Origin of the sequence: Paenibacillus nasutitermitis, from assembly GCF_014641075.1 — a bacterium.
Lineage (GTDB): Bacteria > Bacillota > Bacilli > Paenibacillales > Paenibacillaceae > Paenibacillus_Z > Paenibacillus_Z nasutitermitis.
This window is the reverse complement of sequence record NZ_BMHP01000008.1, coordinates 1-195,490: the sequence shown is the minus strand read 5'-3', so window position 1 is coordinate 195,490 and position 195,490 is coordinate 1. Positions and strand designations below refer to the sequence as shown.

180 protein-coding genes, 2 tRNA genes, 1 rRNA gene, 1 other RNA gene, 5 pseudogenes, 1 riboswitch and 1 other annotated feature are annotated in these 195,490 nt (G+C 50.3%); of the genes and pseudogenes, 124 read left to right on the top strand and 65 right to left on the bottom strand.

Annotated features, from left to right (window positions below; all coding sequences use genetic code 11):
* Positions 1–169: 169 nt before the first annotated feature.
* The 11 genes from IEY46_RS31855 to IEY46_RS31805 all read left to right on the top strand — a co-directional run bounded on the left by IEY46_RS31855 (position 170) and on the right by IEY46_RS31805 (position 10,215).
* On the top strand, positions 170–1,429 hold the full coding sequence (locus IEY46_RS31855; RefSeq protein ID WP_229750680.1) for a putative glycoside hydrolase: 1,260 nt from the start codon (positions 170–172) through the stop codon (positions 1,427–1,429).
* Positions 1,430–1,719: 290 nt separating this feature from the next.
* The gene (guaB, locus tag IEY46_RS31850) at positions 1,720–3,177 is read left to right on the top strand and encodes an IMP dehydrogenase (protein WP_188999106.1); all 1,458 of its coding nucleotides are present in this window, start codon (positions 1,720–1,722) and stop codon (positions 3,175–3,177) included.
* Positions 3,178–3,454: 277 nt separating this feature from the next.
* Positions 3,455–4,681, top strand: coding sequence for a D-alanyl-D-alanine carboxypeptidase family protein (locus tag IEY46_RS31845; RefSeq protein ID WP_188999150.1), 1,227 nt, complete (start codon positions 3,455–3,457; stop codon positions 4,679–4,681).
* 130 nt (positions 4,682–4,811) lie between these two features.
* Positions 4,812–5,693 carry a pyridoxal 5'-phosphate synthase lyase subunit PdxS gene (pdxS, locus tag IEY46_RS31840; RefSeq protein WP_188999103.1) on the top strand — a complete coding sequence of 294 codons (882 nt, stop codon included), beginning with the start codon at positions 4,812–4,814 and terminating at the stop codon, positions 5,691–5,693.
* Between the two features lie 31 nt (positions 5,694–5,724).
* On the top strand, positions 5,725–6,309 hold the full coding sequence (pdxT, locus tag IEY46_RS31835; RefSeq protein WP_188999102.1) for a pyridoxal 5'-phosphate synthase glutaminase subunit PdxT: 585 nt from the start codon (positions 5,725–5,727) through the stop codon (positions 6,307–6,309).
* A 178-nt stretch (positions 6,310–6,487) separates the two neighbouring features.
* Positions 6,488–7,771 (top strand): serine--tRNA ligase, encoded by a 1,284-nt coding sequence (gene serS / locus IEY46_RS31830; protein ID WP_188999098.1) that lies wholly within the window; start codon positions 6,488–6,490, stop codon positions 7,769–7,771.
* Between the two features lie 171 nt (positions 7,772–7,942).
* Positions 7,943–8,031 (top strand) — tRNA-Ser (locus tag IEY46_RS31825).
* A 123-nt stretch (positions 8,032–8,154) separates the two neighbouring features.
* The gene (locus IEY46_RS31820; RefSeq protein ID WP_188999095.1) at positions 8,155–8,502 is read left to right on the top strand and encodes a hypothetical protein; all 348 of its coding nucleotides are present in this window, start codon (positions 8,155–8,157) and stop codon (positions 8,500–8,502) included.
* Positions 8,503–8,531: 29 nt separating this feature from the next.
* Positions 8,532–8,708 carry a hypothetical protein gene (locus IEY46_RS31815; protein ID WP_188999092.1) on the top strand — a complete coding sequence of 59 codons (177 nt, stop codon included), beginning with the start codon at positions 8,532–8,534 and terminating at the stop codon, positions 8,706–8,708.
* Positions 8,709–8,738: 30 nt separating this feature from the next.
* On the top strand, positions 8,739–8,885 hold the full coding sequence (locus IEY46_RS31810) for a small acid-soluble spore protein P (RefSeq protein WP_188999089.1): 147 nt from the start codon (positions 8,739–8,741) through the stop codon (positions 8,883–8,885).
* A 163-nt stretch (positions 8,886–9,048) separates the two neighbouring features.
* Entirely contained in the window at positions 9,049–10,215 is a 1,167-nt protein-coding gene (locus IEY46_RS31805; RefSeq protein ID WP_188999086.1) for a DUF6612 family protein, read from the top strand.
* A gap of 114 nt (positions 10,216–10,329) precedes the next feature.
* Here IEY46_RS31805 and IEY46_RS31800 read toward each other — a convergent pair whose 3' ends face one another.
* Positions 10,330–11,163, bottom strand: coding sequence for a helix-turn-helix transcriptional regulator (locus IEY46_RS31800; protein ID WP_188999084.1), 834 nt, complete (start codon positions 11,161–11,163; stop codon positions 10,330–10,332).
* Positions 11,164–11,260: 97 nt separating this feature from the next.
* Positions 11,261–11,337, bottom strand: a tRNA-Arg gene (locus tag IEY46_RS31795).
* Between the two features lie 330 nt (positions 11,338–11,667).
* Here IEY46_RS31795 and IEY46_RS31790 point away from each other — a divergent pair.
* Complete coding sequence (locus tag IEY46_RS31790; RefSeq protein ID WP_188999082.1) at positions 11,668–11,841, top strand: aspartyl-phosphate phosphatase Spo0E family protein; 174 nt, start codon at positions 11,668–11,670, stop codon at positions 11,839–11,841.
* Positions 11,842–11,879: 38 nt separating this feature from the next.
* Here IEY46_RS31790 and tadA read toward each other — a convergent pair whose 3' ends face one another.
* Complete coding sequence (tadA, locus tag IEY46_RS31785; RefSeq protein ID WP_188999079.1) at positions 11,880–12,356, bottom strand: tRNA adenosine(34) deaminase TadA; 477 nt, start codon at positions 12,354–12,356, stop codon at positions 11,880–11,882.
* Between the two features lie 315 nt (positions 12,357–12,671).
* Between tadA and IEY46_RS31780 the strand changes: the two genes are divergently transcribed.
* From IEY46_RS31780 to IEY46_RS31735, 10 genes are all read left to right on the top strand, one after another.
* On the top strand, positions 12,672–14,951 hold the full coding sequence (locus IEY46_RS31780; RefSeq protein ID WP_229750678.1) for an ATP-binding protein: 2,280 nt from the start codon (positions 12,672–12,674) through the stop codon (positions 14,949–14,951).
* Between the two features lie 176 nt (positions 14,952–15,127).
* On the top strand, positions 15,128–15,835 hold the full coding sequence (locus tag IEY46_RS31775; RefSeq protein WP_188999076.1) for a PIG-L deacetylase family protein: 708 nt from the start codon (positions 15,128–15,130) through the stop codon (positions 15,833–15,835).
* 29 nt (positions 15,836–15,864) lie between these two features.
* Positions 15,865–18,504, top strand: a complete 2,640-nt coding sequence (locus IEY46_RS31770) for a glucosidase family protein (protein WP_188999074.1) — start codon at positions 15,865–15,867, stop codon at positions 18,502–18,504.
* 336 nt (positions 18,505–18,840) lie between these two features.
* Positions 18,841–20,652: a sensor histidine kinase gene (locus IEY46_RS31765; protein ID WP_229750677.1), complete on the top strand. Its 1,812-nt coding sequence runs from the start codon at positions 18,841–18,843 to the stop codon at positions 20,650–20,652.
* Positions 20,633–22,210, top strand: a complete 1,578-nt coding sequence (locus tag IEY46_RS31760) for a helix-turn-helix domain-containing protein (RefSeq protein ID WP_188999068.1) — start codon at positions 20,633–20,635, stop codon at positions 22,208–22,210. Before IEY46_RS31765 ends, IEY46_RS31760 begins: the two co-directional genes overlap by 20 nt.
* Positions 22,211–22,440: 230 nt before the next feature.
* Entirely contained in the window at positions 22,441–23,775 is a 1,335-nt protein-coding gene (locus IEY46_RS31755; protein WP_188999065.1) for an ABC transporter substrate-binding protein, read from the top strand.
* A 29-nt stretch (positions 23,776–23,804) separates the two neighbouring features.
* The gene (locus tag IEY46_RS31750; RefSeq protein WP_188999063.1) at positions 23,805–24,959 is read left to right on the top strand and encodes a Gfo/Idh/MocA family protein; all 1,155 of its coding nucleotides are present in this window, start codon (positions 23,805–23,807) and stop codon (positions 24,957–24,959) included.
* A 77-nt stretch (positions 24,960–25,036) separates the two neighbouring features.
* Positions 25,037–25,903 carry a carbohydrate ABC transporter permease gene (locus IEY46_RS31745; protein ID WP_188999061.1) on the top strand — a complete coding sequence of 289 codons (867 nt, stop codon included), beginning with the start codon at positions 25,037–25,039 and terminating at the stop codon, positions 25,901–25,903.
* Positions 25,904–25,914: 11 nt separating this feature from the next.
* Positions 25,915–26,748: a carbohydrate ABC transporter permease gene (locus IEY46_RS31740; RefSeq protein ID WP_188999059.1), complete on the top strand. Its 834-nt coding sequence runs from the start codon at positions 25,915–25,917 to the stop codon at positions 26,746–26,748.
* A gap of 107 nt (positions 26,749–26,855) precedes the next feature.
* A complete protein-coding gene (locus tag IEY46_RS31735; RefSeq protein WP_188999056.1) occupies positions 26,856–28,112 on the top strand; it encodes a sensor histidine kinase in 1,257 nt (418 codons plus the stop codon).
* A 17-nt stretch (positions 28,113–28,129) separates the two neighbouring features.
* Here IEY46_RS31735 and IEY46_RS31730 read toward each other — a convergent pair whose 3' ends face one another.
* Positions 28,130–28,885 carry a response regulator transcription factor gene (locus tag IEY46_RS31730; protein ID WP_229750676.1) on the bottom strand — a complete coding sequence of 252 codons (756 nt, stop codon included), beginning with the start codon at positions 28,883–28,885 and terminating at the stop codon, positions 28,130–28,132.
* A 243-nt stretch (positions 28,886–29,128) separates the two neighbouring features.
* Between IEY46_RS31730 and IEY46_RS31725 the strand changes: the two genes are divergently transcribed.
* The 4 genes from IEY46_RS31725 (at position 29,129) to IEY46_RS31710 (ending at position 33,620) form a co-directional block, all read left to right on the top strand.
* Positions 29,129–30,124, top strand: a complete 996-nt coding sequence (locus IEY46_RS31725) for an aldose epimerase family protein (RefSeq protein ID WP_188999052.1) — start codon at positions 29,129–29,131, stop codon at positions 30,122–30,124.
* Between the two features lie 134 nt (positions 30,125–30,258).
* Entirely contained in the window at positions 30,259–31,626 is a 1,368-nt protein-coding gene (locus IEY46_RS31720) for an ABC transporter substrate-binding protein (RefSeq protein WP_188999049.1), read from the top strand.
* A 279-nt stretch (positions 31,627–31,905) separates the two neighbouring features.
* The gene (locus IEY46_RS31715) at positions 31,906–32,817 is read left to right on the top strand and encodes a carbohydrate ABC transporter permease (RefSeq protein WP_188999047.1); all 912 of its coding nucleotides are present in this window, start codon (positions 31,906–31,908) and stop codon (positions 32,815–32,817) included.
* Complete coding sequence (locus IEY46_RS31710; protein WP_188999044.1) at positions 32,814–33,620, top strand: carbohydrate ABC transporter permease; 807 nt, start codon at positions 32,814–32,816, stop codon at positions 33,618–33,620. The genes IEY46_RS31715 and IEY46_RS31710 overlap by 4 nt, the downstream gene beginning before the upstream one ends.
* A gap of 173 nt (positions 33,621–33,793) precedes the next feature.
* On the opposite strand, the gene lspA is transcribed toward IEY46_RS31710, so the two are convergent.
* Positions 33,794–34,258, bottom strand: a complete 465-nt coding sequence (gene lspA, locus IEY46_RS31705; protein ID WP_188999042.1) for a signal peptidase II — start codon at positions 34,256–34,258, stop codon at positions 33,794–33,796.
* A 199-nt stretch (positions 34,259–34,457) separates the two neighbouring features.
* Between lspA and IEY46_RS36625 the strand changes: the two are divergent.
* Both IEY46_RS36625 and IEY46_RS31700 read left to right on the top strand, forming a co-directional pair.
* Positions 34,458–34,694 (top strand): annotated as a pseudogene (locus IEY46_RS36625) (VOC family protein); the annotation flags it as partial.
* A 156-nt stretch (positions 34,695–34,850) separates the two neighbouring features.
* The gene (locus IEY46_RS31700) at positions 34,851–35,549 is read left to right on the top strand and encodes a pseudouridine synthase (RefSeq protein ID WP_188999039.1); all 699 of its coding nucleotides are present in this window, start codon (positions 34,851–34,853) and stop codon (positions 35,547–35,549) included.
* Between the two features lie 121 nt (positions 35,550–35,670).
* On the opposite strand, the gene motB is transcribed toward IEY46_RS31700, so the two are convergent.
* Both motB and motA read right to left on the bottom strand, forming a co-directional pair.
* Positions 35,671–36,483, bottom strand: coding sequence for a flagellar motor protein MotB (motB, locus tag IEY46_RS31695; protein ID WP_188999037.1), 813 nt, complete (start codon positions 36,481–36,483; stop codon positions 35,671–35,673).
* Entirely contained in the window at positions 36,467–37,267 is an 801-nt protein-coding gene (gene motA / locus IEY46_RS31690; protein ID WP_188999034.1) for a flagellar motor stator protein MotA, read from the bottom strand. The genes motB and motA overlap by 17 nt, the downstream gene beginning before the upstream one ends.
* Positions 37,268–37,538: 271 nt before the next feature.
* Here motA and IEY46_RS31685 point away from each other — a divergent pair, with 271 nt between their 5' ends.
* From IEY46_RS31685 to IEY46_RS31675, 3 genes are all read left to right on the top strand, one after another.
* The gene (locus IEY46_RS31685) at positions 37,539–37,832 is read left to right on the top strand and encodes a hypothetical protein (RefSeq protein WP_188999033.1); all 294 of its coding nucleotides are present in this window, start codon (positions 37,539–37,541) and stop codon (positions 37,830–37,832) included.
* A 23-nt stretch (positions 37,833–37,855) separates the two neighbouring features.
* A complete protein-coding gene (locus IEY46_RS31680) occupies positions 37,856–38,164 on the top strand; it encodes a 4a-hydroxytetrahydrobiopterin dehydratase (RefSeq protein WP_188999030.1) in 309 nt (102 codons plus the stop codon).
* Between the two features lie 156 nt (positions 38,165–38,320).
* Positions 38,321–39,565, top strand: coding sequence for an EAL domain-containing protein (locus IEY46_RS31675; RefSeq protein WP_188999027.1), 1,245 nt, complete (start codon positions 38,321–38,323; stop codon positions 39,563–39,565).
* Between the two features lie 95 nt (positions 39,566–39,660).
* Here the strand turns inward: IEY46_RS31675 and IEY46_RS31670 are convergent, their stop codons facing one another.
* Positions 39,661–39,864 carry a DUF378 domain-containing protein gene (locus IEY46_RS31670; protein ID WP_188999025.1) on the bottom strand — a complete coding sequence of 68 codons (204 nt, stop codon included), beginning with the start codon at positions 39,862–39,864 and terminating at the stop codon, positions 39,661–39,663.
* Between the two features lie 134 nt (positions 39,865–39,998).
* Positions 39,999–40,514, bottom strand: coding sequence for a GNAT family N-acetyltransferase (locus IEY46_RS31665; protein WP_188999022.1), 516 nt, complete (start codon positions 40,512–40,514; stop codon positions 39,999–40,001).
* 139 nt (positions 40,515–40,653) lie between these two features.
* Between IEY46_RS31665 and IEY46_RS31660 the strand changes: the two genes are divergently transcribed.
* A complete protein-coding gene (locus IEY46_RS31660) occupies positions 40,654–41,085 on the top strand; it encodes a universal stress protein (protein ID WP_188999019.1) in 432 nt (143 codons plus the stop codon).
* A gap of 79 nt (positions 41,086–41,164) precedes the next feature.
* On the opposite strand, the gene hflC is transcribed toward IEY46_RS31660, so the two are convergent.
* Positions 41,165–42,031: a protease modulator HflC gene (hflC, locus tag IEY46_RS31655; protein WP_188999017.1), complete on the bottom strand. Its 867-nt coding sequence runs from the start codon at positions 42,029–42,031 to the stop codon at positions 41,165–41,167.
* A complete protein-coding gene (hflK, locus tag IEY46_RS31650; RefSeq protein WP_229750675.1) occupies positions 42,028–43,029 on the bottom strand; it encodes an FtsH protease activity modulator HflK in 1,002 nt (333 codons plus the stop codon). Before hflK ends, hflC begins: the two co-directional genes overlap by 4 nt.
* Before the next feature lie 221 nt (positions 43,030–43,250).
* Between hflK and IEY46_RS31645 the strand changes: the two genes are divergently transcribed.
* Both IEY46_RS31645 and IEY46_RS31640 read left to right on the top strand, forming a co-directional pair.
* Positions 43,251–44,465: an MFS transporter gene (locus tag IEY46_RS31645; protein ID WP_188999014.1), complete on the top strand. Its 1,215-nt coding sequence runs from the start codon at positions 43,251–43,253 to the stop codon at positions 44,463–44,465.
* Between the two features lie 13 nt (positions 44,466–44,478).
* Entirely contained in the window at positions 44,479–45,318 is an 840-nt protein-coding gene (locus tag IEY46_RS31640) for a sulfurtransferase (RefSeq protein ID WP_188999012.1), read from the top strand.
* A gap of 195 nt (positions 45,319–45,513) precedes the next feature.
* Here IEY46_RS31640 and IEY46_RS31635 read toward each other — a convergent pair whose 3' ends face one another.
* Positions 45,514–46,152: an NADPH-dependent F420 reductase gene (locus IEY46_RS31635; protein ID WP_188999009.1), complete on the bottom strand. Its 639-nt coding sequence runs from the start codon at positions 46,150–46,152 to the stop codon at positions 45,514–45,516.
* Between the two features lie 120 nt (positions 46,153–46,272).
* Here IEY46_RS31635 and IEY46_RS31630 point away from each other — a divergent pair, with 120 nt between their 5' ends.
* A complete protein-coding gene (locus tag IEY46_RS31630) occupies positions 46,273–46,614 on the top strand; it encodes a winged helix-turn-helix transcriptional regulator (protein ID WP_188999007.1) in 342 nt (113 codons plus the stop codon).
* A 1,206-nt stretch (positions 46,615–47,820) separates the two neighbouring features.
* On the opposite strand, the gene IEY46_RS31625 is transcribed toward IEY46_RS31630, so the two are convergent.
* Positions 47,821–48,177: a hypothetical protein gene (locus IEY46_RS31625; RefSeq protein ID WP_229750674.1), complete on the bottom strand. Its 357-nt coding sequence runs from the start codon at positions 48,175–48,177 to the stop codon at positions 47,821–47,823.
* 204 nt (positions 48,178–48,381) lie between these two features.
* Here IEY46_RS31625 and IEY46_RS31620 point away from each other — a divergent pair, with 204 nt between their 5' ends.
* The 11 genes from IEY46_RS31620 to IEY46_RS31570 all read left to right on the top strand — a co-directional run bounded on the left by IEY46_RS31620 (position 48,382) and on the right by IEY46_RS31570 (position 58,956).
* The gene (locus tag IEY46_RS31620) at positions 48,382–48,834 is read left to right on the top strand and encodes a helix-turn-helix domain-containing protein (RefSeq protein WP_188999001.1); all 453 of its coding nucleotides are present in this window, start codon (positions 48,382–48,384) and stop codon (positions 48,832–48,834) included.
* 158 nt (positions 48,835–48,992) lie between these two features.
* The gene (locus IEY46_RS31615; RefSeq protein ID WP_188998998.1) at positions 48,993–50,438 is read left to right on the top strand and encodes a hypothetical protein; all 1,446 of its coding nucleotides are present in this window, start codon (positions 48,993–48,995) and stop codon (positions 50,436–50,438) included.
* Positions 50,439–50,566: 128 nt separating this feature from the next.
* On the top strand, positions 50,567–51,136 hold the full coding sequence (locus tag IEY46_RS31610; protein WP_188998996.1) for an aminoglycoside adenylyltransferase domain-containing protein: 570 nt from the start codon (positions 50,567–50,569) through the stop codon (positions 51,134–51,136).
* Positions 51,137–51,498: 362 nt separating this feature from the next.
* Positions 51,499–53,100 (top strand): GMC family oxidoreductase, encoded by a 1,602-nt coding sequence (locus IEY46_RS31605; RefSeq protein ID WP_188998992.1) that lies wholly within the window; start codon positions 51,499–51,501, stop codon positions 53,098–53,100.
* A 157-nt stretch (positions 53,101–53,257) separates the two neighbouring features.
* Entirely contained in the window at positions 53,258–53,677 is a 420-nt protein-coding gene (locus IEY46_RS31600; RefSeq protein WP_188998990.1) for a DUF1259 domain-containing protein, read from the top strand.
* A gap of 52 nt (positions 53,678–53,729) precedes the next feature.
* A complete protein-coding gene (locus IEY46_RS31595; RefSeq protein WP_188998986.1) occupies positions 53,730–54,152 on the top strand; it encodes a DUF1259 domain-containing protein in 423 nt (140 codons plus the stop codon).
* A gap of 282 nt (positions 54,153–54,434) precedes the next feature.
* The gene (locus tag IEY46_RS31590) at positions 54,435–54,971 is read left to right on the top strand and encodes a P-loop nucleotide/nucleoside kinase family protein (RefSeq protein ID WP_308422868.1); all 537 of its coding nucleotides are present in this window, start codon (positions 54,435–54,437) and stop codon (positions 54,969–54,971) included.
* Positions 54,972–55,469: 498 nt separating this feature from the next.
* Complete coding sequence (locus tag IEY46_RS31585) at positions 55,470–56,081, top strand: TetR/AcrR family transcriptional regulator (protein WP_188998983.1); 612 nt, start codon at positions 55,470–55,472, stop codon at positions 56,079–56,081.
* Between the two features lie 7 nt (positions 56,082–56,088).
* On the top strand, positions 56,089–56,682 hold the full coding sequence (locus IEY46_RS31580) for a GNAT family N-acetyltransferase (RefSeq protein ID WP_188998980.1): 594 nt from the start codon (positions 56,089–56,091) through the stop codon (positions 56,680–56,682).
* A 485-nt stretch (positions 56,683–57,167) separates the two neighbouring features.
* Complete coding sequence (locus IEY46_RS31575) at positions 57,168–58,148, top strand: sigma-70 family RNA polymerase sigma factor (protein ID WP_188998977.1); 981 nt, start codon at positions 57,168–57,170, stop codon at positions 58,146–58,148.
* Positions 58,149–58,401: 253 nt separating this feature from the next.
* Positions 58,402–58,956 carry a GNAT family N-acetyltransferase gene (locus IEY46_RS31570; protein WP_188998973.1) on the top strand — a complete coding sequence of 185 codons (555 nt, stop codon included), beginning with the start codon at positions 58,402–58,404 and terminating at the stop codon, positions 58,954–58,956.
* Positions 58,957–59,221: 265 nt separating this feature from the next.
* On the opposite strand, the gene IEY46_RS31565 is transcribed toward IEY46_RS31570, so the two are convergent.
* The gene (locus IEY46_RS31565) at positions 59,222–59,932 is read right to left on the bottom strand and encodes a DUF8817 family protein (RefSeq protein WP_188998970.1); all 711 of its coding nucleotides are present in this window, start codon (positions 59,930–59,932) and stop codon (positions 59,222–59,224) included.
* Positions 59,933–60,096: 164 nt separating this feature from the next.
* Between IEY46_RS31565 and IEY46_RS31560 the strand changes: the two genes are divergently transcribed.
* The 4 genes from IEY46_RS31560 to IEY46_RS31545 all read left to right on the top strand — a co-directional run bounded on the left by IEY46_RS31560 (position 60,097) and on the right by IEY46_RS31545 (position 62,964).
* Complete coding sequence (locus IEY46_RS31560; protein ID WP_188998967.1) at positions 60,097–60,810, top strand: MerR family transcriptional regulator; 714 nt, start codon at positions 60,097–60,099, stop codon at positions 60,808–60,810.
* A gap of 76 nt (positions 60,811–60,886) precedes the next feature.
* Positions 60,887–61,756, top strand: a complete 870-nt coding sequence (locus IEY46_RS31555) for a phosphotransferase family protein (protein ID WP_188998964.1) — start codon at positions 60,887–60,889, stop codon at positions 61,754–61,756.
* Between the two features lie 18 nt (positions 61,757–61,774).
* Complete coding sequence (locus tag IEY46_RS31550) at positions 61,775–62,362, top strand: VOC family protein (protein WP_188998961.1); 588 nt, start codon at positions 61,775–61,777, stop codon at positions 62,360–62,362.
* 122 nt (positions 62,363–62,484) lie between these two features.
* Positions 62,485–62,964, top strand: coding sequence for an SRPBCC family protein (locus tag IEY46_RS31545; RefSeq protein WP_188998958.1), 480 nt, complete (start codon positions 62,485–62,487; stop codon positions 62,962–62,964).
* Between the two features lie 32 nt (positions 62,965–62,996).
* Here the strand turns inward: IEY46_RS31545 and IEY46_RS31540 are convergent, their stop codons facing one another.
* Positions 62,997–63,383, bottom strand: a complete 387-nt coding sequence (locus IEY46_RS31540) for a hypothetical protein (protein WP_188998955.1) — start codon at positions 63,381–63,383, stop codon at positions 62,997–62,999.
* A 612-nt stretch (positions 63,384–63,995) separates the two neighbouring features.
* Between IEY46_RS31540 and IEY46_RS31535 the strand changes: the two genes are divergently transcribed.
* Positions 63,996–65,969, top strand: coding sequence for an AraC family transcriptional regulator (locus tag IEY46_RS31535; RefSeq protein WP_188998952.1), 1,974 nt, complete (start codon positions 63,996–63,998; stop codon positions 65,967–65,969).
* Positions 65,970–66,081: 112 nt separating this feature from the next.
* On the opposite strand, the pseudogene IEY46_RS31530 reads toward IEY46_RS31535, so the two are convergent.
* Positions 66,082–66,279: pseudogene (locus IEY46_RS31530) on the bottom strand (SDR family oxidoreductase); the annotation flags it as partial.
* Between the two features lie 334 nt (positions 66,280–66,613).
* Between IEY46_RS31530 and IEY46_RS31525 the strand changes: the two are divergent.
* Positions 66,614–67,138 carry a GrpB family protein gene (locus IEY46_RS31525; RefSeq protein WP_188998949.1) on the top strand — a complete coding sequence of 175 codons (525 nt, stop codon included), beginning with the start codon at positions 66,614–66,616 and terminating at the stop codon, positions 67,136–67,138.
* 167 nt (positions 67,139–67,305) lie between these two features.
* Here the strand turns inward: IEY46_RS31525 and IEY46_RS31520 are convergent, their stop codons facing one another.
* Positions 67,306–67,677, bottom strand: a complete 372-nt coding sequence (locus tag IEY46_RS31520) for a winged helix-turn-helix transcriptional regulator (protein ID WP_188998946.1) — start codon at positions 67,675–67,677, stop codon at positions 67,306–67,308.
* 146 nt (positions 67,678–67,823) lie between these two features.
* Here IEY46_RS31520 and IEY46_RS31515 point away from each other — a divergent pair, with 146 nt between their 5' ends.
* Together IEY46_RS31515 and IEY46_RS31510 are read left to right on the top strand one after the other, a co-directional pair.
* Positions 67,824–68,543, top strand: coding sequence for an NAD(P)-dependent oxidoreductase (locus tag IEY46_RS31515; protein ID WP_188998943.1), 720 nt, complete (start codon positions 67,824–67,826; stop codon positions 68,541–68,543).
* Between the two features lie 26 nt (positions 68,544–68,569).
* Positions 68,570–69,016 carry a DUF2269 family protein gene (locus IEY46_RS31510; protein ID WP_188998940.1) on the top strand — a complete coding sequence of 149 codons (447 nt, stop codon included), beginning with the start codon at positions 68,570–68,572 and terminating at the stop codon, positions 69,014–69,016.
* Positions 69,017–69,146: 130 nt separating this feature from the next.
* On the opposite strand, the gene IEY46_RS31505 is transcribed toward IEY46_RS31510, so the two are convergent.
* The 4 genes and pseudogenes from IEY46_RS31505 to IEY46_RS37160 all read right to left on the bottom strand — a co-directional run.
* Positions 69,147–70,556, bottom strand: a complete 1,410-nt coding sequence (locus IEY46_RS31505; RefSeq protein WP_188998937.1) for a sensor histidine kinase — start codon at positions 70,554–70,556, stop codon at positions 69,147–69,149.
* Positions 70,553–70,906 carry a winged helix-turn-helix domain-containing protein gene (locus tag IEY46_RS37170; RefSeq protein WP_373288933.1) on the bottom strand — a complete coding sequence of 118 codons (354 nt, stop codon included), beginning with the start codon at positions 70,904–70,906 and terminating at the stop codon, positions 70,553–70,555. Before IEY46_RS37170 ends, IEY46_RS31505 begins: the two co-directional genes overlap by 4 nt.
* Positions 70,879–70,984: pseudogene (locus IEY46_RS37165) on the bottom strand (DNA-binding response regulator); the annotation flags it as partial. The pseudogene IEY46_RS37165 and the gene IEY46_RS37170, both read right to left, overlap by 28 nt.
* Positions 70,964–71,188: pseudogene (locus tag IEY46_RS37160) on the bottom strand (response regulator); the annotation flags it as partial. The pseudogenes IEY46_RS37160 and IEY46_RS37165, both read right to left, overlap by 21 nt.
* Before the next feature lie 242 nt (positions 71,189–71,430).
* On the opposite strand from IEY46_RS37160, the gene IEY46_RS31495 reads away from it, so the two are divergent.
* Positions 71,431–72,816: an S-layer homology domain-containing protein gene (locus IEY46_RS31495; RefSeq protein WP_188998930.1), complete on the top strand. Its 1,386-nt coding sequence runs from the start codon at positions 71,431–71,433 to the stop codon at positions 72,814–72,816.
* A 181-nt stretch (positions 72,817–72,997) separates the two neighbouring features.
* On the opposite strand, the gene IEY46_RS31490 is transcribed toward IEY46_RS31495, so the two are convergent.
* Both IEY46_RS31490 and IEY46_RS31485 read right to left on the bottom strand, forming a co-directional pair.
* Positions 72,998–73,573, bottom strand: a complete 576-nt coding sequence (locus tag IEY46_RS31490; RefSeq protein WP_188998927.1) for a dihydrofolate reductase family protein — start codon at positions 73,571–73,573, stop codon at positions 72,998–73,000.
* A gap of 96 nt (positions 73,574–73,669) precedes the next feature.
* On the bottom strand, positions 73,670–74,506 hold the full coding sequence (locus tag IEY46_RS31485) for a helix-turn-helix domain-containing protein (protein WP_188998923.1): 837 nt from the start codon (positions 74,504–74,506) through the stop codon (positions 73,670–73,672).
* Between the two features lie 116 nt (positions 74,507–74,622).
* Here IEY46_RS31485 and IEY46_RS31480 point away from each other — a divergent pair, with 116 nt between their 5' ends.
* Both IEY46_RS31480 and IEY46_RS31475 read left to right on the top strand, forming a co-directional pair.
* A complete protein-coding gene (locus tag IEY46_RS31480; RefSeq protein WP_188998921.1) occupies positions 74,623–75,429 on the top strand; it encodes a MerR family transcriptional regulator in 807 nt (268 codons plus the stop codon).
* Positions 75,426–75,695 carry a 2TM domain-containing protein gene (locus tag IEY46_RS31475; RefSeq protein WP_188998918.1) on the top strand — a complete coding sequence of 90 codons (270 nt, stop codon included), beginning with the start codon at positions 75,426–75,428 and terminating at the stop codon, positions 75,693–75,695. The genes IEY46_RS31480 and IEY46_RS31475 overlap by 4 nt, the downstream gene beginning before the upstream one ends.
* Before the next feature lie 559 nt (positions 75,696–76,254).
* On the opposite strand, the gene IEY46_RS31460 is transcribed toward IEY46_RS31475, so the two are convergent.
* Together IEY46_RS31460 and IEY46_RS31455 are read right to left on the bottom strand one after the other, a co-directional pair.
* The gene (locus IEY46_RS31460; RefSeq protein WP_188998913.1) at positions 76,255–76,659 is read right to left on the bottom strand and encodes an ester cyclase; all 405 of its coding nucleotides are present in this window, start codon (positions 76,657–76,659) and stop codon (positions 76,255–76,257) included.
* A 142-nt stretch (positions 76,660–76,801) separates the two neighbouring features.
* On the bottom strand, positions 76,802–77,302 hold the full coding sequence (locus tag IEY46_RS31455) for a MarR family winged helix-turn-helix transcriptional regulator (protein WP_188998910.1): 501 nt from the start codon (positions 77,300–77,302) through the stop codon (positions 76,802–76,804).
* Positions 77,303–77,365: 63 nt separating this feature from the next.
* Here IEY46_RS31455 and IEY46_RS31450 point away from each other — a divergent pair, with 63 nt between their 5' ends.
* From IEY46_RS31450 to IEY46_RS31415, 8 genes are all read left to right on the top strand, one after another.
* Entirely contained in the window at positions 77,366–78,307 is a 942-nt protein-coding gene (locus IEY46_RS31450; protein WP_188998908.1) for an alpha/beta fold hydrolase, read from the top strand.
* Between the two features lie 189 nt (positions 78,308–78,496).
* Positions 78,497–78,931 carry a YciI family protein gene (locus IEY46_RS31445; protein WP_188998905.1) on the top strand — a complete coding sequence of 145 codons (435 nt, stop codon included), beginning with the start codon at positions 78,497–78,499 and terminating at the stop codon, positions 78,929–78,931.
* Between the two features lie 156 nt (positions 78,932–79,087).
* Positions 79,088–79,486 (top strand): VOC family protein, encoded by a 399-nt coding sequence (locus tag IEY46_RS31440; protein WP_188998903.1) that lies wholly within the window; start codon positions 79,088–79,090, stop codon positions 79,484–79,486.
* A gap of 224 nt (positions 79,487–79,710) precedes the next feature.
* The gene (locus tag IEY46_RS31435) at positions 79,711–80,160 is read left to right on the top strand and encodes a YdeI/OmpD-associated family protein (RefSeq protein WP_188998900.1); all 450 of its coding nucleotides are present in this window, start codon (positions 79,711–79,713) and stop codon (positions 80,158–80,160) included.
* 96 nt (positions 80,161–80,256) lie between these two features.
* Positions 80,257–80,652, top strand: coding sequence for a VOC family protein (locus tag IEY46_RS31430; protein WP_188998897.1), 396 nt, complete (start codon positions 80,257–80,259; stop codon positions 80,650–80,652).
* 284 nt (positions 80,653–80,936) lie between these two features.
* Entirely contained in the window at positions 80,937–81,485 is a 549-nt protein-coding gene (locus tag IEY46_RS31425) for a DinB family protein (RefSeq protein ID WP_188998894.1), read from the top strand.
* A 263-nt stretch (positions 81,486–81,748) separates the two neighbouring features.
* On the top strand, positions 81,749–82,027 hold the full coding sequence (locus IEY46_RS31420) for a VOC family protein (RefSeq protein WP_188998891.1): 279 nt from the start codon (positions 81,749–81,751) through the stop codon (positions 82,025–82,027).
* Between the two features lie 354 nt (positions 82,028–82,381).
* On the top strand, positions 82,382–83,449 hold the full coding sequence (locus tag IEY46_RS31415) for an LLM class flavin-dependent oxidoreductase (RefSeq protein ID WP_188998889.1): 1,068 nt from the start codon (positions 82,382–82,384) through the stop codon (positions 83,447–83,449).
* Positions 83,450–83,613: 164 nt separating this feature from the next.
* Here IEY46_RS31415 and IEY46_RS31410 read toward each other — a convergent pair whose 3' ends face one another.
* From IEY46_RS31410 to IEY46_RS31400, 3 genes are all read right to left on the bottom strand, one after another.
* Positions 83,614–85,029: an MFS transporter gene (locus tag IEY46_RS31410; protein ID WP_188998886.1), complete on the bottom strand. Its 1,416-nt coding sequence runs from the start codon at positions 85,027–85,029 to the stop codon at positions 83,614–83,616.
* A gap of 222 nt (positions 85,030–85,251) precedes the next feature.
* Positions 85,252–86,463 carry a stalk domain-containing protein gene (locus tag IEY46_RS31405; RefSeq protein WP_188998883.1) on the bottom strand — a complete coding sequence of 404 codons (1,212 nt, stop codon included), beginning with the start codon at positions 86,461–86,463 and terminating at the stop codon, positions 85,252–85,254.
* A gap of 255 nt (positions 86,464–86,718) precedes the next feature.
* Positions 86,719–87,846, bottom strand: a complete 1,128-nt coding sequence (locus tag IEY46_RS31400) for a LysM peptidoglycan-binding domain-containing protein (protein ID WP_188998880.1) — start codon at positions 87,844–87,846, stop codon at positions 86,719–86,721.
* A 413-nt stretch (positions 87,847–88,259) separates the two neighbouring features.
* Between IEY46_RS31400 and yqeK the strand changes: the two genes are divergently transcribed.
* The 7 genes from yqeK to IEY46_RS31365 all read left to right on the top strand — a co-directional run bounded on the left by yqeK (position 88,260) and on the right by IEY46_RS31365 (position 94,008).
* Complete coding sequence (gene yqeK / locus IEY46_RS31395; RefSeq protein WP_188998877.1) at positions 88,260–88,892, top strand: bis(5'-nucleosyl)-tetraphosphatase (symmetrical) YqeK; 633 nt, start codon at positions 88,260–88,262, stop codon at positions 88,890–88,892.
* Between the two features lie 30 nt (positions 88,893–88,922).
* Positions 88,923–89,435 carry a MepB family protein gene (locus tag IEY46_RS31390; protein ID WP_188998874.1) on the top strand — a complete coding sequence of 171 codons (513 nt, stop codon included), beginning with the start codon at positions 88,923–88,925 and terminating at the stop codon, positions 89,433–89,435.
* 165 nt (positions 89,436–89,600) lie between these two features.
* The gene (locus tag IEY46_RS31385; protein WP_229750673.1) at positions 89,601–91,124 is read left to right on the top strand and encodes a DHA2 family efflux MFS transporter permease subunit; all 1,524 of its coding nucleotides are present in this window, start codon (positions 89,601–89,603) and stop codon (positions 91,122–91,124) included.
* Positions 91,125–91,129: 5 nt separating this feature from the next.
* On the top strand, positions 91,130–91,729 hold the full coding sequence (locus tag IEY46_RS31380; protein ID WP_188998872.1) for an acyl-CoA-like ligand-binding transcription factor: 600 nt from the start codon (positions 91,130–91,132) through the stop codon (positions 91,727–91,729).
* Positions 91,730–91,938: 209 nt separating this feature from the next.
* Positions 91,939–92,367, top strand: coding sequence for a DUF6157 family protein (locus IEY46_RS31375; RefSeq protein WP_188998869.1), 429 nt, complete (start codon positions 91,939–91,941; stop codon positions 92,365–92,367).
* Between the two features lie 23 nt (positions 92,368–92,390).
* Entirely contained in the window at positions 92,391–92,696 is a 306-nt protein-coding gene (locus tag IEY46_RS31370; protein ID WP_188998866.1) for a hypothetical protein, read from the top strand.
* Between the two features lie 286 nt (positions 92,697–92,982).
* Positions 92,983–94,008, top strand: coding sequence for an ABC transporter substrate-binding protein (locus IEY46_RS31365; protein WP_188998863.1), 1,026 nt, complete (start codon positions 92,983–92,985; stop codon positions 94,006–94,008).
* 48 nt (positions 94,009–94,056) lie between these two features.
* Here IEY46_RS31365 and IEY46_RS31360 read toward each other — a convergent pair whose 3' ends face one another.
* Positions 94,057–94,818, bottom strand: coding sequence for an exodeoxyribonuclease III (locus tag IEY46_RS31360; protein WP_188998860.1), 762 nt, complete (start codon positions 94,816–94,818; stop codon positions 94,057–94,059).
* A 176-nt stretch (positions 94,819–94,994) separates the two neighbouring features.
* Between IEY46_RS31360 and IEY46_RS31355 the strand changes: the two genes are divergently transcribed.
* Together IEY46_RS31355 and IEY46_RS31350 are read left to right on the top strand one after the other, a co-directional pair.
* Positions 94,995–95,447: a MarR family winged helix-turn-helix transcriptional regulator gene (locus tag IEY46_RS31355; protein ID WP_188998858.1), complete on the top strand. Its 453-nt coding sequence runs from the start codon at positions 94,995–94,997 to the stop codon at positions 95,445–95,447.
* Between the two features lie 76 nt (positions 95,448–95,523).
* Positions 95,524–96,348: an NAD(P)H-binding protein gene (locus IEY46_RS31350; RefSeq protein ID WP_188998855.1), complete on the top strand. Its 825-nt coding sequence runs from the start codon at positions 95,524–95,526 to the stop codon at positions 96,346–96,348.
* A 36-nt stretch (positions 96,349–96,384) separates the two neighbouring features.
* Here the strand turns inward: IEY46_RS31350 and IEY46_RS31345 are convergent, their stop codons facing one another.
* The 3 genes from IEY46_RS31345 to IEY46_RS31335 all read right to left on the bottom strand — a co-directional run bounded on the left by IEY46_RS31345 (position 96,385) and on the right by IEY46_RS31335 (position 98,736).
* On the bottom strand, positions 96,385–97,236 hold the full coding sequence (locus IEY46_RS31345; RefSeq protein WP_188998852.1) for a lipoyl protein ligase domain-containing protein: 852 nt from the start codon (positions 97,234–97,236) through the stop codon (positions 96,385–96,387).
* A gap of 180 nt (positions 97,237–97,416) precedes the next feature.
* Entirely contained in the window at positions 97,417–98,097 is a 681-nt protein-coding gene (locus IEY46_RS31340; protein WP_188998850.1) for a Rossmann-fold NAD(P)-binding domain-containing protein, read from the bottom strand.
* Between the two features lie 33 nt (positions 98,098–98,130).
* Positions 98,131–98,736, bottom strand: a complete 606-nt coding sequence (locus IEY46_RS31335) for a TetR/AcrR family transcriptional regulator (RefSeq protein ID WP_188998847.1) — start codon at positions 98,734–98,736, stop codon at positions 98,131–98,133.
* An 82-nt stretch (positions 98,737–98,818) separates the two neighbouring features.
* On the opposite strand from IEY46_RS31335, the gene IEY46_RS31330 reads away from it, so the two are divergent.
* Positions 98,819–99,361, top strand: coding sequence for a hypothetical protein (locus IEY46_RS31330; RefSeq protein ID WP_188998845.1), 543 nt, complete (start codon positions 98,819–98,821; stop codon positions 99,359–99,361).
* A gap of 139 nt (positions 99,362–99,500) precedes the next feature.
* Here the strand turns inward: IEY46_RS31330 and IEY46_RS31325 are convergent, their stop codons facing one another.
* The 3 genes from IEY46_RS31325 to IEY46_RS31315 form a co-directional block, all read right to left on the bottom strand.
* Entirely contained in the window at positions 99,501–99,914 is a 414-nt protein-coding gene (locus IEY46_RS31325; RefSeq protein ID WP_188998842.1) for a hypothetical protein, read from the bottom strand.
* Between the two features lie 295 nt (positions 99,915–100,209).
* Positions 100,210–101,505 carry a helix-turn-helix domain-containing protein gene (locus IEY46_RS31320; RefSeq protein WP_188998839.1) on the bottom strand — a complete coding sequence of 432 codons (1,296 nt, stop codon included), beginning with the start codon at positions 101,503–101,505 and terminating at the stop codon, positions 100,210–100,212.
* A gap of 150 nt (positions 101,506–101,655) precedes the next feature.
* Positions 101,656–102,006 carry a PadR family transcriptional regulator gene (locus IEY46_RS31315; RefSeq protein ID WP_188998836.1) on the bottom strand — a complete coding sequence of 117 codons (351 nt, stop codon included), beginning with the start codon at positions 102,004–102,006 and terminating at the stop codon, positions 101,656–101,658.
* Between the two features lie 204 nt (positions 102,007–102,210).
* Between IEY46_RS31315 and IEY46_RS31310 the strand changes: the two genes are divergently transcribed.
* From IEY46_RS31310 to IEY46_RS31275, 8 genes are all read left to right on the top strand, one after another.
* Positions 102,211–103,011: an AraC family transcriptional regulator gene (locus IEY46_RS31310; protein WP_188998833.1), complete on the top strand. Its 801-nt coding sequence runs from the start codon at positions 102,211–102,213 to the stop codon at positions 103,009–103,011.
* 24 nt (positions 103,012–103,035) lie between these two features.
* Positions 103,036–103,716, top strand: a complete 681-nt coding sequence (locus tag IEY46_RS31305) for a phytanoyl-CoA dioxygenase family protein (RefSeq protein WP_188998831.1) — start codon at positions 103,036–103,038, stop codon at positions 103,714–103,716.
* 233 nt (positions 103,717–103,949) lie between these two features.
* Complete coding sequence (locus IEY46_RS31300) at positions 103,950–104,900, top strand: ABC transporter permease (protein ID WP_229750672.1); 951 nt, start codon at positions 103,950–103,952, stop codon at positions 104,898–104,900.
* Positions 104,901–104,927: 27 nt separating this feature from the next.
* Positions 104,928–105,815 carry a carbohydrate ABC transporter permease gene (locus IEY46_RS31295; RefSeq protein ID WP_188998828.1) on the top strand — a complete coding sequence of 296 codons (888 nt, stop codon included), beginning with the start codon at positions 104,928–104,930 and terminating at the stop codon, positions 105,813–105,815.
* 54 nt (positions 105,816–105,869) lie between these two features.
* Positions 105,870–107,519, top strand: coding sequence for an extracellular solute-binding protein (locus tag IEY46_RS31290; protein WP_229750671.1), 1,650 nt, complete (start codon positions 105,870–105,872; stop codon positions 107,517–107,519).
* A gap of 68 nt (positions 107,520–107,587) precedes the next feature.
* The gene (locus IEY46_RS31285; RefSeq protein WP_188998823.1) at positions 107,588–109,414 is read left to right on the top strand and encodes a sensor histidine kinase; all 1,827 of its coding nucleotides are present in this window, start codon (positions 107,588–107,590) and stop codon (positions 109,412–109,414) included.
* Entirely contained in the window at positions 109,389–111,017 is a 1,629-nt protein-coding gene (locus IEY46_RS31280) for a response regulator transcription factor (RefSeq protein WP_188998821.1), read from the top strand. Before IEY46_RS31285 ends, IEY46_RS31280 begins: the two co-directional genes overlap by 26 nt.
* Entirely contained in the window at positions 111,014–112,924 is a 1,911-nt protein-coding gene (locus IEY46_RS31275; RefSeq protein ID WP_188998819.1) for a beta-N-acetylhexosaminidase, read from the top strand. The genes IEY46_RS31280 and IEY46_RS31275 overlap by 4 nt, the downstream gene beginning before the upstream one ends.
* 141 nt (positions 112,925–113,065) lie before the next feature.
* Here IEY46_RS31275 and IEY46_RS31265 read toward each other — a convergent pair whose 3' ends face one another.
* The 7 genes from IEY46_RS31265 to IEY46_RS31235 all read right to left on the bottom strand — a co-directional run bounded on the left by IEY46_RS31265 (position 113,066) and on the right by IEY46_RS31235 (position 120,694).
* Positions 113,066–114,244, bottom strand: a complete 1,179-nt coding sequence (locus IEY46_RS31265) for a winged helix DNA-binding domain-containing protein (protein WP_188998813.1) — start codon at positions 114,242–114,244, stop codon at positions 113,066–113,068.
* 106 nt (positions 114,245–114,350) lie between these two features.
* Entirely contained in the window at positions 114,351–115,727 is a 1,377-nt protein-coding gene (gdhA, locus tag IEY46_RS31260) for an NADP-specific glutamate dehydrogenase (protein WP_229750670.1), read from the bottom strand.
* 215 nt (positions 115,728–115,942) lie between these two features.
* Complete coding sequence (locus tag IEY46_RS31255) at positions 115,943–116,929, bottom strand: diaminopimelate dehydrogenase (RefSeq protein WP_188999133.1); 987 nt, start codon at positions 116,927–116,929, stop codon at positions 115,943–115,945.
* Between the two features lie 816 nt (positions 116,930–117,745).
* Positions 117,746–118,594 (bottom strand): hypothetical protein, encoded by an 849-nt coding sequence (locus IEY46_RS31250; protein WP_188998809.1) that lies wholly within the window; start codon positions 118,592–118,594, stop codon positions 117,746–117,748.
* Complete coding sequence (locus IEY46_RS31245) at positions 118,578–119,408, bottom strand: hypothetical protein (protein WP_188998807.1); 831 nt, start codon at positions 119,406–119,408, stop codon at positions 118,578–118,580. The genes IEY46_RS31250 and IEY46_RS31245 overlap by 17 nt, the downstream gene beginning before the upstream one ends.
* A gap of 15 nt (positions 119,409–119,423) precedes the next feature.
* Positions 119,424–119,792, bottom strand: a complete 369-nt coding sequence (locus IEY46_RS31240; RefSeq protein ID WP_188998804.1) for a helix-turn-helix domain-containing protein — start codon at positions 119,790–119,792, stop codon at positions 119,424–119,426.
* 488 nt (positions 119,793–120,280) lie between these two features.
* Positions 120,281–120,694: a VOC family protein gene (locus tag IEY46_RS31235; RefSeq protein WP_188998801.1), complete on the bottom strand. Its 414-nt coding sequence runs from the start codon at positions 120,692–120,694 to the stop codon at positions 120,281–120,283.
* A 206-nt stretch (positions 120,695–120,900) separates the two neighbouring features.
* Between IEY46_RS31235 and IEY46_RS31230 the strand changes: the two genes are divergently transcribed.
* On the top strand, positions 120,901–122,121 hold the full coding sequence (locus tag IEY46_RS31230) for a multidrug effflux MFS transporter (protein WP_188998798.1): 1,221 nt from the start codon (positions 120,901–120,903) through the stop codon (positions 122,119–122,121).
* Between the two features lie 222 nt (positions 122,122–122,343).
* On the opposite strand, the gene IEY46_RS31225 is transcribed toward IEY46_RS31230, so the two are convergent.
* The 9 genes from IEY46_RS31225 to IEY46_RS31185 form a co-directional block, all read right to left on the bottom strand.
* Complete coding sequence (locus IEY46_RS31225; protein ID WP_188998795.1) at positions 122,344–123,183, bottom strand: phosphoenolpyruvate hydrolase family protein; 840 nt, start codon at positions 123,181–123,183, stop codon at positions 122,344–122,346.
* A gap of 3 nt (positions 123,184–123,186) precedes the next feature.
* The gene (locus IEY46_RS31220; protein WP_188999130.1) at positions 123,187–124,410 is read right to left on the bottom strand and encodes a Tm-1-like ATP-binding domain-containing protein; all 1,224 of its coding nucleotides are present in this window, start codon (positions 124,408–124,410) and stop codon (positions 123,187–123,189) included.
* Positions 124,411–124,451: 41 nt separating this feature from the next.
* On the bottom strand, positions 124,452–125,309 hold the full coding sequence (locus IEY46_RS31215; RefSeq protein WP_229750669.1) for a carbohydrate ABC transporter permease: 858 nt from the start codon (positions 125,307–125,309) through the stop codon (positions 124,452–124,454).
* Entirely contained in the window at positions 125,309–126,211 is a 903-nt protein-coding gene (locus IEY46_RS31210) for a carbohydrate ABC transporter permease (RefSeq protein ID WP_188998790.1), read from the bottom strand. Before IEY46_RS31210 ends, IEY46_RS31215 begins: the two co-directional genes overlap by 1 nt.
* Positions 126,212–126,322: 111 nt before the next feature.
* A complete protein-coding gene (locus IEY46_RS31205) occupies positions 126,323–127,747 on the bottom strand; it encodes an ABC transporter substrate-binding protein (protein WP_229750668.1) in 1,425 nt (474 codons plus the stop codon).
* A 24-nt stretch (positions 127,748–127,771) separates the two neighbouring features.
* The gene (locus IEY46_RS31200; RefSeq protein WP_188998788.1) at positions 127,772–128,788 is read right to left on the bottom strand and encodes a Gfo/Idh/MocA family protein; all 1,017 of its coding nucleotides are present in this window, start codon (positions 128,786–128,788) and stop codon (positions 127,772–127,774) included.
* Between the two features lie 34 nt (positions 128,789–128,822).
* Positions 128,823–129,149: a cupin domain-containing protein gene (locus IEY46_RS31195; protein WP_188998786.1), complete on the bottom strand. Its 327-nt coding sequence runs from the start codon at positions 129,147–129,149 to the stop codon at positions 128,823–128,825.
* A 174-nt stretch (positions 129,150–129,323) separates the two neighbouring features.
* A complete protein-coding gene (locus tag IEY46_RS31190) occupies positions 129,324–131,120 on the bottom strand; it encodes a cache domain-containing sensor histidine kinase (RefSeq protein ID WP_188998782.1) in 1,797 nt (598 codons plus the stop codon).
* Positions 131,113–132,729, bottom strand: a complete 1,617-nt coding sequence (locus IEY46_RS31185; RefSeq protein ID WP_188998779.1) for a response regulator — start codon at positions 132,727–132,729, stop codon at positions 131,113–131,115. The genes IEY46_RS31190 and IEY46_RS31185 overlap by 8 nt, the downstream gene beginning before the upstream one ends.
* A gap of 252 nt (positions 132,730–132,981) precedes the next feature.
* On the opposite strand from IEY46_RS31185, the gene IEY46_RS31180 reads away from it, so the two are divergent.
* Positions 132,982–133,284, top strand: a complete 303-nt coding sequence (locus IEY46_RS31180; protein ID WP_188998776.1) for a Dabb family protein — start codon at positions 132,982–132,984, stop codon at positions 133,282–133,284.
* Positions 133,285–133,632: 348 nt separating this feature from the next.
* On the opposite strand, the gene IEY46_RS31175 is transcribed toward IEY46_RS31180, so the two are convergent.
* The 4 genes from IEY46_RS31175 to IEY46_RS31160 form a co-directional block, all read right to left on the bottom strand.
* Positions 133,633–133,785: a hypothetical protein gene (locus tag IEY46_RS31175; RefSeq protein WP_188998773.1), complete on the bottom strand. Its 153-nt coding sequence runs from the start codon at positions 133,783–133,785 to the stop codon at positions 133,633–133,635.
* 70 nt (positions 133,786–133,855) lie between these two features.
* Positions 133,856–138,451 (bottom strand): DEAD/DEAH box helicase, encoded by a 4,596-nt coding sequence (locus IEY46_RS31170; RefSeq protein WP_188998770.1) that lies wholly within the window; start codon positions 138,449–138,451, stop codon positions 133,856–133,858.
* 173 nt (positions 138,452–138,624) lie between these two features.
* Entirely contained in the window at positions 138,625–139,371 is a 747-nt protein-coding gene (locus tag IEY46_RS31165; RefSeq protein WP_188998767.1) for a class I SAM-dependent methyltransferase, read from the bottom strand.
* 269 nt (positions 139,372–139,640) lie between these two features.
* Positions 139,641–140,483 (bottom strand): helix-turn-helix domain-containing protein, encoded by an 843-nt coding sequence (locus IEY46_RS31160; protein ID WP_188998764.1) that lies wholly within the window; start codon positions 140,481–140,483, stop codon positions 139,641–139,643.
* A 259-nt stretch (positions 140,484–140,742) separates the two neighbouring features.
* On the opposite strand from IEY46_RS31160, the gene IEY46_RS31155 reads away from it, so the two are divergent.
* The 7 genes from IEY46_RS31155 to IEY46_RS31125 all read left to right on the top strand — a co-directional run bounded on the left by IEY46_RS31155 (position 140,743) and on the right by IEY46_RS31125 (position 147,942).
* A complete protein-coding gene (locus IEY46_RS31155) occupies positions 140,743–142,143 on the top strand; it encodes an ABC transporter substrate-binding protein (RefSeq protein WP_188998760.1) in 1,401 nt (466 codons plus the stop codon).
* A gap of 85 nt (positions 142,144–142,228) precedes the next feature.
* On the top strand, positions 142,229–143,131 hold the full coding sequence (locus IEY46_RS31150; RefSeq protein WP_229750667.1) for a carbohydrate ABC transporter permease: 903 nt from the start codon (positions 142,229–142,231) through the stop codon (positions 143,129–143,131).
* A gap of 14 nt (positions 143,132–143,145) precedes the next feature.
* Complete coding sequence (locus tag IEY46_RS31145) at positions 143,146–144,000, top strand: carbohydrate ABC transporter permease (protein WP_188998757.1); 855 nt, start codon at positions 143,146–143,148, stop codon at positions 143,998–144,000.
* A gap of 46 nt (positions 144,001–144,046) precedes the next feature.
* Positions 144,047–144,844, top strand: a complete 798-nt coding sequence (locus IEY46_RS31140; protein ID WP_188998754.1) for a histidinol-phosphatase — start codon at positions 144,047–144,049, stop codon at positions 144,842–144,844.
* A 53-nt stretch (positions 144,845–144,897) separates the two neighbouring features.
* A complete protein-coding gene (locus IEY46_RS31135; RefSeq protein WP_188998751.1) occupies positions 144,898–145,596 on the top strand; it encodes an MgtC/SapB family protein in 699 nt (232 codons plus the stop codon).
* A 58-nt stretch (positions 145,597–145,654) separates the two neighbouring features.
* Complete coding sequence (locus IEY46_RS31130) at positions 145,655–146,632, top strand: N-acetylglucosamine kinase (protein WP_188998748.1); 978 nt, start codon at positions 145,655–145,657, stop codon at positions 146,630–146,632.
* Positions 146,629–147,942: a 6-phospho-beta-glucosidase gene (locus IEY46_RS31125; RefSeq protein WP_188998746.1), complete on the top strand. Its 1,314-nt coding sequence runs from the start codon at positions 146,629–146,631 to the stop codon at positions 147,940–147,942. Before IEY46_RS31130 ends, IEY46_RS31125 begins: the two co-directional genes overlap by 4 nt.
* A 101-nt stretch (positions 147,943–148,043) precedes the next feature.
* On the opposite strand, the gene IEY46_RS31120 is transcribed toward IEY46_RS31125, so the two are convergent.
* From IEY46_RS31120 to IEY46_RS31100, 5 genes are all read right to left on the bottom strand, one after another.
* On the bottom strand, positions 148,044–149,435 hold the full coding sequence (locus IEY46_RS31120; protein ID WP_188998744.1) for a cryptochrome/photolyase family protein: 1,392 nt from the start codon (positions 149,433–149,435) through the stop codon (positions 148,044–148,046).
* Positions 149,436–149,551: 116 nt separating this feature from the next.
* Positions 149,552–150,049 carry a C40 family peptidase gene (locus IEY46_RS31115; RefSeq protein ID WP_229750666.1) on the bottom strand — a complete coding sequence of 166 codons (498 nt, stop codon included), beginning with the start codon at positions 150,047–150,049 and terminating at the stop codon, positions 149,552–149,554.
* Positions 150,050–150,053: 4 nt separating this feature from the next.
* Positions 150,054–150,207: riboswitch (cyclic di-AMP (ydaO/yuaA leader) on the bottom strand.
* A gap of 409 nt (positions 150,208–150,616) precedes the next feature.
* On the bottom strand, positions 150,617–150,799 hold the full coding sequence (locus IEY46_RS31110; protein WP_188998741.1) for a CsbD family protein: 183 nt from the start codon (positions 150,797–150,799) through the stop codon (positions 150,617–150,619).
* Positions 150,800–150,973: 174 nt separating this feature from the next.
* The gene (locus tag IEY46_RS31105; protein ID WP_188998739.1) at positions 150,974–151,789 is read right to left on the bottom strand and encodes a hypothetical protein; all 816 of its coding nucleotides are present in this window, start codon (positions 151,787–151,789) and stop codon (positions 150,974–150,976) included.
* A gap of 67 nt (positions 151,790–151,856) precedes the next feature.
* On the bottom strand, positions 151,857–153,860 hold the full coding sequence (locus tag IEY46_RS31100) for a M1 family metallopeptidase (RefSeq protein WP_188998737.1): 2,004 nt from the start codon (positions 153,858–153,860) through the stop codon (positions 151,857–151,859).
* Positions 153,861–154,068: 208 nt separating this feature from the next.
* Between IEY46_RS31100 and IEY46_RS31095 the strand changes: the two genes are divergently transcribed.
* From IEY46_RS31095 to IEY46_RS31060, 8 genes and pseudogenes are all read left to right on the top strand, one after another.
* Entirely contained in the window at positions 154,069–154,614 is a 546-nt protein-coding gene (locus IEY46_RS31095) for a YwhD family protein (protein ID WP_188998735.1), read from the top strand.
* A 341-nt stretch (positions 154,615–154,955) separates the two neighbouring features.
* Complete coding sequence (locus IEY46_RS31090) at positions 154,956–157,676, top strand: S-layer homology domain-containing protein (protein WP_188998733.1); 2,721 nt, start codon at positions 154,956–154,958, stop codon at positions 157,674–157,676.
* A gap of 179 nt (positions 157,677–157,855) precedes the next feature.
* A pseudogene (locus tag IEY46_RS31085) lies at positions 157,856–158,353 on the top strand (general stress protein); the annotation flags it as partial.
* A 348-nt stretch (positions 158,354–158,701) separates the two neighbouring features.
* Complete coding sequence (locus tag IEY46_RS31080) at positions 158,702–159,733, top strand: LacI family DNA-binding transcriptional regulator (RefSeq protein ID WP_188998729.1); 1,032 nt, start codon at positions 158,702–158,704, stop codon at positions 159,731–159,733.
* A 443-nt stretch (positions 159,734–160,176) separates the two neighbouring features.
* Positions 160,177–161,631: an extracellular solute-binding protein gene (locus IEY46_RS31075; protein ID WP_188998727.1), complete on the top strand. Its 1,455-nt coding sequence runs from the start codon at positions 160,177–160,179 to the stop codon at positions 161,629–161,631.
* A gap of 46 nt (positions 161,632–161,677) precedes the next feature.
* Positions 161,678–162,553 (top strand): ABC transporter permease subunit, encoded by an 876-nt coding sequence (locus tag IEY46_RS31070; protein ID WP_188998725.1) that lies wholly within the window; start codon positions 161,678–161,680, stop codon positions 162,551–162,553.
* A 3-nt stretch (positions 162,554–162,556) separates the two neighbouring features.
* Positions 162,557–163,429, top strand: a complete 873-nt coding sequence (locus IEY46_RS31065; RefSeq protein WP_188998722.1) for a carbohydrate ABC transporter permease — start codon at positions 162,557–162,559, stop codon at positions 163,427–163,429.
* A gap of 15 nt (positions 163,430–163,444) precedes the next feature.
* Complete coding sequence (locus IEY46_RS31060; RefSeq protein WP_188998719.1) at positions 163,445–164,758, top strand: CehA/McbA family metallohydrolase; 1,314 nt, start codon at positions 163,445–163,447, stop codon at positions 164,756–164,758.
* A 104-nt stretch (positions 164,759–164,862) separates the two neighbouring features.
* On the opposite strand, the gene IEY46_RS31055 is transcribed toward IEY46_RS31060, so the two are convergent.
* A complete protein-coding gene (locus tag IEY46_RS31055; protein WP_188998716.1) occupies positions 164,863–166,959 on the bottom strand; it encodes a transglycosylase domain-containing protein in 2,097 nt (698 codons plus the stop codon).
* A gap of 258 nt (positions 166,960–167,217) precedes the next feature.
* Between IEY46_RS31055 and speE the strand changes: the two genes are divergently transcribed.
* The 4 genes from speE to IEY46_RS31035 all read left to right on the top strand — a co-directional run bounded on the left by speE (position 167,218) and on the right by IEY46_RS31035 (position 170,036).
* Positions 167,218–168,045: a polyamine aminopropyltransferase gene (speE, locus tag IEY46_RS31050; protein WP_188998713.1), complete on the top strand. Its 828-nt coding sequence runs from the start codon at positions 167,218–167,220 to the stop codon at positions 168,043–168,045.
* Between the two features lie 21 nt (positions 168,046–168,066).
* On the top strand, positions 168,067–168,936 hold the full coding sequence (speB, locus tag IEY46_RS31045) for an agmatinase (RefSeq protein ID WP_188998710.1): 870 nt from the start codon (positions 168,067–168,069) through the stop codon (positions 168,934–168,936).
* Between the two features lie 95 nt (positions 168,937–169,031).
* Entirely contained in the window at positions 169,032–169,544 is a 513-nt protein-coding gene (locus IEY46_RS31040; RefSeq protein WP_188998707.1) for a DNA-deoxyinosine glycosylase, read from the top strand.
* 246 nt (positions 169,545–169,790) lie between these two features.
* Complete coding sequence (locus IEY46_RS31035) at positions 169,791–170,036, top strand: DUF7667 family protein (protein WP_188999118.1); 246 nt, start codon at positions 169,791–169,793, stop codon at positions 170,034–170,036.
* A gap of 93 nt (positions 170,037–170,129) precedes the next feature.
* Here IEY46_RS31035 and IEY46_RS31030 read toward each other — a convergent pair whose 3' ends face one another.
* The 3 genes from IEY46_RS31030 to IEY46_RS31020 all read right to left on the bottom strand — a co-directional run bounded on the left by IEY46_RS31030 (position 170,130) and on the right by IEY46_RS31020 (position 173,423).
* Positions 170,130–171,317, bottom strand: a complete 1,188-nt coding sequence (locus tag IEY46_RS31030; RefSeq protein ID WP_188998704.1) for an N-acetylglucosamine-6-phosphate deacetylase — start codon at positions 171,315–171,317, stop codon at positions 170,130–170,132.
* A gap of 1 nt (position 171,318) precedes the next feature.
* Positions 171,319–172,098: a glucosamine-6-phosphate deaminase gene (locus IEY46_RS31025; protein ID WP_188998701.1), complete on the bottom strand. Its 780-nt coding sequence runs from the start codon at positions 172,096–172,098 to the stop codon at positions 171,319–171,321.
* Positions 172,099–172,280: 182 nt separating this feature from the next.
* Positions 172,281–173,423, bottom strand: a complete 1,143-nt coding sequence (locus IEY46_RS31020) for an ROK family protein (protein ID WP_188998698.1) — start codon at positions 173,421–173,423, stop codon at positions 172,281–172,283.
* A gap of 190 nt (positions 173,424–173,613) precedes the next feature.
* Positions 173,614–173,886, top strand: a binding site (T-box leader).
* A gap of 136 nt (positions 173,887–174,022) precedes the next feature.
* Between IEY46_RS31020 and argS (IEY46_RS31015) the strand changes: the two genes are divergently transcribed.
* The 3 genes from argS (IEY46_RS31015) to argS (IEY46_RS31005) all read left to right on the top strand — a co-directional run bounded on the left by argS (IEY46_RS31015) (position 174,023) and on the right by argS (IEY46_RS31005) (position 178,042).
* Positions 174,023–175,738 (top strand): arginine--tRNA ligase, encoded by a 1,716-nt coding sequence (argS, locus tag IEY46_RS31015; protein ID WP_188999115.1) that lies wholly within the window; start codon positions 174,023–174,025, stop codon positions 175,736–175,738.
* Positions 175,739–175,820: 82 nt separating this feature from the next.
* Positions 175,821–176,309 (top strand): YwiB family protein, encoded by a 489-nt coding sequence (locus IEY46_RS31010; protein WP_188998696.1) that lies wholly within the window; start codon positions 175,821–175,823, stop codon positions 176,307–176,309.
* Between the two features lie 53 nt (positions 176,310–176,362).
* Positions 176,363–178,042 (top strand): arginine--tRNA ligase, encoded by a 1,680-nt coding sequence (gene argS / locus IEY46_RS31005; RefSeq protein WP_188998693.1) that lies wholly within the window; start codon positions 176,363–176,365, stop codon positions 178,040–178,042.
* A gap of 42 nt (positions 178,043–178,084) precedes the next feature.
* Here argS (IEY46_RS31005) and IEY46_RS31000 read toward each other — a convergent pair whose 3' ends face one another.
* Positions 178,085–179,218, bottom strand: coding sequence for a S8 family peptidase (locus IEY46_RS31000; RefSeq protein ID WP_229750665.1), 1,134 nt, complete (start codon positions 179,216–179,218; stop codon positions 178,085–178,087).
* Positions 179,219–179,563: 345 nt separating this feature from the next.
* On the opposite strand from IEY46_RS31000, the gene rpoE reads away from it, so the two are divergent.
* The 17 genes from rpoE to IEY46_RS30915 all read left to right on the top strand — a co-directional run.
* A complete protein-coding gene (gene rpoE, locus IEY46_RS30995) occupies positions 179,564–180,133 on the top strand; it encodes a DNA-directed RNA polymerase subunit delta (RefSeq protein WP_188998690.1) in 570 nt (189 codons plus the stop codon).
* A 329-nt stretch (positions 180,134–180,462) separates the two neighbouring features.
* Complete coding sequence (pyrG, locus tag IEY46_RS30990) at positions 180,463–182,067, top strand: CTP synthase (protein WP_188998687.1); 1,605 nt, start codon at positions 180,463–180,465, stop codon at positions 182,065–182,067.
* 136 nt (positions 182,068–182,203) lie between these two features.
* Positions 182,204–182,602 (top strand): response regulator, encoded by a 399-nt coding sequence (locus IEY46_RS30985; protein ID WP_188998684.1) that lies wholly within the window; start codon positions 182,204–182,206, stop codon positions 182,600–182,602.
* Positions 182,603–183,209: 607 nt separating this feature from the next.
* A complete protein-coding gene (gene fba, locus IEY46_RS30980) occupies positions 183,210–184,064 on the top strand; it encodes a class II fructose-1,6-bisphosphate aldolase (protein ID WP_188999110.1) in 855 nt (284 codons plus the stop codon).
* A 166-nt stretch (positions 184,065–184,230) separates the two neighbouring features.
* A complete protein-coding gene (gene murA / locus IEY46_RS30975; protein ID WP_188998681.1) occupies positions 184,231–185,490 on the top strand; it encodes a UDP-N-acetylglucosamine 1-carboxyvinyltransferase in 1,260 nt (419 codons plus the stop codon).
* Positions 185,491–185,602: 112 nt separating this feature from the next.
* On the top strand, positions 185,603–186,964 hold the full coding sequence (rho, locus tag IEY46_RS30970) for a transcription termination factor Rho (protein ID WP_188998678.1): 1,362 nt from the start codon (positions 185,603–185,605) through the stop codon (positions 186,962–186,964).
* Between the two features lie 18 nt (positions 186,965–186,982).
* Positions 186,983–188,233 (top strand): radical SAM family protein, encoded by a 1,251-nt coding sequence (locus tag IEY46_RS30965; RefSeq protein WP_188998675.1) that lies wholly within the window; start codon positions 186,983–186,985, stop codon positions 188,231–188,233.
* Positions 188,234–188,359: 126 nt separating this feature from the next.
* Positions 188,360–188,557, top strand: coding sequence for a 50S ribosomal protein L31 (gene rpmE, locus IEY46_RS30960; protein WP_188998672.1), 198 nt, complete (start codon positions 188,360–188,362; stop codon positions 188,555–188,557).
* An 82-nt stretch (positions 188,558–188,639) separates the two neighbouring features.
* On the top strand, positions 188,640–189,041 hold the full coding sequence (locus IEY46_RS30955; protein ID WP_188998670.1) for a hypothetical protein: 402 nt from the start codon (positions 188,640–188,642) through the stop codon (positions 189,039–189,041).
* A gap of 78 nt (positions 189,042–189,119) precedes the next feature.
* An RNA gene (gene ffs / locus IEY46_RS30950) (signal recognition particle sRNA large type) lies at positions 189,120–189,384 on the top strand.
* A 153-nt stretch (positions 189,385–189,537) separates the two neighbouring features.
* The gene (locus IEY46_RS30945) at positions 189,538–190,992 is read left to right on the top strand and encodes an ATP-binding protein (protein ID WP_188998668.1); all 1,455 of its coding nucleotides are present in this window, start codon (positions 189,538–189,540) and stop codon (positions 190,990–190,992) included.
* A 188-nt stretch (positions 190,993–191,180) separates the two neighbouring features.
* The gene (dnaX, locus tag IEY46_RS30940) at positions 191,181–193,001 is read left to right on the top strand and encodes a DNA polymerase III subunit gamma/tau (RefSeq protein ID WP_188998665.1); all 1,821 of its coding nucleotides are present in this window, start codon (positions 191,181–191,183) and stop codon (positions 192,999–193,001) included.
* 118 nt (positions 193,002–193,119) lie between these two features.
* Positions 193,120–193,431: a YbaB/EbfC family nucleoid-associated protein gene (locus IEY46_RS30935; RefSeq protein WP_188998662.1), complete on the top strand. Its 312-nt coding sequence runs from the start codon at positions 193,120–193,122 to the stop codon at positions 193,429–193,431.
* A gap of 150 nt (positions 193,432–193,581) precedes the next feature.
* Positions 193,582–194,181 (top strand): recombination mediator RecR, encoded by a 600-nt coding sequence (gene recR / locus IEY46_RS30930; protein WP_188998659.1) that lies wholly within the window; start codon positions 193,582–193,584, stop codon positions 194,179–194,181.
* 304 nt (positions 194,182–194,485) lie between these two features.
* On the top strand, positions 194,486–194,788 hold the full coding sequence (locus IEY46_RS30925) for a DUF2508 family protein (protein ID WP_188998655.1): 303 nt from the start codon (positions 194,486–194,488) through the stop codon (positions 194,786–194,788).
* Complete coding sequence (locus IEY46_RS30920; protein ID WP_188998653.1) at positions 194,761–195,024, top strand: pro-sigmaK processing inhibitor BofA family protein; 264 nt, start codon at positions 194,761–194,763, stop codon at positions 195,022–195,024. Before IEY46_RS30925 ends, IEY46_RS30920 begins: the two co-directional genes overlap by 28 nt.
* Before the next feature lie 309 nt (positions 195,025–195,333).
* A 16S ribosomal RNA gene (locus tag IEY46_RS30915) occupies positions 195,334–195,490 on the top strand; the annotation flags it as partial.

The window sequence follows — 195,490 nt, the reverse complement described above, 5'->3', positions numbered from 1 at the left end:
GAGTAGGACGTTGCCAAGCACGAGAAGCCGACCGCAGTTTGCGGTCGGTTTTTTGTTGTTGTCCAATAATCGCCATTTCTGGTCAGAACTCCTTTACAACGGAATGGAACGGAATGCTCATACTAACCTTACGAGCAATCATTCAGGACAATGGAGGTGTAACGGCAACATGACAATCAGACGCCATCACAACCTCGCATGGATAATTATGTTTGTACTTGTGTGCGGAACTACCGGATGCACCGCCGATAATCTCCGTAAAGGAGGTTCAGCCCCTCAGCAATCCAAAAATTCTCTTGTGCAGCCAGTTGAAGCGCCGCCCAGCCGGTCTTTATCCCTAAAGGCCCAGCCCTCTCAGCAAAAGAAGTCGCTTGTTTATCCAACCTCCGCTCATTACGATGCCGAACATATGGATACAAAAGTTTCACGGGACCCCGTTAGAGGCATCTACATATCCGGATGGGTGGCTGGCAGCCAAAAACCGATGGACCGGCTCATTCAATTGATCGACAGAACCGACCTCAATGCGGTTGTAATAGATGTCAAAAACGACTATGGGGAAATGACGTATACGTCCAATGTGCCCGAAGTGCGCAATATGGGGGCCAACGCCCGGCCGGCGATTCGTGATGTGCGGGAATTGATCGCTCGGCTCCATTCCCGAAATATTTATTGTATTGGCCGGATTGTTACGTTTAAGGATCCTCTTTATATACGAAAGAAACCGGAAATGGCTTTGCAAAAGAAAAGCGGAGGCATATGGCAGGACCAACAGGATAAAGCATGGGTCGATCCCTTCCAGACTGCGCCGCATTCGTATAACATTGCGATAGCGGAAGAAGCGGCACGGCTTGGTTTTGACGAAATCCAGTTTGATTATGTCCGTTTTCCGGATAATGGACCCAAGGTGGACAAGGAAGTCCGGTATGCCAATCGGAACGGTCAAAGCAAAGCCGAAGCTATTCAATACTTTCTGCAGCAGGCCGGCGATCGTATTCACGGGGCAGGAGCAATTCTCTCGGCGGATGTGTTCGGACTTGTCACTTCCTCGGAGGACGATATGGGTATCGGTCAGATATGGCCATCGATTGCAAGCGTTGTGGATGTGATTTCACCGATGACCTACCCGTCCCATTATTCTCAGGGCATGTACGGCGTGAGCAAGCCCGATCTGCAGCCCTATGCGATTATCCATAAAGCGATGAAAGATGCCCGGCTTCGAAACGATTCCTTATCCGCTGACCCTTTCAAGAAAGCTGCCCGGATTCGCCCTTGGCTGCAGGGTTTTACGGCCACCTGGGTAAAGCCGCATCAGCATTATGGGGCAGATCAAATCCTCACGCAAATTAAAGCCGCAAAGGACCAGGGTGTAAAAGAATTCCTGCTTTGGAGTCCGACTTGTAAATATGATTATCGTTCGTCAAATTGACAATATTGGGCGGTTCGCGAATCCTTGACAGCCCCCAACCCCTCTGCTAATATTGCAATAATATAAGTGAGTGGAATCAAATTTACAACAAAAAAAACCGATGTTGGAATATAAGAAAGGTTTGAATAACTTCTTACTTTATTTATATTTTTTGAGGGGAAGGAACTCGTATTACCGTGGAATCGGCTTGGAAGCGAGCGCGAGATAATTATTATCTCCGTAGCAGTCTTCATGCCATGCGGCGGACGTTTCTTCCCTTTTTCGGAAACCATTTGAGGAGGAACGTACCAGTGTGGGAAAATAAATTCGCCAAAGAGGGATTGACCTTTGATGACGTTCTGCTCGTACCGCGTAAATCGGAAATATTACCGCGGGAGGTTGACGTTTCTGTTCATCTAAGCGCAAATGTAAAGCTGAATATCCCCCTGATCAGTGCAGGCATGGATACAGTGACGGAATCGGCTCTTGCGATTGCCATGGCGCGTGAGGGCGGCATCGGGATCATTCATAAGAATATGTCCATTCAGCAGCAGGCTGAAGAGGTGGATAGGGTGAAACGCTCGGAGAGCGGCGTCATTACGAATCCGTTCTCGTTAACACCGGATCACCATGTATACGACGCCGAAGAATTGATGGGCAAATACCGTATATCCGGAGTTCCGATTGTCGATCAGAACCAGAAGCTGGTGGGGATTTTGACGAATCGTGATTTGCGTTTTGTCCACGATTATTCGATGAAGGTCAGCGAAGTGATGACTCATGAGCAGCTTGTGACCGCCCCTGTAGGCACTACGCTGCAGCAGGCAGAGGGGTTGCTGCAGAAACATAAGATCGAGAAGCTTCCGCTGGTGGACGAGACGAACACGCTGAAGGGTCTTATTACAATCAAAGATATTGAGAAAGCCATTCAATTTCCTCACGCTGCAAAGGATACCCAGGGAAGGCTGCTATGCGGCGCAGCGGTCGGGATTGCCAAAGATACGCTGGAGCGAGCAGATGCCCTTGTACAGACTGGAGTAGATGTATTGGTTGTGGATACGGCGCATGGCCATCAGATCAATGTGCTGGATATGGTGCGGAAGATTCGCCAGAAATATGCGGACCTGGTTATCGTAGCCGGAAATGTAGCAACGGGCGAAGGTACGCGCGATCTGATAGAAGCAGGTGCATCGGTTGTTAAAGTCGGTATGGGACCAGGATCTATTTGTACCACCCGGATCATCGCCGGTATCGGCGTTCCGCAGATTACGGCTATTTATGATTGTGCCAGCGTGGCTCGTGAGTATAATGTGCCGGTTATTGCAGATGGAGGGATTAAATATTCGGGGGATGTGACCAAAGCGATTGCCTCTGGCGCCAGCGCCATTATGATTGGCAGTCTGTTTGCCGGAACGGAAGAAAGCCCGGGCGAATCGGAAATTTACCAGGGACGCCGTTTCAAAGTCTACCGCGGCATGGGTTCGCTTGGAGCCATGAAAGAAGGAAGCAAAGACCGGTACTTCCAGGAGAATGAGAATAAACTCGTTCCGGAAGGGATCGAAGGCCGCGTCGCTTATAAAGGGCCGCTTGCCGATACCGTGCATCAGTTGATTGGCGGACTGCGTTCAGGCATGGGTTATTGTGGAACCAAAAATATTGAAGAGCTCAAGCATGACACCCAATTTGTCCGGATCACCAACGCGGGTCTGCGTGAAAGCCATCCGCATGATGTTCAAATAACCAAAGAAGCGCCAAATTATTCGCTATAAACCAAACATGAGAGTTATTTAATCTATAGGCAACATTCGCTTATTGTAACCTGCTATAGGAATCAGCTAGAATTCTAGATAGAAGGTTCGTGCCAAGGCAGGGAAATGGTGTGGAATCACCCATTTCCCTGCCTCTCTTTTTTCATGTACTCTTCGTGTGGTACAATAATCGATAGACAATCTACTGGAAGAGGGAGAGAAGACGTTGGAACCGAATAAAAGACCGGTACGTCTCGTATCGGCGATCTCCGCATTATTGGTCGGTTTGCTTTTTACTATGTTCATAGGTTCGGCATCAGCTTCCGCCGCCCCTGCAAAAAACAGTTATTCACCGAATTCGCTTGGACTTGAGGTTCAATCAGCCATCCTGATTGACGCGGATACCGGTCAGGTGCTTTATCAGGTGAAACAGGATGACGTTCGTCCCCCTGCAAGTATGACAAAAATGATGACGGAATATATCGTGCTGGAAGAAATCAAGGAAAAACGGCTTAAATGGGAAGATATCGTAACGGTCACAAAAGAAGCGGCCTCTACACCTGCGGATGGATCGCAAATTTATTTGGCCGAAGGCGACAAGCATACTGTAAAAGAGTTGTACATAGCGATGGCTGTCGGTTCCGCCAATGATGCGACCGTAGCGTTGGCGAATCATATCGGTGGCGGCACCGAACAAGGCTTCGTTCAAAAGATGAACGAGACGGCGAAAAAGCTTGGACTGAATACCGCCCATTTCACCTCGGCGACGGGACTTCTAGACACGACGGTGATTTCGGCAGCGGAGCTTGCCAAATTTGCAAGAATTTTGCTGCAGCAGCATCCTGAATTTCTGGAATATTCCAAGCTCCAATCCTATAAATTTCGGGAACGCGACAAGAATGCCATGGTTAATTGGAATTGGATGCTGGGAAGCAACAAGAATGTAACGAGCTTCAAGAAATTTGCCTATGAGGGCCTGGACGGGATGAAGACAGGTTATATCGGGGCAGCCGGCTACTGCTTCACAGGCACGGCCAAGCGTGGCGACATGCGGCTGATTTCCGTTGTCATGGGTGCTGGCTCCAAGGAATCCCGTTTTTATGAAACGGCGAAGCTGCTTGACTACGGCTTCAACAATTTTGAGAAGAAAACCGTTGTTGCTCCCAAATCGGTGGTAAAAGACGCAGAAACGGTCAAAATAAAGAAGGGTGTTTCCAAGTCGGTGCCTGTTGTAACGGCGAACGACATGACCTTCCTGGTCAAGAAAGGTGTCGAGCCGCAAATTTCCGAGCCAAAAGTGACCCTGCTGGAAGAAGATAAACTGGTCGCTCCCATCAAACAGGGGCAAGTGGTCGGCTCGGCGACTTATTCCTACAAGGATGCCGATACTGGCGAAACCATCGAGAAGAAGGTTGACCTGATCGCTTCCGAGGAAGTGGAGAAAGGCAGCTGGTGGCGCCTGATGTTCCGGGCTATCGGGAGCTTCTTTGTCGGATTGTTTAAAGGTATCGTGGATTTGTTCTAATGACTTGCAATGCCAAGTATTTTACTGTACTTAATGGTTGTCCATTCGGGACGGATCATGTAAAATAAATGGTTAGAGCTAACTCGGATATTGAACCAAAAAGTAGATCATTTTAGGAGGATATTGGATCATGGAAACAGGTACATCACGTGTAAAAAGAGGTATGGCCGAAATGCAAAAAGGCGGCGTCATTATGGACGTTATGAGCGCCGAGCAAGCTAAAATAGCAGAGGCTGCAGGCGCTACCGCCGTTATGGCGCTGGAGCGGGTTCCTTCCGATATTCGCGCTGCAGGCGGAGTTGCCCGTATGGCCGACCCGACCATTCTCGAAGAGGTTATGAAGGTCGTATCGATCCCGGTTATGGCTAAGGCCCGTATCGGACATTATGTAGAAGCAAGAGTACTTGAAGCACTCGGAGCGGATTACATCGATGAGAGCGAAGTGCTCACTCCCGCTGACGAAGTATTCCATATCGACAAGCGCGAGTTTACGGTTCCTTTCGTCAATGGAGCCAAGGACCTGGGCGAAGCGCTGCGACGCATTCAGGAAGGTGCGGCAATGATGCGTACCAAAGGCGAGCCGGGAACGGGCAATATCGTTGAGGCTGTCCGTCATATGCGTATTATTACCGGCCAAATCCGCAAAGTGCAAAACCTGGCAAAAGACGAGCTGTATGCGGAAGCAAAGGTTCTGGGCGTACCGTATGAACTGCTGCTTCAGGTTCATGAGAGCGGCAAGCTCCCGGTCGTTAACTTTGCGGCAGGCGGCATTGCGACACCATCCGATGCGGCTCTTATGATGCATCTGGGCGCAGATGGCGTATTCGTGGGTTCGGGTATTTTCAAATCCGACAATCCGGAGAAGTTTGCACGCGCGATTGTGGAAGCAACAACCCATTACACCGACTACAAGCTGATCGCGGAAGTATCCAAGAACCTGGGTGCTCCAATGAAAGGCATTGAAATTTCCAAGCTGGAACCGGCACAAAGAATGCAAGATCGCGGTTTGTAAACGTAGCTGGCAAAGAAAGAAGGCATACGAAATGAAGATTGGCGTATTGGCGCTGCAGGGCGCCGTTGCCGAGCATATGCGGAGTATTCAGGCAGCCGGCGGAGAGCCTGTTGCGATCAAGCAGCCTGAGCAGCTCAATGAGCTGGGTGGGCTGATTATCCCGGGCGGGGAAAGCACGACGATTGGCAAACTGATGCGCAAATACGGCTTCATGGATGCCATTCGCAGCTTCTCTGAAGCCGGCAAGCCGATATTTGGCACCTGTGCGGGTCTTATTGTGCTGGCAGACCGGATTGAAGGGCAGGAAGATGCCCATTTGCAGCTGATGGATATGACTGTCGCCCGCAATGCCTTCGGGCGTCAGCGGGAGAGCTTTGAGACGGATCTGGATGTCATCGGCATCGATGAACCCATCAGAGCGGTCTTTATCCGCGCTCCACTGATCAAGGGAGTGGGTAGAGGCGTTGAAGTGCTCTCTACGTATCATGACGAGATTGTGACGGCCAGACAGGGCCATCTGCTCGTTTCCTCCTACCATCCGGAGCTGACGGATGACTATCGGCTGCATGCCTATTTCCTGGGCATGGTGAAGGAAGCGGCTCAGCCAGCGCGTTAGAAAAAGAAGAGACTGCGGATTCGCAGTCTTTTTGTTAACATATAAGAACGTATAAGTTTTCACCTATAGCAGGCTTATATTTCTATGGGAAGAAACTTGGCTAAGCCAAGGAAGGACGGCGTTAGCCGTTTCTTCTTGATCGATAGCGATTGCATAATCAGAGAGGGGTTACCTTTTCGTGTTGGATGTTAAATTACTTAGAAATGATTTCAATAAAGTTGAGTTGGCCCTGAAAAATCGCGGCAAATCCGCAGAGCTCATCAGCGAATTTCCCGTATTGGATACCAAATGGCGGGATCTGCTGCAGGAAAGCGAACAGCTGAAAAGCCGCCGGAACACGGTTTCTCAGGAAGTGGCCAAGCTGAAGAAAAGCGGTGGCGACGCGGAAAGCCTTATTGTAGAAATGCGTGAGGTCGGGGACCGTATCAAGGCGCTCGATGAAGAGGTTCGCACCGTAGAAGCGGAGATTGCCGAATTGATGCTGGCTATTCCCAATATTCCTCATGAGAGTGTGCCTGTAGGGGCTTCGGAAACGGATAATGTGGAGATACGCCGGGTGGGCGAGGTAACGGAGCTTGGGTTTGAGCCGAAAGCGCATTGGGAGCTTGCTCAGGATCTGGGCATTCTCGACTTCGAGGCTGCCGGGAAAGTCACGGGCTCGAGGTTCGTGTTCTACCGTGGATTAGGGGCGCGTCTGGAGCGCGCGCTGATCAACTTCATGATGGATTTGCACAGCGATAAGCATGGCTATGAGGAGCTGCTGCCGCCTTATATCGTGAACCGGGATAGCCTGGTGGGAACGGGCCAGCTGCCGAAATTTGAGGAAGATTTGTTCAAGCTTGCGGGAACGGAATATTATCTGATTCCGACGGCGGAAGTGCCGGTCACCAATATTCATCGGGACGAGATTTTGTCCGCAGAGGATTTGCCCAAGAATTTTGTCGCCTATAGCGCTTGCTTCCGTTCGGAAGCCGGAGCTGCCGGACGAGATACAAGAGGGCTTATCCGCCAGCATCAGTTTAATAAAGTGGAACTGGTGAAGCTGTGCAAGCCTGAGGATTCGCACACAGAGCTCGAGTCGCTCACGCTGAACGCGGAGACCGTGCTGCAGCTGTTGGCATTGCCTTACCGGGTTCTGACGCTTTGTACGGGCGATATGGGCTTCTCGTCAGCCAAGACCTACGACATTGAAGTGTGGCTGCCAAGCGGCGGCACCTACCGTGAAATTTCCTCTTGTTCCAATTTTGAGGATTTCCAGGCGCGCAGAGCCAACATCCGGTTCCGGCGGGACTCCAAAAGCAAACCGGAGTTTGTGCACACCCTTAATGGCTCCGGGCTCGCGATCGGTCGGACGGTTGCGGCAATTCTTGAGAATTATCAGCAGGCTGACGGCTCGATTATTGTTCCTCAGGTTTTGCGTCCGTATATGGGCGGATTAGAGGTAATTGATTCCCGTTCTTGATTTTATTCAAACAAAAGCAAGTATAGGTGTTCACCCTTTATTTTTATGAGGAGGCTGCGCCATCAGAGGATGGCGACAGCCGTTTCATTTTGCACAGGCAAAAGTTGCAGTTGCTTATTTAATTTGGCCTGTGGTACAATATATCTTGTGACCTTGAGTCATGCATTAGCTGGAGAGGTACCGAAGCGGTCATAACGGGGCGGTCTTGAAAACCGTTAGGGCGCAAGTCCACGTGGGTTCGAATCCCACCCTCTCCGCCAACTTACAAAATATTCAGCACGTAGGCATTCATGCTTACGTGCTTTTTTATGTTTTTTCACGAAACAAGGACCGGATAAAAACAGCTCCATCTCGGCATATTATCCGCATGGAGGTGGTAAGGGATGAGTAAACAAGATAAGCTTCATATCGATCAGCAGCAGCTGGCAGATGCTTGGCAGCACACGCTGCCGGAATATGTAAATGAAGCGGACCGCGTCTCTGTCTTGAAGGATGAAGCGGATTCGCGGGGCCTGCGTATAACGTTGGAGTCGGCCGGCCACCAGATGTACAGCTTTGACTTTAAAGCTACTTACGTGGATAGCCGTGAAATTCAGGTTACACTGGTTGATGTGGAGAAGGACGGACGCTCGGTTGATGAGAGGACGGACACGATCCAGGAGCTTGTGCAGGACTACACCCGTCATATTCATGAATGTGCCCAAGCGCTGCATGTTTTGACGAATGCCTAAACCAATCCAATTAAAGGCAGGTTAGATGAATGACCAGGAATAAAGGTAAAGCCGATAAAAACCTGAGTAATGTTGTCGAGGCGCTGGATATTCATCCCGTTAACAGCCATCATGCCCAGCAGCTTCAACAGGACAAAAACGACCGCCGTCACCAGGATGCGTTGAATCATGACGAACCGACCGACTTGAGGCATCCGAGGAGTTAAAGAATCTAAATAAAAGAGGAGGAATAAGCGATGAGTAAACCAGACAGCATCCCGGTTCCCAACCCTTATAACCATCAGGAGCAGCCTAAATCTAACCATGCTCAGCCAGAGCCTTTATCGGGTTCGAAAAAGGTGAAGCAGCGCAATCATAGCCGCCATAATAACGCCGAAGGCTAACAAAGTTAAAGATTTGGTAAAAGTTGCTTACTACCCCCTTTTTCCGGTTAAATATCCGGGAAACGGGGGTATTTTGCATGGATATATCTTACAAAAGACTTTCGCGATAGGCAATTTTGGGTTAGAATGAGAGTTGCTTTTAAAAACTGGAGGGGAAGAACGAATGAAGAGTATTAAAGCTGGACTTATTTTATTATTAGCCGTCATGATGGTTGTCGTGGCAGGCTGCAGCAAAGCAAAACCGCCTAAAGAGGCTGTTACGTCCGCGCTGACCAAAATGCAGGAAGCAAAAACGATGACCTTTAAGGGGTCCTTTGGTGTTGATAATGTTACGCTGCCGGATAGTGCGCTTAGCGACAGCTCAAGTGCCGCCATGGCATCGGGAGTTGTTAGTTTCCTTCAAGGTGCAAAGATTAATATGAACGGTGTAATCCAAACAGATCCTCAGCATGCTGAGTTCACAATGGATATGGCACTGGGCAGCGAGGATATGAAATTTAATCTGAAAGTGCCTATTATCATAACGCAAGATAAAGTATGGGTAAGAGTACCGACGATTCCGGGCTTTCCCATTCCCGAAACGATCGCCGGGAAGTTTGTCGAAATCGACGTGAAGAAGCTGGCTGAAGAACAGGGCGGAGCTACGATGCCGGATGCGGCTTCCCTGCAAAAATTGAGCCAGGATATCATGAAGACAACCTTGGACAATTTCGACGAAAAAACGTATTTCAGCGAGCCTAAGGCTGAAGAAGTGAAATGGGTGCCGGAAGATTATAAAGGCGACCATTTTGTCCGTTTCGCGATTAACCCGCAAAATTTCGAGGCTGCTATTACGACTGTGATGGAAAAAGTCGCTCCGCAAATCATCGATCTTATTCTTAATAATGAAGAGTATATGAAGACCCTTCAGGTAAGCAAAGAAGACTTGGAAGAAGCCAAGAAAGAAGTGGCTGGCACAGAAGAAGGTGAAGTCAAGGATGCAATCGCTGAAATTAAAAAATCGCTTAAAGTCAATGAGTTCTCGTTGACCAGCGGTATTGAGAAGGATTACCTGACTTACCAGGATATGACGATGAATATGGACTTTACCGAAGGTTCAGACACGGTGAAGCTTGCCGCTCATATGGTGATGACATACGCGGATATTAATAAGGATGTTAAATTCGAGTATGGTATTCCGGAAGGCGCTATCCCTGTAGAAGAAATCGGGAATATGATGGGTGCCGGCAGTATGGACGGTCTGGACGGTCTGGATGGTCTGGACGGTCTGGATGGTTCAGACGATTTCTCCGACTTGGACGATATGTCTGATACAGAAGAAGGTATGTAATTTCATTTCAAGTATCTGATTTAAAGGTTCAAAACTAAAAAAATGCGCTCTTCCAGGGTTTGACCTGAAAGAGCGCATTTTTTGCATATGGATAACAAAAGACCGAAGTCGGCTTTATTTTCTGCTGATCTGGCGATAGCCGGAAGGGGTGAAACCGCTATGCTCCTTGAACAGACGGGAGAAATAGAATAAGGTCATGCCTACACGATCCGCTATTTCGGAAACAGGCAGGTCAGTCGTGGATAGCCACTGCTTCGCTTTGTCCACCCGCATGACATTGAGATATTGAATGGGGGAGCGGCCGGTGAATTGTTTAAACACCTGGATAAAATAATTCGGATGGTAATGCACCAGTTTGGCCAGTTCATCAATCGTCAGCTGCTCTTCAAACCGCTGCTCCATGTAAGTAATGGCGGTGTGGATTTTATCAACCACTGCTGAGCTGCGATTGATTTTGACTTCCCCGATTTGTTCGATGAAACAAGCCATAATCTCCATAATAAGCGCGTTGACGCGAAAGCCTGCCGCAATCGTATCTCGCTTCATGTATTGCTTCAAGGAACGGAAGAGGAATAGCCAATGCTGCCAATGATCTTCATCTTCGATGGTAAGGACATAAGGCGTTTCCATAATATCGAACAATCTCAAATCGCCAAGCGTGGCCGTGAAATGGCACCAATACTTGCGGAACGTATTATCGCTGATGGTGGAATAGCCCTGGCGCACGCCGGCGGGCATCAGTACAATCTGTCTCGGGATAGGGTAGAAGACTTTATCCTCAATGCGTATCGAACCTTCACCCTCTTCAATTAGATAGAAACGGTTAAAAGTCGGCACCACACTGGATTCCTGCCAAGAACGAGATACCTTCGTATAGTCGGCAATCCCCACCTGGAAGCGGGCGGAGGCCATCAGTTCTTCCCACAAACGGTTGTTGTCTTCCGTCATAAAGATGCATGCTCCCTCTTTGGGATATTGGCTATCAAAAAATAATTGCCCTGCTTCGACCGTGAGATCGAGGCAAGGCAAGGAGTGTCAAAGAAAATGGCGCGCCCGATACGATTCGAACGTACGACCTGCAGTTTAGGAAACTGTCGCTCTATCCTGCTGAGCTACGGGCGCGCGGCAACAATTATAATATCACGTTTGCTTAAGAACGTGCAAGCCTGTGCACAAGAAGTGCGAAAAAGGAATCTGCCGATGGCTGCAAACAGGACTAAATACCTGTTAGGAAAAAGAAACCAGAAAAACCTCGAATATCCGCTAATTAGGCCAGAAACCAAGGGATATCCTCACGAATAAGGAAAATAATTGTAGAATAATGTCGAAATAAAACTCGGAAAAACGGAGAACTATCGACAAGTTTTTACAAAATCCTGTAAAAGATAAGAGTATAATTAAATTGTTACTGAATGTAACCCAAGAGGTGATAGGAGCGATTCGCAAGTAGTTATGAACGACAAAAAACAGCTGCTCGATGAATTGTGCATTCTTCGCATCAAACTTCAGGAAGCTGCGGAGACACGCGGAAGTTTAACGGACCCCGAGGTGCTTGCGATCAGCGAAGCAGCCGACCAGCTTATTGTAAGCCTGCAAAATATCCAAAAAAGAGAGCTGAATCGATAAGAGCATCCCTATCCTTACAGTCCGCCATTGATAAATCTTTACAGCCGCCCTCTTAATCGGCGAAAAAATTGCGTCAGCAACGCGGCGCATTCTTCCTGAAGCAAGCCGCTGACGAGCTCGGTTTCATGATTAAACCGCGGATCCTGCAGCAGATTCATCAGGGTGCCGGCACAGCCGGCCTTCGGGTCTGCCGTGCCGTAGACGACCTTCTTGATGCGGCTTTGGACCAGCGCCCCAGCACACATCGGACAAGGCTCCAGCGTGACATAAAGGGAGCAATCCAACAGCCTCCAGGCGCCAAGTGCATGGCTGGCTTCACGGATGGCAATAATCTCGGCATGGGCGGTTGGGTCCATGGAGGTTTCGCGTAAATTATGCCCTTTTCCTACAATTTCGTTACCTCGCACGATTACCGCTCCGATGGGGACCTCTCCAAGCCGTTCTGCTTTCAAAGCTTCTTCAATCGCAGCATTCATCCATTGTCGATCCTTGTCTTGAAAATAAGTATTGTTCATTACCGTTCTGCTTCCTCCTGAATTCAGATAATTCTGTTGCGGATGACCGGGCTTACCATTTAATTCTACGATTGTGCCGCGAACAAATATTCGTTGTTAACAGCGTGTGGACAACTCTGTGCATAACTAATGCATTATACACAGAGTTGTCCACAAATTGTGGATTTCTTTGTGAATTTGGGGATAGAATTGTGGGTAATTATAAAAATAAGCGCAATTCGCTCTGCAATCATGGCGACGATTACTTTCATTTTATGACAAATATGTTATGATCCAATTAGATGTCCACAAGCTCGCCAAAGGGTGTGTCGTTAGTTGTCGGTAAAAACGAAGCTATCGTTCATGATGTCGTTTATTGTATTTATACTTTTGCTTGTTAATGTAATTTTGAACGAATATTATACCCGGGTCAACCTGAGGGCCGAGACTCAATTCAATATGACTTACATCAGTGAAATGATTGCTTCCTCCATGGCCCAACATATCAGAGAATATGAGCTGCTGCAAACGGTTTTTGATGAAAAGTTGAAGGTGGCTTCGGCAGAAGCCGCCATGCTGCTGGGGAAAGATGTGAATGCTGTTACGGGCACACAGCTGGAACAGTTATCTGATCGGCTTGGGTTAACGCATCTTTCGGTTATTATACCGAGCGATGGAGAATATAGGATCCGGAGTTCGTCAGATCCGAAGCTGGGCGGACTCACCATAAAAAGCCTGGGAAAGCCGAATCAAGTTCCGCAAGAAGGACTATCCGACCTGAAAAAAAGCAATGATTTCTGGACAAGCGCAATTGAATTTAACACGTCCGACACTACACCCGGCGACTCTGGCAAGTGGGGCTTCTATCAGATGGAGGACCGCGGTTATATCCTTGTCAGCTTTATTCAAAACAACCAGCCCCGGGGCTTAGGGGAAATCAACCTCGTCTCTGACTTATCACAAAGTATGACCAATAAACTGACGGTGCTGGAGGTCAGCGGCTTCAATCCAGTCTTGTTCGGCAAGGGGCCTGTCGGCGAAATACCGAAAATGATTAGCGTCCCGGAAATGATGCAGCATCCTGTATCCTTCGGAAGCTACGAGTATCAGGAAATAAAGATGGACGAAAAAAACATCCTGGCGGCATCGCAGGGCGACAATGTTTTTCGATATACGAAAATCAAAGGGCAAGATGTCATTAAAAGCTTCGTCCAGGTAACATCCCCCGTCCCTTATGTGATTGGCCTGGTTCTCGATGCCAAGCCGATTAACCGGCAAATCGATGAACAGCGCAATAATCAGCTTTTTATTTCCGCTATTTTACTTATCATCGTCGTATTCTGCAGTTATTGGTTGTCCGATTTCCTGATTCGCCCCATCCGTTCGATATTATGGAAGATCAACGAAGTCTCCTTTGGGCGGTTTGATAATTCAATCGAAGTTAAGCGCAAGGATGAAATTGGGCAGCTTGCCAAGCGTGTCAATGCCATGTCCAAGAATCTGGGCATCTATATGACCAAGCTCAAGATGGCATTCGAAGAGAACCGCTCCATGAAGGAATATCTGGAATCCTTTATCAATCATACGACCGATGCCATTCATGTCGTTGATTTGAAGGGCCGTGTAACCCAGGTCAACCGGGCTTTCGAGGAGCTGCTGGGCTACTCGGCGGATGATGCGGTCGGGAATATCCTGCCCCTGGTTCCGGAGCATCTGCATGCGGAGGAGCTGCACACGATGGAGGGGCTCAAGTCAGGCAAGCATTTGACGGCAAGAGAGACGGTTCGGATTACCAAAGAAGGGGAATGGATCTCCGTCAGTGTAACGTCTTCGCCGATCAGGGACAAGAATGGCGCGATTCACGCCATTGCCAGCATCACCCGGGATATGACGAGCCGAAATAAAATGGAGGAACTGCTGCGCCGGTCAGAGAAACTGACAACGGTCGGGCAGCTGGCCGCTGGGGTCGCTCATGAAATCCGCAATCCGCTGACTACGCTGCGTGGTTTTCTGCAGCTCCAGTTGGAGACAAACAAGCTGAATACCAAGCATGTCGACATTATGCTTTCCGAGCTGGACAGAATTAATTTAATTGTAGGGGAATTTCTCATTCTTGCGAAGCCTCAGGCGACCCGTTTTGAGGAGAAGGATGTCCGTTTTATTCTAGGTGATGTCATCTCCCTGCTGGACAGCCAGGCGCATCTGTGCGACATTGAATTTCTTACTCACTTTAATATCGAAACCGGCCTGATTTCCTGCGAGGAAAATCAACTCAAGCAGGTCTTTATCAATCTGCTTAAAAATGCGATAGAAGCGATGCCGGAAGGTGGGCAAATTCAGATCAGTTTGGACTATAAAGGAAGCGGGGAAGTATCCATCTCGATTGTTGATCAAGGAATCGGGATTCCGGAAGACATGATTTCAAAGCTTGGCGATCCTTTTTTTACTGGCAAGGATAGTGGGACAGGGCTCGGCATTATGGTCAGTCAGCGTATTATTCAGAGTCATCAAGGGACGATGGAAATCAGGAGCAAAGTGAATGTGGGAACGAGTGTGACGATTACACTGCCATTATTGCAGGGGAGATCCGATCCTCCGCCGCGTCCTCTGCGATAGAACCCTGGGACCCGGGCGCCAGGAGGTTTAACCGCCGTTCAATCACCATCCAATGGGGAGGGCTTGATTGGCGGTTTTTTTTGTTTCAGATTGACATGAAATTCGTTCTGATTATCGGATGTCAGGCTGGAAGGAGGTTGATATAATCAAGCCAAACCTAGAAAGGCGGTCATATTGTGAGAGTGTTAGCCTGTTGTGCGCACCCTGATGATGCTGAAATATTGGTAGGAGGAACGCTTGCCAAATACAGCAAGAGGGGGGACGAAGTATTCATCGCCATTACGACTAACGGGGAGGTTGGACATCCTACGTGGCCGAAGGAAGAAGTGGCCAGAGTACGACAAGAAGAAGCCGAGAAGGCCGCTGCCCGGCTGGGGGCCCAATTGTTCTGGCTGGGATTTCGGGACGAATTCCTGTTTGACAATGAAGAAACGAGACTGGCGCTTATCAATGTGATCCGCAAGTGCCGGCCGGATGTGATTCTGACGCATTGGCCGGGCGATCTGTATAATCCGGATCATACGGTTACGGGCCAAATGGCGAACGATGTGGCCATTATGACGACGGTCCCGAATATCGTTACGGAGGCGCCTCCCTGCGAGAAAATACCGGTTGTTTATTTTATGGATAGTCTTGCAGGCGTTGGATTCGTGCCTGATGAATATGTGGATATCAGCGACTCGCTGGATATGAAAATGCAAGCGCTTCATGAGCACCACAGCCAGGTAAACGACTGGCTATCGGATCAATACGGCGGATCGATCATGGAAATGGTAGAAGTAAGCGCCAAGTACCGGGGATTTCAATGCGGGGTCCGTTATGCGGAAGGATTCATCCGGGCCAAAGCCTGGCCGCGCGGGGTAGCGGGTACCCTGCTGCCATAAACGCATCCGAAGAAGGGAGTATTCTAAAGATGATGATGACGAAACTTGCGGTCGAGTGGAAAAATAAGGGTATTCAAGGCCGAGTCGATGTATCAGGCGGAACGATCAACAGCTTGCAGCCGGCCAACGGTGCGGAAGGAGGGACAGCGTCGATTGACGGCGTATTCAACTTATCGGCTTCCAGCAGGCTGCTGTTGACCGTGGAGAGCGATGGGGATGGGCAGAGCGCGCCGGCTATCGTCATGCTCGATACCGAGGCCAACCCGTTTAGCTTTTTCCTGCGGGATGTGAACAAGCAGTACCCCATCTATATCCCTGCCTACGAAGCGATTGTAACGACGGCTGATGACAGCAGGACGTATGGGGAAATCGAGCAATCCATCCGTGAATCCGGGCTGCTCAGCAATTTGCAGCAGATCGAGAGCGAGGCGGAGGAAGGGTATGAGGACGCTGCCCGTCATACACGCGATAATCCCGGACAAACGTGGCTGGGTTTATCACGCGATATGCGTATTTTCGGTGTCGGATTTCGCGGCATTGGCGGCGAAGAACGGCTGTGGGATTGGGTTCAGCCGCGGTTTCACGGGATGGAAACGACTCTCCCCGAGAATGATGATCAGCCGGTTCGTTACCGTTACTTATTAGGACGTGGAATCGGCTGTGTAGACGATATCAAGCGGAGACTTGAGGAAGGTATCCTCCCGATTCTGCATACGACCATAACTGACGATGACATTCTGTATCAAGGAACCTCATTCGTTTCTTATGAGCATTCGAAGCTGAGCCGCCAGTCGCTGCGGGGGACACATTATCTGGTTGCAGACGGTTATGGCCATGGTCATATGCTGACGCCGGAGCAGGAGGAGCAGCGGACAGGCTTGCTGCCGGAAGAGCTGGAGCAGGCGGAAGAGACGGTTCTGTATTTCCGCTGCGAAGCGACAAATACAGCAAAAGTACCGCGGTATGCGTGGTTTAAGAACGTCGTACCAAATGCTTATGTGATGAACAATACAACCAACTATTCGTTCGATGGCCAGGAAGGATTCGTCAGCTTCTCGGAGGACCGTGTATGCACGGTTTCCAAGTTGAATGGCAAGCCGCTTGCCCAAGAGGAAACGGCGATCTTGATTAAACCGGGAGAATCCGCGGTCTTCGAATTCTATTTGCCTCACCGGCCGATCTCAAGGGAACGCGCCAAGCGGTTGATTAGCCAGAGCTTCGGGGAGCGTCTGCAGGAATGCCGCGATTTCTGGCACGAGAAGCTGTCGCGCGCTACGCAGATCCGCTTGCCTGAACCGCGGGTGGAGGAAATGATGAAGGCGGGACTGCTCCACCTGGAGCTGGTAGCTTACGGCCTGGAGCAGGAGGGGACGATCGTTCCGACCATCGGCGTCTATACGGCAATCGGCTCGGAGAGCTCGCCGATCGTGCAATTTATGGATTCCATGGGCCAGGCTGAGACCGCCAAACGATCGTTGATGTTTTTTCTGGATAAGCAGCATGAGGATGGTTTTATTCAGAATTTCGGCGGTTACATGCTGGAAACAGGAGCTGCTCTATGGAGCATTGGGGAGCACTACCGCTACACGCGGGACGAACAGTGGATTGCCGAAATCAAGCCAAAGCTGCTGAAGGCCTACACGTATATTGTCGCATGGCGGGAACGCAATCTTAAAGAAGAGCTCCGCGGCAAAGGATACGGCATGCTGGAAGGGAAAACAGCCGATCCGGAGGATCCGTTCCATTCGTTTATGCTCAACGGCTATGCGTATATCGGCTTAAGCCGCCTTGCCGAATTGCTGGAGGCAACGGACCCGCAGGCATCCGCTTCGATCCGCGAGACCGCGGAGGCCTTGAAGCTGGATATCCGGACCCAGTTCCTTTCCTCTATCGCCCGTTCGCCGGTAGTCCCTCTGGGAGATGGCAGTTGGGTGCCGACCGCCCCTCCGTGGGTTGAGCATCGCGGCCCTCTGTCCCTGTATGCCGAAAGCGCCAGATGGCTGACGCACGGTTCTTTCGTAGCGCGCGATTCGCTGCTTGGCCCGCTTTATCTGGCACTGCAAGAAGTCATTCAGCCCGGAGACCGGGAAACGGGCTTCCTGTTGAATTTTCACAATGAACTGATGTGTACGCGAAACGTAGCGTTCAGTCAGCCTTACTACAGCATTCATCCCTGGGTGCACCTGAAGCGCGGCGAAGTAAAGCCGTTTCTTAAAGCCTATTACAATGGCTTCAGCGGATTGGCGGACCGGGAAACGCATTCGTTCTGGGAACATTTCTTCCAGGCGAGCCCTCATAAGACGCATGAGGAAGGCTGGTTTCTTATGCAAACCCGCTGGATGCTCTATATGGAGGAAGGCATCTTATTGAAGCTTCTGCCGGGAATTCCGCGCAAGTGGCTGGAGCACGGAAAGGTAATCGAGCTTTCCAATGCGGCTTCCTATTTCGGACCGATTTCCTTGCGTGTGGAATCCAGACTGGAGCAAGGAGAAATCGTCGCGACAGTTGGTACCGATTCCGACCGCAGGCCGGCTTCCGTAACGGTGCGGCTGCCGCATCCGAAGGGCAGAATCCCCGTTAACGTATCGGGCGGCATCTACGCGCCGCAGGAGGAAACTGTCCGGATCGATAACTTCACCGGCTCCGCACAAATTCGCTTGCAATTTTAACTGCGGTTCCGATTTGGCTTGCAGCTCATATGGCCTCCCATGGCCTCCCTTGCAGCGAGAGGCGAAACTTCTCCCGGCTCTCGTGCAGGGGACTGCACGGATAATAGCACTCAATAAAACAGCGGTAGTCCCGGAATTTATATTCCCGTCCGGGGCTGCCGCTGTTTCTTTTTTATTTGAGCCATGGATTGGCAAAGAGGAGGAGAGGGGCCAAAGCGCGAATCAATCAGGATACAAATGACGAAACGATATCTGCTCGGGCAACCCGGGCCGGACAAAAATATTACATTCGGGGTTTGGGTAGTGAAGTGTTTCCAGGCACAGGAGGGATTGGGATTGAACACGAGACTGAAGTTCCGTTGGAGACTGCTAACGATTATTATTGTATCTTTATTGGTCCTGGTGCCGCTTCTATTCCAAGGATATTTGGTCGGGCAGCAATCCTCGAAAAAAATCCAGGAGCTTTATGGAAATTCCATTACCAAAAATATGGATTCGTTAGCGATAAATATCGAATTCTATCTCAATTACATGAAAGACTTCAGCCGCGCATTGTCCACGGACAGAAATGTGGTGGATGCACTTCTGCTGGAAGAGAGCCAAAAGAAAGAAGCCTCCATAAGAGAAGAGCTGCTCGTCTCTGCCACCTTCTACAACGTAAGGATACCTCTCTATATTCAAATTATTACGCCTGAGAAGAAAGTATACAGCGATATTAAAATGAACAGCTTTGAGGCCGATCAATTGCTGGGCGTTATTCAATCCGCGGAGTGGTATAACGATTACGTTCCTTATAATCCGAATGCACTTTATATTCATGTAGGAACCGATTTTCACGAACAACTTAAAGTTAGAAATGCGATTTATGTAAGCAAGAATATTATTTACAACAATCAATATTTGGGCATGTTGGTTGTTCAGATGAATCTGTCACCGATTCAGCGATTAATGCATCAGGCGCAAATCCAGCCTTCCACGACTGTTTTTTTAAGCGGGAAACAAGGAAATGTTCTGATTGAGAACGAGGGCAATGAGCGGGATTTATCAGGCTTATCCACTTTGATCGATCAGGACAAGAAAACGAAGGATTCGAGCAGTGGCACTTTACAGCTGAAGTATGAGGCTGTTGAGTATGTTGGTTCCTATCGGGAAATTTCCGGCTTGCCCTGGTATATGGTGGCAGTTACGCCAAACGATAATCTGACGAGTGAAAGCAAGGGAGTTTGGGCCTATGCTTTTATCATGATGGGGATATCCGTCGTGATTTTGTCATTGGTGCTGTTCATTATTACAAAAAAAGTGACGATTCCGATTTTGAATTTAACAAAACTGGCCCGAAACATTCATGTGCAGCATATGCCCAAACGATATTATTATAAAGGCATTGAAGAAATCGAGATCCTCTCCTCAGGTATGAATCAAATGTTGGATCGAATTGAAGGTCAGATCGAACAAATTCGTAAGGATGAGCGAAAAAAAAGAGAGCTGGAGCTTATCCTGCTGCAATCGCAAATCAAACCCCATTTTCTTCATAATGCTTTAAATTCGATTAGATGGATGGCGGAGATCAAAGGAGAAAAGGCGATTGCCCGCGCGCTCATTTCTTTGGCGAGCATGCAGCACTATATACTCGATAAATCCAATACAGTATGGAGTGCAATTAACGAAGAGATCGATTATATCCGCAGCTATCTGGCTTTTCAGGAGATTCGTCTTGGGAGAAAAATTGAGTGCCGTTATGAGATTGACGAAGCGGCAAGCAAATCCAGAATTCCGAAGCTTTCCTTGCAACCGATCGTAGAGAATGCCGTATTGCATGGGTTTGAAAGGCTGGAAGGAAGAGAGCCCGCATTAATGATTCGAGTTTTTCAACAAAACGGGATCGTTGTTATTCATATCGAAGACAATGGAGTAGGCATGGATAAGGAAATCGTAGCGACTATACTGACCGATAATAAAAAAAGCAGTCTTTCATCCTCCTCATCGGGCATTGGTATTCGAAATGTTAATAAGAGACTGCAATTGGAATACGGCGTTCGCTACGGAGTCCGCATAGAAAGCAAGCCCGATCAGGGGACGGTTGTCGAAATACAGATTGTAAATAATTCGTTAGCAGAGGGTGACGACAATGAAAGTTATGATCGTTGAAGACGATATGCTCGTTCGCCTTGGGGTAAAGTCGATGATCCCATGGACGGAATTAGGCTTGGAGATTGTAGGTGAAGCAAGAGATGGCATCGAGGCGCTGGATATATTTGCGAAACAGCTTCCTGACATCGCTTTAGTGGATATCGGGCTGCCGAAGCTGAGCGGTCTTGCGTTTATTGAGCAGGCTAAGGGAATTTATCCGGAATGTGAATATATCATTTTGACGTGCAACCAGGACTTTGATATGGTGCGGCAATCTCTGCGGCTTGAAGTCCGCGATTTTATTCTTAAATCTACAATGGAAATTGAAACTTTAAGGCAGGTTATCGAAAATGTGGTCGGCCTGATGAACAAAAAAAGAGAGAAACAAAGCAACGACCAGCATAAGCTTGGCGCTCAATCGTTCAAAACCCTCCAGAAAAAGGAGTTTATGAGAGAGTGGCTCAACGGCAACTATGTTCAATCGGACGTGATCGCAAAAAAAGCGGCGGAGAACGGTTTAGATGTGCAGGGAGCCGAATTGCAAGCCTGGGTGATCCAACTGGATACTCCCTATCGAAAAGGGCAGAAGCTTCTTCCCCATGATTTGGACAAGCTCGGGTACGCCATTGAGAATATCGCACGAGAACTATATAGGGAAAGCCTGGTTGGCGTAGTGGAGGATGTAAGAATAAGGAGATGGTATATCCTTGTCGACCAAGCCACTAATCATACAGATCCGAATGCATTAGTGAGAGCAGTGGATCACTATCTGGATTATCAGATTTCAATGGGCTGCAGTCGGACATTCACTGATTTATCCTGTTGGCCCCGGAGTGAAGCAGAAGCTTCAAGCTGCCTGGAGCTGAAATACTATAAACCAAACCAAAGTGTTTTTGAATATGAAGCGGATTCGCAGCCGGCATGGTGCACAACTATTCCGACGAGTATCGTTGGGATTGAAAAGGAAATTCATCAGTGGCTATCCTTGTTTCAATTTGAAAAAGCGGCGCAATCGTTGAGGATGCTTGAACAAGAGCTCGGCACGCCGCCTTATGTGCTGCCAGGGACAGTGAAAAATCTGATCATCGATATTTTAAATAAGCTGTCCGATGTATGCGGAAACAGGGAGAGCACCCATCGAAAGCCGGATATGGCCACAGCGAACGAAGTGCTGGAGCCTGTTTATTTCCAGGATAGTCTTAAAGGTATCGACGACGAGATCCAGATGCTGCTTGCCCAGTTTGGTGAGAATCGATTGAAAGCAGAAAAAAGAATGATCATCGAAGCCGTCGAGTCCTACATTCACGAAACCCCGCATCTCGAAATGAATCTGAATGAAATCGCTGAAAATTTGAAGGTAAGCGCCGCTTATTTAAGTCGGACTTTTAAAGAAGAGACGGGGAACAACTTTACAGAGTTTGTGCTGGATATTAAGGTGAAAAAAGCAGTAAATATGATGGAGAACGGCATGGGAGTAACAGAGACTGCCGAGAGGCTGGGTTATTTGAATGTGAGTTCTTTTACAAGGATGTTCAAAAAAAGAGTCGGTGTAGCACCTTCTCAATTCGTCAAATAAATTCGGATAAGTGATCGTTAAAAAAGATAAGTCCCCCATGACGGGGCTGCAAAAAATGATAAATCATTCCGCTGTTGCTGTCATGTTCATCAAGACGGCAGGGGCATTATAATGAATCCAGTCAGCTGAACGAAGTCTGGCGGAAAGCGGGCAGCTGCGGATGAAACGGGGCAGAAACAATTGTCAGAATTATCAGTTTTTTAAGAAGGAAAAACAAGGGGGATTAACAGATGAGGTTGAAAAAATGGGTGATCACTGCGCTTACGCTGCTTCTCTTGGTGTCTGCGGCAGCTTGCTCACAAAATGAAGAGAATGCATCTTCCGCAGATACGGCAAATGAAAAGAAATTGAATCTCGTATTTTGGAATTCATCCTTCCCGACTGTCGATGAGAATGATAAAAGCAAAAGGAAGGAAGACTTTTATATTTTCCAGGCTATCAAAAGGTTTGAAGCTGCTCATCCGGGAATCACGATCGAATTGCAAGATGTGCCTGGCGGGGACAACTTGTTTACGAAATTTCAAACGGCGAGTATAGCCAAGAATGGTCCGGATGTAACGGATATTTGGTCTGGAAGCTATCTGATGAGATTCAAAGCGTTTTTAGAGCCGATGAACGATTATTTTACAGAGGAAGAAAAATCCCGGATTGTTGGCTGGGAGGCGGTTACGGAAGGCTTTAAAGAGCAGGGGACGATCTACGGTGTTCCATCGGCGACGGGCGGTACGACGGTATTGTACTATAACAAAAGTATTTTCGCTAAAGCCGGTGTAGATCCGGAGGCGAATAACCCGAAAAACTTCGCCCAATTTGTGTCGATGCTGGAAACGGTGAAAGAAAAGACGGGTATTACGCCACTTGGACTAAATATGGCGGACAATTTCTGGTTCATCCCCTCCTATTGGATTGCGCAAACGATCACGCCAGCAGGTATTCAGGATTTAATTGACGGCAAGATGAACTTCGCAGATCCTGCTTTGGTCAAGATTATAGAAGGCTGGAATGAGCTGTATGCCAAGAACTTAACGATGTCCGATCAGTCTGGGCAGAACGTTCAACAGTTTTACAAAGGACAAGTCGCGATGGTGCCAGGCGGGAACTGGGATATTCCGAACGCTCGTAAAATTCTTAAAGATGATCTTGGCATGATCAAAGTTCCTGATTTCAGCGAGGATGTCAAGGTTCATAATGGCGGAGTCGGCGGAGCAGGGGCAGCCTATATCGTTCCGAACTATTCGAATCACAAGCAGGAGGCTATCGATTTCGTTAAATTCCTCAACAGCAAGGAAGAGCAGGAGAACAGATTCAAAGCTGGGGAAACCTCCTTAACAATTGTGAAAGATGTGGACATTACACAGTATACGGATGAACCGTTAATCCTGCAGATGCAGCAATGGTCGAATGAACCGACAACGATGTTTTGGCCAGATAATATATATCCGCCGGAGCTGGGCAGTGAGATGAATACGCTGCAAACCCTTGTATTTGCCGGGAAAATGTCTGCTGCTGAATATATGGAAAGATTGGATGCAAAACGTGATGATCTGCTTAAAGAACAGCAGTGATAATCGGCTCTAAGAAAGGATGTCAAACGATGCTGAAGCTAGGAGTAATCGGGTATGGTGCCCGGGTCGGCGGAGTTATTGAGGGGAATTTGCTGGGACAGTGTCAAATTGCTGCAATAACGGATCTCAATGAACAACGGGTGAAAAACCGATTAAAGGAAAAAGGGGTAGACACCGATTCCATACGCTTTTTCACGGATGCAGAAGATATGTTTAATCATTGCGAATTAGACGGCATTCTCATCGGCACGCGATGCTCCACCCATGCGGAGCTGGCCGCAAAGGTGATTCGCCGGGGCATTCCACTGTTTTTGGAAAAACCGGTGGCCATTTCACTGGAAGATTTGCAAATGCTGCGGGATGTTCTGCTTGAGCATCCCCTCATGGCGGGGAAAGTCGTTGTCTCTTTCCCTCTTCGGTTGACCACGATTATTAGGAAAATCAAAGAAATTGTCGACTCCGGCAGGATCGGAACTGTAGAGCATGTCGAAGCGACGACCGCCGTTCCTTATGGTTCGATCTACTATCATAACTGGTACCGGGACGAATCAGAAACGCATGGCTTATTTCTGCAGAAGGCGACACATGATTTTGATTATATCAGCTATATTTTGGGCCAGAACCCGGTAATGATCAGTGCAATGAAATCCAAAAGGGTATTTACAGGTGATAAACCTGCAGGACTTGAGTGCAGTGTATGTGATGAAAGCCATACATGTCTGGAAAGTCCTCAAAACTTAGCGAAGGCCGGCGAGCAGTCCTATGGCAGCTATTGCTCCTTTGCTGTAGATACCGGTAATGAAGATTCAGGAAGCGCATTGATTGAGTATGAGAGCGGCATGCATGTTTCTTACACCCAGGTCTTCTACGCAAGAAAGAAAGCAGCCAAGCGTGGAGCACGGTTTTACGGCTATAAAGGGACCATCGAGTTTTTGTTCGATACCGGAGAGATCAAAGTATATCTGCATCATTCATCAACGGTAGAGACCTATCAATTCGGCACTGAAAACGATCATTTCGGCGGAGATGCTGCTTTGGCGGAAAATTTCATCGCAGTAATGACAGGAACGAAGCTATCAGAAGTCACATTGAACAGCGGTATTATGAGTGCGTTGATCTGTCTGAAAGCGAATGAATCAGCAGCAACAAAGACGTTCCAGGCGATAAACTGGCCTGATTTTTGAAGAAAAGTAATCTAATGAAGAAGGCCTCCTACTCTGTAAGGTATGGAGGCCTTTGAAAAGGAATGTGGGAAACCTAGATGGACCAAAAACGTGACAATGTAACCGGGCTTCTGTCGGTTGCTCCAGCATTTTTAATGCTGGCTGTTTTTCTCGGCTATCCGATTATTCGCACCTTTTATCAGAGCTTTACGATTTGGGATGGATTAAATAGCGAGTTTATTGGCTGGGATAATTACATTTCCATTTTCAGTAATGGAGATTTGCTCCTATTATTAAGAAATAACGTTCTCTTTCTATTATCTGTTCCTGTTATTCTTTTGATTACCCTGGTGGTAACGATCCTGCTGTTCGAGCAGGTACCCGGCTGGAGGCTCTTTCGCTCCCTTTACTATTTACCATCCGTACTCTCCGCTGTGGTCATCGGCTTCCTGGCCAAATCGATGTTTTCGACGCATGGGCTTGTGAATACAACCTTGCAAAAATTAGGGCTTGGGAACTTGGTCATAGACTGGTTCAACTATGTTCCGACTGCTTTTTTAATCATTATTCTTTGTTTTTATTTGCAGACGCTTGGTCAGGGAGTCCTCATCTTTTTATCGGGGATGTCTGTTATTTCCCAGGAGGTTTTTGAAGCTGGAAAAATCGATGGAGCAAACTGGTTTCAACGCCTTTACCATTTTGTTATTCCGGCACTGATCCCGACTATATTCTATTTTACGATTACGAATATGATCTATGTATTTATCGGGCTTTTCGGATTAGTGTACTCGATTACCGGCGGGGGGCCAGGTTACGAAACAACCCCGATCGATTATATGATTTATTTGAAAGCGTTCCAAAGCGGTAAGATGGGCTATGCATCCGCGCTCTCGGTTGTCTTGTTTATAATCGTTTTCATAATGGCTTGGGTACAGCTGAAAATCCAAGATCGAATACATGATTAGGAGGTAACGGCTTGAAAACCACCATATATGAGAAAATGATCCGCTTTTGTATATTTATCGTTCTGTTGCTTATCGCTCTTGTAGTCGTCTATCCACTGTTCTACATGTTCACCAGCAGTATAAAAACGTCATTGGAATTTTCACAAAATCCGCTGGCCTTGCCCGAAACGTTATATCTGGACAATTTCAAGGCGCTCTACTTCCGATTTTCGCTTGTTAAGCTATTCAGCAATACGCTGATTGCAGTTGGTGGTGCGCTTATTCTATCATTTGCTCTTTCCGTTCCGGCTTCATTCGCCTTTGCCAAAATCCGTTTCAAATATAGAAGCACCCTCTATATGGCCATGATTGCGACGATGACCATTCCGGGAATTACGTTCATCATTCCAAATTATTTGCTGATGTCGAAACTGGGCTTAATTGACAATTTCCTTTCGGTTATCATCATTTGGGGTGTAGGTTCCGTTGCGAATAACGTGTTTTTGTTAACCTCTTTGATGAGAGGGCTCCCCAATGAAGTGCTTGAAGCGGTCAAAATGGATGGAGGGAGCTACCTCCAGGTGATGACCAAAATTGTTGTGCCGCTGAGCATTCCGGGGTTGATGACGGTGTCCATATTTAATACGACGGGCTGGTGGAATGACTTGTTAACACCGCTTGTCTATTTGCAATCCGATCAGATGAAAACAATGACAGTCGCAGTTGCAACGATATTAAGAACGTACAGCTCCGATTATCCCTTGTTGCTTGCAGGCTTGTTTATGACCTCGGTGCCGCCCATCGTAATCTATATTATTCTGCAAGGATACATCCGCAAAGGACTCGTAATCGGTGCAGTTAAATAATCCATTCCGGCTCCCAGCCGCAAAGATTGATTTTCCTTGTTTACTATGTGAGGCCTTCGGGTTATTATAGTGTCCATAAGGCGAGCAATGGCGGATCGGGGCGATAAATGGTGGAGGAAGAGCTGCTAAGAGAAATGCTGGATGAGATGCTCTCGAAGAAAAGATCGGTCGAGCAGAACCAGAATGAATTGATCGATATGGATCTTTACATTAGGCTGCAGGAAACCTTCATGGCCGCGACCGGACTAAATGCGAATGTCGTGAATTCGATGGGCATCTCCATGACCCCGGAACCCCAGGAGAGATCCCCCAGGTTCTGCCAGCTTGTGCATTCCGTACCGGTCGGCAAAGAACGCTGTATCCAATGTGATCTGATGGTGACCAATGCGGCGATCTCGATGGAGAAGGCGGTCATACGCCGCTGTCATGCCGGCCTGTACGATTGTGCGGTGCCGATTCAATTCAACCAGCAAGGCATCGGATCTTTCATTACCGGCCAGGTATTGCTCGAAGCTCCAACGGATGAAATGGTGGAGGACATATTGCACAGGGTGGCTGACCTTCAGCTTGACCGTGAGGAATTGCGGCAGGCCATCCATGAAATCCCGCAAATCTCCAAGGAGCGGCTCTTTGCGAATACTGATTTTATTACAATTCTGGTCGATTATATCATTAAAAATTTGAAGGAAAATGAATTCAAACGGCAGGAGGCGGAGCTGCGTTATCTGCTCAGCGAGGCGGAGATGAAAGCCGTCCAATCCAAGCTGCACCCGCATCTGCTGTTTAACGTACTCAATCTGATCTCGGGCCAGGCCCTTCTTGAGAACGCTTCCAGGACGCATTCCATAGTAGCCCAATTGTCCAAGATGCTGCGTTATATGTTAAAGTCCTACCGCCCGCTTATTACGGTAGGCGAGGAATTGGAGTATCTGGACCCTTATATCAAGCTGCAATGCCTCCGGTTCGAGGACCGGCTTTCGTACAGCGTCCATTATGAAGATCCTTCGCTGCAGCAGTATAGAATCCCCAGTCTGACCATTCAGATTCTGATTGAGAATGCGATCAAGCATGGAATTGAGCCAAAGGAAGGTCCATGCTTTATCCGTACCCATATCTATAGTGAAGCGGATCGTCTGGTTATTGAAGTTCGCGACAATGGTGTAGGCTTAACGGGAGAACGCGTCAAAAAAATCATCCCCTCTGGCGAAGGGATGGAAGAGCAGTTCTCTGGAATTATGATGATTCGCAAGCGCTTGGAATATTATTACCGCGACAACTTTGCCTTTGATATCCAGTCAACGGAAGGCGAAGGAACGCTCGTCAAGATATCCTGTCCCAAAATAACCGAGAACCCCCGCAAGTAGGCTGCTGGTTCTGCTTTCTAATCTGTTGTTCCCGTCTTTTGGGCGTGGTTGTACTGATATTGCAGAGGGGACATGCCCTGTATCCGCCTGAAAATCTGTCCGAAATAGCTGGGATCGGCATAACCGATCATTTCAGAAACCTGGGAGATGGATAAGTCCGGGTTTTTGAGCAGCTCCAGCGCCCGTTCGATTCTCACCTGCTGTAAATAATTCATGATGGTCATATCATAGGCTTCTTTAAAGGTGCGGCTGAGATACTGCTGGCTGGCATTGAGACGGGACTCGATATACTGCAGCGTAACCGGCTGGGTATAGTGCTCATGAATGAACCCGACAATTTCTTCAGCCAGCCTCATCCGTTTGGGGCTGATTTTTGTTGTGTCCTGAACCGGCGCGGCAAATTTTTGCTTGATGCATTCTTTGATGATTTTAATGATTTCCTCCGGCTCGATCGGCTTGAGCAGGAAATAGTTAACGTGGATATCTATCGCCCGTTTGGCATAATTGAATTCATCGTAGGCTGTAATGATCGAGATGATCGTGTCGGGGTGCTTCTCGCGAATAATACAGGAAGCATCCAGGCCATTGACGCCAGGCATGCTGATGTCCATGAAGATCAGATCCGGGTAATGCAGCTCGGCCAGTTGAATAATCTCATTGCCGGATTTGGCCATGTCGAGTACAACCGCAGGCAGCTTGCTGTCTGTAATAATTTTCTGGATGACTCTGCGCTCAATGGATTCGTCATCGGCGATAAGCACGCGTAGCAGCATCGGTCGGTTCATCCTAACTGTATAGAAGTTATCCTATCCGCCCCCATTATACCATTTGCGCGGCCGAATGTTTTCTCCATAATTCTTAATATCTGAAACAAATGGATCTGGCCAAAGCGTGTTCTTCCGGATGTTTCGGGTTTTCGTGAAAGTGGTTTCTTTTCTCCGATTTAGCGTCTGATGTTCCCGTGTATAATGAGATGACCGTCCTGGAAACCTTATTTGACCAAAGGAGCTAGATGCATGAGCATAGCCGTTATTCGAGACAAGATCTGCAGCGGAAATAGAACGATTATACTGGAGAACGAACGGCTGAGCGTAATTATCATACCGGAGCTTGGGGGTAAAATATGGCAAATTACCTATAAACCGAAAAATAAGCCGTTATTGTGGAACAATCCGGAGCTTCGGCCCGGTAAGGTCGCATTCGGTGAACAATTCGAGGAGGTATTCTTCGGCGGCTGGGACGAGTTGTTCCCAAACGATATGGCCGAAGTGTTGAATGGCAAAGCGCAGCCCGACCATGGCGAAGTCTGGTCGCTGCCTTGGGCTTTTCGCGTGGATGACTCTTCGGCCGAGATTACCGTTCATATGTGGGTAACGGCTCCTATCAGCAATTGCAAAGTAGAGAAGTGGGTTACATTGAAGTCTGGAGCAAGCAAACTGGGTCTGCGCTATAAAATAACGAATTTAAGCGACACGGACCAGCCATTCTTATTCAAGCTGCATCCCGCTCTGATGACCGACGAGCATTGCCGGGTGGATCACGGGGCAAGAACAATGGTTATGGAGAATCTGGGCCAGCTGCGGGGCGGTATTCGCAGTGGTCCGTACGAATGGCCGTATCTCCCTGCCGATAACGGACAGACCCAGGATATGCGCCTGTGCTTGCCGCCAAGCACGAAGGTCAAGGAGATCCAATATTCGAAGGAGATGGATGCCGGCTGGTGCTCGGTCACCAATACCAGGGACGGCGTAGGCTTCGGGCTTGCGTTCGATCCGGCTTTCTTCAAAACCTTATGGGTGTTCACAAGCTGCGGGGGATGGGGAGAGCAGCAGCAGATGGTTATCCTGGAGCCGTGCACTGGCTATCCCATGAGCGTGAACTCGGGGATCGAGCGGGGCACACATCAGCTGCTAAAGGCCGGTCAATCTATGGAGACTGGGCTTGTCGCTGTTGTCTATGAGGGCTTGGGATCCGTCGGTGCTATCGATTCCAACGGCAATGTGTATGAATAACGGATACCGGCAGGAAAGCGTCTCTTTTTTTCAGATATTCAGGAAAGCGGTTTCTTTACTCGGATCACATCAAAAAAAGCTGGTGTTATAATGAAGCCAGTCATTCACCATTCATTGTAAAGGGGACAATAACCATGGGACAAAGAAGGGTCGTAAGTACCGTCACGGTTATGATTATCATGATTGTCTTGATCTTGTCAGCCTGCTCCAATGCCAAGACCAACAACACAAACAATGAACCCGGTCAGCAGAACACCAAGAGTGAGGATAATAAAGCAGCCGAGGGCAACAAGGCAACAAACGAGGGACCGAAGGATTCGGGCAAACCGACGACGATTCGGTTCACAACCTGGTACGGAGCCGGGGATATCGAGATTTGGAAAGAAGTGATCAAGCGGTTCGAGGCGGATAATCCGTTAATCAAGGTTCAATTCGAACCGCTGGACTTCGCCGCCTATTGGCAGAAAATACCGACTCAGCTGGCAGGGAATGCATCACCTGATGTCATCGGCATGCATGTCGGTATCGTTTATTCCTACGTTCAGAAGAATCAGCTGGAACCGCTGGACGCTTACTTAAGCTCAAGTGAACACCAAGCCGACGAGCTTCCGGACGCACTGGTTGCCGAAGGCCAATGGCCGAAGGACAATCCACAGCAGTTTGCGCTGCCATGGCATTTTACCGGCGGAACGCTTTATATCAACAAAACCGCCTTTGAAGAAGCCGGCGTTCCTTATCCGGAGAATGGCTGGACGATCGAAGAGTTTGTTGCTGCCGCCAAAAAACTGACAACTGACAAGCGCTTTGGCTTCCAGGTGCCGGGCTTTACAATGAATGCGGGCTTGCTGGCTGCTTTCGGCGGAGTGCCTACGACAGAGGACAGACTGCACAGCAACTACAATTCGCCTGAGATGCTGGCTTACAAGACATGGCTGCACGATCTGATCTACAAGGAGAAGGTGTCTCCGAATCCTAAAGATCTGGATGCATCGGTCGATCCGTTCGTTGCGGGCAAAGTGGCCATGACCGTCGGAGGCGCATGGAATTTCCCGGTATACCGGAAAATCAAGGATTTCGATTGGGATGTAGCCCCGATGCCGACCAAGGATGGCGTATCTAAAACATATGCCGGACCCGATCTGCTTAGCATTCCGAAGGACAGCAAAAACAAAGAAGCGGCATGGAAATTCATGCAGTTTGCCATATTCGACCCCAAGTCTCAGGAGCTGCTGCGGCAAACCGGACTTCCGATGCTGAAGAAGGATCTGGAAGATGAGAGTGTCGTGAACGAGATTGCCTCGCAGAAGCCGGAGCATTTCAAAGTGTTTCTGGATGGCGCCATTAATAATGGAACGGGATACGCTTTCACCCCCAAGTTCTTTGAAACGGCCGGATTTGAATCGGATGCCGATGTGAAAATTCTTCAGAAAGAGAATGTCGATATTCAGAAAGTGCTCGATGAGCTGCATGATAAAGTCAATAAAGAGCTGGAAAAGAAATAATGACGCAGGGGATAGTGATTTATTGCTGTCCCCTTAGCTTACGCATACGAAGTGCGTTTTCTTTGAAAGCGCTTAGCATACGCATACGAAGCCGCGCTTTCTTCGAAAACGCAGCGTGTGCATACGAAGTTGCGTTTTCTTCGAAAACACAGCGTATGCTTACGAAGTGCGTTTTCTTCGAAAACACAGCGTATGCTTACGAAGCCGCGTTTTCTTCGAAAACGCAGCGTATGCTTACGAAGCCGCGTTTTCTTCGAAAACGCTTAGGAGGTTTGCGACGTGGCAAGAAACCAAGGGGGAGCGGCAGCTCCGGCAGTACGCATCGGAAGAAACTGGATGAGTAAAGATTATGTATGGGCGTTCCTGTTATTAATCCCTTTATTGGTCGGAATCGGCCTTATTTATTTTTCCTCCATCTTCGGTTTGATCGTCAGCTTCACGAACTGGGATATCGTTCAAAAAGCGGAATGGGTCGGTCTGCAGAATTATCGGGATCTCGCGGCCGATGAGAAGGTATGGAAATCGCTGTCGAATACATTGCTTTTTATTGTCTATTCCGTCCCTGCGAAGATCATATTGGGTCTGGCTCTTGCGATGCTGCTCAATCTGAAGCTGAAAGGCGTAAATTTCTTTAAATTGCTCTACTTCTTTCCTACCGCCTGCTCGATTATCGCGGTCGCGCTTGTATGGGGTTATTTATATGACTCCAACGGGTTGTTGAATAATTTCTTGAATGACCTGGGTCTGTCGAAGGTTTACTGGCTGGATGAATTCCATGCCATGGGGTCCATAGCGATCATGAGCATCTGGGGCGGTGTAGGGTATAATGCGCTGCTCTTCCTGGCAGGGCTGCAAAATATCCCGATTGAATATTACGAAGCGGGGCGGGTGGATGGAGCGACGAGGTTCCAGCAGTTCCGGATGATTACCATTCCTCTGCTTACCCCCACCATGTTCTTCGTCATCGTCACGCTGATGATCGGATCGTTCCAGATGTTCGGGGAAGTGTATATCATTCACGGACCACTCGATTCGACCTTGACGATCGTTCCTTATATTTTCAGCGAGGCCTTTCAAGGTTTCCGGATGGGCTATGCATCAGCTTTGTCTTATCTGCTGATTCTTATTATCCTTCTGATTACGCTGGTGCAATTAAAGCTGCAGAAGAAGTGGGTGAACTACGATCTATGAAAAAAACCGTCCCTTATCTGCTTCTATATGGACTCGGCATCGTGGTTCTGTTTCCATTCACCTGGCTGCTGCTGTCTTCCTTCAAGGACAGTGTTGAAGTCATGTCCGGCAATCACCTGATTCCGAAGCATTGGACTTTCGAGAATTATAAGAAAATCATGACGGAAATTCCGATGCTAAGTTTCTTCAGGAACAGTATGTTCGTGACGATACTGGCGACCGTTGGCGGACTGCTGGCCAGCGCCATGTCCGCATTTGTGTTCGCCAAGCTTGTTTTTCGGGGAAAAAATACACTGTTCGCGATGGTGCTGGTTGTGATGATGATCCCCGGCGTCATTACGCTCATTCCACTATTCATTATTATGAAATCGGCCGGTTTGATCGACAGTTTATGGGCGCTCATTCTTCCGCAATGGACCGGGACGGCATTCGGCGTCTTCTTTCTTCGCCAGCACATGATGTCGATCCCGCATGATCTCTATGAATCGGCCAAGCTGGAAGGCTGTAATCCGCTGCGAATATTCGTTTCGATCTATTTGCCTTTGATCAAGCCCGCTCTGGCAACGCTGGCGGTACTGAATTTTATCGGCAACTGGAACGACCTGCTGGGTCCGCTCATTTACCTGAATTCCCCTTCCAAAATGACGGTAACGGTTGGGATCTCCTACTTCAGAGGCCAATATGTAACGGATTACCCGGTTGTGCTCGCCGGCGTTTTCCTCAGTCTGATTCCTACCGCGATCGTGTTTCTGTTCGCCCAGAAGCATTTGACGAGAGGGATGCTCATCAGTGGAATGAAATAACCCGCCAATACGCTGCTGCTGCATAAGAGGACCGTACTTAGATGGCTGTTTGCTCGGCCTGGCGAGGCAAGTGGAAGCGAAGGGCTGTCCCTGGAGGGGCGGCCCTCGCTTTTGTTTAAAGTAGAAGTTTTTCGCCCATACGTTGCTGTATGCTGAAGGAAAACCCTATTGCATTAGTATCTGACGGAGCATCGTCTACAAACCCAGCTTTTCAAAGATTGAACCACATAACCACCCACTAAAAGGGTGACTCCAATCCCAATCGCATAATCCGCCATATTAAGCACACCATTACCGGAACGCGAGACCACGAAATCCGTAACCTGCCCAAATAACAAACGATCAATCCCATTTCCGGCAGCACCCCCTACTAAGAAGGCGCAGCTAATCTCGCCCAGCGTATTTAGCCCTTCTTTTCTACGATAGTAGATCACACCCGCCACGAATAGGACAGCCACGATTCCAAAAAATCGCGCATAGCCTTGAAACAAGCCGCCAGCCATCCCGCTGTTCTCAATATGCGTCAACTGTATTCCCCACAGGGAATAATCTTCATCGATCGCCAAATGAATGCGGACTATCATTTTAGATACTTGATCGACCAGGATAACTATAATGGCAGTCATATAAAAAAGCATTCGCCGCTCACCCCTCCTCATTCATATAGGTTTTCTCTTCAACAAGAAGCCACCTTTTTATTTAATAGGTATCTATTGATTATAATCGATGTGGAGAAAATTATAAATTGAATGCAGTCGATGGGGGTTATATGAGGAATCCTTCTATATCGAAGGACAATCTGCTTATGTCTGGGAGGTTTGAAATGAGGTCAAACGAATCGTCGCCAATATAAATACGAAGGATATCACGGCAGCTAAAAGCTTTTACCAGGATGTGCTTGGCCTTGATTTAATGATGGATCATGGTTGGATTAGAACGTATGGTTTAAACGAGGAGATGAGCATTCAAATTAGTTTCGCCTCACAAGGTGGCTCAGAAACGCCTACGCCTGATCTATCGATTGAAGTCGATGCTATATTACAAGACGTGAAGAGAGCTGGATTTCTGATCGAATAGTCAGACTCATCATTAAGCTAAAACCAGCGGAAACTTGCTTCGCACCGGGTCAGCCGTTGTTTCTTGTGCGGGAGAGATTTGTCGCCGGGAGTAAGATGTGATAATGTTTTTGACAAGGCGATATATCTTGCTATGCAGAAGAAGGGTGACGGATTGAGGATTAATAAATTTATTAGCGAGACCGGATATTGCTCCAGGCGGGAAGCGGATAAGCTTGTCGAATCCGGTCGTGTGACCATTAACGGGACAACTGCAGAGCTTGGCAGTCAGGCAGAGCTTGAAGATGATGTCAGAGTGGATGGGAAGCCGATCGGTCAGCAGAAAGGACATGTGTATCTGGCGCTCAATAAGCCGGTCGGCATTACAAGCACAACGGAGACCCATATAGCTGGCAATATCGTAGATTTTGTCGGTCATCCGGAACGGATCTTCCCGATTGGCCGTCTGGACAAGGACTCGGAAGGGCTCATTCTGCTGACGAATGACGGGGATATCGTCAACCGGATCCTTCGGGCGGAGGGCAGGCATGAGAAGGAATATATTGTTACAGTGGACCGTTCGCTTACTCCCCGGTTTCTCAAAGCCATGAGTGAAGGCGTTCGTATTCTCGGTAGCATGACGCTTCCCTGTAAGATCACGAAGGAAGGCGACCGCGTCTTCCGGCTTGTCCTGACTGAAGGGAAGAACCGTCAGATCCGGCGAATGTGCGCAACCTTCGGTTATCAGGTCCATGGCCTTCGCCGGGTCCGCATCATGAACATACATCTGGGGGATCTGGGTAAGGGCAAGTGGCGCGACTTGACCGGCAGCGAGATGCAGGAGCTGCTTTCCCTGCTTGCACCGCAGGAGTAAGGGGTCAGCACATGCAAAACAAAAACCAACGTTTGTCCGGTATGTTCTTGCCGGAGACGTTGGTTTTTTGCAACCTAATAGAATTGATAAGCTTACTCTTATAAATTTCTAAAAGGTCTTCTTATGCTTTGGGTGTGGCCGGCATTTCCTGCGCTTTGGTTACATCCAGAAATTTGCGGATAATAGAGACTTCCACACGGCGGTTCTTGGAGCGTCCGAGCACAGTATCATTGGAATCCACGGGACGATATTCCCCATAGCCGATTGCGCTGAACAGCTTCGGATTCAGGTTCTCGTTGAGCAGCAGCACATCCATAAAGCGGATGGCCCGCGAGGAGCTCAAATCCCAGTTGGACTGGAAATCCGAGTTGGAAATGGGTTCGTTGTCGGTATGTCCGGATACGACGATTTCATAATCGGAATAGGATGTAAGCATATTTGCGATTGCCTTTGCAAGAATACGCGCGTCCGGCTTGACTTTGGAACTCCCTGATGGGAAAAGGGCGTTGTCGCTGATCGTAATCATCAGCTGCGACTGATTGAGCTTCGTGTCCAACTGGTTCGTAAGGCCGTTGGCCTGAATATATTTGTCAATCTGCTTCTTGAGATCCTCAAGCGCCTGCTGTTCTTTCTTCATCAGCTCATTGCGCTTAGCGTCGGTTGTGGCATCCTCAGGTTTGGGTTTGGTTTTGTTGTTCCGGTCCATTTCCTCGCCCGTGGTAATCACCGAGGTGTTCTCCAGGACGCCGACTCCGCTGTCAAGTGCGGAGTTAAAGGCCTTGCTCATATCTTCAAACTTTTTGGAATCGACCGAGTTCATGGCATACAATACGATAAATAAGGCGAGCAGCAGGGTAAGCAGATCGGCATAAGGGATGAGCCAAGACTCGTCGGCGTGTTCTTCGTGGTGCTCATTTTTATGCCTTCTGCTCAACGCCCTCCGCCCCCTTCTCGCTCATTTTCAAGCGCTGCGTAGGTGTCAGGTAAACAGACAGCTTCTGGTTGATCGCGATCGTCGATACGCCGGACTGAATGGACAGAAGACCCTCCACCATCATCAGGCGAAGCTCGATTTCGCGTTTGGAAAGGCGTTTAAGCTTATTGGCAATAGGATGCCAGAGCACGTAACCGGTGAAAATCCCGAGCAAGGTTGCAATGAAAGCCGCGGCGATGGCCTTGGCCAGTTTCTCCATATCGCTCATATCCGCCAGAGCGGCGATCAGACCGATAACGGCCCCGAGAACGCCTAGTGTAGGAGCATACATGCCGGCCTGGGAGAAAATAAGGGCGCCTGCGCGGTGACGCTCTTCCGTTGCGGAGATATCCTCAAGCAGCACGTCGCGTACGAAATCCTGATCGTTCCCGTCTATTATCATCCGCATGCCATTGCGCAGAAAAGGATCCTGGATATCATCGACCTGGGCCTCAAGAGCAAGAAGGCCTTCGCGGCGGGTAATGGTCGCCCAGTCCATAAATAAGCCGATGAGCTCTTCCCGGGGCAGGAGCTTTTGCGCAGTGAAAGTCATTTTCAGCAGTTGGGGAAATTTGGCGATTTCATTCATTGGGAATCCGATGAACAGGGAGGCTGCGGTTCCTACGATAATAATCGTGAAGGCAGCCGGATTGAGCAGACTGGTGAGCGGCGCATGTTTTAACGCCATACCGAGAACGACCGCTACCAGACCTAACACAATGCCGATAATTGTTGATTTTTCCATGACACACCTCGTCCGATAAAATATTACAATGAGATTCCCGCCACCAAGAGCCGATCAATCCCGTTGTTAGAGTTGCAGGGCGGTACACGGAGTGTCCGACTGACAAAATAAACCCGCTTTCGACAAAACAGTCTATACTTATTTATCGTCAAATCGAGCGTGTAGATTAGAGCAATTTGGATGTTTTCGGGCAAATGATTATTTTTTACGGGATATTCGTGTAAAATAATGAAAAGAAGCTCCATTTTAAGGGTAAAGGTGGTTATAAGACATGGGCGTTAAACACGCTAGAGAATATACAGACATCTTAAAAGATCTGACCGAGGCTATTGGCTCGATTGAAGACAGCTACACGTTTTTTGAAATGGAGCGCTCGGACTGGCTGGCGCTTGAGCCGCAGCAGCAGACCGATTTAATGGAAGTCCTTGCGGATGACCTGTTCTATGCGCTGGGCGAAGACGCCGTTATAGAAGTAGGACAGGGTGTCATTAATTACCGCTCCAAGCATCATTGCATCGAAGTATCGGTAGATGGGAAGGAAAGCCGCATTGTCCGCTTGATCTAACCAATCAAAAGGGAGTGAGCGTCATGGCTAAAGTGGAAAAACTGCCGAAGGCTGTCGTGGATGAGGCGTTATCGGGGCTCGAAGGCTGGGCCCGCGAGGATGAGCAGTGGCTTTGCTGCACCTATAAGCTCGCATCCTTCAAGGATGCAATCGCTTTTGTCCAGCGTGTGGCCGTTATTGCCGAGGAGATGGACCATCACCCCTCGATCAGCATCGATTACAAGAAGGTCATTCTCCGTCTGAGCACCCATGATGCGGGAGGGTTGACGGAGCTTGACCTGCATGCGGCGCGGCGCTATAACGAATCCGCGGCATATTTTCTTACAGGATAGATGAATCTTTCGTAAACGAGGGACGAAATCTATGCAATGAACGCCAGTAGAATGCTTGCAAGGGCCCTTTACAATAATTCGACACTATTTTACAATATGTAAAAGTAGAATTGTTAGTAAATATGACATGAAGATATCATGAGGGGCGCGGCGGCGATGGCAGAAGCTTACAGCATGAAGGGATCAATGGAGGAAAATGCGGTTGATCAACTCATCCCGTATTACCAGCCGGTGCTTGCGCTGGATACCCGGCTGATCATGGGCTATGAAGCACTCGGCCGCGTGCGGACCCGCCAGGGCATGCGCAGTCTGGGTCCGTTTTTTGAAGACAAGGATGTGCCGATGGGCGAGCATATTCGCATCGACCGACTCCTGCGGGAGCAGGCGCTGGCCAAATTTGCGGCAGATGCCCGCCTTTGCGAGCAGGGCATGCTTTTTCTGAATTTAAAGCCCTCCTGGATTTTTCAGACCTATAAGGAAACAGGAGAATTGCCCACACTGCGGCTGCTGGATAAATACGGCATCGATCCGGGCCGCGTTGTTATCGAGATCACGGAGGAGTCTTTTCAGGATCCCCTGGAGCAGCTTCGTACCGTTGTGGATGTGTACCGTAAGGAAGGCTGCCGGATTGCCATTGACGATGTGGGAAGCGGCTTTAGCAATATGGATCGGATAGCCCTGATTCAGCCGCATATCCTGAAAATCGATATCCATATGCTCCAACAAAGCGAGCTGCATAGCGGTTATTACGGTGTTCTGCGTTCCTTCTCCACGCTGGCCGACCAGATCGGCGCCTCGCTGCTGCTCGAAGGCGTAGAGAGTGAGCAGGACCTGCAGCGGGCTATTGAAGTCGGCGCCCGTTATGTGCAGGGTTATCTGTTTGCTCCGGCCGAGCCGGAGTTTCTTCCTGCAGACAGTTTTTCCGGACTGATTGCGATGGAGCTGGAGCGCCGGCGCTCGCAAATCATGCTGGCTGAGCGGAACTGGACCGAAGAGGCGGAGCAGCTGCGGCTGATTGTGGAAAAGGCCTGGCGGACCCGGGAGAAAGAAGACTGCCCGGAAGAGGCGGAGGACATCGTCATCGAGCAGATCCTTCCCGTGCTTGCCGGATCTTGCAAACGGGTGTATATATGCCGGGAAGACGGCAGTCAGGTCTCCTCCAATTACCAGCGGAACGCGGGAGAGGCCTGGGAACGCCAAACCGCCTTCCGCGGACTGAATTGGAGCTGGAGGCCATATTTTATTCCGACTTCGGTGAAGCTGGGAGGCACACTGCGAGCCGCGGTGTCCCGGGCGTATACAGATTTGGATTCCTATGACCGCATCCGTACGATCTCCTTGCCTGTCGGGGAAGGGAGATTGTTGTTTGCCGATATGATTGATCCTGAAGGGCAAAGCTGATCTGCCGCACATGCCCGTTCAGCCAAAAAAAAGAAGACAACTCGCTGCTCTTGGAAGAGGCGGGTATGTCTTCTTTTCTTGCGCGGGGCCCGCTATCAGTCTTCAGCGGAGATTTTGGTGAAGAAGGATAAAGCGTAAAGGGCGGACAACCCTACAATAATGTAAACGATTTTGGCGCCGACTGTGTCCGAGCCGTCGAATATTTCCGATACCACATCGTATTCAAACAATCCGACCAGAAGCCAATTCAACCCCCCGATAATGAGAATGATCAAGCCGATGATATTCAACGTTTTCAATGGACCCGCCTCCTTGGAAATGAATAGCGAAGCATAAACGAACAAAGCCGGGGCTTCCCGCTTCATTCTTCATCCCTCATAAATACGATTATGCGGAGGGGGCCGATTTTAGTACGCATCCCGGGGGTTATTCATTAAGAGGCATCCATGGGTTCGGGGGAATATACCATACAATGCACTTCAATAGGGCCGTCAACCGTCCGCCGGATATAGGTGTCCGAAACAACGAATCCCGCTTTCTCATACGCACGGATAGCCCGCAGATTCCATATATGTACTTCCAGATCCAGTTCATCGCCGGGAGCGCGGCGGAGCCCTTCCTCGACGACGGCCTGCATAAACTTCAGCCCCAGCCCCTGACCGCACAATTCCGGACGCATGCCCAGCCCAATACGGGTAACGCCAAGAAGCGGGAAGAACTGGATGAAGCCGACCAGCGAGCCGTCCCCATCCACAACGGCGCAGTACTGTTTCTCGCGGATCTCTTCATCCCCGAACTCCAGGCCCAGCTGCAGCATAACTCCCCAGGAGGACCAGTTGTAGAAATCAAAAGGAGGCTCATACCGCCAGCTGCACAGCTCTTCAGCCTGAAGAGGAGAAAGGGCTGTTACGGTATAGCGGGATGGGGCGGAGCTGTGTATGAGATTCATAAATAGAAATGCCTCCTCAACAGTACGGGCGGAATAGGGCAGGGGAAGGAAATATTCACCTTCCTGTTTGGTCTTGTCATCCTGACGGTTAAATAATAATAGGTATAAACGATGATGTCCAGACTAGGAGGAATAACCTATGCTTTTTTCCCATATTATTGTGGCATATGACGGATCACTGTCAGCAGTCAAAGCATTGGATACCGCGATCGCGCTGGTGGAAAACAAGCAGGCGGAGAAGATCAGCATTGTGCATGTTTACAGTGTTCCCTACATGGCCATCGCGGATTCGATTGTGACGGTTCCAAACTCCGTCCAGCAGGAATGGCTGGAACGGGCGCAGAGTTTGCTCGCCGATGCCGGCAAGAAGACCGAGCAGCTGCCTTATGCAAATACGGTCATTCTGGAGGGAAGCCCCGCAGAGGCCATTCTGCAGTATGCCGATCACAATGGTGGCGATCTGATCGTGATCGGAAGCCGGGGGCTTGGAGGATTGCGTGAATTTATGATGGGCAGCGTGAGCCATAATATCGCGCAGCATGCCAAGATCCCGGTTCTTATCATTAAATAACCCCTTTCCACGCAGAAGGGGAAAGAAGCCGTAAACCCAGTTGTATGCTGGATTTACGGCTTGTTTTTTAATTTAAAAATTATTTGCCCAGCAAGATGCGGGTGTAAGGCGAGTCGATCGGCATAAGGATAACCGGCTCGTTCTGAAGGGTGGTTACATAACTTTCTAGGGTGCGGTAGAAGTTGTAAAATTCCGGATCCTTGCCATAGGCTTCATTGTAGATTTTGGCCGCTTCCTGTTCCCCTTGGGCGATGATTTTCTTGGAATCGGCTTCCGCCTGGGCAAGCAGTTCGGTCGCGGTACGATCCGCCTTGGACGTGATTTTGCGCGACTCCTCGTCGCCTTCAGACAGATAACGGGCTGCAATCGACTGCCGGTCCGAGATCATCCGATTGTATACACTCTGTTTGTTTCCTTCCGGCAGGTCGGTCCGCTTGATCCGCACATCGATAATCTCGATTCCGTAATTATCGCGTTTGAGCGCAGTGGAAACGTCTTTCGTAATTTCATCGTTAATATTGCCGCGTTCCGTATTCTCGCTGATAATATTATCGTAATTGATTTCTGAAAGCTTACGGCGGACCGAGTTGTAGACCGCTTCATCGATCCTCTGGATGCCCACTGCCGTAGTTTGGGCCGTCTTCAGGAAGAATTCCGGATTGTCGATGCGCCATACCGTATAATTATCGACGATAATCGGTTTCTTGTCCTTGGTCAGAATCGTAGTGGGATTGCTCTCATAAGTCATCTGATACTTGGGCAATGGCGAGACATTTTCAATAAACGGAATTTTGAAGGCCAGGCCGGGCGATTTCTCCACCCTGACGGCTTCACCGAATTTGAGCACGACCTTGTATTCGCCTTCCTTGACAATGAACATAGAGGTCATACACAGGATGACGACAACTACGACCGCGACCAGACTCAAAATCATTTTTTTACTCATGGCGTTGTCCCTCCCGCAGCTGATCCTGATGGGGTTGCCGATGCGCCGCTGTTGCGCAGAAGCTCATTAATAGGCAGGTATTTCACGGTGTCCCCGCTGGAATCGGAAATGAAAATTTTGGCCTTCGGCAAAATCTTCTCAAGGGTCTCGATGATCAGACGGCTCTGGGTAACCCCGGGATTCTTCTTGTATTCGGTAAAAATGGCGTTAAATTGGGCAACATCGCCTTCGGCGTTCAGAATCCGGGATTTTTTCTTCCCTTCCGCGTTCTCAAGTAAAGCCTGCGCTTCGCCGCGCGCTTTGGGGATTTTGTCATTCTCATATTTGGCAGCGTTGTTAATCTTCGTATTCTTCTCCTCACGGGCATTGGTGACTTCGCGGAAGGCTTCCTCCACCTGGCCGCTTGGCGGTTCAATATCCTGGAATTTAATATCGATGATCTGCATGCCTGTATGGTATTTGCCCTGCAGCTCCAGCAGTCTTTCGCGGACCTTGTCCTGAATCTCGGTCTTTCCATCGGTGATGGCGTAATCGAGCTTCTCGGAGCCAATCACGGAACGGATAGAGGAGCTTGAAGCATTGCGCAGAAATTGTTCGGGATTGTCGATATTATATAAGTATTCGTGAATATTGCTGATTTTCCATTGGACGACAGCATCGGCGGAGACGATATTCTCATCGCCGGTAATCATCATGGCTTCTTCTTCAACCGGTGTAATTTTGTTCCCGTCCTGACGGTAGCCGATATATATGCGCTGTGTCAGCTCCGCGGGTACGACAATGACCTGCTGGATCGGATAAGGCCATTTGAAATGCAGACCGGCCGTCGTTTCTCCGGTATATTTGCCAAAGGTAAGAATGGCGGCTCTTTCCTGCTCCTGCACGGTGTAGAAGCTGGAATATCCAATAATCACGACAAGCAGAATCACGACTCCAATCGCGATCTTCTTAAACAGTCCCGGCGGTAGATCGACCTGGTTTTTCTTTTTGCTTTCCATCCCCACGAGCTCCATAGTAATCACGTACCTCCCTCATATCAGTTTTCTTTATATCTCCTGCTACATTATATACGAGTTACAGGAGGATAGGTCGCATAAATTACCATATCTGCATATTCGTTCAATGGAACCAAACAATCTGTATAGACCCTTCCTTGCCAAATCGCTTGCATGGTATGATAGCAGAGTCATCTTAAGAGAGAAGAGAAGGGAAATATGTTATGTCTCGATTGGTTTTTTTGGGTTGCGTTGCTTATTTGGTTGTAGGTTTGGGACAGCTTGTAATAGGAGCCGTTATGGAGCCTATGGTCCATGCATATGGCATTAACTATGGAGATGGCGGGCAACTGGTCATGCACTCCTTTCTGGGCGGTATGGTAGGCGTGCTGCTTGCGCCGTGGATGATCAGCAAGCTTGGCAAGAAGCCGCTGCTGCTGGTTGCGCTGGGTCTTATCGTTATTGGTGAAACGGTTTATGTATGCCAGCCTCCCTGGGAATGGATGCTGGTTGCGGCGCCTTTTGCAGGTTATGGGCTGGGAACGATGGAGGCGATTGTGAGCGCGTTTATTATTGGAGCGTCTTTGGGCAACGCCAATGTGGCCATGAGCCGGGTTGAAGTGTTCTTCGGAGTTGGCGCGCTGATTATGCCGTTCGCGGGGGCGGCGCTCATTGCCAAAGGGCATTGGATCGCGGCATTCGGTGTTGTGGGCGCAATGGCCGTTATCACGATGATTTTGTGGGTGTTGTTCTGGCCAACCATTCTGGACCGCCCTGCTGTCCAGCATGCCGATGGAGGGGATGGTATTACGCAGAAGCTCAAGCTTTCGCGCATCATAGCAGTCCTTGCCGCATGCTGCACCTTTTTCATTATGTATGTGGGGACGGAGATGAGCTTTGTCCATTACCTGCCTTCGCTGCTGGTCCAAAGCAATGGGCTGACAGACGGAGCGGCTTCACTGTCGTTAAGCGTGTTCTGGGGCGCGATGGTGCTCGGCAGGTTGGTTGCCGGACAACTGGCGGACCGGTGGGGCGGTGCAGCCTATTTGCTGGCCACCTCCTGCATAAGCCTGGTCCTCTTTGTCTTGATGGGCGGGTTCGGCGGGCCGTGGGCGATGTTCCTGTTAACGTTCGGCGCCGGGCTTGCCATGTCGGGGATGTTCGCGATCGCGCTTGTTTTCGCCAACCGCGCGCTTCCTGGCATGACGGAGCGGACGATCAGTCTGCTGATGGCCTGCGGCGGTATCGGCGGGGCGTTCCTGCCCCGGTTTACGGGCTGGTTCCTGGACGAAAATGGGGCGGACGCCACACGCTGGCTGTTCGCCGGATACGCGCTGCTGATGCTGGGTGTCGTCATCTGGGCATTGCTTGTATCCAGACCCGCGAAGCAGCCGGTGCAGAATGCACACAACGCAAGACTTCATTCCACTCATTCGTAAAGGAGCGATTCACATGAAATTTGTCGTTACGGCTGCCTGGCTATTGGAGCATAAGGAAGACAAAAATCTGGTTATCGCGGACTGCCGCTTCCGGCTGGACGATGTTCAAGCGGGAGACATCGCTTATCGCACCGCCCATCTGCCGGGTGCGGTGCGGCTTGATCTGGACCGCGATCTTACGGGCGGGAAGGGCGAGCATGGAGGAAGGCATCCGCTGCCTGACCTTGCAAGGCTTGCCGGGAAACTCGGCGAGCTTGGCATCGGCAGCGGAACGACGGTCGTGGCTTACGATGATCAAGGCGGCGCCATGGCCTCGCGTCTATGGTGGCTGCTCCGCTATGCCGGGCATGAGGGTAAGGCGTATATCCTGGATGGGGGATATACGGGCTGGGAGAAGGCCGGCTATCCGCTGGATTCGGCGGGGCCTGCGCCGATCAAGCGGGATTTTCGCCTGCAGGTCCGGCCGGAGATGACGGCGGACGTGGAAGAGGTGCGCAGCAAGCTGGGCCAGCCGGGCGTAGTGCTGGTCGATTCCCGCGAAGCGCCGCGCTATCGCGGCGAAGCGGAGCCGATTGACCGCAAGGCCGGGCATATCCCCGGCGCGGTCAACCGCTTCTGGGGCGAGGGCCGCGGCACTGATGGCGCGTGGAAGAGCGCGGAAGCGCAGAGCGAACGCTTCGCGGATCTGTCCCGGGACGATGAGATAATCGTCTACTGCGGTTCTGGCGTGACCGCCTGTCCGAATGTGATGGCTCTGGAGGCGGCGGGGTTTACCCGAGTGAAGCTGTATCCGGGGAGCTGGAGCGACTGGATTTCGTACGCGGACAATCCGATTGCGACGGGGGAAGAGTAGGAGCCGAGAAGCCGCGTCGGACGCGGGCTGGAGGGCTGTGACAGGTCGCTGGGAGGCAGGCTGTCACAGCCCTCTTTGACGTTCTTGTTCAACAGCTTGTAAACAAGAGGTTGGAGAAAACAGTTGCAAGAGGCCCGGAACCAGACACGGCGGGTCAGTCGGATCAGTTTGAATTCTCACCCTGAGGAATCTCCATTACTGTCTCAGAAACCCAAATGCAGAATCTGGCGCTTGTAATTGAATTTCGCTAATTACACAAGCAAGCATGATTGATTCTTGCAGACGGCTTTGACCAATGTCACCCAAGTCAACAATCATTGACCAGCCAAGATCTTTAAGAAGCGTTCTAACCCGATCTTTGGACGGGTTATCGTTTCCGGACATAAACATGATCGGAGTGCCATCTTTAAAATACGGATGGATCATGACCTTGTCGCTGATTGTATTGAGTGTCTTAACAACGAGACTTTCCGGCAACAACTCCTGAACGATTGCCCCTGCTGATGTATCTTCAAGTAGTAAGCGTGGTCCGTTTACAAAATGTACCGCATTGCTTACATCAATGACTGTCTTGTTTTTCAGTGAGACAGAATCGATGGTTTCAAGCACATCCTTTAAACAGGACCAGGGTAGCGCTATGATAATAATCTCGCCAAACTGGGCGGCCTCGTTAAATGAAGTTATATCTCCCGACACGCCTACTTCTTGCTTCCAAGGGAAATGCTTCGGACTGTGGGGTTCTCGGCTGCTGATTCGTACCTCATAACCTGCCGTAGCCAATCCTTTTCCCATAACTTTACCTATATTTCCTGCCCCGAGTATTCCAATTTTCATTGCTATCTCCTCCTCGCTATGAACGATTATATATTCTTAAAATGTTGCGAACAATTAGGCACTTTTTAGTATCCAAGCTTTCCATGATAATAATGTATAATATTGAAAAGGGGTGGGAAAATGCCTGTCCAGCTAAATGATTGCCCGGTAGAAGTTGTATTTGCTATCTTAAGCGGAAGATGGAAAATTCCAATATATCGTTATTTATATAAAACTAACGAGCCGGCACGTTATAGTGCTCTGCTACGGCATTTACCGGCTATTTCAAAAAAAATACTGACGGAGCAACTTCGCGAACTTGAGCATGACGGGATAATCGAACGAAATCTATATCCGGATGCTCGTCCGAGAGTGGAATATAGATTAACTTCCTATGGGCTTTCCATGATTGAATTTCTGGATAAAATGAGCGAGTGGGGCGAAAAGTACATCCAGTCGAACAATAGCCATTTTCAGAAATAAATAATCCGATCGCGACGGCGAAAGAGTAAGAGCCAAGAAGCCGCGTTGGACGTGGGGTGGAGGGCTGTGACAGGTTAGTAGTTGGTGACCTGTTGCGGCCCTCTTTGGGCTTTCCGTTCAACAGCTTGCAAACAAGAACAAAAAGAAAGCAGTTGCAACAGGCTCAGAGCCAACCACAGTCCGGCTGTCGGGACAGGTTGTTGTTGAATGGCATCGTGCGCATTGCTTCTGTTCCACCACAAACAGGGGCGGCGCAATCTTCCGTGCGGAGCAAGAGTCCGATTGCCTTCCGGAGCAATTCGCTTGGGTTTCCTTGGCGTTTCCGGTATCCCCAGGTTTGGTGGCATCGGCAGCAGGAACGTGCAGGTTCGGGGGAGTGGACGCGGCAGAACGTTGAATCAGCCACAGCCCAAGGCATCGCCAGCAGGAGTCGTTCGGAGCGCCAAGGTCCAGACAGCCCAGCCGTTCCATTTTGTGGCTGGCTGTAAAGATAAAAAGCATTATTCAGCCACAACCCCGGTAGGGTCAAAAGCGGGGCACTAGCAAAGTAAAAGAGAAGGAGTATATTATTATTCTTTCTCTATTTTTCTTTTGCCCTGTTCTGTCACTTCGCTGTCACCCGCTGTCACCTTCTGTCACCGTCCGGGTGCTACCTTGCCTCACTTGGCCTTTTGTTGGCGTTCCGTTCGGCTTGACCCAACCACAGGGGTATACTTCGCCTTGGCTCAAACCATATTGTTTTTCCAGCCCCGTCGTCCACGGGGTTCTTGCTCTTGAATCGCTCCCAAGCGTAGCCAAGGGAGATCGTTGCACATGAGTGCTGGCATATCCTCCGAGGCATTCCCGCCGCGCTGATCGGAACCCCCATTTATTTATTTTGGAATCGTTCAAGAATAGTGGTTCGTGGGGGGATAAGAAGCTGGAGCGACTGGATTACTTGGCAAGATAACCCGATAGCCACCGGGGATGAAGAACAACCGAGCAAGGCATAGCAGTATGCAGATTTTGAATACATCGCCATGTAGCCCAAGGGCCCGACGATGTATTTTTTTTGCCCCGAAGTCAACACGAAGTCAACGCTTGTCCACTGAAAGTATTTTCAGGAAACGTTGACCTGAGCGCACGCTCGTATGCTTCACACGTGCCCGTGTATACAGAAAAAGCCGGGAATGCACCCTCAAATCCTGTTGCGTTTGGCTGGTGCCGCTAATCCACTTCACGAAGCATTTTTTCAATCGCAGTCATACGGTTTCTTATTTGGGACAGTTCAGCCATCATTTTATCTTGTCCTTCTCTCAAATCTTGCTGGATACGAATTGAGTTTTCAGTAATATTGCGATATTCCTCATTCCGGGCAATGTCAGAAGCATTCGAAATCCTTAGATGTTTGGTTTTAAATCGGGACAACATAAAAAGCCGGATGCGATGACCCGCACGTCCGGTCTGTGAGAGGCCTATGCAATTGCGCATGGGCCTACTCGATTTGGGTTGTCCTGCAAGAGAAGTCAGGAGCAGCCACAGTCCTGCAGTTGGAACAGGTTGCTGTTGGATAGTATCGAACATCTTGTCGGCATCCATCCATCAACATGCGCGCGGCGTACCTTTCGTGCGAAGCAAGAGTCCGACCGCCTTCCGTAGAGGAGATTACTCCAGGGGATATTGATGGCAACCGGGGGTTGCGGGCTCTTGCAACTACAGCGATCTTTACTTTTCGCATGGGGTCAGCGAATAATGGCTTATATATTCCTGAAAGGTTGTTGCTGAAGTATGATTTTTGGAGAGAAGTTAAAGACGGAAAGAAAGAAGAAAGAATGGTCTCAAGAGGAATTGGCAGCGAAGCTTTTTGTTAGTCGACAGTCTGTTTCGAAATGGGAGAATGGCCAGAACTATCCGAGCATTGAAGTCATCATTAACATTAGCGACCTCTTTGGTGTATCGGTTGATGAATTATTGAGAAGCGATGAGGAGTTGACCAAGAAAGTGATAAGAGATAGTAAGAAGTTGGCCTATCCAAGATTAAAATTAATATTCGATGTTTTGTTTTTAGCCGGTGTTGTTCTGCTTGCCATAAAGCTGGGTGTCTTCCTTTTGAACAAATTAACTCCGTTGGACTTTACATTGGTCGGAGGGAAGTTTTTATGGAACTTTGGACCTTTATTTCTAATGATCGTTGCGGGGATTGGTTCCGGTATCCTCAAAGAGAAATTTAAAAAAGACTAACAACTTGATGTTCCGGTTCGGCTTGAGCCAGCCGCAGTGGTATGCCTCGCCTTGGCCCTGACCCAACTGTAGATATTGGATCCCGAACAGGTCACCCCGACAGGCTTGTTCAGACCCAATCAATGATATCGTCAAAGAAAGAAGGATGATTCATTCAGATGAAAAAGACATTTGACATGTTAAAGAAACGAGGGAGATTAAATATCCGTACAGATATGCCGCTGGTGCTGCTGGTGGTAATGGCTGCTATTGCGATTCCTCGTGTGGTCGTAGAAAACATGCAGCCTCTTTCGTTGGAGTCGTCACTGTATAAAGTGCTTTCAATAGGCCCGTTTATAGTATATCTTGCCGTTGCTTTGCTACGGAAGAACAAGCGACCGTTGTATGACTTTATAGTCTTGGGTATGCTGATTGGCCTGTTCGTAGCCATAACCCATCAGATTACCATGGAGATATCTGAGTTTAAGGGCAAATGGAATGACTTTTTCAGTCCGGTATTGGAAGTGATAGTCATTCGCTTCGTGATATTTATAAGGATGCTTGCGACTCACTTCGTAATAGGAATTGTTTTTGGCTTGATCGCCAGCGCTGTTTGCTGGATTCGAGAGAGAGGAACGAAGAATCCACCGGAGGATTCCTCCTCATCGTCAGCACTGCTTCAGCGCCTTGCTCCAGCGCTGGGTTTGCTTTTTCTTGCGCCATGGGTGGGTGAATTTTTACTGGGAGTCAGTCCTCTCAGGAACATCCTCGGGTTTCCGCTGATTCTGCCGCTGTATGGTGGGGGTGCTCTGCTTGTTCGAGAGCTAACCCGGCGTACTGGCCGCGGTTGGCCTACCCTATTTCTTCTGGCTGCGGCATATGGCGTTATTGAGGCGGGTCTCATAGATCAATCACTTTTTAACCCAGCCTTCTTGGGCCTTGAATCTCAAAAAGTTACACCTATTCCCGCCCTGGGTATCAGTGCCTACAATGCAATGGCTTTTGTGATGGGGCATGTCATTTGGAGTATCGGCGTCCCTATAGCCATAGTTGAGATGCTGACGCCTGCCCGAATGACGGCACCCTGGCTAGGTAAAGTGGGTCTGTCTGTAACCGGCGGTTTGTACCTTGTAGGCTGTGCCATCGTATTTAACTTTATATACGCCGATGAAAAATTCTTAGCTTCGCCGGGACAGCTAATAGGTGCTGCCGCTGTGTCGCTCATGTTTATTGCTATCGCCTTTTCCCTTAGAAAGAAAAAGGATCCTGCCGTTCCTTCAGCCCACCCGGTGCCGAAGCCATGGCCTCTTGGTGCGGGTGCGTTTGTAGTAGCAAGTTTATTTTTTATGAAGCCTGAAAGTTGGGCTGGTGTGATTATTGGCATCCTCATCTTGTGTATCGTGTCGCCGCTCGTTGCCCATTGGTCACGGCAGCAGGGGTGGAGCCTGAGGCATCAGTTCGCATTGGTTGCCGGAGCTTTACTTACCTATGCGTGGGGAGGCTTTGTTATGACAACAATGCTATGGCCGGATGACATTCTAGCTTGGATAGGCAATGTGCTCTTTTCGTTGATCGCCATTGTGTTGCTGATTGTGACCTCAAAGCGTATACCCGAGACCCCTTAGGCAATTAAGCCGAACATTCCTTCCAGCCAAGCTCGGATTGCAGGAAGCCGTTGACTCGAGGGAGTGAACGCAGCAGAGGGATAGCCTAACCACAGCTGGTAGGTGATCGGTGGAAGTCAGCCGTTCGCGTGTTGCAGTTGCCATGGACCTATGAATCGCCCCTCTCAAAATGGATGCAAAAAAGCCGCAAAAGGTTGGTGGTATTGAAACACCAAAGATTAAATCCGGTCACATGGTGGATCCTTCAAAGACACGGCATCTGTGTGTATGGCCAGCGCTTGTCCTTCGATTATGAAATATCATCTGAAGCCCTTATCCAATACGTTATTGAAAATATGAATTCCTATTGGGCCGGATGGATTGCCCGATTGGAACAAAACCTACATTCATCGGGTATGACAGAAGATACAGTGCCGGTGGGACAACTGGACTTTGCAGTTGAATGGTGCACGCTCGGCATGCTGCGGCAATTTTATACCATTCGGGAGCATGACGTGACGAGCAAAATCGATGCCGGGGAGTATAGCCTTTCGCAATTGCCCGAACGTTGGCATGGGCTTATCCGCGAGGCAATCGCGATCAAGCGTCGAGAGGATGCAAGACAGTATGCTTCACAATTGAAACGGCTTCAAGACCTAGTCGAGCTGCTGCGCCTGATTCATACAGAGAGCAACGCATTTCTTCAAAAACAAAACTAAGCCTCTTGTTCGTGGGGGGATAAGAAGCTGGTGCGATTGGATTTCGTATAAGGGGAATCCGATTGCAGCCGGAGACGAGTAAGAGCCGAGAGACCGCGTACGGCGCGGGCTTAGGGGCTGTGACAGGTTAGGAGTAAGCGACCTGCTGCGGCCCTTTTTGGGCTTTCCGCTCAACAGCTTGCAAGGTTCCTGCAGCGACATGATCCATCATCGTCCAGCATCGTCATACGCCGATGCTTTTTTTCTACGTTTGCTGCCTCAAGGACCCGCAGAGATGCGAGTCCTATTTTTATTGCTTTTTAAGACAAGCACGAACCGTCTGAGAAAGCAATACGCTACATTAGCCTATTGGAGGTGTTACGGTGGATAAAAAATGGACATTTGATTATATCATTATAGGAACAGGACCGGCTGGGGCGGTAATCGCCAAAATTTTAACGGATGATCACAAGACCTCGGCGCTTCTAATAGAAGCAGGCGAGAATACTGATAAGGATAAGCCAATCAGGGATTCCGCATTTGCACTGGAGTTGGAAGAGCAATTTTTTCCGCAATATTTTTGGCAAGGGGAGGGGGTGCCTCAAGAAGGACTGGATGATCGGATGTTCGAATGGACAACGGGGCGGCTATTAGGCGGAGGATCGTCGATTAATGGAGAACAATACGTACGACCTACATCGGCAGTTTTGAAGCAGTGGGAACGATTGCTCGGTCCCATGTGGTCGCCTAAACGTGCAATCCTTCACTTCAAACAATTGGAGAAATATAACGGCCGGTCAGACAATCGGCGGTTCCGCGGTTATAGAGGGAGAATCGACATCAGGCAAGCACCGAAAAATCCAACGGCCATGTCAAAGAAATTTACGGCGGCTGTTGAGCAAGCTACAGGGTATCCTGAAATTCTCGACTATAATGATCCTCGAACCCCGCTAGGGCCATTTACGCGGTGGCAGCTCTACCAAAATCCGAACGGAACAAGAGAAAATTCGTCCAGCGCTTTTTTATCGTCGGATATTATGCTTCCGAGTGGGCGAGGGGTGAAAGGGCGAAAGCTGCGGGTCTTTTTTAAGACGACCGCACTTCGCGTTCTCTTTACCAATAAACGAGCGAACGGAGTGGAGCTATTAAAGGAAGGTAGGCGAATTAGAGCCTATGCTCGGAAAAAGGTGATTATCTCAGCCGGAATCAACAGCGCACAGCTTCTCATGCTCTCGGGAATCGGGCCAGCGAAAATGCTTCAACAAGCGGGCATACCGGTCGTATTCAATAATCCTCATGTAGGGAAGAAGCTAAGAAACCATACGCTTAATTTTGCCTCCTTCACAACCAACCCCGTAGATGAGGCATTGCCTTCGAATGATTCGAATGCTTTGTATACAGGAGGAGCTTTTTTACCCGATCCCACCGGAAAAGATCCTCACAAGCGGGCGGTTCAACTTGTCGGTATAGCGGCCGACGGAATATTAACGCTGGCGATTATTTTCTTGCGTCCTAAAAGCCGCGGAAGTATTGCTATCCAGAATAAGGATCCCTTAAAAATAGCGCTGGCGGATGAAGGTTTTCTGACTAACCAAGATGATCTGGACGCCGTTAAACATATATACAAAATCTACATTAAGGAGATTGCGGCGCAGCTGGAGGCTATCGATCCTTCCTATCGGCTGGTTTCTCCTACATTGGATGTGATTAACGACGATTCGCAATTGGAGGCGTTCATTAAGCAAAATTTCGACCATAACCATCACCAACAAGGATCGTTACGTATGGCTCCTTTAAACCACGGGGGAGTTGTTGATCGACGAGGCAGCGTCCATGGGGTAAGAGATCTGATTGTTGCGGACGCCTCCATTATTCCATTTACGGTCGACGGCAACACCTCGGCAGCGGCTTTTCTGATCGGTTATACCATTGCCCGGCAAATCAAGAAACGAAATCATAATCTCTACAAGGAAAACGAGGAATAACCGGTAGACTGAACAACGCCAAAGAGAAGAGCTCGAGTCTGGAGCCCTTCTTTTTTTATGTGTGTTAAAGCTTTTTTTTTCAATATTAGTGATCTGTCCAATACGCTTATCCACATTGATCATAAGCTATTCAGAAAGTGAGTAAAGGAGGATTCATATGGCAGAAAATGTGAAGGTAAGCCCGCGATTTAGAAGGCTGTGTATCCAATTTGGAAATATCCTGGGTGGCGAATCGGAAATCGATGCAGGCCCGGTTTGTTTTGTCACGCGGATGACGAATTTAACGGAGACAATCTTGGGTAGAAGAACGCGCTCGCCCTTGGTTCAAATGCAAATGTTCTCGTTTGAATCGCTCGATAAGGCTGGTCGCGCACTTTGCTTGGGTGAAACTGCCGTCCATCAAAATCAGGTTAATCGACTGATGTCGAATCTCCGTAGACGCGGGATTAAAGTCACTGCGCTTCACAATCACTGGTTAAAAGAAAATCCTCGATTAATGTATATGCATTGGGAAGCCATTATGAATCCTGTTGTGTTCGCCAGAAGAACGAAAGATTCTATTAAATTCTTGGGTTAAGGGTTGAGATATGAAGTTGTATGTATAAGAAAGTACGAAAGGATGATCTCTTATGGCGGGGCAAGTGAAAGCAAGTCCACATTTTATAAGACTATGCAACCAATTTTCATCTATTTTAGGCGGAACAGAGCATGAAATTACCAAAGGACCGGTGTGTTTTGTTACTAGAAACAGGGTAATAAACGCCTCTATCTTAGGAAGGCGTACCACATCTCCTTTGGTCCGTTATCAATTGTTCTCATTTGAATCGCTGAACAGTTCGGGACGCGCACTCTGTCTAGGGGAAACGGCACTTTTCCAAAACCAGGCCAATCGATTGCTGTCAAACCTTCGTAAAAACGGGATTACAGTAACGGCGCTCCATAATCACTGGTTGTTCGAGAATCCGCGTCTGATGTATATTCACTGGGAGTCGATTGATAATCCCATCGCATTTGCAAGGAAAGTAAAACGATCTATCGCTTTCTTGGGTTAATAATAAGCACTTTTCGGATTGCAACAGGAGAATAGTAAGAGCCAATAAGCCGCGCCGGACGCGGGTTTAGGGGCTGTGACAGGTTAGGAGTAAGTGACCTGTTGCGGCCCTTTTTGGGCTTTCCGTTCAACAGCTTGCAAACAGGGAGTCGGGGGAAAGTGGTTGCAGGAACCCCGGTGCAGCCGTAGTCCGGTGGTCGGGACTGGATCTACTGCAAGTGCTTAACTATAATGGATGTACTTTCATTTCAGTGAGTCAAAGATATAAAGGAGATGATGTATTGTGCTGAATGAAAAGTTTGTTATCGAAAATTTGGTGCAGCAAAAGCGTAAGAGCGTGGCACCCGTCGTTGTGATGATGTGCGGCGTAGCGGGGTCGGGTAAAACAACCTTTGCTCAAAAGCTGGAGAAAGAGGGATTCGTCCGGCTCTCGATAGATGAGGATATTTGGGCCACACACGGCCGTTTTGGAGTGGATTATCCGGAGCAGAATTATGAGTCCTATAAAGAAGAATCGGAAATAAAGCTGCGTGGCGTGCTGGTTAATCTGATTCAGACTAAACACCCTGTCGTCATCGATTTCAGCTTTTGGCAGTGTCAAAGACGAAACGAATACAAGCAACTGATCGAGCGGCATGGCGGCGTGTGGAAATTGATTTACTTAAAGGTTCAGCGGGATGAATTGCGTCGGAGGCTTCTCATCCGGAGTGAACGTTTTGACGCCAATGCGGCGTTTCCAATCACAGAAGACACCCTTACCCGGTTTTTAAGTGGTTTTGAGACTCCTATCGGAGAAGGGGAAATGGTGATCAAAGCATAGATTCAGCCACAAGCATGGGCGCTTGCTTGGCTTCTTTTGCTTGCTCCTGGATTATTATTCAGCCACTCCCCTGCAAGGCATCATGCGCTTGTTAATAATTCGACCAACTTCTCCGCTGCCTCTTGTTAAAGGGACGGGAAAAGGTGTGAGTAGCGGTCTAACTAGAAATACGGGCTGAGAGGGAAACCATTTCGAGTCTGTACGACTAACCCGTGATCGTTGTACTCAGTACCGTTCTTTTCTGCCTTCTTCCGGTCTTCCTCCAACACAAGGCGATGCTTCTTGAGCGCCTCCACGATTTGCTGTGACGTGAACTCCTAAAACTGCATCAATTCCTCATCCGTCGAATTATAAAACCTAAGAGTCCAAACGGTCAAGGAACTTTCAAAATACTTGAAGAAACACCGCTGCAGTCGCGCTAATGGAATGGAGTATTGTTATTCCGATTTATATTTATTATAATGAGTAAAAACTCACTCAAAGAAAGGGGCAAATCGTTTGCCGCGTAGCAAGGAGCAGTTTGAAGAAATGCGCAATGCCACCAGGGAAAAAATCCATTCAGCTGCGATGGAGTTATTTGTTCATCAAGGTTTCGGTTCGACGAATGTTCAAGATATCGCGGATACAGCTGGCATTAGTATTGGGCTGCTATATCGTCATTACAAGACAAAGGATCAATTATTTCACGAAATGGTTGCCTACGCAGTTGAAGGATTGAAACGTAATATTAACTTCTTTGAATCTGATCAATCCCCTAAAAAGGTAATTGAACAGTTTGTCGACGAAGTCTACACCGACATGATGAAAGGAGAGGAACTGGCCAATTTGCTGATCCTTATCAATCAATCGCTATTAGCAGGCACTGCTACAGCCTCTAAACAAAATGAAGAGATACTCCGGGTCAATGCTGGACTTCTTGATGCTACGGCGCAACTCATTCGTAAGGGTCAGCAGCTTGGAGAATTCCGCTCGGGTGATGCGCATGAGATGGCAGTCTTTTTTTACGCTGCGGTTCAAGGATTGGCTGAGATGAAGGTGCTGCTAAAGAACAACTTTATCATGCCCTCACCATCTGTCCTCACCGCATTTCTATTTAAGGAAGGGGAGTGACCATGCTATGCTTAACGTGGTAAGAGCTGATCAAGCTGAGTTTGATGTGAGGCTAGGGATATCTGAAATATTCGCAGAGGGATTCACACAGTGGCTTGGGTTTTTCTCCAAGGATCCGAAGAAGATTGCTGCAGCGTTCGCTCATATGTTCGTTCTGGATCAATTTTATGTGGCTTTATACAAGGGACAAGTGATCGGAATGGCTGCCTGCACGGATGGAACCTCACTCTCGGTTAAACTTGATAAAAAGGAGCTTCGCAAACATTTAGGCTTTTATAAAGGAAGTCTTGCTAGTATTTTCCTGAAAAAAGAATTTGAATCCCCCTTTGTTAATCCTTCACCGGGTGTAGGCTCCATCGAATTTGTAGGGACAGCTGCCGAATTCAGGGGGCAAGGTGTTGCTTCACAATTGATTCGTCATATCCTTGAGCATACACCTTATGAGGTTTACTTGATTGAAGAAGTCGCCGATACCAATATGCCAGCCATGAAACTCTATTATAAATTAGGTTTTGAAGAATACAAACGCAGGCAAATACCGATTAAACGGGCAAAGAAAATCGGGATCAATCACCTTGTATCGTTGAGGTACACGAAATAATGCGGATTAGAATGGTACTGGATTGCAAACAACCTGCCTGCAACCATTCAACAACTTGCAACACCCCTATCCGTCCACAACCCAGCCCCAGCGCGTTCCACCTTTCTAATTTTCACAAATAACTCCATTAAGTTAGCCACACCACATAAAAAATACGAGCTCAATTCACTAAGAGATAAAGATCATTCAGTTGCGACGGTTTACAAACAATGTTCAACTACTTTGGACCAGCCGCAGAGGGATGACTCGCCTTGGCTCAAACTGCATTGTTTCACCAGTCCCGTTGTCTACGGGCTTCTTGCTCATATTCTCTGTAGCCAGTCCCGCCGCGCTGATTGAAATCCCTATTTTTGTACGCTGAAGCCCTCCGAACATCCTTGCCCTTTGTGTTCCCGCCGCAATACAATTAAAAATATTTTTTCAAACAATTTGACCAGTTTTATCATTTAAGTACGTCATTATTAGTGACAGCATTGAGGTGAGCGATGCCAAACGAAGAGCAGGAAATCGTTAAACGAGCTGCCGGAGGTGATGTGGATGCTTTCAGATATTTAATCAGCAAATACGCAAATGCCGTATATGCTGTTGCTCTCAATAGGCTGGGTCAAAGAAGTGATGCGGAAGATGCAGCGCAAGAGGCCTTCATTAAAGCATGGTATAACTTGACTAGACTGAATGAACCGGGTAAATTCGGCAGCTGGCTGATGAGAATTGTCCGCAATACCGCAGAGGACTGGTGGAGGAAGTACGGTCGACTAAGAGATGGACAGCTGGAGGAGGGACTCTTCTTTGTAACACATTCTACCGAGGAAGAAGTACTTCAGAGAGAGCGCGATCGGGCGGTAAGAACGGCTTTAAAGCAACTGGACGAGAAGTATCGGATCGTTGCAATCCTGTACTTCATTAGCGGCTTTACCATCAAGGAAATAGCGGAATTCCTGCATGTTACAGTAAGCGCAGCGGAAAGCCGGTTAAGAAGAGCCAAAGATAAATTGAAAAAGGAGCTGTTTGATTTGGCGGAGCAGACGTTGGGCAATCAAAAGTTGGGCGAGGTATTTGAGCAAAAGGTGGTAAAAAGAATTGTCGGCATTTCATGCATTAATTTTCCAGTAAAAAATGTAGAGGTTTCCTTCCAATGGTATGTACAGCATTTAGGATGCAAACCGGTTCGTGAACCGATACGTTTCAAGGAAGGTACCAATGCAATCATTCAATTAGGGGAAAACGGTCCAAATGTTTTTTTGCTCGAAGAAGTAGAGAGGACACCTTTGCACTTTTCCCGAAATGGAGTTCCGGCATCGCTTTTTGAATTAAAAACAGATGATATTGAATCCTTTTATGCACAATTACAAGAAGATGGAGTGCAAGTAAGCGAGCGCTATGATAATGCTCCGTGTTCCAAGTATTTTGATGTGGTTGACCCGGACGGCAATACAATAACCGTAGCCGAGTGGTATAAGAACTAATTTTCAGGTTGAAAGGAACTGCAAACCACCGCCAACAGCTGCAAACATCAGCTCAATAGGCGATCGAAGCAAGTTACCTCTCGTACCTGATTAGATTAGTGTATTAGTGAATTATGATAAAATGGTGCAAAATAAAATCTTTGGAGGATACGATAATGAGTATGAAAATCGAGTTCCGTTAAGTCCGGGGCCCACCGTCTCACTCCATACCATGTCCCCAGTTAAGACGATGCCCTAAATTAGGAGGATGAGTATGGATATTGTGATTCGGAAGTTCGCGGTTGGAGATAAAAATGCCTGGGGAAATATAGACGACAGTTTTACTGTTGATTCTACTCTCGTCCTGTCCCTGTCGGGGCGAGAGTTCAGATTCACAGTGGAACCAATTCCTGGCTATACGAAAAGCTATTCGGAAGAACGGTTTAAGGAAGCAGAGGACGAAGACTATTCAGACTATATCGATAGCTCGGATCGAATTGTGTACTTGGCTTGGGCGGAGAATCAAGTAGTAGGCCGTATCGTATTGACACGAAACTGGAACAAATATGCCCTTGTAGAAGACATAGCAGTAGACAAAAATTATAGAGGGCATGGAGTAGGTCGTAAATTGATCGAACGGGCTAAGCGGTGGGCGGTAAATGGTGGAATGCCCGGAATCATGTTGGAGACGCAAAGTAATAATGTGAATGCGTGCCAATTTTATAAAAGTTGCGGTTTTGTCATCGGCGGGCTTGATCTTCACTTATATCAGGGTATTGATAAATCCAATGATGAAATTGCGATATTCTGGTATCTGATTTTCGAATAAACGTAGTCGGTGATAGTTGGCATGCTGCAAACAATCTCCAGCAAGCTGCAAGCAATGGCAATGCAACTTGTTCTATAAGAACCACGAAGCCGCGTCGGACGCAGGTTGGAGGGCTGTGACAGGTTGCCGAGAGGCAGGCTGCTAGCGGCCCTCTTTGGGCTTTCCGCTCAACACCTTGCAAACAACAACCCGACGAACGCGATTGCAAGAACCCCTGAACCCGCCACGGCAGGGAGGCCCGGGTCAAGTTGTTGTTGAACGCTTATTATTCACAGCCAAAAATCTCGTGATATTGCTTTGATATTTTATTCCAATCCGGGCTTTCAGTGTTGTGAATGTTAAATAACTTTTGTAGTTTATCGTTAATGCTTTGGTTCACTACTTTATCTCGCTGTAAATGAATATCCAAGGCAACCAGCAATATTTTGGCTAGATCCAAATCACCTATATTTTTTGAATCTAAATCTTTTGCAGGAAAGAATTTTTCCAACATATTAAACGCTGAATGGCTGTCCTCTTTTGAATATATTAAATCGTAGAGTGTCTCGAAATTTTTTGCATACTCCACGCTCTCGATGGTTCTATAGAAAGCAGGAACGGCATTCGGTGTTCCAATGTAAAACGTATTCCCTCCAACATCTGTCATCATAAATCTTCGATCATCTTCTAAATATTTCATTTTTGATATGCGCGGTATGCCGGAACGGGGGATTTTCCCGAAGTGTCGTTTCAGTCCAGCAGTGAAATCTTCATATACCCGGTTTACATCGTCGACTTCGATATAGCACATCTGGGGGTTTTCATTAGGCAAAATTCGTTTGGTTCCATAAAAGTGCAGCTCGAGCGAACCGTAACTTACAACTGCATATGGATTTGGTCGAGTGTAAATTTGAACGGTTTTGAAACCCAAGCTCACATAAAAGGACACCTGATCCTTTATGGATGGACACGGTAAAATCGGTTTGATTTTAAACATTACTGGCCACCTCTTTTTTCGTGAATTTAGCTTACACATCAAGCTTACACCATTAATGCAAATGATAAGGTTCGTTGCAATTTATACTGTGTTAAAATGACTGAAAGACATAAACCCGTCATGTGCTTTAATTATAAATTATAGGTTTATCCAAGGAGGTTGAGATGAAAGGGATTGAGATCGCAAAAAAATTAAATATAAGTACGAGTGCATTAAGGCATTATGAAGCCTGGGGACTTGTTCCTCATGTCGAGAGAGCGGTAAATGGCTATCGCATATATACAAAGGAACATGAGGCTTATTTTCAATGTATACGTGCGATGTATGCTGGTTTTGGAATGGATTTGATTCGAGAGGTGATGCCGCGCATCATTCGCGGGGAAACACTTGAGGCGTTATGGCTAATTAACAAGGCGCAAGTAAACTTGCATGCAGAAAAAGAAACCGTACAACGAACAGTCGACATGCTTGATTTGAAAGAGCTAAACGATCTGCCGAAGTACCGCAATACCAACTCGTTTACGATAGGTGAGGTAGCTGAAGAAGCGAGCGTATCTGCTTCCGCGATTCGGCATTGGGAGAAGGAAGGGTTAATCAAGCCTGAGCGTCAACAAGAGAGTGGATTCCGTATCTATAGTCCTTCAGATATTCGCAAAGTGCTTATCATCCGAACGGTTCAAAGAGTCGTGTATTCCTTGGATACCGTTCGTAAAGTATTATCGGAGCTCGATAAACATAATGTTGCGCAGGCTAAGGAAATCGCTCTTAAATCTCTTCAATACATTGATCATGCACTGGTTGAGCAAGTGCGAGGTATCGCCTGTTTACAAAATCTTTTAGACATTGTGTCAAATATTCATCTTAGCGCGAAGGAATAACTTGAAGAGAATGAAGCACATACGTTTTTTTAATTAACGCAGGTTGGATATATACCCTTTTAGACGGAGGTCGGTTATGCCGCAAGATTATGTAAATAAAATTCTCAACGTTTATCCAAACCTGCTGATCCATTCGGTCATATTCAATGAAAACGGCCAAAACAATACCGTCATTGAAGTTAATAATGCACTCATATTCCGGTTCCCCAAATATCAACAAGGCGTTAAAGAGCTAAAAGAGGAAACACGGATATTAAAGCACATCTACAAACACATTACTCTTAATATTCCAAACCCTATCTATCAGAATCTCGAATCTCAGACTGTGGGAGAGGTATTCGTAGGCTATCGGATGATAGCGGGAAAAACGTTCGACATGCATGCTTTTCACTCTTTAGGCCATGATGATTTATGTGTGATTGCCGAGCAGCTGGCACAATTTTTATTTGAGCTGCACAGTATTCCTTTACAAGAAGAATCCATCGATCACCTCTATCAAAAAAATCTATATGAGTATTGGGAGGACATGTACAAACGTATTCAGGAGAAATTGTTTCGTTATATGAGCAAAGAGAGTCAGGTGCGCGTAGAAAAACATTTCAAGGATTTCTTGAATGATACCATTAACTTCCAATATGAACCAACCTACGTGCATGGGGACTTTGGTGTGGGAAATATATTGATTAATCACCACCTTCCAAAAGTGGCAGGCATCATTGATTTTGGCGGATCACATGTAGGCGATCCCGCTGTTGATGCTGCCGCCATAATAAGCGGATACGGAGAAGATTTTTTGAAAAAAATGTACGTATTCTACCCTGGACTGCAAAGCGCTGAATCGCGAATGAGGTTTTACAGGGGCACATTTGCGCTTCAAGAAGCTTTGTTCGGTATTGAGAATGATGATGAACAAGCGTTTAAGAACGGCATATTTAATTATCAATGAAAAAGGGGGATGCAGCATATGTTGAGCAAAAAAACGAATGATGCGGATGTGATCGGTTACTGTTGCATGAGATTTCCAGTCACGGATTTGAAAAAGTCGGTAGATTTTTATTGCAATGTGTTGGGCTATGAATTGATTTCGGCGGATTTTCAGTTTGGAGAGGCGCATGTTGCATTGAAAAACGGAAACGGTCCGGGTATTTTTTTGATGGAAACCACCCCGGAAGATGTCACACAACTCAAGTTTGCATTTCCTCGTTCATTCTTTATCACAAGCAGCACGGGACACGTGACGATGGTTGAATTATTAACGAATGATTTGCTTGCTTTGCATGAACGGATTAAACAAGCTGGCACCCATATTGACAAAGAACCGGTATTTACGAATGATTTCGGTTATTTCACCTTTTATGATCCGGATGGGCACTATATTCGGGCTGTCGAAGAAAGAGGCGTATATTTCGACTTGAAACAAAGAATGAGTTCAACACTCAAACGGGATCTGACGGAGCATGAGAATCAATTGCTATGGGGGCTATGTGAAAAAGCCAGTGTTGAACAGCAAAAATTTCTCCACTCCATTATCTCGGAAATCCGGGGTTCTTAGCAGGAGCGTTACTCATCATATTTGGATAATCAGCAATCGATAAGAAATTACTTCGTAAGTTAACTTTTATAATAAGAATGATGAGACGGAACGTAACTTCAAAAAAAAAGAGGTTTTATGCCATGACAAATGCACCCGGCAAGAAGAGAACTGATTCGGCATCGAGAGTCATCAAAGCATTACCGCAAAATATCTATAAGGCACTCGTGGACCCGGAGGCTATGGTTTCCTGGCTTCCGCCGAAGGGTATGAAAGGCCATATCTTCGAGTTCGACGCCCGGGCCGGTGGAGCGTATCGAATGTCCCTAACTTATCTCGAAACGGACCATTCAACGCAAGGTAAGACCTCCGAACATACTGACGTTGTTAATGGGAGATTCTTAGAGTTCATCCCAGATGAGCGAATGGTACAATTAGTCGAATTCCAGTCTGACGACCCCGCTTTTGCGGGAGAGATGATCATGACCTGGACCTTAGCAGCCGTTCCGGAAGGCACCGCGGTTACCATCGTTTGTGAGAACGTACCCGAAGGTATACGGAAGGAAGATCACGACGTTGGTTTGAGGTCCAGTCTGGAGAATCTCGCCGACTATATCGAGTAATCGGTCAAAAAATGTATCGATTCAGCCCGCAATTATTTCTCAATAACTTCCCAGTTCAGTTCGGCAGATGTGTCTGCTAATAATTGAAGGAGAGCGGACTCAACAAGCTCAAGTCTAACGATGTACTTCTGGGGAAATTCACAGGCTTGGCCGCCTACTGTAAGCTCAGCAAACTCCTCTTCTTCCTCCAGCGAGCCGAGAAGGTTGTGAATCGCAGTACGTGTCTCCACTGTAACGATGAACTCGTGACCGCCGCCGCCGATCATGATCATATTCTCCCTGTACTGAATCGTGACCTGACTGCGTGTGAAGCCATCCATCCGCTGGATGACTTCCAGGCATTCTTCAAACGATGCATGTGAATGCTCGATTGTGTCCGCTACAGCTCCTTTTCGCTGTTCCTCATAAATCGTGATCACCGGCCAACACTCCTTTACGAAACTTTAAAGATATGTCCATGATATAGGCATGATGTGTGGGTTACAATCTGATCAATGATTCAGTTTAAGATAGGAAAAGTACCCGCCGCAAGCTCAAGCGTTACCGGTCCGAGGCAGGTATATCCATCATTCGCAGGCTACGCCAAGCGCATCCCCCTCCCCCTCCATTATTTCTCCCGCAAAAGCCATAAGAGCAGATATTTGTATAGTTTCAATGTCACAGTCTTTCAATTTTACCATTTGCAGAGATTAAGCAGAATAGTCCCCCAGTATATGATTGATGGATCAATCCGGATTTTCGGTACTGTAAATGTTAAATAACTTTTGTAGTTTATCTTTAATGCTTTGGTTTACTGCCTTATCTCGTTGTAAATGAATATCCAAAGCAACCAGTAATATTTTTGCAAGTTCAAGAAATGAAGCCTGATCTTTGCCTAATCTCTCCTGGATGTCTTGCATTGAGAATGATTATCACATAGAATGTACCAATAGAACTGCCGCAGAAATCAAAGTTTATCTGTCGTTCGTTTGAATTCCTCTGCGCAGCATAAAAAACGTCCATATAGACGTTATGGAATGGGGGGGAGTGCAATGAATTGGAACGACCATGTTTTGCTATGGAACCAGTCAAATATAAAAGTCATGGATATCCGGCATATGTTATTGAAGTTTGGCGATGAACGGCACGCGTACAGCTTGCCTGCCAGCTGTTTCCTGTATGCTACGCGCGGCGGTGCAAGGGTGATGATGGATGGAACGGAATATGAAGCAAGAAGATTTCATGTCCTTCACGGCGGTAAAGGAATGCGTCTGAATATCTTTCTTTCGGAGGAAACGTTCGAATATTATTTGATCTTTTATAAAGCCGTGTTCACGCTGCCGTACAGTCGTGATGTCCAGCAGTTTATGGAACGGAACAACCCCTTCCAAGTCCAATACGGTTTTAAGCCGCAGGACCCCATTTGCCTGTACCACAAAGTGCAACAGATGGACAGGCAATGGCGACAATCGCGGATGCTGGACAAGCTGCATGTGAGGGGGCTGTTCTTTCAGTTCGTACATGATCTGCTGCGACAATTAAATCAACAGGGGCTGCCCGCAATTCGAACGGACTTGGTCACCTTGGCTGTACGTTTTATACAGGAGCATTATGCGGAGCCGCTTACCTTGGATAAACTGGCAGAGGTGTTCGACTGCAGCGCAGGCCATTTATCGAAATTGTTTAAGCAGGAACTTGCTAACAGCCCGATTCATTTTGTGACAGAGGTGCGGATGGAGCGAGCCAAGGAGTTGCTGCTTCTTACCGATTCGACATTGCAGGAAATTGCAATTGGTGTAGGATACGTGGATAAATATCATTTCAGTCGCATTTTTAAAAAGCATACGGGGTTGTCTCCGATTTTGTTTCGTGTCAAGGACCGACAAAACTTTACAGATGAAAAAGAGTCATCGAGGATGCGAAGAATATCCATTGTTCAACGAACAACTCGTCGATATATTGGTAATGATAATGATTATCAATATATCGGTGAGGGAGATTTGCCCATGTACAGAAATTCGAAACCATCATTGGCAGCCGTCATGCTGTTATGTCTTACCTTGTTGCTCAGTGCGTGCCAGACTGGGGGGAATACGACGAGCAATGCCAATGAAAGGTCGCCATACTCAGATCCGTCTCCGGCACAAAATGAGACGAGCCCTGCGGGAGACGGCAACGAGACCGCTGCGACAAGAGTATTCAATCATAAATATGGAGAAACGGTTATTCCAAAACAGCCGAATCGGATCGTTACGGCCTTTCATTTGGGTCAGCTTATGGCTCTTGGTGTCAGACCTCTCGGTTCCTCCACTTACATTTTGCAAAATCCGGTGCTTGATACAGAGGGCATGGAGGATTTGGGCGTGCCGCTAAATCTGGAGAAGATATCCGGCCTTGACCCGGATTTGATTATTTTGGTCGATGCCTATGTAGATATGAGCGGGGGTTACGACGCTTTTTCCAAAATTGCACCTACCATCGTTATCGAGCCTTATTACGACCCGGTGAAAGATATTGCACTAATGGGTGATATTCTCGGGAAAGAAGACGAAGCGAAGCTTTGGATCGAAGAGTTTGAGAAAAAGATTGCCGGAGCCAAGCAGCAAGTTCAGGATGCGATCGATGTTAATGAAACGTATACGATCGCCAGTTTTTATGAGAAATCGCCCAGAGTATATCGGGATGAAAATATGGGCGGTAATATTTTGTACAAGTACTTGGGATTGAAGCCCCAACAAAAAGTGTTGAGCGACTTGATCAACAGCGGGCAGAAGCCCCCATATGCGGAAGTGTCCGCCGAGGTCATATCGGATTTCGTAGGCGACAATCTTTTCGTGGCTGTGAATGAAGAGAACAAAGCAGCGTTTGAAAGCTTCAAGAATACAGGTATATGGCGCAATATGGAGGCTGTGAAAAACAACAAGGTATACACGATCGATTACGATTTGTTTTTGGAGAGCGATCCGATTGCGGTGACGAAGCAAGTTGAAATACTGACAAAAATTCTTATCGATAAAAACAAGTAAGGCAAAGCATAGAAAACGCCCTACGACAAAAGGCCATCAGGTACAAAACGAAAAGCTGACGACATAACAGTCAGCTTTTTCATTTCGAACGCGGGTTTTGGGGTTATGGATATTACAGATGTGATCCTCCGCTTGTGCCGATGCATTGACCGGTAATCCAGCGGCTTTCCGAAGAGGCTAGAAATGCCGCAACATCTGCGATATCTGCCGGTTCCCCCCATCTTCCGAAAATCGAATAATCAGCGCCAAATTGATGAGAAGCAGGATCCTGCAGCATCGCGGAATTCATGTCCGTGGCCACGAATCCGGGCGGCTTGCACCCGTCACCAGAGCAACTTTTCCATTCAACTTTGTCATTTCCCATCAGCTCCTCCTCTTCTTTCACTTTCAGTTGTACCATAGGCGGAGGTTTGAAATATTGCTTCGAACCCTGGTTCGTGGAATTCGATAGATGCTTTCACTCCATTGCTTGCAAGTATTGCAAACGACCGCCAACATGTAAGCTAATTACCCCAGCGGTTTATTTTTGCGGGACGAAATCAAGTCCCAAGTCAACCAGTAATTGACACTTCTCTCTCCCTTTTATATGATGATGTAATGCCCAAAACGGATCATGGTGACTATTTCCCTGAGGAGGTAATCAGATGAATGTTGTGATTACAGAATACAACGATAATTGGAAAGAGGCGTTTAGCGAGGAAGCCCTGAAAATAAAGGACATTTTTGGCGATGAGTTAACCAACATTCATCATATAGGCAGCACTTCAGTTCCAGGGTTAAAGTCCAAACCAATCATTGATATCATGCCGGTAGTAAAAGATATCGAAAAGACAGATTCGTTTAATGAACGGATGGAACAACTTGGTTATGAATGTATGGGCGAGCTCGGCATGAAAGGAAGAAGGTATTTCCGGAAAGGCGGAGATAATCGCACCCATCAAGTACATGTGTTTCAAGGGGATAACAAGGAAGATATTACTCGCCATTTGGCAGTTAGGGATTACCTCCGAACACATCCCGATGAAGCAAATCGTTACGGGGATTTAAAGGAAAATCTCGCTAAACAGTTTCCAAGGGATATTGAAGCCTATATGAACGGTAAAGATGCGTTTGTTAAAGAGCTTGAAAGGAAAGCGCTGAATGGGTATGAAATGGGCGGCGGGCGTTAAGCCAGCGGAACAAGATAATGAATAGCTCTAATATGAAACAGGCCGCTTCATGGAGAAATGATCCCATGGAGTGGCCTGTTTCGTGCATTTCGGTTGTATCCAGGTTGGCAGCTGTCGGAAAGTTGGTTGAAAAGGTAGATCACGGAGCTGCACCCTTGCCGCTCCTCTTATATTTGTACACCTACGCGAGCAGGCACACGCACGCTGCTGTTCATTTGATTATGAATTTCGCCCCACGCACACATGACTTTCAACACAGGAACTAGTGTTAATCCATATTCGCTTAGCGAATAGTCCACTTTTATCGGAACCGTAGGGTATATCGTTCGGGTAATCAAGCGATTATTCTCCAGCTCCCGTAAATGCTGCGTCAGCATTTTCTGTGTAACCTCGGGAATTAGCTTTTCCAGCTCGCTGAACCGTTTGTTGGAGTCCAACAGATGCCATAGAATTAAAGGTTTCCATTTGCCCCCTACAATGTGAATAACGGTTTCTATGGGGCATTTACGTTCTGCTACGACCTCGACGTTTGCTTCCATTTAAGCCCTCCTCTAAACCATACTTACTTCAAGTTAGTACCCTACATGAAAGTGCGTTCTTAACAAAATTGTATGACTGATGGTAGGCTTAAGTCAATCGGAAATCAAAAAAAATCCAATGGCTTGGAGAAAGAAGGAATGGAACAATGAAAATTATTGTTTTCGGTGCAACGGGAAATACCGGAAAGAGAGTACTTGCTGCGGGTGTAAACAGAGGGCATGAAATGACCGCCTTTGTAAGAAGCCTGGAAAAGCTGAACGAACAACAGGGGGAGCAAACGGCCAGTAAAGTAAAGGTGATTACTCAAAACATCATGGACCCGCAGAGCGTGTACGATGCACTTCGCCACCAGGATGCCGCCGTGATTGCGGCCGGGAATGTCAGCCAGGGGGAAGAATTCATCCGTATCGTCGACAACATCGTCACCCAATGCGAGAATCATCCCTTATTCTCCGGCCGTGTATGGTTAATGGGAGGTGCGGGATTACTCGAAATTCCACAGACTAATATTATGGGCAACGATCTGCCTGGTTTCCCTCCCATGTTCCAATATCATAATCAGAATCTGAATCGGCTTCAGCAAACCAAGCTGGATTGGTCCATCATGTGTCCGGGAACGATGATTGATGCTGCGGAGAAGTCCGCGCCTTATCACCAGCAGGTTACCGCAGACATTTTGCCCTTGCCGTTTCCGGAGACCGTACGGGAGCTTTCGGAAGCCGAATTGGCGGGCTATGTGTTCAGCCGCATTCAGGAGCTGGATGTGGCTTATGAGGATGTAGCGGATTGCATGCTGGATAACCTCGAGACCGGGGGCCCTTTCAAAGGCAAACGGGTGGGGATTGCATACCGGAGAGAGGCATAAACTGCCAGGAATGGAGTGGCTTAATCATGTATAATTACTTATTGTTCATTCACATTATCTCAGCCGTTACGGCAATGGTAGCCGTCGCTGGCTATCCCGTAATCATGGGAAGCGTTCGAACGGTGGAACAGGCCAAATTTGCGCTGGGGCTGTTGGAGAAGATGGCGATCTTGCCTAGAATCGGAGGGATGCTGCTGCTTCTTACCGGTCTTGCATTTGGCTACCAACAAACCTATCTGTTCCACGAGCTATGGTATTGGTTCTCCGTTGCTATTTTCTTTATTATTGTAGTGATTCTGGCCGTAGTGCTTCCGGCAAACATAAAGCAACAACTGGCAGCACTTCAGGGCATTGAGAGCGACACCTTGCCGGAAGCATACCGTCAAAGCCGCAGACGTTCCTTGCGATTAGAGGGAATCGCGAATTTCTGTGTTGTGATCTCTATTCTGCTGATGGTGTTCAAGCCCTTTTAAACCAACATTACTGCTATAAGACGAGACCGACGGCATAATCGGCGGCAACATCCAAGAGGGCAAGACTGCTTAACAGGTGGGGCATGTCATGGCTATTGAGGCACATGGGTTGGGTTGGTTGCAGTAATGACTATTCACGCTGACGTTTTGGTAGTTGGATCTCAAACACGGTTTCAGATGGGACACTTGTCAAGGTAATGGATCCGCCATGGAAGGCAATGATTTCTTTGACAATGGACAGTCCAATGCCAAGTCCTTCGCCTTGTCTGCTGTCATCGACCCGGTAGAACCGTTCAAAAACACGCTCTTGATCCTGTAAGGGAATGCCGCGTCCTTTATCGATAACCGTCATGAATAGGGATTCATCCTTTTCCCAAAGTCCGATCTCAAGATAATAGCCCTCTGATCCGTAACGGATCGCGTTGTCCAACAGGTTCCGCAATGCACGTTCGATCAGGGAGGAATCGATCCAGGCATGGATATCCTCGTCGGGGATATTTACTTCGACATTGAAATTTTGCCCCTCAAGAAACATCAGGTAGTCTGCTGCAATTTTCCGCATCATTTCAGATACATTATGCACTTCAACATGGAGCTCTAAATTCCCCTCATCCTGCCGGGTAATATCCAACAATTGATCCAAAAGCTTATCCATATAACGGGAGCGCTGCAGCAAAACCTTGGCACTGGCTTGCAGTTCCCTCTCATCCTTATACAATCCGGCACGAATCGTTTCTGCGTAGCCCAAAATCATCGTTAATGGGGTGCGCAGGTCATGGGAAAGATTAGACAGCAGCAGCTTGCGCCTGGTGTCAAATTGTTTGATTTGTTCGGCTTGATTTTGAATACGGTGGGCCATGGCGTTATAATGCGCAGCGAGCTGGCCAATCTCATCTTTTTTCGTGTCCGTAAGTACAGTGATTTTACTTTGGAGGTTAAGCTGCCCCATGGCATGATTGAGCTTATTAATGCGTTTGTTCATGGAAGAGAAGAACCATAGAGACAGCAGATAGGGAATGAAGAACGCAACGATTAACGGCAGCATAAAAGTAGACATGACTTTAAAAGAGCGCATGAAGAAATAAATTTGCCCTTGTTTCATAGCGTCACTGGATAAACTCATCAATAGATAATAGGGCTGATTCCCTTGGCTAACGGAAAAAGTAAGCGTTACCGGCTCATTGACCCCCCATAGATTCTGGGGCATAGCTAGCATACGATCGGCAAGCTGCCTAAAATCATAGCTTTTCTTTTCCCCGCGAGTATCATAAATCGTCGAGCCATCTGCTGCAATCCATTCAAAACGAATATCAGGATGGTTTTGATGAGCATTATCCAGTATGGGTGTTATGTCTGCGGCATGAAAAGCTTGATGCTTTGTAATCGTCTCAAGGGTTTCTTGCGAGATAGTGTTCAGACCTTTCAGATTATAACCCTTATCTCCTATTTTTCCCATAATGAGAGTAAGCGGAATGAACAGAAGAATACTGATGATTGCACTAATGAGCATAAGCAGCCAAAGCTTTGTTCGATTTTTCATTGTCCATCTCCTGAGAACCGATAACCGATTCCACGTATGCTATGAAGGTAATGAAGGGAGTCCTCCGAGGGTTCAAGAATACTTCGCAGTTTGCTAATAAAAACACTTAAATTGTTATCGTCAAAGTTTTCATGATTCCACACCTGCTTGTAAATTTCTCTTTTGGTTAAAACGCGGTCTGGATTTTGCATGAACATTTCTAAAAGTCTGCATTCAACGGGCGTTACAGGAAAGGATTTCCCATCATTTCGCAAAATATAGTTGTCGATATCCAGCACCAGTTTATTTAAACGCAGAACTTTAGCCGGATATGAAGAATGAGGACGATGTCTTCTTAACTGTGCTTGCATGCGAGCAACCAATTCCACGGGGCTAAAAGGCTTCGTGACGTAATCATCCGCACCTAATCCGAGCGTCAAAATTTTGTCCTCAACTTCTCGTCTTGCACTAAGGGCTATAACTAATGGCCCAGCATGTGTCTCTCGTAAATAGTGCAGCACCTCAAACCCGTTGCCATCATCCATCATGAGGTCCAGTATCACTAATTCTATGGTATATTCCTGCAAGCATTGAATAGCTTGCCGTCCTGAGCTGGCTTCTATGACTTGCAGTCCTGCTTGTTCTACATGCATCCGAATTAACTGACGAATGTCGGGTTCATCATCTACAATTAAAATTTGATTGATGGTGAATCATTCCTCCTTCTCCAAGGACGTGAAGCCAATCTTCATCACGATCAAATCATAGCACTAATAAATAGTGAAATACATATTCACCGAGCACTCATTAAGAATCCATTAAGAAAAGTGCATCTGTATTTTAGTATGATAATAAAAGGAATTTTTTTGAGTCAGCAAAAACGAGGGGGTTGGTTATGCGTAAACGCACTTTATTAAGCTTTATGGTATTGGGACTATGTTTGTCTGCAACATCGGTTCAAGCAGCAGAAAATTCTGGACGGCCGTCAGCTGCCGACTTTAGCGATCTAAAAGGTTTAGACGAGGCAACAAAGAGCAAGTTCGATGCGATGATTTCAGCTGGCATCTTCGATGGTGTCTCCAATGACACTTTTGGACTGGCTGACAATATGAATCGGGCCCAGTTCGCGAAGGTGGCGGCGTTGGTTTTTAACCTAAGAATTGATCAATCGCTTACGAAATCAACATTCAAGGACGTAAAGTCGGACGATCCTGCACACGGCTATGCGCTGCCTTATATTGAGGCGTTAAAAGCCGCGGGAATAACGGATGGTACGGGTAATGGCGCCTTCAACCCTGCAGGCGACGTGACCAAGGAGCAATTGGCCAAAATCCTGATTCTGGGATTAGGTGAACAGCGAGGTACATCGACTCCACCTGTTAGCGACAATACTGTCTCTAGTTGGGCGAGCGACTATGTCCAGAGGGCTCTGGAGCTAAAGTTGTTAGAAAACTCCCCGGACGGTACGTTCGGCGGGAAGGAGGAGGCAAGTCGCGGGCTGCTTGCTATGGGAGGCTTCGAAACGGCCAGGACGGTTGAAAAGACCAAACCTCTTGAAGTGTCTGGAGCGGACTTCGCGGCGGGGAATAAACTGAATCTGACACTGACGGTAGGGGTCGACTCAGACTCCGTCGATTTGTCCAAGATTACAATCAACGGCGTGCCTCTTGATCCAAAGATGGATAGCTACGTGCTGTCCGAGGACAAGAAGACGATCATGATCAAGTTGCATGATGGCTTCCAGCTTGATACGTCTAAGACACCAGTCATAGCCGTGAACGGCCTGAAGACGCTATTCGGCAACGAGGTGAAGAACGAAGAAAGTAATGAGATATCGGTTACTTTGACCGAACCTCCAGTTAAACCAACAACACCGTATATCCAAGAACCAGCATCAACACAGGAAACAACAAATCCGAACCCGGGAACGGATCCCAATCAGGAAGCAACAAACCCAAACCCGGGAACGGATCCCAATCAGGAAGCAACAAATCCGAACCCGGGAACGGATCCTAACCAGGAAGAAACAAATCCAAACCCGGGAACGGATCCCAATCAGGAAACAACAAATCCGAACCAGGGAACGGATCCTAACCAGGAAGAAACAAATCCGAACCCGGGAACGGATCCTAACCAGGAAGCAACAAATCCGAACCAGGGAACGGATCCCAATCAGGAAGCAGTAAACCCAAACCAGGGAACGGATCCTAATCAAGGGGCAACAAATCCAAACCAGGGAACGGATCCCAATCAGGGGGCAACAAACCCAAACCAGGGGTAGGAGTCTGCGCGGGGAACGAGCCTACATTCATAATAGGGTAAGTATTACGAAACCCGATAATAGAGCGCTGACCTTTGGGTTAGCGCTCTTAACTTTGCACGGTCACCCTCTCCCGTTAGAATGAACGCTTCAAACTTGGTGTTTCAGCATCAGTAAGCTGCTGGGGCTTAAACGAGCCGCTTTAATTCTGTAACTTGTAATGAAGCAAGACGTTTCCGGAATCGAATGTTTTGGTCTCGCCCAGCGTGAGGCCAAACTGTTTAATATAGGGAAATAAAGGTTTGCCTTCGCCGGCTACAACCGGAGTGATAATAAAGATATATTCGTCAATCAGCCTTTCATTGGCAAGCTGCTGAACGATGGAGCCGCTTCCCATCACAAGAATGTCAGAGCTGGAATGATTTTTCAAATGCCGCACAACTTCTATCAGATCGCCATCATAAATTTGGGTATTTGCCCAACTGGTTTCTTTGATTGTTTTGGAGAAAACAACCTTGGTCATGCTGGTTAACTCCTCTGCGACCATTTTCAATGGTTGGGGCGCGCTGGGATCATTCAGCAGAGGCACCCAGGAGCGTTCAAATCCACGGTATGTCGTGCCTCCCAAAAGCAGCTTGTCCATCTTGCCGCCTATAGCATGAGCTGCTTTGTCAACCTCCGGATCATGGATAAACCAGTCCATCCCAAAGTTCGCTTCATTGTTGCTTGCAAAATAACCATCGATCGATACCCGGTTTAACATTTTGATTTTGCACATTCGCCATCGCTCCTTGATAATGATATCTGCATTCCTAATGGAATAAGATAATCTTAACGGTTATGACGGCAAAAAAATTGGACAAAACCGTCAATTCTACAAGTAGGACGATCCTGCCAAGTCGCTGTGAAATTCACTTACCTTCATCGCAATATGTTTGGGACTAACCCAAGAGAACGTCTTCATATCGCGTATGAAATGTGATTGATCATAATAATTCAGTGCATATGCGACATCGGACAGTCGTTCATACTTCCCTGAGTGCATCATCCGTAGCGCTTTATTGACGCGTCTTACCCTTATAAATAAGTGCGGAGGCATACCGACGACACGGGTGAAGCGCTTCTGGAACTGCCGTTCGGAAATGGAAAATACAGCTACCAGTTCCTTCACGGAAACCGTCGCAGTATGTTCATGAATAAACGAGAGTATCAGCTCAATGAGCTCATCGCGCTTACCGTTATGCTCCTTCTTCTTCATAAGGAAATGATTCAGCAAGGCGATACGGACTTCATCCGAATTCGAAGCCCGGAGCTGCTTCTCCAGTTCCATCGCGCCAAACTGGTCCGGAAACAAAAGCCCCTGATTATGAACAGAGGCATCCCAACCGAACAAGCTGTACATCGCATGGGGTTTTAATACCAATTGAATCGTTGTATATGGCGTGCCTCTGAAACGCATGACGCTCGGTTCCGACCCTTGTCCGTGAAGAAACAATACAGGTATATTGGACGATTGCGTGGAACGGATGGCGATATGCTCGATTGCGGTTTTCCGATCCGCTGCAAGCTGGTACACAATACCGGGGTAACCGCTCGGGCATACCTTAATCTCGAGAGGCTGATTACCTGATTGGGACGCGATTCGCAGGCATTCGATATCCCGGCTTAATGCCGCGGGAGGCGGCAATACGGTAAAATGAATGGTTTTCATACCTATTATTATATAGAAATGACGGGTAACGTGGAAGTTGACGAGAAGAAAACAGCTGCAAAACTTTTGATTGAACTCACCTTGACTTATACGTTAACGTTAATGTTAAGCTCATCATGTGGAGGGGGGAATACACGATATATTCAATAGGCAACATCATTAAACGAATTCATATTAGTCGTAGAACGTTACACTATTATGACGAACTTGGAATATTGAAACCTACAATCAATAAGGAGAATGGGTATCGTTATTACGATCAGGAGGCATTAGAGAAGCTTCAAACCATTCTATCTCTAAAATCCATTGGCTATACACTGATTCAGATCAAAGAATTATTTGAATCCAGTAGGGATTTGGACGTAAAAATTGAGGGGGCATGGGTCAAATCCATACAGAAACAATTGAATTACGTGGCAGTAGAGGTTGAAAAGTTAAAACGAAAACAATTTATTCTCAGAGGTATGCTCCAAACGATAGAAATGTCCGGGAAATATAATCAGGAGCACATTTTCTTGCTCATGAACCAGATCGAAAGCTCTCATTTTGTCGATGGAGCCATTCCGGCTACTTTTCCGACAACTATTTTCAGCGAAGAAGAAATAAACATTCTTAATCAACTTCCCCTCATTGGGAGCGACGATCCGCGAATCCATACAACGCTGGATTTAATAAGAGAAACAAGGGAAAGCATGCATGTTCATCCGGGTACCCCTGAAGCTCAGAAGCTTGCAAATAAGTGGTACCGACTCACATTAAGTTGGTTTAACGGCAATTCGGTTCTTCAAAATAAATATTTTTCTTTTATCGCAAAAGAGGCGGAAAGCAGTTCAGTCATTTACGGATGGGATCAAAAACTAATAGATTTTATAGACAATATTATTAATCATCTGGACAATGAGGAAGAAGGTCGCTTAAATTGAGCATTTCAGAAGAGATGGGTAATCGAAAGGATTTCTATTCTCATTTGTTCGTTTTTATAGCTGTTCATGTTCTTATTTTTATCATGCTGCGGGTCGACGATGACTCACTTCCTGGTTTTTTATCTCGAATGCTGCAATCCATCACCGAAGGGAGAATATGGTTTTACCATGAACCCTCAGGAGTCTTTATAGGGTTTGTATGGCTGGTTATCCTATTGGTTCAGGGGATTTATGTATTTTTTATCAAAAATAAAAAAGCCGACTAACGTATTGATCTTTCGGCGGAGGAAGGAACAGTAAAGGGGAGCGGATCGAAAGCCAATCGCAAGCTTTCGATACCGTCGAGAATCGCATCGGTATTGCGGATACCCAGATTGCCGGTATAGATTCTTCTGCGGCCCCGAAGGTTTTCTTCGTCATATACGGTCAATCTGGGATAAGTCTGGGATGTAAAGACTTTTTTATTCACGGGTTATGATTGGATGGAAGACTCATAGACAACCGTAAATGCAGAGGAATTTTTTTAGCGATGGCAAATGCCAGATTGTGCTGGAGCGCGGATCTCAACCGTCTGAGCACAGGGGGCGGGGGATAAGGAGCGGTAGCGATTGGAATCCGAGTAATCGATAAATGAAAAAGCAGCCTTCGCTGTCCTTGTGGATAGCGAAGGCTGCTTCTCGTTAATCATCATCCCATCTAAAACGAAAATAGGGATACCATGCGGCTGAGTCCCGCGCTCCGAGAGGGAGAGTGGCAGGGACCAACCAGTTAAATATTCGGGCAAACCGGCTTGGAAGAAACGGTGAACCGCTACAGCCAATGAAGTCATGATAGCTGTGCCATAAGGTGCAGACCATCGGAACTCACCCAATATTCAATAATTTTACCTGATTTCACTCGCCATATATCGATTCCGCCAAATTCGACCTCCGTTCCGGCTGGAGCTTTTGTACCTGGAATTCCACCCTGATAGACCGCCCGGCTTGTCCAGCGTGCAGATAGCATATCGCCATCTACAAAAGGTCCTACCTCTAAAGTGAAATGAATATTGGAAAAGGGTTCCCTGCCCATTTGCACCATGCGCATCACACCCTCCGGTCCTCGAAAACCATCGGAACCAGCCTGGTGCACGACACACTCTTTGTCTACAATTGATTTTGCTAATTCCACGTTTCCGTTCCACATATCCATCCAACGATCATAAAGCTTCGCATGGTCAGAATTTTCCACGTTATTCTTCCTCCTTTAGATTATACTCATAAATTAAACTCCCAGTAACTACCATAAACGTCCTTACATTTTTACCTATCAACAGTGATGCTGGTAGGGCTCTTTTTCGTTTAAAAACTTCAAAGATAACGCCTCCGCCTTGTTATTCACTATCAACAATGTCCCCCGCCTTCCTGTAGAGCTTCGTTAATTTGGCACTCTCCAACATGGTCAGTTCGATTGTCGCTTGATTATACCGCACCAGAAACTCGAGCTCCCCCGTAGTGTAAGTTTCCAGCAGCCTTTCAAAAGCATCCCCCATCGAACGATATATATGGTCAGAAGGCGCGAGGTTCTCCTTAATAGCAGTAATGATTACTTTGCGACGATCCTTGGAGTCAGGTGCGCGCTTAACGAACTTCCGCTGCTCAAGCCGATCGATCAGATTCGAGACAGCGCCAGTTGTGAGGTTTAGCCGCTGCGAGAGTTGTCCGGCCGTCATGGGGCCTTCCTGCAGCAGTGTCGAGATCGTCTTCAAGTCGGTAATGCCCAGGCCCAACTTGGCAGCGGCCGCCTGGTGGAACAGGGCTGTTTCGGTGCTCAGCATCTGGCCCAGAAATTGCATTTGACTCATAAGTGCCTTTCGGTGCTCCGGTTCGCTCATCGTTGATTTCTCCTCATTGACATTTATTATCTTCACGATTAAGATAATTATAAAGATATTATAATGAAAATCATTTACTTATACAAGAAAGGGTATCCGAACATGAAGCGGAAAAACAGTGTTGAGAATCAATCGACAACAGCCGTGCAGATTCCTTTTACAAACAGCTCTGTAACTTCCAAAGATGACACAACCATAAGTTACCGTCAACTCGGGCAAGGCCCGGGTTTGGTGATGCTGCATGGCACCATGGAGTCAGCCCAAAGCCACATGCAGCTCGCCGGGGCACTGTCGGATGCTTTTACCGTTTATTTGCCCGATCGGCGTGGTCGTGGACAAAGCGGCCCGTGCGGCGATGATTACAGCATAAAGAAAGAAGTGGAAGATCTGGACGCCCTCCTTACCGAAACGGGAGCCTGTTTTGTCTTCGGAGTCAGTGTTGGCGCCATTGTCTGCCTCCAAGCGGCACTCTCCCTGCCAGCCATTCGCAAAGCCGCAATCTTTGAGCCGCCGATCATCATCAACGGATCCGTGTCGACTGGCTTCTTGACGCGTTATGACGAGGAGATTGCCCAAGGCGATGTGGCCTCAGCCCTTGTTACAGGCATGTTAGGATCGCAAATGGGGCCGCCTGTATTTAGCTCTATACCCCGGTGGCTATTAAAACTACTCACGAAGATGATGATGGCAAGTGAGGATAAGAAGGCCAAGGGTGACGATGTAACGATGAGAATGCTGGCTCCGACGATGCATTATGACCTTCAGTTGGCTGTCGAGTCGGAAGGGCTGATGGAGAACTTCAAGGCTATAAGTACCGAGTTGCTCTTGCTCGGCAGCAGCAAGAGTCCGTCCTACTTCAAAGTGGCGCTTAACGCCCTGGAGAAGGCGCTGCTGCATGCCAGGCGTATCGAGTTCCCCGGTCTCAATCATGGGGCCTCGGGTAATACCAATAGAGGCGGACAGCCGGAACGAGTTGCACAAGAACTGCGCCGATTTTTTATCTAACCGCACCTTTGGGCCAGCGCCATCCATGCTCATCCAAATAAAGAAAGCGTTTTAGTGAAAAGAATCCAAAAAAAGTTTTTCCGGTGTGTCGATTTTGCCGAATTCCGTTCGTCGTCTATATAGAGGCAAAGTTAAGCGGCCCGGCAAGATCGAAAAAAACCAATACAAAATCAGGAGGAGGAAAAAAGTATGCGATTCATGATGATTGTCAAAGGTACCAAGGATTCAGAGGCGGGCGTAAAGCCCAGCGAGGAACTGTTCGCAGCGATGATGCGGTACAACGAGGAACTGGCCAAGGCCGGGGTGCTGCTAGCAGCCGACGGGCTTCAATCGAGTGCAAGCGGCATCCGGATCTCCTACCCGGAGCCAGGCGGCAAGCCGAAAGTGATCGACGGCCCTTTCACGGAGGCGAAAGAGTTAATTGCCGGTTATACGCTAATCGAAGTCAAGTCGAGGGAAGAAGCAATCGAATGGGCGATGCGCATGCCGGATCCGCATGGTTTCGGCGAAGGGGAGATTGAACTCAGGCAGGTATTCGAAACACCTGAATTGACACAGGATCCCCAAATGCTGATAAATGACGCGGCGCTGCGTGACCAGATGGAGCAGCTTAAGAAATCGTGACGGTTTTCAATTGCTGAGAAAAAACAAATTATTTTTTTATTGGTCTTGTCGATTTAGCCGTTTTCCGTTCGTCGTGTTAGTAGAGGCCGGGTTAGACGGTAATCCCCGTGTACCCGGCCAACCGAAAATCAAACCAAAAAGAAAGGTTGATGAAACATGAAAGCACAATTGACCCCTTATTTATTGTCGGAGGATGCACGTACACAAGCCGAAACGTATAAGCAAGCCCTCGGAGGCGAAATACATTCCGTCATGACTCACGGTCAGATTCCAGGCACCCCGGAAGCGATTAAAGACAAGGTTATGCATATGGTGATGACAGTAGCGGGCGAGAATACATTGTTCCTGTCTGATGCCTTTGAACAGGCCGGAGGCCGCCGCAACAGCATTGCACTGACACTGGCATTTGAAAGCGAAACCGAAGCCCGTCAAATATTCGCGAATCTCGTAGAGATCGGTGAGGTCAAGTATCCGTTCGATCCTCAGCCATGGGGAGGCTATTACGGTGAAGTTGCAGATAAATTCGGCATTACCTGGCAGATCGTCAAACAATAGGACCGTCAGACCGGGATAACAAATTGAATCCTTTCTTAAAAGAATATAGCAATTTCGCATACCGGTATTTAAGACCTGTGCCCGGCTTGCTGGCTATTGAAATTACTAGTATAAAATTACCTGAAATGGTATATTGAGGACATCTGAGATCGATAGAACTCTGGAATAACGGCCCCCTTGCTTTACAAAACTGACGTATGTATTGGGAAGGAGTTGTGTTCAATATGAGATTTCATGCTGTTATTTTACTTAGCGGCAAGTCGGCAACAGGTATCCGGGTTCCAGAAGACGTCATTGCAAGTCTCGGGACGAGTAAGCGTCCGTCTGTGCGAGTCACAATCGGGGACTACACCTACCGAACCACTGTAGCGCCTATGAGTGGGAATTATATGATACCGCTTAATGCCGATCACCGCGCAGGTGCCGGTGTCCGCGCTGGAGATGAGGTGGACGTTGACATCGAACTCGATACAGAGCCACGAGAAGTTGTCATGCCGCACGATTTCTCTACTGAGCTTGATCGCAATGAGGAAGCAAAGCGTTTCTTTGAGGGACTGTCATTTACCAATAAGAAAAGGTTTGTGACTTCGATCGAGGAGGCCAAAACAACCGAAACACGGCAAAGGCGGCTCGCAAAAGCGATGACCTTGCTGATCGATGGCAGAACACAGTAACCTAGCGTTTTACCATAATAGCTTCAAAGTTTCACGAACACCATCAAGGAGCAAAATCGATATAACAATTCAAAAAATGGAAGGATGGTTTTTATTATGTCAAAGATCACCCCTTATATTCACTCGGAAGATGCAAGAGCGCAAGCTGGATTCTATATTCAAGCTCTCGGTGGTGAAATAAAGTCTGTCACTACTTTCGGATCGATACCGGGCACACCCGAAGAAAACAAGGATAAAGTCATGCATATGCAAGTCGATGTTGGCGGGAATGAGCTTTTCTTCTCCGATTCCGTTTTTGGTCCGGTTCAATCCGGACGCAGTATTTCACTAAGCGTAGCTTACGATAAGGATGCCGACGCTCGCGAAGCCTTCAACAAGTTGTCGGAAGGCGGCCAGGTAAAATTCCCGTTCGACGCACAAGTATGGGGCGGCTACTACGGAGAACTCCAAGACAAATATGGCCTTAATTGGATGATTGTGATAGCTCCCTGATTCTGCTTCGGAGAATAACTTGAGAATGGATACCACACTAATTCCATGCAGGAGCTAGTGTGGTTTGTTTTTTGGTTCAGCCCATAACGGCAGTGAATGGATATAGGAATGAATAAAGCTCCCGCATGGCGTGGGGCTTTTTTGCTATGGGTTGGCTTTTCCTCATCCCGATCACGTTCATTTTCATGGAATATTGAAAATTAATAGACGTTATTATAAAATGTTAGTTATATATCAAACAATTTATGTTTTTGTTTGGTTTTATAAAAAAGGAGGAAGTATTGATGAATGATGAACCTATTCAAAACACAGCCGACTGCATCCGGAATTCACTACGTTTCCAGTTTCAAATCTCTTGGAGTTTGTTTGAAATTCATCTTACCGGTCTTGAAGACGAAGAGTATCTGTGGCGGCCTGCTTCAAAGGGGCTTCATATTTTTAATGAATCCGGGGTTTGGCGCGCAGATTGGCCGGAATCAGAGGCGTACGATATTGGACCGGCGAGTATAGCCTGGCTAACATGGCATATTACATTCTGGTGGGAAATGACTCTTGATTACTCTTTTGGAAATGGAACTTTAACACGGGAGGATGTTCATTGTCCGGGCAACATGAAAGAAACGAGGGAAAGAATAATCCGTTTACGTGATGAATGGGAAGCAGCAATGGCTAAGTTGGCGGATGATGAACTCCTCTCCAGCGATCGAACAAAATGGCCTTTCACCGATAAGCCGTTACATGAACTTGCAGCATGGCTAAATATTGAACTGATGAAGAATGCTGCTGAAATCGGTTACTGCCGGTTCCTGTATGCCTCTCAAAAAAATAAATGATGCAATCTTATTTTGTTGCCAATTTTTCAAAAGGATCGAGTAAACGGCGAGAAGCCGGGCCGGGCACGGCTTAGGGGGCTGCGACAGGATGCCGCAAAGCGGACTGCCCGCAGCTTTCGTCATCCATTACGTCCATATTCATATCACTTGCTAATACGGTTTTGTCCCTTGAACGCAAGGCTGTTGTCGATTGTGTTCGTGATGCCGATTAAAGGACTTTGAGCTTTGCGCCAGGATATAGACTTTGCTATAATTGGAAGGAAATGCTGGTTCACAATCAACGGGATGAGGCGTTTGAACGTAGGGTAATAGATCGGCTCCAAGGTGTCGTGGTTGTTTACATTCCCGTTATTGCTTTGGCAGAATCGGCACTCTGGTATACCCCTGATATCGAAGAGTATCACATGTTTTTAGAACAAAAGGGAGTAGAGGTTACAGCTATATTGGATCGGACTGGTTGCGGGAAAAGCTTTCAAATGAAAGATCCCTCCGGGAATAGAATTATGGTGGATTATTATCCGCCTTCCATTGAAAATAGCTAACTATATGCTAAATGACGGTGACCAAACCAACCCTGCAAGAAAACATTGTCCCGGAGTACGACCCCGGCGGCAACAGGTATGGTGCCATTTGATTTGGAGCAATATAAGAAATGGCAAAGAATCACTGCCGGCCACCTTTGCCGGACAAGGGTCATACTAGTAAGTAAAAAGACGCTTAGAAAAAGGCCGCATCGGATACGGTCTTTTTCTCGTTTATAGGCCGAATACATCCTTAGCTATTCAATTTTCATGGGAAAAGGACGGTTCCCCGCACTGTTCGCTTACTTAAGTTGAGAAACTTTAAATAGTTTAGTAAACTAAAGGTACATATGCTAATGTAGGAGGAATTGAAAAATGGCCGACACGGCAAACACCATGGAAATAGGAATCAGCACGTTTTTGGAAGCGACACCGGACCCGGTAACGGGAGAGGTCATCAGCCATGCCGAGCGGCTGCGCCACGCAGTTGAGGAAATCGTCCTGGCCGATCAAGTCGGACTGGATGTCTACGGAATTGGGGAACATCACCGGGTGGATTATGCGGGCACTGCACCGGCGGTTGTATTGGCAGCGGCGGCTGCCATGACCAAAAAGATCAGACTTACCAGTGCCGTCACCGTGCTGTCCTCGGATGATCCGGTCCGCGTGTACCAGGCATTTTCCACCCTTGACGGCATCTCAAACGGCAGAGCCGAGATTATGGCGGGCCGGGGCTCGTTCATCGAATCCTTCCCGCTGTTTGGCTACAGCCTCGATGATTATGATGAATTATTTGAGGAAAAACTGGAGCTGCTGCTTGCGATCCGGGCCTCGGAGAAAGTAACCTGGCGCGGTGGTCATCGTCCTGCCATTGACAACCTGGGTGTTTATCCCCGGTCGGTACAGAGCCCGCTGCCGGTGTGGATTGCAAGCGGCGGAAATGCCCAATCTGCGGTCAGGGCCGGCATGCTGGGGCTTCCTATCGCATTCGCTATCATTGGCGGCATGCCGGAGAGCTTCGCTCCGCTGGTCACCCTTTACAAGCAGGCTGCCGCGCGGGCCGGACATGATCCCGCATCGCTGCGGATTGCAACGCACTCCCATGGGTTTGTAGGGGAAACAACGGAACAGGCGGCCGATTTATTTTTCCCCTCCACACAAGCTCAAATGAACGTCATCGGCCGTGAGCGGGGGTGGGGTCAGCCCTACAGCCGTGCCAGCTATGATGCCGCACGTACCCTAAAAGGTGCTCTCTATGTAGGCGATCCCGAATATGTTGCGGAGAAAATACTTCTGCTGCGCAAAAATTTGGGGGTTAACCGGTTCTTTCTTCATGTCAATGTCGGCACGATGCCGCATCGGGAAGTCCTGCGGGCCATCGAACTGCTTGGCACCAAGGTTGCGCCAATCGTCCGCAAGGCGCTTGCCGCAAACGGGGAGTAGCAATAAACACAGCAAAAAAACCGGCTTTCATAGGAAAAACTTGAATAAAACGAAGCAAACGCGCACAGTTTCCTGTGCGCGTTTGCTCGTTTGCATGGAGAGCCGTCAAACCGGCTCCGGCATTCATTCTTCACGGATTGCGGAACGGGCCGCCGCTGCCGCTTTCATTCCTTACGGGATTCGCCTTTCATTCGTATCCACCCTGTTAAACTGACGGCCAGCAAACCGCCCAGAATAAGGGCGAACCAGTTGAAGGCCACGCTCAGACCGAGCAGCTGGGTCATGATGCCAAGTCCCAATGCCGGACATACAACACCAAAATAGGTACACCCGTAGAAGAAGGACAGCACGTCGCCCCGCGAACGGTCCGGCGCAATTTCATTTACCAAGGCAAGGCTCCCGGCATATAGAGGCCCATAGCCGAAACCTACGAGCAGGATAGCCGCCGTAAGCAGCAGGATCGACCCTGTATGAATAGTCAACAAAAGCGACAGCAGGCCCGATCCGATCAGCAGAGATCCGAAAATGCCCATTCGCCGCAGGGGCCATTTTCTGCTTAGAAGCTGGGATATGGCGGATAACGTCAACACCATCGCCACAATAAAGCCGGATAAGACAAAGCCGGTTTTTCCAATCCATTGTTCCAGATACATCGGTATGATCGAAGCGAACAGGCTCGTAATCCCCCATGAAATAAACGAGGAGAGGGCGGCAACAAAAAACCATTTACGGATGCTTTGCGGCAGCTTGGGCCAATGCAACCTGCTGTTTGTTCCCGCGACAGGCGGAATATCCGCCCGTACTACCAGCAGGGCGATCAGCCCCGGCACAATCAGCAGCATATGCACAACATAAGGCAGCAGCGTCGGCATCGGCGCAAATTGCGCCAGCAGCCCCGCCAGCATCGGCCCGATGGCATTGCCGGCCGTAACCGCAATCGCCCCAAGCATGGCAGCCCGGCGGCGGTCCTGTGCAGGATGAAGCTTGGTTAGCGCTGCGACCGTAACGCCATTGAAGATGCCTACAGACAGGCCTTGAAGCACTCTTGCCACCACCAGCATGGGGAAGCCCCCTGCAAGCGCCAGACATAACGATCCGGCCAAAGCGACCAGCATGCCGGGAACGAGCATTCCGCGAAGTCCCCCTCTGTCCGATAACTGGCCAAACACAATAATGGAGGGGATCACCGCCATCGCATAGGCGGCAAAGGCAAGAGACAGCATCCCCGGCGTAAGCCCCCACTGTAATTTATAAAGCGCATAAAGGGGCGTAACCAGATTAAGCCCCATAACAGCAATGAATAACCCGTAAGCGGCAGTCCAATAGGCAAAGCTTCCGGAACGGGACTGCGCCGTCTTGATCTGCAGCACATCATCGAGCTGCTGAAGCGCTCCGGTCAGCTGCGGAAGCAGCCTGTCATCAAGCATGGCTTCGATCCGCAGACGGGACATCGCCCGATTCTTGGTTCTCCCCGCCGACATCCGGTCAATATTGGCGTCCACAATGGCGAACAGCTCCGAAATCCGGGCGAGAACGCCAGGACGGTTATGGACAGTGACTGATAATACAAATGCACCCATGCTTCTTCCCCCATTTGTTAGATATACTTACATTATATCGGGAAGATGATATTGTGTCATGAAGAGAATCAATATCATAATTAGGGAAAATCGCTTCATTTACACAACCTGCAGTGTAGTTGGATATACAATCAACAAATTGCGAACGATTAAGCTGAATACGCAATTATGAAACGCCGGTAACGATTGGACGAACCAATCACTACCGGCGTTTGAGCTTTTTTAGAAATCTGTATCCGTGTTTTCAATTGCTTCTACATCAATCAGTTGTCCATCTAATTCCGATATCCAGTCACCTGCGCTTGTTTTCTTGACCGTAACAATGGCACGGACACGGTTGTCCTGAAATTGCGGCCCGTTCAATTTCTCAGTCGTTTGGGTGTAATAAACGACGGCTGCTGTTCCGGTATAATCCACAATTGTGATGTTCTCCGTGGTAAACTTAAAATCATATTCACTGAATAACTGCTCCGTCTGCTCCTTTAGCAGGGCAACATCGGATGATTCCGGATTAAATGTAGCGATATAACCGTCGAGATCCTCTTTGTTGGAAGACTCTTCTTGACGATGAATAAGAGCCAGGATTTTCTCTTTATCCGGTGCGGGGACCGTGGCTTCCTTGCTCAGCACCTTATCCGCATCGATGTATTTCATATCCGTGAATGTAATGTCAAATAATCGCCACTGTCCGTCTGCACCGCGATTCAAGGTGATTTCGGATTCAGACTCATTATTCAGATAAAAACCTCCGCTCACCTTCTCAGATACATGGTGGACGAGAATGACGGCGGAATTGGATTTAAAATCGGCAACCTTCTCCAGCTTGGAAGTAGTGCGGACGACCGGTTTATCCGCATCTTGGGCTGTCATATTCTTAAAGTAGTCATAGTAATGTGATTTTGGATCAATGACTTTGATAATGTCTTTAGCATCGGCATTCAGCTCATAGGCATCCAATTTATCAAGGACGGCTTGAAAGCTTTTCAGATCTGCGGCGCTGGGCCCGTTGTCCATAATCTTGATCGTCTTGTCAGCGGCATTCCAGTTCACGAGCTTGCCTGTCGACTCGCCAACAAAACGAAGCGGAATCAATATCCGGCCATTCTGCGTGATCAGCTTGAGCTTCTGCGCGGCAGCTTTGCCGTCAACGGAAGCTTGTCCCGTTCCGATATTAATCTGGATGGCATGGGAGCCTTTTCCGGTTACCATTTTTGTTTTGGCATCATAAGCAACCGTGTAGTTCAATGCCTTGAATAAGCCTTTAAATTCAACATAAGTCGTTTGGTTTGCCACAACAGGGGGGACGTCGAATGTAACTTCTTGTTCACCAACCCATACACGGATGGGTTTTTTTTGCTCCGCCGCGTAGGCAGCACCGGAGAAAGCGAGAGTAAGCAAGGAAATGGCGAGAATCAGAGCCTGAATCTTTTTCATAGTGTAGAGCTCCTTTCATTGTAGGCAAGCGCAGTCCCGTTTTGTCCGTTAGAGCCGTAATGGTATGTTCTTTTCGCCACTTTACGGACAATGGAAATGATATACGGTTCCAATTATAGTCGAATAAACGGTAGAACAGGCCTAAATTATTATTAAAGATTGGAAGCAAGCTGCATCTGCCCGGACAAGAACACAGCAAAAGCCAGCACCTAGGCTGGCTTTTGAAAATGGCAGTTATGGGCAAGTCAGGTCGTCTTATAGCTTGGGGATTTTCAGCACATCTCCGGCCTTTACCGTGTCGCTATTGGCCACATGATTGTATTCCGATATGGTTTTGGCATATTTGCTGGAGCCGTAATAGGTCCTGGAAATGCTGGAGAGCGTCTCTCCCTCCAGAACGGTATGATTCTTCACAGCCTGCGGCTTCGCGGTACTTCCGCTACCGGGCTTGGCCTTTGGAAGGGCGGGTATCGTTAAGGAGCTGCCCGCTTTCAAATCCTCGGTTGCCTTGAGCTTGTTCTGGGCGGCAATCAATTCCACATAATCTTTGGAATCGTAAAATTGCTTCGAAATATTGTACAAGGTGTCGCCGGGCTGCACCAAATAGGTTGCCGGCAAAGTGACCTTGGCATAGGCGCTGCTGTTATCCTGCTTCTTCCCTGAAGCTGAGCCGCTGGCGGAGGATAACGCGGGAATGGTCAGGGTATCTCCGACCTTCATATCATTAATCAGAAGAATATTGTTGCGCTCAGCCAGCAGTTCGATATATTCCTTCGTTCCATAAAATTTCATGGATATCGACCGGAGTGTATCTCCTTTCTTCACCACATAGCTTGTTGGGAGCTTTGCGGTCGTGCCGGCAGGCTTGTCCGTCTTAGCGCTGCTGCTGGTCTGCTGGGTCGCTACCTCTTTCGGGCCGTTATCCGCAGCTCCCGTGCTGTCTTCCCCGGCAAGTGCTCCGGACCCGGAGGTCTCCGTTTTGTCAGCTGTTTCGGTGCCGGTCGGCTCCGTGCTGGCGGGCTTGTCCTCCGTATCTAAGCCGGTTTCCTCTGTCGCGGCGGATTCGCTTTCACCTTGCTCAGTCTGTCCGGCTGGCTCATTTCCCGCCGAAGCATTCCCGGAAGCTTGTCCGTCGCCCGCAGAGAGGTCAGGGGCTGGGCCGTCATCCTCGTTGTCTCCAGCCGGCTGATTCCCAGGCTGCTCAATTTCCGCCGCCGTCTGCTTGGGACCGGATCCGAGCGGTTTAGTAAAAATACCGTATGAAATTCCGCAGATAATAATGAATATGGCTCCGGATGCCAGCATGATCAATAGCATGGTTCTGTCTTTCTTTGAGCGCGAGCCTCGGGGACCGATGTAGCTGTCTATGGGCTTTTTGTTCAAGGCAAACCTCTCCTTCTTTGACGATTTCATTCCTCTATGATGGAACTCTCGTTATCTATCCATAAACGAAACAGCAGGATTTGAACAGCAGGACCAATGGTCTGGTGTTCACCTATACCAGGCTTATATTGCAAAGGGAAGAAACTTGGCTACGCCGCAAAGGACGGTGTTAGCCGGTTCTTCTTGGCCTTGGCTCCAGTATGTAGCATGAACCGCAGGATGACAAGATGACTGCGCCCCATTAATAATCAGGCCATTGGTACTATAACCAAACCCGCGCGTAAAATAAAGCTGTACCTATTCTTACACCAATGGATGCAAAAAGTTTCGATGGATGCACAGATAGAAGCGATCTTCGTCGGAAAATGATAAGCTGTAAGTGACTTGTTAAAATAGCTGAGGAGGGATAGGGTATGCAAAATGTGTACGCTGAATTATCCAGAAGCAGGCTGACAGGAAATTTACGTGAGGATGTATATCGTTATTTTGTGGAGAATGGCCGCGAAGTGACAGCGGTTCACTGCATGAAAGTCGGGGAAGAAGCCCGAAGAATTGCCGGGCTATTCGGCGCGGACCCGCAAGATGCGGAGGTTGCCGGTTATCTGCATGATATCAGCGTTGTTTTTCCGAATGAAACAAGAATTTCCATTGCCCGCCAGTTAGGGGTGGAGGTTCTGCCGGAAGAAGAAATCTTCCCTATGATCATTCATCAAAAATTATCGAAAGAAATGGCCAGAGATCTGTTTGACATAACCAACCCGGACATTCTGGATGCCGTTGGATGTCACACGACACTGAGAAAACAATCCACCCCAATGGACAAGATTCTGTTTGTCGCGGACAAAATCCAATGGGACCAGCAAGGCAGCCCGCCTTATATCCGGGAGATCCTGCAGGAATTGAATAAATCCCTGGAACATGCTTCCTTTGCTTATATTGATTATCTCTGGCAGCAGCGTGACAAATTAAGGGTGGTTCACCCCTGGTTGAAGGAAGCGCGGGACGAGCTGGCCCCCCTTGTCGCAAACGAGCCGATCATAGATTGATATTCCCGATTTCCAGTAAGGAGTACGGCCATGAACAGCTTCTGCAAGGCATTAGCTTATGTGAATGAAAGGGTTTATGAACCGAATCACCTTTCTATACAAGCCATCCAGGAAGAAACGCAAAATGCCGATTACGGGGCAGGGGTTTTTCTGCTCAATTCCAGATCGGTCCGATTTAGAGTAGCCAAAATAACGCCTGCCAAGACAGGGCAGTTTGTGGCCTTTTGGGAAAAGGGCCCGGATAATAAAAATCAGGCTTTTTCATATGAAAATGCTGCTGATTTATGGGTTATTCATACCTTTGCTGCGGACAGTCATGCTTTTGGGCAATTCGTGTTTCCAAAAGAGGTGCTGATGCAGCACAATATCCTTAAGACCGGGTCTGTTAAAGGGAAAATGGCCATTCGCGTTTACCCTGCTTGGGACACCCCCACAAGCAAACAAGCGATTGCCACGCAAAAATGGCAATTGCCCTATTTTGCTGCCGTGGACCATAATAACAGCCGCCAGATCCAGGAGCTCCTCCATTTATATGATAAATAGATGGGATAAACCTTGCGGCAAATGAAACGCCGGGCAAGACAACGAGCCGTTCCTTTTGAGGGACGGCTTTTTTGCGCTTCATCTAAATAATTTTATAATTTGACAGTAACTATCAAATGAAATAAAGTGTCATTATAAAGTAAATGTTGAAAGGTGGTAACTGTCATGATAAAGATGGAAAATCGCAAATGGTGGATGCTGGGAGCGCTCGCCATCGGGCTGCTTGCGGTCGGATTGGATCTGACGATTCTCAATTTGGCCCTGCCCACACTGGCTTCTGATCTGCATGCATCCAACCGGGAGCTGCAATGGTTTGCCGATGCGTACAATCTTGTTTTTGCTGCGGCGCTGCTGCCGGCCGGGCTGCTTGGAGACCGGCTGGGCCGCAAGAAAATGCTGCTTGCCGGACTGCTGCTGTTCGGAGCATCTTCGCTTGTTTGCGCCTACGCGGATTCTTCAGCGCAGCTTATAGCCGGCCGGGCGCTTCTTGGACTTGGCGGTGCTCTGCTGGTGCCGCTGTCCATGTCGATCATTCCGGTCCTGTTCTCGGAGAAGGAGCGTCCCAAAGCAATCGGAATTTGGGTGATGTCCAACGCATTGGGTATTCCGCTTGGACCGATTGTGGGCGGATGGTTGCTCAAAAACTATGCCTGGGGCTCCGTATTCCTGATCAATATTCCGCTAATAATTGTGGCTTTGTTCGCTGTCTATATGCTGATGCCGGAGTCCCGTAATGACAATAGCCCACGTGCCGATATTATTGGCATACTGGCTTCAAGCATCGGATTGACCGGATTAACCTACGGTGTAATCGAGGCGGGGGAGAAGGGTCTTGGCAATCCTGAAGCGCTGGCGACCATTATAGCCGGGCTTCTGCTGCTTGCTGCTTTTATTTTGTGGCAGCGCCGGGCGGTTCACCCCCTCGTTGATCCGTCGCTCTTCCGCTCATCCGGCTTCACTTGGGGTTCCATACTGGCAGCCGTCGTTTCTTTTGTGATGTTTGGCATTTTGTTTGTGGCGCCGCAGTATTTCCAGGCGGTTGAAGGCGCGGACGCACTCGGTGCCGGACTCCGGCTGCTGCCGCTGGTCGGCGGTCTGCTGATCGGATCGCAGATAGCGGGCCGGCTTCAGCCACGGATCGGGATCACATTCACAATAGCGCTCGGATTCCTGCTGCTTGCGGCAGGATTGGCGGTTGGCGCCACTACAGAAATAAACGACGGATACAGTTTTGCTTCCATATGGATAAGCATTGTCGGTCTTGGCATCGGGTTTGCGCTGCCGGCAGCAATGGATGCCGCCATGTCCGCGCTTTCGGCCCAGCACAGCGGAGTGGGCTCGGCGTTGATTTTTGCAATGCGCAATGTAGGCGGAACGATGGGGGTAGCGATTCTGGGTACCGTGCTAAGTACGGGCTATCGTGATAAACTGAACATAGACGGATTGCCGGAACAAGCTGCAGCCGCTGTGCAGCAGAGTGTATCAGCCGGAGCGGCTGCGGCTCATGAGCTTCATTCCACAGCTTTGCTCGCCTCGGTGCGGGCCTCCTTCATTCACGGAATGGACGCCATGCTCTGGGTTTGCGGAGGAGTTGCGGCCATTGGCATCCTGCTCGCCATGTCCTTCCTGCGCCTGCAAGAAAGCAGCAAAAGCCGGGAGGAGGCCAAGTCACATCATTTAGGGGGATAAACATAATGGCAGCTGACCAACAGAAAACAGCCGGCCTGCGCGAACGGAAGAAAGCCAAAACCATGGCTGCCGTCCAAAGGCATGCGATGCGGCTGTTTCGAGAATCAGGTTATCATGCCACGACCGTGGAACAGATTGCGGAGGCTGCGGAAATCTCGCCCAGTACCTTTTTTCGTTATTTTGCAACCAAAGAGGACGTGGTCAGCAGTGACAATTACGACCCCATTCTTATCTCGGCCTTTGAGGAACAGCCGGCCGACATAAGTCCGCTTCGGGCTTTGCGCAATGCGGTCATGGCCGGTTTGTCCGAATTGTCTGCCGAAGAGCTGGAGACCGTATGGGAGAGAAACCGGCTCATCGTATCGGTACCTGAGCTGCGGGCGTCGATGCTGAACAATCTTTCCCAGACGATGCAGATGATTACGGAGATGATAGCAAAACGGATAGACCGCAAGCCGGACGACTTAGCTGTACGTACCATGTCGGGGGCTGCTATCGGGGTTATTATCTCGGTTTTACTGAATTACGCCGAACATCCCGAAGCGAATTTGATCCAATTGATGGACGAAGGGCTGGCACAGCTTGAAGCGGGCCTGCCTTTGTGAAGCATCATGAGGTGAGTGGCGGGTAGCGGCAAAATGGCCGGAAATCCTGGATACTCAGGGCTTCCGGTCCGTTTGTGTGGGATAGCCGCCGATGGTGAAACCATGCATGAGGGAAAATTTCCGGGAAGCGCTGTTAATTACTGACCGTTATTGTCAGTGTAAACAGGTTATAATGGGGGGACAAAAGGGCCAAAAAGGAGACAACCAGGATGGAGTGGAATTATTACAACACATTTATCACGGTGGCAAGGGATAGCACTGCCGAGAAGGGCATGACCCCGCCGGACAAGAAGAGCGGCAAAACAAAGCCCGGCATCGAGTTTGAGCTTGTGGCGGATCACCCTTATGCGTATACGCAGGAAGAACTGCTGTATGAGGTGCACATCCGGCATAAGGACATTTCCGAAGAAGAGCGGCAAGCGCGGGGAACGCAGATCAGAGATGAATTTTTTCAGAAGCCAAAAGCCTGCCTGCGAGCCTCCATGCTCCCAAAGAAATACGGATGGGGCATCCATTTCAATGCCGAGGGAAAAATGGCGCTGATTCCTGTAGACTCCCCGGACTATCAGCGATTTGTGAACGGCGAGTTCAAGGATGTGAAGGTCGTAGCGGCGATGAGCAGCAGCAAGCTCAAATAATTTAGAAAGGAAACTCCTTTACCGTGCTGCGGATACTGAACAAAATTAATTTGTGGGCGCTATGGTTTGCCTTATTGTGTTGGGCGTTATTTTTAGCCCTTTTTAATCGGGATTTTTTTCTGCTGATTAGAGACGGAATGAGGATTGAACCATTCTATCTTCTTTTTTGGTTTTCAGGAGCAAGCATTGCTGCTGGGTCGTTTGGAATATCTGGCATTCAGGGTGTGGGATCCCTTTTGAGAGCAATTGGAACGATGGTTTTATCTGTACCGCTTTTTCTTTTTACGGCCTTAGTTGTATTTATTGGCGATCTTATGAGGAATGTGTAATCACTATAGAACGTAGAGAGTCTTTCGCATGAAAAGGAACGGAATCAGGGGTTCAGTTATTTTATTTTCATAAAATAATATTTTCAGCCGAATCAACCTCTTGAGGGTTTTTCGGCCTTTTTGTGTGCGGATGCTTGCCGGTCGTTCGGCGGGTGACCGGCAGGTACAGCTGACAACAAAGTTTATATTGACAGGGTTAAAGGGGTCTGATAATATTCCAAATGATAATGATTCGCATTATCATTTGGAATGCGGATGTATGGGACGAATATATTGGGAGGTTATTATGTTTATGAGAAAGTCATTTTTTATCACGGCGGCGATCATTATGATACTGGCCGTGTTGTCAGCTTGCGGAAGCAAGAATAATCAAGCGGGCGGCGGAACCCCCGCAGCCAATACAACGGCAGCCGGTGATAAGAATGCCGAGGCGCCGCCGGAGCCGGATAACAAGGATGAAGCGGCCGCTGCGAAGCTCCGCATCTTCGAGACCAAGAAAGGATCTGTCGAGATTCCTGTAAAACCGCTGCGGATTGTGACAGATTACTATGGCGGGGAGCTTCTGTCTGTTGGGGCAAATGTGGTCGGTGTAGAGCCGTCAGCCTTTGATAACCCGTTCATCAAGGATTTGCTCAAGGATGCCAAGGATGTAGGCGCGCCGATCAACGTGGAGAAAACCTTGGAGCTTGCGCCTGATCTCATTGTTGTCATGTACGAGGACAGCTATGAAGCATTGTCCAAAATTGCCCCGACGCTGTACATCCCATACGGGACGGCTACTAATATTCGAGAAACGGTTAATCTGTTCGGAGACATAACAGGGAATCCGGAGAAGGCAGAGCAATTCATTGCCGATTATGAGAAGAAAGCCGAGGAAGGACGCGAGAAACTCAAGGGTGTCATTGACGAGAATGCGACACTGGGGCTTTATGAGCTGACCGACAAGGGTGATCTATGGATATTCGGAGATAATGCAGGCCGGGGCGGTCAGGCTGTGTACGACGCGTTGAAGTTCAAGATGCCGCATAAAGACAGCGCAGGCGAGCAAACGCTTCAGCTTTCCATGGAGGCCTTGCCGGAATACGAAGGCGATTATATGTTCCTGACGACGTACGATCCGGAGAAGAAAGGCGAGCAGTTGAAGCAGTTGAAGGAATCCGGCATCTGGAAAGGTCTGGATGCTGCGAAAAATAATCAAATTTTCTATAATGATTTTGATACCTTCTACCGTTATGATCCAATCGCTATTGTCAAACAAATTGATCTGATTGTCGATATGCTGCTTGAAAGAAGCGCGGAGAATAAGAAGTAGAATAAAAGGAGAGCCCCGCCTGCAGGATGCAGGCGGGGTTCTTGATTATTACTCGGAATCGGCCAAAGTCAGCACGACGGGGCAATGATCGCTGCCTGTGATAGCGCAATCGACTTGTGCGTCCAGCAGCCGGGATGCAAGTCGGGAGGAGATCAGGAAATAATCGATCCGCCATCCGACATTGCGCTCTCGTACCTTCGGCATATAAGACCACCAGCTATAGACGTCTGTGCGGTCCGGGTAAAGATGCCGGAAGGTATCGATAAAGCCGGCTTCCAGCAGCCGGGTCATCTTGTCCCTTTCCTCCAGGGTAAATCCCGAATTGCCCAGATTGGCTTTGGCATTCTTCAGATCAATCTCCTGATGGGCAACATTCAAATCGCCGCAAACAATAACGGGTTTCTTGGCATCAAGCTCCAGAAGATAACTGCGGAACCGGTCCTCCCATTCCAGTCGGTACGGAAGTCGGGACAGATCGCGTTTGGCATTGGGCGTATAGACGTTCACGAGATAGAAGTCTTCAAATTCCAGGGTAAGAATACGGCCCTCAGGCTCCTCATCCTCCTCCAGTCCATAGCGGACCGACAAAGGTTTGATCTTCGTAAAAACGGCTGTCCCGGAATAGCCTTTTTTGACGGCATAATTCCAATATTGCGTGTAGGCTTCTCCATGGTCCAGATCAATCTGACCTTCTTGAAGCTTCGTCTCCTGCACACAAAATATATCGGCGGCCGTTTCATGGAAGTACTCATTAAAACCTTTGTTCACACAGGCTCTTAAGCCATTCACATTCCAGGATACCAGCTTCATGGGTAACATTCTCCTTGCTGCTCATAGATGATTTCTTCTATCAGTTTATCATAGATGGGCACTCGGATTGTTTCTTATTGGCCGATTTGAAGGTTGTCCGTTTGCTTGACTTCCCGCTTGGCATAAGTTACATTACAAATAGTTAAACACTTAACTAGTTGGAGTCGAGGATTAGTATGTCGGATATTCAGGACTATGTCATCAATCAGCCGCTGGAAACGCAGACTTTTTTTGCGCTTGTGGATGCAACAGCGCGGCTGGTCGGCGTTTCGGAGAAGTATTGGCATTCAAGAGGCTTGAATGGAGCGCGCATCCGGCTGCTTGTGGAGATTGCCAAAGCGGGCGGGAGCATTTTGCCGTCGACGCTCGCCAATGAAATCGGTGTAACAAGAGCCAATATCAGCGTACTGCTTGTGCCATTGGAAAAGGATGGTTACATTGAAAGCTCCGGTCACCCGGAAGACGGTCGGAAGCGCAGGATCGTGCTTGCGGAGAAGGGTGAGCGGCTTCTGCGGGAGGAGCTCCCGGGGAACAGGAAGGTCATTGCGTCTCAGATGAAAGGGCTGAACGAAGAGCAGATGCATGAGCTGCTCCGGCTGTTTCGCAAATTGCAGGGCGGAATGGATTAAGAGGGGGCCGCCGCTTTCTCTTGGCCAAGTAGTTAAACGTTTAACCAAATAAACAAGCGAGAGGATGAATGATGGAATGCCGATTGTGATGACAGGCGCTACCGGCAAGCTGGGCAATCTCATTGCACGGCAGCTTCTATTCAGGCTGCCGCCAGAAGAGTTGATCGTAAGCGTACGCAGACCGGATGCAGCAGCAGATCTGGCGGAACAAGGGGTGAAGGTGAGATTTGGCGATTATGATGCGCCAGATTCGCTGGAGGTCTCTTTTGCAGGAGCCACCCGGCTGCTGCTTATTTCCTCTTCGCATGCCAACGATGCCGTTCGGCTGCGGCAGCATGCCGCTGCGCTGGAAGCTGCGGGGAAAGCAGGAATTAAACATCTCATCTATACCAGCATGGCCTATGCCGGACAAGGGCGTCTGCACCGCCTGCATTTGGATACGGAGCAGATGATTCACGCAAGCGGAATTCCATTTACCTTTCTGCGCAATGCTTATTATACAGAACTCATTAGGGCACTTGGCATACGCGAGGCGGCAGCAAGCGGCGGATTAGTCAGTCCCCGCGGAAAGTGGATATTCAATACGGCGGATAGAAGAGATTTGGCGCGTGCGGCAGCTGCCGTACTGACGGAGGACGGTCATGCGGGCCGAACCTATGAACTGACGGCACCGAAGGTCTGGACCTTATATGATCTGGCCCGGGCGCTGTCGGAAGCAACCGGCCGCCGCGTCGTATACCGGGCCGATGACGCGGTGCAGAATGAGATCTACGGCTTGCTGGCTTTAACAGACATGAGAAAGGTTTCGACAGATCTGGAACAACTGGCAGGCGGGTCTCTCCATACGATCAAAGACGAGGTGGAAGCGGTTTTCGGCGCAGGCCGGGCAAGTCGAACATAATCGGGCCTCTAATTTGGAGCGGGTGCAGCAGCTGTATTATCGCCCGGCTTCCGGCACCGCATACCGCTGCTTGAGCTGCTCGCACATGCTCTGCAGGGCGTTCTCCTCCGGCATCCGGAATAGACCGGCTGAGGCTGCTGCTTCCTGTGGGCTCCGGCCCGCCTGAAGAACTTCATGAACCGCTTGCGTGAAGGCGCGGGCTCCGCTCTCCCCAAGGCCGAGTCCTTCCTCCAGGCTGGTCATCCGATCGTCTTCGATCAAGGGATAAGACCCCGGCTCGGCCCCGAGAGCGGCCTGTTCATAGAAAGCCCGCACCCGCCGGGCGCGGGCCTGTGCCGGGCCCTCCGCCAGGACGAAAGCCTGGATGATAGTGGCGCGCAGCTGTCTGCGCTGGGCGATCCCGCAAAATTTCAATCCCTGGATATGCAGATCATAGTCGCCTGGACAATAAGAACCCTGAACTTCCCCCTTATGCGCTTCCGCGCCCAGGGAAGCGACCGCTGTGCGGATCAACGCGTACATCCGGTCAAAGTCGCGGTAGATGTCCTGCCCGTGTACCCCCTGGCCGGGCAGAATGAGCGATACATTGACAACGCCCGTGTCCAGCGGCACGGCGGCCCCGCCGGAATGGCGGACAAGCGTTGAATAACCCTCTTCCTGCAGCAGGCGCACGGCCTGGGCGGCGCCAGGCAAGCGGCTGTCCCGCGAGCCGATGACGAAGGCCCGCGGATGCCGCCAGAGATGGCACACCGATGGACCGCCGTCTCCGGTTTCGCGGCCAATCAGCTCATCAAGCGCGAAGGGATAGCTAATATCCTGTTTTGCCGCTTCGTTCGTGCGGTCCAGCAGCACAATACCGCGGGCCCAATCCCATTCATTCTCGCTCAATTCTATTTATCCCCTGTCTTACCTCATCACCCCGCATCGGGAGGATGGGCTAATAGATTCTAGTATAAACAACAGAAACAGACTCTTCAACGGCATGGAAGAGTCTGCTGGGGCTGATGCGGAAGATTTATATAATCCATTGGCAATGGAAGCTCTAAAGAAGATACTGCTGCCCCTGACTCACTTGGCTAGCTTATGAATATCGCTGCATTCCAGGATGGGTGAATCATAGCCTTTGCTTACCGTATGAATCATAGCCGTCCCAAGCTCCTTCAAGGACACGGCATACTGGGGGAGGAACCGCTTCAGCAGCGGGTAAAGCCAGGACACGGCGGAATAATAGCCATGGGTATTTTTGAGCCCCTTGATGGGGTGGATATAGCCCGGCCTGAACATATATGCTTTTTTGAAAGGCATTCGGAGCAATTGGTTCTCCGTTCTTCCTTTTACCCGGGCCCACATGCTTCTCCCGCGCTCGGTACTGTCCGTGCCGCTGGCTGAGATATAACTGAAGATCATATCCGGATTCAGGAGAACAAGCAACTCGGCCATATGGAGCGTAAGATCATAGGTCAGCCTGGCGTATTGCGCTTCCTTCATTCCAACCGACGATACCCCAAGACAGAAGAAGCAGGCGTTATATCCGGCTAACTGCTGCTCGATCGGCGACAGGTCAAAGAAGTCCTGGTGCAGAATTTCCGTCAGCTTCGGATGGGCGACCCCGCATGGCTTGCGGTTGATGACCAGAACGCGTTCCACATCGGGATGCTCCAGGCTTATATGCAGCACGCCTTCACCGACCATCCCCGTCGTACCGGTAATAATGACTTGAAGCTTGGATGAAACAGAGCGCTGCGTCATAGGTTCAACCTGCTTTCGTGGACTGGATGGATATTATTGGCGTGGTGAGGCTGCCAGCAGACTGTCCAGATGCCGGGAAACGATGGAGATCATGTCACTCTTGTTCACCCGGTCGGGATAAACCGTATGATGGACGACCAGCCCGTCAACAAGCGCATGCAGCCTGCCGGCTTCATACTCGGCATCGATAGCGGAGGGCGTCAGCTTTGAAGCGGTCAGCTGATCAATGATGAGCCTGAATCCGGCGCGCAGCTCGTCATGGATATCCTGGCTCATGATCCGGATTTCGGAATCGGAGATTGCTTTACCCGCAAAGGCCAGCCAAATCTCCGCTTCCGAGCGCCGTTCTTCGTCAAGGGGGAGCAACTGGGCGATAACCTGCTCGATGTCATGGCGGATATCCCCGCTAAACGGCAGATTTCTTATACGGGCATGGACACGCTGCGAAGCAAGCCTCATGGAAAAAGCGAGAAGCTCGCTCTGATTGTCAAAATAATGCCGCAGCGATCCCAAGGAAATACCCATTTCCTGTGCAATCCGGCGGACCGATACTCCGTCCATCCCCTCACGGCGGATGACACGCCAAGCGGCTTCCGCAATATTCTCTTTTCGCTGCTGGTGATCGACGATTTTAGGCATGTTTTATTATAACACAGTTGTATTTTATAAAACAGTCGCGCTATAATTTATATAACACGACTGTATTAAAAGGAGAATGATGATGATAACCGCAGTTATTATTGGCTGTGAAATTGCTTTCTGGTTGTTTGTCCTGGCGGGGCTGGCCTGCCGATACCTGTTGAAAGCCAGGAGGACTGGAGCGGTTCTGCTTTACTGTACACCGGTTATTGATCTCATTCTTCTTGTTGCTACCGTTGCCGATCTGCGGGGTGGCACAGCGGCAAGCGGCGTTCATGGACTGGCTGCGATTTATATCGGCGTCTCGGTTGCCTACGGGCATCGGATGATCCGCTGGGCGGATGTCCGTTTTGCCCATCGTTTCGCCCATGGCCCTGCACCGGAGAAGAGAGTCAAACACGGCAAGGAACATGCCCGAAATGAGCGGAAGGCCTGGTTCCTTCACGCAATTGCCTGGATGATCGGATGCGCGCTGCTCTTAGGCATGATTCTGATGGTGAATGCGGAGGAACGCACCTCCAGTCTGATGCATGTCATCCAGCTATGGACGCTTATTCTCGTCATAGACTTTCTCATTAGTTTCAGCTACACCCTATGGCCGAAAGCACAGAAGAACAAGATCTGATTGACTATCATTGCGGGCGGTTAACTAGAGGGGAATCAGAACTGACATAGGTAAAACGCAGGAAAGGCATCACCTGGTAACACTAAGAGTTACCAGGTGATGCCATCAAACAGAAAGCAGGGCGGGAGCTGCCCGCAGGTTACGGAAGTAGGCCCAAATACACGACTTCTATCGGATTTCCTGGATTCTGACCCAGCCCGATGCGGTCGCCGACCCGGGGAATCTGCAGCTTGGACACCAATGTCTCCAACGTTTTCTTATACTGGCTGCCGCTGGTTTCCGTCACATCCAGTTCCATCACAACAACGGGGTCGAAATTAATCAGCCTGCCCGTATCGCTGATGGACAGCACGGCAGCCGTCGCGGTCAGCGGGATCGCGCCGCTTGCAGCCAGTTGTGCCTGCTTGGCGGAATCCAGGCTTTGGTTCATCATCTCCCGGTGCTCCTTGGATACAAACCCTTTCACAAATAGTCCTGTCAGACCTTTATTCAACGCCTGGTCAGCTTGCTCCAATGCATCCTGTGGTTTCTTCTTTTTTCCGAAAAGTCCCATCGCGATCACACCTTTTCACGTTATTGGATTGAGACAGAAACGGATTGGTCTTGGATGAATGGCGGTGATGTCCGTCTCTTCTCTTTCTTGTAACCCAAGTATATCGGCCAGCAATCACTGGTACAATGGGTTTGGGGACATCGAAAAGAAAGAGGAAAATCCCCTTTTTATTTGCCTGTATGGTTCTTTTTTTTGGACAAAAAGAAGACAATCCGCAAAATTTTCCACCCCATAGGGCGATTCATTTAGCCGGATTGTCAGTTGTTTTGCAAGGATGCACGATTTGAAAGGCCATTCAGACGCGCGTGGCGCTGTTATTACGCAGCACCTCGACCAGTTTATGGTAATAATAGGAAGATTCCTTGTACCGGCGGCTATCTTCGGAGACAATGGCCAGCGCCTCATACAGCTGCTCCAGACGCGCCATGTGCGAGGCAGACTCAAAATAAGGCAGGCATTCCATCGCGTAGCCGAGAAACGCCGGTTGATCCCCGCGGGATAAAGCAAGCTGGCTTAGATAGTAGACCAGCGCCATATGCTGATCCTCTGTCGTGGAGGCTGCCTCCAGCTGTTCCACGTTTTGGGCAAGCACCGCCCAGTCCTTCCGCGCAGAAGCCACCTCGCACCGGTAAATAAGCGTGACAGGCAGCATCAATTGCCTGATCTCGGATGCTTCTCGTTCAACCATGGCTTCGAAGCGGCCGATCTCCTCGCTTGCTTTCTCCAGCTCACCCGTCATCGTGAGGATAATGATCCGGTTGTTCATAATGGAGGTCATGACATCCCCCTGGTTCATCGCATACACAAGGTTGGCTTCCGCCATGGAGAGTGCCAATAAGGCCTCCTGAACGAGACCCATTGCAAAGCAGAAGCCGCTGTGGGCCACATAAAGACCGGCGAGCCGGTGAAACAGCCGGTCGTCATATACATGGCGCATCGTATGCTCGAACACGGTCTTGGCCTGCTCAAATTGTTTCAGATAGACGCAGGCTTCCATCTTTATATTCTGAACCGTCAGCCATATTTCCGAACCCGCCTGGACACGCTCGCGCAACCGTTCTACATGGTTCATCACCTCGTAGTAGCGGCTTTTGGAGCGGAAATAATGAATTTTATAATAGAGGAGCGCTTTCTGGAGAGGAAGAGGAGCAGCCACCTCGTCAGGCCGGCCGAATTTCTCCAGATAGTCATTCAGGTAGGAGGTATGCAGATAGTCGTATGCTGCGGTGTCGTTCATCTGCTGGTAATAAACGGCCTTCATCAGGGCGGTGGTCAACTCGATCGTCAGCGCATCGTCCTTGTCCGCCAAATCATTCACGGCGCTCTCCGGCACGGATCCTGCCGGCTGGCTCAATTCCCCGAAGATGTGCTCGGCGCGCTCCAGCACAGCTTCATCCGCAGTCGATACCTGGAGCAGATAAGAGGGGGCAACCCCCAGACGAAGAGCCATATGCTCGGCCAAGTCCGGGGGCAGCGGATACCGCTCCGCCAAGATGTTGGCGAGATGGGCTTGGGTAACCAACCCTTCGACGAGCTCCTTGCGTGAGATGTTTTTCTTTTTGCACAGAAATTCGATTCGTTCTTTCAGCATGGAGGGCGATTCCTTTCTGGATGGAATTTGGAATTAATAGGGTTCGTTGACGCTTCTGAGCCTGATAACAAGGGAAATATACGTCATGAGAACGGGAAAGCTTACGATATCGCCGAATGCGGTCAGAAAGATGCCACATATTGATGTTGCTTACTCATGATCCGACTCCTCCTCTGCAGATTGCAGCGCCTTCAGTCCGTGCTGCACCATACGCGAGCGCCGCTGTATCTCGTCGGTCACAATGCGCTTGCCTTTTTCCGTGATTCTGTAAGTCTTGCGCCGCTCGTTGTCTATTTCATCAGAGAGCACAATATACTGGCTGCCCAGCAGCTTCTTAATCAAGGTGTAGGCCGTCGCAGGTCCGATGGCTACTTCTTTGTCCGTCAACTGCTCGATATAGCCCATAATGCCATACCCGTGTCTGGGAATGAGCAGTGACAACAGTATATAATAGGCGGCGTCTGTGAGCAGCTCATTATCCAGGGAATTGCTCCGGGACAAATAAAAACCTCCCTTGTTTGTATCCATTTACGTTATATCTATAATGGATATATCCAATGCGGATATAATAACAAAGGCTGTTTTCGGATGTCAATACAGATCTGAAATAACGATTACAGACACAAAGAAGCTGATCCTGTGCATTTTCATTCTGCGTATTATAAGATAATTTTAAATCATGAACGAACGATGGGAGATTACGAGATGGTGGCGAACAGCGGGGGAGGTGGTCCGGCTTTTATCGTGAAAGAATGTTTTGCCGGAACCATCGTCAATGTTCCGGGTTGTACGTACGGTCCCCATATGCAGCGCGAGCTGCAGATCGTACAGCTTCATACGGGATCGATGCAGGTGAATATCGACGGAAGGGTGACTGAGGTGCTTCCCGGTCAAGTTCTTCTTCTGCTGCCGGGACATCGCGTATACATCTCGTCTGCCGAGAAAGCGGAAACCTGGCATCGCTGGATTACCGTTTTTGACTATGAGATCGAAGCGGAGTCACTGGAAATGCTGGCAGTGCTGCCGCAGGTTCTGGCGGCTTCGGAGCAGATGACCCAGTTGATTGATATTCTGGTCGGGCTGCATAAACAGGGGGCGGCGAATACCAGCGCCGGGCATACGCTTGCCCTGGCCGCTTTCCAGCTGTACGCTGCCGATTGCCGGAAAAGCGCCTACTCCGAAACTCATCCCGCCATTTCGCAGGTAAAGACACTCATCCAGGAGCGTTTCCAGGAAGAGCTGACTCTTGATGATCTGGCCGGTGCGGCGAATTTGTCGCCGGGCTATCTTACTCGTCTGTTCCATCAGCACGAAGGGCTAAGGCCCAGGCAGTATCTTTGGCGTTACCGGGTGGAGCGCGGCATTGAGCTGCTGCGCGGGACGGGGCTGCCAATCGGGGATATCGCGGAGCGCTGCGGCTTCAAGACTTCGTATCATTTTGCCCGTATGGTCAAAGCACTTAAGAAACATACCCCCACGGAAATTCGGAGTGGCGATTTGGAATAAATCGAAACGAAGGAGTGTCGAACCTTGAGTATTTCACTAAGGGAGCAGTTTAACAAAGACGGATATGCGGTGATGAAGGAATTATTCACGCCGGAGGATGTTCGGCTGCTGAAGGAGGAAGCGGGGAAGATCGTAGGCGCAGACGGTGCCGGAGCCGGCCATACCGGCGTCTATGTAGGTCTTGCCTTAGCAAGTTCCCTGTTCAGGACAACCGCCGCGAAGCCGGAAATGATCGAGGCGTTGAAGACGATCATCGGCCCGCATGTCATCTTCCTCAGCGACAAGCTGGTTTTCAAAAACGCGGCAGCCGACTTCGGCTCGCCCTGGCATCAGGATTATCCGTACTGGGAAGGCAGCCATAAATATTCGGTATGGATCGCGCTGGACAATGCCACTCCGGATAACGGCTGCTTGCGGATCGTGCCCGGCTCCCATTTGGCGGGCGATCTTCATCATGGCGGGGACAGCTCGGATGGACTTGGCTTCATCAATCGTCTGCGTGAAGAAGACATCGACCCGTCACAGATCGTCGATCTGCCGGCTTCCCCGGGGGATGCCATTATCTTCCACGATCTGCTGTTTCACTCCTCTTACCCCAACGTCTCCGGCTTGGATAGATGGGCGCTTATTTCCACCTACAAGGACGGCAGTCTGGAGGATCCTGCATACCCATGGGCCGGAGCGGCGTTCACGGTAAGCGGTTAACTGCAGCCTTGGCAAATAGAAATCACGAAACACGATATGGAATGGACCGCATTTTCATCTGCGGTCTTTTTTGCGTATTTAATCATTACCGGCGATCTGAACGCGCCCATAGAAAGTACTTTAATTACAACGGTTAACTCTAAACATTCGATGGTTGTTTGAGGGTTGCTGCGATACCTATAATGAAAAACGACAACACGCGCAAAAAGGGTATGGAGGTGAGGATTCAAGAGATGCAAACAACGCAAATAACCCGACTGGGCCCGGAATCCGGCAAGAAGAACGTGATACGCAGGCTCGCCGCACAATATCAGCTGCTGCTGATGTCGGTCCCTTTCGTGATTCTGATGTTCATCTTTCAATATGTTCCCCTCTGGGGATGGATCATGGCCTTTCAGAATTATTCCCCTGGCAGAGGCATCTGGAAGAGCTCTTTCGTCGGCTGGGATAATTTCATCACACTGTTCAACGATGAACGCTTCTTCCTGGTTATGCGCAATACCTTGGTTATGAGCAGCATGAGTCTGGTCACTGGATTCGTCGGCGCGATTACCTTGGCACTGCTGCTTAACGAAGTTCGAAAAACATTGTTCAAGCGGACGATTCAAACCGTGACCTATATTCCCCACTTTGTCTCCATGGTCGTCATTGCGAACATCGTCATTACATTCTTGTCGCCTGACGGGTTTGTGAACCACATGCTGCTCAAGCTTGGTTGGATCGACGAGTCGATATTCATCATGGGTAAGGGCGAATGGTTCTGGTTTATCAATACGACGGTCGGGCTCTGGAAGGAGCTGGGCTGGAGCACCATTATTTATTTGGCCGTACTCGCCGGGATCAATCCGGATTTATATGAAGCTGCGGACGTGGATGGCGCGGGACGCTTCCACAAGATGTGGCATATCTCGATTCCAAGCATCATGCCGACAGCCGTTATTCTCTTGATCCTGTCGCTTGGCTCGATCATTAACATCGGCTACGAGTCCCAGTTCCTGCTCGGCAATCCGCTCGTGCTCGATTATTCCGAAGTGCTCGATTTATATGCCCTGAACCTGTCTTTTGGTTCCGGACAATATTCGGTCGGTGTCGCGCTCGGCATTTTCAAAACGATCATCAGTCTGGTGCTCGTTATCGGAGTCAACCGGCTTGCCAGTAAGTTTAGCGGCATCCGATTGTTTTAAGGCGAAAAGGAGGTATTACCTGCAAGCATGACACGTTACCGGGAAGCAACCTTCGATATCATTAATTATACGCTGCTGGCCTTGCTGGGATTTGCGACATTATATCCGTTCATCAATTTGTTGGCCGTATCGTTGAACGATCCTCTAGACACAATGAGAGGGGAAGTCTATTTCTGGCCCAATCAATTCACGTGGAATAACTATCAGATCATCTTTCAAGAAGATGCGCTCTATATGGCGGCTGTCCGTTCGGTTGTTCGAACGCTGCTGGGCACCTTTCTCTCGCTCGTCTGCACAACCATGCTGGCTTATACCCTTTCGCGAAGAGAGTTCATCCTTCGAAAGTCGATCAACCTGCTCATGATCATCAGCATGTATGTGAGTGGAGGGATTATTCCTTCTTACCTGTTGATCAAAGGTATGGGACTTACCAATTCCTTCTGGGTTTATATCATTCCCGGTTTGATCGGCGTGTTCAACGTCATTATCATACGAACCGCGATCGAACAGCTGCCGGAAGGGCTCATTGAATCGGCGAGACTGGACGGCGCAAGCGATTTTCAAGTGCTGTTCCGGGTCGTTATCCCGTGCAGCATACCGGTTCTGGCGACGATTCTGCTATTTATTTCCGTCGGGCATTGGAACTCCTGGTTCGACAACTATCTGTATAACACGCGGGATAATTTGAATCTGCTTCAGTTTGAACTCATGAAGGTACTGCTGCAATCGACGAGCCAGATGGTCAGCAACGCCTCCTCGACGGGGTATGTTGACAGCGAGGCACTAAGCAATGTCACGCCGGAGGCGATACGAGCTACCATGACGATTGTCGTTACGCTGCCGATCCTCCTGGTTTATCCGTTCTTGCAGAAGTATTTCATCAAAGGCGCGCTGATTGGCGCCGTCAAGGAATGAGATATCCGCAGAGCGTTCTCTGTTGATATATAATGGCCAAGAAGAGAGGGTGTCATGAAGTTGAAAAAGAAATTATTTGGTATCATCAGTATCGCACTTGCGGTGTCCTTGATGGCGGGCTGCGCGGACAAGAATGAAGCGGGTAATACGGGAGCACAGACCCCGGAGAACGGCTCGAAATCGACGGGACCGATTACGTACACGATGTCCATAACGGATTCCAAGCTGAAATGGGAAACGCCTGTCGACAAGCTGATCACCGAGAAAACCGGGGTTTCCATCAAATACCAGCCAATCGTTGGAGACGAGGCCCAGAAGATGGACCTTTGGCTGGCTTCGGGCGATTATCCAGATCTGCTGTTCATGTCGCCTAACATGACCGGCAAGTACCGCGATGGAGACGCGATCATTCCACTGGAGGATTTGATCGACCAATATGGACCGAACATCAAGAAGCGATTCGGCAAAAACTACGAGCTTCTTCGTGACACGGACGGTCATATCTATTCCCTTTATGGCGTGAACCTCACCCAGGAAGCGCCTGCCAATGCGGCGGCATCGTTCCTCGTTCAATACGACGTACTGAAGGAAGCCGGATATCCGGAGCTCAAGACGCTGGATCAGCTGGTCGGTGTTCTGAAAGACTATTACACGAAGCATCCGACGATCGACGGAAAGGAAACGATCCCTTTCTCCGCCTATTGGGGCGGATTGACGTTCGCTAATCCGGCGATTGCGGCAGCGGGTTTGCCGGATCAAGGGTTCAATATGATCGATAAAGACAACAACGTCAAGTTCGCATTGACGGAACCGTTTGCCAAGAGGTATTATCAATTTCTCAATAAGCTTCAATCGGAAGGTTTAATGGACAAGAATATCTTTGGCAAAGGCGAAGAGAATCTGGCGAAGATCGCACAGGGCCGGGTCTTGGCTGAGTTTATGCCGGGATGGCTGCTCAATGGCGCCGAGAAATCAATTGTGGCCTCAGGGAAGCTGGAGCGTCAATATGCCAAAATACCGCTCTACATTGACGAAAACACGGAAGATCATAGCTTTGTCGTGACCCCGAGCGGATCCAGCAGCAACTGGGCGATCAGCAACAAGGCCAAGGATCCGGAACGTATTATTCAAATGATTGATTTCATGTTCTCGGATGAAGGGCAGAAGGCGATAAACTGGGGTGTTGAAGGCTTGCACTATGAAGTGAAGGATGGCAAACGCGTCCAGAAGCAGGATTATCTGGACAAAGCGAAGATGTCGCCTGACTTGAAATATACAGATGGCCCGGCAGGACCGATCACTTCGTTCAGCATAGGCGACGGCGCGAAGCTTGAGGATGGCGACTATGCGACACCGAATACGAAGGAAGCGGTCATCGCCAGTTACGATGATTTGACCAAAGAAGTGCTGTCCAAATACGGCAAAACGACATGGTCGGACTTCTTGCCGAAGCCTGAGCCTGTACCGGCTTTGCTGTGGCAGCTGAACGAGCCTGAAGAGACCAAGGCGATCTTCAAGAAGTTCGAGGATACGTTGAACAAAGAAATTCCGAAGCTCATCCTCGCGAAATCCGCAGATGAGTTCGAAAGCGCATGGAATCGTTTCGTCGAGCAAATCGACAAAGCGGGTAAAGCGAAATATGAGGAAACATGGACGAAAACATGGCAGGAATACGTCGAGCGGTATAACGAGGCGATGAAGTAATACGAACGCATGCCGGAGGTCCCTTAAGGGATCTCCGGCATGCGTTCGTAGCTGGGAGTGGGATGGAAATGACAGTTCGCACCAAAATATTTGCTGCCAATGCGCTTGTGGGGGTTCTGCTGCTCGGATTGTTAACGTACTACATGAGCGAGAAGAGCGGAAGCATCATTTTAAACAATACCGAAGAGGATGTCGGCCGTTCCATTACCCAGCTCTCGCGAAATATCGACAATCTGCTCCAGTCTTACGAGCAGATTGTCGATTCCTTGTATACGAGCATCGAGCTTCAGGATAAGCTTCTCAAACCCTATGACACATTCGAACAAGCACAGGACACTTACTTGAACTATGTTCAGCCTTACGAAGAGTGGATCACGACGTCGAAGGATATTCTGCGCTTCTCCATCTATACCGATAATCCCACGTTCCAGTATGCGCAGGTCCGCACGATCGATGAGGAAGTCAAACAATCGAATTGGTATCGAAGCGTTCAAGGCTCCAATGCAGGACTGGTGAAGTCATGGACGCTTTCCGAGGATGACATGCTGCTGCGCAGCGGTGTCCTGCGTCTGACGCAGAAGGTGTACAATGCGCCTTCGGGCCGCGAAATGTATGTGACGCTTGACTTGGAAGAACGGCTGCTCCGCAATCTGATCTCGAGCGAGGGAAAGGAGCAGCAGTTCATCATTTCGCTGCCGGATGGCCATGTATTGATTGATTCTTGGCAGCAATCGAATGGGAGCACTTCCCGGCTTGAAGATTATGCGTTCTATGATGAGATGAAGAAGAGCGCATCGTTGTCGTCTTTTATATACAACCAAGAGGGCAGCGCGTATCTGTTGACGAGCAAATCATTGGAAACCCGCAGCAGCGTCAAAGGACTGACGATTGTACAGTTGACCCCGCTCGATCAAATGATGGTGAAGGTGAACGAAATGAAGCGATCAGCGGTTGCTCTGTTCATTGCGGCGATGTTCAGCTCCATCCTGCTTATTTATTTGATCTCGATCCGTCTGACGGGAAGGCTCACCCAATTGGCCAAACGGATGCGGACCGTCAATGCGGACAATGTGCAGACATTGACCCATCTGCAGGTAAGCGGCAACGATGAAATCGGGCAGCTTTGCCGGAATTACAACGACATGATGGACCGGATCAATCAGCTGATTACGGAAGTATATGAATCGGAGCTGAACCGGAAGGAATTGAAGCTTCGTAACCGGGAGTCAGAATTATATGCGCTGCAAACCCAGATCAACCCGCATTATTTGTTCAATACGTTGAATGCGATTTGCGGCAGCCTGCTGGAGAATGGGGACAAGGCGAATGCGGAGATCGTCAAACTGCTTGCGCGTTCTTTCCGCAACGTGTTGAACCGCGCTGGGCATCTGATCGATTTGAAGGAAGAGAGGGACATCGTCGAAACGTATTTGCGTATTCAGGTTTTCAGGTTTGGCGACCGGCTTGTTTACGAGACGGACATCCCGGAGGAGCTCGCGGATTGTCCGATTCCGCGGCTGTCGCTGCAGACGATCGTCGAGAATACAATCGTGCATGTCCTGGAGAAAGTCGAGAGCGTTACCGTCGTCTTGATTCATGCCCGTGCGCTGGAAGACAATCAATGTCTCATCACCGTGGAAGACAATGGTCCTGGCATGCTGCCGAAGCAGCTTGAGCAGGTAATCGACGGAATCAATGACGCCTCCGATGTCACGGGCACGACGCATATCGGGTTAAGGAATGTTCATCAGCGTCTGAGACAAATGTATGGTGCGCCTTATGGCTTGCATATAGAGAGCGGGCCGGATTGGGGGACGAGGGTATCCATCCTGCTGCCCATGAACACGGAAAGAGAAGGGGGAGAGCTTCTTGTTGAACGTACTGATGGTCGATGATGAGCCCGGCGCACTGAAGGCTATGAAATATTTACTGGATTGGGAACAGCTGGGCTTTACGATCGCCGGTGAGGCGACAGGCGGCAACATGGCGTTGGATATGCTGAGGCAGGGCCACTACGATCTGCTCATAACCGACATCCGGATGCCGGGAATAAGCGGGCTGGAGCTGATCTCCCGGGTTCGGCGAAATTCTAGGCTTCCGATCATCGTCGTCAGCGGATTCGAGGATTTTGAATACGTGAAGGAATGTCTGCAGCACGGCGTAAAGGATTATCTGCTTAAGCCGGTCATGGAAGAGGATGCAGAACGTATATTGACGGCTGTAAAGAATGAGATCAGCCGCGACATGATTATCAGCAGGAAGCTCGATTTAAGTGCTTCCGCAGCGCGGGATCATATGCTCAAGCGATGGACGCACGGCCTCATTGGAGCGGATGAAGCGATCAATCAGCTGCTGCTATGGGGAATAGCTATGGCAGATTGCAGAAACTACCGCTGCCTGTTTGTCGAGCTGGATTTTCAGGAGACGCTAAATGCCTATATGACGGAAGCTGACATTGATCTGAAGCGGTTTGCTGTCCGGAATGTGCTGGAAGAGCTTCTTGTGGGGAAGGGGTATATGTTTGAAGAATTGCCTGACCGCTTCGGAATTGTATGCTTCGGTGACATCGGCGGGACAGAGGAGATGCCTATCTTGGAACTTGCAGCACTGCTTCAAGAAAGTGCGCTGAACTATGCCAAGATGCCGATTACGATCGGGATCGGGGAATCGGTCCGCTTGGCGGAGGAGGTCAAGAAGTCGTTTCATTCCGCCAAGCGGATGCTGGACCGGAAGTTTCTTCTGGGCAGTCTATCCATCATTACCGGAAACTCGTTTGGCGGAGCATTCCTGCAGGAAAAGAGCGGCGATATCCAGGAGGCCCAGTCGTTGATCAATGCTGTTCAGGAGTGCGACAAGGAACGGGTCATAGACCTTCTTAACAGGCAGCAGGACAGGTTCAAGACCGGCGACACGCCTAAGCCGCATGTACAGTCGATGGTGATCGACCTGCTTGCCGATCTGCAGAGCATAGCCGGCAAGCATGCTCGTGGACAGATGCCGATTACAGCGGCTCCTACATCCAGGGACTATCTCCGTATTATGGAATCGGCAACGATCCAGAACCTGTTCGAATTTGCAGCGGATAAATGCATGCAGGTGATAGCGATTATCGAGGAATCGAAGCGAACGAGTTTTCCGACTGCGGTCGAACAGGTCAAGAAGATCTTGGCATCCGATTATACGAGCAACATTAGCCTGAAGAGTCTTGCGGAGCAGGTGCATATGAATCCGGTCTATTTGGGCCAGCTGTTCAAGGCCTCCGATGGCGTATCGTTCAACGACTATCTGATGCGTCTGCGAATGGAGAAAGCCAAGGAGCTGCTGGTGCGCACCGATCAGAAGATTTATGCAATCGCCTACGAGGTGGGCTACCGGCAGCTGGATTGGTTTTATAAGAAGTTCAAAGAATATACCGGTCATAATGCCAGCGAATACCGCTCTCTTCATAGTTATGGCTGCATACCGGAAGAAAATGAGGATGGAGGAACGGGCGAATGAAATTGAGTTTATATGGGGAAATTGGGCAGGTGGAAGACGGTATCAGGGAGCTTGTCCATGCCGGCTTATTCGACTGGAGCGAGGCTGGGGACAGTATACCGGTTGCGGTCATAAGGCGCAGCGGGGATATTTATATATCCTTGAAGGACGGGCAGGGGAGAATCGAGGCTGCGGAGCCTCATCATTTCTACCGTGCACTCGGCTTATTCATCGAGCATGCGAAGACGGAGCAGCAATTCGAGGTGGTGGAGCGGCCGCGATTCGACTTTAATGGTCCGATGCTCGACGTGTCCCGCAATGCCGTTCTGAAGCCGGCAGTGGTGAAGCAGTTCATACGCTACATCGCCTGCATGGGCTTGAACGGACTGATGCTGTATGCCGAGGATACGTACGAAGTGCCGAATCGGCCTTATTTCGGCTACATGAGAGGACGTTACACGGTTGAAGAGCTAAAGGAGCTGGACGATTACGCATTCTTGTTCGGAATCGAGATTATCCCGTGCATTCAAACACTGGCCCATCTGGCGCAAGCGCTGAAATGGCCGTATGCGTCCGCGATCAAGGATCATCCGGATATCCTGCTCGTTGGAGAACCGCAGACCTATGTTTTCATCGAGGAGATGATTGCATCGGCTTCAGCTCCGTTCCGTTCGAAACGGATTCACATCGGGATGGATGAAGCATTCGGACTTGGTCTGGGGCGATATTTGGAGCTTAACGGTTATCGCGACCGATTCGAAATCATAAATGAGCATGTAAGCCAAGTGTTGGAGATTACCCGGAAATATGACCTGAAGCCCATTATCTGGAGCGACATGTATTTTCATTTTTTATCGAATGAAAAGCACGCTTTCCACTACAGCATGAATGTCGACTTCTCGAAGGAACGGCTGGAGCAGATTCCGCAGGATGTTCAGTTCGTTTATTGGGATTACGGCAACAGGGATCAGGCCGTTCATGAGCGTATCCTGGATAAGCATAAGGCATTTGGTTCGGTTCCCCTGTTTGCCGGCGGCATTCATCTATGGGGAAGCATGAGCCCCAACTACGGCAAGACGTGGATGAGCTCGCATCCTGCGCTGCTTGCTTGCAAGAGCCAAGGCGTCAGGGAAGTGCTTGCGACGGCGTGGGGGGACAATGGGCAGGAAACGAATCATTTGGTTATGCTTCCGGGTCTGCAGCTGTTTGCCGAACATGGCTACTCGGACGAGGTGGATGATGATAAGCTGCGCCGAAGATTCGCAGCCTGCACAGGCCTGGATTTATTCGACGAATTGGTCGGCCTGAAGGCCATGGACGAAGTGCCTGGAATTGAGCAAGGGAATCATTTTATGGCTAACCCCTCTAAATATTTGCTCTGGCAGGATCTTCTGCTTGGTTTGTTCGACAAGCATGTGGAGGGCGAGGACGGCAGCCATCTTCCGGCGCATTATTCGTCAATGGCGCAGCAATGGCGGGATATCGGGAGCGAATCGCCATCGCCGTTCAATGAAATCTTCTACGTCTACGAGAAATTAAGCGAGATCCTTGCCGTGAAATCAACGCTCGGCGTAGAGATTACAGCCAAATACAGGAATAAGGATAAAGGTTCACTGCAAGAAATAGCCCGCAAAGTGCTCCCGAATCTCCATGATCAGGTGAATGGATTGCGCCAGGCGCACCGGAAGCTCTGGATGCTAACCTACAAGCCCTTCGGCTGGGAAGTGCTCGATATCCGGTACGGCGGCTTGATGGCCCGGATCTCCAGCGCCAGCGAGCGGATTCTGGACTATGCGGAAGGCCGGGAATCCGTGCTGGAGGAATTGGAGTGTGAGCGGCTGCTATTCGAGGAAGGCTTCGCACAGCGGCCGCTGCAGCTAAATGCGCCGGGTTACAGCCGGATCGTCAGCGCTTCGCCGCTTGGTTGATTGACCGGCAAGCTACATGCTTGCTCGTTGTCGCAAGTTCCCGGTAAGCAAGCCGTAAACCGGCATTGGCCGTGTAAGTCTTATGCCCCCACTGTCGCAGTGTATAGGTGAAATCCGTGCGCGTACGCTGCGACAATGCGTTTAATGAAATTGGATGTCGAGCTCCGCCGCATCCGCTGCGGCAAAACTGAGCAGCTTGCGGCCTTCCTGTACAAGAGCCTCACGATCCGCACCGGCAAGGGGCTCGAAGGGTTCGATGATCAGAGTGGCACCGCTGCGGTGGCGCTCTATTCTCCATATTCCCCGGACCTGACCGTCGACCAGAAACGTAGCCCGAATGATCCCGTTTATGGTGAAAACACGGGGGCGGTAATGGTCGGCGATAATCCGGCTGCGGTCCGCATAGGACAAGAGCATGTTGTCAAACTCCGCAAGGAATCGCGGTGGAGCCGGAGTGTCCGGGTCCGGCAGCGGAGCATCCGGCAGGTCGAACAGCTCGCGTCCCTGCTCGTCACGGAATACTCGCAACCCTTGGCGCATGGGCTCGATGACCTCCCGCAGCCGGGTAAGCCCGGACCATACCTGCATGTCCTGAATGGTTGCCGGTCCAAACGCCGCCAGGTAGCGCAGAAGGGTGGGGCCAGGCATGGCGTCCCGGTCAAGCTCCTGACCCAGCCATACATCGGCTGGGGTATGGACAGCCTGCCCGCTCTCGCCCCAGATACCCCTGGGCGGCACCTGGACGAGCGGCACCCAGATGCGGACGGCCACTGCAAGAGCTTCGGTATTGCGCCCGGGCCACAGCTCGCCAAGCCTTAAGCCCAGCTCGTTGTAGGTCATCGGGTGCTCCTCCATCATCGTCCTGGCAGCAGAGACGAGCTCGTCTGAGTCCACTCCCGTCAGAAGCTTGCCGTGATTGCCCTTCAGGGCCTTGTCCATAAACGGCTGAATGACCGGGCGCAGGGTCAGGCAATCGCGGGCGGTTACCAGATGAATGGTGGAGCGCATCAGCGCAATACGCACAGCCCGCCGGTCCTTAATCAAGGCGGCCAGGTCATCCTGATGGAATCCGCTCAGCCGCGACCATAATCCAATATAAGGAGGATTGGGTGCCTGGGCCTGCAGGCCGACCAGATGCTCCAGAGCCTCCGATACCGACAGCTTGGAGCGGCGAAGCAACAGCTGCCGTTCCAGCAGCGCCCGGCCTAGCGCCCGCGGCCCAAGCACAGGAGCTCCATTCCCGGTGCTGCTGCTCCGCTTCGCAGCCGCCTTCAAAGCAGCGTCAGGACGGTGAGGCTGTGACAGCCTGTGGTTTTCCATGATTTATAACCTCCCCGGGTTAATCTATACCCTAACTATACAACAAAGACCCTGACAACAGATTGTCAGGGTCTTTGGCACTTGGCAGGTCGATTAAAATCTTTTCTTACACGACACCTTGATCGATCATGGCATCGGCTACGCGGATAAATCCTGCAATATTGGCTCCATCGAGCAGATTGCCGGGGTGGCCGTATTCTGCCGCCGCCGCTACGCTTTGCTCGTAGATGCTTTTCATAATGGTATGCAGCTTCGCGTCAACCTCTTCGAACGTCCATGACAGACGCATGCTGTTCTGGGACATCTCCAGGGAAGAGACGGCCACGCCGCCCGCATTTGCTGCTTTGGCAGGTCCGAACAGCACATCATTGTCGATGAACAGATGAATGGCTTCCAGGGTGGAAGGCATGTTGGCGCCTTCGCCAATCGCCTTGACTCCATTGGATATCAGTGTTTTTGCCATATCAGCATCAATTTCGTTCTGGGTGGCGCAAGGCAGCGCGATATCGCAAGGAATCGTCCAGATGCCGTCACAGCCTTCGGTGAAGGTAGCTTCAGGATGCTCATCCACATAGGAACTGATGCGGCCGCGCTCGACTTCCTTGATGCGTTTCACGGTTTCCAGATTGATGCCGGCCGGATCATAAACATATCCGGCAGAGTCGCTGCAAGCCACGACATGCGCGCCGAGCTGCTGCGCTTTTTCGATGGCGTAGATGGACACGTTACCCGAACCGGATACAATGACGGTGCTGCCTTCGAAGCTCAGGTTTTTGGAGGCCAGCATTTCGTTTACAAAATACACGCAGCCGTAACCGGTTGCTTCGGTGCGGGCAAGGCTGCCGCCGTAATGAATGCCTTTACCCGTCAGGACACCCGCTTCATTGCCGCTGCGGATGCGTTTGTATTGACCGAACATATAGCCGATTTCACGGGCGCCAACGCCGATGTCGCCTGCAGGCACGTCGGTATCGGGACCGATATAACGGTACAATTCCGTCATGAAGCTTTGTGTAAAGCGCATGATTTCGTTATCCGATTTCCCTTTAGGGTCAAAGTCGGCTCCGCCTTTGCCGCCGCCGATTGGCTGGCCGGTCAACGCATTTTTGAAAATTTGCTCGAAGCCCAGAAATTTGATAATGCTGGCGTTGACGGAAGGGTGGAAACGCAGGCCGCCTTTGTATGGGCCAAGCGCGCTGTTGAATTGGGCGCGGTATCCGCGGTTTACCCGCACTTTGCCTTTGTCGTCGACCCAAGGGATACGGAAATAAATAACCCGCTCCGGCTCTACGATCCGTTCGAGAACGCTATGCTCCATGTACTTGGGATGCTTCTCAAAAATGGGGACGAGGGAATCTAAAATTTCTTTGATTGCTTGGTGGAATTCTTTTTCATTGGGGTTGCGGTGAATGACAGTTTCGTAGACAGACTGGACATATTCCTTAGCGGAAGTGGGATCGTTTTCGGTAGTAACAGTTATCAAGGTACACAGCTCTCCTTTAGAATATCGACTTATAAGATCATACATTAATTTTAAATCCTTTGCATTAAATGTATGATGTTTGTAGCGAGTATGCAAATTTTACATAAAGTTCGTCCATAGATCCAATTAAAATTACTTGTTGGACTGATCAATAACTCCTATGAAGGGATGAAACGAAAAGAGCCTGTCATATTACGACAAGGCCCAGGAGACTCCTACAGCAGCTCGCGGCGCAGTTCCTCCGGTGATTTGGGGGATAAGAGGCCGAAAGGGATGTCAAACACGGTTTTGGCACCGGTGGCTCCGTCGCGGCTCAAACGGTAAGCTGCGCGGGAATAGGCGACCAGAACGCTCGCGGTGAATTCCGGATTGCTTTCCAGCTTGAGGCCGAATTCCACGATTTGTTTCGTTCCTTCACCCGTAACGCCGCTGCGGATGACAAAGCCGCCATGCGGCATGCCTTGGTGGCTGGCCTTCATTTCTTCTTCCGTGATAAAGGTTACCGTTGTATCATAATCGGAGAAATAGTTCGGCATATTAACGATGGTGCTGCGAATTTGTTCCTGGTCCGCACCTTCCTCCGCCACGATAAAGCATTCTCTCAGATGCTTCTCGCGCGTGGACAGCTCAGGCGTTTCGCCGGCGCGGATACGGTCGATGACAGACTGAACCGGCACGGTGTACTGGACGCCCGCTTTCACGCCCGCAACACGGCGGATGGCATCGGAGTGGCCCTGGCTTACGCCTTTGCCCCAGAACGTATAGTCCTTGCCCTCCGGGAGGATCGCTTCGGCGAGCAGCCGGTTAAGCGAGAACAGACCCGGATCCCAGCCGGTCGAAATAACGCTCACATTGCCGCCTTGGCTGGCCGCAGCATGAACGGTTTCAAAAAATTCGGGGATTTTCGCATGGGTGTCGAAACTGTCGACGGTGTTGAACATACGGGCGATAAGCGGGGTTTGCTCCGGAAGATCCGTAGCCGAGCCGCCGCAAAGAATCATCACGTCGATAAGGCCCTTATATTGTTCAATGGCCGAGATATGTTCAAAACGGACGCCGTCTCCGCTTGCTTCCATCTGTTCGGGTTGTCTGCGGGTGAATACTGCCACCAATTCCATATCCGCATTCTGGGCGATGGCCTTGAGGACCCCTTTGCCGAGGTTTCCATAGCCTACAATGCCGGTTCTAATAACGTTTTGCAGATAAAGCCCTCCTTCTGTCCTTCTTTAAAATTTCTTTCAGCTCTATTAATTATAAAGATCTTTTACACGAATTGTAAACGGGGGGGCCAAAGGAAATTGCATTTTCCGTGTCGAAAATCAAAACAGGTCCATTCACCGGCCTGTAGAAGAAGGCAATCGTTTCAAACCCGATCAGCCGCTGACCCGCGAGTAAATGGCGAGTATGCTGGCGGCCGCGATTGCCCTCGAATAGGTGCCGATCACGACGGAATTCGCAAGTTTGGACAGGTATAAGGACATCGGAAGCGGGGAAGATTTGCTCTCTTTTACGGATAGTATGGTCCGATCAGTAAACTCGATTTATGGCATATCTCTGCCACCTGTTGTAAGAATTATGGTTGGGATCATTGAGAACCCCCAGCTGATGGATGTGTATCGAAGACACTTCATTCTACCCAGAAGAAATGCTTTCGTATCTATTTTGGAGAGAGGGAAGAGTAGAGGGGAGAAGCCATTACTACGATCATGAAAGGAATTGCTGTACAAAACCATGATGAACCGTCATGAAGTGAATAAAACATGCACTGATGGCCGTCGAAGTAATCGGCGGCCTGTACTTCGAACCTATTATTACATCACTGAGAAATTCTACTGTTCGCATTACTATTCACACTATCCTGCCCACTAGTGTAACAAATCCTTACCGCACCTTTGAATTGATAAGCCAAGAAATTTCGCCGTCACTTATGGTACGGCTCTCCGTATCGATTTAAAGGTAATGTACAGCAAGAAACCCTCCTGTTTTGGGAGGGTTCTGTCTTTATGTAGCCACAGGCACTAAAAGATCACTTTATATTTTTCATGATCGGAACAGATCGAAATGAAGGAGGGGATATCCACCAGGTGATGATGGATTGCCGAGTCTCGATCCGAAAAGCTTTCGAGATAGATCGTCGACCGTTCCTGTGTATGATTTCGTAAAGCATGAATTTGTTGAGGCTGGATTAGACCTGTCCTTACTGCGTTGTAGATTACGACGTCCGTACTTTGAAAAGAGATTGGCGGCGCTTGCGAAATGCCAAGATGTAATAAAGGTGAATTGGCTTCGCTAAGCACCTTGTCTTTTAAATGGTAAGTACCATGATCACTGGACGCTAAGGAAATAGATCCAATATGATTGCTAAAGTGAGACAGCAACAAGAAGCACAGCGTAACAATTGAAACTTCCCCAGCATTCTTCTTTGTGGTCAGTCCTGATGGCATTCGCTTTGTCTCAAAACCCTGATCATAAAAATCATCAATCCATGCATCAGGTAGAATTTGATGATCTTTTTTACAGATGTGAATGAAACGTAATGCTTTGCCAAGACCAGTGGAGGCAAGTCGGAATAGCTCCATTAGTCGCTCATCATTATATCCGATCATCTCCAAGTAATCCTCAGCCTCATCAATAATAATTAAGGGTTTAGGAATGGAGTAAACAAATGCTGATTTCCCAGCGTGATGGCCGAATTCATTTTGAACCCAACCTGGAATAAGAATAAGATCATATGGGGCAAAAACTTCAGACTTCGGCAATACTGTCTCGTGCTGATAATAAAACTGGATGTTGTTAGTATCCAAAATCAATATCTTTGCCCCAGTCATTCCTCGTAATAACTGACTTAGGTCACGATAGTTGCCCATCCTCTGCTCCTTTGGCTTCAAGCTGAACGTTTTTGTACTTTAGCTCCCATTCCTTGATTAAATATAAGTTGTCTTTGTAGAACTGGACATCAGGATGTTTTTTGATTTCTTTCTGGATTGTGTTGATGATCGCATTCATATTCGTCACGTATGAAGGCTTAATCAAAGAATCATCCAAACCATTTTCCTGGAAAATAATTTCCCACTCATTTGGTTTAAGACGTAAATCAAAATGTTTCTTGATATCACCCTGCAGTTGAGCGTGATTATTCTTATTGGCGATCTGATACAATTCAATCAAGATCGCTTTATAAGGGGCTTTAAAGGACTTCATACAATGCGCAATTCGGTCAATGAAATCATTTGTGTTTAATGAGTGGAAGAAGTCGTAAAGATCCGTTCTACCAAAGATCATCTGGCTTGCAAAGTAATCTGCTTTGCGCTCATTAAGATCAAAATCAGTTATGATCTCGTAACCATCCTTATGCATTGTCTGCATCTCTTCACGTTCAGTTAAATGATAAATTTCATGCCAGTAAATGAAGTATTGATACAATCGCGGTTGATACGTATTAATGATGGGAATCAACTTATTATTCGTAAACTTACGTATTGCGCCACCCCAATTTTCATCAGGTATCGGCACTTCTATCAAGTTTTGTTCCTTTAGGATCTCAAAAGCTTGCTCCTCAATCGGAAGGGACTGCCATTTGATTAAACGTTTTTCAATGAAGTGAATGTGATCTACAATCTGTTCTGAAATTTGTTCATTTAAACGTATCGTTTGATCCAGATTATCGCTGGTAATTCGCATGAAACAAGCCCCTCCTTACTTCAAATAAAGGGAATAAACGTCCAGAATATCATCCAGCGCATTGAGAAGCTCCATTGTTTTGGGACTTCTATCTGCATCTCGACCATGGTCAGAATAAGCGTACACGTAACGTGAAGTTATCGTGGGTTGCTCCTGAAACATAATGAAGTAATCCTCTGGTAATTGGAACGTCTCATTGATTTTTGTGATCTGAGTGTGATATTGTTTTGGACTTGGACTTTCACCTTTTAAAATTTGATCAATCGTTGGACGTGAAATGTCAGTCAACTTTGAAAAGGATAACTTAGAGTAGCCGCGCTGTTTCAAAAAGGAAATTAAGTTCTGAGCAATCAAATCACGGTATTCATAATAATCGTAGTTCATTTCTTCGCACCTCTCTCCTGTACCTTTCTTTATTATATGCTAACGAGCAATGGGTTGTAAAAAAATTTTTTACAATGTAAAATCACTACTTAGTATGTGCCAAAAGATGATAGGATATTCACTACATTTGGTTTTAATTTGCTGGGCAATTGCCTCCCCCTCCACATTACATAAAACGAGCCCGCGCCTAGCAACCCCAGACTTTCGTGCCCTTTAGCTCAATCGTTTCCAGATCGGGTCACGAACATCTGTTTCAGTGACTTATAAACGGTATATATCCTTCCTCACAAGTTCCATATTTTTCATAGTTTTTTTGAGCTCATGCGAGGACTTTATTATCACCCTACCCATTACCTATTTATGGTACGGTTCTCCGCAACTAATCTTAAACATTTCCGTTCACGATCGGCTACCAGGGACAGACAGGCTCTGGGCCCTCTATTATAAAGGGGCTCAGAGCCTGCGCTTAAAAGTATGCGTTTGCGTGTTTAAAGAGGATGGCCGCCCGTGCTTTGGAAAAGTTCAATAATTTCGCCATCTGGACCTTTGAAGAACGAAATCCGAACCCGCGAGCCGCCGAGCTCGGCATCCTTGGGCTCGACTGTAATTTCCATGCCGGCTGCCCTGGCAAGCTCCGTCGCGGCATCCACATCATCCGAACGCAGGGCCAGGTGAAGAAAAGCGCCTTCGGGCTTCTCGCCTTTCGTGCCGCCGGCAAAAACCTCGAGATAGTTGCCGTCGCCGGTGTCGAGCATAATCGCCCGGCTGTCGCCTTCGCCCCAGCGGACTTTGTCCGTGAAACCGAGGACTTCCGTGTAGAAACGTACCGTTGCATCGAAATCGCAGACTCGAATCGCGACATGATGGAAACCGCCGCCGCCAATTTTACCATTGCTGCCCAATAAAGCCACCCGCTCTCATTGAAAGTTAGTCCTCCCACAGTATAAACGCTCTATGCGGGAATGCCAATGATTAGGCCTGGACATCAGGCGGGTATGCATGATAGTATTCCCCATACTGTTGTTGGTCCAACGATACAAGGTAGAGGCGGCGTATCAGTCCGCCTTGGACATGCATAGGATTGCAATGAAGGGAATGAATGATAAAAATGAGCCAATCCACATCCGCGGCCCGGCCCGCCACAGGATCCAGCCGTTTATGGCTCGCGATCGTGCTGGGCTCATTGGCCGCCTTCGGTCCGCTTTCTATGGATATGTATCTTCCGGCTTTGCCTTCCTTGGCTGCGGAGCTCGGTTCCACAACCTCCGTCACGCAGCTGAGTCTGACGGCCTGCCTGCTCGGGCTGGCACTGGGCCAGCTGCTTGCAGGGCCTCTGAGCGATGTGCGGGGCCGCCGGGTTCCTCTTATTATCGGGGTAGCCGTTTACGCGGTTGTTTCTTTATTATGCGTATTCTCCCCCAATATATGGGTCTTTATCGGCCTGCGTTTCATTCAGGGGCTGGCGGGGGCCGCCGGGATCGTCATCTCCAGAGCGAGTGTGCGTGATCTATATTCCGGCGTGGAGCTGACTAAATTTTTTGCGCTGTTGATGCTGGTCAATGGAGCGGCTCCCATTCTTGCGCCCATTATCGGCGCCGAGGTGCTGACATTCACCTCATGGAGAGGCGTGTTCGGACTTCTCAGCATTCTCGGCGTGCTGATGCTGCTGGCCGTTCTGTTCGGAATGAAGGAAACTCTCCCGACAGACCGGCGCTCAAGCGGCGGTATGGCCCATACACTGGCTACCTTCCGGCGCTTGATGAGCGATTCGCTGTTTATGGGGTATGCGTTGACCCAAGGTTTTGTGATGGCGGCGATGTTTGCTTATATCTCGGGCTCATCATTTGTTCTACAGGAGCTGTTCGGCGTTTCGCCGCGAATGTTCAGCCTGATTTTTGGCATCAATGGCGCGGGCATTATAGCCGCCAGCCAAATCGCCGGCCGGTTGGCAGGGCGTGTCCATGAGCGGAATGTGCTGGGCAGCGGCCTTATGATGGCGGCCTTCGGCGGAGCCCTGCTGCTGCTTGCAGCTGCGCTCCATGCGGGACTGTATCTCGTGCTGCCTGGCTTTTTCCTGGTCGTTTCCAGCGTGGGCCTGATATCCACGACGACTACCTCGCTGGCCCTCCAGAGCCAGGCGAAATCCGCGGGAAGCGCATCCGCCCTCCTGGGGATGCTCTCCTTTATTATCGGCGGCGCGGCGGCTCCGCTGGTGGGCATCGGCGACAATCAGAACGCCTGGCCGCTGGCTATCGTCATGTCGGCTTTGGTAGTCGCGGCCGTACTGTGCTTTTTCTTCGTCGCAAGGCGAGGGAGGACGCTGCAGTAGGGCGGGCATGAGAAGCGGGAGCACCCGCAGCCATTTAGGCGACAACAATCCTTTTACCGCCATATTAGATTTTTGAAGGGACGGATAAGAACCCGCAGGCCGAATCGATTGGGGACGGGATATTTATCAATGGGGTCAACAATAAAGCCGCCAACCGGTACTGACTCGTTGACGGCTTTACAGCCATAAGCAGGCATAGGCTGCTGGGTATGTTTCCTTCAATTACATGCCGTTTGTCCGGCCGGATTCTCTGAAGCTGATGACCTGCTCCTTAATGGCTCGTTCCGTAGCCAGCCGCTCAATGCTGGATGCGCCGAAGAAGCCGTCCAGGCCTTCGGTCCGTGACAATACATACTCGAGATCGCCTGGCTCGGAGATCGGGCCTCCATGGCAAATAATCAAGATGTCCGGGTTCACTTTCTTGGCTGCGTCACGGATCGCGTTTATTTTCTCGATGCATTCATCAAGCGGCATGGAGACGGACGCCCCAATGGAGCCTTTGGTAGTCAAGCCCATATGGGCGACCAGCATATCGGCGCCGGCTTCAGCCATTTGTACCGCTTCGGTCGGATTATAGACGTAAGGAGATGTAAATAAATCAAGCTCTCTGGCCTGTCGGATCATATCCACTTCCAGGCCGTATCCGAATCCTGTTTCCTCCATATCTCTTCGGGCAGCCCCTTCGAAATAACCTACGGTCGGATAGTTCTGAACGCCCGAGAAGCCCATCTCCTTGATCTGACGCAAGAAATTGGGCATCATCCGGAAAGGGTCCGTCCCGCACACTCCGGCAAGAACAGGAGTATGTTTCACGACAGGAAGCACTTCATTCCCCATCTCGACAACGATTTGATTGGCGTCGCCATAGGGCAGCATTCCTGCTACGGAACCGCGACCAGCCATCCGGAATTTTCCTGAGTTATAGATGATGATCAGATCGATGCCGCCCATTTCCGCGCTTTTTGCCGATATTCCCGCTCCCGCTCCGGCACCGATAATCGGCACGCCGTCCGAGACTCTTTTCCTCAAATGAGCTAGTATATCTTGTCTTGAAATCGCCATGTCTTATTCTTCCTCCCTGGAATTCATCATTTCTATTAATTTGTTAGCCATAGCCAAAGCGAAAATCTCGTTATTGATGTGGCAATCCATTTCAATCAACTCGATCTCAGGGCTCAGCTTCTCCCGAATGGCAGAGAACAAGGCCGCATTCTCCTCGGGGCCGAAGAACGGTGCTCCTTCGGCATCCAATGCGGATACTCCGCGCAGCGGGAGAAAGACTTTCGTGTGCCCGGGACCGGCATTCAGCTTGCTGGCAATTAGTTCGCCAATGCCGCGGTTCTCCTCGATATTGGTCCGCATCAAAGTTATGGTCGGATTATGCGGGTAGAGCTGCCGTGAATGAAGAGGCAGGGGCACCGATTCAAGCGGCCCGAAATTGGCCATGTCAACGGCGCCGACGGAGACCACCTGTGGTACGCCTCTGCGGCCGGCCATTGTCAACCGCTGCGGGCCTGCGCTGAGCATGCCGCCCGCAACATCATCCGCCAGCTCGCTTGTCGTGATATCCAGCACGCCTGCGAAGAAGCCGCCATCAATCAGGCTCTCCATCGTCGCCCCTCCGATGCCCGTCCCATGAAACACCAGCACCTCATATCCATGTTCCTCCAGGCGAGCTCTGGCCGTATCTACACAAGCCGTAGTTACGCCAAACATAGAGGCTGCAACAAGCGGCTTATCCGACTTGAATACGGGCAGCCTGCCCTTTACCATCCCGATCAAGGCAAATGCCGCGTTAGCCAGCATGTGGCGGGATATTCGGTTCAGTCCCGAAACGTCGACAATGGTATTGAACAGCGTGACATCCTTCATCCCGACATACGGCCGGGTATTGCCCGATGCGAGCGTGGTGGCCATCACCTTTGGAATGCCCAGCGGCAGAGCACGCATCGCAGCCGTCCCGATTGTCGTTCCCGCGCTGCCCCCAAGGCCGATGATCCCATCCACCTCGCCAAGCTCATGGAGCTCCAGAATTTTGGCTGCCGCTCCTTGCATCATCGTCTCGACAGCAATGCCCCGATCGTTGCGGGTATGGAGTGCTTCCAGCTCCGTGCCGCCAAGCCGGGCGATTTCGCGGTTTGTAACATCCGCCTCGAAAGCAGGCTCGCCCAGCACTCCCGTATCCATCACACGAACATCCAGACCTGCATCCACGAGCAGTTCTTTTATAAACGCACATTCGATGCCTTTCGTATCGAGTGCGCATACAATGACAACCTTGGCGCCCATGCCATCCCCCGCTTCCAAAGTAAGGTTATCGCTTTGCAAAATCAGCCTTTGATTCCGGTCAACGAAATCCCTTCAATAAAGTATCGCTGCGCAACGAAGAACAAAGCGATAATCGGTGCGACAACCGTCGTAGATGCCGCCATCAGGTAGCCCCATTGCGAGGTCATCAGCCCTTTGAACGAGGCGAGTCCCAACGCAAGCGTAAACTTGGTGTCGGAATTCAAATAAATCAGCGGCCCCAGGAAATCATTCCAGACATCGATAAAGGTAAAGATGGCGACGACAATAAGTGCAGGCTTGGAGAGAGGGAGCACAATTCTCCATAATATGGTGAAAGGCTTAGCTCCATCAATATAAGCAGCCTCATCCAGCTCTTTAGGCAAGGAGAGAAAAAACTGACGGAGCAGGAAAATATTAAAGGCGCCGCCTCCAAGCCAAGCAGGTACGGTAAGCGGAAAATAAGTATTGATAGCGCCAAGCTCGCGCCAAAGGATGAACGTAGGGATCAGCGTAACGGCATAGGGCATCATTAAGGTGGTCAACAGAATGCCGAATATCGTATCTCTGCCTTTCCAGCGCAGCCGCGCAAAGCTGTAAGCAGCAAGCGAGCTGGTGATAAGGACCCCGCTCAACGTAAACAATTCCAGCGTCATCGTATTCATGAAATAAGTAGCGAATGGCGCATAGGTGAGAGATTCGGAAAAGTTGCTCCACCGGAACGGATCCGGCACCCACTGGGGCGGGAAAATAAAGATTTGGCTGTTATCCATCAGCGAGCTGCGAAGCAGCCAGGCGAAGGGGATCAGCATCACTACACTTCCGAGAATCAATAGGATATAGGCCATCAGTTGCAACGGACGAAATTTGGGTTTGGCAAAATAACTTTTTGTTGAGCTCATCAGCGCTGCTCCCCTTCGTAGTACACCCATTTACGCGATGTTTTGAACACAATAAAGGTCAGTACCATGACGACAATAAACAGAATCCACGCAAGCGCGCTGGCGTAGCCGACTTTTGTTTCGGTGAACGCTTTTCGATACAAATAATAGACATAAAATAAAGAGGAGTTGTTGGGTCCGCCCTCTGTCATGATGTAAGCCTGGTTGAAAATCTGGAACGAGCTGATCAGCGACATAATCAAATTAAAGAAAATCGTCGGCGTCATCAGCGGAATAGTCACGTGGATCAGCTTGCGGAAGGCGCTTCCGCCGTCAACCTCAACCGCTTCATAGAGATGGGCCGGCGTGTTCTGAAGCCCTGCGAGGAAAATGATCATCGCATTGCCGATTCCCCATGTGCTCATAATGATCAGGGAAGGAATAACACTTGATTCCGCATAGATCCAGTCGGAGCCCGGCAGGCCTACGGATTTCAAAATCATATTAAGCAGGCCAAAGTCAGGATTGAACAGCCACAGCCACAGCATCGAGCTGGCTACGCTCGGCACAACAACCGGCAAGTAGTAGATCGTCCGGAACACCGGCAATCCCTTGACCTTCTGGTTGAGCAGCAGGGCTACGATAAAGGCGAGTACAAGTACGACAGGCACGCTTCCCAGCGCGTAATAAGTCGTAACCGATGCGGATTTGGCAAACAGCTCATCATGGGCAAAAATCTGATTGTAATTTTCGAATCCGATGAAGGAGAGGGACTGGCCGATCTGCCAATCCGTCAAGCTGATGACCATCGACGCAATAATGGGCCCAAGTGAGAAGATGAGAAATCCCGCTATCGCAGGCAAAGCGAAGAGGACTCCCCAACGCTGCTCCATTCGTGCGAGCCCGAAGTTTTTCTTCCGCATGTCTGACCTCCTTAACAGGTTGCTGGATAACAAAAAGTGGTGCGTGCTTCATAAAAAACTCCCGCCCATAACCGACCAAGGCGGGAGTTCAGGCATTTGATTCACAACCGATTATTTCGTTTGCGTTTGACTGTAACGGCCCTGCAGCAAAGGCTGAACCTTGTTTTTAAGCTCGTCCAGCACATCTTTAGCCGGCTTTTTGTTGGTCCAGATTTGGTCGAGCGCCGGATTAATTTGACTCTGCAGCTCCAGGTAGTTGATCAGCGTAAGGTTAGGAGTTGGCTCTCCGTATTTAAGCATGTAATCCAAGGCAGCTGTTTTGAACTCCGGCGGATGGGCAGGGTTGTTCGTCCATGATTCGACGGCTTCCTCATCCGTGTAATATTTGTCTTCAATCGGCATCCACAAGCCGTCTGCGTACAGGTTGACCTGGGAAGGATCATTGTAGAATTTGTAGAACTCAAGCGCCGCTTCCGGATGCTTCGTCGTTTTGAAGATAACCGCGCCTGCACCGAAGAAGCCGGTTTTTGGCTCCTTGAATTTAGGGAGAACACCGACGCCGAAATTCAGCTTCGTTTCGGCCAAGTCAAGCAGGGACCAGGCGCCGGCATGAATCATGGCGATTTTTTTCGTTTGCAGTTGAACGCTGATGCCCGGCAGGTTTTTCTTCTGCGTTGGCGTCGGCGCTACATGATATTTATAGATCAGATCTTGAAGCGATTGAAACACTTCAACAGCTTCAGGGGAGTTCATCGTATACGTTTTGCCGTCCTCGCTTGCGATATCCGTTCCGTTGCTGCGCAAGTAAGGGAACCAGCCATGGAAATCGCCCGGAAAATCCACGCCGTACTGCACAATATTCTTCTCGTCAAATCCGGCTTCGTCCGGATGCTTGCCATTCTTGTCCTTGGTCAGCTGCATCGCGACCTTCAGAAATTCATCCCAGGTCCAAGCGTCTTCTGCTGTGACTGGAGGCAGGTCCACACCTTCTTCAGCAAACAAATCCTTGTTGTAGAACAAGTTGTAGTTATCCCCGGCAATGGTTGTTCCGATAAAGTTGCCTGGTTCCGGATACAGCTTGGATTGTGGAAGGCGATCGTTAAACTCCGGAAACTGGTCCAGGTAAGGAGTGAAATTCAGCAGCTTGCCGTCTTTTCCCCATTTCAGCGCGAGCGGAGTGTCCAGATAGGCAACATCCGGCAGCTCGTTTGTTGCCATCAGCGTATTCATTTTGGTTTCATAGTCCCCGGGAATATGCTGCGGGGTGACGTGAATGTCCGGATGAGAGCTATTGAAAGAATCCACCATTTTCTCAACGGCCTGTTTCTCATAATTGCTGCCCCAGAAGGTGAAGACGAGCTCGACAGGCTTGCCTGTTCCGGCTTTGCCTGGCTCAGGCGAATTGCCGGCATTCCCGGCATTGCCGTTATTTGCGCCGGAGTTGCCGCCGCATCCCGATAGAGCAATGGACGCCGTCAAAAACAGCGAGGCTGCGATCATGCCCTTCTTGGTTTTTTTCTTTGTCGGTTGGTTCATGTATAGAGGCTCCCTTCAAAACGTCTATTGGTTGGTTCTGGTGCTGGACAAATGAATCGTACGGCCCTGCCTGGAGGATTCCGCTGTTGCCAGCAGAGCGGACAGTGTGCGCACGTTATCCTTGCCGGAAATGCTAGGGTCCCGTTTCTCCCGGATGGAAGAAGCAAATTCATGCAGGACGCCATGAATGCTCTCGCGTTCATTCGTAATCATGGGAGCTTTCGTCTTGGTTGTGCCGTCTGCGATGTAAACGCCGAATCCGTCGCCCAAATCGTCCAGATGCACGGATCCGCCCTCGAATTGAAATCTCCAAACCCCTTCCCATGGCATCGAAACGCCTCCGGCCAGCAAGCTGCTCAGGTAGAAAGCAGAAACACCGGATTCGGTTGTATAAACGGCATGGACATGAGGATCGCCCGCGTAACCACTGCCTGTGTGGTTCCAGGTCTTGCCGGATACTTCCGCAATATCGGAGTCCACCAGAAAACGGATCATATCGACATGGTGAACGCTCATTTCGAGCAGGGTGTAGTTGTCCATTTGTTTCTGATAGGGTTTTCCGTCATGGTCGTAAAAGAACGACGATTGAACAAACAGCATTTTCCCGAGGCGCGAATCCTGAAGGGCTTGCTTCAACGTCAGCACTGACGTGAAATACCGATAGTTCTGATTAATCATAATGTTGCAGCCGTGAAGGGCAGCAAGACTGTTCAGTTCGTCCGCTTCCGCGACTGTCAGCACAAAGGGCTTCTCAATCAGCACATGCAGACCATGCTTCAATGCGGACTTGGCAATCTCATAGTGTACCGGTGAGAAGGCGGAAATAAAGACGGCATCGGATTCCGTTTCGCGAAAGGCCTGCTCATGATCGGTAAAACAGATGCTTTGGGGCAGGTTGTTCTTATTGGCATAAACGGCAAGCGCATTCGGGTTGATATCCACCAGTCCCGAATAGATGAAATCCGGTGACGGCATAACAAAATGCTCGCCAACGCCTTGACCGTGAGCTCCGAGCCCGACTTGAATGATGTTTAACTTCATGGATGGCCGCTCCTTCTTTCACATTGACATGGCTTTATGTTTGATCGCGGTACAAGTAACCGATTTTGCAGCCCGGAGCCAAAATCCCGTAGATATATACGGCCGTCATTTCCTCGGTTACAACAAGGGAATGTTCGTCTCCTTTTTGAGTCAGCACAAGGTCGCCGGGTCCGATTTCGTATTCGTCCCCTTCTGTGGTGCAAATGCCTCTGCCGGATACAATGATCCAATACTCATTGCAATCGTGATAGTGCAAAGGCACTTCCTGACCGACCTTTAAATGATTAATGCCATAATGATTGATCTCGCTCCAATTTGGAAACAGCTCCAAATCTTGAGCTTCTCTGCGAATAACCGGCATCTGACAAACCCCCTGATCGCTTGATAAATGTTTTGTGTTCCTTGCTTCCCTATCTTACAATGCCCCTTCGTAAAGCTCGATACGACCGGTTTAAACTTTTGTGTGGGATATTATCCTTTCCCAAAAAAAGAAGAACGCCTTCCAATTGGAAAGCGTCTTCTCGGGTACTCGCCTTTAAGCCATGGGGTCGTCGTCCAACGGGAGTATCGGATGACGGATAATGATACGCGTGCCTTTACCTTCCGTTACAGAAATTTGCAGGCGGTAATGCTCCCCAAAGTATAGTTCCAACCGGTTGTTGACGTTGTACAGCCCGACACCCTTTGCCCCTTTATTCAGCGTGGATTCCGCCTGCGGCGAATAGAAGAGCATCTGCACAAGCTGATCCGGGATGCCTACCCCGTTATCGGACAGCTCCAGCACCAGATCGTCGTCCTCCCGCTTCCCGATCAGGACGATTTTTCCTGAATCCGGATTGTCCCGTATGCCATGATGAATCGCATTTTCAATTAACGGCTGCAGCAGCAGGCGCAGGATCGGCAGGTCCATAATGCTTTCATTGATCATCAGCTTAATATTCAAAGGCTTGCCCAGGCGGGCCTTCTCGATACGAATATAAGCCTTCACCTGTTCAATTTCACGCCGGACGGTCGTTAATTCTTTTCCTTGATTGAGGCTGAGCCGCAGCAGATTTCCAAGGGATTCCACCATTTCACTGATTTCTGTCACCTTGTGCTGTTCCGCTTTCCAACGGATCGATTCCAGGGTGTTATACAGAAAATGCGGGTTGATTTGATGGCTGAGCACCTGGAACTCAAGCTCCTTCTTCGTTTTCTCCGATTTATACACTTCTTCAACCAGATCCTGAATCTTGTGAACCATACGATTAAATCCCCGGTACAGCCAGCCGATCTCATCCCCGCGGTTGGAAGAAGGCAAGGAAATCTGGAAGTCTCCGGTCTCAAGAATACGCATGGAGCGGACGAGCCGTACGATTGGATTGGTAAAGTAAAAGGTAATATAGACGATAATGGACAAGCCGCAGAACATGTAAACCAGAAGAAACACATACGTCAGCTCGCTGATTTTCCTGATCGGCGTGGTTAAGGTATCCAGAGGGATGGAGCTGACCATCGTCCATGGAATCTGGCTCATCGTGACAAAGGAAATAAGCGCTTCCTGGTCTTGAATCGTAATCGTTTCCGTTCCTTCATTCTGCTTGTGAATCATATCCAGCAGATGCGGAGCATCGTATCGCAAGCCGATCAATTCTTTCCGGGCATGATAAATGACCGTCCCGTTCTCATCCAGCAGGAAAGTCTGCTGCCCTTTCTGACCCCGGGTCCCTTCAATAAACGGTTTAATGTCTCCCACCCCTACATGGAAGGTAAAAATACCGATCGGCTTGTTGGTGAGCGTATTATCCAATCTCTTGATCCGGCCGATAATGGGCTCGGAAAACATGTCGTAGTTATCCCGGGGCATAAATAGCTGCCATATTGGCTGGCCCGTTTTTTTTACCGAAATGAACCAGGGCTGTCTGCTGATATTGGCGCCATCCTCGACAACCTTCTGATATTCGGGATTCTCGTCAATGGCAATCGGATAATACCTGAGCTTCCGGACGGCGAGCAATCGCTCCTGCTCTGCCAGCAGAGTTGTCATACTAATTGCGAATGTTTTGGCTTCCTGTTCATTTTTCGGCACCTGATTCAACAATTTTTTCATCTTTGTTTGGGCAATAACATCATTGACCCGATAGTTCAAACCGGTCAAATAATCCTCAAGCGCTTTTGTACGCTGGAATAAGGCATCGATGGAGAAGGAGGTGTTGGCTGTAGAAATACCTTCGACAGACTTCTTGTATGAATAATACGAGAAAAATAGAAACGGAACGACGATAACGGCGATGAACAGAACGATGATCGTCATCCGGATCGAAATAGCACGCGGGATAATCGGTTTACTCATCGTAAATCCCCATAAAATTGCGGTAATCTTTAGGAGTTTTCCCCGTTATTTTTTTGAAGGTTTTGGCAAAATGGGCCCGGTCCCGGTAACCGACCTCAAGAGCAATCTGATAGATGCGGTAGCTTGTGTCGCCAAGCAGTTCTTTAGCTCTCTCCATGCGGATCCAGGTCAGATAATCGATGAAGGTCATCTGCTTTTCTTTTTTGAACAATTTGCTTAGCCAGACCGGCGTAACATGCACATGATCGGCGACAGCCTGCAGGGACAGGTTGTCCTGAAAATGCTTGAGCATATAGTGCTCGGCCTCCTGAACAATCTGATTTCTGGCCGGCATCTGCTGCTTCATCGTATCGGAAAGCCGGAACAGGTACTTCTCCAGGACGCCCTGAAGCGAGCCCATCGTATCATACTGCTCGAATTCCTCCCAGATCGAGATAATTTCCTTCTCCCACCACCGGTCACGCAGCCCCCGTTCCGCGCATACATTCAACAATTCCAGCAGCCATTCGAAGGTGCGTTCTTGAATATCGCGGACAGCAGACAGCGACCAGGACTGAACAAGCCCTGTATAACCTGCCAGCTCCGTTTGAATTTCCTCGATAGAGCCGAATTGAATCAATTCGAGCAGCACGTTGACATCATCGAGCGTAATCGCATCGGACTCAGCGGGATTTCCCGTTTCGCCCGCCAATATCCGGTTGCCCCCATAAACCGCTTTTGCTGCGAGATACCCAATCGCTTCCCGGTAGGCGTGATAGGTATGCTTCACATCGACAAGCTGCGGGTATAGACCGATGGTCACCGTCACCTTCACATAAATATTAAGCCGCGTAATGATCGTTTGAATGAGGTTATCCAACGACTGCGGGTCTGTCCCGCTCTCATTCTCCGCAAGGAGAACGACCCACCGCTCCTGGCGGTCCTTGAACATGGCGAAACGCTGCATATACGCTTCGTTCAGTGTCTGCTCCAGTACGTTCCCGACCGCGAACAGGACAAGCTCGCTTTGTTTGCTTGCCTTCAGATCATCCACCTCAATGGCAAAAAGGCAATGGCGGCTTGACATCATCCAGCCCATTTTCATGGTTTCCATCTGATAGGTGATTTTGGCCTCCAGGATGGAATCAAAGGGAGCTTTAATTAATTCTCTCAAAATCTCTTCTCTCATCTGGGGCAATGCCTGGTTAACCTGGGACTCCAGCAATTCATAGTTGAGCTTGAATCGTTTCTCATCATTGATCTGACTGGTCGCTTTCATGATCATCTGCTTCATTTGTTCGATATTAATCGGTTTCAATATATAATCAACGGCGCCGTTCTGAAGGGCGGTTCGAATATATTCAAAATCATCAAAACCGCTGATGACAATTGCCCTGCCCTGAAACAAGCCCTGGTTTTGAATCATTTCAAGCATTTGCAGCCCCGTCATCCCATTCATTTTCACATCCGTAATAAGGATGTCGGGCTGCACCTCCTCAATCATCTGCATCGCATGATTGGCATTCTCGGCCGTGTACACCTCAAACTCGCCCAGCTCTTGCCAGGGGAATATGGTTCGTAAACCTTCGCGAATTTCGATTTCATCATCTACAATAATGACCTTATACATGATATGTCCGCCTCTTGTTTTTTCATTTCGTAATCATCCCTGGAGTGGGCTGCATAAACGGTTCAATATCTGGATTATATCAAGGAGGCGGAATTACTGATACATCGGATATGGATGCGGCAGCTGGTAAAGAAAGCCGGATTGAATGTTCTGGAGCATCAGAGGGCTTTTTGATAGAATAGAGGCAGTTGGCAGATGACCGACCGGGACAAGGGAAAGCGTGTATGAATGGCAAAGGGGTTGAATTTCAGGATGGAACAGGAATGGATCCAGCATTCGGTTATTTTCTGTTTGAAGCATAAGAAAGGCTCCCGGGAAGCCGGGCAGTTTCTCGCTGATGGGCAAAAGATTCTCAGCTCTATTCCGGTAGTGAAGCATTTTCATGTATTCCGCCAGGTTAGTCCAAAGAACGACTATGATTACGGATTTTCGATGGAATTTGCCAGCCGGGAGGAGTACGAGGCGTATAACGCACACCCGCTACATACAGCATTTGTAGAGGAGCGCTGGAAGACGGAAGTGGAGCGTTTCCTGGAAATTGATTACCAGAAGTAATAGTTGCAATTAAAATGAGGAAGAGCAGTTAAGGGAGACAGCCCCACTGCTCTTTTTTTGGGTCTCTTTCGTTTGGAATAATCCTGAGAGGCGGCGCGGGATACGGTAATCCATTGAATCCCGGGTCCGTCGAGTTATGGCTAAAGGAGTAATAAACGGCAATTCAGATAATCGTATAACAATCCCGCCGCATAAGGCTGGAAGGGGAAAAAGCAAAAGCAGCCAGGCTGGCCCGCATGAAGGGCGGGGTGCAAGGCTGCTTTTGTCATCTTCATTTCGTGTCTTAGGGAAACGAACGAACTCTGATAGGAACGGCGCAGCCGGCCCTTTTCAGAAATTCCGTTGTCCCTATTCCTGATGCTCGGACTTGGAGTCTTCTTTTTCTTCAAAGACCTCAGCCGCTTCCTCTGCGGAAAACTCTGTATCAAATTCTTCTGCGAATTTGTTTAATTCGGTGGTCTGCACTTCCGCTTTGGTTGCCTTGTTCTGTGAACGGGCCACTTGGACACCTCCTGGTTCAAAATTGCAACAAGTATTAGCTTTCCGCAGAACGCGGGTTTTATGCAGAAAATTAGTGGATATCGCTAGCCCATAACACAAGTGAGCGGTTATCGCGTTCAGCGCCAAGGGAGCGAAGCTCTGCCGCCATACCCGAATCGGCAATGTCCTCGCCGTTCCAGCGGTCAATCCTGATTTTGCTGAGTCCTTGCTGGTTCAGCACCGTGCGGAATACCTGCCTTAGCAGATCATGTTTCTGCGGTACTTCAATGCCTGCTTTGGGAGCGGCGTGATCCGTACCGGAGGCGGAGGGCGTGTCCAGCTCCACAATCCGGCGGCCGTTGTTCTCCATCCAGTAACGCCATATGCCGTTGTGGAGGACCAGATAATTGCCATTCTTGCGTGAAAAGTTGGCTCCGTAAGCGGAAGGCCAATCGGCTGCAAGGCCGAAGGGATTGGCGGGATCAGCGGCGGAGAGTACCGTCAGTGCATCGTCCATACGTCCCGGCATCGGCTCGCGTACGGCGGCGATCTGCTCCCGCCGGGCGAACTGCAAAGTGGGCACGCCCTGAACAAGCAGTCCACGCGTAACCACTCCCCAATGCTCCAGCTGCCTCAGCACAGGCAGCAGCTCATCCCAGCTGAACGGCGAAAGCTGGGTGACCAGTTCTTTGGATACAATGCCGCAGCTGTCCAGCAAATGCTGGGTCCAGTACAGAACGGGTTCCGTTTCGGCTTCCGCTGCCGATCCATTGATCGCAGGGGCAGGCCGCTCCCGAACGTCTTCCGCATCTTCATGATCCTTCAGCGATCCGGTCCAGTACCAGCGTCCAAGCCCAGAACCGGTCTTGGCATGCTGCTTGCCTTTGGTGAGCAGCTGCAGCCGCAGCGGTGCGAACTGGTCGTTCGAGACACGACCTTCCCATACCAGGGCGATCAGGTCGGCGAGCAGCTCGGAAGGGGGCTTGCCATAGTCCCGGCTCAGCTTCGTGAGAAAGCTGGCTCCGTTTTCCTGCAGCAGGGCCAACAGCTTGGGGTTCCCGGATTGCTCAACAGGCGCCTGCTTGACATAAGGGGCATAGAGCGGCTTGGCATCGGCAAGGAAAAAAGCAATTTTGCCTTCTTTCTCTTGCTCCTCCTTGCGCCCCAGCCATAGGACTTCTCCGGTCGCGCAGAGCAGGTCCAGATCCTCCTTGCGGTACCCTGTCATCCGCGCCGGGAAAATGACCGATTCCCAATGCGATGCCGGCAGATAGAAGCCTTGGAGCAGTCCGATGATCGTCCTCAGGCCGTCTATGCCGGTGAGCTGCGTACCGGGCAGGGCGTGCTGGAGCATCGACATGTGGGCGCACCAGCGGATCGGATCGACGGGCTCCGCCTGCTTGCGCGCCTGTTCCATGGTCAGCCGGATCAGCCGCTTGGCCACACGCCGGCTTGTCCAGATCCGCTCCTCGCTGCTGGCGGCGAAAGGTGCTTGCTCGATCAGGTCCAGACGGATCAGCGCAAGCACGACCTGCCCGGCATCGGAAGCGGAGAGCGCCGGATAACGCCCGCGAAGCTCCTCTTCGGTGAAGGAGAGCCGGTGCTCAGCGAATCGCCCGGCAACAAAAGCAATCCCGCTGTCCGTCCCGGGGAAGCTCTCATACATTCCGGTTTCGTCCGCACAGATGTAGCGGAGTTCGCTTCCAAACGTCATTGTGGTTACACTGCCCGTCTGCCGGAGTGAATCCAGCCAATCGGAGGTATGCTCCGCATCCTGCGTGATGGCGGCCGCCTCTTCGAAAGTGAGATCACCCCGCCATTTGAGCAGCGTATAAAGCTCGCTCGGCGAAGAGGGAATAAGCTCGCCGGCTTCCAGCCGCTTCGCTTCGTGGTCGGCAATAAGCGGATCGATTGCCCGCCGGACCGCTTCCTCGCCGAACAGCTCGCCTGCCAGGGATTTGCTGACGCTCATCAGCTGAAGCTGCGTAGCTTCGCTCAAGCCATCGCCTTCATAGATTTGCGTATTGATATATTCCCACAGAAACTGCACCGCGAATGGGGAAGGGGTATTGGTCTCCTGCACAACGATATCGATCTGTCCCGCCGAGATGCCCGCAAGCAGCCGCTTCAACCCGTTCACATCCAGATACAGATGCAGGCATTCCCGCATGGCTTCCTGCAGATAAGGAAAATGCTCGGCATACGGCAGCGACTGCTTCAGCAGCTCCTCGCTGCGCAGGCGCTTCTGCCACATCGGTGTCCGGGTGAAGCTGCGCGAGAGCAGCAGGGAGGTCTCGGCGATACGACGGAAAGCGATAGCCAGCAGCGGCGAGCCTGTAATCGCCTCCGTCATCAATGGCTCGATGCTCTCAGGCGTTATCTGCCATAATGTCTGCAGCCAGGAGGCATCCCATTCCGGGAGCACCAGCTCGATGCCGTTGTCCTTGGCATTTCCATACATCTTATAAGGCAGCAGCTGCTTGAATCGATGTTCAATGGCCAGCAACCAGGTCCGGTTAATCCGGCGACCGAAGGGATTATGGATAATCACGCGCGTCTGATTCATCAGGTCGCGGTAATGCTCGATTACGATTCTCCCGTCTGTAGGCAGAGCAAGCGCCAGGTGCTGGGACTTGGCAAATCCGATCAGCTCGCCCGCAGAGACGGCATCCAGTCCGTATTCGGTGTCCAGCCAATCGATGGCGGCGGTCTCCAATTCGTTCAGAGGCGGGAGGGCTTCCTCGCCAGTGCCGGAAACGTCTGGCACAGGAACGGATGACTGCTCGTGCACGTCTTCCTTGTTCCAGTTCAACCGGTTCTCCAATTGACTGAAGAATTGCCCCAGCTTCACGCCAAGCTCATAGCCCCGACCCCCGGATTCCGCCCGCCAAAACGGAATTTCACTGAAACGGTTGGGCGCTTCCTTCACATAGACCCGGTCATTCTGGATCGAGCTGATCACCCAGGAGGAGGTGCCCAACTGAAATACGTCCCCGACGCGGCTCTCATGAATATATTCCTCGTCCAGCTCGCCCAGGTGGACGCGGCTGTCCGCGTGGTGCACGGGGTAAGCCGAGCTTTGCGGTATCGTGCCGGCTCCGGTGATGGCGGCCATGGCGGTATTCGCCCGCTTCTGCAGCAGATTGAGGCTCCTGTCCCAATCCATAATCGGTTTGGCAAACGGATAGAACCCTGCCAGCACCTTCAGCGAAGCTTCCAGGCGTGCCAGCGGAAATTCCCGGTAGCATTCGCTCTGCGAAATAAGCGCATGAAGCTGTCGCACCTCCAGATCTTCCGCTGCGACCATTGCCGTAATCTGCTGGGAAAGCACATCGAGCGGCTCATGAGGGAGCACAATCTCTTCAATGTCGCGCCGGGAAATATCACGGCAGAGTACAGCCGATTCCGGCAGCTCGCTGCGGCCGCGGGCGAGAATGAAGCCGCGGCTTACATCGCCAACGGCATGGCCTGCGCGTCCGATCCGCTGGATGCCGGCGGCGGCCTGCTTCGGCGAGTCGATCTGAATGACCAGCTCGACATGGCCGACATCGATGCCAAGCTCCAGCGATGAGGTGGCGACCAGGCATCGGAGCTCGCCCGCCTTGAGCATTTGCTCAATACTCAACCTGCGTTCGCGAGCGAGGCTGCCATGATGGGCACGCGCCATTTCGTAGCCGGCATGCTCATTAAGCCGCAGAACAAGCCGTTCGCACATTCGGCGGCTGTTGACGAACACCAGCACCGAACGGGCATCGCCCATAAGCTGGAATACCCGGTCAACGAGGGGCAGCCAGGCGGCATCCCGCGTCTTCGCCGGGCGGCTCAGATCGGGCATGGTCACCCGCACCTCAATCGACTTCGACATGAGGCTTTCTACGATTCTGACCGCTCTCTGCACATGACCGAGCGGATGCGGCGGTTGCCCGCTCCCGCTGGGACCGCTGTCCGTCTCCGCTGCCGGGGCGGCAGAAGAAACAGCGGACGGAGACTCCCAGCCGCCGAGGAACCGGGCCACACGTTCCAGAGGCTTCTGCGTGGCAGAAACCCCGATGCGCAGCACCGGCTGCGGGCACAACGAGGAAAGCCGCTCCAGAGAAAGGGACAGATGGGCTCCGCGCTTGTCCCCGGCCAGCCCGTGAATTTCGTCGACAATAACCGTTTCCACTGTCTTCAGCATCCCTCGCCCTTTCTCGGAAGTCAGCAGAAGATAACAGGATTCGGGCGTAGTAACAAGCACGTCAGGCGGGTTGCGCACCATTTTGGCGCGTTCGCTTGCGGAGGTATCCCCGGTTCGAACGGCAGAGCGTACACCGGGCCAGGGATAAGTCTCCTGTGCAAGGTTTTCATCGTGGAAACGTTCAATGGCTTCCATGAAGCCGATAATATGGTACTGAATATCGTTGTTGAGCGCCTTAAGCGGCGTAATATACAATACGCGCACCCCGGGCTTCCGGCTTTTGCCCGTGGCTTGCGCCGCGATTTTTTCCTCTGCGATGCGGTTCAGGCAGGGAAGCAGCGCGGCGAGCGTTTTGCCCGACCCTGTAGGAGCGGCAATCAACGTATGACGATGCTCCAGGATGGAAGCCCAGGCATCCAGCTGGATATCGGTCGGTTGGCCGAAGGTCTGCGCGAACCAGCCTGCCAGCGTCGGATGAAATACCCGCAATGCGGGGGAGAGCTCTGACATAAGCACAACCGCTCCTCTCTTTCAAGCTGCGGAAATCGCAATTCCGCTTCAAGCGAAAGCTGCAGAATGCCGCTTCCTGTTTATACGCCCCTGTCTGCAGTTGACTTGCCAAGCGGCGGAGCTTGTTCTGATCTTCATACAGAACCGCCGCAGCAGAGCCGCCGCCGTCCCGCTTAGCTGGACACCTGTGTTTTCTCTGCTGAGATAATCAGGAACATCGGCCTCCGGTTCTCGTCTTTCATCGCTGCATCCGTCTGAAGCATTTCATTGGAGGGCATGGGCTCGTTAACGGCCTTCACTGCAAACCCGGCGCCGATCAGATCATTAAAGTAAGTCGAAATGGTCCGGTGGTACTTCACGACATTTTCCGTTAGAAAGGTCGTTTCCCGAAGTCCCTCGGACTGATAATGGTCTACCGGCCAATGCAGACGGTTTCCTTGGTCATCGAAATACCAATCCTGTTCTTTTCGGGAAGTGAAAATAGGATGTTCGACGGAGAAAATAAAAGCGCCTCCCGGCTTCAGGCAAGCATGCACCTTTTTGCAAATGGCATCAAATGAGCGGATATAATGAAAGGCCAATGAGCTGATTGCGATATCGAATTGAGAAGGGGCAAAATCGATGTCCTCAATCGGCATTTGCAAATAAGTAATGGCTGGATCAGCGGTTTGTTCGCGGGCTTTTTGAAGCATGTTTTCGGAAATATCCACACCTATCACTGAAGCTGCCTGCTGCTCCCGGACATAGCGGCAATGCCAGCCGAAGCCGCATCCTAAATCAAGCACGCTTTTGTTGCGCAGCTCAGGCAACAAGGATTGGAACACATGCCACTCCCCTGCACCCTCCAGTCCTTTAATGGAACGCGGCATTTGCTTGTAGGCGGAGAAAAAATTCGCGTCATCATATTTGTTCTGCTTCATCGGGTATTTCATCTCCTATGCCTGTTAGTTTAAGAAGCTATCCTCTTAGGTCTTGCCAAAAGCTGTATCTCTTCATGCTAACTGAAACGTATTTCTTCTTCAAGTCACTCCATCCGGAGAGCATTTCAGGCGGTTTTTACAGCCTTTCTAACGCTTATAAAAAAACGTTCTTCACCTCCGGTTTTCTTTAGGAATGTGAGGAACGTTTTTTTGGCCGTCAGGGTGAACTTCCCTGACGCGCTATAGAGGAGAGAAACCGCCGGAGCGTTTTATTGCGCCTTGTAATATCGCCGGTATTTAAGCGGCGACAGGCCGGTAATTTCTTTGAATATGCGTCCGAAGTGAGTCAGGCTTTCGAATCCGACCCGCTCGGCGATATGTGCCACTTTATCCGATCCGCCTGTCAAGAGAGCCCGCGCTTCCTTGATCCGGACGTTATTGAGATATTCCGTGAACGTAAACCCGGTGTTCTCCCGGAAGGTTTTGCAGAAGTAGGAGGGGCTGATATAGAACTGGCTCGATATGGCATGAATGGTGTGCTGCCGATCGTAATGGCGGTTCAGATAATCGACGATCTCAAACACTTTTTTATTGACGAGGTTGGTTTCCGCCTGGGCTACGTCCGGCATGGATTCCATTTTGCGGCGGAGGAACAAGAGCAGCTCGAACAGCAGCGTTTTCAAATAATACTCGTATCCCGTCGGCTTCTTTGTGAACTCATGGATCATCTTGCTGAACTGGTTCTCGATAAAGCTCTGTTCGTAGCCGGAAAGCCGTATCATCGGTTGCCCCAGTGTGAAGGTGGACAGCACGTCGAACGAGTCATTGTCAGGGAAGATGGCGTCGATAAATTCTTTCTTGAACTCCAGCGTAATCCGCTCGAACGTTCCGCCGCTCGAATTGACGAGCTTGTGGATTTCATTCATGTTGATCATCAATAACACGCCGCCAACGACCTGGTACGCTTTATCATCGATAAAATAACAGATATCGCCGGAAATGAGATAGAAAATTTCATATCCGTTATGGTAATGGCGGGAGGGCATACTGGATTGATACTTTTTCTCACGATCGATGTGAAATCTCGCTGCTTCATAAAAATCCGATTCCATGCCGCTTCATCTCCTGGAATAAGTTGAATTTACAGAAAATTAACAAGATGATATGTAGAAAATAAAGAAAATAGAGAAGATATGTACTGAAAATGATAGTATCATGCGCTATAGTAGATTTCAAGATGTAAGAAACCAAGGCGGGTGACAGCATGAGTGTCTGAGCGCTAAAAAAACGAATTTTAATCAGTGGAAAAATTTTGTAAACTTACGTAACGCCCTATGTAAACAAAAAGTAAATCTATGAGGTGAGGTCAAAATGAAAAAACCGACCGTCAAGAAAAACTTGCTGCTCAGTCTGAGTGTTGTTTTCGCCGTATCAGCCCTATTGTCCGCCTGTTCCGATAAAGCGGACCCGCAGAAGAATAATGCCTCGCAGCCGGACAAGACCACCGAAGCCGGCAAGAACGCCGACAGCGGCGAGAAGGTGGAAATCGTATGGGTCATGGCGTCCGATCCCGATAAGAAACCATGGCAGGAGGCGATGATCTCCACGTTCGAAGCGAAGCATCCGAATATTAAGGTTCGCCTGGAGAACATTCCTTACGACCAATTCGACCAGAAGCTGACGACAATGATTTCCAGCGGCAAAGCGCCGGATGTGTGGAATCCGAACCAGGCTGACAGCGGTTTCGCCACCTATATGAAGATGGGGGCGTTGCAGGATCTGACCCCTTATATCGAGAAAGGCGCGCCGGAGCTGGATACGATGGATCCCAATTTGCTGAACATTTACAAAATTGACGGCAAAAACTATGGCATCCCCCTCGTGAGCAATGCCACCTATTTGTTCTACAACAAGGATTTGTTCGATCAGGCTAAAATTCCTTATCCGACAACCGACTGGGACGACACGTCATGGAATTATGACAAAATGCTGGAGACTGCGCAAAAGCTGACCCACGATGTCGGCAATGTCCGCAAGCAAGTTTTCGGTTTCTCCAGCACGCTTAGCCCCAATGCCATGGCCTGGTCGTTCGGCGGGGATATGTTCAAGCCGGAAGCTTATACGTCCGGCGTTATGGGAGAGCCGGACCTGATGAATCCGAAAAATATCGAAGCGCTCCAGTTCAACGTCGATTTGATCAATAAATATAAAGTCGCGCCTGACCAGCAGACTGTAGCTGCCTCCGCACAGCTCGGCGATCCGTTCATGACCGGTAAAGTAGCGATGTATATTTCCGGCGGATGGGGGCTTGGCTCCTATAAGGATGCGGAATTCAGCTGGGGTGTAGCGGCCGTGCCTTATCATGAAGGCCGCAAAGTGACGCTGTACGTCGATCCGTGGAGCATCTCGGCGACAAGCAAGCACCCTGCTGAAGCCTGGGAATTCGTCCGTCATCTTGCCGATCCACAGGAAGGCGGAGGCGCTTACCGCTATATGAGCGAAGTTGGCCGGACGCCGGCGGATTCCAGTCTGTTCGAGCTGTGGTACGACCAAATGGCCAAGCAAATCGGCATGGATGCGGCCCAGTTCAAGCAAGTGCACGAAGGTTCCATTAAATACGGCCGGGAAGCCGAGAACCATTTGATCGTCAAATTCAATACGATTTTGGAAACGATGAACCAAACGATGTCTACGGTGTGGAACGGCAAGAAGAGCGTCGACACCGGCCTGAAGGAATTGGATCAGAGCCTGCGCTCGCTTAAATTGGATTAACGGGTAGAGAAACAATCAATATGCCGCCGGCGTGGTTCCTTCGGATCCACCGATTGGAATTCGCCGGCGAACGGAGGTTGCGGTTGTGAAAAGGCGGACTAAAGAAATGAAAAGGGAAGAGCGGTCCTTCTGGATATTCATCGCTCCGTGGTTCATCGGTTTCGTATTGTTCACAGGCGGTCCGATTCTCATTTCCCTTCTTCTCAGCTTCTCGGAATATAACGTCATATCCCCGCCGAAATTTATAGGATTTGATAACTTTAACGTGTTGTTCCACGACAAATTGTTCTATAAGTCTTTGTTCGTGACCGTCTATTACAGCCTGCTGGCCGTTCCGTTCACGATCCTGTCGTCGCTGGTGCTGGCCGTTCTGCTTAATCAGAAAATCCGCGGCCAGACACTCCTTCGGACGCTGTATTATGCACCGAGCATTATTTCCGGTGTTGCGGTCTCCTTTCTTTGGTCATGGCTGCTCAATCCGCAGTTCGGCGTGGTGAATTCGCTGCTCTACGACTGGTTCGGGGTGGAAGGTCCCGGCTGGTTCACCAGCACCGCGACCGTCGTACCGTCCATGGTGCTTATGCAGCTGACGGCTTCCGGCGGCACGATGGTTATTTTTTTGGCGGCGCTGCAATCACTTCCAGCCGATCTGTTCGAGGCCGCTTCGATCGACGGTTCCGGCAAGTTCAGAATGTTCGTCCGGATTACGCTGCCGCTGATATCGCCGGTGATCCTGTTTAATACGATTATCTGCATTATCGAATCGCTGCAGGTATTTACCCAAGCCTATGTCATCACGAAGGGCGGACCGGATTGGGGTTCATACTTCTATGTCTATTATTTGTTCGATACGGCGTTCAAGCAGTTCCGGATGGGGTACGCATCCGCGCAGGCGTGGATCCTATTTGCTATCATTTTCACGCTGACACTCGTCACGCTGCGGGGTTCGAAGCGGTTTGTCCACTATGAATACGACTCCAAGAGATAGGAGGAACCCTGCCGATGAAGCGAAAAACATACGCGTACAACGAACTGGGGCCAATTGCGAAAATCATGCTGTATGCACTGATCTATGCCGGCGTTCTGTTGTTCTCGTTCCCGTTGATATGGATGATCTTGACCTCGCTCAAATCGATGGGAGAGATTCATAAAATACCGATGACCTGGATTCCGTCGCCGGCCCAATGGCACAACTACAAACAAATCTTCATCGATGCCCCGATGGGAAACTACATGTGGAACTCGACCTGGTATACGGTTGTAACCGTTGCAGCAACCGTATTGACCTCATCGCTGGCGGCCTTTGCTTTCGCCCGCCTGCAGGCGCGCGGGAGCACGGTATTGTTCGCGCTGGTGCTCAGCACGATGATGATTCCTTCACAGGTGACGCTGATTCCGCAATATTTGCTGTTTAATGAGCTGAACTGGACGGATTCGTATTTGCCGCTCGTCGTACCTGCATTCACGGCCAGCGCCTTCTGCATCTTTTTGCTTCGCCAGTTTTATATGGGCATCTCCAAAGAACTGGACGAGGCGGTGAAAATCGACGGAGGCAGCCGATTTGTTATGTATTACCGGATCCTGCTCCCGCTCTCGGCGCCCGCGCTTGCGACCGCGGCCGTTCTGGAGATGATGTCGAGATGGAACGACTTGTTCGGTCCGCTCATTTATTTGAACAATGGCAGCAAATATCCGATTTCGCTGGGATTGGCCAATTTTACTGCGGCCTACGGCGCAACGCCCTGGAACCTGCTGATGGCCGCTTCGGTCGTCGCCGTTCTGCCGCTGCTTATTCTCTTCTTCCTGGCGCAGAAATACTTCATTCAAGGCATTGTCACTTCCGGATCGAAAGGATAGCGACAGCCCTAAATCAGAGCATAAGACTCATTACGGAGGATATCTCATGAAATTCGATTTTCATACGCACCATGAACGCTGCGGTCACGCAACAGGCACGATAAGACAATATATTATTGCCGCTATGGACAGCGGGCTGGATATGATCGGCATCTCGGATCATACGCCGTTTTTTGCCCAGGAGCAGGACCGCCCCTCGCTGACCGGCTGTATGGCGAAGAGCGAGTTTCCGGCTTATGTGCGGGAAGTGCTGGAGCTTAAGGCGGAATTTGCCGGCAGAATCGAGGTGCTCCTCGGCATAGAAGCGGATTTTATTCCGGATTGTCTGGATCTGTACCGGAACATTCTTGCCTCTTACCCGTTCGACTATGTCATCGGCTCGGTGCATGAATTTGCCGGGAATGGACTTTACGATAAGAAGCAATGGGAACAACTGACGGTGCAAGGCAAATTGGATCTCAAAAATCTTTATTACGATCATGTGGCTCAATCGGCAAAGTCGGGCTTGTATGACATATTGGGTCACGTCGATGCGCTGAACCGTTATTTCCCGGGATACCCGGAGCTTCGGACGGAAGCGGCGGATCTCACCCTGCAGACGATCGCCAGGCATGACGTTGTCATGGAGATCAATTCTTCCGACGACAATTGGGTGCCGGACGGCTGGCTGCTGGAACGCGCGCTTCATTACGGCGTCAAGGTGACGTTCGGCTCGGATGCGCATGAACCGGAACGCGTCGGTGAGCATTTCGAAGCAATTAAACAGCATCTGCTCGATATCGGTTACCGCGAGTGGGCAATTTTCCGCGGACGCAAGCGAACGATGCTTCCCCTGGATGCCTGATTGGGCAGCGGCGCGCGTTATTTTCCGCGCAGGCTTGAGAGGGGAAAGATGCAATGAACAACCCATGGGTAATCGGCAACGGCCTCATTCTGGTGCGTCTGTTGTTGTCGGTTCTGCTCGGAGGCGCCATCGGTTTCGAACGGGAGCATAATCATCACCCGGCAGGGTTCAGGACGCATATTCTTGTCTGTCTCGGCTCAGCCCTGATAATGATGCTGTCCATCTACGGATTCTCGGAATTCGTCGGCGAGACGAACGTCCGGATCGATCCTGCGCGACTGGCTACGGCGGTAATTACCGGCATCGGCTTTCTTGGCGCAGGTACGATACTTTTTACGGGGAAAGCGATAACAGGTCTGACGACGGCAGCTTCATTATGGGTAGTTGCAGCGATCGGCCTGTCTATCGGAGCAGGCTTTTATTTTGCGGCGGTGAGCGGGACTGCTCTTGTTTTGGTCAATTTGTGGGCATTCAACAAGATCGAACGGCGTTTTCTGCGCAGTAAAAAAATCAGACGGCTCACCATTCAGGCTGCGGCCAGGGAAGATTTTCTGGGCTGTCTCACCGCCCGTCTGAACGACATCTCAATTAAGATCCAAAAGATGACGCTGCTGGAAAAGAGGTTTCCCCTGGAGGAGCCGGATCATGTGGAAGTGCGGCTTCATGTCGTGGTTCCCATATCGATGGAACCGGATGAAATGATCGCGGAGATGAAGAAAATTAGCGGCGTATTCGCCATATCGGTCGAGTGAAGACCGCTGGCGGAGCTATGCGCACGAACGATACAGGAAATGGATGTGTGAATGCGGTATGGCGGTGATTATCGGAGTGGACGGCGGCGGAAGCAAGACGCATGCTGTTGCGGTGGATGAGGAGGGGCGGCTTCTCGGAGTAGGTCTTTCCGGAGCCGGCAATCATCAATCGGTAGGGCTTCAAACGGCGCTTCATCATATACAGGACTCCATCGGCAAAGCTCTGGCGGTGGCGGGACTGACAACGGAGGACATCGATTTTGTACAATTCGGATTGGCGGGTGCGGATCGGGATAAAGATTTCGGCCTTCTGCGTCCTGCACTGGCCACGCTGCCATTCCGGCAGTGGGATCTGGTATGCGACACGATGGAAGGACTGCGGATCGGAAGTCCGGACAATACGGGCGTCGTTCTTGTATGTGGCACGGGCACCAATGCGGCGGGAAGGAACGCCGGCGGGGCGACGGTGCAAACCGGCGGGTTCGGCTATCTCTACGGCGATGCTGCGGGTGGCAGCGATATGGCGGAGAGCACCTTCCGGGCGGCTGTCCGGTCGTGGGAGCTTCGCGACATTCCGTCGATGCTGACCGAATCGGTACCGCACTATTTGGGGTACCGGTCGATGGAAGAGATGTGGAACGATTATTTGGACCGGGATATCTATGAGGTCTCCCGGGACTTGACGCTGGTGCTCCATCAAACGGCGGACGAAGGAGATGAGCTGGCGAGCAGCCTGCTGCGCCAGACGGGCCGCGAATTGGCGTTATCCGCGATCTCCGTCATTCGCCGGCTTGGCATGGAAGATCAGACCGTCCCGGTGGTGCTGATCGGAAGCGTTTTGCAGAAAGGCCGGAACAGGCATTTGCTGGCTGAGCTTTCAGCTACGCTTACGCGGGCAAATATGTCGTATGAGTTGAATATACCGGAGATGGAGCCGGTGTACGGTTCTGTGATGTTGGCCATGGATCGGATGAACATGCCTGTAAGCGCGGAAATGGCGCACAAATTCATTGGATACGGAGGCTACGACAATTGACCAAAAAAGAGTTGAAAGTTGCTGTTATCGGCGGCGGTTCTTCCTACACGCCTGAGCTTGTGGAAGGGTTCATCCGGCATTATCATGAGCTTCCAATTAAAGAGCTGTATCTGGTCGATATCGAAGCGGGAAGCGGGAAGCTTGCGATCGTCGGCGCGCTCGCCAAACGGATGATTGCGAAAGCCGGACTGCCGATCGACGTCCATCTGACCCTGGACCGCCGGGAAGCGCTGCGCGGCGCCGATTTCGTGTCGACGCAGCTTCGTGTCGGACTGCTTGACGCCAGGGCGCTGGATGAACGTATCCCGGCGGCTTACGGCCTGATCGGTCAGGAGACGACCGGTGCGGGGGGATTCGCCAAAGCGCTGCGCACGATTCCGGTTATTCTCGATATTTGCCGCGATATCCGTGAGCTTTCTCCCGACGCATTCCTGCTCAATTTCACCAACCCCGCGGGAATTGTTACCGAAGCGGTGCTGAAATACGGTGGGGTGAAGACGATCGGATTATGCAATTTGCCGATCGGTACCCGCATGCAAATCGCCGGGCTGTTTGAGGTGGAGGTATCCAGGGTCGATGTGGAGATAGTAGGCATCAACCACCTGAACTGGACAACGAGGGTTGCGGTCGACGGCACGGACGTAACGCAAGCGCTTCTGAGCAAAGCGGCCGGTGCGGGCGGCCTTACGATGAAGAACATCCCCGACTTCGGCTGGGATTCCGAATTTCTGCACTCGCTGGGCGCGCTCCCGTGCAGCTATCACCGGTATTACTATTTGACCGAACAAATGCTGGAACATCAGAATGAGCAATTGAAGGAGGGCACGACCCGTGCCGATGTTGTCAAGCGCGTGGAGGCGGAGCTGTTCGAGCTGTATAAAGACCCGCAGCTGAGCGTTAAGCCGCCGCAGCTGGAGCAGCGCGGCGGGGCTTATTATTCTGAAGTTGCCGTCAGTTTGATGACGTCGATCCATAATGACCGCAAAGACATTCAAACCGTCAATATCCGCAACAATGGTGCCATTCCCTGTCTGCCGGACGACGCCTGCGTCGAGATGAATGCGGTCATCGACGCGTCCGGTGCGCGTCCGGTGCAGCCGCGGACCCCGATCGGCCCGCAAATCCGCGGTCTGCTGCAGGTTGTCAAAGCTTATGAGGAATTGACGGTCGAGGCTGCCGTTCACGGCGATTACGGCATGGCGCTGCAGGCGCTGACGATTCATCCGCTTGTCGGTTCTGCCGACAAAGCCAAACAGGTGCTGGATGACATCTTGAAGGAGCACGCAGGCTATTTACCCCAATTCAAATAAGTCAGGCGCTTTTCGATTGCTTGGCCGAAAAAGTTATTATGCATCCAAAGGACCGTCAGGGTACACTTCCCTGACGGTTTTTGCTTTGCGACTTTGGCGATTCATGGGGACGAATCCGGATCCTGCAGCTCGCGGGCATTTCCCAGAATCTCTTTGTATACGCGGATAGCCCGCGCTCTTGAAGCCTTCAGGTCCACGATGGCATCGGGCTGCGGCTCATGAATGGCGCGGCCCTGAAGATGGGCAAGCTGCGGCAGCCAGCGCCGGATATAGCTGCCGGAAGGATCATATCGCTGCGACTGGGTAACGGGGTTCATGATCCGGAAATAAGGGGCCGCATCGTAACCAAGCGAGGAGCTCCACAGCCAGCCGCCGCGGTTCTGCGTATTGTCGTAGTCGGCCAGCATGGAGCGGAAATGGTCCTCGCCGCTCGTAAAGGGGCAGAGTAGATTTTTGGTCAGGAACATCGCGGTGATCATCCGCAGTCGGTTCGGCAGCCCGCCCGTTTCCCGCAGCTGGGTCATGGCTGCATCAATAATCGGAATGCCTGTCTTTCCCTGCGCCCAGGCGGCAAAGTGTTCATCGCTCAAGGCAGAGAGGTCAAACTGCTGTTCATAAGCGAAATAGTCGGGGTTAAAGCGCGCTTGATACAGATAGAAATCCCGCCAGGCCAACTGGCGGACCCAAGCGGCTGAATCCGCCGCGTGATGCACGGCTTCATACACTTCACGCACGGATAAAGCACCGCTATTCAGCCAGCGGGCGAGTCCGCTCGTTCCATCTTCCAGCGCATAATCATCGCGCGTTTGCGCGTAATTCTCCAGCCGCTTCTCCATAAAGTCAGCCAGTCTCCCGGATGGTCCCCGCCTGTCCCTGGCTTCTTCAGCACCGGCGCCTTCCAAGGCCGCCGCCAGTTCGGGAGGCAGGGAGAAGCGCGCGGCGGCTGCCGGGTCGATCGTCGTGATCGTTTCCAGACGGGCAGGGGATACGTCCTTGGACGGAACATAGAACTGGCGGAGGTATGACTCCCACATGCGGTGGAAGGGCGTAAACACCTTATACGGCCCGGATCGGCCTGTGAAATGTTGGAAATCAGCCAGATCCACAAGCGGCGCGTCGTTATAGGCTATAAATCCCCGGCCGAGGCCTTCGGCAGTGGCCTGCAGCCGGTCGTCCCGCTGCCGGGCATATGGCGTATAATCGGCCTGCATGGCTATCCCCGCAATAGGATGAGCGGCAAGCAGCGCTTGCACAACCTCGACCGGTTCGCCGTACAGCATATGGAGAGTTTGTCCGGCTTCCCGGTACGAGCTGTGCAGGCGGGCTGCGCCACGTAGAAATGTTTTACCGCTGTGAGTGTCCAGGCGCCCTCCTCCGATCAGCAGCGGGTCGAACAACAATAGATGAATGCCGGGGCCGCCGCGCCGGTTGGTGGCATCAAATGCCGGCAGCTTGTTTAAACGCAGGTCCTTGCGGTGAATATATAAATACATCCCTGTTTAACTCCCTATTCATACACCCGATGAAAATGCAAAACCGCAGACGCTTGTCCATACGGACAAGTACCTGCGGCTGTTGCATAAGTGCTTTTTTTTGATCTCCCCACTAATCAAGCAGCGTCTTGGTCAACCACTTCATCAGACGGTTCGTCAGCATATTTCTCAAATGTTTCCGGGCTCATTACTCGGCGAGCAGTAACATAGCGTTTAATGTAGTAGGAGTCACTGAGGCCACTAATGGTAATGCCCTTGCTGGAGGAGGAATGAGCAAACTTGCCATCTCCAACATAAATGCCGACGTGCGAAATGCCTCGACCGTTCGTATTAAAGAATACGAGATCACCAGCGATTAAGTCGTCCTTGGCAACTTTCTTACCCAACTTGGACTGGGAGGAGGATGCGTGCGGGATGGAGACGCCGAGTTTCTTGAACACGTACATCGTAAATCCGGAGCAGTCGAATCCTTTGGTTGTTGTCCCTGCTGTCAGGTAGGGAACGCCGATCACATCACTGATAACTCCGTCCATTTTGGAATCTGCAAGAGCGCTTCCAGCTTGGAATAAAAGCATCAATGCTAGACCGATGAGGAGTGCAGAAGCTTTTTTCAAAAATTGTTACCCCTTCCGGTGCCTGCGAGGTTAGCTGTGGGGTTCGGTTGAAGGCTCCCTATGATGCCCTCTGACATTCGTTGCAGCGAATGTCGGGATCAATTCACCCAAGATGGTTCCCCCGCTTCCCACTTAAGGGAATTCGGCAATTTTTTCATGCTGGCATACTAATTCTGTTTTTTTAGCGAATCTCCTTCCAAGTTCACTATTTGTTCACAAATTAGAATTATTAGAGTGAAACTTTTTGACAACTCGTCTCGTAATCATATTGCAAAATAAGAGGTAAGGACTTCCGGCATCAGTTGCCGGTTGGTTCTGGACGCCATTCTATGACTGAAGTCCAGCCTGATTCAGTGAATTTTTCCATTTTTTCCTGCTTTATCGACATAAACCGACCGCATGATGTCCTCATCATACAACAAAAAGGATCGACCGCACACAGGCGGCTGATCCTTCTTTCTAATATTATTTATAGAATCGCAAAAAAGAAACCAGCACCGCCGGCAAAATGAAGGCGACGTACCGCTGGTTTCTTTTGTTGTCTTCTATGAAAATGCACATTCAACGCTAATCGGAAAGTTTATTCTTTGATTGCCCGATCTTCTCCTGAACGGCACCTTTTGCCTTATCGACTTTGCCTTCAGCCTGAAGGGAATGATTGTCCGTTGCATTGCCGATCTGATCTTTGACTTCGCCTTTGACTTTATTCACGTTGCCTTTGATTTTATCGCTGAGACCTTTATCAGACATGGTGCATCGCTCCTTTGCGGCTTATAGCGCTCCTTGCTGCGCTTAACGATATTACCCGAGTGAGTGAAAATGAAACCATTTCACTGGGCAGGAGCCTCTTGCTGACCGCAGTCCAGCGGTTTCACCAATTGTTGATAACTTGTGGATAACTTTGAGGATAAGTGGCTGACGGGGTCAAGTTTGCTTGGAATGCCAGACTTCATACTGGGAGGCAACGGTCCATACTTTCATAATCGTGCGGATAAGATGATAGCTTTGATGCAGGATGAGTGCGATTAATCCGGCCCAGATCATGGAAGCGGATGCCATCGTAAGACTTAGCGCCATGCCAATCGCCCACATCAGCAATGATATACCGGCAAGGGGGAGCAAATGCCGCATCCCACCCCATAACGAGCGTGCCGGGCTCGTTCCTGCCACAACCCCGAACTGCATGGCAAGGAACAACAGATGCAGCAGCAAGACCCATGCCAGCCAACCAAAGACCCAGGGTCCCGCCATGTGGGTGAGGTCCGCCAGGCTGCCGCTGCTAAGCAGGGCAGCAAGCGCTTTGGGCAGCAGCCAGATACCCGGCGCCAGAGCAAGGGCAGTCTCAAGGGTGTAAAGCAGCGCGATCGGCTTCCAGGATTTTCGGATTCCTTGCAGAAATTTAGTGCCGTCAGCGTCATGGGAATGATGGAGAGAGTGGAACAATCCGGCATTCAGAAAGGGCGTCAGGAGCATGCGGGCCGCCAGGAGTATGGCGAATAGCCAGATATAGGGACGAATAAGATCGGTTTTGAGCAGCTGGAATTGCGCCTCCGTCAGGAACAGGTTGACTGCCCCGTCTGAAGGCGCGCTGTCCGGGTAACGCTTCAGCAGTGGAACAATAATGCCTTCAACCGCACGGTAAAGGAAGAAGCCCCACAGCAGCTCATACAGAAACAACATGATAATGATATAGAAATGCTTCATGGCCAGCCGCCAGCCTTGCTTCACATGATGGTTCATGCGAGCCTTCACCTCCTTTTTTTTAAAAAATATTATTAGTCCGCGAGGCATGTAACAGGGGCAGGCACTACCAGGCCAAGGAGGTGAAGATTCCCTCAATCAGCTTGGTGAAGCCGATGCTCCAGCGTGTTCTTGTTTTCTCCGGAAGCTCGGCTTTCATGAAATTGTTGATATGCTTGTTGTCGAGCACATTCTCATTCTTCGGGTCAATCGAGGCCCACAGCAGAGGAGAACTGTGAACCATCTTGTATTGAATATGCTTTTCTCCCGCATCCCAGGTCTTCTGCAGCGTTGTGCCGTCGGCAAACTTGAACATGATCGGCACAGGGCCGAAGCTTCCGCCGTTTTTCCGGATCAGCACAGTCGATTCAATCTTCGCTTCGCCGTTTACCTTCACCGGCTTGACCGCAATGGATTCCACCGCATAATCGGACATCAGCTTGTCGTATACGAACTGGCTGAAATAATCATTCCACTTGGTTCTTGTCACCTGCTCCACAACATGCTGGAAATCCGCTGTAGTGGGATGCTTGAATTTATATTTCTGGAAGTAGGTCCGCATAATTTTGCTCATCGTTTTTGCGCCGACCTGTTTCTCGATGCCGAACAGGACAAGCTTGGCCCGCATGTACACATTTTCCGCATAATGATTATGGTTCTGGTAGGACCAGGAAAGCTGCTTGAGCGGAGCGGGGGCGGTCATATAACTGGCTTCCACAGGAAGATTGGGGGCAACCCCGTATTCGCTCTCCATCACCTTGTCCTCGGAATAGGAAGTGAAGCCTTCATCCAGCCAGGCTTCCTCGAACTCGTTGGAGGCGACCATGCCGTACCAGTACTGATGGCCGATTTCGTGAACAACCGTGCGCTCCAGGTCATAGCCGGGATTGTCCGTCTCGGCGGCAAAGGAAGTAATCAGCGTCGGGTATTCCATTCCTCCAGCGCCGTTGCCGCCCTTGGGAGGCACAACGATCGACAGCGTGGAATAGGGATAAGCGCCGTACCACTGCGAATATTTCGCCAGTGCGGACTTGGCTGCATGCATGTAGCGGTCCTTGAATTTGGCATGCAACGGGTCAAGATACAGCTTGATCCGGACGCCGGGTATGTTGGCTGTCGATAACGGCTCCTCCACATAAACAAAATCTGGTGAAGCGCTCCAACCGAAATCATGCACATCATCGGCATAAAAAGAGTAAACTTTGCGGTCTTTGTCAGCCGCGGTGGGTTTGGTTTGAAAGCCGGTTGCGGCTACCTTGTAGGTGGATGGAACGTTGATCTTCACACTGTAAATGCCGAAGTCGCTGTAAAATTCGGAGTTGCCGTGGTATTGATGGGCATTCCAGCCTTCCGTCGTTCGCCCCCGGGTGCCGACCGTTTCATAGGCGGCAAGCTTCGGAAACCATTGGCCGGCCATCACAAAATTCCCCATGTAGCCCATCCGTGCGAAGACTTCCGGCAGCTTCACTTCGAAGCCCATTTTCAGAGTGACGCTTTTTCCGGGGGCTACCGGCTGCGGCAGGCGGAGCTTGGCCAATGTCTGGTCCTTCTCGTTGCCGTCATCGGGCTGTACATAATGCAGCCTTGGCAGCAGACTGTCATTCTCGCTGGTCACCAGGGAATGGATGCGCATATAGCCAAGGCTGGCCTCCGTAGCCTTGTCATTCCGGAGCTTTCCTCCGGATTCGCGCATGAACGTCGATTCCTTGGACTGGAAGGCATTGGGGTACAGATGAAAATATAGCTCGGACACCTGTTGTCTGCCCGGGTTTGTCCAAGTGATCGTCTGCGTGCCCTGCAGCGTATGGGTATTTTCCTCCAGCCGCACATCGATCTGGTATTCCACAACTCTCTTGCTGAGCGTTTCCGGTCCGGGCTGCATCACCGAATCGGGTTCGGGTGCGCTGGGACGGGGCGGTGTCATCTTGGGTGCTGTATTGGGTTTGTCGGGGGCAAAAGCATACGTATATTGCGAAGTCCAGGCATCCCCGAATCCATGCTGGGCACTCACGCCGAGCAGGACGGCAGCTATTGCAAAGAGCAGCAAACGTTTGGCGTGACGTGGCGTCATTGAACCATTCCCTCCCGTTGACAAGCATCTACAGCATGTATATGTTGGCTTTTCCCGGATTATTAGCTAAAATAGAATTAATGTGTGGACAGGCGAAGAAGCCTTGTCGGACGCGGGATTCACAAAACAATTCAAATGATCATGCGCCGAAAGCCCGGGACTGCAACGGGCATCATATACTGGCATCAGAGAAGGAGTGGAACCACAGATGACCGAACAGGATCAAGGACAAGGTCAGACACCGGACCAGACGGCACCTGCGCCGGAGAAGAAAGAGAAGAGGCAGCTATCGCTTAATGTGGTGAGCAACAAGGAGCACCGGGGATTTGGTGCGGGTACCATCGATCTTAGTGCGGTATCCTGCGTCATTATCGATCAAGGCGAGGCTTATATCGATGTGGGCGCCATGCATGCCAAGAGCAAGGTGGAGAAAGGCATCAAGTTCAGTCCGGATAAGGAGCTGGTTCCAAACGGGCGCTTGTGCTGGATCGTTTGGGTTGCGGTGGACAGAAGTGAGGAAGGTTCTTATTACGCGGGAGCGACGGCTTGTCCGATGCTGGTGGATACAGAGGCGCGCCGCGGTTGGAAGATTCTCGCCCAGCATGTGAACAATCTGGATTATGCGATCAAACGCCGTTTCGTGCTAAGCGAGCTTAGCGCGGAGGAGAAAGCGGCACTGCGGGGTCTACTGATCGCCAATAATCAAGAATGGTGGGACCGCTCGCCGGAAGAACTCAAGCAGGCACTGGCGTAAGCTTTGCGAACTCTTATATGTAGGAGGTGGGATACTTCACTTTGAAGTATCCCTTTCTTATGTTTGGGGTCGCAGCTGCGGTTATACAAGGTCTGCCAGTTCGGCAGGTTTTTTTCTATGGTCAATTACGAGGAGGATGAACGAGACCAGAAGGGGTAATAAGCCGCTGTTAACCAAAAAAAGTACCGGGAAGGAGCTGGAATAACGTCTAACCAATTCCGGGACTTTCCTTTTCAAAAAAACAAGAATTAATAGGCTTGTAGAACTATTTTATTATTGTATTTCTAATAGATAGCTTTTAAAATAGAAGGATAAAATAGGAATATTTGGGGGGAGCATGAATGAATCGTCGGTCTTTATATCAGTGGAGTACAATTATTCTTGCCAGTATGCTGCTTAGCCTCTGTTTTCCGGTACTATCTTATGCGGCAAGCTTTATTAAAGTCGTGTATGACTCAGGCAGCGGATCGATCACTGGAACGATTCAATCGGATCAGCCAACGGTTCATCTGAGCATGGATTCGGGGAATACCAACATTGATCTATCGTCAGTCGTCGGTCAGGCGTATACAGTGGAAAACTCGGATTCCTACTACTACAATGTTACTGGCAATATTGGTAGCGGTTTCAACCCTTACCGGCTGCTGGTGACGGATAATGTGCAGTCAGAGGTGACGCCTTTAGTCACTTCCTCCCTCTATACATTTAATAATGCTCCCTTACCCGCTCCCGCCAGTCTTAGCATTTCGGGGATCAGTATCAATGACAGAGTTGGCCTTTTGGCACTTTTCTGGACAAAAGTCGAGGATCCCAATGTAAAGGGATACAATATTTATGAAGATAATGTATTTATCAAATTTGCCTCAAAGGATGACATATTTGCGAGTCTTTATGGAGTCGATCTGGATATTACCCATGAGTATGCGGTTGCTACTGTAAATTGGGCTGGCGTAGAGTCTGCCTCCCGAACGATTGCTTCAGGCAGAATCGGCAGCGCATTTGATTTGTTTAACCCGGTCTTCAACTATAAGCCCAAAGGCTCCTATCTTCAAAAAGGCGACGAATTGTTTTCTTTCCGGCTGCTGCAAGCCTCTGATGGGAGTATCCCGGAGCACTTTGGCAGATCCGAGTTGTCTTTTTCCTTATCTGACGTAACCGGCTCTGAGGAGCCTATGCAGCGTATTTCAGGTTTAACGGTTGAGCCTGGCGGCATGTCTGCAACCAATGATGAAATCGATCCGCCTGGTGGCATTTTTATTCCGGGTCAACCGAATTTTCCGGGAGGGTCCCCGGGTAATTCAGGTCCTGTTATCGCCTCAGATTTCGAAGTGGTCGCTTCGGATGGATCGATTATTCCTGTCTCGACTGTCTACGTAACTGCTTATACAAATCCGATGGATTCGGTGAAATATAACATTTATGCTTTTCATTTCAATGAATTTTTAAGCACAACGCAAACCTATACGCTGCGCATGTCCCAGACAAGCGCGGGAGAAGAAATCAGGATTCCGGATGTTTATTCGACACAAGGGCAGCTGCATGCAGCTTTTTACGGCTACCGTAACAACGATGTCTATCATTTTAAATATGACAATTGGCAGCTTGTCTATGGCGATATTTATCCGCCGGCACAGCCGGAAGGACTCAAGATTACCCCGGGTGATGCTCAGGCGCAAGTGGGCTGGGAGGCCAATAACGAGTCGGATTTGGCCGGTTATCGCGTTTATCTGGAAGGGGTACTGCTCACGAGTAGTCCGATTGCGGCTACAAGCTATAACTTGACTGGCCTGATCAATGGCAAGACCTATAAGGTGGGTCTGTCTGCAGTCGATAAAGCGGGCAATGAGTCTCCCAAAGCTTCAATGGATGTTATTCCACTCTCCACAAACAATGGCAATGGTGGCAATAATGGGGGGGGAGGGGGTGGAATCGTCATAACACCGCCTCCGGTTGTTGAATCTAAGCCAGCGCCATGTGCGGCTATCGCTGACAATACAAATAAAGAATCAGGCACTCTAGACATTTCAATGGGTACGCAGGACAAGCAGAAATTACTCCCGGCTTGTGCTTCCGATCTTTCTAGTAATAATACGCTCACCTTCCGTAACGGGGATTTAAATGCAACCATACCGGGATCTCTTCTTGAGAAACTAAAAAGCCTTATAACCGCCAAAGAATTGGAGGATGCGCAGATTTCATTTATTTCGGATAAGGTAAATCAGGAAACAGCCGAGAAGATGCTGGTTAACGCTCAGAAGCGACTGAAGAATACTGGTCTTCAATCAGCAGGGGATTTCTATAATTTTGATCTCTCCATCATCACCAAGGATGGTAAAGAACAAAGGTTGAGCAAGCTTGAAACGCCAGTGACACTCAAACTCAAAATCGCAACGGAGGCAAATTTGAAGCTGACCGGCGTCTATTTTATCGGGGATAATGGTGAGCTGGAGTTTATCGCGGGTAAGCTTCAGGATGGATTTTTGGAGGTGCAAATCGACCGTTTTGGCACCTATGCCGTACTGGAATTTGATAAGTCTTTTGATGATGTGAATGCCAGCCACTGGGCCTTATCCGCTATTAAGCAGTTGGCGGCACAGCATGTATTGAGTGGGGTCAGTGAAACGGCTTTTGCTCCCAATCAGCAGGTAACACGGGCTGAATTTGCAGCGTTTCTGACCCGGAAGCTTGGCCTGACAGCGCGGGCAGACAGCACATTTACAGATGTATCTCCAACCAAATGGTATTCAGATGCGGTGACAGCTGCATTCGAAGCGGGGATTATTCAAGGCCGTTCGGATAGGACCTTCGCTCCTGACGAACAGGTAACGAGGCAGGAAATGGCTGCGATGTTGATGAAAGCCTATGAGTTCTTGTCAGGCGTGCCCCTGGATGAGGTTCAGTCGGCCGGTTTTAACGATAGTGATTTGATTAGTGATTGGGCTATCAATTATGTGAATGGTGCCCATTATTTAGGCTTTATTAACGGCAAAGGAGACAACAAATTTGCTCCTCAAACATCTGCCACCCGGGCGGAGGCTGCCCAGCTGATCGCAAAGCTGTAATTGATCTTAAAAAAACCCAAAAAATCGTGCATCCAGGCGGGCGGCCCTGGTGATGCACGATTTTTTTTGCTTGGGCTTAGAAGAGGGCGGTTGTTTGAAGCTGCGTTCTCGGGTGTAAATGGAATTAGACTGGACGATTGATAAAACAAGGAAATAAATACCATTAGGAGGCGTTAACCATGGAAAAGAAAATTGTAGGCGTGTTCAGTACTCATGAAGAAGCAGTGAAAGCGATCGACGATTTGAAAAGCCAGGGCTATTCCTCTGACGATATTTCTATTGTAGCGAAAAATCATGATGTTGTGGATGGGGTTTCCGAGGAGACGGATACCAAAGCGGCGGCAGGACTTGCGACAGGTGCGGCAACAGGCGGTGTCGTCGGCGGCGTGACCGGGTTATTGGCGGGCTTGTTCCTGATTCCGATTCCGGGTATCGGCCCGATCCTTGCGGCAGGTCCTATTGCCGCTACTCTTACAGGGCTGGCTGTTGGCGCAGGCGCTGGCGGAATCGTAGGAGGATTGGTGGGACTTGGCATTCCCGAGGATGAGGCGAAAGAATACGACGGCTACGTGAACAGCGGGAAAATTCTGGTGATGGTGGACTCCGACGCGCAGCGTGATATTCGCGCCTATGACGCCTTCCGCACCAATAATTCCCTGAATGCCCATCGGTACCAATAATCGTTAATCGATTTTACTTTATTAAAGGAAGGAAAGCCTTCTGTTCTGCCACTTGAGGCAGGACAGAAGGCTTTTTCTATCCCTATATTTCTTATGAAAGCCATAAAAAGTTGTTAAAACGGTTTAACGTCCCATCCCCCTGTTTACCACCTCTTATCCTGAAATTCCTTCTTTTTATGCAACAACTTTAATTCCTTTACATAAAATCCATCTCTATTTTAAACGCCTCTGACAAAACCGGTTTAATCTAAGTCTGTCCCGTCAACCCGGTTCATTCTATTCTGTTATATCTTCGGCGCAGGTTATACGGCTGGAAAGCCGCAGGGAAAGCGAGGTTGGATAGGCTTGGCAACGATCGATGATGTGGCAAAGGCATCAGGAGTTTCAAAGGGAACCGTGTCCAATGTGTTCAGCAAGAAACGGCCCATCAGCAAGGCGGTATCCGAGCGGGTGCTGGCCGCTGCCAGAGAACTGAACTACAAACCGAATTATTGGGCGAGAAGCCTGGCGAACCGCTCGACCCGTATTATTGGGCTCAACATGATGGGGGATTCCTCCAAGTTCAGCCAGTTTCATCTGTCTCTATTAAATGGTGTTCTGCGAGTTTGTTACGAGCATGGTTACCGTCTGCTGGTGAATACACTGTCTCCGGAGTATTTAAGCCAGGTGGAAAATATGGCGTCTGACCCTGTGGATGGCGAAATTTTACTTGATCCCGCCGAAAGAGATACGCGTGTAGAGGAAAGAGTGGCCAGGAGTGCTCCGTTGGTTATCATCGGGCGTCCCCCCGTTTATTATGAGGCTCAGGTAAGCTATGTGGACAACGACAATGCAGGCATGGCCTCGGAAGTTACCCGGTACCTGTTGACTTTGGAGCACCGGAATATTTTATTTCTCAATGCAGCTGCCGGCCGGACGGTTGCCGGTGACAGAGAGCTTGGTTACAAGTCGGCTTTCCGCTCGAAAGGGCTAACGCCCGATCCCCGGATGATGCTCCATATCCCGGTGCCCGGTCCCGCCTCCTATGAGTTTGGTTACCAGACAGCACTTGCCATGCTGAAGGAGTTTCCCTCCATTACGGCGGTTATAGCGGATACGGATACTATGGCGCTGGGCGTATATAAAGCTGCAGAGAAATTGAACCTGCGTATTCCGGAGGAATTATCGGTGTTTGCTTTTAGCGATGATTCCGTGTTTTCACCGCAATTCTCGCCGCCTTTGACCGGGGTCAGACTCCATTCCGAGCAGTTGGGTCTGGAAGCCGCCCGTCTGCTGGTCGAGCAGCTGAAGGTCCCTTCAAAAACAGCAAAGAGAGTGCTCGTCCCCACCGAGCTTGTCATACGGGGCTCCTGTACACCAAAAAGTTATTCCATGTAGGTAAGCAGATAACAAAGCATATGCTTTCGAAGCAAGTAATCTGCTTTGCAAGAAGCTATTTTATGTATTTAAGCAGATAACGAAGCATATGCTTTCGAAGCGAGTCATCTGCTCTTGCAAAAAGATGATTCGAAGTAGTTAAGCAGATAACAAAGCACATGCTTTCGAAGCGAGTCATCTGCTCTTGCAAAAAGATGATTCGAAGTAGTTAAGCAGATAACGAAGCATATGCTTTCGAAGCGAGTCATCTGCTCTTGCAAAAAGATGATTCGAAGTAGTTAAGCAGATAACGAAGCATATGCTTTCGAAGCGAGTTATCTGCTTTGCAAGAAGTCATTCCCTGTAGTTAAGCAGATAACAAAGCATATGCTTTCGGAGCGAGTTATCTGCTTAGCAAGAAGTCATTCCCTGTAGTTAAGCAGATAACTTTTAGGAGGAAAAAGATGAACACAATGATAAAAACCGCATCTGCACTAATGTTGGCAAGCTCACTTCTGCTCTCCGCATGCTCGAACACCAATACGGCGAACACAGGAGCCGGTAGTGGCGGCACGCCTGAAGGCACACCGGCGAATTCTACCGGCGACCCGGCAGCCAAACCAGCAGGAGAGATGAAGCTGCGGATTTTGGCTGCCAACATTGGAGGTAAAACACCGGAAGAGAACACCCAGTTCGAAGCAGCCATCAAAGGGCAAACCGGTATCGACGCGAAGCTGGAGAAGCCGGCAAGCGATTATGACCAGAAGGTGCTGACGGCGCTTGGTTCCGGAGAGAAATACGATCTGATCGAAATGAGCGATCTGGGTAAATTAAGTGAATTTATCGATCAGGGCGTCGTATCCGACCTCAACGATTTCGTAACCAATTCGACTGTGCTCTCCGACCCCAAAGTAATTCCAAAGGCAGAATGGGACCAGTTGAAGGATAAAGACGGCAAGATCGTGGCTGTGTTCACCAAATTCCAGGGCGGTACGATGCCGATCGTCCGTAAAGACTGGCTGGACAAGCTGAAGCTGGACGAACCGAAGACGCTGGATGAATATTACAAGGTGCTCAAGGCCTTCAAGGAGCAGGACCCCGATGGCAACGGGAAGAACGACACTTACGGGCTCAGCACAGCGGGACTTTATGAAATTCAAGGCTTTATGAGCGCGGCCGGTCTCAAATACCGTTATGTCATGAAGGACGGCAAGCGTACGATTCCCTATGCGACGGAAGCGGCTGTCCCGATGTATGAATGGTTTGCGAAGCTGACCAAGGAAGGCATCATGGATCCGAATTTCATCACGAATGATACCGGCAAGATGCGCAATCTGTTTCTCACCGACCGTGTAGGCATGGTCACGTATTGGGACGCCTGGGTGGGCATGTTCAACAACCTGCGTCATCAGGAGGATCCGAATACAACGTTCGATGCCAAAGCGATCGCAAGCATTCCCGGTACCGATGGAACGATTCTGATGCGTCGCGGCGACCCGGATTTCTGGATCGTGCCAAGCAATGCCGAGCACCCGGATGCAGCCAAGAAATTCCTGGAGTTTTGGAATTCGGAAGAAGGCATCCGATTGGGCAGCCTGGGCGTTGAAGGCGTGGATTATACGAAAGAAGGTACGGAATACAAAATGACGGCTGTCGGCACGGAACACAATATGGATCACGGGGTGCCGTTCTGGTACAACGAGAATGTGAAAACGGCGTTTGATAAGCTTCCCGGCGTGCAGGATGCGCAGGACCTGGTGAAGCAGTATGCGACACTCGAGCTGGCGCTGCCAGGGTGGGCCGATGCGGAGAAAATCGTACAGAATTACGCGCTTAAAGCCATGTCGGGACAAATGCCGGCCGGCGAAGCCGTGAAAAAGATGCAGGATGAGCTGATAGCCAAAAAGCTGATCGATTAGCGGCCGGCAGCAAATGCCGCTTTGAAGGATTGGATGTGTGAAGAGAATGAGAAATATTAGGAAATATGCGGTTCTTTACGTGATGATGGTACCTGTCGTGGCCTACTTTCTGCTATATGGCTATTATCCGTTCATTAAAGGGCTGCAGATCAGCTTCCAGGACTACAAGCTTATGGGCACGCGGCCATACGTCGGATTCGACAATTACAGGCTGGTATGGAACGACCCTTCTTTCTGGGAGGCGTTTGAAAATACGGTGATCATCGGCGGAGGTATTCTGCTGATGAGCTTCATCGCACCTTTAATTGTCGCCTTATCCCTGAATGAAGTGCTGCAAACCTGGTACAAAAAAATGGCCCAAATGATTATTTATATTCCTCATCTTCTGTCGTGGGTCGTGGTCGGAGGGATCTGGATATTCCTGCTGTCGCCCGACAATGGTCTGGTGAATCTGCTGCTCGGGAAGCTGGCCGGCATCGCGCCGGTCCATTTTCTCGCCGAGTCGGATTGGGCCCGTTGGATGATGATCGGGCTTGCCACGTGGAAGGATATGGGTTACAACTGCATTTTGTTCCTGGCGGGGATCGTTTCCATCAGCCCCTCGCTGTACGAGGCGGCACGCATCGACGGGGCTTCCCGTTGGCAGCAGATGCGTTATGTCACGCTGCCTCAGCTGAGCGGGACGATGAAGGTTATCTTTTTGCTCAACACGCTGGGAATCCTGCGTATTTTCGATCAGGTGTTTATTTTGCGCAACCCGTCGATTGCCGCCAAGGTGGATGTGCTGATGATGTATACCTTCCAGAAAGGCATTCTGGATATCAAGATCGGTCCTGCCGCAGCGGCGAGCTTCTTTGTTGTCCTGATGACGCTTGTACTAACTTTAATTGTTCGCCGACTAACGCGTTTTGATGAGGTGTAAACCATGAATGGAGAACGATTTGACCGGCTGGGCTGGAAAAATAAATGCTTCGACGCGCTGAATATGCTATTTCTGCTGATTCTCATGCTGACGATGGTTATTCCTTTTTTGAACGTTATCTCGCTGGCGTTTTCCTCGGGAATGGCATCCATGCAGCCGGATATTATCCTGTTTCCCAAGCAGTTCAGTCTGGAAGGCTTCAAGATTGTATGGCAAAGCCTTGATATTTGGCGGCCCCTGATGAACAGTACGATTGTTACCGTGGTTGGTACGCTGCTGCATGTGCTGCTGTCGTCGCTTGCGGGTTATGTGCTGATTCATCCGTATGTGCCCGGCAGGAAAACGATGGTGACGTTTATTTTAATCACAATGATGGTGCCTCAAGAGGCCGTCATGATTCCTTTATATGTCGTGAACAAGGATCTGCATCTCATTAACACACTGTCGGTGCTGGTGCTGTCGGGCCTGGTGTCCGGCTTCTCCATCTTGCTGATGCGCAATTTCTTCATGAATGTGCCTTATGAGATGGCCGAATCGGCAAAAATCGACGGTGCCGGGGAATTCCGCATTTTTCTTACGATGTATATGCGTCTTGCCACGGCGGGGCTTGCGACGATCACGCTCTTCGAATTCGTGGGACGCTGGAATATGTTCACCGCCGCGGTGATGTTCATTAACGATGATATGAAATATACGCTGCAGGTGGCGCTGAAATCCATGATTATCGATACCAGCTCCGTATCCAGCAACTACCTGGTCACAACTAATGTGCGGATGGCGGGGATTATCATCAGCATTATTCCGCTGCTTGCGGTTTACCCTTTTGTGCAGAAATATTTTATGAAGGGGATTATGCTGGGAGCGAACAAAGAATAGAGGAGGAGAGGGAAATTGGCTGAAGTATACAAGCGGGGTTCAGCACAGGCAGAAACGCTTCAATTGACCCGCGAGAGGTTCATCGTCAAGGAAGAGGAGCAGACCTATATCGCAGTGCCCTTCGAGCTGATGGGTGATGGTTATGAGCGTATCGAAATTCGTTACAGCTATGACAAACAGGCCGCGGGATCCGTTGTGGATATCGGGTTGAAATCGCCGGAGCGTATCGTGGGATGGAGCGGGGGCGCGCGCAATTCCTTCTTCGTGGGGCTGGAGAAAGCGACACCTGGCTACCTGGCCGGTCCGATCGCGTCCGGCATGTGGGCGGTGCTGCTAGGGGCATACCGCATACCTGAAGCTGGCTGCAGGGTCACTGTGGAAATCACAGCGGTGCCCGCCCGCGGCAGATGGCTGAAAGGCGATCTGCATATGCACACCGTTCATAGCGATGGAAGCTATACTCCAGCCGAGGTGATCAGCTTGTGCTCCGGGCGGGGGCTTGATTTTATCGCCCTAACGGATCATAACACAGCCTCGCAGAACCGCTTCTCCCTGTCTGCGGATGAACGGCTGCTCATTATTCCGGGCGTGGAGCTGACCAGCTACAAGGGGCATGCCAATCTGCTGGGCCAGCCGGATGCGCTCCATGATTTTCGCGTTCTGACGCCGGAGACTGCAGCGTCGGAGCTTTGGCAAGCACGCGATAAGGGGGCGTTCATATCCTTGAATCATCCTTTCTGCGACAATTGCCCGTGGGAGCTCGGGTTCGACGTTCCTTATGACGCCATTGAAGTCTGGAACGGACCGTGGCGCGAGCTGAATGAGAAGGCTGTACAGTGGTGGCAGGAGCAGCTTGGTAAAGGGGAGCGTATTGTGGCTCTCGGCGGCAGTGACACGCACCGCGCCGACCGCTTCGTTAGGCATGGCAGACCGGCTGTCTCCATCTGGACCATGTCGGATACCGTGCAGGGGCTGCTGGACGGTATGCGTCAAGGTCGTGTGGTGTTATCCTTCGATCCGGAGGAAACCTTTATCACCTTGTCCTCCGGGGAGTATGGAATCGGCGACTCGTTTACCCCGGCGAGCCCGGAAGCCGCCGTGCCGCTGCGTATTGAAGCGTCCGCTCTGAAAGCAGACCAGGTAAGCCTCTGGTCCGATCAGGGTGTAGAGGCGCAATGGACGACAGATAATGAACAGGCTGTTTTCGATTTTGAGGGGGCGTCTGACCGTTTGTTTTATCGGGTGGAGGCCAGACGCTATATGGAAGACATTGATCGCACGATCATGACATGCCTGACCAACCCCCTCTATATCGGCAGAACACTTTAGCTCTGCCGATAAGACTCCTGCCGGTTCAATGGCATAGTCATACGAACAGGGGCTAACGCTGCCGGGTGGCGGCGTTAGCCCCTGTCTTACTTCCTTCAACCCGCTTAATCCGTCCACCAGCGCTTAAGCTGTTTCCACCATGACGTTTCCTCATGCGCAGCGCCATTATCGGTGGCTGTACCGGTCGCATCACCGTGATCGCCGCATACCTCGGTCGGCTGGGTGCCGCTGACGAAGGTCTCCAGCCGCTTGCTGGCGCAGGACTTTGCGGCCAGCTTGCCGCTGGTTGGGTCGATATAGACGGAGACGACGCCGCTTGGCATCGGAAAGAGCTTGGGCGGCACGGCGGAGAGCGCCTTCTCCGTATAGGAGGCGAAGATCGGCGCGGCCCGGTGCGCTTCGGCTGTGGTCAGCTTGCGGTCCTTGTCGTAGCCCACCCAGACTGCGGTGGCAAGCTCCGGCGTATAGCCGACCAGCCAGGCATCGGTTGCCGTCGTTCCCGTCTTGCCCGCCACGGGCCGCTTGATCATGGCTGCGACGCGGCTTCCCGTGCCTCCGGTTTCGAAGACGCTCTCCATCAAACTGGTCAGCACATAGGTTTGGGCAGGGGAGACAACTTGGGCGGACGCAGGCTTGGCCTGATACAGCACCTCGCCCTTATTGTCCTCAATGCGCAGAATTGCTGTTGGTTCTATATGAATGCCAGCATTGGCGAAGGTGCCGAAGGCCGAGGCCATCTCGAAGGGGCTGACCGGGAAGGTGCCCAGTGCCAGAGAAGGCAAGGGCTGCATCGGACTGTCGATGCCCAGCTTCCTGGCCATATCGATCACTTTATCCGGACCGACGGCCATAATCGTGTTTACCGCGTAAATATTATCGGAGCTTGCGATGGCCTGCCGCATATCGATATAATCGCCGGTATATTTGTCGTTATGGTTGTTGGGCGCATAGGTTTTGCGGCCTTCGTCATAGGTGAACACGGTTGGCGCGCTTTTGAAGCGGGACACCGGAGTCATGGCTCCCTCCTGGAGCGCTGTCAGATAGAGGATCGGCTTGAAGGACGAGCCGGGTTGGCGCGTTTTGGCGAAGACGCGGTTGAATTGATTGGTTTTGTAGTCGCGGCCGCCAACCATTGCCTTAATATAGCCGCTGCGAGGATCGATGGATATCAGCGCCGCCTGCTGCTCCGAGGAAGCCGGTATGCCTGCGGCTACCGCATCCTCTGCCGCTCGCTGCGCATCCCCGTCGAGCGTCGTATAGATGCGTATGCCTCCTTCGCTGAGCAGCCGCTCGTCGATGCCCAGCTTGTCGATAGCGACCAGCCGGACATAATCGCGGAAGTACGGCGCCGTTCCGTCCTGTTTGCTTGCGCCAAGCGGCTGGAATTGCAGCAGCACACCCGAGGCATGGTCGGCATCGGCCCGCGTAATCATGCCTTGGTCAACCATCGTGCCCAGAATCGTCTTCTGCCGGTCCTTGGCATTCTTCATATCACTGTAGGGCGAGTAATATTTCGGTCCTTTGGGAATGCCGGCGAGCATGGCGCTTTCCGCGAGCGAGAGCTCGGAAGCGTGCTTGCCGTAATATAGCTGCGCGGCGGCCTCGGCTCCATATGCGCCATGGCCGTAATAGATTTGATTCAGATACAGCGACAGAATCTCATCCTTGGAATAGGTCATTTCCAACTGGATGGTATACATCGCTTCCTTCAGCTTGCGCGACCATGTCCGCTCATGGGACAGATACAGATTGCGCGCCAGCTGCTGGGTCAGCGTGCTGGCTCCCTGTTTGGCATCCAGGTGCTCGATGTTGACGACCGCTGCGCGGGCCATCCCTTTGAGATCAAAACCGAGATGGTCATAGAACCGCTGGTCCTCGATCGCCAGCGTCGATTCGATCAGATAAGGCGAGATCGACTTCAGCGGAACGGACTGCCTGTTCTCCTCCGTGTGGAAGGTGTCGATCACATGGCCTTGCGAATCGAGCATCTGTGAGGTCTGGCTGATGGAGGAGACGGGCAGCGCCTGTGTGCGCAGATAGAACAGAAAAGCAAAGGCGGCGACAAGCATCAGCGCAAAGACAGCTCCCGCATAGATGAAGAGGCGCTTTACGCGGCGCAGCAGCGGCTGCCATTTTTCCAGGCGAATACGAAAGGGCAGTCGGCGCTTTGCTCCGCCCTGCCCGTTTACTGTTTTTTTCATGTGAGGGGTCCCCTTATGTGAAACCTTTTATGCCATGCCAATACCTTCTTCTTTCCTTAGTATGGAAATTAGTAGGGCGGGCTATTCATCGAAGGCGATAGTCACATTAAATTTTTGTGAGGGACCTTGGCAAAGGTTGCAATTTCACGGGGTTCTACTATAATACAAATTGAACCATCGACGAGGGAAGAACAGGCTGTTTGATGCGGAAAGTTATCCTATCGGCCTATACATACAACGAAAGTAGGGACAACCATTATGGAACTGTGGTACACCGAGAAACAAACCGAAAGCTATGGCATTACCGCGAAAATCAAAGAAACGTATGTGAGCGAGCAGACGGATTTCCAGAAGCTCGATATGATTGAAACGGAAGAATTCGGCACGATGCTCGTATTGGATGGCATGGTCATGACCACGGATAAGGATGAATTCGTCTACCACGAAATGGTGGCGCACCCGGTGCTGAACACGCATCCCAATCCCAGGCATGTACTGGTCGTAGGCGGCGGAGACGGCGGCGTGATCCGCGAAATTATGAAACACCCGAAGGTGGAGAAAGCCGTACTGGTCGATATTGACGGCAAAGTCATTGAATATTCTAAAAAATATCTGCCGAACATCGCGGGGGAGCTGGATAATCCCCGCGTTGAGGTAATCGTGAACGACGGTTTCATGCATATTCATGATCACAAGAATACCTATGATGTCATCATGGTGGATTCCACCGAGCCTGTCGGTCCGGCGGCCAACCTGTTCACCCGCGGCTTCTACCAAGGCATCTACGAGGCGCTTAAGGAAGATGGCATCTTCGTCGCGCAAACGGATAATCCGTGGTTCAAGGCGGACCTGATCGAAAGCGTCAACCGCGATGTAAAGGAAGTATTCCCGATCGTCCGCGTATACTGGGCCAATGTGCCGACGTATCCGAGCGGCCTGTGGACCTTCACTCTGGGCAGCAAAAAATACGATCCGCTGGCGGTCGACGAGTCCTCGATTCCGGAAATGGACACCAAATATTACAGCCCGCGCCTGCACAAAGCGGCATTTGTACTGCCGAAATTTGTGGAAGACCTGATCAAGTAGGACAGAGAGGACATCAACCTTATGAAACTGGATCAAAAATATTCCGGCAATGTGTTTATTCTCAGTTCCGACGATTATGCCGCCTCCAAGGCCGTCATCTATGGTATGCCGATGGATTTTACCGTCTCCTTCCGTCCAGGCTCGCGTTTTGGGCCGCCGCGTATCCGCGAGGTTTCCATTGGCCTGGAGGAATACAGCCCTTATCTGGACCGCAGTCTGGAGGATATCGAGTATTTCGACGCAGGCGACCTGCTGCTGCCGTTCGGCAATGCGGCGCGTTCCCTCGATATTATCGGCGAGTTCGTACGCGATGTGCTGAAGGATGGCAAAATGCCGGTCGGACTGGGCGGCGAACATCTCGTATCTTGGCCGATCTTTCAGCAGGTCTACGCCAAATATCCGGATCTGGCGATCATTCATTTCGACGCGCATGCCGACCTTCGCGAGCAGTATGAGGGTGAGCCCTTGTCGCATTCGACACCACTCCGCAAAGCGGCTGGCCTGATCGGCGGACAGAACATCTACCAGTTCGGTATCCGCTCGGGTTCGCGCGAGGAGTGGCAGTTTGCCCGCGAGAATATCAATTTCCATCCGTTCGAGGTGCTGGAGCCTTTGAAGAAGGTACTGCCGGAGCTTGCCGGCCGTCCGGTTTATCTGACGATCGATATTGATGTGCTTGATCCTTCCTGCGCGCCGGGCACCGGTACGGCGGAAGCCGGCGGTATTACCTCGAAGGAACTGATTGAGTCCGTTCACGCCATTGCACGTGCGGGCATTAACATCGTCGGCTGCGACCTCGTTGAGGTGGCGCCCGCCTATGACCCAACCGAGCAAACCCAGATCGTGGCGGCCAAAGTCATACGCGAGATGCTGCTTGGGTTCATCAAATAAACGTTAAGCGATTGATATAGCTGCAGCCGATATTCCGGACGAGAACCCGGTTATCGGTTGTTTTTGATTTTCCAGAGACAAATGGAGGTGCATAAATGCCGGTCCAATCGTTTCCGCCCCTTATCGACGGGCAATCGACACTGCTGGTGCTGGGCAGTATGCCGGGCACGGCTTCGCTGGCGAAACATCAATATTACGGGCATCCGCGCAATCATTTCTGGCCGGTGCTTTATGCTTTGGCAGGTGCCGGGGTGCCTGCGGCGGATTACTTGCAGCGGCTCGCTTTTGCCAGGGAGCGGGGGGTAGCGTTATGGGATGTAATTGCGGCCTGCGAGCGTGAGGGCAGTCTGGACGCCAACATCCGCGAAGCGGTTCCCAATGATCTGCCGGCGCTGCTTGCCGGATATCCTGCTGTCCGTGCGCTAGCCTTCAACGGGAACAAGGCGTACGACACGTTCAAGAAATATTTTTCCGGCCATCCCATGAACGAAAGGGTAGCGCATCTGCGGCTGCCGTCCACAAGTCCCATTCCGACGGCCCGGATGCGAACCACAGCGGACCGGGTTGAAGCATGGCGGCCGATCCTGGATTATATGCGGAAGCCTTAATGGAACGCATTTTTTTTGAGCATGTATAAAGATAGGATCCGGATACAGGTTTATCCCTTCGCTTCCTCGAAGCGCAGGTGTTTTCTTTTGCCCTTGGCGTATTTTCTTCAACCGTCAGAAAGCGCCGCACCGCGCTCCGGAAGCATACGCGAGGTGTACGGTGCGATTTTTCCCTTCTTTAAGCTGGAGCAGGAAGATTTTATGCTTCTTTTGGCCATAATGGCTGGTAGAGGGGGAGATAAGCAGATGGGAATTTTTCCGGTCCATGAGCGGCTGGCGGAGCTGTGGACCCTGCAGGGCCGCCGCAAGCTGACTGAACAGGAGCAGGCTGATTATGAGCACTGCATGGCGGTGAATGCGTCCTATTGCAGGCAACTGGCCAATCTGTACAATATGTCACTGCTCGCGTCCATGACAGGAGATACGGAGTGGCAGCATGATATCTGCCAGAAAATCGAGAAGCTGGACGGGCGCCCGTCGCCGCGGCTGTAACAAGCGCCGGTAAAGGCCGGGAACAATCGCGGCGGGCCGGGCGTTCAGAGTCAGCTCTATCCGCTTGCGGAAAAAACCTGACGCATTCCAGCGTCAGCAGTCTGTTCCAGCACGGGTATAAACCCGATTGCCATGTTTGTAGGTCTGCATCAGCTTCAAACGGCTGCCTGTCCATTCAAAGGCTACCAGATCGGCAGGCGCGCCAATGGCCAGTCCCGCCGCTGCGGGAAGTCCCATGAAAGCAGCCGGATGAACGGAGGCCATATCGCAAGCTTCGGAGAGGGAGGCGATCCCTTTATAGACAAGATGACTGATTCCGCTTTGCAGCATTTGGGCCGATCCCGCCAGGATTCCGGGACTTTGCTCCAGATGAAGCTTGCCTTCAGGAGTCAGGACAACTCTTCCGCCGATATGGCTTTCGTATGTCCCGGGGGCCAGGCCGCTGAAGGCAACGGCATCACTGACGAGGATGGCTCTTTTTCCCTTTACGCGGCGGACGACCTTCAGCACGGAATCGGGCAGATGGAAGCCGTCGCCGATCACGCAGGTCCATAGCTCCTCCTGGGCCAGCTGTGCCCAGATATAGTTCGGGTGGCGGGGCAGCATGAGATGCGCCCCATTGCCCAGATGCGTGGACAAGCGCGCGCCGGCCGCCGCAGCCTCCATGATCTGTTCATCGGTTGCGGAAGTGTGTCCGATGGAAACCTGCACGCCATGCTCCACGCATCGGGCGACAAACCCTGCCGTACCCGGCCATTCCGGGGACAGCGTGATGAGCTTGATCCGCCCTTCGGCAGCCTCCTGCCACCGTAGAAACAGCTCCCAGTCGGGCGCCTTGGTGAAGGATCGGCCATGAGCGCCCCGGGGGCCGTCCTCAGGGGAAATAAAAGGCCCCTCCAGATGTATGCCCGCTACGCCGGCGGCCGTGGCGGCATCTTCCCGGCACTCTCCAGCGATACTGCGCAGCGCCTGCTCAATGGCGTCATCCCCGTTGGTTATTACCGTAGGGTAATACGAAGTAACACCTTCCTCGAATAATGCACTTGTCACACTCTTGGCGGTTCCTTTCGCAATGGGAATCGTGTTGAAATCCAGCCCGCGGAAGCCGTTAATTTGCAAATCCACAAAGCCCGGCGCGAGCCAGGGCAGGTTCTCATCGCCTGCCTGTGGCCCTTCTTCTTTATGGATCCCACTGATTTTCCCGCTGGTCATCGTGACGGTGACGGGCTCTCCGCTTAAATAATGAAGCCCTCTAATGGCCGTTATATCGGAATGAGACATACTAGACCTGCTTTCCATACGAGTCGTTATCGGTGTAAAGGGTACAATCCGGATGCCTGCGCAGGATGGAAGAAGGGCACTGTGTGGTGATGGGTCCGTTCAGTGTCGCCGAGACAGCGGCGGCCTTGGTCACGCCCGGAACCATGCAGAAGAGATGAGTGCCGGAGAACAGGGCGGGAATGGTTAGCGTTATGGCGTGGGTGGGAACCGACGGCAGATCGGGGAAGCAGCCATCATTGACCTGCTGCTGCCGGCAAATCTCATCCAGCTCGACGCTTTTTACCCAGACCGGATCATTGAAGTCGGCAACCGGCGGATCATTGAAGGCGATATGTCCATTCTCCCCGATACCCAGACAGACGATATCGATGGGATGCTGCTGCAGCAAACGGGCATAGCGCTGAGACTCCTCTTCCGCGGAAGAAGTGCTGTCAATCAGTTGGACTGTACCGGGATGGACCTCATCGAACAGCCCCTTGCACAGAAAAGCGCTGAAGCGTTCCGGTGCCCCAGGGGGAAGCCCGATGTATTCATCCATATGGAAGGCGGTCACGCGCGACCAGTCCAGACCCTCCACGGAGCGGAGCTTCTCCAGGAATTCGTTCTGGGAGGGGGCAGCCGCAAAAATCATCCGGATTTCCTTCTGGCTAGCCAGAAGCTCCTTCATCTTGGCCGAGACCGCTTCAGCGGCAGAGATCCCCATATGCTTCCGATTCTCATAGACCTCAACTTTTAAAAGGTCCGCGTTCCGGGTTGTTACAAGTCCTTTAGCTGTGCTCATTCCCCTTGTCATCTCCTGTTTTGTCGATTTGTCCTTGTTTAGGACTAATTGATTTTAAGGTATCATGTCCCTACCCTTCCGTCAATCCATTTGTGGAATGATGGAAAGGGGGGACGCTGCCAGCCAGCCCTTCCTTCAACCATGTACAGACGGAAAAAGTCTGCCAGGCTGCCCCTCGCGCCTTATTCCTTCTCGAAATCCAAAATGACCGCATAAGCGGCGCCGATGCTTGCGGAGAATGCATTTTGCAGAAACTGCAGACTCGTCTTTGCGAAGGGCAGATGCAGAGCTCTTTGCTCCATGGTCCGTTGAACGGCCTGCTTGAAGGGTGCAAGCTCCGCCAATGGGCTGTTGATCATAATATGCCGCGGGTTCACCAGATTGACCAGCTGGGACAAAGCAAACCCGACATGCTCGCCGGAGGTCCGCAGCAGGGATCGCATGTCATCTTCATTCTGTTTGCTGACGATCCAGGGAAGCGGATTCCCCTCCAATTCGGCCTGCGGGTAACGGCTTCGTATCTGCTCTTTTACCGCTGGCATACTGACGAGCGCTTCCAGACATCCCCGCTGCCCGCAGGCGCATAAGGGACCATCTCGATGCACACATAGATGGCCGATCTCGCCTGCTATGAAGCTGGCGCCGTTATAGATCCGGCCGTCAATAATCTGCGCTCCGCCCACCCCTTCGTCGATCCGCAAATAGAAAAGATTGGCGGAGTCTCCAGCGCCCGGCATCGTTGAAGCTACGGCCAGAGCGGAAGCTTTGACATTATTCATTACCATCGTCTTCACCGGAAGGTGCTTGTCCAATTTCTCCTTGAGAGGCGTGTTTTTCCAATTCAGATGGGAGGAGAAATGAACGATGCCCCGATGGGGATCGACCAGCGCAGGGATGGTGGCTCCGATGCCGATCGTTCGGGGATACTTGGCCAGCAGCCGGCCGCACAGTCCGATCATTTCCCCGATAAAAGGCTCCGCGTCTGTGTTCAAAATAGGATATTCGCCGCTCTCGAGAATGGAGGAGCGATAATCAGTAACGATATACTGACAGCTGGAATGGCCGATGGATAAGCCGATTGCCGTATGAAAATCGGGAACCAGCTCCAGACGGATTCTCGGACGGCCTGCCCCGGCCTGCTCCGTGAGCCCCTTTTCCACAACGATGCCCTGCTTGATAAAGCTGTCGATAATCAGAGAAATGGTATTTTTGCTTAGACCCAACAGCTTGGCCAGCTCCTGCCGGGAATGATGTTCGCCGCTGCGCAGCAGCGCGAGAGCGCGCTTCTCGTTCATCTGCCGCAATAATCCGGTTCCTTTGCTCATGAATCCATGCCGTCCTTCAATAGAAAGTGATAATTCCCGTTATTCAAGCCAGTATAGCATAAGCCCGCCGTGGCGCAAGAATGGCGGCGGCAATCTCTTTCCTGTTGCGGCAGGATATGATTCACCCTTTATAGAACGTCCCCATCCCCTTGCAATTTTCCCCTGGATGCATATAATAGAAAAAAACAGCTTACAAGCGATGAACGGGACAGTACTTTGCATAGCGCTGCAAGCAGCGAGCCGGGATGGTGAAAGCCGGTGCAGCCAGGCATGGGAAGCGGGCCCGGGAGTTGATTGTCCGAAAGAGCGTTATTTTGCCCTAGTAGGATAATCCGGTCACCCCGTTACCGTGTTCAAGCGGCCCCTCTTATGACCATGGAAGGCGTTCGGCTACCCAGCCGTCACCTCTTAAGCATGAAGGGCGCCAGAAGAGTGGTACCGCGGACTAACCTCCGTCTCTTTACAGAGACGGGGGTTTTTATGTTTTTTTTGGAGTCTATCTTTACCAGGCTTATGCTTCCGATGTGAGTTTTCTTGTTGCTTAAGGAGCATAGTCAAGGAGATACAAGAAAACTCTGAGGAGGAGAATAAAAATGAACCTGTTGCTGAAGTGGGCGGCGGAGCGGCTGCACCCCCATACGGAGCTTTCGAAGGCTGAGCTTGCCGCTGTTTTGGAGCTGCCCCCGGACCCTTTGCTTGCCGACGCGGCTTTTCCTTGTTATCTGCTATCCCGAAAGTGGAAACGCCCTCCTGCGGTGATTGCCCAGGAGCTTGCGGAGCTTGTCCACGATCCTTCGGCGGGCGTTCGTGCAGAAGCCAAGGGGCCGTATCTGAATCTGTTTTTTGATCCAGCCTATTGGGCGGCGCAGCTGCTTGACACCATCCTGGATCCGGAATACGCCAAATCTTCGGAAGGAGCGGGACAGCGGGTGGTGATTGACTTATCCTCGCCGAATATCGCCAAACCTTTTGGAGTGGGGCATCTTCGCTCTACGATGATCGGAAATGCGCTTGCCAATCTCTACCGCTTCTCGGGCTATGAGGTGATCACGGTCAATCATATCGGTGATTGGGGCACGCAGTTCGGCAAGCTGTTGGAAGCCTATGCCCGTTGGGGCGACGAGGCGGCGTTGAAGCGAGAGCCCATCCGCGAGAGCCTGCGCTTGTATGTCCGCTTCCATGAGGAAGCGGAGCTGGATAAGTCGCTGGAGGATGCGGCGCGCCGCTGGTTCTGGAAGCTGGAGAACGGGGACGAGGAAGCGGGTAAGCTGTGGAACGTTTTCGTTACCTTCAGCATGGAGGAATTTCAGCGGGTCTATGCGAGGCTGGGGGTGTCCATGGACTACACCCTTGGAGAAAGCTTCTATAACGATAAAATGGCTGCAGTGGTCAAGCAGCTCACGGAGCAGGGCCTGCTTGAAGAGAGCGATGGCGCGCAGGTTGTACGCCTCGATGAAGAAGGAATGCCGCCCTGTCTCATTCTGAAATCCGACGGCACGACCATTTATCCGACGCGTGATTTGGCTACGGCCTTATACCGGAAGCGGGAGATGAGAGCTGACCGCCTTCTGTATGTCGTAGGAGCAGAGCAGAAGCTGCATTTCCGGCAGGTGTTTTCCGTGCTGAAGCGGATGGGAATGGAAGGGGCGCAGCACTGCGAGCATATCGCCTTCGGTCTGATGAAATTCGGCGGGCGCAAAATGTCCACACGCAGGGGACAGGTGATTTTCCTGGATGAGGTGCTGGATGAAGCCGTAGCCAAAGCCGAGGCTATTATCGCAGGGAAGAATCCGGAGCTTACCGGGCGCAGAGAGATTGCCGAAGCGGTCGGGATCGGCGCCATTGTGTTTGGCGATTTGAAGCATAACAGGCAGCTGGAGGTTGATTTCTCGCTTGACGAGGCGTTGCGTTTTGAGGGGGAAACCGGCCCTTATTTGCAGTATACTGCGGCGCGTGCCTGCAAGCTGCTGGACAAAGGGGGCATGACCATGGAGGAAGCGGCTCAGGCTGTGAAGGAGGGAGCCCTCCGGGGGCAGACCGGTTATCTGGCCTTGCCGGCCGCGTGGACTTGTCTCAAAACGCTGGCCGCTTATCCGCAGGCTGTCCGTGAGGCCGTCCGGGCCAACGAGCCGTCTCTTGCCGCCCGGTTCTTGCTCCAGGCAGCCAAGGATTTCAACCGGTTTTACCACCAGGAGCGGATTATATCGGACTCGCCCGACGAAACGCGCGCGAAGCTGGTGCTTGTGGCGGCATGCGCCCAGGTCATCCGCAGCGGACTGGGACTTCTGGGTCTGCAGTCGCCGCGGCAGATTTAAGTGCTGGCCTTGGCCGGCATTGAAATCCTTGTTGCTCCTGTATATAGTAAGTATCAGAAGAAGCAGGACAGGAGACAGGGCGATGACAGGCAGAGCGAAAGTGCAGATTACGCTGACGAGCGAGCTCGATGGGGAGCGGCAGACGCATGCTTTCATCGGTGAATGGTTCCGCAAAGACCGCACCGTATATGTCCGCTATGAGGAGTCTGACGAGAATGGGCAGGTGCGAACCTTAGTACGCTGGCGGGAAGGCGAGCTCAGCGTGAAGAGGCACGGGGATGTTGAATCGGATCAGACCTTCGCAGCCGGGATGCGCCGCGTGGGGCATTATACATCCACGCATATCCGCTTTCAGCTCGAGACGGATACAACGCTGCTATGGATGCAGTGCGGGGATATGGCTACGGGCAATCCTCTGGGGAAACCGCAGGAGGAACCGATGGCGCCGTCCCTCCCCATGCTGCTGGAGTGGCATTACAGGCTGTGGGTCGACGAACAGCCGACCGGAATGTTCATCGTCCGGCTGCATGCGGAAGAACAGAAAGATAAGCCCGCCGGGGATAACGTCTGAAGAATAGAAGAAAATCATGTTGGTTTTGTGAATGATGAAGGAGAGTTGTATATATGGAAGGAAATACGATAGATCGATTGAATACGCTTGTTAAAGAAGCGATAGCTGACGCCGTGGTGGCCGCGGGACTTGCCTCCCGCGAGGAGCTGCCCCTCTTTGTGCTCGAAGTGCCCAAGGAGAAGTCGCACGGCGACCTGGCTACTAATGCAGCCATGCTCCTGAGCAAGCTGGCCAAGAAGAATCCGCGCCAGATCGCTCAGGAGATACTCGCTCATCTGGATAAAGGCAAGGCCTCCATCCAATCGGCAGAGATTGCCGGTCCCGGCTTTATTAATTTCCGGATCGACAAAGGCTATCTTTATCCGGTTATCAGCGAGGTGCTGGGACAAGGCGAGAATTATGGCCGCGTAAACACCGGGGGCGGTCAGTCTGTACAAGTGGAATTTGTCAGCGCCAATCCCACGGGGAGCCTTCATCTGGGTCATGCGCGGGGGGCCGCAGTAGGCGATGTCCTTTGCAATCTGCTGGACTATGCGGGTTACAAGGTTACCCGTGAATATTATATTAATGATGCGGGCAAGCAGGTAGCCAATCTGGCCTACTCCATTGAAGCGCGCTACAAAGAAGCGCTCGGGCAGGAAGCCCAAATGCCGGAGGACGGCTATTACGGCGAAGATATCATCGGTTTTGCCAAGGCGCTGGCCGAGTCGGAAGGCGACCGGCTGCTGGCGCTGCCGGACGGGGAACGTTTTGCTTTTTTCCGCACCTACGGCCTGGAGCGGGAGCTGAGCAAGATCAAGCGCGATCTTGGGGAATTCCGCGTTGAATTCGACGAATGGTACAGCGAGACGAAGCTGTATGAGACCGGTCAGGTCGAACAGGCGCTTGAGGCGCTGCGCGAACGGGGCCAGGTATTCGAGGAGGAAGGCGCTACGTGGCTGTCCACAATGCCATACGGCGACGACAAGAACCGCGTGCTGGTAAAGAATGACGGGTCTTACACCTACCTGACACCGGATATTGCGTATCATCAGAATAAGTACGCGCGCGGTTACGACCGGATGATCAATATTTGGGGTGCCGATCATCACGGGTATATCCCGCGGGTCAAGGCGGCGATGGCTGCCCTTGGCCACGATCCGCAGAAGCTGGTTGTGCTGATCGCCCAAATGGTCAGCCTCTTTCAGAACGGCGAGAAGATGAAAATGTCCAAGCGCACCGGCAAAGCGGTTACGATGGAGGATCTGATGGCGGAAGTGGGCATCGACGCCATTCGCTATTTCTTTTCCATGCGCAGCATGGATTCGCATTTGGATTTTGACATGGATCTGGCCATTTCGACATCCAATGAAAATCCGGTGTTTTATGTGCAGTATGCCCATGCGCGCATCTGCAGCATCTTCCGTCAGGCACAGGAGCAGGATATTCTGATCCAGCCGCCGGCCTCGGTTGATCTCACCAAGCTGACGACTGAGCATGAATTCGATCTGCTGCGCAAAATGGGCGAGCTGCCTCAGGAAATTGCCGATTCGGCCGAGCAGTATGCGCCGCACCGGCTTGTCCGCTATGTCTATGAGCTGGCCTCGCTCTTCCACAGCTATTACAAGGCGGATCGGGTGATTACCGAGGATGCAGCCCAGACGCAGGCGCGTCTTGCGCTGCTTGCGGCCGTCCGGACCGTGCTGTCAACCGTGCTGCGTCTGATTGGCGTCTCCGCCCCCGAACGGATGTAGCAGCAGCTCTATCTGCGGCTTAATTATTGAAAAACCGCGAACCTACCGGTCCGCGGCTGCGATCATACGCATTACATCCAGCTCCCCGGTCAGTCGGGGAGCTTTTGTGCCTCGCAGTGGGAGCATGGAACGTTTCATGATGGCTTTAATCTCGGCCGGGGCAAGTCCCGGCTGGTAAGCCAGCAGCAGCGCGATGGCCCCGCTGACATGAGAGGTTGCCATCGATGTGCCGCTCATCTCATGATATTTTCCGCGCAGCCAGGAGGACAGAATCTTCTCTCCCGGGGCATAGATGTCAATATGGATACCGCGGTTGCTGAAAGGCGCAATACGGCGTAGGCGGTTAGTTGCTCCCACGGAAATGGTTTGCGGATATTTAGCGGGGTAATCGACGGATTTGCGTTTCCCGTCATTTCCCGAGGAGGCGACAATAATAATACCGGCGTTGAAGGCGTTTGTGACTGCATGGAGCAATGACTTGCTGCGCGTTTTCATGCCGAAGCTCATATTGATAATATTCATCCGGCTGCGCACGCACCAGTCGATGCCCATGATAATGTCGGATACAAATGCGCTGCCGTTGTGGTCGAATGCTTTAACCGGATAAACGGTCGATCTCGGAGCGACGCCGATCATGCCACGGAGCTGGTTGGCGGCAGCAATCGTACCCGCGATATGTGTCCCGTGCCCATTGTCGTCATGCGGCAGCGCAGCACGGTTAAGCAAATTAATGCCTCTGGCAAGCGAATGCTTCAGATCGGGATGGCTGAAATCTACGCCGGTATCAATCACTCCGATTTTGATCCGGTGGCCTGTTGTCGTGCTCCATGCATGCGGAGCTTTAATCTCCTGGACGCCCCAGGGAATCCCTTTCTCGCGGCCGGTCTGCTTGAGCGCGGTGCCGTCAACGGCAAGCAGGGGATCCTCTTCCATCAGGATGTCTTCGCGGGTAGGGGCATCCAGCTGTTCATCGCATAGGGATAACGAGAAGGCTTCAATTAAAGGAAGATGTCTGGGGGCGTGTTCATCGCCAGGAAGCACGCGCAATTCCGACCATTCCTGGAGGAAGCGCAGATAGTCGTTCCGCCGTTTAAAATGGATGATGCGGCGCTTGGTGCAAGACGGGGACTGGGCGGGCGGGCGTTGCAGCAGGCGGAGAATTGCGGTTCGGTCCAAGGTCACGTCTCCTCCCGGTGGACTGTGCTGGAGTATTGTATGATGGAGGACAACAAGCCGTATGAGCGAGTGACCTTTTTTCGTATAATTAGGCTGAATATCCGTGTCATTCGCCGCGCGTTTACATAATATAAACCAGGAGTCCTTAGCGGCTCCCGCATCCCGGGTGGGCAGCAGCCGGATCATCCGGAAGGATACAGTCAAAGCGAAGGGTTGACCTTCGCTTTTTCTTTTTGCGTACGGAAGGGCCAGGCGCTTGCTTTTTTGAAAGAAATAAGTTTTACTATAAGTTGATAATGGAAAGCTGGATAGTTTGTAGTAGATTGAGATGAGAGGAAGTGTCCAATGAGCAGCGAGATCACCTTGAAGATCGATCCTGAACGCGTCAAGGAAATGCCAATGGTTGATTTGGCTTTTGAACTGCTTAAAGCGGCGAATACGCCGTTTTATTATCGGGATATCATGATGGAAATTGCCAAGATACGGGGCTTGTCTCAAGAAGAAACCAACCAAGTGATTGCGCAAGTATATACGGAAATCAACATTGACGGACGTTTTGCCTGCGTCGGAAACAACACCTGGGGGCTCAAGCGCTGGTATCCGGTGGAACGCTCCGAGGATCCGGTTGGCAATGCCAAGCGTCCCCGCATTATCAATGATGATGATGAGGATGACGAGGTGTATCCGGACGAGGAAGAAGAAACCTACACAGCCGAGGAAGAGGATTTCGACAGCTACGATGAAGATCAGGAGATCTTTGACGAGTCGGAAGAGGAAGCCGAGGTTGATGAAGAGGTCTTGATCGACGACGAAGAAATCGATGAGGACACGGACGACGCGGACGAGGATGAGGTGTCGGAGGAAGAGGATTCCGATGACGCGGAGGATTTTGAAGACGACGACGAGGATAAGTAGATCCCGGAACCTTTCATTTTTTTAAGGTCGAACGGTGCTTCTTCTTGTCTTGACAGAGGATAGCCGTGAAGAGTAAACTATTGCATGGGCTTTAAGTTCGCACATGCAAGTAATAAGCCAACCTTAGAAAGTGCCCCGTCTATACGGGTGTCACTTTTTTCTTTTTTTTGCTCTTTTTCAAAGTATAAGAGGGTATAAGCTTCCATCATACTTTGCTTGAAATTCGAAAGGGAAAGAGTCTGTTTCGGCGCAAAAAACGGCGCAGTTGTTTCTTCTTGAGGAAATAGGCAATCCTATACTTTAACATCCTAGCATGGAGGGTATCATCAGTGACCAAGTACATTTTTGTAACCGGCGGTGTTGTGTCGTCTTTGGGTAAGGGCATAACGGCAGCATCGCTTGGCCGATTGCTCAAGAACAGAGGCTTGAAGGTAACGATTCAGAAGTTCGATCCGTATATTAATGTGGACCCGGGAACGATGAGTCCTTATCAGCATGGGGAAGTGTTCGTAACCGACGACGGTGCGGAGACCGACCTTGATCTTGGCCACTATGAGCGCTTTATTGACATTAACCTGTCGAAGAACAGCAATGTGACGACAGGCAAGATCTACTCCTCCGTGATTACTAAGGAGCGGCGCGGTGAATATCTAGGCGGTACGGTGCAGGTTATTCCGCATATAACCAACGAAATCAAGGAACGCGTGTTCCGCGCGGGCAAAGAAACGGGATCCGATGTGGTGATTACGGAAATCGGCGGCACGGTCGGGGATATTGAAAGCCTGCCGTTTCTGGAAGCGATCCGTCAGATCAAAAGCGATATCGGACGCGAAAATGTGATGTATATTCATGTGACGCTGATTCCATTCATCAAAGCGGCTGGCGAAGAGAAAACAAAACCGACCCAGCACAGTGTCAAAGAACTCAGAAGCATCGGCATTCAGCCGAATGTGATTGTGTGCCGGACCGAATATCCGCTTGCGGACGAGCTCAAACGCAAAATTGCGTTGTTCGGCGATATCGACGCGAGTGCAGTTGTAGAATGCCGCGATGCTTCCACATTGTACGAAGTTCCGTTGAACCTGCGCGAGCAGGGGCTGGATGAGATTGTCGTCAATCACCTGAAGCTGACGACGCCGCCGCCGGATATGACGGAATGGGAAGATCTGGTGACGCGTGTCAAACAGCTGAGCCGGACAACCGAGATTGCCATTGTCGGCAAGTACGTTGCGCTGCATGATGCTTATCTCAGCATAGTGGAATCGCTCAGCCATGCCGGCTTCGATGCCGATGCGGATGTGAAGCTGCGCTGGGTGAGCGCGGAGGATGTCAATGAGGATAATGTGGCGGACAAGCTCGAGGGCATCCATGGCATTCTCGTCCCTGGCGGATTCGGCGACAGGGGAATTGAGGGCAAAATTACAGCCATCCGTTACGCCCGCGAGAACGGAATTCCCTTCTTCGGGATCTGTCTGGGCATGCAGGTTGCGGTCATTGAGTATGCCCGCAACGTAACAGGGCTTACTGATGCGAACAGCTCGGAAATCAACCCTTCCACCAAATACCCGGTTATCGACCTGCTGCCGGAACAGAAGGATATCGAGGATTTGGGCGGCACAATGCGTCTTGGCTTGTATCCTTGCAAGCTTGCCACAGGCTCCCTTGCCGAGCGTGAATATAATGATGAGCTGGTGTATGAGCGCCACCGCCACCGGTATGAATTTAATAATGAATATCGCGAGCGTATTGAAGCAGATGGACTCCGCATTTCGGGAACCTCGCCTGATGGCCGGCTTGTGGAGATGATTGAGCTTCCTGATCACCCATGGTTCCTTGCGGTGCAATTCCATCCGGAATTCACTTCCCGTCCGAACCGTCCGCAGCCGTTGTTCCGCGGATTTGTTAAAGCCGCCTTGCAGCGATCGGAGCTGTAGGGGGAAAGTTGTATTTTTTCACTTTTTTTCCAACAGAAGAAGGATATTGAATACCGCTACGCGAATAAACTAACGATTGTGGGAGAGTTGTACCAATCGTGCGGCAGCATTTAGCGCATTCGTAGGAGGGTTCGAGTTGGATAAGAAGAAAGTGTTAATCGTCGACGACCAAAATGGTATTCGAGTCTTGCTGATGGAAGTTTTTAGCAGTGAGGGTTATGTAACCTTTCAAGCCTCTAACGGCAAACTGGCGCTGGAAATCGTAAGAAATGACGCGCCGCATCTCGTCTTGCTGGATATGAAGATTCCAGGAATGGACGGATTGGAAATTCTGAAGCATATCAAGGCGATCAACAAAGACATCAAAGTGATTATGATGACCGCCTACGGGGAGCTTGACATGATCAAGGAAGCTACCGACCACGGGGCATTGATGCATTTTACCAAACCGTTTGATATCGATGAGATCAGAATGGCCGTGAATTTGCAGCTTCGCGGCGGGGAATCCAATAATTGGTACGCAGTAGGGTCCTGAATCATATTCAGGGCTTTTTTTTTCGCCTGCCTGCCGGGAAGTGGACCTGTTTACCGCCGTTCGGGCAGGCTCAGATACAATTCGCGCTCCTAACCACGGAGCCAAGCGTTTCAAAGACCTGTACCAAACAATAAACGGTTGTGGTATACTAGCGGGGTATAACAAGCAGAACCGTGATTTGATTTAAGATTGCCCGTGAGAGTGCTCCCGCTGCCGGCCTTTTCTAAAATAACAGGTGGACGGGCCTCGCCGCCCTTTTTTTGATATTTTTGCGGGAACGCTATAGTCGCATCAAGCGTCCAGCCAGTGACTGGCACCCTCGCAGCAAGCATAAACTCCGTTCCCTTGGCATGTCAGGTAAGGAAAGTCTATGCGATAGACCCCACCTGACTTCCAAAAAAGAAGGAACACCCCTTACCGATGCCTCATAGGCAACGGGCCGTTTTTTCTTGTCCCGCGGATGTTTATGATTGAATAGAATGGCGCGCAGAAGAGAGAAGCACCGCACATGCCAGAGCCGATGCTTCAACAAGCCCCAGCCTGTTTCTTTACGGCTGATTGTTTGGAGAAGACTTGGCCAAAAACATTTAGGAGGAACAGAGAACCTATGCCACTCGTATCGATGAATGAATTTTTACCGAAAGCCAAAGCAAACAAATTCGCAGTTGGTCAGTTCAACATGAATAACCTCGAGTTCGCGCAAGCGATCGTGGAAGCCGCAATGGAAGAGAAATCGCCATTTATTTATGGTGTTTCCGAAGGCGCCTTGAAATACATGGGCATCGAATTTACCGTTGCCATCGCAGAAGCCGCTGCTAAAAAATCCGGCTTGCCGATTGCCCTTCATCTTGATCATGGCAGCAGCTTTGAAGTCGCCATGAAATGTATCCGCGCAGGATTCTCTTCGGTTATGTTTGACGGTTCTCACTACGGACTGGAAGAAAACATCGAATTGACCAAGCAGGTTGTTAAAGCCGCTCGCGCAATGGGTGTTTCCGTTGAAGGCGAACTTGGAACAATTGGCGGGGTTGAGGATGACCTGAGCGTTGATGAAGCTGATGCTACGATGGCCAAGCCTGAAGAAGCTATCCGCTTTTATGAAGAAACCGGTGTGGATTGCCTGGCAATCGCAGTAGGTACCGCCCATGGTATGTACAAAGGCGAACCAAAAATCCATTACGATATTATCCAACAAGTAGCTGATGCCATTCCGGTACCAGTTGTTTTGCACGGCGGATCCGGTGTTCCCGATGAGGCCATTCGTCTGTCGATCGCTGCCGGCGTAGGCAAAATCAATGTTAATACCGAGAACCAGGTCGCTTGTACAGAAGCCATTCGTCAGGCGCTTGAAGCTAGTGCTACTGTCATTGACCCGCGTAAATATTTGACTCCTGCCCGCAATGCGATGAAAGCAGTTGTGCAAGAGAAAATCCGGCTGTTCGGCAGCAGTAATCAAGCGTAACTTCCGGAGCATGGAGTAAACCGCCACATAAACCCCTTATGAAACCGATGCCCTCTTTCACTCAAGTTCCCGTCATATTAAAGTATGAGTAACGGCATCGGATGTTCTTCAAAGGATGCGGCGGTTTTTCCTTTGCTCCCTTCCGAGTGGGAGGATAATGAGACTGATGGAAAAATTAATGATACGCGGCGGTATACCGCTGCGCGGCACCGTGCAGATCAGCGGAGCCAAAAACAGTGCGGTCGCACTGCTGCCCGCCGCTATTTTAGCGGAGTCAACGGTTGTTTTGGACAATTTGCCGCTTATCAGCGATGTGGCGGTGTACAGTGATATCCTTCGGGAGCTGGGCGGAACCGTTACCAGAAGCGGGGATGCGATTTCGATTGACCCATCAGGCATGCAATCGATCCCGATGCCTAATGGAAAAGTAAAGCTGCTTCGTGCCTCCTATTATTTGATGGGTGCCATGCTTGGCCGTTTCGGCGAAGCGACGATCGGTCTTCCCGGTGGCTGCAATTTCGAGCCCAGGCCCATCGAGCAGCATATCAAAGGATTTGAAGCCCTTGGCGCAAAAGTGACAAATGACCATGGTTCGGTTCGGATTGTAGCCAAAGAACTGCGGGGCGCAAAGATTTATCTGGATGTTGTCAGTGTTGGAGCGACCATCAATATTATGCTTGCGGCCTCCCGGGCCAAAGGCTCCACGATTATCGAAAACGCGGCAAAAGAGCCTGAAATTATAGATGTAGCTACTCTTCTAAACGCCATGGGCGCGAAAATTAAAGGAGCCGGGACGGAAACGATCCGTATTGAGGGAGCAGAAAGCTTGCATGGCTGCCGTCATTCGATTATTCCCGACCGCATTCAAGCGGGTACTTACATGATTGCCGCTGCAGCGACACGCGGCGATGTGTTGATTGATAATGTCATTCCCAAACATATGGAGGCTGTTACCGCCAAGCTTCAGGAAATGGGCGTTCATGTGTATGAAATGGATGAATCGATTCGGATCGTCGGTCAAGCCGACTATGAAGCAATCGATGTTAAAGCACTGGTGTACCCCGGATTTGCCACCGACTTGCAATCTCCAATGACCAGTCTGCTGACCCAGACGAAAGGCGTTAGCATTCTGAGTGATTATATCTACAGCAACCGGTTCAAGCATGTTCCCGAATTAATGAGAATGGGCGCCAACATCCGGTTGGAGGGACGTTCTGCCATCGTAGAGGGCGGACCGCTCACAGCTGCCAAAGTCCGTGCCGCCGATTTGCGGGCAGGAGCGGCGTTGGTTGTGGCGGCTCTGACCATTCCGGAGGGCGTGTCGGAAATAACCGGCGTGGAATATATCGACAGAGGCTATGACAATCTGGTAGATAATTTGCGGATGCTGGGTGCCGATGTCTGGCGCGAGCAAGGGCAAGAGTAAGCTTTTTACAAGAGGAAGCCGAATCGGCGCTGGAATATACCAGGCCGATTCCGGCAATGATGGATGGAATAAGATGCATTTTTTTTGATCATTGAAAAGAAGTGGTGATAATATGTCCGATCTTCAGATCGCCGATCTGGAAGAGTTGAAACTGACCGAGCTGTACAAGCTTGCCAAACAGTTTCAGATACCGTATTACGGTACATTGAAGAAGAAAGAATTAATTTTTGCTATTCTGCGTGCGCAAGCCGAGCAAGGCGGGCTTATGTTTATGCAGGGTGTATTGGAGATTTTATCTGAAGGGTACGGATTTCTCCGCCCGATCAATTACTTGCCGAGCACGGAAGACATTTACATCTCAGCGTCCCAGATTCGCAAGTTTGACCTTCGGACAGGCGACCTGGTTTCAGGCAAATGCCGCCCTCCCAAGGAGAATGAACGTTATTTTGGTCTGCTGCAGGTCAACGCCGTTAATGGAGAAAGCCCCGAACAAGCTGGAGAACGCCTGCATTTTCCTGCCCTTACTCCTCTGTTTCCAGAAAAGAAGATGGTCCTTGAAACTTCCCAATCCAAACTTTCCACGCGTATTATGGATTTGCTCGCCCCAGTGGGACTCGGTCAGCGCGGACTTATTGTCGCACCGCCGAAAGCAGGCAAGACCTTGCTGCTCAAGGAGATTGCCAACAGTATTTCAACCAACCATCCAGAAATCGAACTGTTTGTTCTGCTGATCGACGAGCGACCGGAGGAAGTAACGGATATGTCGCGTTCTGTCAAAGGAGAGGTTATTGCCTCCACGTTCGACGAGCTGCCGGAGAATCATATCAAGGTAACTGAGCTGGTCTTGGAAAGAGCGCTTCGTCTGGTTGAGCATAAGAAGGATGTTGTTATTCTTATGGATAGCATTACGCGATTGGCTCGCGCCTACAACCTCGTCGTTCCGGCTTCAGGGAGAACGCTTAGCGGCGGTATCGACCCTGCTGCGTTTCACCGTCCGAAGCGGTTTTTTGGATCGGCTCGAAATGTGGAAGAGGGCGGCAGCCTGACGATTCTGGCGACGGCGCTTGTGGAAACAGGCTCGCGCATGGATGATATTATTTATGAAGAATTTAAAGGAACAGGCAACATGGAGCTTCATTTGGACCGCAAGCTCGCAGATCGTCGTATCTTCCCCGCGTTGGACATCCGCCGCTCGGGAACAAGACGCGAAGAAATGCTGCTTACCAAGGAAGAGCTGGATAAAGTATGGGCCATTCGCAAGAATATGAATGATTCGATCGAATTTGTCGACGGATTCCTCAAGAAGCTCGCCGACACCAAGACGAACGAAGAATTTCTGGCCTCGCTGGATATATCGGCAATGGGGCAGCCGCCTAAGCGGCCGCAAAGCAGCCATTCTTCCGGCTCCGGGAGCAGCGGCACGGGAACGAGCGCGACACGGCGCCCGACCACTCGATCGACGCCTGTCTCCTAAGGAAAGAAGGAGGACATCATGAATCTCGTATATGCGGACGAACAAGGCAACTTGTTCGATCATCCGGATTGGTTGGCGCTTGGAAGAAGCGGCGACATGGTCACTGAACTTATGGACGATGAATTGATTCCGCTGCCTGAAGGTGCGACATTGGTAGGCTTGCCCTATACCCGGCCAATTGGCATTCATGCGGCCTCCGGTGAAATGAGGCCGCTGCCCGGTGACTTCCAGGCCGTAGGAGCGCTCCTTCCACAGGGCTATACCCGATTGTGCATCCCAAGCTATATGAAGACAGACAAGACGCAGAAGCTTCCCTTGTTCGGTTATTCGGCCGTGGTCTGGAAAGAGGACGGTTTCTATGTGGCTGCACATAAATCGGATGATCCTGAACGCTGGAATCCGCTGAATTGCGATCCCGAGGAACTGAATCTTCAGGTTGACCGTCTGCTTGCCAAATATCCCGACAACCGTCTTTACAAGCATTTGTCCCATTGTGCGCAAGGCTATGAATGCCTGACCGCATCCAATACATTTTTGCAGCGCTGGGAAGGCGCGGTACCGGTATCGTTTTCCTGCAATGCAGGCTGCTTCGGCTGTATTTCCGAGCAGCCTGACGACAGCGGGTTCCCTGCTCCGCAGACAAGAATGAACTTCAAGCCGACTGTCGACGAGATTGTGGATATTATGCTGGAGCATCTGCATTCGCCTGAAGCGATTATCAGCTTCGGCCAAGGCTGCGAAGGCGAACCTTCGACCCAGGCCAAGATTATCGTGGAAGCCATGCGCCGTGTTCGGCAGCAGACGCAGCTGGGATATATCAATATCAATACGAATGCCGGGTTGACCGATCATATCCGCGCTATTGTGGATGCAGGATTAAATCTGATGCGGGTGAGCACCATCAGTGCATTGGATGATCATTACAACGCATATTACAAGCCTCGCGGATATGATTTGCGCAATGTGGAGAAGTCCCTTCGTTACGCCGCGGATAAAGGGGTATATACGTCTATTAATTACTTGATTTTCCCTGGCGTCACCGACCGCGAAGAAGAGATGGAAGCAATGATTGGCTTCATCAAACGGACGGGGCTTCGATTTATCCAAATGCGCAATCTGAACATCGATCCCGAAAGCTATCTGGAGCTGATCCCGGCGCCGCAGGGCGATATTTACGGAATGAAGCAGATGCTGGATATCTTTGCTGAAGAACTCCCCGATGTAGTAATCGGCTCCTACACGCATGTGCCGCCGATGCCGGTCAAGTAGAACGGAGCGCTCGTAACGGGATTAGGAATGGCATTGCATGATTGATGGCACGCATGTTATACTACTTGAGTGTGTATTTTAACTCTGGGTCCGCCTGTGGCTCAGGGCAGAAAGAGGTGTATACGAATGAAACAAGGTATTCATCCGGCCTTTCACGTCACTACCGTTACTTGCGCTTGTGGAAACAGCTTCGAATCAGGTTCGATTAAAGAGAACCTGCGTGTAGAGATCTGTTCCAACTGTCACCCATTCTTTACGGGTAAGCAAAAGTTCCTGGATGCTGGCGGACGTGTCGACAAATTCAAGAAAAAATACGGCATCTAATTCCAATGATCCGTTTCTGTCTATATTTGGCAGAATACAAGAACCTCCCTCAGCCATCCTATGGTTGAAGGGAGGTTTTTTTATGGAGAAGTCACGCAAATTTTCGCAGGCCGCCGCAGGATTGGCTCTGCTTCTCATGATCGCCGTGATAGGCGGATGTGGCATCAAAAAAGACAGCAGCAACAATATGAATACCCGATCGTACGGACATGACGGGTATCTGGGCATTTCCAACAGCAACCCTCATTTGCCCAACCGGAACGGCAATGATCTCAATTATGGTTCGGATGGGAATTTCGCGGAACGTAAGCTGAAGGAAATTCGCGGAGTGGCGGATTATACAATCATCATCCAAGGCCCTAAACTGAAAGTGGCGGTGAAAGCGGCCCGAAATGTTGATCCCGCAAGTCTGGAAAGGGAAGTTTTGTCCACCCTGCAAGCCAATATGCCCCGTTATGAAGTGTCGGTAACGACAATGAAATAATTTGACGGGAAGATACGGATGATAAGCCAATCTTCTTGCAGTTGCACTTTGGGACAGAACACGCTATAATTATTTCTGCCGTGCTAGACGGGGAGGTAGCGGTGCCCTGTAACTCGCAATCCGCTGTAGCGAGGTTGAATTCCTGTCTGAGGTTGTGCCATGCGGGGCTGGTTTTTAGGAACGGTGTTGACGGTTTGGTCCTCCGCAATGAACGCTTGTGAACTCGGTCAGGTCCGGAAGGAAGCAGCCGTAAGCGGGTACGTTCATGTGCCGGGGGAGTGCCTGACCAGAGCCGGAAATAAAATTGCCGCCCGGGTTGCACGTATCGAAGACAGGTGCGCGGTTCATCATTTAAGTATCAGCCACCGAATTAAACGACAAACATCCATGCGAAGCTCAATATGGCTTCGCGAGGATGTTTTTTCTTTTTTTGCAGGAATTTGGTAATTATGGAACGAAAGGAAGTAGAAGTAAAATAAAAAAAGAGGGGATCAACATGTACAAAGCTCCATCCTTACCGGTCGGCACTATGAGTATGGACACGCTTGATGAGTATTCCAGTCATCTGCCCGGGGCTATGGTTCTGGTCCTTGATGACGAGGGTGTCATCACACAATGTAACTCCTTGTTTCTGAACGAAACCGGCTACGCTTCCTCCACGATCCTCAAACGGGACATCGCTGTACTATCCGATAGTCCCTTATTCAACACCCGAATGGTCGATAATGCCCTCAGTATTGGAAACCGCAACATATTCAAACCGGAACCGGCCCATCTGATCATGGCAAACGGTGAAATTCTCATCGTTCATGTCATGCCGCTGCGAATGGAAACGGGCCAGGGTCTGCTCCATTTGCTGCTGTTGTTCAATCAGGAACCGGTCAAAGAAGGAAATCTGATCCAACGCTTCGGGGAAACGATGCTGACGGATGATCATCTCGGAGCCATTCTGCTCCATCCCGCCGATTCCATTATTCTGGATATCAGCCCGCTCGCATGCAGACTGCTTGGTGCTCCAAAATGCAGCATCGTTAATGAGCCGCTGCATCACTTTTTTGCCTCCACGAAGGAATACAAGCTGATACAAAATGCGCTTGCCGGCGGTCCCGCTGTACGGAATCACCCAATGACCTGGTTGCATAGAACCGAGCAGGCCGGGCAGACCGAACTGCTGATGGATGTCGGCCTGTTTCATAGTCCGCTCGGCCTGGTGGAAGGCGCCTATATCCTGTTCAAGGATGTCACCAATCTGCGTTCGCTTGAAGAGCAGGTTCAGCGGAGTGACCGCCTGGCCATGATTGGCCAGATAGCAGCGGGAGCCGCGCATGAGATCCGTAACCCGCTCACGGCGATCAGAGGGTTTTTACAATTGTTTCAAAAAACGATGACCGTTCGCGGAATGAGCAAGGAAGTCGAATATACCGAGATTATGCTTACGGAGCTGGACCGGATCAACAGTCTGGTCGGAGAGTTTTTGATGCTGAGCAAGCCCAGACACAAAATGCAGAACCATATTCATATTGATGCCGTACTTCGGGACATCATGCCGATGGTCTCGAGCGAGGCGCTGCTTCATGGCGTGACCGTATCCTGGGAGTGGGAACCGGGGCTTCCTTTTGTGACGGCAGATCCGGAAATGCTCAAGCAGGTATTTTTAAATATTTGCAAGAATGGTATAGAAGCAATGAATATCGGGGGCGACTTAACGGTTTATGCACAAATGGAAGTCAACAGCGAAGGAAGATGGCTGGCGGTTGACATCCAAGATACCGGACCTGGTATTCCCTCTTCCATGCTGAATAAAATATTTGATCCGTTCGTCACCACCAAAGCAAATGGAACAGGGCTTGGATTATCCGTCTGCCAGCGGATTGTGCATGATTTTGGGGGGATAATCAAGGCGGCTACCCGGACAGAGGGCGCGCTATTTACGGTGATGCTGCCCTGTTGAGCTTTGGATATAGACCCGCCGCATCATCGCTAATGATCCAATGCCATGCTGTAAACGCACCCAGGGAGGCGGCATGCTTCGAAAGAAGGAAAGAAACACCGGAGGTTAACGGTTTTTTTGAAGGACAGGTTCGTGTATAATGGAAATACTGGGCATTGCCCACCAATGAGCCGAAAGGAACGGTCCGTGTGACACATATCGCTTTATATCGCGCCTGGCGTCCACAGACGTTCCAGGACATGGTTGGCCAGCAACATATAATCCAGACGCTGCAGAATGCAATACGGGAAGACCGGGTTTCGCATGCTTATCTGTTTAACGGTCCCCGGGGGACCGGTAAAACAACGGCAGCCAAAGTATTGGCAAAAGCGATCAACTGCGAGCGGGGGCCCGCGCCGGAGCCATGTAACGAATGCGAGGCTTGCCGCGGTATCACCGCAGGAACCGTGATGGATGTCGTGGAGATCGATGCCGCATCCAACCGCGGGATTGATGAAATTCGGGATATCCGCGACAAGGTCAGATATGCCCCGTCCGAGGTACGCACCAAGGTTTATATTATCGATGAGGTGCATATGCTTACCACGGAGGCGTTTAACGCTCTGCTCAAAACGCTGGAGGAGCCGCCGGGACATGTCATGTTTATATTGGCGACAACGGAACCGCACAAGCTGCCGGCAACCATCATTTCACGCTGCCAGCGCTTTGACTTTCGTCAGGTTTCGCTCCCGGAGCAGACGCAGCGGCTGCGTCAGATATGCGATGAAGAAGGAATTGGCGCGGAGGAAGAGGCTTTGGCCTATATTGCGCGTCTTTCCGATGGTGGAATGCGCGACGCCATAAGCCTGTTGGAACAGGTTTCCGCTTATGGGGGCGAGCAGATTACACTCTCAAATGCGGTCGAAGTAACCGGGGGGCTCGCGGCTGAGCAGTTCAGCCAACTGGCAGAAGCTGTGCGGGACCGTAATGCGGGAGCTATCCTTCCCCTTGTGGAAGGTCTGATGCAGGCGGGAAAAAGCGCGGACAAATGCCTCGAAAATTTAGTATACTATTTTCGGGATCTGCTTGTGATCAAGCTGGGACCAAATGGAGTGGCAACGACGGAGAGAATCGTCGATCAGGAGCCGTATCGGGCTATGGCCGAAGCGTTCACCTCGGAGCGGTTATTCCGCATGATTGATGTATTGAATCAATATCAATCCGAAATCCGTCATGCAACGCTTCCTCAAACGATCTTTGAAGTCGCTTTGATGAAGATTTGCACCATACCTGAAACTGCGGTTTCAAGCACATCAGGCGATCACGCGGCAACAGAAGCGAATAAGATGTCCTCTGCAGCGGCTCCTTCGGCTGCAGCTTCCGCAGATCTGATGCGGATGCAGCAGAGGATCGATACGTTGGAGCGGAAATTGGAACAGCTGCTGCGTTCGGGCGTACAGCCTACCGGCGAAGAAGCCAAAGGCACTGCCGCCGAGGGGACAGGCCAGTCACGCGGCAACAACAGCAGAGCCAGCTTCGGCAGCCGGGCCGGTGCTTCCCCTTCTTCCGGTGGAGCTGTGCGGTCAAATGTGAAGCTGGAGCCATTTCTTGCTGCGGCTGATGGACAAGCGATTGCTCAGGTGCGTATGAAGTGGAGCGAGATTTTGCAGCGTGTCAAGGAAATGCGCATAACCGTGCATGCCTGGCTGGTGGATGGGGAACCGGTATCCGCCGCAGATCATACACTGCTTATCGCGTTCAAGAATACCATGCACCGCGAAACAACAGAGAAGCCGGCTAACCGTGAAGTCATTGAGAAGGTGCTGGAGGAATCCTTTTCGCGCCCTGTGCGTCTGGCAACGGTTATGCTCAAAGAATGGCAGTCCGCATCCGATTCAGCGCCGGCATCTTCCGCAGAGACACTGGTCCTGCAGCCTGATGAGCAGGGTGGACCTCCAGCCGAACCGGAATGGGTCGAAGAAGCGGTCAAGCTGTTCGGCGAGGATCTTGTGGTCATCAAAGACAAATGACGGTTGAAGGATTTCCCGCAGGAATGGCGCAATTGATACTTCTTAAATACCAGAAAGAATCCGTTGCATGTCATCATCCACAAATTCCATTACCAACAAACATAAGGAGTGTTACGCAATGAACAACATGAACCAAATGATGAAGCAAGTGAAGAAAATGCAGGAGCAAATGCTTAAGGCGCAAGAGGAATTGGGCACCAAAACCATTGAGGGCACAGCTGGCGGCGGCGCGGTTACGGTCATCGTAAACGGCCACAAAAATGTACAGAGCATTGTCATCAAGCCGGAGGCTGTTGATCCGGATGATGTTGAAATGCTGCAGGATCTTGTCATGACTGCCGTGAACGACGCGATCACCAAAGCCGATGAGCTGGCGAATAAAGACCTGGGTAAGTATACGGGCGGAGTGAAAATTCCAGGTTTGTTCTAAATTCGCTTCACCTGCGGCAAGCATGCGTAAATGGCAATAGCTCGGATGAAGAAACTTGTATCGTCGTCAGAGGATGCAGGTTTCTTCTTGATTAAAGGCAGGGAACGCCCAAATCCGATTTGGGGAAGTTGAAATAAAGGAGCTGCGTCTTTGTATTATCCCGAACCGATAGCCAAACTTATCGACGCTTTCAGCCGACTGCCGGGGATCGGTCCCAAAACGGCTGCCCGGCTTGCCTTTCATGTTCTGAAGATGAAAGAGGACGATGTTATTGATTTTGCCAAGTCATTGGTCAGCGTGAAACGCAATCTTCATTTTTGTTCGGTTTGCTGCAACATCACGGACATTGATCCATGCCGGATTTGCCAGGACAAAAGCAGGGATGATGCCGTGATTTGCGTCGTTCAAGAATCAAGGGATTTGGTGGCAATGGAAAGAACAAAAGAGTATCAAGGTCAATATCATGTTCTGCAGGGAGCTATCTCGCCGATCGAAGGTATTGGACCTGAAGAGATCCGGATAGCCGAGCTGCTAAGGCGGCTTAGCGATGAGCGGGTACAGGAAATGATATTGGCGACCAATCCTAATATTGAAGGTGAAGCGACCGCTATGTACTTGTCACGGCTTGTCAAGCCTTTCGGTATTAAGGTAACCCGTATTGCGCATGGGCTGCCGGTTGGCGGCGACCTGGAATACGCCGATGAAGTAACGCTTTCCAAAGCGCTGGAAGGCAGAAGAGAATTGAACTGATTTATTTCTATCTGATCAACGGCTGACAAGGCCGCCTTTAAGGCAGCTGCCCTCCTTTCAATATCGAAACCCTGTGAGCGAAGGCATATTCACAGGGTTTTCTTCACCTTTATAGAATTTATACGTTTCACTCTTATAAATTCTATAAGGTGTAAGGGAAGAAACTAACTTAGCCTCCAGAGGACGGTGCAGCCGTTTCTTCTTAGTTTTCGTTCTGTTTTCCGGTGTTCTTTCATAAATCTGTACTACATGCTAAATCAATCGGGCATGGACACAGTGGACAAGCGGAAGGGGAAAAACGAAAATGTGGGATAAATGGCTGCAACAACGTCAAAGAGCGGCATTGGCAGAGAAAGAGAACAAACTGAAGCAGGAGATGCTGGAAATTTATGATGAGATACTTGTTGCAAAACGCGATTGGGACAACGCCCTGCGTCATTTTGAATATGCCCTGGGCAAAGATCAGACCGATTACGCGATCTTTGCCATCGAAGCGGCCGAGAAAAGATATGAAATGCTGTTAAGAAAAGCCAAAGCATTGAATGGGGACTGGTGCGAGTCCGTAAGGGGGATGGCGGTATGCAAACCATATGGCTTGTCTTATTGATTGTTTCATCTTTGCTGCTCGCAGTTGTTATATTGAGAAACCAAATATCCTGGTTGTGGTTCCGCCGTTTTGCGCTTCATCTTATCGCAGCTGCCGCTGCGCTGTACCTGCTCAACTATTCCGGAGTTGTCCCAGGCATGGAGGTGCCGCTTAATCCGGCTACGATCGGCACGGTCGTCCTGCTCGGGCTGCCGGGTATCATGCTGGTACTGGGGCTGCAATGGACGCTGTTCTAAACCTTCTGCGAAAATAGCTTGACCGCGATGCGAGATCTATGTTAAATTACTCTTTGCGTCATATACGACCACGAAATTGAAAAAAACAATTTAAAAAAAGTACTTGCAATCAGCTAGGCGGATGTGATATATTAATCAAGTCGCCGCTGAAACGTAGCACGACAGCTTACAAAGCGGGCAAAGCCTTATGCAGCCTGCAAGAAGAAGCATTTGTTCTTTGAAAACTGAACAATGAGCGACCTGTCAAACAGGTTTTAAAGAATGAGCTGTTTTTAGCTTATCTGTAAGCTATGAGATCTTCGGATCTCTTTTATGGAGAGTTTGATCCTGGCTCAGGACGAACGCTGGCGGCGTGCCTAATACATGCAAGTCGAGCGGACTAACGGGTTCCTTCGGGAACTCGTTGGTTAGCGGCGGACGGGTGAGTAACACGTAGGCAACCTGCCTATAAGCCTGGGATAACATC

Bases quoted from the DNA above. Each gene is read 5' to 3' on its own strand.
- IEY46_RS31855 (WP_229750680.1), top strand. From the start codon at position 170: ATGACAATCAGACGCCATCACAACCTCGCATGGATAATTATGTTTGTA.
- IEY46_RS31845 (WP_188999150.1), top strand. From the start codon at position 3,455: ATGTTCATAGGTTCGGCATCAGCTTCCGCCGCCCCTGCAAAAAACAGT.
- pdxS (WP_188999103.1), top strand. From the start codon at position 4,812: ATGGAAACAGGTACATCACGTGTAAAAAGAGGTATGGCCGAAATGCAA.
- pdxT (WP_188999102.1), top strand. From the start codon at position 5,725: ATGAAGATTGGCGTATTGGCGCTGCAGGGCGCCGTTGCCGAGCATATG.
- IEY46_RS31820 (WP_188999095.1), top strand. From the start codon at position 8,155: ATGAGTAAACAAGATAAGCTTCATATCGATCAGCAGCAGCTGGCAGAT.
- IEY46_RS31815 (WP_188999092.1), top strand. From the start codon at position 8,532: ATGACCAGGAATAAAGGTAAAGCCGATAAAAACCTGAGTAATGTTGTC.
- IEY46_RS31810 (WP_188999089.1), top strand. From the start codon at position 8,739: ATGAGTAAACCAGACAGCATCCCGGTTCCCAACCCTTATAACCATCAG.
- IEY46_RS31805 (WP_188999086.1), top strand. From the start codon at position 9,049: ATGAAGAGTATTAAAGCTGGACTTATTTTATTATTAGCCGTCATGATG.
- IEY46_RS31800 (WP_188999084.1), bottom strand. From the start codon at position 11,163: ATGACGGAAGACAACAACCGTTTGTGGGAAGAACTGATGGCCTCCGCC.
- IEY46_RS31790 (WP_188999082.1), top strand. From the start codon at position 11,668: ATGAACGACAAAAAACAGCTGCTCGATGAATTGTGCATTCTTCGCATC.
- tadA (WP_188999079.1), bottom strand. From the start codon at position 12,356: ATGAACAATACTTATTTTCAAGACAAGGATCGACAATGGATGAATGCT.
- IEY46_RS31770 (WP_188999074.1), top strand. From the start codon at position 15,865: ATGATGATGACGAAACTTGCGGTCGAGTGGAAAAATAAGGGTATTCAA.
- IEY46_RS31760 (WP_188999068.1), top strand. From the start codon at position 20,633: ATGAAAGTTATGATCGTTGAAGACGATATGCTCGTTCGCCTTGGGGTA.
- IEY46_RS31755 (WP_188999065.1), top strand. From the start codon at position 22,441: ATGAGGTTGAAAAAATGGGTGATCACTGCGCTTACGCTGCTTCTCTTG.
- IEY46_RS31750 (WP_188999063.1), top strand. From the start codon at position 23,805: ATGCTGAAGCTAGGAGTAATCGGGTATGGTGCCCGGGTCGGCGGAGTT.
- IEY46_RS31745 (WP_188999061.1), top strand. From the start codon at position 25,037: ATGGACCAAAAACGTGACAATGTAACCGGGCTTCTGTCGGTTGCTCCA.
- IEY46_RS31735 (WP_188999056.1), top strand. From the start codon at position 26,856: ATGGTGGAGGAAGAGCTGCTAAGAGAAATGCTGGATGAGATGCTCTCG.
- IEY46_RS31730 (WP_229750676.1), bottom strand. From the start codon at position 28,885: ATGCTGCTACGCGTGCTTATCGCCGATGACGAATCCATTGAGCGCAGA.
- IEY46_RS31725 (WP_188999052.1), top strand. From the start codon at position 29,129: ATGAGCATAGCCGTTATTCGAGACAAGATCTGCAGCGGAAATAGAACG.
- IEY46_RS31720 (WP_188999049.1), top strand. From the start codon at position 30,259: ATGGGACAAAGAAGGGTCGTAAGTACCGTCACGGTTATGATTATCATG.
- IEY46_RS31710 (WP_188999044.1), top strand. From the start codon at position 32,814: ATGAAAAAAACCGTCCCTTATCTGCTTCTATATGGACTCGGCATCGTG.
- lspA (WP_188999042.1), bottom strand. From the start codon at position 34,258: ATGCTTTTTTATATGACTGCCATTATAGTTATCCTGGTCGATCAAGTA.
- motA (WP_188999034.1), bottom strand. From the start codon at position 37,267: ATGGAAAAATCAACAATTATCGGCATTGTGTTAGGTCTGGTAGCGGTC.
- IEY46_RS31685 (WP_188999033.1), top strand. From the start codon at position 37,539: ATGGGCGTTAAACACGCTAGAGAATATACAGACATCTTAAAAGATCTG.
- IEY46_RS31680 (WP_188999030.1), top strand. From the start codon at position 37,856: ATGGCTAAAGTGGAAAAACTGCCGAAGGCTGTCGTGGATGAGGCGTTA.
- IEY46_RS31675 (WP_188999027.1), top strand. From the start codon at position 38,321: ATGGCAGAAGCTTACAGCATGAAGGGATCAATGGAGGAAAATGCGGTT.
- IEY46_RS31665 (WP_188999022.1), bottom strand. From the start codon at position 40,514: ATGAATCTCATACACAGCTCCGCCCCATCCCGCTATACCGTAACAGCC.
- IEY46_RS31660 (WP_188999019.1), top strand. From the start codon at position 40,654: ATGCTTTTTTCCCATATTATTGTGGCATATGACGGATCACTGTCAGCA.
- hflC (WP_188999017.1), bottom strand. From the start codon at position 42,031: ATGAGTAAAAAAATGATTTTGAGTCTGGTCGCGGTCGTAGTTGTCGTC.
- hflK (WP_229750675.1), bottom strand. From the start codon at position 43,029: ATGGAAAGCAAAAAGAAAAACCAGGTCGATCTACCGCCGGGACTGTTT.
- IEY46_RS31645 (WP_188999014.1), top strand. From the start codon at position 43,251: ATGTCTCGATTGGTTTTTTTGGGTTGCGTTGCTTATTTGGTTGTAGGT.
- IEY46_RS31640 (WP_188999012.1), top strand. From the start codon at position 44,479: ATGAAATTTGTCGTTACGGCTGCCTGGCTATTGGAGCATAAGGAAGAC.
- IEY46_RS31635 (WP_188999009.1), bottom strand. From the start codon at position 46,152: ATGAAAATTGGAATACTCGGGGCAGGAAATATAGGTAAAGTTATGGGA.
- IEY46_RS31630 (WP_188999007.1), top strand. From the start codon at position 46,273: ATGCCTGTCCAGCTAAATGATTGCCCGGTAGAAGTTGTATTTGCTATC.
- IEY46_RS31625 (WP_229750674.1), bottom strand. From the start codon at position 48,177: ATGTTCGATACTATCCAACAGCAACCTGTTCCAACTGCAGGACTGTGG.
- IEY46_RS31620 (WP_188999001.1), top strand. From the start codon at position 48,382: ATGATTTTTGGAGAGAAGTTAAAGACGGAAAGAAAGAAGAAAGAATGG.
- IEY46_RS31615 (WP_188998998.1), top strand. From the start codon at position 48,993: ATGAAAAAGACATTTGACATGTTAAAGAAACGAGGGAGATTAAATATC.
- IEY46_RS31600 (WP_188998990.1), top strand. From the start codon at position 53,258: ATGGCAGAAAATGTGAAGGTAAGCCCGCGATTTAGAAGGCTGTGTATC.
- IEY46_RS31595 (WP_188998986.1), top strand. From the start codon at position 53,730: ATGGCGGGGCAAGTGAAAGCAAGTCCACATTTTATAAGACTATGCAAC.
- IEY46_RS31580 (WP_188998980.1), top strand. From the start codon at position 56,089: ATGCTTAACGTGGTAAGAGCTGATCAAGCTGAGTTTGATGTGAGGCTA.
- IEY46_RS31575 (WP_188998977.1), top strand. From the start codon at position 57,168: ATGCCAAACGAAGAGCAGGAAATCGTTAAACGAGCTGCCGGAGGTGAT.
- IEY46_RS31570 (WP_188998973.1), top strand. From the start codon at position 58,402: ATGGATATTGTGATTCGGAAGTTCGCGGTTGGAGATAAAAATGCCTGG.
- IEY46_RS31565 (WP_188998970.1), bottom strand. From the start codon at position 59,932: ATGTTTAAAATCAAACCGATTTTACCGTGTCCATCCATAAAGGATCAG.
- IEY46_RS31560 (WP_188998967.1), top strand. From the start codon at position 60,097: ATGAAAGGGATTGAGATCGCAAAAAAATTAAATATAAGTACGAGTGCA.
- IEY46_RS31555 (WP_188998964.1), top strand. From the start codon at position 60,887: ATGCCGCAAGATTATGTAAATAAAATTCTCAACGTTTATCCAAACCTG.
- IEY46_RS31550 (WP_188998961.1), top strand. From the start codon at position 61,775: ATGTTGAGCAAAAAAACGAATGATGCGGATGTGATCGGTTACTGTTGC.
- IEY46_RS31545 (WP_188998958.1), top strand. From the start codon at position 62,485: ATGACAAATGCACCCGGCAAGAAGAGAACTGATTCGGCATCGAGAGTC.
- IEY46_RS31535 (WP_188998952.1), top strand. From the start codon at position 63,996: ATGAATTGGAACGACCATGTTTTGCTATGGAACCAGTCAAATATAAAA.
- IEY46_RS31525 (WP_188998949.1), top strand. From the start codon at position 66,614: ATGAATGTTGTGATTACAGAATACAACGATAATTGGAAAGAGGCGTTT.
- IEY46_RS31520 (WP_188998946.1), bottom strand. From the start codon at position 67,677: ATGGAAGCAAACGTCGAGGTCGTAGCAGAACGTAAATGCCCCATAGAA.
- IEY46_RS31515 (WP_188998943.1), top strand. From the start codon at position 67,824: ATGAAAATTATTGTTTTCGGTGCAACGGGAAATACCGGAAAGAGAGTA.
- IEY46_RS31510 (WP_188998940.1), top strand. From the start codon at position 68,570: ATGTATAATTACTTATTGTTCATTCACATTATCTCAGCCGTTACGGCA.
- IEY46_RS31505 (WP_188998937.1), bottom strand. From the start codon at position 70,556: ATGAAAAATCGAACAAAGCTTTGGCTGCTTATGCTCATTAGTGCAATC.
- IEY46_RS37170 (WP_373288933.1), bottom strand. From the start codon at position 70,906: ATGCAAGCACAGTTAAGAAGACATCGTCCTCATTCTTCATATCCGGCT.
- IEY46_RS31495 (WP_188998930.1), top strand. From the start codon at position 71,431: ATGCGTAAACGCACTTTATTAAGCTTTATGGTATTGGGACTATGTTTG.
- IEY46_RS31490 (WP_188998927.1), bottom strand. From the start codon at position 73,573: ATGTGCAAAATCAAAATGTTAAACCGGGTATCGATCGATGGTTATTTT.
- IEY46_RS31485 (WP_188998923.1), bottom strand. From the start codon at position 74,506: ATGAAAACCATTCATTTTACCGTATTGCCGCCTCCCGCGGCATTAAGC.
- IEY46_RS31480 (WP_188998921.1), top strand. From the start codon at position 74,623: ATGTGGAGGGGGGAATACACGATATATTCAATAGGCAACATCATTAAA.
- IEY46_RS31455 (WP_188998910.1), bottom strand. From the start codon at position 77,302: ATGAGCGAACCGGAGCACCGAAAGGCACTTATGAGTCAAATGCAATTT.
- IEY46_RS31450 (WP_188998908.1), top strand. From the start codon at position 77,366: ATGAAAATCATTTACTTATACAAGAAAGGGTATCCGAACATGAAGCGG.
- IEY46_RS31445 (WP_188998905.1), top strand. From the start codon at position 78,497: ATGCGATTCATGATGATTGTCAAAGGTACCAAGGATTCAGAGGCGGGC.
- IEY46_RS31440 (WP_188998903.1), top strand. From the start codon at position 79,088: ATGAAAGCACAATTGACCCCTTATTTATTGTCGGAGGATGCACGTACA.
- IEY46_RS31435 (WP_188998900.1), top strand. From the start codon at position 79,711: ATGAGATTTCATGCTGTTATTTTACTTAGCGGCAAGTCGGCAACAGGT.
- IEY46_RS31430 (WP_188998897.1), top strand. From the start codon at position 80,257: ATGTCAAAGATCACCCCTTATATTCACTCGGAAGATGCAAGAGCGCAA.
- IEY46_RS31425 (WP_188998894.1), top strand. From the start codon at position 80,937: ATGAATGATGAACCTATTCAAAACACAGCCGACTGCATCCGGAATTCA.
- IEY46_RS31420 (WP_188998891.1), top strand. From the start codon at position 81,749: ATGCTGGTTCACAATCAACGGGATGAGGCGTTTGAACGTAGGGTAATA.
- IEY46_RS31415 (WP_188998889.1), top strand. From the start codon at position 82,382: ATGGCCGACACGGCAAACACCATGGAAATAGGAATCAGCACGTTTTTG.
- IEY46_RS31410 (WP_188998886.1), bottom strand. From the start codon at position 85,029: ATGGGTGCATTTGTATTATCAGTCACTGTCCATAACCGTCCTGGCGTT.
- IEY46_RS31405 (WP_188998883.1), bottom strand. From the start codon at position 86,463: ATGAAAAAGATTCAGGCTCTGATTCTCGCCATTTCCTTGCTTACTCTC.
- yqeK (WP_188998877.1), top strand. From the start codon at position 88,260: ATGCAAAATGTGTACGCTGAATTATCCAGAAGCAGGCTGACAGGAAAT.
- IEY46_RS31390 (WP_188998874.1), top strand. From the start codon at position 88,923: ATGAACAGCTTCTGCAAGGCATTAGCTTATGTGAATGAAAGGGTTTAT.
- IEY46_RS31385 (WP_229750673.1), top strand. From the start codon at position 89,601: ATGATAAAGATGGAAAATCGCAAATGGTGGATGCTGGGAGCGCTCGCC.
- IEY46_RS31380 (WP_188998872.1), top strand. From the start codon at position 91,130: ATGGCAGCTGACCAACAGAAAACAGCCGGCCTGCGCGAACGGAAGAAA.
- IEY46_RS31375 (WP_188998869.1), top strand. From the start codon at position 91,939: ATGGAGTGGAATTATTACAACACATTTATCACGGTGGCAAGGGATAGC.
- IEY46_RS31365 (WP_188998863.1), top strand. From the start codon at position 92,983: ATGTTTATGAGAAAGTCATTTTTTATCACGGCGGCGATCATTATGATA.
- IEY46_RS31360 (WP_188998860.1), bottom strand. From the start codon at position 94,818: ATGAAGCTGGTATCCTGGAATGTGAATGGCTTAAGAGCCTGTGTGAAC.
- IEY46_RS31355 (WP_188998858.1), top strand. From the start codon at position 94,995: ATGTCGGATATTCAGGACTATGTCATCAATCAGCCGCTGGAAACGCAG.
- IEY46_RS31350 (WP_188998855.1), top strand. From the start codon at position 95,524: ATGCCGATTGTGATGACAGGCGCTACCGGCAAGCTGGGCAATCTCATT.
- IEY46_RS31340 (WP_188998850.1), bottom strand. From the start codon at position 98,097: ATGACGCAGCGCTCTGTTTCATCCAAGCTTCAAGTCATTATTACCGGT.
- IEY46_RS31335 (WP_188998847.1), bottom strand. From the start codon at position 98,736: ATGCCTAAAATCGTCGATCACCAGCAGCGAAAAGAGAATATTGCGGAA.
- IEY46_RS31330 (WP_188998845.1), top strand. From the start codon at position 98,819: ATGATAACCGCAGTTATTATTGGCTGTGAAATTGCTTTCTGGTTGTTT.
- IEY46_RS31325 (WP_188998842.1), bottom strand. From the start codon at position 99,914: ATGGGACTTTTCGGAAAAAAGAAGAAACCACAGGATGCATTGGAGCAA.
- IEY46_RS31320 (WP_188998839.1), bottom strand. From the start codon at position 101,505: ATGCTGAAAGAACGAATCGAATTTCTGTGCAAAAAGAAAAACATCTCA.
- IEY46_RS31310 (WP_188998833.1), top strand. From the start codon at position 102,211: ATGGTGGCGAACAGCGGGGGAGGTGGTCCGGCTTTTATCGTGAAAGAA.
- IEY46_RS31300 (WP_229750672.1), top strand. From the start codon at position 103,950: ATGCAAACAACGCAAATAACCCGACTGGGCCCGGAATCCGGCAAGAAG.
- IEY46_RS31295 (WP_188998828.1), top strand. From the start codon at position 104,928: ATGACACGTTACCGGGAAGCAACCTTCGATATCATTAATTATACGCTG.
- IEY46_RS31290 (WP_229750671.1), top strand. From the start codon at position 105,870: ATGAAGTTGAAAAAGAAATTATTTGGTATCATCAGTATCGCACTTGCG.
- IEY46_RS31285 (WP_188998823.1), top strand. From the start codon at position 107,588: ATGACAGTTCGCACCAAAATATTTGCTGCCAATGCGCTTGTGGGGGTT.
- IEY46_RS31275 (WP_188998819.1), top strand. From the start codon at position 111,014: ATGAAATTGAGTTTATATGGGGAAATTGGGCAGGTGGAAGACGGTATC.
- IEY46_RS31265 (WP_188998813.1), bottom strand. From the start codon at position 114,244: ATGGAAAACCACAGGCTGTCACAGCCTCACCGTCCTGACGCTGCTTTG.
- IEY46_RS31250 (WP_188998809.1), bottom strand. From the start codon at position 118,594: ATGGGCAACTATCGTGACCTAAGTCAGTTATTACGAGGAATGACTGGG.
- IEY46_RS31245 (WP_188998807.1), bottom strand. From the start codon at position 119,408: ATGCGAATTACCAGCGATAATCTGGATCAAACGATACGTTTAAATGAA.
- IEY46_RS31240 (WP_188998804.1), bottom strand. From the start codon at position 119,792: ATGAACTACGATTATTATGAATACCGTGATTTGATTGCTCAGAACTTA.
- IEY46_RS31230 (WP_188998798.1), top strand. From the start codon at position 120,901: ATGAGCCAATCCACATCCGCGGCCCGGCCCGCCACAGGATCCAGCCGT.
- IEY46_RS31225 (WP_188998795.1), bottom strand. From the start codon at position 123,183: ATGGCGATTTCAAGACAAGATATACTAGCTCATTTGAGGAAAAGAGTC.
- IEY46_RS31220 (WP_188999130.1), bottom strand. From the start codon at position 124,410: ATGGGCGCCAAGGTTGTCATTGTATGCGCACTCGATACGAAAGGCATC.
- IEY46_RS31215 (WP_229750669.1), bottom strand. From the start codon at position 125,309: ATGAGCTCAACAAAAAGTTATTTTGCCAAACCCAAATTTCGTCCGTTG.
- IEY46_RS31210 (WP_188998790.1), bottom strand. From the start codon at position 126,211: ATGCGGAAGAAAAACTTCGGGCTCGCACGAATGGAGCAGCGTTGGGGA.
- IEY46_RS31205 (WP_229750668.1), bottom strand. From the start codon at position 127,747: ATGAACCAACCGACAAAGAAAAAAACCAAGAAGGGCATGATCGCAGCC.
- IEY46_RS31200 (WP_188998788.1), bottom strand. From the start codon at position 128,788: ATGAAGTTAAACATCATTCAAGTCGGGCTCGGAGCTCACGGTCAAGGC.
- IEY46_RS31195 (WP_188998786.1), bottom strand. From the start codon at position 129,149: ATGCCGGTTATTCGCAGAGAAGCTCAAGATTTGGAGCTGTTTCCAAAT.
- IEY46_RS31190 (WP_188998782.1), bottom strand. From the start codon at position 131,120: ATGAGTAAACCGATTATCCCGCGTGCTATTTCGATCCGGATGACGATC.
- IEY46_RS31185 (WP_188998779.1), bottom strand. From the start codon at position 132,729: ATGTATAAGGTCATTATTGTAGATGATGAAATCGAAATTCGCGAAGGT.
- IEY46_RS31180 (WP_188998776.1), top strand. From the start codon at position 132,982: ATGGAACAGGAATGGATCCAGCATTCGGTTATTTTCTGTTTGAAGCAT.
- IEY46_RS31170 (WP_188998770.1), bottom strand. From the start codon at position 138,451: ATGTCAGAGCTCTCCCCCGCATTGCGGGTATTTCATCCGACGCTGGCA.
- IEY46_RS31165 (WP_188998767.1), bottom strand. From the start codon at position 139,371: ATGAAGCAGAACAAATATGATGACGCGAATTTTTTCTCCGCCTACAAG.
- IEY46_RS31160 (WP_188998764.1), bottom strand. From the start codon at position 140,483: ATGGAATCGGATTTTTATGAAGCAGCGAGATTTCACATCGATCGTGAG.
- IEY46_RS31155 (WP_188998760.1), top strand. From the start codon at position 140,743: ATGAAAAAACCGACCGTCAAGAAAAACTTGCTGCTCAGTCTGAGTGTT.
- IEY46_RS31145 (WP_188998757.1), top strand. From the start codon at position 143,146: ATGAAGCGAAAAACATACGCGTACAACGAACTGGGGCCAATTGCGAAA.
- IEY46_RS31140 (WP_188998754.1), top strand. From the start codon at position 144,047: ATGAAATTCGATTTTCATACGCACCATGAACGCTGCGGTCACGCAACA.
- IEY46_RS31135 (WP_188998751.1), top strand. From the start codon at position 144,898: ATGAACAACCCATGGGTAATCGGCAACGGCCTCATTCTGGTGCGTCTG.
- IEY46_RS31130 (WP_188998748.1), top strand. From the start codon at position 145,655: ATGGCGGTGATTATCGGAGTGGACGGCGGCGGAAGCAAGACGCATGCT.
- IEY46_RS31120 (WP_188998744.1), bottom strand. From the start codon at position 149,435: ATGTATTTATATATTCACCGCAAGGACCTGCGTTTAAACAAGCTGCCG.
- IEY46_RS31110 (WP_188998741.1), bottom strand. From the start codon at position 150,799: ATGTCTGATAAAGGTCTCAGCGATAAAATCAAAGGCAACGTGAATAAA.
- IEY46_RS31105 (WP_188998739.1), bottom strand. From the start codon at position 151,789: ATGAACCATCATGTGAAGCAAGGCTGGCGGCTGGCCATGAAGCATTTC.
- IEY46_RS31100 (WP_188998737.1), bottom strand. From the start codon at position 153,860: ATGACGCCACGTCACGCCAAACGTTTGCTGCTCTTTGCAATAGCTGCC.
- IEY46_RS31095 (WP_188998735.1), top strand. From the start codon at position 154,069: ATGACCGAACAGGATCAAGGACAAGGTCAGACACCGGACCAGACGGCA.
- IEY46_RS31090 (WP_188998733.1), top strand. From the start codon at position 154,956: ATGAATCGTCGGTCTTTATATCAGTGGAGTACAATTATTCTTGCCAGT.
- IEY46_RS31075 (WP_188998727.1), top strand. From the start codon at position 160,177: ATGAACACAATGATAAAAACCGCATCTGCACTAATGTTGGCAAGCTCA.
- IEY46_RS31070 (WP_188998725.1), top strand. From the start codon at position 161,678: ATGAGAAATATTAGGAAATATGCGGTTCTTTACGTGATGATGGTACCT.
- IEY46_RS31065 (WP_188998722.1), top strand. From the start codon at position 162,557: ATGAATGGAGAACGATTTGACCGGCTGGGCTGGAAAAATAAATGCTTC.
- IEY46_RS31055 (WP_188998716.1), bottom strand. From the start codon at position 166,959: ATGAAAAAAACAGTAAACGGGCAGGGCGGAGCAAAGCGCCGACTGCCC.
- speE (WP_188998713.1), top strand. From the start codon at position 167,218: ATGGAACTGTGGTACACCGAGAAACAAACCGAAAGCTATGGCATTACC.
- speB (WP_188998710.1), top strand. From the start codon at position 168,067: ATGAAACTGGATCAAAAATATTCCGGCAATGTGTTTATTCTCAGTTCC.
- IEY46_RS31040 (WP_188998707.1), top strand. From the start codon at position 169,032: ATGCCGGTCCAATCGTTTCCGCCCCTTATCGACGGGCAATCGACACTG.
- IEY46_RS31035 (WP_188999118.1), top strand. From the start codon at position 169,791: ATGGGAATTTTTCCGGTCCATGAGCGGCTGGCGGAGCTGTGGACCCTG.
- IEY46_RS31030 (WP_188998704.1), bottom strand. From the start codon at position 171,317: ATGTCTCATTCCGATATAACGGCCATTAGAGGGCTTCATTATTTAAGC.
- IEY46_RS31025 (WP_188998701.1), bottom strand. From the start codon at position 172,098: ATGAGCACAGCTAAAGGACTTGTAACAACCCGGAACGCGGACCTTTTA.
- IEY46_RS31020 (WP_188998698.1), bottom strand. From the start codon at position 173,423: ATGAGCAAAGGAACCGGATTATTGCGGCAGATGAACGAGAAGCGCGCT.
- IEY46_RS31010 (WP_188998696.1), top strand. From the start codon at position 175,821: ATGACAGGCAGAGCGAAAGTGCAGATTACGCTGACGAGCGAGCTCGAT.
- argS (WP_188998693.1), top strand. From the start codon at position 176,363: ATGGAAGGAAATACGATAGATCGATTGAATACGCTTGTTAAAGAAGCG.
- rpoE (WP_188998690.1), top strand. From the start codon at position 179,564: ATGAGCAGCGAGATCACCTTGAAGATCGATCCTGAACGCGTCAAGGAA.
- fba (WP_188999110.1), top strand. From the start codon at position 183,210: ATGCCACTCGTATCGATGAATGAATTTTTACCGAAAGCCAAAGCAAAC.
- murA (WP_188998681.1), top strand. From the start codon at position 184,231: ATGGAAAAATTAATGATACGCGGCGGTATACCGCTGCGCGGCACCGTG.
- rho (WP_188998678.1), top strand. From the start codon at position 185,603: ATGTCCGATCTTCAGATCGCCGATCTGGAAGAGTTGAAACTGACCGAG.
- IEY46_RS30965 (WP_188998675.1), top strand. From the start codon at position 186,983: ATGAATCTCGTATATGCGGACGAACAAGGCAACTTGTTCGATCATCCG.
- rpmE (WP_188998672.1), top strand. From the start codon at position 188,360: ATGAAACAAGGTATTCATCCGGCCTTTCACGTCACTACCGTTACTTGC.
- IEY46_RS30955 (WP_188998670.1), top strand. From the start codon at position 188,640: ATGGAGAAGTCACGCAAATTTTCGCAGGCCGCCGCAGGATTGGCTCTG.
- IEY46_RS30945 (WP_188998668.1), top strand. From the start codon at position 189,538: ATGTACAAAGCTCCATCCTTACCGGTCGGCACTATGAGTATGGACACG.
- IEY46_RS30935 (WP_188998662.1), top strand. From the start codon at position 193,120: ATGAACAACATGAACCAAATGATGAAGCAAGTGAAGAAAATGCAGGAG.
- IEY46_RS30925 (WP_188998655.1), top strand. From the start codon at position 194,486: ATGTGGGATAAATGGCTGCAACAACGTCAAAGAGCGGCATTGGCAGAG.
- IEY46_RS30920 (WP_188998653.1), top strand. From the start codon at position 194,761: ATGCAAACCATATGGCTTGTCTTATTGATTGTTTCATCTTTGCTGCTC.